We start from the raw sequence: 193,897 nt of genomic DNA on the forward strand, positions 1-193,897 counted from the left end.
TATGGAAACTAACTGCCACGTCCTACTTTTGAATTAATGTGTTTTGCTCATCTCTACAGTATACAACGAAAAAAACAATAAATAAACAACAAGAGAAACACTTCGAGCCGCCCATTGCCGGACGGCTCCTTTTATGCCCGAAAGCGATAACCAACACCACGTATCGTTTCTATGTAGTGCGGTGTTTCCGGATTTTCTTCTATTTTCTTTCTCAAGTTCTTAATCAGACCGTAAATTCGGTTATTCACTTCTGACTCCGCTTCCTCATAGATATGCTGATAGATCTGTTCTTTCGTGAATACCCGATTAGGAGATAACGCAAGATATAGAAGCAGATCATATTCATGTCGGGTAAGCCCCACTGTCTTATCTTCTCTGATTACACAACGCTGAAGCTGGTCTATTTCCAGACTTGGGAATCTCAACTTTTGAATGTTTACATTATCCATAAACTCTACTGTGTTTTCACAGACTAGAACCGATTTAATCTTATTCAGAATTTCTTCCTCGGAATCAGAAAACGTAAAAATCATTACTTTCCCATGGTATCACCTGCTTTTCAACCCTTCCTGATCTTTTTCAAATATCCGGAAATAGTTTATAAACATATCCCGAACGAGTTCACGTGATGTCATTTAATTTCTCTTTTATATAAAGAGGCACAATTACGCAATTTATCAGTAGCCCTCTTTTTTATCCGGATCATAAAATTTCTGCAGTAACAGCCGAAAGTTTCAATAGCTTTATCAGACGTTCGTAATACTATTTCTTCTTTAACCCATATCGACTATAACCTATATATATTAAAGGCAACAGTACAATAAATAATAAGATGTACAGAAACATCAATAACGAAATCTGACGAAATACAAACGAACCAATCTGAAAAAGAATCGGCGTCCTCACTGCATTAAAAATATTAGTCAATACAGTTGGCAGCAAATTGAAAAAAGCATCAAATGCCGGTAATACTCTTGCGATAAACGGCATCATACAAAGCAGGAAAAACGGGATACAAATCGCCAGATTCGGTGTATGCATCTTAACTGTCACCAGCATAGTCAACGCAGCACAAAACATTGTCACGATATACCCGCCCACAAGTATCAGCAAATAATATTCTCCATATGTCATAACATAAATACTGTATGGATCATCAATCTGATACGGCGTGAAAAATCCGCTTGTTCCCATTACTGCAAATGAGATAAGAGACAATACCCCCACTCCGATCCAATAGGTAACCGTTGACACAAGTATTCCCGCAAAAATCTTGTTTTTTATTGCCTTCGTTCTTCCATATTTAGTGGCAAAAAAAACATCCTCTGTTCCCGGGCGGAACTCTCCGGAAAATATACCAGCTACCAAAAAACCTATGATCACTGCCATTAACAGTACATAAGTTTGTGCGTACATTGTCATCGTAGTCCAGGAATCTTTTGCTTCGAACATAAAAGGTATTTCTATCTTTTTATAAACGCTTTCCAGATAACTTCTCTTTTCAGGTGTAGTACCATACTCTTCCACTATTTTCTTCATATTGTCCTGATAGATTGTATAGATATTCTGTAGCTGTTCATCTGAAAGCTGATATACTACACTTTCATTCCATTCTGAATCTGGAGTCATTATGCCAATTACAAAACTATAAATATCATAATATGACTGTACTGTTTTTCCATATTCTGTATTTGGTATTTCATCCGGATATTTGGCAGATATCGTCTTGTAATCATTTATTACTTCGGAAATTTTCTCCGCTGTAAGTTCCCCTTTCCATTGATTGATATTTTCAGCCAGAAGCCGTCCCGATTCAATCCCAGTGTGATTTTGCCCCTCTTCATCCACATAGCGCATACTTCCGATTGCCATACCGGAATAAATAATCGTCACCACAAGCACTGCCGCAAGCAAAACCTGATTAACCCGCTTAGAAAAGATCTTTTTCAACTCATATTTGAACATCATCTTTATCACCTGCCTTTTCTCCAAAATACAGAAGAAATGCATCCTCCAGTGTTGTCTCCACCTGTACTGCATTCCTTGCCGGCGGCGTCTTTGAAAGGACTCTTAGTTCCACTCCGTCGGCAACTGTCCTTACATTTCCAGTCAGATATTTCTTCATATAATTATTCAGTTCCCTTTTAGGAACAGTACAATTCCATACTGACATATCCATAGACAAAATAATCTCATCCGATGTTCCTGTATAGAAAAATTTTCCTTCTTTCATCAATATGATTTCATTTGCCACGTATTCGACATCTGACACAATGTGGGTAGACAGCAGGACAAGGCGGTCTTCCGACAATTCACTGACCAGATTTCGGAACCGGATTCTCTCATTCGGATCAAGACCGGCGGTTGGCTCATCCAATACTAATATCCGCGGATCATTCAACATCGCCTGAGCAATTCCGACTCTCCGGATCATTCCCCCTGATAAAGTGCGCATCTTTTTTTTTCGCTTTTCAGCCATCCCGACCTGCTCTAGCAGTTTTAAAGCCCTTTTCTTTGCCACGATGGGACGGAGTCCTTTGATGGATGCAATATACATCATGTAGTCATACACTGAAAGATCCGGATAAAACCCGTAATTCTGCGGCAGATAACCGAGTATCCCTCTATAAGATGCTCCCAAACTGAAGATATCCTTTCCATTCCACAAGATTTCTCCGCTTGTCGGATTTATCGCTGTACACAGCATCCGCATCAAAGTGGTTTTCCCCGCTCCGTTTACTCCCAATAACCCATATACACCTTTCTCCATAGAATGTGTTACGTGATCTACTGCATGTACATCTCCATAAGCTTTTGTTACATTTTTAAATTGCAGTTCCACTCGACTTCACCTCCCAGTTTATTTCGCAGTTACATTGCGATTTGTGAACACAAAAGATCAGATAACCAAACGATATGATCAGCAAGCCAACCCAGATCGGTACCGAAATTTTCTGATAAATAGAATCTGTGGACACAATCAGCGTCCAAATCAGTATGCAGGATATACTTAGAAAAACAGCAATATGCTCCATATCATTCCATTTGCTATACAATAGTCGGAAACAGATACAACAGGAAACATTAAGCGGCACTAGAAAATCTATGATGATCCGGTATGCCGAAATCTGTAGTGTATAAACTGAAATACTGAAAAAAGCTGTAATCATAACCAGATCCACTGCTGCAAATAGCAATGTCCTTGCAGCACAGATCTGGCGCAGTGAATAGAATGCCGTTTTTTCGATCTCGACTGCAGAAAATCTCCGGTTCTTCCAGATTTCAGGTACGATCATCACAGAAAACATCACCGACATAGCCCCCAGTGTCCGCTCTGTATTTGCTCCTCCATCTGAGTCCGCCAGCAGAATCCAAAGCAGAAACAGGATTCCTCCCTGCAGGGCCCACCATCTTTTCTTGATAAATTTGAACTGCTCAAATAAAAATTCGAAATATGACGCCCGTCTGTTATCCTGACGGCTCACAATGTCTGAACACCGTTCCATTACTGTGCAAACTGCCGTTTCCTGTATATATTCCTTCTGTATCAAGGATTTATACTCCTTGATTTTTCTCTGATACTGCTTCAATCTCTTCCCTCCTCCAACTGTTTTGACAGTAATTCTTTTGCTTTCGAAACACGATATTTTACAAGTGATAATTTTATATGTAATAAATCAGAAATTTCTTTTTGTTTTAACCCCTGAAAGAAAAACAAGATTGCCGTCTCTTTTATTTCTTCCGGAAGCAGATCCAACGCCCGTTCTACATCAAGCCGGATTTCTATTTCTGTCAGATTATCCTTTTCTATATCCGGCAACTGATCCAATAATATTTCCTTCTTTTTTTTATAGTAGTTTTTAATGATATTTCCCGCTATGCTGTATAGATAGCTCTTCGCCTTTCCTATTTCAGCTCCGCTCATCAGCGCTCCGAAAAACCTCACAAAAGTTTCTTGTACCATATCTTCTGCACATTCTTGATTGTGGATGTGCAGAAAGCAATATTGATAGATAAAAGAATAATATTTTTCAACAAACTGATTACCTGCATGGTTGTTGCCGTTTCTGATTTTCTGTAGTAATAAGAAGTCAGAAGTCATCTCATTCCTCCTTCCTCATTTGCCCCCTATATTTTACCCTCCTATATACTAAGACACCTAACAAGCATAAAAAGTTAGTTAAAGATAAATTATTTTTTAATTTTTATTTTAGAGTCTCGATATACTCCTCCAGACACAATCCTTTTTTCTGCATTTCCAGGGCAGCATCCACCCCTACATACCTATAATGCCAGGGTTCATTGTTCACTCCTGTAATTTCTATCTTATTATCAGGATACCTTTTAATAAAACCATATTTATATGCATTATTGGCAAGCCATGTATAAACAGCATCCGAAGAACACTTGGACGTATCCGCATTGATATCAACGGCTATCCCAAGTTCATGCTCACTTGTTCCAGGTTCGGCAACATATTCTTTCGCAAGTTTTTTTGCCTCCCCACGTGAATAGCCTTCATCCTGATACTGCTGAATTCTCTCATTCATAATATCTTTCTGATCCTGAGTTGTCCTGTACCCTTCCCTTACAAATAATTCAAGTCCCTCAGCTCTGGCATCATCAAACATCTGCTGAAGCTGAGGATAGATTCTCGAATCCACTTTTTCTCCGTTTGATAATTCTGTGAGTTCTACCTCATAATTACGGGGAACACAATAATCGTCATTTACAAGAATCAAGTTCCATCCAAAAGAAGTATCAGCTTCCCTTCTAAATAGATTGAAACTGTTAATCATCGGAATTTCACCCTGAATCGCCATATACGAAACAGCCCGCAAAAGCACAAATCCCAATATAAACACTAAAGCAACCACAGCGATTTGCTTCAAAAGTCTCTTTCGCCTGGTATACCGTTTATAACTTCTCATGTTTATCACCTTCAATCTGCTTTCAAATTTAATAATCTATATTTTATGACAATTCAGCATATAGAAAAGTTAGTTATTCGTGAAAATTATTTTTAAATTTAGAACTTGCATAACCACTACGATGTAAAAACAGTTTAGAGGCATTTATGACAGAGATTGATTTTATCTGGTTTTCGACTTTCTCCACGAAAGTGGCAAAAAATACCTGGCTACGAATTCCTTCGCTTAGGGCAAATCTGAAATCCTGAACGCTTTTATTCCTGTAGCCGACAAATTTGTCATCAACATAAGGCAAAAGCTTCATTGAGGAATCTATTTCATTTGACATATACTACATCTAGTGTTATACTGTTCTTATATCAATTATTTGTGTCAATCCGGAAAGGATTTATCACACGCAGTTTAGGTTTGAAACGTAGTCAGGAGTTTTCCTATGCCCAACAAGCAGCAGGGACTTCTGGCTTTTTTTATTTTGCAGGAAACTGCATCTATTTTGAGAATGAACATAAGCGTCATTCTCTTTTTTTATGCCTGAACGCAGGGAAAGGAGGATTACGGAAACAAATGATTCCGGAACTGGCACGCCACAAAAGAAAGGAGACTCTATGTCAGTCAAAAGAATTAAGAATCTTGTAAAACAACTCAATGAATACCGTCATGCCTACTACAATCAGGATGCCCCTCTGGTATCTGATGCCGAGTATGACCGGCTCTTTGACGAACTGAAGGAACTGGAGGAACAGACTGGTTTCATCCTGTCAAATTCTCCGACACAGACGGTTGGATATTATCCGGTCAGTGAACTTGCCAAAGTCACCCATCCGATTCCACTGCTCTCGCTTGAGAAAACAAAACTGATTTCAGAGCTTTTAGATTTCATGAAAGGACAGGAAGTTCTCTTTATGCTGAAACTGGACGGTTTGACTACCAAACTCATTTACGAAGATGGCAGACTGATTCAGGCTTCTACCCGTGGAGATGGTGAAGTGGGGGAAGATATTACACACAATATCCCGGCATTTTTAAATGTACCGCTTACCATTCCACACAAAGAACGTCTGGTCATTACCGGTGAGTCTTTTATACCAACCAATGATTTTGAACGTCTGAAAGATACTCTGCGTGATGGAAATGGAAAACCTTATAAAAACGGACGTAATTTTGCTTCCGGATCAGTACGAAGTCTTGATCCGAAGAACTGTATCGGACGTTGTGTTCGCTTTCTTCCGTTCAATGTATTAGAAGGAATGGAGGATGTTCCCTTCCCGGACAGCAGAGCCTGCAAATTAGAAGGTTTAACACACCTGGGCTTTGGTTACTGCCCGTTTTTCTCAATTTCAGGAACCGGACTTTCAAAAGAATATGCGGAGAAATTCATTCAGGAATTGGTATCCACAGCAGCAAATTTACATCTTCCTATCGATGGCATTGTCATGATTTTTGACAGTCTCAGCTACTCCAAAAGCTGCGGAAAAACCGGACACCACTATAAGGACGGCCTCGCCTATAAGTTTGAGGATGATACCTACGAAACTTTCTTGCGTGAAATTGAATGGACACCGACCAGATTCGGAGAGATTGCTCCGGTCGGCATCTTCGATACCGTGGAGATTGACGGCTGTGATGTTTCCAGAGCTTCCCTTCATAATCTGACCTTTATCAAAAATCTGGAGCTTGTACCCGGATGCCGGATTCTTGTTTCCAAACGAAACATGATCATCCCACATATAGAGGATAATCTGGATCGTGGAAAGTATACCGACATCACGCCTCCGGTCTGCCCTTGCTGTGGTTCCAAAACCAGAACCTACAGCCGTAAGACCAGCGACGGTCGCACCGTAGAAACTCTGCATTGTGATAATCCGCAGTGCGACAGCCAGATCACAAGAAGGTTTGTCCATTTTGCCAGCAAGAAGGCAATGAACATCGAAGGACTGTCAGAAGCCACTTTAGAAAAATTCCTGAATCTGGGCTATCTGCACTCTTTTCAGGACATCTATCATCTGGAGGAACACCGGGGAGATATTGTGGCACTGGACGGATATGGTGAGAAATCTTTCGACCGCTTGTGGGAATCCATCAACGCCAGCCGGAGGACCAGCTTTGTCCGCTATCTGGTTTCCATGGATATTCCTATGATCGGCAGAACCAAAAGCCGGATTCTGGACACCGTATTTTCCGGAAATTTAACTGCATTTGAACAGGCGGCTGTCGGAGATTACGACTTCACTCAGTTAGAGGATTTTGGCGAAATCTTAAATCACAACATCCATTCCTGGTTTGCAGATGAAGCAAATCTTGATTTATGGAAAAACTTACAGAACGAATTCACATTTGAACAAAGAAAGGAAGAGACCATTATGACAAAAGAAAACAAATTTACAGGATGTACCATCGTAGCAACAGGGAAACTGGAGCATTTTACCAGAGACGGTATCAACGATAAGATTCTGGAGCTTGGTGCCAAACCTGGCAGCTCTGTAACAAAGAAAACCGATTACCTGATCTGCGGGGAAAAAGCCGGCAGCAAACTGGCAAAAGCCCAGAGCCTTGGTATTCCAATTCTTACAGAAGCTGAATTTTGGGAGATGATTGCATAACCATCTCTGCAATAGATGAGAATTATTTTGAGGTGTGGCTGAAAGGCCGCACCTCTTTTACAAAGGAGGAATTTATAATGAATCAAACAAATACAAGCAAGCGCATACCTACACAGATCAATGAATTTCGGGGAGATTATGCTTTTCTAAGCAATTTCTATCCGGCACCAATCTCTTACATGGGACAAACCTATGCAAACAATGAAGCTGCTTTTCAGGCGCAGAAAACACTCTCTGCGAGAGAGCAACGCAAATTCTGTATTTTTCGGATGCATAATCCTTCTGATGCAAAGAAACTCGGCAGAGATCTTACATTACGCCCGGACTGGGAAAAAGTGAAAGTCCGGTTCATGTATGAAATCTGCATGTGCAAATTCATGCAGAACCCGGAACTCCGGGACAAACTTCTTGCAACCGGAGAGTCCACACTTGTTGAAGGAAACAACTGGGGTGACTATTTCTGGGGCAAAGTCAATAACTGCGGAGAAAACCAGTTAGGAATCATCCTGATGGATGTACGTGCGAAGCTGCAGTGGAATGCAGAAACAGCGCCCAATAATATACCTCAATGTCTGCAATAAAGGAAAGGATGGTCTAATAGAATGAATGAAAATGCAAAAACAAAATTAGTGCTTGAGTATACTGGCATGGATGATTTTTCCTGTCCGGTATATAAGGACCAATTCGAAAAGTTGTGGAAGGATATTGACCTTGGCAAAGGGGCTGAACCGAATCTTTATTCTTTATCTTTTAACCATATTGATGGAGAACCTTCCCATCCCATACAGCAGGAGTACACATTTCATCCGGCTCCGTATCAAAGAAGTTCCTATGAATTCGAGTACCGGATGTTAAGTAAATTACAGTCTGACTGTGAATACTATCTGGGCTACGGAAATCGCAGTCCGTCTATCCTATGCAATCATAGCGTTCAAAACCATATTGCTCGTATGAAAGAATTATGGAATGGTTTTCCCACAAATCAGAAACCGGAATGGCTGACCTGGGAACAGCTTCTTCAGTACGAAAAAGTAATGACAGAAACCGGAATACCCGTGAAGAACTGCTCAGACTAGACAATTCATCATTTATCAGAAATTACCCTCTATATTATCCATTCATATTTTGATATAATAGGAACAGTTGAAAGAAAGGAGCATTTCCCATGTATCTGAAAAGAAAAGTTTACGATCAGCTTCTGGATTGGAAAAACGATACCGTCCACAGCACCTTGGAAGTGAATGGTGCCAGACAGGTCGGAAAAACATATATTATCAATAAATTTGCGGATGAGAACTTCAGGCACAAGATCTACATTAACCTGTTTGATCTGTCCGGCAAACAATTTATGGAATGTTACAAAAAAGCCACAGACTGGACTCCCGGTACAAAACGACCGGAGCAGCCGCTTCACGATGCTTTTAAACTCTTCGATCCGGATTTTGAAGATACCAACGATACAGTCATCATTATTGATGAAATTCAGGAATCCTCAGAGATATTCAACCGTATCCGAGAATTTACCCGCTATTTTCAAGCGCATTTCATTGTAACTGGAAGTTATCTGGGACGTGTACTGGAACCGGAATTCAAATTCTCCAGTGGAGATATTACCAGTATCCGTATTTATACCCTTTCCTTTAAAGAGTTTTTGGAAGCATTGGATGACCAGCTTTTTCAGAAGTATCTATCACTTCCACTGGATCATGCAGATGACACCGTACCGGAACTATATGACGAATTAAAGAATGTTTACGACATCTATAGACAGATTGGCGGCTATCCAAAGGTTGTGGAAACATACCTTAACACAAAAGACGTGGAAGCAGCTCAAAAAGAGCTTGTTAGAATCATCCGCATTTTCTTAAACGAATCTATGCGGTACTTTGATGACATCACAGATATTAGTGTTTTTACCAACATCTTTTTAAGCATCTGCCGTATTCTGCTTCGTGAAAAGAAAGGATTAGATGAGGACAGTATAAGTGAAGAACTGCAAAAGCTCGTTACAAAGAATTACTCCAGTAATCTTTCTAAAGCAACCTGCTATCGTGCTATCAACTGGCTTTACCATTCTGGAATCATCGGTTTCTGTGGCAAAATCACAGAACTGGACATCTTGAATTTCAAACCGGGAAGCCGCTGCTTCTTCATGGATCTTGGAGTTGCATATTATTATCTCTCCAGAACTGGTGCTACTGTATCAACTATGGATGGCTCATTGAACGAAAACTATGTTTACATTAACTTGTCCAAACGCCAGGAATTCCCGGAAGAAATTATCTTTGAGACACCGGCTTTTGCTACTTATAAAGGTGGTGAAATTGATTTTGTAGCTCAGACATTGAAAACTCACATCCGCTATCTGATTGAAGTTAAAGCCGGTAAGGGAACTGCATCTACTGCCTTGAAGGCATTGGAACAGGGGAAGGCCCACAAACTATTGTATTTAAAAGGTGATACCAAAGGCGGAACCGCTGGGAATGTACAAACACTTCCCCTATACCTGCTGGAGCAATATCATTTTTAATCTATAAAAGACTTCGAGCCGCCCATCCGGACGGCTCTTTTCATCTATATTCTTGTATATTTATTTTACTAACAGCGCATCATTCTTTGAAAGAAGATATATACAGTATTGATTCATACTGATGCCTTCTTTTTTTGAGTGTTCCGCCAGATCCCGGTGTAAGCTGCGTGGCATCCTTATTTTAAACTGTCCCGAATACTCTTCCAGGCTTCCCGGTTCGTGAATCTCAATCCCTTCTTCCAGTGCAGCTTCTAACCATGCTTTTTTTGCATCCGCTGCATTTTCAACTGCCCTTTCTATCGTCTCTCCACAGGTGATGCATCCCGGCAGTTCCGGATAAGAAACCACAAATCCACCTTCATCCTTATCTTCCACAATTTCCATGCGATAGGACATTGCCAAATAATCATTCAGTGTCTTCATCGTTTTTCGCCTCACTTTCTACAATCTGCTTTACCATTTCAACATAAATTTTCTTGATTGGTTCGTGTTTCGGTATTGTTATCGGCTGGCATCCCGCTTTACGGAATGTATAATGGCTGCTCCCACTTCTCGGAGCATTTATCTCATATCCATAACTTTCTAATACTTTTCTTAATTCATCAAAACGAAGGTCTTTCGATAATGAGCAAATTCTTGTCAATAGTTTATCCCATTTCGACATCTTTAATGCCTCCTATCTATAGTATATGTGGTGTCATATATGGTGTCAATCTGTTTTTCATCTTTCTTGGTCAAATAAGGCTGCAGCTCTTTCTTAGCATCCGCTACAAATGCTTCTTTCCTCGCACTTACCATATATATCTTCCAGAGCATCAAATGCAGGATTTCCGCATCCACCACACTGCATTTCTTTTGAACCATGCGGATAAACGGGCAGATTACTGTATCTGACAGCTTTTCTCCTTTAAGCAGCAGCTCCCCATCCGTTCCATATACTTCATACAGACATTCCAGAATACTCCTCAGATCTGTCACAAATCGGAAGGCGGGCTTTACATATTTCTTTTTGGCTTCCATCATCTATCTCCTCTACATCCGAACAGTCAGCCCGCCGAGGCGTGTCTTCGGAAGTCCCACAAGATACCAGTCCTCGTCCATTTCAATCCGAACCGGAATCCATACATCCCTTACCTCCACATCAAAGCATTCTCCACAATGCAGTCCCCCATAATAGGATTCAATACCAAACCGGATATCATATCTTCCCATAGACGGATCATAAATCAAAGTACCTATTCTTTTTTCACTCATATTGCTTTCCTCCTGAAATTCTTTGTTCTATATAAGTAATATGGCTTTCATTCTAGGTATTGGAAAGTTCCGGATATTTTTCATAAAAAGTTTTACGATACCGGTAAAAGGTAGAGTGTGTCATTCCCAGACTCTTCCGAAGCTGTGTCGGTGTCATTTTTCCGGAAATAACGCTCTGGAAGTTCTCGTCAAAGGTTTCCTGCTTCATCACGCATGGTCTTCCATAATCATCCCATTCGCCCCGCAATTTCTTCGCTTCTATCCCTTCCCGCTGTCGCTTCTCCTTTTTCTCCAGCTCTGCCTGCGCCATAGAAGCATAAAGTTCCAACATCATGTTATTGATTGTTTCCAGCATCATCCTTGCCATAGCGTTGTCCATCACAGATAAATCCATGAGCGTAGTCGGAAGTTCCAAAACCATGAGCCGCACTCCCATTTCTTTTAACCGTTGAATCTGTTGCATCGTATCCCGCTTATTTCTTCCCAGCCTGTCTAATTCTGTGATAATCAAAATATCTCCCGGCCGCAGGACATCCTCCACTAAAACGGTATATCTCGGACGATTAAAATTCTTCCCTGTCTCCTGATCCGTAAAAATATTCGTAAGTGCCATCTCATGCTCGTTACAGTACCGCTCAATTTCCTGTATGCCACGATCAAGATGCTGCTCCTTTGTACTGGTGCGGTGATATCCATATATCTGCATCCACATTTCTCCTTTCCCTGTCCCAAAATATCCACACTTTTGTTGGCATATCTCAAAACTGTGTGTGTAACCTTTTTGAGATATAATCCCCCTTTCCGGAACGTACTTCTAAAATGTGTACATTTTGGGATATGTTTCTTTTCTATTTCTGTACGTACCAGAGCCGAAAAGTGCAACAAATATGACAAAAAACTCCCAGAGGATGTTACTCCCCTGAGAGTGATGTATAAAATATATCTTTACAATGTTTCCATGGAAACCAGTTCTTCCACTGAAATCCGACTCTGGCCGTGTCTTTCCGGATCAGCTCCAGTCTCATCCGAATATCCGATTACCAAAATATTGATTGGTTCCAAATTTTCCGGCAGATGAAATTTCTTTTTGATTACATCCGGTTTAAAATAGCAAACCCAAACACTACCTAATCCCAGTTCTGTTGCCTGAAGCATCATGTGATCTGTCAGTATAGCAGCATCAATATCTCCTGTCTGCTTTTTATCGAATGGTCTTGTCCATGCCCTGTTATGATCGGCACAAACGATAATTGCCAATGGTGCTCCGTAAATATTCGCTCCTTCTCCGATTTTTGCAAGACCTTCCTCACTCTGCACTACAAGCAAATGAACCGGCTGCTGATTTGCTGCTGTTGGTGCCACATGTGCCGCCTCAATAATTTTCTCTAATTTCTCTGGTTCTACTTTCTGTTCCATATAGCTCCGGACAGAATATCTCTTTTTTGCAATTTCAATAAAATCCATGGTTGTCAATCCTTCCTTTTTCTTTTATGATTACGATATATCGATCAACAATTTGATTGTATCACGATTGGATTGTCCTGCAAGACTGCACTTTCCGGAAAGATACTTTCCAAAATGATACTACCTGAAGGGAGACATGATCATGAAACAGACCACATCCTTTAACTGCCCTGTGGAAGCAACGCTTTCCCTGATTGGCGGAAAATACAAGCCTTTAATTCTCTGGCATCTCATTAACCACCCACTGCATTATATGGAATTACAGCGGCTGATTCCCAGTGCAACCCCGAAAATGCTTTCTCAGCAGCTTCGGGATCTGGAAAACTCTGGGATGCTTCGCAGAGAGGTCATTCCAGAAAAGCCACCGAGAACTCTTTACTCCTTAACTGCTTTTGGCGAAAGTATTATTCCTGTTTTGGAGTCGATGTGTGATTGGGGAAAGGGTTATCTGGATGGACTGGACGTACAGACTCCTTGTTGTTCAGGCAACTAAAGAATCACCCTTCTTTTCTCACGGTTTCAATATATTATCCGCCCGGCAGTTTCCCGCCGGGCTTATCCATTCTATTCCAATATTTGGAATCTCTGGATACACTGAAGCAATGTACTTACCAGTTCCTGATACAGATCTTCATCAAATCTGCCATTCACAATCGCATTCTTAATTAAAAGCGGCTTATATATCTCTAAAATCTCCAGTACCGCATCTGCATTTCCTTCTTTTGCCTGTAAAAGTAATCGTTCAAAATTCATTAGTTTTCTCCTCCCATCACCTTGCGGATCTTCCGGATTGCATAATAATAAATACCCTTGCATCGCTCCTCTGATAACCCGTTTAGCCTGCTCATTTCCTCAAAAGTACGTTCTTCAAACACATGCTGGTAAATCAGCTTCCGTTCTTCATCCCACAGCGTATGAAGCGCTTTCATCAGTCTTTCATCTGACATCTTATTCCATTCTGGATATTTCCCCTGTGCCTCCTGCAATAAAAGCTGCTCCCTCGTTTGGTTCTCCAGCAATTCTTCGATTACAATTCTTGCCTCCATCTGTCCAATATCCTCCAACAGTTCTTCTGCATCAGCCATCTGGATTTTCTTCTCCAGATAATCATGTCGTTTTCCACGGACAAACTGTATCAGATATGCTGTAAAGTGATTTTGTATCTTTGATCCTGTATATGTTTTTTTGTTCATTTGTTTTATCCTCCGAAATTTTTTATCACGTTCCAAAAAATTCCGAGGATGGCGGTGAGCGGCAACAAAACGTGACACTGCCTTCATTTTTTCGAAAAAAAGAAAGGCTGGACCACTCTATTCGTAGTCCAGCCGATACTTCTCTTTCTATGTAATTATGTAGGATATGCGATGATAGTATCTCATATACTGCATATTCTAACTTCTCTCCGACACATTGTATGGATAAGATTTTTTTAACAGATTCAGTTCCTCTTTGGCTTTTATCTTATGCTGTCCATTCATATCTGTCGTACTTACTTCCATGTTTCTCTATTTGTGCATGTGTTATCCTGCTTATCATAACGCACTTTAACGCATTTCGTATAGTGTTAATCTACGATAAAATATATGCATTAAGTGAGGTGATATAGATGGTGAAAAAATTATTGGGAGATGCAGTCAGGGAAGAACGTCTCCGCCGCAATCTTTCGCAAAACAGCCTTGCGGAACAGGCAAAGATTTCTTTACGGACTGTCTCTGATATTGAAAACTATATTGGCAATCCACAGTTGGAAACACTTTATGCCCTGGCAACTTACTTACATATTTCCATAGATGCTATATTTTCTAACCAGAAAACGAACCCGGATTCTACCATGCAGCAAATCATGGTAGAACTAAATTCCTGCCCGGAGGAGCAGAAACAGCTTGCCCTTTCTACACTGCGTGGACTTCTGGATGGATTCAAGAACCTAAGTTAAGGCTCTCCCGTATCCTTCATCATCTACACATTATACAAAGACAATCTGTGAGTAATCTGCGAATAGTCTGTGAGTTTTCTGTCTATTCCCATTCTGATACAAAGAACAGGAGAGTACACTGCCATAAGCATGTGTATCTCTCCTGCTTTTTTATGCCCTGCGAAATGCACTGATAGCATCCACTACATTCTGTCTCATAGTCTGATCCATCCGCAGCGGTTCTTCTTCCATCAAATCAACTTCTGTGGGCATTTCTCTATTTATCTTAGAAACGTCCTGCCCTTCCAATACCTTTCTTACTTCTTCCCGGATGATTTGCTGCATCATTGGTCGGAGCATATCCGGTTCCATGCTTATACTGCCATTACCTGTCTCATCCGTTCTTCCCGTATATGCCAGAATTGCCGCAACGATCAGTTTTGCTTTTTTCTCTGTCGTATTCAGAAGTTCTGTCACATACACATGATCTGGGTCCGACTTATCAAAACCAATAGTGAATACAAACGGATTTTTCTTTCCCATAAAATCACACTCCAGCCTGTGTCATGCGATACAAAAGATCATATCCATCGGCATTTGCTTTCATATCCCGGATAAAGGTATGTTTTCCCAACCGGTCTGCCTGCTCCAGAAATCGTTCCAGAAGCACTGCTCCGCCGCCGATAAACACCGTATAAGTAGATTTTGTATCAATGCCCCGCTCTCGGATGCTGTTCAGAAGATCGGTAACAAAATTCTGAACCATGGTTTCTACTGCCTGTACAACAGCTTCCTCATAATACTGCGTTTTTCCCTTGATGATACTGTCGATATCTGCCTCCTCCAGAAGCATGTCATATTCACTGTTAATACTGGAAATGATATCGTTATACATGGTAATCACACCTTTTTCCAGAGAATCACAATAATCCATATCCGGTCTGCCACTTCTCATCAGAAGATAATCAGAAGTAAATCCGCCAATATCAATCCCTACGACTTTCGGAATCTCACGGATTTCCGTCATTCTCGTCATCATGGCTGCATAATCCTGCGGAAACGCCATTACATTCTGAATACAGAGGTGATAGACTTTATCGTTGAAGCACAGTTCCTGCACCTTCCCGTCCCATTTGAAATAGCGTTCATATCTCTCACAAAGCTCTGCAAAATGCTTCGGTGGAAGCCCAATCGGAAGTTCCACCTGAATGACATTCTCCGGCTGAATCTGCGCTTTCTGCTCCAGCTCCATTGCAATCGCAAATAACGTCAGAATCCAGAATCGGTTCCTGCTGTCCTGCGTCTTGTCTCTCTGGTACGGAATCCGCTTCTCACTAAGGGTATAATACTTTCCCTGATATTTCAGATACTTCTCTCCCCTGGCAGGCTTTTTGTCCTGTTCTGTCAGTCCAGTGGTAAATACAAAATTACAGGTTTTCATGTTCCGGTTCCCGTGATCCACGGCTACTCTTAATTTTTTTATCATGCTACATTCACTCCTTTGTACTTGATACTTATTCTGTACGTAGAAGATACTTAAAGTGCAACTTTTTAAAAACTATTTCCATAATTTTTCTTCCTGTATACTTCCATATCGTTGATATCATTGGTAAAACACAGTATAATGAACATATTATCAAATATGAATTTGCGGAGGAAAAGATACTGTGAAAATTACAATAGAGGAACTGCAAGAATACTTATTCGACCATTATAAAAATGGTGGGATTGACCAAAGCCTGTTTATGAAACTCGTAGAAGAAATAGGTGAAGTGGCAGAAGTACTAAATAAAAAGGCAGGTAGAAAATCTGTTGGTCAAGAGGATTTACAAACCCAATTAGGTAACGAATTAGCCGATGTGGTACACTACACTATTGCGATTGCTGCATTAAATGGAATTGATATGAATGATATTATACTCTCTAAGGATAAGGATGCATCCATAAAGTATAATCACAGAATAAATTTAGAGCAGTTTGTAATGGAACGCAGAACGAAAGATAACGACTAACAGTTCCAGTTGTTCAGGATGAATGACAGAGCAAAAAAATATGAATTTGAAGAGGTAGTGATTATGAAAAGATTGATAGCAATGGTTCTTTGTCTTTTATTTGTTATATCTTTAGCTGGTTGTGGAAAAGGAAATACAAAAAATTTAGTTATTGATTATGGGACATCATCTATATACACAAAAGATGACATGGATGAAGCTATTGATGTTATAAAGAAACAATTTAGTTCTTTTGAGGGGTGTGAATTGCACAGCCTATCTTATACATCTGATGATGCGTGCAATAATGAGGATAATATTGCCTGGATGAATGAATTGGAGGAAGCAAATGACAATAAAGAGAGTTTCACACAATGTATTTCGTTTGATAGTAGTTTCAGGTCACCTAAAAATGGAGGTGGAGCGTGGAACGCTAATGAAGAATACACATGGTCATGGTGGTTGGCGCGTAGCGAAGGCGGAACGTGGAAATTAATGACTTGGGGATATTAACGGTCGGTTCCTAAGTAACAAATAACAGTTTGTCTAAGAAAAAAAGATACCAACCATTCTCAAAAATGCTTAGTATCTTTTTTCTTTTGTTCTGTCATTGTCCTATGCTGAAAGCTTTTCCACCAATTCCGGCAGGCACTTCTCAAATAATTCCCGCTATCTTTGATACCCTTCATCCCGGAGTGGACCTTGCAGTGACGTCAGAGACCAAAGGAGCAGCTCTTCCTCTTCCACAGCATACGGAGAGGTATAGACAAACTTGTTCCCATCAAAATGCGGTTTTGATAATTTCAGTATTTCCGTAATCTCTCCTTTCGTTTTCGCCTGCATAATCATTTCCACTTTCTTCCGGTGGAACTCGCAGACGATGCTCTCCAGAAATCCCTGCTTCAGATAAAATTCCGCCCTTCCATAGAGTTTTACAAGCGCCTCTACTCTTTCATCGAATAACTTGTCCTTTTCACTGACTATCATCTGCGCCAGTGCGTTTGCGTGTTCCATAACCAATGCTGTTCCCATTACATTTTCTCCCATAATAAAAGCTGGTATAAGAAATTTCTTCTCACACCAGCATGATTCTTTTATTCCTCAGTGATGATCTCACTGCTTAATTTTCCATGTACCAGATAGCGGTAATTCCGTCTGGAATTGACACAGGTAGACAGCGTAACTATCCGATCCGTTGCCGACAGCTCGGTGCCGGTATCATAATCCCCATAAGAAGACACCGTATCCAGAAATATCTGAAAATCTTCCGCTTCCGGGAAATGATACCTATATCCCTCACTTCCGGTTCTTCCCGCATAGCAGGAAAAGATACGATACTTGAGAATCTTTCCCGGCAGGTAAATATAAAACTCCGGATGCTGTTCAAATAACGTTTGGTCTTGGTACTTATCCAGAGTTCCGAACATGCTCCCGTTTTTCATATTATGCCCGTACACGATCGTATTCTGATCCGTAAAGTCCGGCTGATTATGGCAGTCCACAAAGATGCTCCCATTGATATTGGATTCTCCTGAAAAAAGGTGATGAAGATAATATGCATTATCTTTCCCCTGTACCACCGGATAACTAATGTCCAGTGCCGGAATCTGAATCCACGCTATGACATCCGGATTAACCGCTTTTAAACCTGCAAAGTCAATTTCCAGATACCTGCTCTGAGGTTCCTCCTTCTCTTTCTCGGGTTCCGGTGATTCTTCTTCCTCTGGTTCCTGAACATATTCCTGCAGTTTCTCGTAACTTGCCTCCCCTTTCTGATACTTCAGATAAACACTAAAGAGTTTTCCTGCCGCTGCGAGAAAAACAAACAACAGGCAGATAATGAGTCCTGCAAGCACCGTATTTCCTTTTTTTCTCATGATTATTCTCCTTTCGGAAGAGCCGAAGTCTGCGCTCCGGCTCCTTCCTTCTGTTTGATGGCAACTAAATAGTCATCTATCCCCTTAAGTTTCCCGTTCCACTCCCCGTTCTCGTCCATATCCCAGACCATTCGGTTCATCGGCAGGGAAAGCTCCCGGCAGATTTCATAGACCTTATTGCAGCCGTTCTGGATAATCCTCCGTTTCTCCGCCTTATGCTGGCAGATAACAGGAGAACGCTCAAAACAGACCGCACACTTACTGTCATGGTGATTACAGGCTACTTTCATCTTCTTATCCATGTCATACGTCTCCAAAAGCTGTTTCATCCCATATCCTTTCATCCGCTCCAGCACTGGTTTTAAATTCCGGTACTGGTTAACTCCGGCAACGCACACAAAGGTAGCGCCGGACAGATAATGGGCTATGGTCCCTTTTAAGGCTCCTTCGGTCAGATAGACACGTTCTGCAGCAAGATCACCGATCACATGTACCGGACTTCCGGAGGAAACTCCCTGGTCATAATTGACACTGGACAGCCAGATATACTTTTTCATGTCGGTCACATGATCTACCCGGATCTGAAAGCCCTGGATGAACCCGTCCAAAGAAACTATGGGAATCAGGATTCCTGAGTTTTCTGCTTTGAAATTTATCGTCCAGTTTCCGTCTGTATCCCGGTAGAATCCCGGCACGCCTTTCACCATATATCCTTCTTCTGCCAGCCTTTTGACCAGCTTCTTCATTCCAAACAGCGGGACACTCCGGTAACGCTGTGCTTCGATCTGTTCCGGTTTTAATCCCCGTCTTTGCAGATCCTCCTGATGCTTCCTGTTAAGCGTGAGCATGGACAGCATTCTCTGATACGTCCTGTGGCTTTCCTCTATCGGTGCAAGCTCTGCCGTTGCCTTTTCTTCCTGTACCGGCATTGCTTTGATATAATCCGTCCGGTATTCTCCTTTTCCTAATGCTTCCCGGATCTGCTGATTTGCTTCGGAGAGTGTAACATTGTGCAAATCCGCATAAAGCTTCAGCATCCCCCCGGACGCATCACAGCGGTTGCACCGGAATACATTCTTTTCCACATTGATATTGAGTTTTCCATGCGTCTCTCCACAAAACGGGCAGTCATAATAATTTCCCCGACGCTTTCTGAGATGCAGCACCTGCACCACATCCAGTATTCCATAATCAAACCCAGACATATCATAATACATCCCGGTCTCTTCCTCCTTTCCCCCGCAGAAAAAAGCTCTCTGCGGGGTTCTTCCTTAACCAGCCATCGGCATTGCTTTTTGTAAAATTACCTTTGCTGCCGCCGGAACCAGATTGTTCGGTCCGGAATATTGCTCGGCAAACCACTGGATCGTTGACGGGCTTTCAACTGCCACCTGTCCCATGGTCTTTCCGCCGTATTTTCCCTTTCCCGGAATCACAGTCCCGACTGCCATTTCATAGTTCATGCGTTTCATCAGTTCTTCTACCGGAAGGGACGTATCCAGATTCTGTAATGCTCCCTGCAACATCTGTCCGGTCTTTGGCGGCGTAGGGGCAGCCGGAGCAGAATCGTAACCAGGCATTTGTCCACTGCCATGGTAAATGGTGCTTCCAGCCGCCTGTGCCTGCTGATAGAACTGATTCATCATCTGCTGGCCTGCATATTCCGACTGGCCTGGCATCTCTCCATAAGTTGGCATAGGGGCATTTGGCATGACACCCGAATCCGGCATGGCAGCATTTTCCATAACACCTGTATCTGGCATCTGTGGGTTCTGATATGGAATTCCGGCATCTACCTGTGCAGGATCATTTTCCTCTCCCACATCCGCAAACTGCACACCATATCCGGCATCCGATAATGCCCTTCCTACAGCTGCTGTTTCCGCCATTTCCAAAAATTTGTCTCCAAACTTCGGATCATCGCTCCGGAATTTCTGCGAAAAGGAATTGGCTACATAATTGTCTTCCTGATCACATTTATCCAAATAGATACGTGCTTCCACAACTGCCATGTTCTCTGTGAAAGTGATAATCCGGCTGATAATCTTTCCTGCCGGATTGACCAGACGAAACCAGAGCTTCCGGTATTTCACATCCAGATAAAGCTGCTCCTCCTGCCCTTCTTCTCCAATCTTTCTTGCCAGTTCCATCGGATGGAAGCCATCCACACGGTTTAAAGCGGCAACTGCCTCTGATTTCTTATACAATAATTCTTTCATTCTCTGCTCCTTTCATTTAGAAAAGCAGACGTTCCCCTATATAAGAGTAATAGTCCGCTTATTTCAAAAGTTGAAAAATATTTTTAAACAACAAGTTTTAACTGCTCCATTTCCAGTTTCTGTTCACTCTGATACTGATCGTAATACTGTACGATCCGCTCACTCAGAATGGTGTTCCTTGTCCCGCTGTCATCCGTATGGATTGCCTGACAGACTGCAGCCCATTCCCCTACCAGATAAACCTTGCTTTTCGCTCTGGTCACCCCGGTATAGAGAATATTGCGCTTCAGCATCATATAAAAGGCTTTTACCCAAGGGATGATGACAACCGGACATTCAGAACCCTGTGCCTTATGGATGGTTGTTGCGTTGGCATGTTCGATCATTTCCATCTGGTCAGCTTCATATTGCACTTGCCGCCCATCCGGGAATCCGATCACTGCCCTGGCATTTCCATCCTCATCCGTGATACAGTCCAGTATCCTGCCCAGATCGCCGTTACTCGCCATCTCGGTATTTTTATTCTGTAAAATCTTATCGCCAACCCGGAACACCTGACTGCCGATATGCAGTTCCTTCTTCCCTGCGATTGGCGGATTTACAAAATCCTCCAGAGATTTGTTCAATTCATCCACTCCGGCAGCACTGCGTTTCCGGTAAGGAGTCAGGATCTGTACCTGATCCATACCGTTTTTTGCAATCTCGTCCAGATAAATCCTCCGGACAATCTCTGCCGCCTCATCTGCTCCTTTGCAGGCAATGAACTGAAAATCCTCTCCAAAGCTCAGATTAGTCTTATTCTCCTGCATCAGTTTTGCATTATAAGGGATTCTGCTCAAAGCCCCCTGCCGGTAAACCAGATCCAGTACCGTGACCGGAATCAGCCCGCAGGCAATCAGTTGCCGGAATACATCCCCGGCTCCTACGGATGGGAGCTGGTTCTTATCCCCGACTAAAAGGACTCTGGCATGTCTGCTAACCCGCCGGAAAAATTCATAGGCAAGATGCATGTCCACCATGGACACCTCATCTACATTTAGAAATCCGGCAGACAGGTACTCAAAATCCGGTTCAAAATCCGTATCATCTCCCAAAAGCCCCAGGGCCAGATGCATCGTGGATGCATTTTCACATCCGGTACTCTCCACCATACGTCTTGCCGCACGTCCGGTCGGAGCCATAAGCTGTACCTCTGACTTGCATAACGCCTGATGGATATAGAGAATCACCTTGAGAACCGTTGTCTTTCCGGTTCCGGGACCTCCGGTAATAATACTGATGGGATGTGCAAACACCATCCGCACTGCCTGTTTCTGTGTTTCTGACAGCGTGATCCCCAGTGTCTTCTGTGCCTTTTCCAGCTTCGGTTCAATGGACAGCAAAACCGGCTTCTCCAAAAGCCGTCTGGCTATCATGGAAGCGGTCTGTGTTTCTTCTTCATACTGCCGGATAGAATAGATCCGTTCTTCCTCCACAACAATGCTTTTTTGCAGCACCAGCCGGTAAAGCACCTGACTGACATCCTGCTCCGATACTGCCATGACCTGCAGATCCCGGTTCAGCATTTCCAGTGCTTCCCTGATAACCTCCTGACGCTGTTTAAATAGATGTCCTTCTTTCATTGCCTGATTCATGATATGTCCGATGCACCCGGATATCCGCATGGGATCATTGAGTGCACAGCAGCACTGTCTTCCGATCGCATCCACAGTCAGAAACCCGAAGCCTTTGACTGCACTCAGCATGTAAGGGCGGTGCCGGATAATATCCACCGATTCATTTCCGAATTTCTTCAGAATCATATTCACTTTTTTGGGTGTTACCTTAAAAGGCGCCAGAAACGTCATCAGTTCCCGGAACACCTGGTTTTTTCCATAGGACTCCACAATAGCAGCCAGCTTCTTCTCGGAAATTCCACGGATCTTCAAGAGTTCCTGCGGGTTGTTTTCCATGATTTCCAGTGTCTGAAGTCCAAACTTCCGGAAAATAGTATCTGCCATCTTGAGACCGATACCTTTGACTGCACCGGAAGAAAGGTATCCTAAGATACCCTCCTTTGTCCGTGGTACAACCTCCATGAAATTTTCCACCTGATACTGAGTTCCATGCTCTCCGCTCTCCCATCTGCCTTCCATCTCAAGCTCAATCTCGTCTGTAAGCGGAAGACCGAATCCAATCGCTGAGAAGCCGATGATATTCCGGGATGCCAGATATTTGTCTCTGGCTGACAGGGGGACAGACGTATCCTGTGTGGTGAATATGGCAATCGTATACCCATTCTCCTCATTCTGGAAAATCTTATGTTTAAATCTGCACCTCATTGTTTATATCCCTCCAGCTTTTTATCCGCATCGGTTCATTTGGTTTTCTCATTACGCCGCCTCCTTCTTAATTCGGAAAGTACGGCTCTCCGTTGTTTTTGTATATTCCTCATAGATATCCGGATGCTGGTTTTTCAGCTTCTCCATCTGGTCTTTCCCAACCGAAGTACGTCTGGTCGGATTATAGGTAATACGGTAACGGTTCGTACCGTCCTCCAGCACTGCCTTGCAGCCCTGCCCCAGCTGTTCCACAAAAGGAACACTGATTGCCCGCTGTTCTGCTTCGATTTCCTTTTTCCGTTTTTCCAACTGTGACTTTTCCTCCGAAAGGGTAAGATACTTCTCAAGATTTTTTGATTCCAGACCGGAAAGCACAATTTCCGGAATAGATTTGTCTGCAAAACCACCATAATTACGGATATTTGCCAGAACCAGATCGGACTTCCCGTTATGCGGCGGTACTACATTTTTCAATACATGTTCCTGCCAGAAATACGTTTCCTGATCAATGATGTCTTCTTCCTCAATCAGATCACGCTCAATGGTGCGATACACAAACTCATTCTCGTTATTTCCATACAGGCATGCGATAAAGGCTTTCTGCATATTCATCACAGACAGATAATGCCTTACCTGCAGCACATAATGAGCTGGAATACCATCATCAGCCCACTTATCTTTCGCATTATAATTGCAGGTTTTACATTCCAGAATCGCAAATTTCCCATCCGGCATACGAACAAAGTAGTCCACGTCTGCAAGCATGAACGGATATAACGGATGCCGGAACATGATACGTACCGGGAATACTTCCAGCCCGGTCTTTTTGGAAAAGATTTCTGCCACCAGATCTTCCAGCCGGTGTCCAACTTCCTTGGCAACCCAGTTGCTTTCCTCTTCCTCCTGAATGACCGGCTGCACACCTGTTTTGTTGTAAAACAGATCCCGGATAGTGGCAAATGGAGAGATCCCCATGATTGCCGCTACATCACTGCCGCCGATTCCTTTTTTGCGGTATTCCAACCAGTCTTCTCTTGACAGGTTACTGATATCCACAACCTTTTCCGGTGTATACTCTGCTTTGTTATTCATTCCAATTCCTCCTAACATTTGACTGCTCCATAAACGTCATATTTTTTCCAGTCTTTTATAAGCGCCTTCGTAATATCCTCCTCCAGCTTCAGGATGCCCTGTCCGGACATTCCTTCACAGGCTGCAAAAAAGGACGCTTCATTCATGGCATAATAAAGATCATGTGCCGTACAGACACCTTCCCCGTTCTGGGATACAAATAGCTCCACCACCTCATTCCGGATCTTCTGTTTAATGCCAAGTTCCTTCATCAGCAGCTTCAGGCAGTTCACCGGATTACGAATCTCAATGTCCATAAGCTGAGTAAGATTCTTCATCGCATCCACATAGCGGGCGCATACCTGCTCCAGATTTTTCCGGAAGTCCAGAATCGTTGCCCCTTTATCGTGAGCCAGCTTGATTGGACTTCCCAGACTGATAACGCCGTTTGGTCTGTCTGTCAAAAGCATCGGATACAGATTTGCACCGCTCGCTGCCACGTCAGATGTGGTAAAACGAAGTGCCGGTGACAGGATCTTCTCATCCATTCCGTGTGCATCCAGTGCTTTTCGGTAAGTATCCAGAAGTTCCTGACTTCCTCCGAGCTTCCACATGGCAGATACAATGGAATGGTCATAGATACCAGAGCCCTCCATGTAAACACTGCCTTTGAAATTCAGATTCAGATATTCGCAGGTTGTCTCAAACATGGCTTTCATATCAAGGATGCAATAATCATGTTTATCCCCGCCATGTACTGCGGAAACCTTTCCGTCCGCAATCTTAATCAGGGCATCCCCTTTTGCAACCCGCAGGCAGTAATTGACTACCTTCGCATATGTTGCCTTATCCAGCTTGCGAAGCCCGTCTCCATTGACACCTGCGCGGCTTAAAATGGTGCGGATGGCACAGTCACGTACCGGATAGGATTCTCCTCTCATTTTCAGTACAAGCTGCGTATTCTTCTCTGTATCCTCCAAAATTTCTTCCATGGATGCATCTGCCGCATCCAGATTTTGAGCCTCCTTTTCCAGTGGTGCCAGCCGTAACGTATTTGTTGGCTTTCTGATCCATTTGGCATTTCTTCCTCTCTCTGCCAGAAACTCCAGCAGATCTTTTACTTCTGCAAAGGATCTCTCAAATCCATCTGCATACACTCTTGCTTCATTCATGTTCTTATCCACCTTTCTTAAAATAATATTTATCCATCAACAGCTAAAGCTGGTTGTGGCATGCAACTATGCCGAAACCTAAATGTAAGCACAAAAAAAGAATGAAAAGAGAGTCTTTTCTCTGTTCATTCTTAAAAGTCTGGTTTCTTCCTGAAAAAACAAAAGTGCCACGTAGCCAAAAAAGGCATACCGTGACACTCACTACAAACATAAACTACTTATGCCAGGAATCAGCTCCTGCTGTTTCCTGTAAGTTTGGAGATTCTTATGAATCCCGAAACTCCCCAAAAGGGTGTGCATAAAATAAACTATATCAGTATACTAGCACAAGATATTCCTCATGTCAATTCAGGCTTATACTATATATGGTGTTTATATTTGTTCAAAATACTACATCTATTTTTCTACTACGAATTCAATCTTCTCTTTCAGATACTCCCGGCAGCCAAACCGAACCGTTCCACACTGCTTTGACTCCTCTTTCGCCTTTTCATTACAGCAGTCCAAGTAGGGACAATCGTTACATTGATTCCGCAGTGCTTCCTTCGCCCATTCAATTTCCTGCTCATTTCCTATAATCCGCACAGACATCCACTTCCTTTGCTATCATCATACCCCAAAATCCATTTTCTATCATCCATAATTTCTTTTTTGTATCATTTTAGTAAATTACGGTTATATTACGGAATAATCACTATATTTCAAATATATCTCTATTCTATTCCGTAATTTGCTGTAAGTAAATAGTTTAAAATGTGGAAGAGAGGTGTAAATGTATGGATAAAAACTTTATTGGAGAACGCATCAGCGAACTGCGTTTAAAGAAAAATGTATCTGAATATCAGATGAGTCTGGATCTTGGCAAAAATAAAAGCTACATCCAGTCCCTCACTTCCGGACGTTCTCTGCCTACCATGCAGAGCTTTCTGGATATCTGTGACTATCTGGAAGTCACTCCTCAACAGTTCTTCGATTCAGAGCTGCACAATCTTCCTCTGATTGACAAAGCAACTGATCTGATGAAACAACTCGATGACGAGGATATGCTTGCGCTCATTTCCATGCTGAATCGTCTGGCTCTAAAACGCAAATAGATTTCCGTAGCTGCCAAATCAAGGCAGCTTTTATTTTTATCATTTTTTCTCAAAATTTTTCAATCTTAAAGAAAAGTCCCCTATTCCTTAATTGAATGGGTAATATATCCATTCGCCGTACCTTGAAAACAAAAGAAATCTTTCGGGAGATTGATATAGGTGACTGCAGATAGTTTGCATCTTCGCACGCCTGCAGCTTAATAGTTACAAAGTAACACCGTTTTACGTGGCCGGAACGGGCATAGGAACTGGCTTCTGAAAGAATAACATAGACTTTTGGGATTTTAGCTTATAGCGCTTTTATTAGAGAACTTTTACTCAAAATTTGATATAATAATAGACAGGTATCAAGTTGATTCCCTGTCTGTGGAAAGGAGATTCATGATAACTGTAACAAAAAGGGATTTGATTGAATTAGGCTACGGTCCTTCCTTTGCTGCTGATATTATAAAAAAAGCAAAGGAACTTATGGTAGAAAAGGGGCATACCTATTATCAATCCAGAAAATTAGACAGGGTTCCAAAAGAAGCCGTTGAAGAATTATTAGGGATTACTTTGCCCGATAAGCAAGAATGATCGTGCTTTTTGCATTTTAGTAAGGAGTGAAATCATGGCAAAAGATCCAATTAAAAAAGCAGAAAACGGCACTTATTATTTTCGAGCCAATCTCGGATATCATCCTGTAACCGGAAAACAGATTCAAAAATACCGCAGCGGATTCTCAACAAAAAAAGAAGCCCGTGCCGAGTATTCCAAATTGATTCTTGCATCAACGGAAGAATTAGCTGATAAGAAGGAAGACATTACCTTCAAAAAGTTTATTGAAGAAATCTATCTTCCGTGGTACAAAACTCAGGTGAAAGAAAGTACCTACAAGAATCGTTACTCGACCATTCAAAAACACTTTGCCTATTTCTACAAGAAGAAAGTGTCCGAAATAGAAGCGATAAATGTACAGACCTGGCAGCTCAAGTTGGCAAAACAATTCAGTCCAAACTATGTACGCATTGTTCAGGGAATGTTATGTTTAGCTTTTGACCGGGCGATTATCCTCGGACTTGCAAAGAAGAATCCTGCCCGCATGATCGGCAATATCAAATCTAAAAAAGTAAAGATCGACTTCTGGACTTTGGAGGAGTTTCAGAAGGTAATATCCCTGCTGTACAAAGGTGACTACTACGAGCACTATCTCTTCATCTCGTTCTGGCTTTTATTTATGACTGGAATGCGTATTGGAGAGGCTGCCGCCTTACAGTGGGATGATATTGATTTTGAAACAGGTATGCTGATTATTAGTAAAACACTGTACTATAAAACAATGAATGACTACAAATTCGTTGAACCTAAGACGCAGGCAAGCAACCGTACCATTTATATTGATGCTGATACCATCAAGGAATTACAAGAATGGAAGGCGGTTCAGGCAAAGGTTTTACCAAATTGTGGATTCGTCCTGAGTTATAACAGTACACCCACCAGCAAAACAACACTTCCAAGAGCATTGGAGAAATTGGCAAATTTAGCTGGTGTTCACAGAATCAAAATTCATGCCCTGAGACATTCGCATGCTTCCCTGCTTATCAGCATGGGCGAAAATCCACTGCTGATTAAAGAGCGTCTTGGACATGAAAAAATACAGACGACACTAGGAACTTATGGTCATCTGTATCCAAACACCAATATTGAGATTGCAAAGAAGCTGACCGGGGTTCTCAGCTACCAGTCAGCTTCTCAAAGTATTGCTAATTATACCAGTAATCAGCATACTGCAATGTATCACAAAGAAATATAAAAATGCAATGATAATGCAATTTCAAACACCCAAAGCCGCAAAGCCCCGTGGTTACGGGCTTTGTAGCCCAGCGTGAACTATTCAAACTCAATCGTTCCAGGCGGCTTACTCGTCAGATCATACATTACTCTGTTGACACCTGTTACCTCATTAATAATTCGGTTCATTACCTTATTCAATACTTCATAAGGAACTTCGGCTGCTTCTGCTGTCATAAAGTCGATCGTATTAACCGCACGGAGTGCAACTGCATAATCATATGTTCTAAAATCGCCCATAACTCCTACACTTCGCATATTTGTAAGTGCTGCAAAATACTGTCCGACTGTCTTGTTCATTCCGGCTTTGTCCATCTCCTCACGGTAAATAGCATCTGCATCCTGAACAATCTTAACTTTCTTTTCCGTTACTTCGCCGATGATACGGATTCCAAGTCCCGGTCCCGGGAATGGCTGACGGAATACCAATCTCTCCGGAATACCAAGCTCCAGTCCTGCTTTACGTACTTCATCCTTGAACAGATCACGAAGTGGCTCGATGATTTCTTTGAAATCTACATAATCCGGAAGTCCACCAACATTATGGTGAGACTTAATCACTGCAGATTCTCCACCCAGACCACTTTCTACAACGTCCGGATAAATCGTTCCCTGCACAAGGAAATCTACTGCCCCGATTTTCTTTGCTTCTTCTTCAAATACACGGATAAATTCTTCTCCGATGATCTTTCTCTTCTTCTCTGGTTCTGTTACTCCGGCAAGTTTATTATAAAATCTCTGCTGTGCATTCACACGAATAAAGTTCAGATCATAAGAACCTTCCGGTCCGAATACAGCTTCAACTTCATCCCCTTCATTCTTCCTCAAAAGACCGTGATCTACAAATACACATGTCAGCTGATCCCCTACTGCTTTGGAAAGCAATACAGCTGCTACTGAAGAATCAACACCTCCGGATAAAGCGCATAACACTTTGCCGTTTCCGACCTTTTCACGGATCTGTTTGATCGATTCTTCCACAAATGAATCCATCCTCCAGTCACCTGCACATCCGCAAACTCCAAGCACAAAATTGGATAGCATCTTTGTTCCTTCTACAGAATGAAGTACTTCTGGATGATACTGAATCGCATATAAACCATGTTCTACATCTTCTGCTGCTGCCACCGGACAATTCGCCGTATGCGCTGTCACTTCAAATCCAGGCGCAAGTTTTGAAATATAATCTGTATGACTCATCCAGCAGATTGTCTTCTCTGATACATTTTCAAAAATCTTGGAATCTTTCTTATCTACCAATACTTCTGTCTTTCCATATTCTTTTACATCGGAAAGTTCTACTTTTCCGCCAAGAACATGCATCATAAGCTGAGCACCATAGCAAAGTCCAAGAACCGGGATTCCTAATTCGAATAATTCTTTTTTATATGTTGGTGAATCGACTTCATAGCAGCTGTTTGGTCCACCAGTCAGAATAATTCCCATAGGATTCATTGCTTTGATTTTCTCAAGATCTGTCTTGTACGAATAAATCTCGCAGTAAACATTACATTCTCTGACACGTCTTGCAACCAGCTGGTTATATTGACCGCCAAAGTCAATTACAATCACTAATTCTCTCTTCACAAGAATTCCTCCTAGATAGCATTTCTATCTTCTTTTCTCCTTTGCAGGATATTTCTTTTCCTCACAGGATACATTTAAAGACATTTTCTATTATACGTTACAAATGTTGCCTTGGCAAGAGATAAGAAAGGTAATAAAAAAATTCCCTGCGTGGTCAGGGAATTTTTCGCTAATCTAACAAAATTATTTAACTCTAACTTTAATTGTCTTTTTTACAGTTTTGTAGTTAGTATCTTTTACAGTAACTGTAATCTTGTAAGTACCTTTCTTAGCACCTTTCTTTACATAGATCTTTCCGTTTTTAACTTTAATCTTAGAATAGTTGCTCTTATAGGTTGTCTTACCAGCTTTCTTAGTTACTTTCAGTCTTGTAGACTGAGTTGCTTTTTTAACTTTAGAAGCTTTTACTGTGTAAGAGCTCCTAGAAACTTTTACAGTCTGTTTTGCCTGTTTAATTGTATAAGTACCTTTCCATGTCTGTCCAGCATACTTACCAAGACCTTTTACTTTTACAACATGTTTTCCGGCAGCTTTGTGTGAAGTATTGTATACTTTGTAATCAACGCCTTCTTTTAATGTTTTCTTGCCATCTTTTACTACAATAGTAGCTTTCTGAGTTTTACCATTGTACACTGTAGATGTTTTCTTCAGTGTTGGTTTGAATGTTGATTTAGAAGGTGAATTAGCAGCCATAGCTGTCATTCCCATCAACATTGTCAATGTAAAGATGAGAAACAATGTTTTCTTTAATGTCTTCATTGGACTCAACTCCTTTTTTACTTTGTTACTTCAATTGTTCTATAATAAACAGTCCTAACCACGTGGACTTGTTTATCCCCCTTATCATTTGGATGATTTATCTTCTGACTGCTGTACATATCCATAACCGTATCCATAGCCATATTTACCGTACTTGCCATATTTACCATATTTTTTTGCTTTTACATCTACTCGGTTCAGTACTGTTCCAAGGAGTGTACAACCGGACTGTTCAATCTCATATAAAGACTGACGGATCCATGTTTTAGATGTTTCTCCTGCACGGACAACCAATACTGCTCCATCGCACATAGATGCAATCAATGTGCTATCTGCAACACTGCCGAGCGGCGGTGCATCGATAATTACGAAACGATATTCCTCTGCCAGCTTATCTAATAACTGCTTAAATCGTGCATCTTCCAAAAGCGGCGACGGATTCTCCAAAAGCTGTGTACATGGTACCATGTATGCATCTGGAATGTTTGTCTTATATACTACATCCTCATACTCTGCCATTCCAGACAAATAATGATTCAGACCACTTGTCTCTTCATTATAATCTACATCGTATCTTTTTCTTACAACGGAATTACGAAGATCTACATCTACGAAGGCTGTCGGGAATCCGGCTTCTGCAAGCATTTTCCATAAGAAGATTGCTACTGTACTCTTTCCTTCATTCGGAAGACAGCTTGTCATCAGGATCTTCTTTGTATCATTTCCGCAAAACTTAATATTAATACGCAGACGGTTCATTGCTTCCTCTACTGCATATGGAAGTTCCGGAAGATTAATTGCTAATTCTTTCATTATCTTCTTCCCCTCCTTTTTCTTGTTTTTTTCATATCTGATTCGCTCTCAATAAACAGATCACTATCTGGAATAGAAGTCAATGGAACAAGATCAAAATATTTCTCCATATCCTCGGATGAGTGGATCGTATCATCCATCAGATATCCTGCGATTAGTACACCTGCACAGGCTATCAGTCCTAACAATGCACCCATGATTGTATACTTGCCATAGCTTGGATTCGCCTTATGATCTGCAACTTTCGCATGCTGTGCAAAGTTGGGTGTCATCGCACTCATTGTGTCCGGCAGATAATCCATTGCCACTTCCGCCATCGTATCAGCTAACTCTTTTGCTTTCTCCGGATCTGTACTTGTCGCTTTAATCTCCAGGATTCGTGTATCATCCGGATTAGTTAAAGTATATGCCTTTTTCAGATTCTCTGATGTTGTATTCAGATCCAGTTTTTTGATTACCTTATCTAATACCGGATAGCTGAGCATTAACTGTTCATAGTCGGATGTCAGTGAAGTTCCGAGGTTCAGATCATTTAAATTCACCACGGAGTTTTCAGATGTTGTTACAATGTAAAGTTTGGCTGTTGATTCATAAGTTGGCTTAATGCCGAAAAATGCAAATGCATTAAATAACACGGCTCCTGCTAAAAAGCAGACCAGTAAATAATGCCATTTTTCTAAAAGCATCCCTGCCACTTCCAGCAAATCAATTTCCAATTCATCATTTGATTGTTTTTGGTTCATGTTGCTTCTCCTTATTATACCTTTCATACCTTTATCAACGACAGTACTCTGTCGTTATTTTTGTTTCTTATAAAACAGCTCCAGTTCAACCTGTTTTAAGCTGTCCTTATCTGGTGTAAATGTCTGCCATCCGTCATCGTCAAAACCTTCTTTTCCTTTTACCGTCAGTTTTGTATCAGCTTTGGCAGACGCCATCAATACTGCAAGCTTGGAAAACTGCTGCGCTGTAATATTCGTCGTCATATAATCCTGCAATGTATTGTAAACTTCCAGTGGAAACTTTTTATTTTCATTGCATTTCTTATAAAATGCCTGTTTAAATGCAACTTCATATACCTGCTGCCGTTTCATACGGTTGTCGTTCAGTCCGTCTCCAACGTCTTTACGCTCGCGGACAAATGTTTCTGCATCGTTTCCTTTTAAAGTAACCGTCTTTCCTTTTATAAGTGTTTTGCTTCCTGGAAATTCGTCTGTAATTTTCACAATTACGCCACCAACCATATCATTCACCGGAACAATCGCTCCCATATTAACCATGGCATATCCGTCAATCTTCTGTCCATCAAACAGATTTGATACCGCATCTACTGTATTTTCTGCCCGTTTTTTATGATCCAGACTCATCGCATGTGCCAGTGACAGTTGAATCTTCGTAGTAGCGAGATATTCTCCCTTATCACTCAGGCTTTTTACATTTGTCATCGTGTTACGGTCAATTGTTAACGTCTTACAAGTGTCTGTACTCCGATCCTGTACAACCAAAGCAAGTGTATCGCATTGTCCGGTTCCATCATACTCTTTGAGCTTCTTAATCTTGTCTGAAGAATCAATTCCCGCTATCAAATATGTAGAAATATTTTTCTTCGGAACGTACGTCTCTCCTTTGTAAATAATGGACTCATCTTTTTCCGTATCTGTACTCTGTACACCCACCGTCCGCGAATCGGCTATTTTGGAAATCCCAGCGATCACTCCTATCATAAAAATAATAAGCACAATCGCAATAATACTTTTCTTTTTCAGTCGTTTTTTTTCTGCCTGTTCTTCGTATTGCTTCTTCATAAGAGCCTTCTTTCATATGTCTGTATGTAATTATCCTTTTGCTTCTTATTTAATGTTATACGTTTTATCTTAACCCATCAGATTTTTGATCATTGCCTGCCCGCCTGTCGGGTACATGACTTCACATGCCAGAAGTCCGATTAATATAACTCCTAATATCACACTGCATACAATCACTTTCTTCTTTGTCATATCACATATACTCCTCTCTGTAATATACTGACTTTATTTCAAAATCGCAGACAGTAGCTTTTCCCCCTGTCTGTCAATCTGTTCCAGTACTTCTTTTCCGGCTTTTTTCTCTAAAATATCACGACCATCTTGCAAATTCGGCACTCTGTGATGTGCGCCATGGCAATCACTTCCCAGAACATGTGCTTTTCCTTCTTTAAATAACTTTACAAGATTTCTGGTGTGCATCCAGCTGTCAAATGCATCTGCATTGATCTGAATGGAAACTGGAAGTTCCAGTAGTTCTTTTATCCACTTTTTATTACCGGGGATCCACAGGAAGCGATCTAAATGTGCGATTATTATCTGAAACTTTCGCTCCTTTATCAGATACTCTACTTCCTTTATCTGCTGGCTATTCCATACTTCAAAAGGCATTTCAAGCAACATTAAATTTGTTCCCTGAATGGTCAGTTTTTCAATATCCCGTGCACGGCTGATTCCGTCAAAAAAAGCCACCTCGGCACCGAGTATAATCCGGGGTTCTGTCTCTTCCGACGCTTCGACAGTGTCGTGGAACTGAACCCAAGCTTCTTCACGCCTCTTTAAAAAGTTATCAATTCTGTCTTGTGACGCATAAAAATGGGGTGTCGCCAGCATGAGATCTACTTCTTGTTGTCTGGCCATCTGATGCATATTATACGATGTCTCCAAATTCCTGGCTCCATCATCTATTCCCGGCAGAATGTGGGAATGAAAATCTATCTTACTCATAACTTCTAACCAATTTTTATAACTCTAACCATTTATATATAACTCTCTAATAATTCTTATGTATATTATCACAAAGTTTAACAAACTGCAACCTTTTTATACCAAATGATATACCCGCAGTGTATTCTCCAGATACTGCACTGTGCGATGAACAGCCTGCGCAAGTGTAGGTTTGTTTTTATCAATGCGCATGGTCTCCAGCATTCCTCTGAAAATCAGGATACTCATCTCATTTAACTCACTGATTTCTTTATCTGTCAGATTATATTCTTTTTCCTGCAATACTTTTGTCAGAAGCATTTGATTTCTTTTATAAAAATCTCCATTTGCCATAAATTCTTCGTATTCTTCTATTTCTTCTACTTTTTCCTGTGAAAAAATTTCATAATACCGACGAAATATCTCCGTCATATTTGTCTCCCCAAGCGGGCTGAAAAATAAGAAATTGTAAATGCGTGGATGACGAAATGCCTGCTCGCAAAAACATCTCCATTCTCCAAGATACCATTCTCTCATACTCTTGCCTTCTGAATATTTGATCTGCGATGTTTTTACATACTCATTCAGACATTTCACACTTGCAAACATTTCCAGCTCATCCAGGCTGTCAAAATAATTGTATAAAGTTGCGCTGTTATATTTGGCACGTTCTGCAACTTTTCGGATCGTCAGATTCTCAATCCCGATCTCTTCCATCAATTCTATCGTTGCATTGATAAAATATGCCATTACGCGCTTTCTCTTCTGTTCTCTCCGAAAATTTCTTGTAATCATATTTTCCTCTCGATTCTACTGTAACTTTCTCCAATTCATCACCTATCGTACCACATTCCCGTTTACTCTGAAAGTGTCATTTATATTTTTCTATTGACTTAATATATGCCAATCTGTTTTGTCTGTTATTATCTTTTTTCATCACAGAGACAGGCAGAAGAAAATGCCTGAACACATTCTCCCGCCTGTCTCTACTACCACATTTTCAGACCTTTATTATAGTATTTGATTCGCGACATTTAAAAGTCATTATTTTTCTTCAAGATGCCGGTGCAGATATTTCTCTCTTGTAGCCAGTCCGCCTCTGATATGCCGTTCAGATTTATTTCTGTCCAGGACTTTTCTTGCCTCCTTTGCAAGCGCCGGGTTGATCGCCAGGAGACGGTCTGTTACATCTTTATGTATCGTGCTCTTGCTCACCACAAATTGTTTTGCTGTCTGTCGCACCGTTGCTTCATGTTCAATGATATAATATGCAATCTCTACCGCCCGCTCTTCGATGTAATCTTTCATATAAAAACCCCTGCATAGTTTGTTTTTTACAATCTATGCAGGGGTTTTTTAATGTATGTCTGATTCGATTTTCCTACTCCCATATCTTCCGGCTGCAATGTTGCCTGTGCGCTTGGTGTAATGGATACAGATCGGTAACTTTCTGCAATACCGGTAATTGTCAATGCTACAAAGTAAATGATGATAGATGTACCCATAACTTTCATTGCTCCGATCGGTGCATACACATTCATAGCTGTCTGATAAAAATAACAGATAAACCCAATAATCAGAAGCACTGTATACTGAGTATTTTTAAATAATTTCAAAGGAATTAAGGGCTCATTGGCCTTTTCTCCTTTTTTGCTGTCGTTCTATATTTAATTGTTATTTTTTAACCACTGTGTTGCACAATGTGCGAGGCATCCTGAACCGATCGGACACACGTCTTCGTTGAACTGCACTTTCGGATTGTGTGCACCATACTGTCCTCTCTCATCTGTATATCCTGCTGACAGATAGATAAATGTGGATGGAATCTTCTCCGCAATTGTTGCAAAATCTTCCGATGCGCTTGCTGAAATTCCCGGATATGGAGTTAAACCAGGAATATCCATTTCTTTCATATATCCTACAATCTCATCGGTCAATTTCGGATCACAGATCAGAGGTGGTACTTCTGAAAGCATGGTAATCTCTGCCGTTCCGCCGTAACTTTCTGCTGTCTTTACTGCTGCTTCTTTCATTCTTCGTACCATAAGTTCTCTCGCCTGCTTATCATTGCTGCGGATTGTTCCTTCAATTACTGCCGTATCCGGGATGATATTTGCAGCTGTTCCGCCTTCAAATTTACCGACTGTCATAACACATGCTTTTGTCGGATCAACCTCTCTTGCCATGATTGCTTCCAGAGCTGTGTAAATGTGAACTCCGATATTGATCGGATCAATGGCATTCTGTGGATATGCACCGTGCGAACCTTTTCCTTTAATATCAATCCTGAATCCATCCACGGAATACATCATTGTTCCGTTATCGTTATACATAAAAATTCCTACCGGCATCTGTCCTGCTGCCACATGATAGGCAAGTGCGGCATCAACTTTTGGATTCTCTAGTATTCCGTTCTCAATCATATCTTTGCTTCCTTCAAAAGTCTCTTCTGCCGGCTGGAACATAAACTTAATTGTTCCCTGTAATTCAGATTCATTTTCCTTCAGCATCTTTGCCGCTGTTAAAAGCATTGCTGCATGGAAATCGTGTCCGCACGCATGTGCTTCCTGACCGGACGGACATGCAAACGGTTCCCCACTCTCTTCCGGCATCGGAAGTGCATCCATATCTGCCCGAAGCATCAGAACCTTTCCACCCTTTCCCAGTGTTGCCGTCACACCATGACCACATTCTTTTGGCTCTAAGCCATATTCTTTTAATTTTCCCATAACAAATGCCTGCGCTTTTGGCATATTTAAGCCAACTTCTGCATTCGTATGAAGATAGCGGCGGTTAGCAACGGTCTCTTCTCTCAGTTCCTTCGCTCTCTCATAATAGTTCATATCGTCTCCTCCTTCTTAATAGCATCTTTCTTTCGTACTTTACTCTAATTTTTAAATTGTAGAATATATTTAGAATATTTCCGGAATACTTGTAGAACACTTATAGAATATTTATGGAATAATCATAGCCGTATTCAATATATCAGTCAACACTTTTCTATAGCTCCTTGTGATTTTTGCTATAATTTACAATTTTTCGCCTTGAATTATGTGCATTTTTTCAGTAAAATATACGAAGGAAAGGAGAATTTCATGAAAACAAAGATTGTAATTATAACGAGTACATATCTTCATCCTTTTGTTGAAAAAGCTTTTGAAGAATTCAAAGAAGAATGTGATGTCACAATCGCAGATTATACAAATTTTGAACACATCGCAGATATCTATAAAAAATACGAAACCATTGCTGACGGTTTTATGGTCAGTGGTACAACAGCCCTGTCTGCAATCGAACATCATGTAGGAGAATTTAAAAAGCCGGTTGTATCTTTTCACGCAGATATGATTTCCTTTTACCACGCTCTTGTAAAATTTTTTCTTGAACGACGTGATTTGGATCCAAAGCGCTGTATTTTTGACTTTATGCTTCCGATTATTCAATCACCGGGCAATTATGAACATGCTTCTGTTGATTATCTCATCCATGAACTGGATTTAAATAATCTGGCACTTACGATGGATCAATGGGCAAATAAAAGTACAACCGGCGATTTTTCCATGATTGAAATGAATATTGCATTGAAAATTATCGATCTTTGGAAACAGGATAAAATCGATATGGTATTCTGCTCTTACAGCAGTACAATCCCCTTATTAGAAGAACACGGAGTTCCTTATTATTTTCTTTATCCTGTAAAAGACCAGTTAGAATCCCAGATCAGGGAATTATTGTCCCAGATCAGACTGGAAAAATACCGCGAGAATCTGCCTGCAGCAATCGCAATTGCTGCGCATGAACCGTCTGTTTCTGATAAAACTGACCAAATACTGGAAGACGCTATTCAGAATATCAAGAAAGAGTTTCTGATCGACGCCATTTTGCAGAAAGAATCCAACGTTTACTACATTTATACCACTCACCGTGTAGTTGCCATGATTACCAAAAACTTCGAGGTTGGATATATTATCGCAATGTTGAAAAAAAATTACGACATCTCCGCCGCAGTTGGTTATGGAATCGGAAAAAATATTACAGATGCGAAAAAGCATGCGGAAAATGCCCTGCGGGAATCCTGGAATACAGATGGAAGTTTTGTGATGAACGAGACCAATCAGCTCATCGGACCGCTCGGTTCTTCACAGCTTCCGAGTTTTCCGCAAAATCTTCCGGATAACATCTTTAAAATTGCAGAGAATTGCAAACTCTCTACATTAACGATCCAGAAACTGACCTCCATCATCAAAATGACCGGTTCATACGAACTTACAACAAATGAGCTGGCAGACCATATGGGCGTTACTGTCCGGAATGCAAACCGCATTCTCCGCAATCTGGAAAATGGCGGTGCCGCTACTATTGCCCACACAAGGTCAACTACTTCTAAGGGGCGTCCGGTTAAAGTTTACCGGTTAAAATTATAGTATTTAAGAGATCAGTAAATCACTCATCCCGCCGGAGGGTTTTACATAATAAGAAATGCAATTTTCTATCATATAAAAACAGCGTCACAGAAACGATTTAAAAATCATTCCTGTGACGCTGTTTTTATTATTGAAATTAAATCTCATATTTTGCTCTATGCAGCTGTCCGATTAGTTGCTTGAGCTGCTTGAATCACTGGAGCTCTTTGAATCGCTGGACTTCTTAGCAACCTGAACGCAGTTCTTTCCAAGCCATTCTTTTACCATATTCTTCAGTGCCGCATCTTTCAGATCCTGCTCTTCAAATGCTTTCTTGAGCGCATCTACATTAGAGCTGTATCCATAACTCTTGGCAATTGCTTTCAGCTCTTTATTGTAGTCTTTCTTGCTCATCTTGATGTTCTCTTTGTCTGCGATCGCTTCTGTTACCATGTTCTGCTTCATCGTATCTTTAACAGCAGCTTTTACCTGTTTGTTGAATTCTTCTTCTGTCATACCCATCTGCTGCTCAAGGAACTTGCTATAATCCATGTTGTAAGCTTTTGCATACTGTTTGTACTGGCTGATCCATGCGTTTTCCATCTTCTTCTGTTCTTTCTCGTCATACTTCTTCACTTTTGTATTAGACAGAACTTTCTCCCATGCACCACTCTCAACAGATTCTGTATATGTATCCTGTGCTTCCTGCTCCAGTTTTTTCTTTACTTCTTTCTTATACTCTGCAACTGTCTTGGATTTACTTGAAACTTTCTTAACAAATGCATCGTTCAGTTCCGGTGTCTTGGACTCTGTGATTGCTTTTACCTTAATTGTAAAACTAACTTTCTTACCTGCAAGCTCTTCGGAATAGTTCTTTGGGAATTTCCCATTCCATACGAACTTGTCCCCAACTTTGTGTCCGATGATACTGTCTTCAAATCCCTCGATAAATGTATTAGATCCGATCTTTAACTTCTGGTTATTTGCAGATCCGTTGTCGAATTTCTTGCCATTCATCTTACCAACGAAGTCGATTGTAACGGTGTCACCTTTCTTAACTGCACGATTCTTGATCGTCTTTGTCTTCGCATTAGACTCCCGGACAGAATCAATGAAACTTGTCACGTCCTTATCCGTTACATCGTCAGCTTTGTCTACCTCATCAATTTCCACACCCTTGTATTGTGAAATCTTCAAGTTGTCATTCTCGATTCCTTTACTGCTCTGACATCCTGACAACAGAAGAGATGCCGTCATAATTCCTGTTAATAATACTGCTGCTTTCTTTTTCATAGTTCACCTCGAAAATATATTTACGCATTCGCACATGCGAACCCATAGCCTTATTATGTTATACCACATTCTCCCCCTTATGCCTACCCTTTTCACATTTATTTCACAGAACACGCTATGTTGGCAGGCATTATCCTGTCGAATTAAAGCACCGGAGACAACAGCCTGCAGAACTGCTCTTTAAAGCGGATTAAAAGCGTTCTCTGCTCGTAAGATTTCTTTGTCACAAGAGAGCTTTTTGTCATATCATTTTCAAATGCATCTTCCAACTGTTTTGTTGTCCTTGCACTATAGATTACTGCATTTACTTCAAAATTCAGTGCAAAGCTACGGATATCCATATTGGCAGTTCCCATGCAGGTGACAAGGCCGTCGATACACAGGCATTTGCTGTGCAGGAATCCATTGTCATAAGTAAAACATCGCACGCCCGCCTCCACCATCTCACCGATGTAAGAATAAGTCGCCCAGTATACAAATGGGTGATCCGGCTTACACGGGATCATCACGCGCACGTCAATTCCGGATTTTGCTGCGATAATAAGCGCGTCCCGGATATCATCATCTGGTATGAAATACGGCGTCTGTATAAAAATATTTTTTCTTGCCATATGGATCAGGCGCAGATAATTGTTACGGATTTCCTGACTATGCGAGTCCGGTCCGCTGGAAATGATCTGCACCGGATCACGCCCGTTCCGGATATAAGTCGGCAGTTCAAACAAATGATCCTCCAGAAAAATATTATCTCTCGCTGCATAATTCCAGTCCAGTGCAAAACGGACTGCAAGCGAAGTGACCGCCGCTCCTTCGATACAAATGTGGGTATCTCTCCAGTATCCGAATTTCTCATCTTTTCCCAGATACTCTCTTCCAATATTAAATCCGCCGACAAAGCCGATTCTTCCATCGATCACTGCAATCTTCCGGTGGTTTCGGTAATTCACACGAAGCTGCAGTTTTCCTAATACTGCTGGAAAAAATTCTGCCACCTGAATGCCGGCTTTTTCCAGGCGATCCCAATCGCTGTTCTTCATTCCACGACATCCCATACTGTCAAAAAGGACTCGGATCTCCACACCCTGTCTGGCTTTTCTTAAAAGTACTTCCTCAATTTCCTGCCAGAGTTCATCATTCCTGATGATATAATACTGCAAATGAATATAATTTCTCGCATGATCCATCTCGGATAACAGTGCATCAAATTTCTCCCTTCCGTCTGTATACACACGGATATCATTATTATCAGTAAGCACCGCCTCCCCTTCGTTCAGATTATAGAGAATCAGACTCTTAAAACGCTCCAGTTCCGGATCACGGAGCTTCAACTTCCGCCGATAGATCGATTCTTCCTGCCTTCGCACCGCATGTTTGATCTCGCCCTCAATTTCTTTCATCTTGAACATCCGGTCTTTATGGAAATTCTGCCCTAATACAAGGTAGAGAATAAATCCAAGTCCCGGCAGAAAATAAAGCAGCAGAAGCCATGCCCATACGGTCGTCGGATCCCGTCTTTGAAAGAAAATAATCAGAATTGAAAATACGAGATTGATGATAAATAAATGATCCATCAGCCATAAATATGCTTCACTGATCATATGACCTGCCGCAATAAACATTCTAAACACCTCCCCTGTTGTGTAAGTTCCCTGCTAAAATCTCAAATCTCTTGCACTTGCGTCAAAAGAATGATACAATGTACTTCGTGAAAAACAGATTTTAGGAGGTTCGCTGTGAGTAAATTAACGATTGTCTTATTAGTGATCTTAGTCGTTTTAATCATTGCATGCATTGCATTATATTTCCTCGGGAAAAAAGCTGAGAAGAAGCAGGCCGAACAGCAGGAACAGCTAGATGCTGTTAAGCAGACCGTATCCATGCTGGTTATTGATAAAGGTCGTATTCGTCTCAAAGATGCAGGTTTCCCGCCGATCGTACTGGAGAACACGCCGAAGTATCTTCGCCGTTCCAAAGTACCGGTTGTTAAAGCAAAGGTTGGACCGAAGGTAATGACTCTGATGTGCGATGCTCAGGTTTATCCTACAATCCCTGTTAAGAAAGAAGTAAAAGCCACAGTCAGTGGTATTTACATTACAGGTGTCAAAGGACTTCGTGGTCCGCTTGAAACACCGGAAAAGAAAAAGGGATTCTTCGCAAGACTGAGAAACAAGTAAAATGAAAATGATTTTATAAAAAGGACAGGCTTTTACCGACCTGTCCTTTTTATTTTGCTTTTACACACATCTTAATCTCACTGTCGGCAACTTTATCGCCATTAATATCCAGCTCATAATTTATCCGGATATTGATCCGGTTGTCGGATTCTTCTACTTTCAGATCCTTTGTATATATGCCAAGGAGAAGCTCACCATACGGCGTCTCATACGGAGTCATATGGATCTTGTCTTTTTCAAATACCATATGCGTGCCTGAAAGACCGCTCTTTAATATCTCAAGCTGATCTTCCCCGGATATCCGTATCTTGTTCTTAATACTTCCCGGCATACCTTCCACAACTTCTTCATATATAATGTAATGCTTATTATTCTTGAGATAATAAGCAGCCGGGGTGATGACTTCGATTGGCTCGTTGTCATCCTCCCGACCGGAAAATTCATCATAATGAAGACCGGAAATTGTTAATAATACATCCTTCGTCATCATTCTTATCTCATTCTCTTACAGCGCAAGCTGTTTTGCAATGTCATACTGATACTGCGGGATACTCTTATGCATTCCAAGTGCTTCATCAATATCGAAATCAATGTACTCACCATGTTTGTAACCAACGACACGGTTTGACTTTCCTTCCAGCAGAAGGTCTACTGCTTTTGAACCCATAATAGAAGCATACACTCTGTCTTTACATGTCGGGCTTCCACCACGCTGCATGTGTCCCAGAACAGTTGCTCTTGTTTCCATACCGGTTGCTTCTTCGATTCTCTTCGCCATATTGATAGAATCTCCGATACCTTCTGCATTGATGATGATATAGTTCTTCTTGCCACGTTTTCTGCTCTCCTGAATGTCTTTGATGATTGCTGCTTCATCAAAGTCATGCTCTTCCGGCATCAGGATCTTCTCAGCTCCGTTGGCAATACCGCACCAGAGTGCCAGATATCCGGCATCTCTTCCCATAACCTCGATAATAGAACATCTCTCATGGGAAGTAGAAGTATCACGTACTTTATCAATTGCTTCCATTGCAGTATTAACTGCTGTATCAAATCCGATTGTATACTCGGTACATGCGATATCCAGGTCGATTGTTCCTGGGAGTCCGATCGTATTGATTCCTAAGTTTGCAAGCTTCTGTGCTCCTGCAAAGGAACCGTCTCCACCGATTACAACCAGTCCGTCAATTCCATATTTTTTGCAGATAGCTGCTGCTTTCTGCTGTCCTTCTTCTGTACGCATCTCTTTACAGCGTGCTGTCTGGAGAATTGTTCCTCCACGCTCGATAATGTCTGATACGTCTCTGGCTGACAGGTCAATAATTTCCTCGTTCATAAGACCCTGATAACCTTTTCTGATTCCTCTGACTTTCAGGCCTTTACCCAATGCTGTTCTTACTACTGCACGGATTGCCGCATTCATTCCCGGTGCATCTCCACCACTGGTAAGAACACCAATCGTACGTATTGTTTTGTCTGCCATGATCATCCCTCCATCATTTATCCTTACTTATTTTAATATAATTTATCCATCCGTGCACCATTTTACATGAATTATCAAATGTTTTCAATGTTTTTTTCGATTACTTTCACGCAGGAGTCGCCAAGATAGTTCATAAGCCTGCTTAATAAGCCAGTTTCAACCTGTACATTCCGGTTCCTTCCAAGCCGTTTTACAACACGTTCTTTCTTGCAGTAAATGACAACTTCGTCTCTTCCGTCAGAGTTTCCGATCAGGTCATAGAGCATCTGTTCCTGTGCAAGAAATGTATCTTTGTCTGCATATTGGAGCCACAGTTCTTTGCGTGTCTGGGAAAATGGAACTACCGATTCGCAGATCAGTTTGCTCGGTGCGTCATCTTCTTCCGATACGCGTCCGCGGATAAATACTTTATTTTCTTCCTGCAGATATTCTTTGTATTTTTCATAATCTCTCGGAAATACGACTACTTCCACTGTTCCGAGCAGATCTTCCAATGTCAGGATCGCCATCGTTTTATTGGTCTTCGTATACTTAATGGCAAGCGTCGCGATAATTCCTCCGATGATCTCTTTTGCGCCATCATGCACTTTCGCTGCACCGGTTTCTTTATCAAGCTGGAAGTCCAACGTCGTTTTGGAAATACTCTTTCTCCATTTTTCTTCGTATTCTTCCATCGGATGTCCAGTCAGATAGACGCCCAGCACTTCTTTTTCAAATGCAAGCCTTGTCTCTTTTTCATATTCTCCGACCTTCGGCAATGGAATATCAAATTCTGCTTTCTGGTCATCGTCCACCATATCAAACAGCGAAAGCTGTCCTGCCATGGAATATTTGCGCTCCTGGTTCACCTGATCCACAATCTGCACATAAATGATCATGAACTGTTTTCTCGTGCCTCCAAGCCCGTCAAATGCACCGGATTTGATAAAACTTTCGATCGTACGTTTATTCACTTCTTTTCCGGAAAGGCGCTCGATAAAATCTTTCAGTGTCTTAAATTTTCCGCGTTCATTCCGCTCTCTTACGATTGATTCAATGACCGGACGACCGATACTCTTAATCGCCGCAAGGCCATAACGGATTTTTCCGTCCTGTACCGAAAAGTTACCGACACCTTCATTGATATCCGGTGGCAGGATCTCGATTCCCATTTGACGACAGCTATAAATATATTCTGCAACCTTCGGCGGATTATCGATCATAGACGTCATAAGCGCCGCCATGAACTCTACCGGATAATAATATTTTAACCAGGCTGTCTGATAAGATACAACTGCGTAAGCCGCCGCATGTGACTTGTTAAATGCATATTTGGCGAAATCAATCATCTCATCATAGATCTTATTTGCCGTCTTCTCGTCAATTCCATTTGCGATACAGCCCGGCACACCGCCTTCTTCGTCTCCGTAGACAAATGCCTGCCGTTCTTTCTGCATCACGTCACCCTTTTTCTTGGACATGGCACGGCGCAGAAGGTCGCTTCGTCCCAGTGTAAATCCGGCAAGATCACGTACGATCTGCATAACCTGTTCCTGATATACGATACAGCCGTAAGTCGGCGCAAGGATCGGCTCCAGCTGCGGGCAGTCGTAAGTGATCAACTCCGGATGGTTCTTTCCCTTAATATACTGTGGAATGAAGTCCATCGGTCCCGGACGGTACAGCGAGATACCGGCGATAATGTCTTCCAGATTCTGTGGTTTCAGTTCCTTCATGAACCCTTTCATACCGCCACTTTCCAACTGGAATATGCCATCTGTCTCGCCGCTTCCGATGTAATCCAGTACTTTTTTATCGTTATAATCAATCGCATTGATGTCAATCTCTTTACCGGAACTCTTTTCTGCCAGGCGCACTGCATCCTGAATAACAGTCAGCGTCCGGAGACCGAGGAAATCCATTTTCAGAAGTCCCAGCTCTTCCAGCGTTGTCATTGTAAACTGTGTGACAACCGAACCATCCGAACCTACCGAAAGCGGCACGTATTCTTCTACTGCTTTCTGACTGATCACGACACCGGCTGCATGCATGGATGTATGTCTCGGAAGTCCTTCCAGACGCATGGACATATCGATCAGCTCTTTTACCTGCGGATCGTTATCGTAAGCTTTTTTGAAATCCGGACTGGACTGTAATGCTTTCCCCAGTGTAATATTCAGTTCTTTCGGGATCATTTTGGCGATTCCATCTACAAATGCATACGGAAGGTCCATAACACGCCCTACATCACGGATAACGCCGCGCGCCGCCATTGTACCGAACGTTACGATCTGCACCACCCGGTCAGTTCCATATTTCCGCACAACATAATCAATGACTTCCTGTCTTCGTTCAAAGCAAAAATCCACGTCAATATCCGGCATAGATACACGTTCCGGATTCAGAAAACGCTCAAACAGGAGCTGATACCGGAGCGGATCAATACTTGTAATACCTAGACAGTAGGATACAATACTTCCGGCTGCCGAACCTCGTCCCGGTCCGACACTGATGCCGTGGTCTCTTGCATATTTGATAAAATCCCATACAATCAAGAAATAATCTACATACCCCATACGTTTAATAACGCTAAGCTCGTATTCCAGACGTTCACGGATCTTCGGATCGTCTCCCGGATACCGTCTTTCCAGTCCTTCATAACATAATTTATTCAAATACTCCCAGGAAGTAAAACCATCTGGCACATCATATTTCGGCAGCTTCTTCTCACCAAATACAATCTCCACATTGCAACGGTCCGCAATCTTCTGTGTATTATCAATTGCTTCCTGTGCATATGGAAATAATTTTCGCATCTCTTCTTCGGACTTGATGTAATACTGCCCGCCTTCATAACGCATACGGTCTTCATCTGCCAACTTCTTGCCAGTCTGGATACAGAGCAGGATGTCATGTGGCTTCACATCGTCTGCGTAAGTATAGTGGATATCATTCGTTGCCACCAGTTCAATTCCTGTCTCCTGCGACATACGAAGCAGCGACTGGTTTACCAGTTTCTGCTCCTCCATTCCATGATCCTGCAGTTCCAGAAAGAAATTTCCTTCTCCGAAAATATCTTTGTACCGGCACGCTGCAGCCTTTGCCTCACCATACATTCCCCGGAGAATATTCTTCTGCACTTCCCCTGCAAGGCAAGCACTCAAAGCAATGATTCCCTCATGGTATTGCTCCAATAGTTCCATATCGACACGCGGTTTATAATAGTAGCCTTCTGTAAATCCTCTGGATACGATCTTCATTAAGTTGTAATAACCGGTCTCATTTTCTGCCAGAAGTACGAGATGATAATATCTGTCATCATTATTGCCAACTGCCTCTTTATCAAAACGGGAGCCGGGCGCAACATACACTTCACATCCAAGGATTGGCTTGATCCCTGCTGCCTTTGCCGCACGATAAAAATCGATCACGCCGAACATAACTCCATGATCCGTGATCGCCACACTGTTCATTCCCAGTTCCTTCACTCTGGAAACACATTCTTTGATTTTATTGGAACCATCCAGCAGACTGAACTCCGTATGGACATGCAGATGCGCAAAACTCATAATCTATTCCGACTCCTTTTTATTTTATAATTTATGTATTCTTATATTTCTTCATTTTGTTAAGATACCATACGAATTGTTTCATAAAACCACTCATGTGCCTGCACATAGTGGTTTCAGGCTTTTGCCCCTGGTATCTCGAATATTATACCACATTTCCACCCATGATAGCGTTTTTTGTTATCCCGAACTAAATTTTTCATAATCATAATCTGCATAACATTAGTGCACGTTGTAACGTCAGCTTTCTCTGAAGCCTATACACGCAAGAAGGCAGATAGCATATCCTGCCATCTGCCTTCTCATATCTCTTTGCGACCTGATTCTAATTAGTTGTTCATCATGAATTTGATCAGTCTGTCTGTATCTTCCGGCTCATAAGCGATGATCTCAAGCTCCGGGATCTCTCCGCCGGAGAAGATGTTTGCCATAGAAACATACTGAGATAATTTAGATTTCAGGTTCAGTCTGTCTCCTTCTCCTGTTACTAATTCAACTCTTCCTGAACAATCGTCAACTGTCTTAAAAAATGCGTCGATGTCTTTGATATTCTGTACTTTCATTCTATTGCTCTCCTTCCATTATTCACGCTTGATAAGCTCTTTTCTTTTTCTCACGCTACTAATTATACCTTATTTTTTTAGGATTTCAAGAACCTATTTTTTCGAAAGTTCAATTCCATTCTCCTTAATTTGTATCTTATGCTCTTTAAATAATCTGCCAACTGCTCTTTTGAATGCATTTTTACTAATTCCAAAAGTTTCCTTGATTTTTTCAGGATCAGATTTGTCAGTAAATGGAATACTTCCACCATTTTTTTCTACATAGTCCAGAATCATGACTGCATCATCATCCATCTGCTCAAACGCTTTCTTTCTGACACTTAGATCTAGTTTTCCGTCTTCGTGCACTTTTGTTACGCGACACTCGACTTCCATGCCGACTTTCAGATTGCCGTACGCTTCTCTCTTCGGGATCAGCGCAGAATATTTATCATCTACTGCGACAAACGCGCCAAAGTTATCACTGATCTCGTAAATGCGTCCTTTCACTTCTGCGTCTTTCTCGTATGGCGCATCTGTGCGGAGCTTATCATACACTTTCATCGTTGCGCACAGTCTTCCGCTCTTGTCCACATACAGAGCGACTAATACTTTGTCTTTCTTGGAGACTTTTGCTGTCTGCTCGCGGAACGGAAGCAGGAGGTCTTTTTCCAGACCCCAGTCCAGAAATGCACCGATTCTCGCTGTGTCAGCGACTTCCAGTACCTTCACTTCTCCCATCATCAGCTTTGGTATGCGTGTGGTTGCAATGATACGGTCGGATGAATCTTTGTATAAGAATACTTCGATCGGATCTCCGACTTCAATACCGGCAGGCACTTCTTTCTTCGGAAGCAGAACCTTCTCATCTTTTGTTCCGAGATATACACCGAAATCTACGATTTTTACTACCATTAAACTTCTTCTTTTTCCTAATTCATTCTGTAAATTCATCTTTTTCTCCTATTAGCTGAATTCAACGGTCGCAAAGATCCGATCCGACTCATCACAAAGCTCCACTACCGTTCTTGTTTCCTCTGCTGCCACTTTCGGCACAATGATATCTCCATACACTGCCGAATTTTTATATTCTACACGAACCTGCCTGATATCCCCGGTATGTTCGATATATTCCATTGCCATCTGTACATACTGACAGTTATTCACATGTTCGTTTGTATCGATATGATATTTTCGCACTGCAAACGGCTCTTTTTTCACCGCACTCTCCGGAAGTTTTATCTTCCTTGGCTGATAATCCATCTCCAGTGGCTCTCCGCTTCCGTACGGCTCTACTTCTTCTGCGGACGGCCGCACCGGGCGTCCTTTTTTCATATCCATATATGCCCAGACAGAATTGGCATATGCAAGTTTCTTTCCTTCTGCATCTGTCATGCAGAAATTACGCTTTCCCAACATGCTTTTAAATTCTGTCGCCCATGTCGCTATATTAATCTCCTGTGCAAGCCGCGGATATTCTTCGATCACGACCTGCCAGTAAGTTAGTACCCAGGCTCTGTTATGTTCCGCAAAATAGTCCACGCCAAGTCCGATACTTTCCGACTGGAATGTACTGCAGTCCTGGAAATAGTTGATAATCCCCGGTAAGGTAATACGGCCGGTATGATCGACTTCGCTGAACCGCACCTTGCTGTCAAATGTATAATGATTATTCTGCTGCACTTGCCACATAGCTCCTTTCCATTGTGATCACTGCATGATACCGGTCATTTTTTTCCCGGAGTCTGCGAGCAAACTCTTCTCTTAAGTCATTTTGTTTCTCTTTATCATATTCGTAAGGAATCACCATATCAAAGATCAGGTTCTTATGATCCCTACCTCCTACTACCCTGAAATCATGGATGCTGACACGCTTGTCCATCTCTTTTATAATCTCTTCGGCATCTTTTTTGATTGCCAGCACTTTTTTATCTTCTGTCTCAACCGGATCCATATGGATCACAAGGAAAAGTCCCATCTTCTCCATGGCTTCCCGCTCAATCCGGTCAATGACGGCATGAGATTCTTCAATATCCACATTATTCGGCACTTCCGCATGGATTGATGCCATACTCTTTGCCGGTCCGTAATTATGTACGATCAAATCGTGGCTGCCAACTACACCGTCATATTTTTCCACAAAATTCGTGATCTGTAAATAGACTTTCGGATCTACTGCCTGACCGATCAATGGCTCCAGCGTATCTTTTGCGATACCGACACCTGCCCACATAACGACAAGGGATACACCCAGACCTATAAATCCGTCGATATTATACCCGGTCAGCTTTAAAAATACAACTGAAAATATCGTTGCCGATGTCGTAATGACATCGCCGATCGCATCTGCCGACACCGCCATCATCACTTTGGAATCTATCCTTTTTCCCAATTTCTTATTAAAATAGCTCATCCACAACTTGACCGCAACGGACAGGATCAATACGACGACCGAAAATAACTGGAATCGCATTTCCTGTGGATGTCTTATTTTAGAAATGGCATCTTTAAAAAATGTAAATCCGACTTCCAGCACAAGAAATGCGACGACCAGCGCCGCAATATATTCCACTCTTCCATGTCCGAACGGATGCTCTTCATCTGCCGGTCTCTCTGCAATCTTCACTCCAACCAGACTGATGATGGATGAACCTGCATCCGACAGGTTATTAAATGCATCTGCCATAATGGAAATACTGTGCAGGAAAAATCCGATACACCATTTCAGTCCGAATAAAAAAAGATTGCAAAAGATGCCCGTGACACTCGCCAGCACTCCATATGCTGTCCGCACAGACACCTTTTCCACATCTTCATAATTTTCTACAAAATGTCTAATCAGAAACTCTGTCATGACATTTCCTCCTCTATCTGTCTGCCAGCCACCGGTTCAGCTTCTCACCGAAAAAATAGCTTTTTAACCGGAACTTTTCCGGCTTCGTCACCAGTTCATACGCATCTGCATCCAGCATTTCTCTTAAGTTCTCTCTGCCTTTTTCATCCGGTGTCACACAGACCGCCTCTGTAAAACACATGCTCGGATACAACACACACCACCAGTTATGCCCTGTGGCTTTCCCAAGTCTTATCTCTAATGCCCGGTACCATCCCTTCGGGAAGCAGATATTTCCATAATATTTCTCCGGGAAATAGACATCTGCCAGCACTGCCTTCGCGCGGTAATTTACACCCGCTTTTTTAAGCACCCGGTTTACTTCCTGCTCAAATTCCGGCAAATACTCCCTCACAAGTCGCTCTGCCTCTGCTCTTGATACTTCCTGTTCCATGCTGTCAGCATCTGCAGATGTATCTTTATTTCCATCGCTTTTCAGTAACCGGCTTCTGTATACAAGCACGGCATCCCGGACCTGCCTTTTCACTTTCTGGTCTTCATTGCTGTCGCTGTTCGCCAGAACATGAAATCTCAATACTTCTTTTGCAAGTTTTTCCTGCGTCTTATCAATTGCTCTCTGCGCCCTGATTTCTTCACAGTCACACAACACATAAAACAAAAGACATGCGGCGCAGACGCTCAGTATAACACAGACTGCCTTCTGAATTCTATAAGTTTTTATATTTATATATCTCACCTGTTCTATGTACTCCTTTCTTTTATTGGGAGTCTTCACATTTCACAGGAATTTATACAAATATTTTCAAATCCTTTTAAACTTTTTTTGTGTGAATAACATTGATCACGGTTGCAACCTGATTGTCGATATGTTCGCACATGATGCGGGTTGCTTCTTCTTTATTTCTCTTTGAAATATTATCGATCAGTTCTTCATGCTCTGCGATAAGCTGCGGATATGCTTCTTCTTTTTTCAGATATTCCACCCGGTAACGATACATCTGCTCACGCAGATTGTTAAGCAGCAGAATCAGCTTCTGATTATCTGTTGCCGTATAAATAACATCGTGAAATGCCACATCCGCTTCCGCGATCTTTGTTACATCCTGATCATCCAGTGTATCTTTAAATCGCTCTGCTACCCGTTTCAGTTCCTCGATCTCTTCCTCTGTGATCTTCTCACACGCAAGCTGTACGGATAATTCTTCCAGCGCTTTTCTTACTTCCAGTACATCGCGCAGACTCTTCTCTGTAATGTCTGCAACTTCGGCACCTTTTCGCGGCACCATATTTACCAGACCTTCCAGCTCCAGCTTTCTAAGCGCCTCACGGATCGGTGTACGGCTGACGCCAAGCTTATTTGCGAGCTGGATCTCCATCAGACGCTCGCCCGGTTTCAGCTCTCCGCGCAGAATTGCCTGTCTTAATGTATTAAATACAACATCACGCAGAGGCAGATATTCATTCATTGTCACATTAAATTTCGGTTCTTTCATCTTTTTCTCCTTGCATTGTGTATATTCGTCACATAAACCTGTTTTGTCAGTCTCGCATCCCGGATCGCATCGGCAGCTTTTCTTGCCGTTGCTTTCTCTTCAAAGATTCCAAATACAGTCGGTCCGCTTCCGCTCATCATAGCGTTCAGCGCGCCCTCTTTTATCATCATTTTCTTAATCTGGTCGATCACCGGATAAGCATCCACAGTTACACGCTCCAGTACATTGCCCATGCTGCCTGCAACTTTCTTCAGATCTCCGGCTTTTAATCCTGCTAAAATACCGTCGATATCCGGATGATCTTCGATTTCGTGAGAATCCAGTTTCTCATAGACCATCTTCGTCGATACACTTATTGCCGGTTTTGCAATAAGAACATAGCATTTCGGCATCGGGGATAATGGCGTTAGAATCTCTCCGATTCCTTCTGCCAGCACGGTTCCGCGCATAATACAGTACGGAACATCTGCACCGAGCTTAACACCTCGTTCCATCAGTTCTTTCTGACTCAGGCCAAGTGAAAACATCCGGTTCATTCCAAAAAGAACTGCTGCCGCATTTGAGCTTCCGCCTGCCATGCCTGCTGCCACCGGAATGTGTTTATCCAATTGTATGGAAACACCTTCTTCTATATGAAATTCGTCCATCAGCATCTGTGCAGCCTGATAAGCCAGATTATTCTCATTTACCGGAAGATAATAGAGATTCGTCTCAAGTCTGATCCCCGGTGTCTTACTCTTCTTCATAATAATACGGTCATAGAGATAAACGGTCTGCATAACCATACGCACGTCATGGTAGCCATTCTCCCGTCTTCCCAGCACATCCAGACCAAGATTAATTTTTCCAAGTGCTTTCAGTTCTAATCTGTCCATCTTTTGTTCTCCTTGTACTTTTTACCTTGTACCTTGTATCTTGTATACAATTTACCTACAGTATACTTAAACTTTCCTTAAAAATCAATATTTTATCCCCAGATTTCAGTCCATTCTTTTCACTGTCATTCATCTCGAGAATCCTCTCTCCGGTTGTGCCGTAACGCTTTGCGAGATCCCAGAGTGTATCTCCTTCTTTTACGATGTAGCCTACGATTCCCGGCTGTTTTTCCAGTTTTTCTGCATCAAACGGGAGACAGATCATTTCCTGCGGGCAGCGTATTTTCACTTCTTCTTTCAGAAATCCGTGAAATGCAAGTACTGCTTTTACTTCTACTTCTGCATTTCCAAGCAATCCGACATTTAACTGTTCGATGCACCACGTCAGATCCACCTGCATCCGATCATTCGTCTCATTACTTTCCAGAAATGCAGTAAACGGAACCATTCCCTGCCATACATCAAACGGGATTTCATCGTCTGATTTGATATAAAGAAACTGGATATGCAATACACCTTCCACTTCGATTCCTTTCTCTGTAATCTGTGTACTCTCCACTTCCACTCTTCCTGTGCTGTGGCAAATCTGTAAAATATCTTCTTTAATCTCCGGAAGTGTCAGCTTCTCTGTCACTTTACATTTGGTATGATTCTGCATCAGTAATTTTTCGCACGGACAGTCCTTATATTTGATCTCACACTCACCATCCAGCGCATAGGCATCCTCCAGCACATCCATTTCTACTTCTTCATAGACGATCAGCCGCATATCCAGCGTTGCTTCCACACCAAGAATTCTTACTTCTCCTTCCTCGTCCATGCGCGATTCCACTGCCACATCTGTAAATACCGGATACAATTGATGATACATGGAATCTTTTGCTCCATAACACGGAATCTTTCCTTCATATGCCACCGTCTGCTCTATCCAGTCCAGCCTTCCATCCGGCGATTCATAAAAACAGAACACAAGCATTTCACCCTGCAGCAGAAGTACTTCCTCCCCAATCCTTGTGTCCAGTTTTCCCGGAGTGACTTCGGTCCACAGTAATGTGCCGATATTTTCTTTTGTCCCGCCAATCTGTACTTCTTCTTTGATCCGGTATGTATCACGCTTCATCGTATGCATTTTCAGAAGTGTCTCCTGTCTCTTCTTTCTGCACAGTCCGTCTGCGTATTTGCTGCCTTCTTCCCCCCGTCTTCCTTCTCTGTAAATATCGCTTGTCAGATGTTCTTCTTTCTGCTGTTCCGAACAAACCTGTAATTCTACGAGTGCTTTGATTCCGAGCTTTCTTGAATGGATCACCGTTACGGTAAGTTCCGTCTGTGAACTCTTGATAAATAAACTGCCCTCCGGCACTTTTTCTGCATAAACCAGCTCCTCAAATGGGAATCTTCCTTCCAGAGATGACAGCCGTTTCTCAGAGTCATCCGTCACATAAAGCATGCGAAACTGTATCTTTCCGCTGATCCGTATGTAATTGTCCACAATTTTCTGCTCTTCGATGCGCAATGTACCTTCATTCAGGATCACACGCTGCACATCACTTTTGGCATCCGGCACGTTATAGTCCTGATCCACATAAAACTGATCTACAATCGTTTTTCCCTGGCTGTATCCCCTAAATTCCTGCGTCTCGCATGTCAGAGTTTCATAATCTTTTTGCTCCATTTTGACAACCTCACTTTCCTGTTATTTGCTGTTGCACCATAAAAATATCCATCATATATTTATGATACCCACGGATTGTTCCGTGCTGCGCATATGGCTGCAGACCTGAACCCCTGGTATCATTCAAATACCACCATCTTCCCGCCTGCTTTCATTTTCACCACGCAGTACGGATAGGTCTCCTTCTTTTTTCTTACGGTTCCTCTTTTCGGACCGACAAGCTCTGTCTGAAAGAAAATTGTATTGGAAGTTTCTTCTATCTTTACAACCTTCACCCGGTAACCGTCCTGCTTTTTTCTTCCATACCCGCAGAACAGATACAGACTGCCCTGATCTTCGTATGTCAGGGTAAATGGTTCCTGTTTCTTTTCTTCAATCCATTTCTTACATTCTTCCGGTATTTCCTCTCTCCGGACATTTTCATATACGGCTTTTCTTTTCTGCGTGTCATCCACTTTCCGGATCGAACAGCCACACAATATCCACAAACAGAGAACAAGTCCTGCACACAACAACCACTTCCGCATACACTCACCCTGCAATTTCTCTTTAATATCATACACAGTGAACCTATGAAAAATACCAATTTTAGTGTATACTTATAAAAGTGTTGCCATAAAAATGTGCTTTTGTACATTCACACAAACAGCTGAATTATATTGAAACAAACTAAGGAGTACTTAATTATGAAACAATACAGACGACAGGCGGGTATTCTTCTGCATCCGACATCACTTCCTTCTCCATATGGGATCGGAGATCTTGGGCATACGGCATACCGTTTTGTTGATTTTCTGGAAGCCGCCGGACAGAAACTCTGGCAGATCCTTCCACTGACACATACAGGTTTCGGAGATTCTCCGTATCAGAGTTTCTCTGCCTTCGCCGGGCAGCCACTTCTTATAAGCCCGGATCATTTGAAAGAACTGGGGCTTTTATTCGACCATGAACTGAAAGATGCACCTGCCGGAGACAGCGCACAGGTAGACTACGGAACGGTCATTCCGTGGAAACACAGCATTTTCCGCCTTGCATACAACCGTTTTTACGAAAGAGACGGGGGAGATCCGCTAAAGCAGGATTTCGCGCGCTTCTGTCAGAAGGAAGCTTTCTGGCTGGAAGATTATGCGCTTTTCCTTGCCTGCAAAGACGCCAATGACGGAAGAAGCTGGTTGGACTGGCCGGATATGTACCGCAGCCCATCCCCGGAATACAAAGAGGAATTAAAACAGCTTTTGCAGAAAGAAGCCGGATATTACAAATTTCTGCAGTTTATCTTCTTCACAGAATGGGGCAGACTGAAAGCATATGCAAATGAGAAAGGCATCCAGATCATCGGCGATATCCCGATCTTCGTATCCATGGACAGTGCAGATGTCTGGGCAAACAAAGAACTATTCCACCTGGACGAGAAAGGATATCCGCTCTCTGTTGCGGGAGTTCCGCCGGATTATTTTTCTGCAACCGGGCAGCTCTGGGGCAATCCGCTCTATGCATGGGATGCACATAAGAACAGCGATTTCTCCTGGTGGATCTCGCGTATCCGCACACAGCTTAAGAATCTGGACATTCTGCGTATCGACCATTTCCGTGGCTTTGACGCATGCTGGTCTATCCCTTACGGCGAACCGACTGCCGTCAACGGACACTGGGCGAAGGTGCCGGGCTGGGATCTCTTTGATGCGATCTCCCAGGCACTCGGCGACGATCTGCCGATCATTGCAGAAGATCTCGGTATCATTACGGATGAGGTAAATGCGCTTCGTGAACATTTCGGATTCCCGGGCATGAAGGTTCTGCAGTTTGCTTTTGATTCTACCGACGAAAATGCATATCTGCCGCACCGTTTTGAATCTCCGGTCTGCGTCTGCTACACCGGAACACACGACAATGCTACAACACTTTCCTGGTACGAGACATTACCGGAACATTGCCGCAAAAAAGTCTGTGCTTACACCGGAACAACCGATGAGAAGAATATCGGTTATGGGCTGATAAAGGCAGCGCTTTCCAGCATTGCCACTTATGCAATCTATCCGCTGCAGGATCTTTTATTCTGCGGAGATGAAGGACGCATGAATACACCGGGAAAAGCAGCCGGCAACTGGAGCTGGCGTTTCCGCGCACAAGATCTGAAACCGGAATACGCAGATACCCTTCGTGAACTTACCTTATTATATGGACGCTTTGATTAAGCGTCCCAGACAAAGAAAGGATATACAAATGTTTAGATTTATTTTGGTAGTCATTACTTTATTTTTATATCTGATCCTCGGAATCCCGGTATTGGGTATCGAATGGATCATCAGCAAATTTAATCAGGAAGCTGCCGATTATCAATGTCTGCGCATGGTGCAGGCTGCATTCCGATTTATGCTTAAGATTGCAGGAACTGAGATCACTGTAATCGGCGAAGAAAGGATCCCGGATGAGCCGGTACTTTTCATTGGCAATCACAGAAGTTATTTTGACATTCTTCTGACTTACTCCCGCTGCAAACGCCGCACCGGATACATTGCCAAAAAGGAAATGCTGAGCTATCCTCTGCTCCGCACATGGATGAAGCGCCTTTATTGCCTCTTCCTTGACCGTGACAACCCGAAAGAGGGACTAAAGACCATCCTCAAAGCAATTGAATACGTAAAAAGCGGAATCTCCATCTGCATTTTCCCGGAAGGTACGAGAAATACCGGCGAAGAGTTAAGTGTTCTTCCATTCCACAGCGGCTCTTTTAAAATTGCTGAGAAAAGTGGTTGTCCAATCGTACCGATCAGCATGAATAATACAATCTCGATTTTCGAGAAACAGTTCCCGCGCATTAAGAAGACCCACGTCATCATCGAATATGGCAAGCCGATCTATGCAAAAGATCTGGACCGTGAACAGAAAAAACAGCTCTCACAGAACTGTCAGAAGATTATTGAAGATACCATTAAGAAGAACCAGGCATTACTCTAATGCCTGGCTTTTCTTTTTTCTTTTACTTTTTTCTCTGTAAGTGCTATAATGGAACGGAATTTATAAAAAAGGAGACAAATGGGACCATGAACAGACAAGATCTTACGTTATTGACGGACTTTTATGAGCTGACAATGATGCAGGGATACTATGAGGAGAAACAGAACGAAACCGTTATTTTCGACGTTTTCTTCCGCCAGAATCCTTGCGGCAACGGATATTCTGTATGTGCCGGATTAGAGCAGGTGATCGATTATGTGAAGAACCTGAATTTTACTTACGAGGATGTGGACTACTTAAGAAGTCTGCACATTTTCAGTGAGGATTTTCTGCACTACTTAAGCGGTTTTCATTTCAGTGGTGATATCTATGCAATTCCGGAAGGAACCGTTGTATTTCCAAAAGAGCCACTGTTAAAAGTGATCGCTCCGATCATGGAGGCACAGCTTGTAGAAACCGCGATCCTGAACATCATCAATCACCAGTCACTGATCGCTACGAAGACTTCCCGAATTGTCTTTGCGGCAGACGGCGACGGTATTATGGAATTTGGTCTGAGACGTGCACAAGGACCGGATGCCGGACTTTATGGTGCGAGAGCTGCTATGATCGGCGGCTGCGTCGGCACATCCAATGTTCTTGCAGGACAGCTTTTTGATGTTCCGGTCATGGGTACACATGCACATAGCTGGATCATGAGCTTCAAGGATGAATATACTGCATTTAAGAACTATGCGAAAATGTATCCGGATAACTGCACATTACTTGTCGATACGTATGATACTCTCAAATCCGGTGTACCGAATGCGATTCGTGTATTCCGGGAATTTAAAGAGTCTGGTCATCCCCTCAAAAAATACGGAATCCGTCTTGACAGTGGCGACCTTGCATACCTTTCTAAAGAAGCACGCAAGATGTTGGATGCTGCCGGATTCGAAGATGCAACCATCTGCGCATCCAATGATCTGGATGAGTTCCTTCTCCACGATCTGAAGATGCAAAAAGCAGCCATCGATTCCTGGGGTGTCGGTACAAATCTGATCACTTCCAAGGACTGCCCGTCTTTCGGCGGTGTATATAAGCTGGCTGCCATAAAGAATCAGGACGGAGAATTTATTCCGAAGATTAAGATTTCTGAAAATACAGAAAAAATCACAAATCCTGGTAACAAAACCATTTATCGTATCTATGATAAAGAAACAGGAAAACTCAAAGCTGATCTGATCTGTTTTGCCGGCGAAGAATATGACACCAATGAAGATCTGTTATTATTTGATCCAATCGAGACATGGAAGAAGACCAGGCTTCCGGGTGGCACATACACAATGCGTGAGATTCTCGTTCCAGTCTTCATAAATGGTGAATGTGTCTACAACTCTCCTTCTGTCATGGAGATTGCAGCTTACTGCAAGCAAGAGAAGGATACACTCTGGGATGAGACCAAACGTCTCTTCTACCCACATCGTATCCATGTGGATTTATCACAGAAATTATACGATGTAAAAAAATCGCTGCTTGATCAGATGAGCATATCTGACTAAGTAAGGAGAATTTATTTTATGAAAATTATAGTATTAGCCGGAGGACTCAGTCCTGAACGCGATGTATCACTTATTTCCGGAGCAGGAATCTGTAAAACACTACGCGAAAGTGGGCATCAGGCTTATCTGCTGGACGTTTATTTTGGACTACCTTATGATGCGGATAAACTGGACGAAGTCTTCGATCTTCCGGACGCCGGACTTGGTATTGCAGAAGGTATCAAAACAACGATGCCGGATCTCGATGCTTTGAAAAAGTCCCGACCTGATCAGTCCGACTGCTATCTTGGACCGAACGTCATCGAGCTGTGCCGTATTGCAGATATTACTTTTATGGCTCTGCACGGTTCTGTCGGTGAGAACGGAAAGTTGCAGGCTACTTTTGATATCCTCGGCATCCGTTATACCGGTCCGAATTCTCTGGGTTGTTCCCTTTCTATGAATAAACTGGTTGCCAAACAGATCTTTAAAATGAGTCGTGTAGCAACTCCGCGAGGAACTTCCCTGAACCGCCAGACAAAGGATACCCCGCTTGACGAGCTGGGATATTATCTTCCACTGGTTATCAAACCATGCTCCGGCGGTTCCAGCATCGGTGTATTTATCGTTCACACCGAAGAAGAATATCTTGATGCGATCCATCAGTCTTTTGATGTCCATCAGGAAGAAGAAGTTGTAATTGAACCTTATATCAAAGGAAGAGAATTTGCCTGTGGTATTCTCGCCGGCAAAGCACTTCCGATCGTAGAGATCATTCCTAAAGACGGTGTGTTCAACTACGAGAACAAATACCAGGCAGGCGGCGCACAGGAAATCTGCCCTCCGGTCTCTCTCGATGAGAAGACACAGAAGAAAATGAAGCGCATGGCAGAGAAGGCATTTCGCACTTTACGCATGGATGTGTATGCACGCGCTGACTTTATCGTTGACGATACAGACGGTAAGTTCTATTGTCTGGAAATGAACGGACTTCCGGGTATGACTCCGGCGAGTCTGATTCCGAAGGCTGCGAAGGCTGCCGGTTTGGAATATGGTGATCTGTGCGAGCAGATCATTGATGAATCAATCAAAGCACGCTACCAATAAGGAGGAATTTATTCTATGAAAAACCTTACTTTGGAAAATATCACCAAGGCCTGTAAAGGAACTTATCACGGCGATACATCCAAACTTTCCCAGGAAGTAGCAGGTGTCGTAATCGACAGTCGTAAAGTCGAGAAAGATTACCTTTTTGTCGCTATTGACGGGGAAAATGTAAATGCACATAAATTTATCCCGGATACAATCGAGAAGGGCGCAATGTGTGTCGTTTCCCATGAAGATCTGGGCGAAACCGATTACCCGTATATTCTGGTAGAATCAACCGGTCAGGCACTTTTAGACATTGCGAAACTGTACCGTGATTCTTTCGATGTAAAGGTTGTCGGAATTACAGGAAGTGTCGGAAAGACAAGTACAAAAGAGATGATCGCATCTGTACTTTCCCAGAAATACAATGTTCATAAGACATTAGGAAATTTCAATAACGAATGGGGACTTCCGATCACAATTTTTGAAATGAACGAGGAGAACCAGGTTGCTATTCTGGAAATGGGAGTCAACCACTTCGGCGAGATGCGCAGACTTTCTTCTGTTGCAAGTCCGGATGTATGTGTGATCACGAACATCGGTGTTGCCCACTTGGAATTTTTCAAGACAAGAGAAGGTATCTTCCAGGAGAAATCCCAGATGATCCAGGATATGAAAAATGGCGGAACCATCATTTTCAACGGAGATGATGATATTTTACGTGAATCCGGTCCGATCAAAGGTGTAGAGCCTGTATTCTTCGGAACCGGTGACAACAGTGATTTCCGCGCAACAGATATTAAACCGCTCGGACTTAAAGGAACTTCATGCACGCTCCACATGCCAAACGGAACTTCTTTTGACTGCGTTGTTCCGCTTCCGGGTATCCACATGGTATCCAATGCGCTGGCAGGTGCCGCTGTCGGATACAGCCTTGATCTGACAAATGAAGAAATCAAAGCCGGTATCGAGAATCTCCCGTCTATTCCGGGAAGAAACCACATCATCATTACCGATAAGCTGACGATCTTAGATGACTGCTACAATGCAAATCCGATTTCTACAAAGGCATCCATTGATGTCCTCGATATGGCGATCGGACGTAAAGTTGCTGTCCTTGGAAATATGGGTGAACTTGGTGCAAATGAAAAAGAACTGCACCACGAGACAGGCGCATATGCCGCTGAAAAAGGTGTAGATGTTGTATGCGCGATCGGAGATCTTGCGAAAGAGATTGCAAACGGTGCTTCCGTAGACGGTACAGAAGTACACTGGTTTGAAACAAAAGCGGATTTCCTTGCAGAGATGAAAAATATTATGAAAGAGGGAGACAATGTCCTTGTCAAAGCTTCTCATGGAATGCATTTTCCTGAACTGGTAGAAGCTCTGGAAGCATTGTAGGAGTGTAGAATCCATGGAATATCAGATATTAGCACTGGACCTCGACGGTACGCTGACCAACTCGAAGAAAGAGATCTCCAGACCTACTCTGGAAGCTCTGATCGATATTCAGGAGCAGGGCAAGAAAGTCGTGCTTGCCAGCGGACGTCCGACCAAGGGAGTTCTTCCACTTGCGAAACAACTACATCTGGAAGACTACGGAAGCTATATTCTCTCTTTTAACGGTGCCAGAATTACCGATTGCAGAAGTATGCAGGCGATCTATAATAAGACTCTTCCGGGAGATATTGTAGAACCTCTTCTGCAGATTTTAAGAAAATATGACGGGCTGGATATTTTGTCTTATACAGCAGATAATATCCTCTCCGGAATTAAGCCGAACAAATATACCGAGCTGGAATCCCGGATCAATCACATGCCGATCATCGAGACGGATGATTTTGCGGCAAGTATCAAAGAACCGGCGAACAAGTTTCTTGTAACAGGAGAACCAGAGATTATTGCAAAAGCGCAGAAGGAAGTGACGGATTATTTCCGCTCTTACCTCTACATCTACTGCTCCGATCCGTTCTTCCTAGAAATCATGCCTCCGCAGGTGGATAAGGCACATTCTCTCCTGAAGCTGTTATCTAGCATCGGACTTACTTCAGATCAGATGATCTGCTGCGGTGACGGTTACAACGACATTACGATGATCGAGACCGCCGGCCTTGGTGTTGCCATGGCGAACGCACAGCCGCTGGTGCGCGAGCGCGCCGATTACATCACCAAGTCCAACGACGAGGATGGCGTACTGCATGTTATTAATGAATTTTTGCGGTAGGGATACGCCTGAAGTATTTCCTTAAGTAGAATTGCTTTTCGCTTCTCCCGCCGAGGATGAATTTTCAAGCATATATAAAAAATAAGGGAGCTGGGCTCCGCGGATATATTGTGTATCCGTGGAGTCCAGCTCCCTTGTTGCTTTTCTTTGCCCTGGGGATATGCTCCTGCCTTGTTGGGGTATCCCTTTTAGCTTTTCTTTACCCTGAGGGATACGCTCTTGGCTTGTTGTGTATCTCTTTTTCTCTTATACTTCTTCCAAGGGATACTTCTTTGTATCCCTCCGTCCTTTAAGATATAACATACATATTTACTTCATAAGCTTGAAATCTTCTTTTTCCACAATTTCTTTCCTGTAATTGTCAAAGTATTTTCCCCAATCAGCCTTGCTGTCACCTGCATGCTTCTCGCTATACTCCTTCTCCAGCTTCTCTCTATATTTGATCTGTGGAAGAAGTTTCTGATATACCGTCTTCTCATACTTCCAATAATCTTCCGGTGAATCAAACTGTGCAATAATCTCATCAACTTGTTTCTGGCTGGATTCATCCAGTTTCTTACCTTCATACTCAGCACGCATATCACTTACATAATCTGCCACTTCTTTGTCTGTCGCCTTACAGCCTGCCTTCATTGCCTCTGTACATAATGCTGCGCTTTCTTTTTCATATTTATAAGCTTCTTTTTCTGCTTCTTCTTCGCTCATGCCTTTAGCCTTATAATATGCAATTGCTTTTTCCATATCAGTTTTTGTAATTTCTGAATAATTTCCCTTCGCATATAAGTTTTTTGCGGAAGCCTCTTCTGGATTCTTGTATTCTTTTTTCAGTACTTTTCCAAAGCCCTCCAATGAGACCTTGCCATTTGCCTGGGAATTATTCTGCACAACGCTTCCGGCAAGCGCCAGACATCCAGTAACTACGACTACCGCACTTATAACTTTTCCTTTTTTACTCATAATCTTTCTCTCCCGCGTCCATTAAATATCTGTGATTGTTTCATTGCTTTTCAGAATTCCTGCTATTACGACTTTCTTCTTTTTCTTTTCAGCTTTCTTCTTTCACTTTTTTTATTTTCTCATCCAAAAAGAACCCCGAACCTATCACCGCAGTAAGTGAAAACCATTTTAATGCGCATAATAACATATCCTGTGTTCCATATTTTCTTATTTCAAGAGATACCATTACCATCACTGTAACACATACAATAAAATGAACAATATAAAGTATTAATGGACTTTCTTTCATAGATATTCCTCCTTCTCTGGTCGTTATTTTTCTCCTTCCAGCATTCTATATTCTGATATTATCATCCAATTTTTGTTCCGTCAATATATATTTAGATATTCTATGTATTGTTTTTTCTTTTATCAACTATATAATGTATTTATAAATATTATTATGTCAAATTCGGAGGTATACAAATGAACAAAGCGTGTAAAACATATTATAAGAATCTCAAGCTTTTTCTTCCTATACATAAAGCAACGGAAAAGCAGTTATTTCAGGATATCAAATCCGCATTGACCAATCTGTCTGAAGAAAATCCTACAATTAATTATTCTGAAATATGTGATGAGCTTGGTAATCCCGAAGAAATCGTGGCTGACTATTATTCAAACTGTGATTCTTCTTATCTGACCAAAAATCTTCGTTTTGCCTGCTATATCCGCAGAATGTTCGTTGCAGTTCTCATTGCGGTCATTATCGTAACGGGCGTGCGCAGCTTTTATTTGCATGAATTATATGTTCAAAGCCAAAAAGCAATCCCAACTCATGTTATAGAATCTATCGAATAAAAGGAGGTTAACTTATTATGAAAAAAATATTAACATTTATTCTTATCTTTTCTTTAATACTGTTTCCAATGAATGTATTCGCATCCGCATCTTCTAGCGAAATCGAATATCTAGATAATGGCGACTATTTAATTTACACTATAGAAGATGATGCGTCACAAAATTTTCAACCATTTTCAAAAACAGTAACCAAATCAAAATATGCCAGATACTACCACAATAATTCCGTACAATGGTATGTTAAAGTGACCGGTACATTCACATATGGATCAGGCACTTCCAAATGTACTTCCTCTAGTGTATCTGCCAAATCCAGCGCGGATGGATGGAAAATTGTAAACAGCTCCGCATCCAAATCCAAGAACACCGCCAGTGCTACAGCTACTGCGAAGCATTATTACAATAACTCTGTAGTTGACACCGTAACCCGCACAGTGAGACTTACATGCAGTTCAACCGGAAAATTTTCTTAAGGTTTATTTAATTTTTTATTAAGATTTGTAACATCCACATTGCAAAAATAGTTGTTTTCTTAAGGTTTATTCTTTATAATAGTTAGCAACGGAAGGGATTGACACTATTATGCGGGCACAGAATAATTTCAAAAAGGGCGCTGTAGAGATGCTCTTACTTCATATTCTAAAAGAACAGGGAGACTGCTACGGATATCAGTTTTCCAAACTGATCAAAGAATTGTCGGACGATTATCTGACAGTTCCGGAAGGATCGCTTTATCCCGCCCTGTACAAACTTATCGAAAAGGGATATATCTCCGATTATAAGAAGCCTGCCGGAAAGCGGATGATCCGTGTTTACTATCATCTGGAAGCATCTGGTGAAGAACGGCTTGCTTATCTGAAAAATGAATTTTACGAGACGAATCGTTCTATCGAGAAGATTCTTGATTATGATTTTCCGGTAGAATCTTAACTCTAAAAGTCCCAGCAGATATACGCCTGCTGGGATTTTTATTTGTACATTATACTTTTTCCGAATATTAAACCACGAAGCGACTGTTCCACAGATTCATAACATCTGCGAAGCAGGCGCTTCTTTCATTCCAATTTCTTATGTTCTTATTTTTGCCCTATTCCATTAATAATGCTTACTTACTTTATTTTACCTTAATTTTCACACTTGCTTTCTTATTCGTTCCATCCAGCGCCATCGCCGTGATCTTCACGTTCGCGCCTTTTTTTGCATTTTTCAGCACCGTGACTTTACCGGAAGAGCTGACTTTTATGTACTTCGGGTTACTGCTTGTATAGCGAAGTGTCTTATTTACTTTCTTTCCGGTCGTCTTCACTGTCGTTTTCAATTTGCTGCTCTTTCCGCGGGCAAGTGTTTTCGTTCCTTTCATGAAAATAGATTTCACACGGTCTTTTAATATAGAAAGTCTGATGCTTGCTTTCTTCTTGCTTCCATCCTTTGCTGTCGCCGTGATCGTTACCGTTTTGCCTTTTCCTGCTGCCAGTGTTTTCACAAGTCCTTTGCTGTTCACAGTCGCATATTTCTTATTACTTGTCTTCCACGTTACAGCCTTGTTGCTTGCTTTCGCCGGTGCGACAGCTGTCTTTAACTGCACACTCTTTCCTGCCGCAATTTTCTTCGACAATGCGGAAGTGACTTTCACAGAACTCACTTTGATCTCTGACGGCTTCTGTGTGTTATCGTCCTTCTTGTTATCATCCTTCTTATCGTCATCTTTTTTATCATTATCTTTCTTTCCGTCATCTGGCTCATCCACATAATCCATCTTCTGATCTGCAAATACATTCAATGCCGGAGCTTCTGTCACATTCTGCTCCCCATTACTGCAAACGGTTCCACCATAAGACCAGTTGCTCTCATCCGAAAGATCAATGATCAGAGACGGACGCACCCCAATATGATTGCGATCCACCAATTCCCCATAATTACGGATAAATCCATAATTGCATACATATGCCGCATAATTCTGGTACTGTCCCGGCGAGCGTGTCCACCAGAGACAGTTGCCGATAAATCCATCCTCATAATTGCTCCACACGCCCATTGCTTTCGCATAAGTGGAGCTCTTGGAGCGACGCGCCTCATCTCTCGCACCCGGATCACCGTCACGATAATTGGAAATAAATCCATGCGTCAGTGCCTGCGCACCGCCGTACACTTCCATTTCCGCAAGCAGAAAAATCCTGTCATTCGTATCAGATCCGCCGACCGTATCATAATGTAAATTTCCCAAATTCTGAAGCGAAGTATTTACAAGCGCTTGCTGCTCTTTTTCCCGGAAAGCTGTATCCTTAAAGTTCTTCTCTTTTTCCTCTCCATATCCATTCAGCCAGCTCCGGATCGATGACTGTTCCCATGTCGTATCTTTTGCTTCTCTATTATATAGCTGGTCATCCAATGAGACATCCGCAAGCAGAAGTGCATTCTTATCTGCTATATTTAACACACGCCAGCGGATCGGTTCATAACGGAAATAGTGATACGTCACACTTCTTGCCCAGAAATAATAATGTGGGATATCCTGTCCGCTTGTTGCAGGAAAAGTGCTGTCTTCCTTTCGGATTCGGCGATATTTTACACCATCTATGACCGTATCTCCATTTTTCGTATATTTAGCGCCTTGCAGTTGTTGATATACTTTATCATTAACTTCATAATCGGATTCTTTACTCCACTTCTGATTCTTCGCCGCACCACACTGCGTCTTCTCCGACACAATCTCCGTCTGTGGATAATATCCATAATAAATCGTATCCCACGTCACCCGCTGTCCGGCTTCCATCGATGTGTCCGTTTCTATCTGCGGCTTCTTAAGTTCCACCGCATCCGCCGCCTGTACGCACAGATTTCCAATAGATGCGGACTTTGCCGGTATACCCGTCATACCGATCATCAGCGCTGCCGCCAGCAAAATACTGATCACTTTCTTTTTCATTTTCTTTTTCCTCCCATTGTAGTCCCCGGCATTTCATTCACCGGCACATTCACTTTGATACTATTATATTTCCTGTGTCACCTATATTCAAATACATAGATTCTATAAATACCCTCATTTATTATAATTACCAATTATACAATCTACCTATAGAAAGTTATAATAAAAGAGGTCTTTTATAAATTTTTACTAATTTTAAAGAGAGGAAAGGAAAGTTATGAAAAAAAGATTTGCAAAACTTGCCGCAATTCTGCTCTCTTCTGCGATGACGCTGACGATGATTCCAACGAATTTCGTATACGCGAAAGACGTGGATACCACAGCAGTCCAGACAGAGGCAACAGATGACCAGCAGGACGAGTCCGGTAAGATCACAATCCCGGACACAGCAGAATCAGCAACAGACAAAAAAGCTGAAACTGTAACAGAAGACAAAGATCAGAAAGATCAAAAAGACGACGCAAAAGTCGAAAACAAATCTGCTGATAAAAAGGCAGCCAAATCTAAAGCAGTAGAAAAAACAACTGTAAAGAAACAGGCAAAAGCAGCAGATGACGCAAAAGATCCGGTTAAAGTTACCATTCCTTCTGTTCCGGTTAACTACACAGACGGTAAACCTGTAGAAAACGGACATGTTATTGAAGTCTCTTTCGCCGGTGAATCTTCTTACCCGGATACTTATACTGTGAAGAATGGTAAGATTTACAATGTTGAACTTCTTGCAAATGAACAGTATAAATTTGGTATCAGCCCTGATGATGATGAAGATTTCTGGGCTGATTATGAACTGGCTTACGCACAGGACGGTTTCGTTCGTGCCGGTGTAGATGAAAATTCCAAAACATTATTCTACTATGACACAACCAACAACAAAGTTACCAGAACTCCAATCCGTCAGCTTCTTGTTAAGAAATATGGCGCAGATGATTCAAAACCAGAAAAAGTTACCATTCCTTCTTTACAGGTTACATATGCAGATGGAAAGCCAGTAGAAGACGGACACGTATTTGCTTTCTATAATACAGATGATGCAGCAAATGATACTGTTTCCTACACTACAAAAGATGGTAAACTTTCCAACTTAAAACTGGAAGCCGGTGTTCCGTATAAAGTTTCTATCGATGACTACGAAGATGAAGATTTCTGGACTGATTATGAACTGGCTTACGCACAGGACGGTTTCGTTCGTGTAGCTGCAACCCAGAATTCCAAAACATTGTTACATTATGACAATGAAACCGAGACCATCACAAAGACACCTGTCAGAAAACTTACGGTTAAGGAATATGGCGCAAAAGATCCGGTAAAAGTACCTTACAATAAGGATGTAAACGTTGCTGATATCGACGTTGTATACGAAGACGGTACTCCGGTAGAAGATGGAATGACATTCGATCTGATCAATATGCAGACCCTTTTAGACAGTTCAAACTATTCTACACGCTACACTACAAAAGACGGTAAGCTGTCCGGTGTGAAGATGAAAGCCGAAGTACAGTACAAGCTCGGTTTTGATGTGAATAACAAATACTGGCAGACACACAACATCGTTGGTGCTTACAAGAGTGATAAATTAATGCGTATTTACGCAAGATACGACAATCAGGCTCCACTTTATTATGATTACGATGAAGGTATTGACGCTGACGAGCAGGTTTGCTCCAAGATCGTAGTTAAGAAGCTGGATAAACCACAGGATCCAGGCTGCGTAATCCCAGCTTCATGCTGGATGAGCTTACTGCTCTCCGACAACGGTTATTACGCAGAGGGTGGATTGTCCTTCAAGATGACTCGTCTGGATACAAACAAATCCAAAACAGTATTAAGCCGTGAAGGCGAAGTTGTTGTTACGGGTGAAAGCTATACAGACTATCTACTGACTCTGGACGAGAATGACACTTACGAGATTGATTTCGACTCCAATCCACTGTTCAAACAGTACAAAGAGCTAGGTGGTATCCCATTCCAGTTCCAGCAGGACAAAGCCGGCAAAACGCAGGCAGTCTTAAAAGGATACGATGTAGAAGATATCACAGGACGTCTGAACTACAACTACTTAGATTTGAAGAGAATCGATGGCAAGCAGAATACTACCGGCAAGAAATTCTCTGATGACGAATGTGGCGACAGCACAGAAGTAAAGACACTTTATGCTGCCGACAAAGTAACATTAAAAGATATGAAAGTAAATGAATACAATGAATCTACAGAGAAAGCTACACCTCTGGACAAAGACATCACATTTGTATTCTACAACTGCTCAACACAGACCATTGAAACTACTGTTAAATCTCACAACGGCGTACTTCCGGATGTAGAAATGTTCAAAGACCACCACTACATCGTATATGCGGAAGACTCTGAATATGAGATGCCAAATCACTACATCACTCTGGCCAAGACCGGGGACAAACCACTTTGCTACAAATGCAATGAAAATGAAAGCAGCTTTGATCTGACTAAGAGACAGACAGAGCTTGCTGATCCTTCCGATGCTGCACGCGTAAATGTAAGCCTTCCGGTTTACTACGTGGATGAAGACGGAAATATGAAGAACATGTCTGACATCAAAGTAAAACTGGTAAGCCCATACGATACTGTAGAAGGCACCAGCGATGCAGAAGGTAATCTTAACGTAAGCCTTATGGAAGATTACAACTACATGGTACAGGTAGACAATGATAAATACAGCGTTGAATCTTTCCCGTTAACTGTTAAGGATAAATCCGAATACGGCGCCGGAAAATATACATTTAACCACTTCAGCTGCGGAAGCGTTGGAGGTATTTACCTTGTAGATAAGGGAACAGAACACGACCGTGATGTTACTTTGATCGGCACTTCTGAGCTGACATCCGTAACAGGACTGAACTTCGGAAAAGGAAGCTACTACCTCCACGACCGTGTATTAGAAGACTACAAAGTTCCTGAATTAGAAGGTAAAGATTACCAGGTACTTGATATCGATGCACTCAATATGTACAGAACAGAGATTTCTAAACTGGCAGCCGGTGATTTCGTAATCACAAGAATCCTTCCAAAAGGAAAATCTGTAAAGAATGTATACTACATCGACAAAGATAACAAGCTTCAGAAGCTTGATTTCACAGAGAGTAACGGAACTGTAACATTCAAGATGGGCTCACTTTCCATCTACAACAATGTTATCGAGTACAAATCCGGAGACGAATCAGATCCGACACCGGATAACAAGAAAACTGCTGTAAAAGCAAGTCAGGTTTCCTTAAGCAAAGTAAAATACACTTATACAGGGAAATCTGTAAAACCTGCTGTAAAAGCTGTTGTAGGCGGCAAGAAATTAAAAGCCGGAACAGATTACAAAGTTTCTTACTCTGACAACAAGAATGTCGGAAAAGCAAAAGCTGTTGTAACATTCAAAGGCAAATATACAGGAAAGATCACAAAATCATTTGTTATCAATCCAAAGGGCACTTCACTGAAGTCTGTGAAACGTGCAAAGAAAGCTTTCAAAGCAACATGGAAGAAACAGAGCAAACAGACTACAGGATATCAGATCCAGTACTCTACAAAGAAAGGCTTTGGTTCTAAAGTCAAGACAGTAACTGTTTCCAAGAACAAAGTTACTTCTAAGACAATTAAGAGCTTAAAGAAAAACCAGAAATACTATGTAAGAGTCAGAACATACAAGAAAGCCGGAAACAGCAAGTTCTACTCAGGCTGGTCAAAAACAAAATCTGTGAAAACAAAATAAGATGATACTTTTGATAAATGGGGCTCCGATTTATTCGGAGCTTCATTTTTGAATTACAAGGCAAATATGTTGATGAAAGCCCTCATTTTTTACTGCGGAAATATACGGCGTATGGTAATATAAAGAAGCACATTCCAACTCTCGCGTCAGAATGTGCTTCTTATTTTTTACAATCTCAAATTTTCTATCCAGGCATTTTATATTATGCTTCTGCTGTTTCTCCGTCTTCAGCTTCTTCATCATCTGCTGATGCATGAACTTCTGTTACACTTACGATCAGTGCTTCCGGATCCGTAGATAATGTAACCTCCGGATTCTTGGCAATATCCAGATCTTTTACTTTGATTGTATCACCTGCATGCATATCACCTACATTGACTTCAATCTTATCTACAAGGTCTTTCGGTAATGCCTTAAATGCTACTTCTTCCAGATGTTCTTCCAATACACCTGTTGTTACTTTCTCGGCATCAACCAATACGATCTCAGCTACAGAGTGAACTGCTTCGTTGCTTACCAATGCCTGAAAATCTACTTCGTTGATCTGTTTTTTAATCGGATCAAACTGAATATCCTTAATCAGTACGTTATGTTTTGTTCCGTCAACATCAAGCATAACCTGACTTCCTTTATTATTCTTCTTCAGAAGGCTTTCTACTTCTTTTTTGTCCATTTTTACCGGAACAGATTCTTTCATCTCGCGGCCAAATACATTGCCCGTAACAAATCCTTCTCTTCTTAATTTCTTTGCCTTGATGTCCATGCTTCTTTTTTCAGCTTTTAAAGTATTCATTTATCTTTTCCTCCAAAAATCTGATATGCTTAGCATCCTTCGACTTTGTCTTACAATACAAAGAGGTGTGTTAAGTAGGTTTTCTTGTTACGGTCTTATTATAGCTCTTCTATAACAAACAGATTAACCAAATATGCACTTTTTTTGAGGCGTTTTTTTGTGATTTTTTCAATTTTTTTAAAAATATATAGCAATAAAGCCGGCGCCCCCGGAAACGGGAAGCGCCAGCCATGAAGCTCTCTATCTCTGTTAAATTGCTCTTGTGTATTTCTCAAGCCATGCTTTCTCTTCGTCATTCAGATATGGCGAAATCACTTCGTATACTCTCGCATGATAATCATTGAGCAGCTTCTTGTCTTCTGCTGTCATGATATCCGGGTTGATGGCATCTAAGTCCATCGGAATCAGTGTAATCGCTTCAAAATACATGAACTGTCCATATTCGTTCAGAGTTCCTTTCTTTGTCAGAAGTTCGTTTTCCAGACGGATACCGTGGGAACCTTCAATATAGATTCCCGGCTCATCTGTGATGATCATGCCTTCTGCAAGCGGCTCAGTCTCACCCGGGCGGTATTTCCAGCGGAATCCAGTCGGTCCTTCGTGGATATTAAGCAGATAACCAACCCCATGTCCTGTTCCGTGATTGAAGTTCAAATCTCTGTCCCAGAAAGGCTTTCTTGCAAGGATATCCAGAACCATACCTGTAGATCCTTCTAAGAATTTTGCATTGCCAAGCTGCAAGTTACTGATCGCAACCAATGTAAAATGGTCTTTCATGATCTGCGGCACTTCGCCTAATGCATAAGTTCTTGTTACATCTGTAGATCCTTCATAAAATCCGGCGCCTGTATCTGTTAAGAACAGCTGTCCCTCTTTCAGCTCAACGTCTGTCTCCGGAGATGATGTATAATGCACAATTGCTCCATGCTCTCCAAAGGAAGAGATCGGCTCAAAGCTCGGGCGGATGAAATTGCCCATCTCTGCACGGAACTCATCCAGCTTGTCTGACGCACTCATCTCTGTGATCTTCATCTTTCCGACATTCTCTTTCAGCCATTTCATAAATCTGACATGAGCTACACTGTCTTTGATCTGGGCTTTGCGGATGTTCTTGATCTCTACCGGGTTCTTCATTGCTTTCATAAGAATTGCCGGATTTCTCTGCTCAATTGTTTTCACATTTTCCGGAATATTATTGAAAATTGCATAGTTCAGTTTGCCTGGATCAACCATCACAACTGTATCTTCCGCAAACTTTTTCACATCTTCATAAATGTCATTGTACGGATGAAGTTTCACACCATCTGCCGCCAGTTTTACTTTCAGCGCATCATCCAGTTTACGTTCATCAATATAAAGCTCTACGCCGTCCATTGTAACGATCGCATAAGATAATACCATCGGGAAGAAATCAATATCATTTCCACGGATATTGAGTGTCCAGCAGATATCATCCAGTGTTGTCATTACATGTGTATTCGCTCCTGCATCCTTCATCTCTTTACGGATTCTTGCAAGTTTGTCAGCAACCGTCTCTCCTGCATATTTCACATCCAGATCAAATGCCGGTTCTTCTGACATTGCCGGGCGGTCACTCCAGATCTCATCGATCAGGTCTTCCTGATAATTCACATGTGCGTCTTTCTTTGCTGCAATGTCTGCATAGCCCTGACCTTCTCCGACAGATACTACTCTTCCGTCAAATCCAAGTGTTTCTCCAGCCTGTAATACTTCCTCGATGTAAGCATTCATCTCCGGTACACCTGGTTCTCCCATCTTCATCAGTTCCACTGTAGATCCCTCCAGCTGCTTTGCAGCCTGGATGAAATAACGTCCGTCTGTCCACAGTCTTGCCTCTGTCTTTGTGATGACTGCTGTCCCTGCGGAACCAGAAAATCCTGTGATGAACTTTCTCGCCTTGAAATGTTCCCCAACATATTCACTTTGATGGAAATCAGCGGTTGGCACTACATAAACATCAATCTTCTTCTCCTCCATCTGTTTGCGAAGTGCTTCGAGTCTCTCTGGTACTGTCATTTGTTGTTCCTTCTTTCTTATTAGATTTGTTACCCCTCTGCAATTACCATACCAATCCGTAATGCAGTCTTTTGGAAACTGTTTATAGTTTACAATAATCCTCCAATATTTGTCAAAAAATATTTTGTTATGTTATTATAAATATAACAAAAATAATCATAGTATAACTATTGATTTTCGTCATTTTGTCAGATACACTAGATATGATACCAGGGTTCAAAAGTCTAAATCCATATGAGCTTGCTCATATATGAATGACAAACTTTGGAACCCGCCACGATATGCGAACAGAATTTTTTCACTGAGGATAATTTATAATGAACATACCGATAAAGAAATCATGTTTTTACAGTGCAGTCATTATTATTCTCTCACAGCTTAGCATCAGCTTGTTCACCCGGAACTTTCAGCTATCTGTTGCTGTGATTTTTTTGTCTGCCATGACATTTCTGATCCAGGATTTTCCACTGATTCCGGTGACAGTGCTTTCAGCAGTCGGCGTCTGTTCACTCCGTATGCTGCTTGCATGGATCATAACAGATACTACAGCACCGATTTCCCGGTATTTTCCTGAAATGACATTCTATCTTTGCTACGGGTTTCTTCTATATATATATGTTAAAAATATAACATCATGGAAATCTTCCGGCAAAAGCTTTTTCAGAAGACTGACGCAGCGAAAAGATGTGGACACAACTGCATTTTCAGAATCTCCGAACCGAAATCACACACTACTCGTTCTGACCGTAATTGACTATATGGCAAACTTTCTGGAACTGCTTGTACGTCTGGATATTTCCGCATTTCATATCCGCCTGCAGACAGGTATTTTCCTGACAGCTTTTTTCCGCTCCTGTGTGGTCTGGCTGATTCTGACACTTTTTGAAAAATACCGGATGCTCCTTTTGAAAAAGGAACATGAAGAGCGTTATCAGCGCCTCGTTCTTCTCATTTCCAAACTGAATGGGGAAATGGTCTGGATGCAGAAAAATACTTTGCTTATTGAAGAGACAATGAATCATTCTTACAAATTATATCAGGAGCTGACGGAGGCCGATGTTCCGGCAGAATTATCTACTTCCGCTCTGGCAACTGCAAGAGATATCCACGAGATCAAGAAAGAATACCTTCTGATCATGCGTGGAATTTCCGAAGCACTGAACGAGGAAGTCGAACAGGACGGCATGTATCTGGAAGAGATTTTCACACTGCTTAAGACTTCCATGTTTACACTTGCTGATTCCATGGATAAGACACTGAATTTTAAATTTATCTGCAAAACAAATTTTTATACTTCCAAACATTATGAGCTGTTATCCATTTTCCGGAATCTTCTCATCAATGCACTGGAAGCCGCACAGGAACAGACTGTAACTCTTATGATTTCCATATTTCCCCAGGATGAAGCTGTCATTTTCGAAATTACAGATGACGGTCCGGGAATCCCGGTTGAATACAAAGATGAGATTTTTAATACCGGTTTCTCAACCAAAATTAATTTTGAAACCGGGGAAGTAAGCCGTGGAATCGGTCTTGGTCTTGTGAAAGATCTTGTCGAAAAACGTCTCGGCGGTTCAATCGAACTGGCATCCGTGCCGGGAAATACAACTTTTACAGTAAGCATACCAAAGAATCAAATTGAGGTGATCAAATCATGATGTCTTTTTATTTTATAGATGACGATAAAAACATTACAAACATTTTAAAACTGATCGTAAATACGCGTGGACTCGGTGTCTGTTGCGGAAGTGCGGAAAACGCAGCAGAGGCACTGGCAGATCTGCCTGTTATGCGCCCGGACATCGTTCTTGTCGATTTCCTTATGCCGGAGATGGACGGCATTTCTTTCATCAAGCAAGCGAAAAAAATTCTTCCGGACGCAGCCTATATTATGCTGTCACAGGTTTCTTCCAAGGATATGATTGCTTCTGCCTATGAAGCCGGTGTAGAATTTTTCATCCAGAAGCCAATCAACAGCGTAGAAGTGGAATCCATCATCCGCAAAGTCAGCGACGGTCTTTCCATGAAACGGATGGTTCAGCAGATGCATAATATTTTTACTCCTGACACAAACAAATCCTCTGTTTCCAAGTCAGCAAATGAGCAGCAGATTGAAGCAAATCTGCGCACGATCCTTACACGTCTCGGAATTATAGGCGATACCGGTAGCAAAGATATTATTACGATCGTCAAATACATGTGTATGCACCCGGAAAGCGTGGATACAATGACTGTCAGCGAACTGTGCAGTAAATTCTGTGATAACCCGAAGTCCATGGAGCAGCGTATCCGCCGTACTGCGTTTAACGGTCTTGTCAATCTGGCACATCTCGGTCTGGATGATTACTCAAACGAGATCTTCGTTGATTATTCCAGTACACTTTACAATTTTGAACAGGTGCGGAAAGAAATGGATTGTATTCGTCAAAAAACTGTCAGACATGGTAATTTGAAGATTCGTCATTTTCTGACTTCTCTCGCTTTTCGTTGTCAAAATGCACAATAATTTGTAATAATCGCGCTTATTTGTATGCATATTGTCACCTATTGAAACTTTTTGTAACCGTGCATATATATTATACCTATCAATAAACGGACGGACTTATAGAATTTTTAAATCAAAGAAAGTTGAGAGGTGTAACGTATGGTAACAGTTTTATCAGGTGTAGCTTTATTGGTCGCAACATTAGCAGTGTTTTCACTGTTCAGTCTTAAGATGCCGAAGGGATCGCTTGCAATGTCAGGTATGGCAGATGCAGCCGTTGCAACATTCCTTGTCGAGGCAATTCACAGCTATATCAGCGGAGATTTGTTTGGTATTTCATTTTTAAAACAGGTTGGAACCACATCCGGAAGCATGGGTGGTGTTGCAGCGGCAATCATGGTTCCAATCTGTATGGGAGCTAACCCGTTATACGGAGTAGTAGCTGGTGTAGCCGTTGCAGGTTACGGAATCCTTCCTGGATTTATCGCAGGATATATCGTAGGATTTGTTGCACCGATTATTGAAAAGAAACTTCCGGAAGGTGTGAACGTAATCGTTGGTGCTCTTGCAGTCGCTCCAATCGCACGTATTATCGTTGTAAGTGTAGAACCGGGTGTGAACATCTTATTATCACGAATCGGTCTTACAATTTCAGCAGCAACCGATCAGTCCCCGATCGTTATGGGATTCTTGCTCGGTGGTATTATGAAAATGATCTGTACATCACCGTTAAGTTCTATGGCACTGACAGCCATGTTAGGGCTGACAGGACTTCCAATGGGTATTGCCGCAGTTGCATGCTTTGGTGGTTCTTTCACAAACGGTATGATATTCCACAAATTGAAACTTGGTAACAGAGGTAACGTAATCGGCGTTATGTTAGAGCCTTTAACACAGGCCCCGATCGTAACTGCCAATCCAATTCCTATCTATTGTTCGAATTTCTTTGGCGGCGGACTTGCAGGTATCTCAGCGGCGGTATTCCACATTGTGAATAATGCGCCTGGTACAGCTTCTCCAATTCCTGGACTTCTTGCACCGTTTGCATTTAATGCGCCGGGAACTGTTGTAATCTCTCTTGCATTTGCAGCAGCAGGCGGTTTACTTGCAGGATTTATAGGCGGAACAGTTTTCAAACACATCCGCGAGAAGAAAGGAATACTTGCAAAAGAAATTATCGCAGAAACTACAGAAGCTGTTGAATCTGAGGAAGCGCTTGAGCCGAGCGTATAAAAAAGCCCCCTTATTTTAACAACAAAATATAGAAAATATCCCCATTGTGGCACCACACACAATGGGGATATTTTTATTGTTATTTTCTGCGCTTATTATGTCCCGTTCAAGAAGCTACGCAAGCAGACGGAACAGCTTCTTAAGATCGATTGGTTTTGATATTTCAAATTCATCTACCTGCATAATGATTCTCTCTTTCTAAGGAAAAATATATTTTGTTTATGATACCATAGAATATATGGCTTTTCTACCTCATTTTAGTAACATAACTGTTAAAAACAGGGGTTTCTAATTCTGTTGCATTTTAGGTCTGTATGTAATAGAATAGATGTAATGTCCAGCAAGTCTTTCATCCGCTCATGAGCAATCTCATGTGGATTCAGGCTTCCAAATTTGGGTATCATTATATAAATATAAAATACATTATTTATTCAAAAATTTCAGAAAGGATTTCGTAAAATGGAATTATTAAAAGCTATTCTGATTCTCGTGATTGGATTTGTATTACTTATCAAAGGAGCGGATTTTTTTGTCGAAGGAAGTTCTTCTGTCGCTAAGAAATTCCATGTTCCTGCCATGCTCATCGGTATGACGATCGTTGCTATGGGAACCAGTCTTCCGGAATGTGCAGTCAGCGTGACTGCGTCACTTGCAAATAACAACAGCCTTGCCGTCAGCAATGTCATCGGATCGAACATTTTCAATCTGATGGTTGTCTGTGGCGCCTGCGCATTATTTTCTCCTCTGACGATCCGCCAGGATACACTGAAGAAGGAATTTCCGCTCTCTATCATCTGTGCGGCACTGATGCTTGTACTCGGCTATATCGGCATGACACTCGGACACATTGACGGAATTATCTTCCTGGTTCTTTTTGTCGGCTATCTGCTCTGGATGATCCAGTCTGCAAAGAAAGCCCGTGCAGCAGTTCTCTCGGATCCGGCACAGTCAGGCCAGATAGAACAGGCTGAATTTGTAGAAGAAAATATTGCAATCCTGCCAACATGGAAGAGTCTTATCTTTATTATCGGAGGCATGATCGCAATCAAATTTGGCGGAGATTTCGTTGTTGACGGTGCATCGTCCATTGCTTCCAGCATGGGACTCAGCCAGACACTGATCGGACTTACGATCGTAGCTATGGGAACCAGTCTTCCGGAACTTGTCACCTCACTGGTCGCCGCTAAAAAAGGCGAAGTTGATATGGCACTTGGCAATGTCATCGGATCAGATATTTTCAATATTTTATTCGTACTCGGAATTGCAACTGTGATCAGCCCGATCTCATTCCTGATGGAAAATGTCATCGACATTATCCTGCTCATTATTATGAGCGTGATCGTTCTTGCATTTGCATGGACCAGGCAGCAGATCAACCGCAAAGAAGGTATCCTTATGCTTCTGATGTATGCAGCTTATATGGTTTATATCTGTGTGCGCTAAATACTATTGGGTCATTTAATAATACAACTTTATAATATAGTTGCCATAATTTATTAATAACACTTCTATAACGATAATACCCCACAGCCTGTATCCATTCTGTTAATAAATCGGTACAAGCTGTGGGGATTTTTTTCTTTTATTATGATGCCATGATCATTATTCATAATCTGGCTACTACATCCAATTTTACACATATTTAAAAAAGGGCATCCTTATTCGGACTACCCCTTTTTTAAACTGTTTCGTATATTAAATATTCAACAGATCGCTGAATACTTTCAGTGCTCCGTCTGTCTCGTGTGCAAGTACACGTTTTGCGAGGACTTTTCCGAGCTGTACGCCTTCCTGGTCAAAACTGTTAAGGTTCCATACAAATCCCTGGAACATTACTTTATTCTCATAATGAGCAAGCAGCGCACCTAATGTCTTCGGATCAAGCTTCTCTCCGATGATAATGCTTGACGGACGTCCGCCTTCGAAGTTCTTATTGCGGTTTTCGTCAGATTTACCACATGCAAATGCGACAATCTGTGCTGCAACGTTTGCACATAATTTCTGCTGGCTTGTGCTGTCCTGAATCACAACATCTGTGCCAATCTGGCTGTTCTTGAATCCGATAAACTGAAGCGGTACAATATCTGTTCCCTGGTGCAGAAGCTGGTAGAAAGAATGCTGTCCGTTTGTTCCAGGCTCACCGAAGATCACCGGTCCTGTCACGTAATCTACCGGCTCTCCGAAACGGTTTACAGATTTACCATTGGATTCCATATCCAGCTGCTGTAAATGTGCCGGAAAACGGCTTAAAGCCTGTGAATAAGGCAGTACTGCTGTTGCCGGATAACCAAGGATGTTTCTCTCATATACTCCGATCATAGCATCCAGAAGTGCCGCATTCTTACGCACGTCTTTGTTCGTTGCAGATTTGTCTGCTGCCGCTGCTCCTTCCAGGAACTGTGCAAATACTTCCGGTCCGAATGCCAGTGAAAGTACAGCTCCACCAACTGCCGATGTAGAAGAATAACGTCCTCCGATATAGTCATCCATGAAGAATGCTGCAAGGTAATCATCACTCTTTGCAAGCGGTGATGTCTCGCTTGTTACAGCGATCATATGCTTACTTGCATCCAGCCCTGCGTTCTTTAATGCATCTTTTACAAAAGATTCATTGGTCAGGGTCTCTAATGTTGTTCCGGACTTGGATACCAGTACGAAAATAGAATGTGCAACATCAATGGAATTAAGAACTGCTGCCGCATCATCCGGGTCTACGTTACTGATAAATTTAGCTTCCATTTTAAACAGACCGTTTTTCTTTGCCCAGTTTTCAAGTGCCAGATACATTGCGCGTGGTCCTAGATCACTTCCGCCGATACCGATCTGTACGACAGTTGTAAACTTCTCGCCGGCTCCGTTTACAATCTCTCCTGCATGTACTTTGTTTGCAAAATCAGCAATCTTCTCCTGCTGTTCTACATAGAATGCTCGTTTATCTACACCGTCTGCCACTACTTTAGCTCCAAGCTGTCCACGTGTCAGATGATGAAGTACAAGACGGTTCTCTCCTGTATTGATTACTTCTCCGTTGTAAAGTGCTTCGAATTTATCAACAAGCTGTGCTTCATCTGCCAGTTTGGCAAGTGCATCGATCACAGTATCATCTACTTCTTTTGCAGCATAATTATAATCAAGTCCCTCTGTCATAGAAACGCTGTAATTTTTCACACGCTCTGCTCCCTGCTCACCGGACATTGCTTCTGCAAGATTCACACGTTTTACATTTGCAAGCTCCTGATAAGAAGCCAGGGTATCTGTGTTCTTCCAATTTATCATAGTGATAGATTCCTCCTTTATTCTTACTTGTTCTCTATCTTTTACCTTTCTAGCATACCATACCGAATCTAACTTTTCAAACCTCCCATGAAAATGGTAAAAATTCTGTGATTTCCTCTCAAAATCCTCAGAATATGCTATACTTTTAAACGAACTCAGCGACTTATGAAGGAGCCTTATTTACTATGATGACAGAATTAGAAAAATACTATAATAAATTTAATGAAGAGAAGCGTCTGAATAGCCGGCACGGGCAGGTAGAATTTACAACTTCCATGAAATATATCCACGCCTATTTGCCGGATGATCCTCATGCGAAAATATTGGATGTCGGCGCAGGAACCGGACGTTACAGTGTCGCACTCGCCGAAGAAGGCTACGATGTTACGGCTGTCGAGCTTGTAAAATACAATCTTGGGATTTTAAAGCAGAAAAACAGTACCGTCAAAGCTTATCAGGGAAATGCCCTGAAGCTTTCACGGTTCCCGGACAAAGAATTTGACATGGTGCTTGTCTTTGGGCCGATGTATCATCTGCTCACGACAGAAGAGAAAGTACAGGCTTTGAAAGAAGCGAAACGTGTTCTGAAAGATGATGGTGTCATGCTTGTTGCATACTGCATGAATGAATACAGTATCCTGACTTACGGGTTCAGGCAGAATCACATTCTCGAATGTCTGGAAAATGGCAAGATCAGCAAAGATTTCCGTGTACAGCCGGAAGCGGAAGATCTCTATGATTATGTACGGCTTGAAGATATGGATGCCTATAATAAAGCCGCCGGTCTGAAACGGATTAAGGTCATTTCAGCCGACGGTCCTTCGGATTATATGCGTCCGGTATTAAATGCAATGGATGAAACCACCTTTGAAGCATTTATCCGTTATCATCTGACCATATGTGAACGTCCGGAGCTTGTCGGTGCCGGATCGCATACTGTAGATATTCTCAGTAAATAATATCGAAATGCATCCCGGTACAATCGTTTAAGCCGGTTCCGTCCTATACATTTTCTGATATCTTGTCAATAAATTCAAGAATGCCCTCGGCAACACATGGATTTATGATGCTCCCGGAATTTCTGATGTAATTTATTGACGGCTGTAAATGCCACTCTCTCGGATTCATAGTTGTGACTTCTTCCGGAAAGCACAAGTGCAACTTTTAATTTTAAACGATTCATTTCTGGTAAAATTTATACGAACATAGTTTCGTCATCTGTGGTATAATAAAACCACTACCATTAGTAAGGGAAAGGGGAGCTTACATGAAACTTATTATTTGCGTTGATGACAACAATGGCATGATGTTCAACCGGCGTCGTCAGTCGAAGGACCGCGAAGTGCGTCATGACATTCTTGCCTATACGATGCCGGAACGGATCTGGATGAATGAATACAGTCTGGAACAGTTTGAGACGGACGATACATCCCGAATCCAGGTGGCAAATAATTTTCTGATCCAGGCAGATGACAACGACTATTGTTTTATTGAAAACGGACAATATTTGATTGATGAATCGAGACTGGATGAGATTGTTCTGTATCACTGGAATCGTGTTTACCCGGCTGATTATTATTTTGACATTGATCTGCACGGCTGGACTCTGGCAGACCAGAAGGAGTTCAAGGGATTTTCACACGATAAGATAACGAGAGAGATATGGACAAGATGAAAAAATTAAAGTTATTACTTGCAAATATTATACTTGCCGGTGTGCTGGTGCTCGGTGGCTGTGCGGATGCCGGGGACAGTTCACAGTCTTCGTCTTCTAAAGAAACAACTACGCAGGAATCTGCTTCATCTGAAGATCAAAATACGAATGCCGAAGACAGTTCGGATGATACATCTGCACAGGCGGATGCCGGTAATACTGCCGGTTCTGATACCGCAGGCAAGACAAAGGCTGCCGCTTCTAAGGCAAAAGCTTCGGCAGTAAGTACTTCTAAGATACCGAAGTACTCTGGTTCGCCTTATATCAAGGTTCATAACAATGTACCGTTTTTTAAGAAGTCGGACCTGACGAAAAAAGTCTTTGAAAAGTACAGCAAATTAGATGCGCTCGGCCGCTGCCGCACTGCTTATGCCAATGTCTGCAAAGCAACCATGCCAACGGAAAAGCGCGGACGGATCGGTATGGTCAAACCTTCCGGCTGGCACACAGTGAAGTACAACAACGTAGACGGCAAATACCTCTACAACCGCTGTCATCTGATCGGTTATCAGCTCACCGCAGAAAATGCAAACGAAAGTAATCTCATGACCGGAACGCGTTATCTGAATGTAGATGGCATGCTGCCTTTTGAAAATATGGTTGCTGACTATGTAAAAGAGACAAACAACCACGTTCTGTACCGGGTAACGCCGATATATACGGATGATAACTTACTGGCTGACGGTGTACTGATGGAAGCGGAATCTGTTGAGGACAAAGGCAAAGGCATTTCCTACTGCGTATATGTGTATAACGTACAGCCGGGAATCAAGATTGATTATGAGACTGGCGACAGCTCTGCGAAAGATTCACGCCGTTCCGAACAGAGTTCCGCAAAAGGAACTTACATCATTAACGAGAACACGAACAAATTTCACAAACCGGACTGCCGGAGCGTGAAGATGATGAAAGATAAGAATAAGAAAACATATACCGGGAAACGCTCTGAGCTCATCAATTCGGGGTATGAGCCGTGCAAGAACTGTAACCCGTGATACTGTCACTGGTGACTTTTCCGAATATTATAAAAATTATAAAACCGCATTACAGCAGCGATTAAACTTGCTGCAATGCGGTTTTTTACTTTCCTCTTTTTTATCTAATCGTTAGCGGGTGCAAACTATCAGGATTTTGCTGTATTTTATGCTCGTTATATCCACTCTTCATTTCCGCCTGTTACTGCAAGGGAAATCAAAGCATCCATTTTCTCTACTTCATTTTCGCCCTGGATTACCTGTAATAATTTTGCCGTTTCTTCTATTACAGGCATCGGCTCATCCGGGCCGATCTCCATATCCGGCTGCTCACCGCATGCCGGACAGACCATCTGTGGTCTTACCGTAAGTGATAAGAAACGATTCCCACACTCTTCACATTCATAATAGCCACACATCTGTGTGCCATCAGGTACATAATACATCTTTTATCCCCCTTTAAATAATACTTCTGTCTTTTGCTGATTTTTCTATCTTCTGTCAGAATCAAGCGCAAACTCTGTAATCACATTAATTGCAACAGCTGTAAGAATTCCTCATGTGGTCTGTCTGCATTCTTCTCATACCATGCAATTGCTCCGGGATCTCCACTCCGGTCCGAAAATGCCGGAAATAAAAAGCCAAACTGCGGCTCGCCCATCTCGTAATCTCCACTGACCGGCGCAAATACACCTGTCAGGAACGGATATACTTCTTCGGATTCCCACTGTTCTGTCTTGTCGTTGCCTTTTCTCGGCACATCATAGCAGCCATAAAACAGATAAAATCCATATTCCCTGTTTTGGTTAAGCTTCTCTCCCAGGATTTCGTAAAATGTTTCCAGAAGTCCGTCATTTTTGAGTTCACACTCTTTCAATGCCATCAGAAGCTGCCAAATACTTCCCGGCTTTTTTGCCGTCTCCGGAAATACATATTCTTTTAATTGCCTGTTTGTATCTGCAAACGGGATTGCCTTTGCAAGCTTCAAATTTTTTCCCTGATCCGCTTTTGATAATTTCAAGAAATGAATATTAAATGTACCATCCACATATCCTTCTTCATCAAAATACGCTCCTGCAACTCTCGAAAAACAGTTACGGCTTATTGTCATGCGACGCGTCAGCTCCAGCATATCCTCCCGGTTTATTCTTCTCGTTTTTAACTCTTCTGCCATCTTTCTTTTTCCCCTTATATTCTCTATTCTTTATTATAAACGTAGCCTTTCTGCCTCGCAATCCTGTTTTTGCAAAAAAAGTTCTCCTATGATTTTTATTCGATCATAGAAGAACCTTTTAAATTCAATTCTTTTTCCTTTTTATTGCGGGGGTATAAATTTTTATTACATTTCTTTATAGGAATCTTTACATTTTTTCAAGTTTTATTAAAAAATTAGATATGAATTTTGATTATCTTTTTAGAAGTTCTTATATGCCGGTATAGCCCGTATTTACAGGCTTTTCCGGCATTTTTCGTATCGGAAGAAACTCACATATATTTTTATATCCGCTTAGGTTTTTGCTTTCAAAAGTAGTAAAGAAGTAGTAAAACCTTGATTTACTACTAAGCTGCTATCCGCAGCATTTCAGCTTTTGCGCTGTCGAAAGTAGCGTGTGCGTAATAGTTCAGCGTCATAGTAATGTTGGAATGTCCCATAATGTACTGTAATGCTTTCGGGTTCATTCCGGCATTTGCCATGTTGGTACAGAACGTATGACGTAAGGTGTGCGGTGTCATTACTTTCGGTAGAGCTTCCTCATGGTACTTGTTGTACTTCTTTGCAAGCCCCCTAAACATACCGTCATAATTGGTAGCTGTTTTCGGGTAGCCGTCCCGGTTGAGGAAAAGGAAGTTGCTGTAACCGTCAATAGTAACAGCTTTTGCACCCCTGCGCCGTTTCAGCACTCGGTTAAATGCTTCATATACTTTTTCGCTCATTGGAATTTGACGAATACCGCTTTTCGTTTTTGGTGTTTCAATGTAATATCCTGTTTCCGCACTTCTTAAAAGTTGGTGGTCTACATTGATTATCCTATTCTCAAAGTTAATGTCAGTATCGGTCAGCCCGCAAAGTTCAGAGATACGAAGCCCTGTCCCAAGCAAAATAATAAGCTCGTCATAATACTTCTGATAAACTTTGTCATTTTGAGCAAAGGACAAAAAACTTTCTTCCTGCGCTGGTGTTAGCGGAACCTTTGGTTCTGTATCATCTTCAATGACAGTGTTTAACTGGAAGTCAAAAGGATTTTTCCTTATGCAATCGTCCTGTATCGCTGTGTAAAAGGCAGCTTTCAAGGAACGCTTGTCATTACTGATAGTCTTATAGGAAATTCCTTTTTCTTTCATGCGGATTGCCCATTCTTTCGCGTCGGACAGCTTCACGCTGTCAATCGGGCAGCCCCCAAGTTTATCTTCTTCCAGTAGCTTCATCAGCCGCTTGCGTCCGTTTTTCGTATTGTACCTTACATTTCCCCGGTGGCGTATCTGCTTTGCATAAAGTTGGCAGACCGTCATTTTCTTGCCTATGGTGTCTATCCCGTCGTCAAGGTCTTTCTGTATCTCTTTTACCTTTTCTCGTAGGGATATATCCTCACGCTTTCCGGCAGGGGTCTTGTCCGTAGGTACTAACTTCCACGCATACACAAACTGCGGATTACCAAAGGTATCTATATATTTGTAAGCATATCTTCCGTCTTTTCTCTGGCTCTCTCCCGACCGCAAAACTCGATTTTTGCTGTCACGTCTTTTCTTTGACATTTTTCAATGCTCCTTTCCAAGACGGAAAGAGCCTTGATATGCTTATCCCATTATAGCACATTCAAGGCTCAATTTCACTATCAGATTGTGTCTATGGTATCAATCATTTTTTCAAACTGTTTGCGCTTGATTTGAATACGGTTGCCGTTCATAATAACCCACCCGGCGGCAGGATTTTCCTCGGCTAATTTACGCAGCTTGTTTTCTCCGATACGGAAGTATTTAGCTGCTTCATCTATCGTAAGCGTGTATTTTTCCCAAATAGGCACGTCGGCGTTACTCATAGTATCGTCCCCCTTTCAATATTAGGAAAAGTGAATAGTAAAAGGGGCTTTAATCGGACGGCTGTTAGCACAACCTCGCGGGAGTTCCACCCCTGCCCGTTAAGGCAGCTCTACCCAATGCCTGCGACGCTTTTAACGCTCGGACTATGGCTATAAAGGCTTGTCTACCCTTAGTGCGTGTCGTCGCCCACAAGCCGCTACACTTGTTCCCCGGCGTGGTGGTGGTCGCTCGACTTTCTCCAATAGAAGAAAAGCGTCATGGCGCACCTGCCGTATGGCTCAACGCAAAAAGGACGTATCCGATTTGCCCTATACTGCGTCGCCGTTATCTTGCGTCGCTTTCTTTGTCAAAGAGCAAGTAAGGTCAAGTCAACAGGCAGCGGAAAGAGGGACGCTGCTTGTGGTTATCTCAAACCTTGAATGAAAGGACAGCCCGCATAAGACGCGAACGCAAGCGGTCGCGTATATCCTCATCTATGCCCCAATAGATATTTCCGCGCTCATCACGCAGCTTTCGCATAGACAGGGACGCTATGTAGCTTTCGTAATGCTGTACGACAATGTTCATAGCTTCCGGGTCGCCCTTAGTAGCGGCTATGATTACCGGGTAAGGCAACAAGCCGCGTTCGTCCTGTTCTGATTTACTAATCTGTGCAGTCATAGGCTTTTTCCTCCAAATAGCGTTTTAACAGCTTCATTGAGCTTGTCCGGCGGGACTGTACCGTTGTCCTTGACAGATTACAAAACTTTGCAATCTCGCGTTCGCTCATGTCAAAGAAATAATACAGCAGTACGGTTTCCCGCTTTTCTTCCGGCAAACTGTGCAGGGCTTCGGCAAGCAGCTTCGCAGTAATTTCTTTGCCGCCGACAACGAAAGACTGTTCTGCTTCATCATCTGCAAAATACTCGTCGCAGACGTAGAGCTGTTTTTCTTCCAGTGGCGACAGGTCAGAAAAAGTAACCTCGCGTAATTGTCGCTGCTTTGTGTCCCTGTGGGCATTCATAGCTTCTCGCTTCAACGCCAGTTTGCAAAAGCCGTTAAAAGCACAACGGATTTGCCATTGGGTACGAATAGGCTCGTTCATGTTCTCACCTCCTTTCGCTGCCGCGAAAGCGGTGGAGTTTGAAATGTCCCCTTTCGTAAACCCTCAAACCAACGCACTTCAAAATGGACGTTGGTTTTAGAAATTTTTTGAAAAAGTTTTTTGATAAAATACAAAATGCGCCCGTCTGCAAATTGCAGACAGGCGCAAAGGAATTATCAAAAGTATATGTATGATTTGTGAGTTCATCTATGTAGCCAGAATAACCCGTTGGCGGGTAATGGCTTTTTTTGATAACAGTCTATTAGGGCATAGGAAAAAGGACATGACGATACCTCCTTGATACCGCCATGTCTTTATCTAGTAGGAGAGTTATCGTTAGAATTTAGATAGATAAAAAGAAACGGCGGCTCTGAAAATCAAAGCCGCCGAAATAGAATAGGCGCGTGAAAACCTGTCTGCGTTGCGACGGCTTTTTTTCTTTGCCGTCGTCCGGCAGATGTTCTATACTATGTCAATTTCAAAAATTTCTCATTATCCTTTATTACTTTTTTGTTTTGTCTTATGTAAAAGCAGGATAACCAAAACAGAAATAGCTATACTGCATAGAATATATGTCCAATTAAAATATGATAGATTTATTAAATTCTGTGCTGATTGATTTTTAATGAAGTTTGTATATGGTGCGTTACTCTTAATCGCTTCCATAACTCCTACAACATTTATCGGTCTTAAATTGTATAAGTACGCACCAAATAAATATATTGCTGCTTTTTCAACGACCGACGGTATTAAAATAGCCAATGCAGCAAGCCATAATTGACATTGCTTGTGGGATTTCTGTAAATATAACGCCCCAAAAAGATAGGGCAATATCGCAAGGCAACAGCCCAAGAGGACAATATTCTGATGAAGCCCAAAGAGGGCAAAGAATATGCGGATAAAAAGATACGTTCCAAATATAATTAACCAATCAATGAGCAAGCTTTTTATTGGCGTGTGCTTTTTTACTATTTCATTCTGTAACTGCATTTCACTACCTCCCAAATAGACGTTACACTTTTGGAAACGTCAAGGTTACGGTTGTTCCACCGTATGAATTGTTTTTAAGCTCCACCGTGATAAATAAGTCAGTTGCCATTTTCTGAACAAGGTATAAGCCCATACCTGTAGAACGACTAAGGTAACTGCCCGTATCTCCGGTAAACCCCTTGTCGAAAACAAAGGGTAAGTCAGACAATGGTATGCTTGTGCCGTTGTCTTTGATAGATAAAGAAATCTGTTCACTATTCATACTATCAGCTATGGAAAATATGAGCCGTGGGGCAAGGTTGTTTCCCACATATTTCACACTATTACTGATTATCTGTCCTAAAATGAACATCAGACCTTTTTTGTCAGAAATCACTTGATAATCGTTTTCGGTATATTCAATAGAAAATCCGGCTTCTTCAAGAAGCGTTAAATTATCTTCAACTGCTTCACGGCAAGTTCCAAGAATTGAAAGCGACTCAAAAGAGTAATCCTTATGTGTAGCCCCAAGCCTTGAAAAGTATAGAATTTGTTCTATATCCTGTCGGGTATGGTCGCGTACATAAAGCATACGAGTATGAACCAAAGGGGACATTTCATCTTTTCGATTATCCAGTAGCAAGGTCATAAGGGATAGTGGTTTTTTGATTTCATGCACCCAATTTTCAACATAGTGTTCATAGTCTGTAACTGTAATTTTCTGTTCGTTGATATATTCTTGCTGCGTCCTCAAATGTTTTCCCAATTCACAGATAAGAGGGCGTATTACAGCGGGAACAGCTTCACACAGTAAGTATTCGTTGGTATCGTCCGGCTCTAATAGAAAACGCCGAAAAATAGCGTCTGCCTTGTTACGTTTTCTGATTGATATAGCAAGAGGAATAGCAAGTGCGGCAAATGACACAAAAATTATCAATGCAGCATAATTTATAAAATAATCAGGGTTAGCCAACCAAGCAAGAAATATAAAGAACAAGTCCAAACAGGCAAGTGTAATAATCCATACCCGGTTAGAGGAAATATAGATTAAAAGTATTTTCAACTTATTCATAAGCGCACCTGCTCTTTCAAGCGGTAGCCTTGACCGCGCACTGTTTCTATACGTTCTTCAAGACCAAATTCACGAAGCGTTTTTCGCAGCCGAGTAAAATTTACTTGTAATGCATTTTCGTCTATAAATTCTTCTGTTCCCCATAGTCTAATGCATAATTCTTTTTTAGAAACAATCTTAGGGCTATTTTTCAAGAGAGCAAGTAATATTTTTCCTTCGTTCGGTGGCATAAGGTAAGAGCTATTCCCTACATAAATTGTAAAGGTATTCGGGTCAAGTAAAAAACCACCTCCATCAAGTAACCCTTGCTGTACCTGTTCTTCTTTACGTCGAAGAAGATTTTTAATTCGGGCAAGTAAACGTGACATATTACAAGGTTTTGTTAAATAGTCATCAGCCCCCAAGTCTAATGCGTGCAGTTCGTCCTGCAATTTATCTCTTGCAGTCAATACGAGTACCGTACCAATCTGTTTAGCTTTCAACTCTTTACATATTTCAAAACCCGAACGAAAGGGAAGATTGATGTCAAGCAAAATTAAGTCGGGAAAATATGCTGCTATTTCTGATACTGCGTTTTCAAAATCCGATAATCCAATCGTATCATATCCCGATTTTTCTAATAAGTTCAACAGTTCTTCTCGCATATAAACATCATCTTCAACCACAACTATCTTTGCCAATATGTCCGCCTCCTTTCCCATAATATTTATAAGCCTGTTAAGAATTGGGCTTGTAATTGAGCTTTCCTATTTCACGATTAGCTGTTCGAGCAACAGCCACACCGTAAATTACCATAACAAGAACAACAATAACAGCCATAGCAATTAAAAGAGGATAGGACTGTTCAAGGTGTGCCGCTCCTGAATATAAATATAGCTGCATGGCATATATCCCTACTGCTCCGCTGATACACGCTAATATAAGAGGAAGCAGGAAATACCATAATACTTGTTGGTTGATAGAACGCTTAATTTGTTCACGTCGTGCTCCTAAAATAGAGAGTGTTAGATACCTTGATTTTGTAGTTTGCATTTGCGTCAAGAATTGCAGGGCAAGTAATGCACACGCAATAATCAAAAACATAAATCCCATGTATAGTGTTGTATAACTTCCGGAAATAACATAAAATAATTGTCGCCCAAAATTATTAAGATAGCTTTCGTAATATAGACCAGATGGTTTTAACAAATCACGAGCTTCCATAATCGGTAACATTAAACCTTTTGTTTCAACAAGTTCATTAGGAATACAAAAGTTCCAATAAACCATACAAGTGTCTGAATTTACAAATTCTGAATATATCTCATCTGAAACAATCAATGCAGTTATAATCTTGATATTTTCATCTGCGGTCAACCCTTTCATCGGTACAGAGGGAACAAGATAAAATGGTCTTTCGTTGATAGAAAGCAACGCTTCATTATTCGCCTGTGCGTCTGCTGCAATTTGATTTAACAGTGTAACCGTTTCATCTTGAGCATTACCTAAAAAATCTGGGTTGAGATAATAGACAACTTCATTGTTCCCAAGGCTAATCTGTTTTTCTCCCGCGGCATCCAATAACCGATTATAGGAAGATACAGGAAGCAAATAAGGAGAAGAACTACCAGTATCAATAAGACCTAAAAGGTTTAAGGCAGCAGGTTGGTCGGAGCCAAAACTATACATACCATCTTCTTGTGTGGCAGGGTCTACTACATCTTGAGGTAAATGCTGCACGATTTGTTTCCTAAATTTCGACCAATCAACAGGAGAACTTATCCCATCCGAAGCAGTGGATTTTATATTTCCTATTTCCATACGGTTCAGATTTGATACATAAGGACGAATTTGTTCGTTGGAAAGATACTTCTCAACAATTTGGTCGTTGCCCATTACAGTAAAGTCATAAACAGAAGTACCTCGTGTCAATTCACTTCCATATGACATTATGCGCACTGAGCCGTCGGTAATTAACATAATAGTAAGCATCATCAGAATGGACGCTACGCTGATTGAAATATATTTATTAACGACATTTTCATGCAACTGCCGTAAAGTAAATACATAAAGTCCTCTTGTGGCTTTGTGTTTTATAGAAGCTGCCCATATACTCAAAATTCTTGCAAGTCCTCGAATAAATAGAATTGTTCCGATAATTCCAAGTAAAACGGCAATAAGCAGCATTGCCCCACTCGCAGCCATAAAATGCTCTACAACAATCCAGTACGCGACAAGCAAAATTACGGTGCCTATAGCAAACGATACGAAACTTACATATGGATTCCCTGTGCGTTGCTTTTTCGCCATCTCTCCATAAACAAGTTGATGTAGCTCTTTACGGAACAGCTTTCCGCATAGAACAAACAATGCTACAAACTGAATAATCAAGAAGCCTAACGATGTGAAAATAGCGGCACTTACAGAAAAACTTAATTGGTGTGTAATGATACCATGCCCTACTAAACGCGCGGTTGTAAGACTTATAGCTTCGGATAAAAAGCCACCGCATACAAGCCCTCCTAAAAGAGCTAAAAACGACGTGATTAGCCCCTCTGTCATTATTTGAATAAATAATTTAATCTTTGTCATTCCAAACATCAAATAAAGCCCCAGTTCTCGACTACGACATTCAAGTTGATATTTGTTTGCAAATACTACGAGAAAGAACACAAATAATAAAGCACAAAGATAAACCGTCGGTAAAAGATTAGTAAGCAACCGTTCTACTGCGTCGCTCTCAATTTCACTTAAAAAACGTATTACGTCCTGTTGTCCAAGAGAAAGCACTATATAAAACATTGCTACGGCTGTTATCATTGTCAGAAAATAAATTAGGTTTTCGCTACGGCTCCGTTTGGCGTTTCGCCATGTGAGATTAAAGAACATTTGCACTTCCTCCCCCCATTTGAGCCATCACTTGTAAAATACGTGCATAAAAATCTTCCTGTGTTTCATTTGGAATTTTACGACGTAACTCATGGAAAATAACACCGTCTTGAATGAACAAAATACGAGAACAGAAACTCGCGGCGTTAGGGTCATGCGTGACCATTAGGATTGTGCGTCCACGCCTAAGATTGATTTCCTGTAACTTCTCCATGAGTAAACGTGCTGATTTTGTATCTAATGCACCTGTAGGTTCATCAGCCAAAATAATATCGGGGTCAGAAATCAAACTACGTGCAGCAGCTACGCGTTGTTTTTGACCGCCCGACATTTGTGACGGAAATTTAGAAAGAACGTCTGTAATTCCAAGAAAATCTGCTATATCTTTTAGCTTTTTTTCCGCTGTAACAATGTCAATATTATGAATTGATAAAGGCAATATAATATTTTCTTTACCAGTTAGATTATCAAGTAAAGCAAAATCTTGAAATAGATAACCAATCTTGTTGCCACGATATTCAGCCAACTTCGTGCCATCAAAAGAGCTTATATTGGCACCTGAAAGTAAAATTTGTCCAGAGGTTGGTTTAATGACCGTAGCAATACAATTCAACAATGTTGTTTTTCCAGAACCGCTGGCTCCCATAATTCCCAAATATTCGCCATTCAGAACATCAAAGGTAATTCCGTTTAGTGCTTTTGTTGGAACCCCCTCTTTGGAATATGCTTTGTGCAAGTCGCGTACTTCTAATAGTTTTTTTGTATCATTCATATCTCACACCTCACATTTTTTGCTTACGCTTATCTTACGAATATAATTTTACTGCATAAGAAGCAACCACACCACTTACAGTTGTTGTAAGGTTTATTTGTTTGTTTATTGTATCTGCATTTTATGTTGTTTCTTTCTCATATCAAAAGGTTTTTCCGCGTTTTTTGGTATCAGCCACATATACCCCAGTTTTGAAACGCCCGGTATGCGATTTTCGCTACAAAGTATCTGTACTCGTCTTTCAGAAATTCCCCATTTCTTTGCCGCTTCGGGACAAGACATATATTCCATAATCAAAACGCCCTTTCCTCAAATTTTACCAGTATAATTATACTCGGATAGCCGAATAATATCAAGTATATGATATGCTCTATTTCAGTCAATAATGTGCTGTGTGTAATCATATCTCGAAAGGAAGATGAAATATACAATGTAGTTGGGTGAAATGACTATGAAGCAGAACAAAGAAAAATTTGATTTTAAGGCTTTCGGGCAAGCCATTAAAGCAGCAAGAAAAGCAAAGGGAATATCACGCAATCAGTTAGCCGATACGCTGAATATTGCGCCCCGATATATCGCGTCCATTGAGAACAGCGGGCAGCACCCAAGTTTACAGATTTTATATGAGCTTGTAACCCTGCTTGATGTATCAGTAGACCAGTTCTTTTTCCCGGAACGGGAACAGGAGAAATCCACGCGCCGCCGTCAGCTCGATACTATGCTTGACGGTATGAGCGAAAAAGATTTGAAAATCCTGTCTGCTACTGCAAAAGGAATAGAGGAAGCCAACAACGACGAAACGGGGGAATAAAGTTCTCTCGTTTTTGTTTATATAGAGTGATTGAAACGTCGCAGATTGCGGCGTTTTTCTTTTGGGAAAGTTCGTCAAATTTGCCGTTCCCGGTGTTGTAGGTAGTAAGGGATAAAGTTTCGTAGCAAGCATAGGAAAAGAGTACCCTTTTCCGTATTTTCGCCCTCCCGTCCTGCGGTGCGTCGGTTGAAAATTGCTTGTTGGGAAGTGTCCCAAACCCTCGGAATGGAAAGGAGCGATTGCATGAACGGACGCAAAAGAAAAATACAAATCAAATTCTATGTAACAGAGGAAGAAAGGGCATTGATTGAACAGAAAATGAAGCTTGTCCCTACCCGGAACATGGCGGCGTATCTTCGCAAGATTGCCATTGACGGGTATATCATTCAGACAGACCATAGCGATATAAAAGGCATGACAGCAGAGATACAGAAAATCGGGGTCAACATCAATCAGATTGCAAAGCGTGTCAATGCGACAGGCAGCGTTTACCAAGAGGACATAGAGGAAATAAAGGGGGTGCTTGCGGAGATATGGCGGTTACAAAGATTAAGCCTATTAAAAGCACGTTGAGCAAAGCCCTTGACTATATCCAAAACCCGGATAAAACAGACGGGAAAATGCTTGTGTCCTCCTTTGGGTGCAGCTATGAAACGGCAGATATTGAGTTTGGATTTACGCTTGCACAAGCCATAGATAAGGGAAACAATCTCGCCCACCATTTGATACAGTCCTTTGAGCCGGGAGAAGTAGATTATGAGAAAGCCCACGAAATCGGAAAGCAGCTTGCCGACGCGGTAACAAAGGGACAGCATGAATACGTCTTAACTACCCACATAGACAAAGGGCATATCCATAACCATATCATTTTTTGTGCGGTCAATTTTGTTGACTACCATAAGTACAATTCCAATAAGCGCAGTTACTACGGCATACGGAACATGAGCGATAAGCTGTGCCGGGAAAACGGGCTGTCTGTTGTCGTTCCGGGCAAAGGCAGCAAGGGAAAAAGCTATGCAGAATATCAAGCGGAAAAGGTCGGTACAAGTTGGAAAGGCAAGCTGAAAATTGCCGTTGATACGCTTATCCCCCAAGTAGCAAGTTTTGAAGAATTGTTGCAGCGGTTACAGGCAGCGGGTTATGAGATAAAGCCGGGAAAATATATCTCCTGCCGCGCTCCCGGACAGGAACGCTTTACCCGTCTGAAAACTCTCGGTACAGATTATACAGAGGAAGCCATAAGAGAACGGATAGAGGGCAAACGCACAAAGGCAGCGAAAGCTCCCAAAGAGCAGCGCGGCGTATCGCTGCTTATTGACATTGAAAACAGTATCAAGGCACAAGAGAGCCGGGGCTATGAACAGTGGGCGAAAATCCATAATCTGAAACTGGCTGCAAAGACTATGAATTTCTTGACAGAACATAAGATTGAGCAGTACGCAGATTTAGTCAGCCGGATTGAGGAAGTAAATGCGGAAAATGAAAAGACAGCAGACGCATTAAAGAGCGTGGAAAAGCGTCTTGCAGATATGGCGGTGCTGATGAAGCACGTTACTACCTACCAAAAGACAAAACCTGTCTATGAAGCATACCGCAGGGCAAAGGATAAGGACGCATACCGGGCAAAGCAGGAAAGCAGTCTGATACTCCATGAAGCGGCAGTAAAGACACTGAAAGCGGCGGGCGTTACTAAACTCCCCAATCTTGCCGCCATGCAGGAAGAATACGGGAAACTACAAGCGCAAAAAGAAGCCCTTTACGCTGATTATGGCAAGCTGAAAAAACAGGTCAAGGAATACGACGTTATCAAACAGAACATAGACAATATTTTGCGGCAAGGCAAAGAGCCGGAACGGAAGAAAGGAAAGGAACGGGAATAATTATGAAAATGGTTGGTATTACACCATGTTACAGAATAACATTAGAAAATGGCAGTTATGGCGTAGAAACTTATATTAACGCAGACAGTAAAATCCAAATTACTTTTGAGGACGGAAATACACTTATCGGATATATAGAATGTGTGGAATATGGAACTTATTCCGATGAAAATGATACTCTGGTTATAAGGGGAGAGAATGGAGAGCTGTATATCCTATTGGAAAACCGAATAAAGGATATAGAAGAACTGCACGAATAAAGTAAAAGAACAGGGCGCAGACAGCCAACAAAAGACTGTCCGCGCCCTGTTTTATGTAGGTGCGTTTTTGGTATCTGTTACGCAATAGAACGTCATTTTTAGGGGATAAGGTATAAAACCCTTGCCGCGTCATTTTCAAGCACTGAAAGCCCCGTAAATCAAGGCTTTTTTTGCCCCTACTACGTAACAAGGGCGCGCCGTTTTCTCATGCGCTCCGCTGCCTGTCTGCGGGTAATACGCTTCCGGCAGTCCGGGCAGTATTTGACGCTGTTAGAGGTGGACGCAAAAGAAGTTCCGCACTCGGTACAACGCTTTTTATCCTCGGTCTTGAAAAGCTCTGCATACAGCAGCTTATCAAGGGGCAATACGGCGGTCTGAAACCATTTGCAAAGAAGCGAATAGGAAATAAGCTGCGGGCAGACACATTCCTCCCCGTCGTCCAGTAAAATACAGTGTCCGTTATCGCAGTTGCAGCACTCCTTTTTTATAAGGCTGTTGACTTTCCGGCTTTGGGGTGGTGTAAGCCGCTTTATCCCGGTCATACCTCATCAGCGGCGAAAATAGCAAGCTCCGCATACTCATTTTCTGTCAGAGGTGCGATTTTCGCAAGGGTGCGTTTCGCCAGTTCCCGCATATCCTCGTCCATGAACAGCAGCGCAGCGTTGATGTTTTCTGTAAGCCCACGTTTGCCGTCCTCATTGTAAATGCTCAACAGGTTTGTTTCTTCAACTGTCAGTCTAATCATGCTCATACCTCCAATTCGTGATTTTTTGATTTTACAGCCGCCTTTTTCGGGGCGGCTTTTCTTTTGTCAGCGGCAAGCTGCGCCCGGATTGAGGGGCGCACCCTGCGAATATCTGTGCCCCGGTTTTCATTTTTATCAATCAAGGCGTATGTTCCATGTCTGCCCTCGATTTTGGAAAAGGAAAGTGTCTTATAGGGCAACATGGAAAACAGACGGTCGGTGTCCTTAGAGGACGCAAGCTGCATAAATGTCGGGGACAGCTCCACCATGAAATGTGTCCTATTAGGGCTATTGGGCGTGTCCCTGCGCTTCATTTCCTGCACAATGCGCCGCGCTTCGGCTTCAATCAGCCCAGCACGCAGGGCGGCGGTATGTTCCTTGAAGTCGCCCGGTGTCAGTTTATCCCGTTTTTGCTTTTCTTCCCGTAAAAGGAATTGTAGCGCGTCCGGGTCGTTGGGTACTGCTTCAAAGTGTTCAAACTTCCCTAAAGAAGTATCGGGATTTCCGTTAAAATGCTGTCCGGCGGGTATCTCCCTTGTCCCATGCTCATAAATCAACTTGACTGTGTCGGCGGCAAGCGCATTGTCCTTAACGCGCTCATACTGCCTTGCATAGTCAAGCTCATAAAGATTGCCTTTGATTTTCCCGCGCTCCCTGCCCGTCAGCTCGACGGCATAGGCAAGAACGCGGTCGCAGGTCTGCTCTTTGTAAAAACACCATGTATTGTGGGCGGCGGTATCCTTTAGGAACACGTCGCGCTCCTTAAAACAATGCGTCCCGGACGGGCGGCAAAACCATAGCAGCGTCTTATCCTCTCTGTTAGGGCTTGCCGCTGCTTTTGCGATAATCTCCTTGTCAATGTCAAAATCACTTTGGAAAAATCCTGTATTCTGCCGCATGATAGCGTCAAGAGAAGCGAAAATATCCACGTTTTCAAACTTATTCATGCGTCAGCTCCTTTCCAAATCCTGTGTTTTCTGTTTTGCCTGTTTCTTCGGTGTCTGTTCTTTCGCTGCTTTAAGCTGCGCCCGGATAGAGGGCTTCTTTTCCGTTTTTGCTGCCTTGCCACGTTCCTTGTCAGCCTTGACAGTTTCCGCAAGGTCAACAAGGGAAATGGTTTCTCCTGTCTTTACCTTTGCTTCCAATTCTGCGACGGTCGGGGTGTTGTTTATCTGCCCGTCAATCATGTTGTAGTTTTGCTCGGTGGTCTGCTCGGCAGTTTTCAGATAGTTTTCCGGCTGCAAAAATTCCGGCACTTTCTTATAACCGAAGCTGTCTACATAGTGGGCGGTGTCCTGCCCGTTCTGATGAAGCACCACTACGTCGGAAACAGAAAGGCTGTGTCCCTTAAAATCTTTCGGGTGGTCGATATTAAAGCGGGTGTAAATATCTTCAAGGGAAGTCCCCGGCGTAAGAGGTGCGGAATAGACAAGGGCATAGTTTTTCGGGTCTACCCGGTGTCCGGCGGCAATCAGACGGTCGTAAGGCTCAAAACGCAAGTCCCTTGTTTCGTCCCCGCCTTTTATCTGATAAATGGAAAAGGTGTCTTTGTCCTGTGGGGCTTCCTGCTCCGGCTGCTCCTGTGCGGGTTGTTCCTGTGCAGCTACCTTTTGCTGCCGGATATGCGCCCGCTGTAACTCGGTAGGCTTTTCCCCGGTAAGGGGAGCAATCGCTTTCACATAATCAGCCGCATAGTAGGCGTTACTGGTAAGCTGCCGCTGCCATGCCCCGGCTTTTGGCGACCAACGGAAGCCATTACTTTTTAAGGCTTCCCGCGTGGCTTCGTCCGGCTTATCCTCAAAGAAGATTTGCAGTCGGTTCGCTTCGGTGTTTGCTTCCACCTTGCCGCCGTCAAATTCCCAACCTACAAAACCGATTTCTTTTTGCTGTGAAAGGGATTTGATACGATCTTTCACGCGCCGGATTTCTGCGCTGTTGTTGGATAACGCCCAAGTCGCAAAGGGCTTGTCCTCCAAATGCCAACTGCTCGCCATGTCTGCTTTCAATTTTTCCAGTTCCTCCGGCGGTAAATGCGGGCAGCCGTCAAGGGTCTTATGCTTGCGGTAGTAGGCGTTTACGGCTTTCATGGTTTCCTGTGATTTTTCAAGGCTTTCCAGTTTCTTTTCTAACTTCTGTACTGCCTGCGGGTCGTCTGCGCTGATACCGCCCATGCCGGTACTGCGGATTTTATCAAGAAGCCCTTGTATGTCCTGCCATTCCCGGTAATTGCTGTCGCGGGCTGCGTTCTGCTTTTCTTTCTTCCTTGTGGGGAAGTTAGAGCCGCCCGCAATCAGGATAGAGGGAACACGCGCGTCAATCTCATAGCCTTTATTCATGTTCGCCGCCAGTTTCCGGGCATAGGTGTCAAGCAGGCTGTCGATTTTCTCATGGTACATCGGGTCTACCCGCTGTTTCTGCCTTTCTGCAAGTTGTACGGCTTCATCTACATAGTGCCTGTATTCAGCCGTCGCGCTGCCTTGCTTATAATCGGAAAAACTGTTCATATCCTTTGCACGTTTGGCGGCAGCTTCATTGATAGTATAATAAGGGGCGGCGGGTGCAGCCTGTTCCGGCTGTGCTTCTTTTTCCTGTACCGGGGCTGTTTCTTCGGGAAGCTCCGGCGCGGCTGCTTTTGTTTCGGGCTGTTTGGCGGCTTCCTGTGCGGGCTGTGCCTGTTCGGTGGTCTGTTCCTTATCCTGTGCCTTTTGGATTTCTGCAAAATGTCCGTCTATGGTATCAATCAGATTTGCGGCGGTGCTGCGGATTGTTTCAAGAGAGCCTTTCAGTTCTGCAAGTTCTTTTCCGCTGCTCCACCCGGCGATATACCCAAAAGAATAGTCCGACGTATCAAGCCCGTAATGTTGGCAGACCGCATAGGCGACGCTTTCCGCCTGTACCTCGCGGGTGCGGCGGTCGGGGCGTTCCGGCATGGCAAGGGCGGTATCATGCAGCGTGGCGTGGGCGATTTCATGGATTGCGGTCTTGATATTCTGCAATTCGTCCATGCCCTCGTTGATGAAGATACGCTTTTCCTCATAATTGCAGCGTCCTTTTACGCCGCCGCTTAGTGCTTCAAATCCCATAGCAAACGGGGAAGTCTTTTCAAGGGCAGCGAAAAAATCCTTGTATTGTTCCACGTTGCCCGTAAGCTCATAGGTAAGGGCAGGAAGTTCTTTTCCCTCGGTCTGTGAAATATCAAAGACAGATACTACACGAAAAGCGGGTATCTTGATTTCTTTTTCTTCGGTAACAGGTTTTCCGTCCTTATCGAAAACAGGCTTTTGGGTGTCCGGGTCGATTTTTTCCACCTGCTTCTTGACGGTAAACGGGGACGGTGCAAGTATCTTGATAGCTTTTTCTCCGGGCTTTACATGGCGGTCAAATTCCTTTTCCCATTGTTTATAGCCTTTCACAAGATTGCCGCCCTGCATGGCGATAAGGATTGTATTGTTAAGGCTGTAATCATGGAATTTTGACATGGTACGCAGATAATCGGCGTAACGGTCGCTTTCATACAGTCCTAAAATTCCCTGTTCCAGTCGGTCGGTAATCTCTTTCATTTTATCGGCGGGCTTTTCAGAAGATAGGATAATCGGGAGAACCGGGGGCTGCTCTGTGGCGGCGGTTTGTATGGCTGCGGAAGCGTCAAGGTCTGCCTGTTCCTTTTCCTGTACTGGCGGCTGCGGCGTTACCCGGTATTCCTCCGGCACGTCGCGCCCGTCGTACCACTGTGTAAAGGTGTTGCGGTTATTGTAGATATAGCCCTGCTCGGTAAAGCTGCCCCCGTCATTGATAGCAGCGTCCCGCCCGTATTCCTCATACATGAAATATTTTTTTGCTTCTTCGGGCAGCTCCAACTCGTCCAGTTCTTCAATCAGATAATGCCCGTAATCTTCCTCACTCTGTACGGACGGGTAAAGCCAGTAACAATCAAGGTTTTGTGCAAGGTTGATAATATCCTGCAAGTCCCTTGTATGGTCGCCGTATTCCATAGCTGCAACAAATTTTTCCCGGTCGTCGTCAAACTGCATTTTCAAAAGTTCGCTCAAATAGTTCAGTTCGTCAAGGCTTTCAAGCTCGGTCAATTTTCCTGCCAGTCCTGCAATAGAGGACTGGTATTCTGTGATATGCAGCTCCCCGTAGTTTTTGCCGTCTATCCCGATACGGTCAAAGACTTCTTTCAAATGCTCGGCAGTCGTGGGGAATGATACCCATTCGCCCGCAGGTCTGCCCTCGGTGTACTTTCCAAGATTAGAAAGATACCCGCTTAAAATCGTTTCTACCATGCGTTCGCTCCTTTCGTTTTCAATCATACGGTGCATAAGTTCGTAGTCCTCCATGCTCATGCTCCCGTCAAAAATATAGGGGTCGGGTTCTTCGCCGTCCCGGTAGGCTTTTTCAGAGAAAGGAAGCCCCGCAGCGTGGGCGGCGGCTCTTGCTTCCTCGATAAGCTCCGGCGGCAGCCTGTCGTCGTGGGCTTCGATAAATTCCCCGATATTGCTATATCCGTTTTCGTAGTGGCGGCGCACCCCGGCGGTCAGCTCGTCAAGGTTCATATCCTCGCCAAGATAGCCGGAATAATAGCCGTTTACCACAACGGCGGCAGGGTCAGCCTGTTTGATTTCTTCCATGCGGCTTCTGTCCTCCGGGTAAATGTAGTCGCTCATTTCAAGGTGGAAATATTCGGCGTTCCAAGAACGTCCCGTTTTCCAAAACGCCACCCAAGCGATACCGTCCCTTAATTCTTCTTGATAGTCCTTTACGGTGTCCCGTAAACTTGCCATGTGTAACCTCCTTTCTTCGGTTTCAGAGGGTAAAACCCTCCATAAAACAGAGGGTTTGGGAAACTTCCCAACAAGCAAAAATCCCCGCCGTTCTCGGTAGAGAAAGCAGGGATTTTACGGAAAAGGGTACTCTTTTCCTATGCTTGCTATTCAGTTATTTCTTCTTCGACAGTTCAATGCGGTAGTTGACATATTTCCCGCCTGTATCAGCCAATACGATAGTTCCGTCGTAGGTTTTGCCCGTCTTTGGGGAATAGAGCTTTTTCACATTTACTTTGCCGGATTGTAAGAGTGCAGCGGCAATTTTGGGGGTAAAGGTTACTTTTCGTTCTTCAAAGAAACGGTCATTTTTCCACATGGTAAAGCTACATTCCTTATTGCTGCAATAGTAGTTTTTCTTTCCCTCATAGACAGGAGAACCGCAGCGGGGGCAGCTTCCCAACGCTTCCCGTTCCGGCTTGAACATCTGCGCTTTATCATCAGAAAGAAACGGATAGGTCTTTACCAGTTCCCGCGCCATATCCTCGATACCCTCCATAAATGCGGCGGGGTCTGCCTTGCCTTTGGCAATCTGCGTCAGATTGTTTTCCCATTCTGCGGTAAGCTGCGGGCTTGTCAAGGTGTCCGGCAGGACACACACAAGATTGATACCGTCCTTTGTGGGAAGTAGCTGCTTGCCTTTTCGCTCCACAAAGCCGCCCTTTACCAGTTTTTCAATGACGGCGGCGCGGGTGGCGGGAGTTCCAAGCCCTTTGCGTTCTGCGTCCGGGTCGGTGTCCTCACTTCCGGCGCGCTCCATAGCAGAGAGCAGCGACGCTTCGTTGTGAGGTTTTGGCGGTGTTGTGTCATGCTCCGTTACCTTTGCCGTCGGATTTTCAAAGGTCTGTCCCTCGGTAAATGGTGGCAGGGTCTTTTCTGTGTCACTGTCTGCGTCGTCCGTTTCGGGCTTGTTCTTTAAGGCTGCCCTGTATCTTCGGTCAATCTCTTTCCACCCGTCGGACAGCACCGTTTTTCCCCTTGCGATAAAAGACTGTCCGGCACATTCAAAAACTGCTGTAACCGCTTCAAAGGTATGCGGTGCAGCGGTCGCCATGAGCAGACGCGCCCCGGCAAGGGTAAGGATATTCCTTTCGCTTTCCGGCAGCGTGGCAAGGTCGGTCTTTGCAAGCTCCATAGTCGGGATAATGGCATGGTGGTCTGATACCTTTTTACTGTTCAGCACCTTTCCAAGCTCCGGCGTGAAGTCTTTTCCCGCCATAAAAGAAAATTTCCCACAAAGCAGCTTGATAATGCCCGCCGCTGTGTCGCTCATGTCGTCGGTCAGAAATGCGCTGTCTGTTCTCGGATAAGTAAGAAGTCTTTTTTCATACAGAGATTGTGCAAGGTCAAGGGTCTGCTTTGCGGTATAACCGAACAGGCGGTTTGCTTCCCTCTGTAAAGAAGTAAGGTCAAAGAGCTTCGGCGGGGCTGCGGTCTTTTTCTCTTTCACAAGGGAAGCACAGACTGCTTTTGACACTTCGCAAGCAGCTTTCAGCTTGTCAGCTTCGGAACGGTCAGATAGTTTTTCGCTTGCAGCTTCCGCGCCGGATAAGACAAGGCGCACATGGTAGTATTTTTCTTTCTTAAATGTGGTAATCGCTGCGTCCCGGTCAACAAGCATTTTTAAGGTCGGGGTCTGTACGCGTCCCACGTTCAAGGTATGATTGTAAAGGACAGAGAAAAGGCGGGTGGCATTGATACCGATTAACCAGTCAGCCTTTGCCCTGCACAATGCGGAAGCAAAGAGCGCGTCGTATTCCTCGCCGTTCTTCAGACGGGAAAAGCCCTCTTTGATTGCGCTGTCCTCCATAGAAGAAATCCAAAGGCGGCGCATAGGTTTCTTGCAGCCCGCCATTTCATAGACAAAGCGGAAAATGAGTTCGCCCTCGCGCCCCGCGTCGCAGGCATTGACGACTTCGGAAACGTCTGCCCGGTGCATAAGCTCTTTTAGGGTTTTGAATTGCTTTTCCTTGTCAGAAGCAACGGTGTACTTCCATTCCTGCGGCAAAATCGGTAAGCTGTCATAGCTCCACTTTTTATATTGTTCCCCGTAGGTGGCAGCTTCCGCAAGCCCTACCAAATGTCCCACGCACCAAGAAACGATATAGCCGCTTCCTGTGAGAAATCCGTCTTTCTTTTCCTTTGCCCCCAGTACGGCAGCGATTGTCTGTGCCACACTGGGCTTTTCTGCGATAACTAAAATCAAATATAAGTTCCTCCTTTCAGCGTTCCGGCTCGGTTTTCTTTTTCTCCTGTACCTGTTTCAGACAGTACCCCACACAAGGGGACTGTCCCTTGTAAGGGCAGGAAGCACAAGCAGGGGGATAAGGAACAGGCGGCGCATTATCACGCCGCCCGTTCGGTTTCTGTATCATCATCTTTTCAAAGGGATTGTTGGTAAACAGGGTCATAGGGTTTCTTCCTCCGTTTCTTCATCTTCGGGAGTTTCCCCGGTATCTGCTTCCGGCTCGTCCTCGTCGTAGTCCTCAAATTCAAAATCTTCAAGGTCGGTATCGCCCTTTACATTCTGCTTCGGCTTTAGAAACTTAAAGTAGTAGAACGCTGCGCCGCCACCAAGCAGGGCAAAGAGGACTAAGGCAAGCACCACACCGGGATTGCCGCCTTTTTCTTTCAGTTCTTCCGGCTGCTCCGTTGGTGTTGGGGTAGGTTCTTTGCCTGTGCAGCCTGTCATACTGGTAACACATACCGGGCAGGACGTGTTTACCTTTCCGACTTCGCATTTTTCCGTACAGTTACAGATTTCCGGCTTTTTGGCAGCTTCGCCGTTTTCGGTCAGTGCCATAAGGTCGGCTTCGTCCACTTGATTTAGGAAATGTACGGTCTGTTCGCCCTCGGCGGCGCGGTCAATGAGGATATAGAAATAGTTGCCGCCTTTGGTGGTAACAGTGATAAGTTGCTTATTGCCGCCGTAATCGTCAACCAGTGTAGCGTTTCCCTTTGGGGTAAGGGGCGGCGTTTCCTCTTTTTCCTCCACAACTACATTACTGTCGTTGGTCGCGTCCCCGGCGGGCGGCTCTGTGGCTGCGCCCTGTGCATAGGCAGGGACAGAAAAACCGCCCATAAGGATAAGGGCGGCACAAAGGGCAGTCATGGTCTTTTTCAGTTTATTCTTCATCTGCATTTTCCTCCTGTTCGTTTTCTTCTGCGGGTGCGGCAGTCATGCCGGGAATACCGCCGCCGGACAGCATAGCGTTCAGTTCCTGCGGGGTCAGACGCATAGCTCGTACAAGCTGCACGATTTCAAGGTTTTCCGCTTCGGTTTTCTGCACTTCCAGTCCTTTTAACTTGTTCTGATACTCTGTGATTTTCTCGCGGGTCTTTGCGATTTCCTTATTGATACGGTCAATTTTATTGTTTGCCATAGGTCATTTCTCCTTTCTTTTTGGGGTTGCTTTACCAGTTCATCAGCCCGTAGCCTTTGATACATTGATAGTTAAGGTCATAGCTCTTTATCTTGCAGGCGTCGCCGGAATTGCCCTCAACGGTATAGACGCGGCTGCCGTCCCTGCCAAGCACAAGCCCCACATGGTCGGCAACGCCGTCTAAATCCCAATCGAAAAAGATAGCGTCGCCCGGTGCGATATTCTCATAGCCGCGTGCGCCCCATTGTCCCCTTGACTGAAACCAAGGGACACCCTGCCATTCGCAGCCCGCAAAGCGCGGTTCGCTTTTTCCGGCTTGATTGTAGCACCATGATACAAAACAGGCGCACCATTCCACGCGGCTGTTAAAGCCGTACCAAGACCAGTAAGGGTAGCCGCCCACATTTCCGACTTGCTGCTTTGCAAGCTCCATAAGCTCTTGATTTCCGGGGCGCGTACCGTTTACAAACTCCACACCGCTTAAATCCTCGGACGGGCTTCCGTCGGGAGAACCGCCGCCAAAAATCAGCGGTTTGTTGCCGCTTGTTTCCAAATACACCCGGTACATTTCAAGCTGCTGTGGCGTAAGAAGTTCCTCCGCAAGCTCTGAAATCGGCTTGTTTGTCAGTTTCACATTTAAGATGTGATACTCATAAGGGACTTCCTCGGTGGTGGTTTCCCCGGTTTCCGGGTCGGTGCTTGTTTCGGTGCGGTAGCGTATTTCCACTTCCTCGGTCAGCGTCAAGGTGTACTGCATGGAAAAGATACGTTCAAGCTCTGCCTGTGCGCTCTGCGGGGTGTAGCTCTGCAAGAGGGCGGTCAAGTAAGACGCAAGTTCGTGGGGGTTATGCCCGATACTGTCAAGGTCGTAGCGGTATTCATCATAGCCGGGGTGGGTGCTTTCGATATTGTCAATCTCACTTTGCAGCCCGTTTTCCAATGCGGCATAGTTGTTTTCAACTGCCACAAGGTCGCTGTCCTCGGATGTGTAGGAAGTGCCAAGCACCCCGTTTGTCAAGCCCGAAAACATAGCCCCGCAAGAGGACAGCCCTGCGGAAATCATAATAAAGAGAAGCAGCGCGGCAACTGCAATCAAAATGCCCGCCGGGTGTCTTGCCGCAAATGCGGCGGCTTTCCTCGTTTCCTCGGCGGTTTTCTTCGCCGTCTTTCTTGTGGCTTCCGCTGCGGCTTTTGCCCCTCCTTTCTTTGCCGCCTTTGCATACTGGCGTTTTATCTGCTGTTTCTGCATGAAACGGGAAAGCGGGTTAGAAGTAAGCTGCGGGTTGTCGTGCAGGGTTTTGTGATACTGGAAGTTGACGTTTGCCTTAAATGCTGCCTTTTCTGCCTTTGCCGCTTCCCGGTAAGGTTTCAGCTTATGGCTGCGGTAGCCCTGTTTTAACTTCCGCGCCCCGTATTTCGCGCCGCGCTCGGCAAGTTCCTCCGATTTATGCGCCCCCTCAACGCCGGAATTGTCCTTTTCAACGGAATGTATCTTGTTGTGGACGAAAATCCCTGCTTCCTGTGCGGGGCGGGACAGCGGGTTTCCTTTTTTGCCGCCGGGTATCGGTTTTTCCTGTTCTTCAAAGTGAAGTCGGGTCTTTGCCTTTCCTGCGGCTTCGTCAAAGGTGCGCTCCTTAACCAGTTTCTTTTGCTTCGGGATAGCTGCCTTTGCTGCGTCCAGTCGGTCAGCGGCTTTGTTTGATTTCTCAATATAGCATTCCAGTTCCGGGACGGCAAGTTCTTCCTCGGTAAACTGCAAGCGGGAAGATGTTGTTTGTACGGTAACTTCCTCCTGTGCTTTATGTACCGCTTTTTTACTGGCTCTGCGGGTCTGTGCTGCTTCGATATGCTCCATAACGCGCTCTGCTGTGGCGGTGTCCCTTGCGGGGGAAGCTCCCGGTGCGTGGGGTAACGGGGAAGTTTGGGACGCTACACCTTGAAGCTGCGTCCCGTCCTGCGCCGCTTGCTGCTCCGGGGACTTTTGAAAATCCGCGTCCTGTTCCCGTTTACTGATACGCTCGGCGGTCTGCTGTGTTTCGTTTACCTCAATAAGCCCGTCGCGGGTCATTTTCTGTGTGATTTTATCGCGGGATTTATATTGCTTCATGGTCTGCACCTCACTTTCCGCTTTCGGAAACTTCCTCCGGCTTCGTTGTCATTACCCTGTAAAGCTCGGTATCTTTCGGGAAGCGGTCTACAAAAGGCAGCACCACATTTCCATAGAAGATAAGCCCCTCGCCCGCTTCGGTGTGGGTAACATACTTCATCTGCTGCGGGGAAATATTAAGCTGCTTTGCAAGGATAGTACGGTCGCCCTGCGCTTGATTGAGCATGAGGACAAAATCGCTGTTCTCAAAGATATTTTCCACCTCGCGGCTTGCCAAAAGGTCTTTGACGTTCTGCGTAATGGCTGTTGGGATACCGCCCCATTTACGGAAACGCTTCCAAATCTCCACGCTGTAAGCGGCGGTCTGTTCCTCTTTTAAGAGCAAGTGAAATTCGTCCATATAGTAGCGGGTCGCCTTTTTCTCTGCCCGGTTTATCGTTACCCTGTTCCATGTCTGGTCTTGCACAATGAGCATACCTAACTTTTTAAGCTGCTTTCCAAGCTGCTTTATATCAAAGCAGACAAGGCGGTTAGAAAGTTCCACGTTGGTTCTGTGGTTGAATACGTTAAGGCTGCCGGAAACATACAGCTCCAATGCCGCCGCGATACGGGCAGCTTCCGGCTCCGGCTGTCTTAACAGCTCGTCGTAAAGGTCGCCCAAGATAGGCATTTTTGCCGGGTCGGGGTCTGCAAGGAACGGGCGGTACACATTTCTTACAGCCCTGTCAATGACGGTCTTATCGACAGGCTGCAAACCCTCCTTGCCTCCGATAACAAGCTCGCAAAGGGAAAGGATAAAATCACTTTTCAGCGCAAGGGGGTTGTCGTCCTCGCTGTAATTAAGGTTTATGTCCATAGGGTTTACATACTGGGGCTTGCCGTCAATGCCCCTGCCCGTAGGGGAAAGACGTATCACTTGCCCATTAAGACGCTGCACAAGGGAAAAATACTCGGCTTCCGGGTCGCAGATGATAATGTCGTCGTCGGTAATGAGGAAAGCATTTGTCATTTCCCTTTTTGCCGCAAAAGATTTTCCGCTTCCCGGCGTTCCCAATATAAGCCCGTTGGGATTTTTGAGCTGCTTTCTGTCGCAGAGTATCATGTTGTTAGAAAGGGCGTTCAAGCCATAGTACAGGGCTTGCCCCGTCTGAAAAAGCTCCTGCGTGATAAAGGGAATGAAAATAGCGGTGCTTGATGTGGTAAGCCCCCGTTGTATCGGGATAAGGTTTTCCCCAATCGGCACACTGGATAAAAGCCCTGCTTCCTGCTGATAGTCAAGGCGTGTCAGGCGGCAGTTGTATTTCTGTGCGATACCCGCCGCAGCGAAAATATCATTTTCCAGTTTCCGCTTCGTGTCTGCCATGTTTACCACAAGGAACGTAAGGAGAAACATTCGCTCGTTGCGGCTCTGTAAGTCCTGCAACAAGTTCTTTGCTTCGCTGCCAAAGGTGGCAAGGTCGGACGGGATTATATCCATGTCATAGCCGCTTCTAACCGCTTTTTTCTGTTCCTCAATCTTCATCTTGTCAAGGTCTGTGATTTTGCGCTTAATGGTCTTGATTGCTTCCGACTGGTCGATACTGCGGATATGTAAATTGACGATTACCCCTGTTTCCAAGTCCAGTATGTCGGCAAGCATACGGTCGTTAAGCTCCGGCGCAAGGATTTCAAGGAAGCTCGCCGCGCCGATTTTCTTCCCCATGCGGAAATATCTGCCCTCGCCAAAACGGAAAGAGGACGGGGCGATAAAATCCTTTGTAGACAGCCCCGACGGGGTAAGCCAGTCAAAGGAAAAGGAGAACGGCTCGCCCTCCGGGTGGAATACCCCATGCAGCACCTTTAAGCGTTCATAGCCGGATAAGGGGCGGGCGGTTACGCCAAGCACCTTGAAATTGTTAAACACGTCGGTTTCGATACGGGAAAGTCTTGATTTTGCAGCCGCCTTGTTATCGGCTTCAACGGTAAAGGTAATGTATTTGTGCTTCACAAGCCCGTTGTTGCCTTTACTAAGCTGATTTTTCAGCATATCCGAATACTCGGTGCGGATAGAGTTAAAAGCGTCCTCCTGTGCCGGGATAGTGATAGCTTTTTCTGCCTGTTCCCGCTGCGTCCCTTGATTGATGAAAGAAAGCTGCACGCTCACGCTCGCGTCAAAGTAGTTGAGGAAATCGCACCAGTTTTCAAAAATGGCGGTCTTATCGTCTGCCTGTGCAAGCTGATAATTGATGTCCTCGAACACGACGCACTTTGAATATCTCTTTTCCGTAACCTTGCAGATACCGTCCGGGTACATGGCAAGGTAAGGAATGGTCTGCTGTGCGGTGCGGGCTTTGCCGTCCCCCTTTGCCTTTCGGATAGCTTCGGCAATCTGTTTCTTTTCGGCGCGGGTCAGCTTACGCCTGTTTCCTGCGGCTTCCCGCGTCTTTTTTGTTTGTCCTTTTGACAATCGCTGATACCTCCTTTTCAAGTTTTCGCTGCTTTTCCAAGACAGCGTATAGGTTTTCGGTTCTGTAAGGTCGCTCCTTTGGGCGGGTAAACTTTGTCTGAACGACATTTCTTACCACCACTTCAAGGGGCTGCCCATGTTTTTCATACATGGCAAGCAGGAAACAGGGGAGCATGACGACAATCATCGCCATAGCCGCAAGGTTTGTCCCTGCGCTGCCTTTGAGCAAAAAAAACAGCGGCAGTCCGATTAAGAGAGTCGCCGCAAAACAAACGATTTGCCGCTTTGTCAGATTGAAAGCGACTTTTGTTTTGACTTTGGAAAGGTCTTTGGGTACAGGTACATACGCCAAGAAAATACCTCCTTTCTGCCCTTAGTGGGCGTTGAATATGGATTTTGCCAGTGTGCCGGATTTGAACAGGGAAAAACAGAGGATAACCGTATAGGCGGCAAGGGAAAATACCGCGCTGTGCAGATTGTCTGCGATTATCATATCGTTTACCAGTACGGCGTAAATACCGACACATATCATAATGAGGAAGCCTTGAAAACCAAGAGCGAACAGCCCTTTTAGGTAGTTGTTTCCAATCTGTCCCCATTCTCTGTTGGTCATGGTCGCAAATGGAATAGGCGATACCGAACAGTAAAGGTAAATCTCTATCATTCTGCCGTAGAGGATAACGGTTATCAGTACGGACATGATTTTCATGCAAAGGCTTACAAGGCTTGTTTCAAGCACAAGTAAGAGCAGTTCGGGGATTTCCATATCTTCAAGCCCCTCCTGCATGGCGGCAAGGGCTTCGGCAACGTCGATATTCGTATCGCCGCCGATAACCCCCGCTGCGCCGGAAACGATATGCTGCGCCATATCAAAGACCGCCATTGTGATGTTGAACGTGTTGGTTACGATAAACACCGCGACAAAGGCTTTGAATATCCACTTAAAGAACATGAATGTTTCTATGTCGTGCATATTGTTCTTTTCCGTTACCATGCTGATTAGCTCGTAGCATAGGACATAGGTAATGACAAGCCCCGCAATCGGAACGATTACATTTTCAGAAAGGGTCTGTATCATGCTGAAAATATTTGCGTTCCAACCCTGCGGGGTCTGTCCTACCTCGTTTGCGATAGTCCCGACTTTTTCGTTTACGTCCCCGAACATAGTTGACAGATTACCGTTTATCGCTCCGATAAGGATTTCCTTTATCCATTCGTTAATCGCGTCAAGTATGCTCTGCATAGGCAGCTACCCGCGCTTAACCGAACAAGCCGGAAAGCAGAGGTACAAGGATAGTGCCGATAAGGGCAACGCCGCCGCCCGCCATGAGCTGCTTAATGCCCTGTGATTTTGCGCCCGGATTATCATTTCCGTAGCCCTCCAAGAGATTGATAACGCCCCAAATGCCAAGTCCTGCTCCAAGAGCGATAACCAAAGTCTGTAATACGCCGATTGCGCTGTTGAAAAATTCCATAAAACTCCTTTCTGCCGCAAATGCGGCTTGCCCGTAAAAGGGCATAAAAAACGGCGGTCAGTTTTCAAACTGCCGCGGTCATAAGTCCCCGCGCTGCCTAAATGTCTGCTGCGCGGCGGTATTCAGTTGTCAGTGTGGGCGATAGGAATTTTTGTAGGGGCGCGTATCATGCAAGTTGTCTTTTTCTTTGTTACTGCGTCAATTCCTCCTTTCTTTTCGCTGCTGCTCATACAGGGCTTCACACCGTTTCACAAACTGCCGGATAGCAGCCTGCCGCTGCTGTTCCCGTCGTTCAGCAATCGAAACAAGCCCGTTTATGGCTTCTGTGATTTTCTTGTCCTTTTTCTTTCTGATACGTCTATTCATGGTCGGTGTCCTCCTGCAAATCGCTTTCGCTGATTTCGTAGTAGTCAAATACTTCGTCCGGCTTCACAAGGGCGGGTCTGCGCCTTAAATGCTTTTCCATATCAAAAGTATTTTTCTTGTCATAGTCGGAAAGATATTTATAGTTGGGGTGCTTTGTAATGTCGTACTTATCAGAGAAGAACGGGCGCACCCCTCGTAGCTGTAAAATACATTTCCCGCCGTCCATAACCGCTATTTCATCTTCCGTCATAAGCTGCTTGCCTAACTTCTGATAGTTCAGCCCATGCGATACCTCCCGCCCCCGGTTCTCGGAAGTGTTGAAGCTGTCAATGGTTTCTTTCCCCAAGATTTCCGACATTTCTTTGAGGGTGGTTTTCTCCTTGCCGCCCAAGAAAAGGGTGGTGTCGCAGTTGCCGACTATGGTATCGGCGTTGTCCTTATAGATTGCCTTTAACTGGCTTTGCGACTGTAAGATAATCGACGCGGAGATTTCCCGGCTTCGTATGGTGGCTATGAGCTTTTCAAACTTCGGTATCTGCCCGATATTTGCAAACTCGTCTAACAGACAGCGCACATGGACGGGCAGCCTGCCGCCGTATTCATCATCTGCCTTGTCGCAAAGCAGATTGAAAAGCTGCGTGTAAAGAATACTCACGACAAAGTTAAAAGTATCGTCGGTGTCGCTGATGATAACAAACAGGGCGGTCTTGCGGTCGCCTATGGTGTCAAGCTCCATTTCGTCGGTTTCCATAAGGTCGCGCAGCTCCTTAATGTCAAAAGGGGCAAGCCGCGCACCGCAGGAAATGAGAATAGAGCTTCGTGTCTTTCCCGCAGATAACAGGAATTTCTTGTACTGCCGGACGGCAAAGTGTTCCGGGTCTTTTTCCTCCAACCGTTCAAACATGAGGTCAACGGGGGACTGAAATTCCGGGTCGTCCTCGCGGGCTTCACTGGCATTTATCATTTCAAGCAGCGTCGTGAAGTTCTTTTCTTCCTCCGGGGCTTCGTACCAAATGTAGCCGATAAGGGCGCAGTAAAAGAGCCGTTCCGATTTTACCCAAAAATCCTCCCCGGCTTTTTCCCCGTCCCCTTTGGTGTTGGCAATCAAGGTATTTACCAGTTTCAAAATGTCTTTTTCGCTGCGGATATAGGCAAAGGGATTATAACGCATGGATTTCTTAAAATTTATCGTGTTCAGCACCTTTATCCGATACCCGCCGCGCTGTAAGAGCTTCCCACACTCGACTAAAACCGTACCTTTCGGGTCAGTTACAACGTAGCTTGAGTGCATTTGCATTAAGTTGGGCTTCACAAAAAATCTCGTCTTGCCGCTGCCGCTTCCCCCGATAACAAGGATATTTTTATTCCTTGCATACTTCGGCTGCTTCGGGCGGCTGTTCATGGTAAGCCGTTCCGTCTGTGTCAGAAGCACGTTATTTTGAAATACCGGGTCGGTATAGGGCTTTATATCTTCGGCGTTGCCCCAACGGGCTGAACCGTATTCGATACCTTTTCGGTATTTCTTCGCGTTCTTGCCTTTGAAGTACACCATAAGCCGGATAAGGACAGCCCCCACAATACCGATAAGCAAATCCATAGGGGCAAGGCTCGGAAGCGGGGTTGCAAAGGCAGCGGAAAAGCCGTCTGCAAGGGAAAGCACCTTGCCGGAAAGGTCAGCCCCCGGCGCAAGGCGTACCGCTTGTCCGATTTTGTCAAAGAGATAGACAAAGAGCAGATAGGGGGCATTTAGGATAAGCAGCTTTTTAAGTTCCGGCTTCATAGCGATACCTCCCTGTCCTTTTTCTTCACTTTGTCCTTCTGTGCGTTCAGAGCTGCCGCCTTGTCTTTCAGAGTGGAAAGCAGCTTGCGGATAGAGGGCTTTTTATCCCTGCCTAATTTCTTTGCGGTAAATTCCCGGAACGCTTCGGTCATAACGTCAATATCCTTGCCCTTAAAAGACACAAGATAGGTCGGCGGCTTGCCGTTCTCAATCTTCTTGACGTTGTAATCAAGCCCGCTTTTCCTTGCGATAGGGTCAAAGGCTTTGATATTTTGGTCGGTAATCTCAATGTTGGAAACCTTTTCTCCCTGCTTCATAAGCTGCCGCATAGTGATTTTCCCATGCGGGGCTTTGGTTAGCTGCCCTTTGCCTTTGGCAAGCAGGGCTTTCATAGCCTTTTGCAGCACTTCGGCGGTCAGCTTAGATGTTTTGATTGCTAAAGACACGACTTTTTCATTGACTTCATCTTGCATGAAATCCCTCCTTTCATAGTTTGGTTAGGGTGGTGTGCCGCTTCGGGGCATAAAAATAAGGCGTACATTTTTCATGCCGCCTTTAGATACGCACCCGCAGCCCGTTCAAATCCGAAGCCCTCACACCGACAAGATACCAGTTGTCCCCGTACTCCATGCGGGTCGGCTTCCATTTGCCGCGTACAAACACTTCAAGGCAATCCCCACAATGCAATCCTCCGTAGTAGTCGTTAAGGTCAAAGCGAATGTCGTAACGGTCTGCCGTTTCATCAAAAATCAAAGCTCCTGTTTTCTGTGTCATATTAAAATCCTCCTGTTTTTTAATAGCCGCCGTACATATCGTGGTTGACAAGGGCGGTGTAATAGCTGTCAATGGTGTTGGGCGCGTTGAAAAGTACCGCTTTCAGATATTGCTTGATGTTACGGATTTTCGTGGTGTTCTCTTTCATGCAGTCAAAGACAAATTCAATGTGGCTGCTGTTCAGCTTCATAAACTTTGCTTTGACAAGCTCTGCCGGATAATCGTCCCCGGCGATACGAATTGTCTTTCGTTTGGTGCAGACAGTTTCAAGGATAAGGGACACAATCTCGTCCAAGCGTTCCCTGTCAATGTTGGTATGCTTGATAAAATGCTCATACTCGATATTGTCCTTGATGATTTCCTCATACACGCTGTATGCGTCTGCCGCTTCCGTTCCTTTCCGTTCCGGCTCTGCCGTTTCTTCCCTCAAAGGAGAGGGGTTAGGGGAAAGGATAGGAATGGAATGGTTACTTGATAAATCCGTATTTGATTTTTCTTTTTTTGGTAAGTCAGTCTTTTGTATATCTTTATTTAATTGCATTGGATTTTCCAACGTAGGTTTTTCCTGCGTAGGATTTTCCAATGTTGGATTTCCCAATGTTGGATTTTCCAATGTAGGTAAATCCAAGTTAGGCGGCTGCTCATAGATGATGTAATCAGTTCCCCGCAAGCGTCCTTTCTCGTCGCGCTCCCTTGAACGCTGAATATATCCGGCTCTTTCAAGCTCCCGGACAGCTTCGCGGATAGCGTCGATTTTTTCCCGGTTGATATAGGACAGTCCCGCAAGGGTATAGTCCCAATCCTCCGGCAAGGACAGCATTTGCGATAACAGCCCTTTTGCCTTTAGGGAAAGTTCTTTGTTGCGTAAATGGTGGTTGCTCATAACCGTATATCCTGTGTTTCTCTCCACGCGGAAAACTGCCATAGCTTCATCAACTCCTTTGCTGCATATTTGTTACGCGGTAGAACAGCGATTTTAAGGGTTTAGGTATCAATCCCTTACCCTGTGAAAACCGTACCCGCAAAGCCTTGTGTAGCAAGACTCTTTTTGCCCCTACTGCGTAACATGAGGGTAAAAAAATAGCGGCGTTCCTTGTTTCCCGGTTGGGATAAGGTAACGCCGCCAGTGCGGTGCTATATGAAATTGTGTGATTGCCGACGTGCCGCGCCGCCAGTGCGTCGCGTTTGTATTGGGTTGTTTCATGCTCGCAAGATGTTCCGGCATATCAAGGCGCAATCCGTTAAAAGTAGTAAATTGGTAGTAAAATCAATCTGAAATCCTGCGAATGTGCTTGTATTTCAAGGGTTTTTCGGGATAATCAAAATTTTTGTTTTAAAAAACTGAATCAAAGGTCCGTTGAAACATGCATTGATCACTGTACCAATTCCTGCAACAGCCCAGATTCCTGCTCCTGATGCGCTTGCAAATGCAATTCCAACAATTACTACAACCACATCTGAAAGTACTCTTGCTTTATGAAATGGGATTTTCTGATGTGTCAGCTTTTCAATAATGATTGCCACACTGTCATATGGTGCAATTCCCATATCCGCAACCATATATAATGCAACTCCCATTGATGCCATTAACTGGGCGAGTACAAGCGCAATTATACGAAGCGGAAGAGACATCTCTATCTGTACTACATCCTGTACCAGCCAACAAACAAAATCTGCGATATATCCAACAAAAATCATATTAATGATAGTTCCTGCACCAATGCAATGCCTTGCCTGGAAAAATACTATTACAAGAATCACTGCATTCATCAATAACTGCCATGTTCCAAAACTCCAGCCGATAAATCCACTGATTCCAAGATTCATTGCACTGAAAGGATCTACGCCAAACCCGGACAAACGAAGGAAAGACACACACAGACCAATAAACAAGATTCCTAAAATCATCATCCCAGTCCGTTTTGTTATTTTCATTGTTCTTCTTTCCTCCTACTCCTTTTTCCCTTTTAACATATATATTCTTGATTCAAAATCCGTACACGGGACAGCATCTCCCGGCACTTCTCCTGCTGTTACATCAGAGGTGATAAGTCCAAAGTTCATCAGCTCATCTCCATAATTTTCTGTATGATTCCAGACATTTTCATAAAGCATATCCGGATTCAGTCCCTGTAAACGGACACGACTATACGGTTGATTAACTCCATTTAACACACGGTAATAACCTACAATCGCAAGTGTACGATCTTCATTGGTCACCATCCAGACAGTTTCATTTCCATCAAACGGACTCTTCAATCTGTAAAATGTTCCGAACTGCAACACTTCTCTGTATTCTTTCATAAATACAATCTGTTCTTTTACTTCTTTGATTTCTTCCTCTGTTAATTTATTCAGATCCAGCTCATATCCAAAGGTTCCAAAATATGCAACATTCGCACGGGTATGTAACGGAGTGTTACGAAATACCTGATGATTCGGAACAACCGATACATGACTTCCTATACTGCTGAGTGGATAACACATAGAAGTCCCATATTGAATCTTCAGACGTTCAATTGCATCTGAATCGTCGCTTGTCCATCCCTGCGGAGCATAATATAACATGCCAGGATCAAACCTTCCGCCACCACTCGCGCAGGATTCAAATAATACTTCCGGAAATGCCATTGTCAGACGTTCATATAAATCATATACGCCTAAAATATAACGGTGAAATATCTCTCCCTGCCTGTCTGCCGGAAGTTTTACACTGTAACACTCTGTAATGCTGCGATTCATATCCCATTTGATATAAGATATCTTAGCTTCTGACAATAATTTTTCCATCATATTATAAATGCAATCCACAACTTCTTTTCTTGAAAAATCCAGTACATACTGATATCTTCCATGAGAAATATTTCTTCCCGGGGTCTGAATGATCCAGTCCGGATGTGTACGATATAAATCTGAATCTTTATTTACCATTTCCGGTTCAAACCAGAGACCGAATTTCATCCCCAGATTCTCAATTCTTTCAGATAAGCCTTTTATCCCATTTGGTAAAAGATCCGAATTTGCTACCCAGTCACCAAGACCGGCTCTGTCATTTCTTCTTGCGCCAAACCATCCGTCATCCAGTACAAATAATTCAACTCCGCATTCTTTAGCTTTTCCGGCAATCTCAACAAGCCGATCTTCCGTAAAGTCAAAATAAGTTGCTTCCCAATTATTATTCAAAATTGGTCTGGTCCGGTCTCTCAAATATCCTCTTGCCAGCCTTTTGGCATATAATTTCTGAAAAGTCTGACTCATTCCATTCAGTCCCTGATCACTATATACAAGCATTGCTTCAGGCGTCTGAAAACTCTCCATAGGTTCTAATTTCCAATCAAATCCTGTCGGATTAATACCTGCTGTAATTCTTGTAACATCATGGGTATCCACTTCTGCCTGTATCCGAAAATTTCCACTGTATATAAGGCTAACACCAATGGCTTCTCCTACATTTTCATCTGTATTCTCTCGTTTCAATACCATAAATGGATTATGCTCATGAGATGAATTTCCACGCATACTATCGATTGCTGTAATTCCCTGTTCTAAAACTCTGTTTTTCACATAACGCTCTCTTGACCATGCACCGGATAACTGCATCCATATATAATCCTTGTCCGGAAGATCCAGACTTAAGCTCATCATATTTAATATATGTAAATTCTGATTTCCACTATTTTTTAAACGTGCACTTCTTGCTATTGCACTGTATTGTTCAAAAATAGTATATAACAACTCCAGCTGAGCACCTGTCAAAGAATCTTTCAGGAAAACACGCAGTGTCTGTGCTTCTTCTTCTGTTTCTGTGTAAGTTGCCGGGAGTCCGGAAAGTTTCGGTTTCCCGGATGAGATCTCATATCCATCATACTGAAATTCACTGATTCTGCTTCCATTTTCCTGCAATAACTCTATTGCCGGATGTCTGTAATCTGTTGTCCCATAAACCGGATATTCCTGTCTGATATGTTCCAACGAGAAACTACGATCCCACTCATAAATATAAGATGTCATTGGTCGTCCACATTTTTCCACCAAATAGGAGAAATCTTCCTTATCATGAATTCGTTTACCAAAATACAGTTGTCCTAAATGCCCATTATCTAATACACATAAAATATAGCTGATTTTGTCATTATATAAATGAAATGTTTTTTTTTCCTTATGGAAAATAATTTTTCTCATAAACTACCTCTTTTACATTTAAATTATGCATCCTGCTTTCTGGCATGCATTTCGTTTACTTTTCTTGTAACTTCTTCCATCTTCTCACCTTTTAAAATATAATATTTTTTGTAAATACCAAAACTAACAATTGCGAGAATAATCGGAATGATAATCATCAATACGCGGATTCCTAATACGGTTTCTGCACTTTGAGCTGTTGCTTTTGCATTGTATCCTACAATCTGAAGTCCGATTCCGGTTAATCCACCTGCAGCAGCTGTTGCTGCCTTCATAAGAAATGTCTGTGCAGAACAAGTTACACTTTCATTACGTACTCCGAATTTTACTTCTCCATAATCAATTACATCTGCCATACAGCAAGTTGTTACACCAAGTGAAAGTCCTGAACCAAAGAACAGCAGTGCACAGCAGATTACAACCAATACCTTGCTCTGCGGAGCAACATATCCTGCTATTCCAAGAAGGATGAAACCCGCAATCGGAAGTCCACATGCAAATGCATACACTTTTTCACGGCTGATCTTGCTGGCGATTTTCGGGAAAAATACAAGTCCGGCCATTTTAGCGATGATCGCAAATCCAAAAATAGAATACAAATATTCATCATGGCAAACGCATTTGAAATAATAAACAGCAAAACTTTTTGCAATCTGTGTACAAAGATTAAATGTCAGAAGCAAACCTATAAAAGCAAGCAGCTGATCATTTTTCACAATTACGTGAAATGCCTGTTTCAAACTTGTTTTTTCTGCTGATGCACCAACTGTAGATTCTTCTTTTACATTGAATACCGTAATACCGATCGTAATGATAAATACGACTGCGATAATAATAGCAAATAAAGTGTATCCTTTTTCTGCATAAAGATTACTTTCTCCTGCAAGCTTATTCAGATGATTAATAATATATAGACCAAATGTTGCTACTGAGAATCCTGCAAGACTTGCAAAAAATCTCGGAATGACAGATACTTTTTCACGTTCATGCGGATCATTGGTCAAGTTTGGAAGCCATGACCAATATGGAACATCCATAATGGTATAAGTCATTCCGTATAAAATATACATTACAGATACATATACATACAAGGCAGTTCCTGATAAATGAAAGCTATGGAACAGTAAAACAAATACAACAGAATTCACTAAAGTTCCGATCACCAGCCAGATTCTAAATTTACCAAACCGAGTATGTGTATTATCTACAATCATTCCCATCATCGGATCATTGATTGCATCCCAGATTCTTGCTACAAAAAACAGTACTCCGACGAATGCCGGTGCCAGATACAAAGTATCTGTAAAATAAAGCATTAAAAATGCTCCTACCAGATTACAGATGGCATCTTTTCCAATAGCTCCAATACCAAAACATAATTTTTCTCTCGTAGATGCGTATTTATACTGCGAATTTCTCTGATTTTCTTTTTGAGTCGCCATAATTCTCCTCCTCTAATATTCCTTTATTTATTTGTTATCTGAGTGAGGAATCTTGTGCACTTGTTCCTTTTTTCCATAATGCAAGTATAACGCGAAAAAAAAGACATCCGTTATACCATTTTGTTAAGAATAATATCCCAAATGTTAGGTATATGATGTCTTTCAGAACATTTTATCTATTACTTTCTTTATTTTTCTCAATATCTTTTACATAAATCGTTTTATGTTTTTGATATTCTTCCAATTCATTTTGTGCAGAAATCAGTCTTGTTCTCGCCTTCTTACGGTTACTGTTCCGATATACACTTGGTGTCATTCCTATTTTCTGTTTGAATACTTTTCCAAATGCCAGCGAATTGCGATACCCACAGGAAACTGCAATGTCTTCAATCGACTGTTCCGTAAGTACGAGCTGTTCTTTTCCTCTTGAGATTCGAAATTCTGTCAGAAAATCTTTTGGCGAAATTCCAAGGCTGTTCATAAAAATTGTATATAAATAACTTCGGTTTAATGCCAGATATTCTGCTATGTCTGCAACTGTGATACCTTGCGAATAAGAATTTTTAATATAATCAATCGCTTCCTGTACATGCATGCTTTCTTTTGTATTATCTGCATATTCTTTAATCTCAATGCCTCGTGCCAGCACCGAAAAAAACTGGTACAACTTTCCCTGGAGATAATACAGATTTTCTGCTGTTGACTGGGTATGACGAAGCATTTCAAAAACGATTTCTTTTAATTCATCTCCATATTCACATTCACAGGTCAGCTGTCGCCCGTTTAGTCCCAAATCCCGCACGAATCTGGAAGCTTCTGTCCCTCCAAATCCGACCCATAGATATGCCCACGGTTCTTCCTTGTCTGCCTGATAAAACGTCAGACTTTCCGGTTCAATTAAAAATGCCTGTCCTTCTGACAGATGATACTTGTTTTCCCCCACCTGATAGATGCCTTTCCCTTTCATTACATAATGTAATATATAATTAGGCCTGGAGGCCGGTCCATAGCTATGCAGAGGTTCACATTCTGCATAGCCACAAAAACTTAAATGAAAATCTTTAAATTTGGGTTTTAATAATTGCAATACATAAGAATCTTCCATAATAACGTCCTCTTTTTACAAACACAAAATAACTGGATGTTCTTTTCATTTTTACAAACTGATAACACCGGAATGTTCTCTCCATTTTTTCCGATATTCGCTCGGTGACATCCGGTAACGCTCTTTGAATGCACGGTTAAACGTCCGCTGGCTTTCAAATCCGCTGTCCAGGCAGATTTCTATGATTGAATCCCGGGTATTTTCCAGTCGCGAACATGCATAGCGGATTCTCGCATCATTTACATACTGATTAAAATTGCTGTGAAATGTTCCCGAAAACACACGGGAAATCGCATATTTACTTACGCACAGATCCTGTGCCATCTTATCCAACGTTATATTTTCCCTGAAATGTCCGGAAATATATGCTACTGTCTGATAGATCAGATCATCACTTCCAACCTTGGATTTTTCATCCAGATCAAGAAGCGGTACACATCTTGCAAGCACGATCTGTAAATACGCTTGCAGAATCGTGAACTCCCTTTCCTGCGTCAGCATCATACGGTACAGCGCATGAATAACCTCTTCTCCCAGTTCGCTCCTTTTGATCACTGGCATGACAGGTGCATATTTCTGTAACTCTTCACCGAAGGATCCGATACTTCCTGCCGCTATATTTACAAGATAAATTTTATGTGCATCTGCGCCAAATACCTGATAATGGTGGATGATATCCGGAAATATAATTCCCATGTCTCCTGTTTCCAGATGATAAAGCTCCTGTCCGACACCCAGCTCCAGCGTTCCTTCCGTCACATAAACAAGCTCCAGCGTATTGTGAAGATGCGGCGCAACGTGACGTGCCCTCTTCTGCACTGCCTGGATATTCTGTTTTGTATTTTTATATTGTAAATGCATAATCTCTTGTCCGCCTCTTTTATTTTCTGCTTTGCTTTACTCTGTATCCAAGGTTATCACTTTGATATTTGAAATGCAATATTTGTCTACTTTTTTGTCCGATTTGGCAAGCATTATCTGTATTTTCATCTTATAATGACCATGTAATCAAGAGAAAGGAGTGAATCGATATGATGAAAAGAATTAAAAATTACTTGCACGAGGTTATGGATTTCTATGGTGCTAATTATTTATATCTCGCAGCAATGTACCGTCACTAAAAAAGGACCTGCGGACTGCATGGTCCTTTTTTCATGCTTATTTTTATACTTACTTTCAGCTTATAATCTTAAGCCTTTTATTCTCTGCAGCTCGTCCTCGTGATTGCATGAGGTGTGCTGTACCAGACTTTCTTATATTTTTTAGTATCCTCTTTTAAAATCGCCTTCATCAGCTGATAAATATGTCCAACCTGGTCTTCCATCTTGTTGTCAACCGTACCGTAGATCTCTCCTGTCATGATCTTCCGATTCATTTCCGGGCTATTGTTAATTCCAAGGATTACCGGCATCTGCAAATGATGTTTTTTATAATAATCGTAGACGCCCAGTGCCATATCATCATTGTTGCATATAACGGCTTCCGCGTTGTTAATTATTTCTTTATCCAGTTTTGCAAATTTTGTTGTCGCCAGCTCTCTCTTCCAGTCCGCTGACAGATTTGCTCTCTGATTCATAGGCATATCTTCGCTCGACTCAAGAAATCCATTTGTCCGGCGAATGGCATCAAAATGTGTTTCCTCTCCTTCTACAAGCACATAGTCCAATTTCCCGTTTTTGTTCCGGTCAATCTTTCCTTTCTGTTCCTCCCAGATTTTCTTTAACATTTCTCCCTGCATGGCTCCGGCTGCTTTTGCATCTGTTCCTACATACCAGACTTTTTTTACAATTTTCAGATCCTTGTCATCTGCTTCACGGTTAAATAATATGACCGGAATGTCCGCATCTTCCGCATCATTGATCATGCTTGCCGCAGAAGATGGCTCTACCAGATTGACAAGAATTACATCATACTTCTGTGCATACATGCGCTGTAGCTGCTTTTCCTGCTTCCGGCTGTTTCCTTTTGCATCGTAAATCTCGTAGGAAACTTTCTTTCCTTCTATTTTCATCTGTTCCATCTTATCCTGCAGATCCTTTATATAACTCTCCATAAAAGTATCATCCAGATCATACGCTGCAATTCCTACATGCACGTACCGGTCTTCCTTTTGCGGCATTTTCCATAGGATAGTAAGAATGACCAGGAACATGAAAAGTCCCACTAGTATCAGATTGTATTTATCCATTTTTGATTTCATTTTTGCTCCTTATCCGGCAAATAATGCATCATATTTACCGCTTTCCATCGTCTCTCTGTCAAGCTTTACCGGCTTCAGAGTGATCGTTTTCATCTTCATGCTTTCGTATCCGAGTTTATATGTATTTTCCAGCAGGATCTCCTTTTTCTTCCCGTTTTTTACCTGCTCCAGAACCGATGTCTTTACCGGAAGCCGGTACGCTTTTTCTTTACTCTCTGCAAAGGAAGCGTAATACTTAAATTCTTTTTGCATTCTATCTGTCACAGCAAGAACATCCTTATAAACATAGCCATCTGCTTGTTTCTCCAGATAGTTTTCCGGATAGACAAGCACGACACCTTTTGAATTATTTTTCTTTTCTTCTTTTATCAGCTTTTTCAGTTCTTCTGCTGACATCTGTTCTTTGTACCAGACATCTAATTTCACCTGATGATCGTATGCATAATCGCGGATTCCATCCTGTAATGCCGACAGATCTTCCGGTTCATTTTTCGGAAAAACAACTGTCATTCTGCTTCTTTTTTCTATTTTGCTGTGCTTCGTCATAAGCCCGGTTGATACCAGTGCGATAAGCAGAAGCAGCAATATCAGAACTGCATGTTTTTTTCTACTCTGTCTCATCCGTTTCCTCCATCTTCGGAATTGTAATTGTCGCAGTTGTTCCTTCGTCCAGCTCACTCGTGATTGTGATTCCATATTCCTCACCATAGATCAGCTGGATCCGCTCATTTACATTCCGCACACCGATTCCGGATCCACGCTTGCTGGATACCACTTTATTGTGCATAATATAATCTATTTTTTCCTGCGTCATTCCAAGACCATTGTCTGCTACATCTATTCCTATATTTCCGTCCTTGTCATAAATGTGGATCTCAATCTCGCCGTCTTCATACATGCCTTCCATTCCGTGATAGATTGCATTTTCCAGAAGTGGCTGTATCGATAACTTCGGACAAAGGTATTTCAATAACGCCGGATCTGCTTTTACTTTAAATTCAAATTTATCCTTGAAGCGGATATTCTGGATTGCGAGATAGCTGGTCGCATGCTCCAATTCCTTTTCCAGAGGGATCATATCTTTTCCCTGGCTTAAGGAAGTCCGGAAAAATTTTGCAAGCAATGAAACCATCTCGCCGGCACCTTCATATTCTTCACTGCGGATCATCCAGATGATCGAATCTAATGTATTATATAAGAAATGCGGGTTGATCTGGGACTGCAGAAGCTTCTTCTCCATCTTCTGCTTCTCTCTTTCATTCTCACGGATTTCTTCCATCTGCTTCTGTAATTTATCTGCCATAATATTGAAATGTGCACTTAAATTTTTCAGCTCACCGATTCCTTCTTCTTCTGCTTTTACTTCATAATTTCCTTTTCCAAATTCCTGCATCGTCCGAAGCAGTCGGTAAACCGGATTTGTAAAACTGCGAAAAAGCAGAATATCAAAGAAGATCAGAATCACACCAACGAGCAAAAGTGTAAACCATGCCACGGAATAGAGATTCTGGGTTTCCAGATCCAGACTGGACATGGAACTTACAAGCACAACATTCCAGCCGGTATAACCGATCTGCTGCCGCATGAGCATCCATCTTTCTCCGTCTGCCCTGTATATTTTGTAATTTTTACTCGCAAGTGCCTCCTTTATCGTCTTCTCCTTATAAAGGCCGGAAACAATCTGTTTTTCAAATGGGTGATATAATAATTGGTTATCTGCATCTAAAAGATAACAATATGCGGACTTCTGATTTTTATAATGCTGCAAAACAGAATCCATCGAATCCGTATAATAATCCAGCAGAAGAACTCCTGATTTCATACTTCCATGATCGATATATTCTACATAGCGGCTGATTTCGTAAATATAGCAGGACTCTCCATTCAGCAGTAATTTCTTCTGTCCATAATTTATCGTCTCTATGTTTTCTTTCGCCTGACGGAACCATGTCGTTTCGCGAATCTCTTCTTTCTGCATATTTTCCATATTCTCAGAATGCCATAAATCTCTGCCGTTCGCATCATACAATGCTGCCGCATAAATCGTGTCTGTTTCCCGGTTGATACGCTGCTGCATTTCTTCGCTGAACAATCTGCCACTCACATCATATTCCTTGATCTCCTGATAATATATAGAATTTGTCAGATCATTCATGTTGTCAATTTCTTTTTCCAGGCTCTGTGCCAGTGCATTTTTTTGTTTTCCTGTTTTCTCAATCGCATCTTTCTGAAAATATGTAGAAAAATAATAAGAAAATAACAGCATGCAACTAATAATACAAACTGCAATAGATGCCGACATCACAACCGGAAATACAAGTCGGATGCTTATTTTTCTATTTTTCATGTTCCGCTCCTTCCAGTTTCCTGTACTTCACCGGTGACATACCGCAGTTTTTCTTAAATACATAGCTGAAATAATTCGGCTCCGGATAACCTACCATTGCACCGATCGCATGGCTCTTATAATCCGTCTGCAAAAGCAGTTTCTTCGCTTCTTCCATTCTGCGGCTGATCAAATAATTCAAAAATGTGCCGCCCGTCTCCTGCTTGAATATTTTTGAAAAATAGGATGTGCTGACATGCAGTTCGTCGCATACGGATTCTACGCTAAGATCCGGATTCTGGAAATTCTCTTCTACAATCTTTCTCGCATTTTCCGCCAGAATTACATTATTATCTATCTGCTTTTTCTGGATCAGCGAACGGATGAGCTGGCAGTAATTCATCAGCCAGTGATCCAGTTCTTCTCCTGTACTTAAGGAAAGGATCTTCACTGCCATCTTCTTGGAACCGGCAAATTCTGTATCGGATGTGATTTGATATTTCTTATAAAATCTTGCAAATGAAAAGGATATCTCCAGAATGACAATCTGATATTCATTCAGGTTATAATGCCCCTTATGCAGCCATGCAAGTAATTCTTCCACCTGATTTTTCAGTTCTTCTTCCGAACAGTGTGTAATGCTTTTTCCAATCATTTCTACCTGTGTGTTCCAGTCATCTTCCACTTCCTGCAGAGGCATAATATCATTGTAATAAGTATAACTTTCTTCCGGAAGGACGAGGTTATAATCCAGCGCCCCCACCGCCTGTTCGTATAACACCGGCATATCTTTCAAGCGTTCCGCATTTCCACTGATCCCACAGGAAATCCTGCTGCCAAAAATACGCTCGATCAGCACAGCCGTCTCGTCGATCGTCCGGGTGATTTTCCCGATATCGTGTTTTTTGTTACTGCCAAGGATAAATATTTCTTTATCACTCATACCAAATTCATACACATTTGCAATCTTTTCCAGCGCTTCCTTTAATGTCTCTTTGATCGACAGTTCACTTAAGATATCCTTTTCCTCGCCTTTTTGCACTTTGACTGCTACTACTGAATAAACAAAATCTGAAAAATCAAGCTTTAAACTTTTGATCTGTTGTTCCCGCTCTTCTACATCCATTGGCTCGGTAACAAGACGGGTGAAAAACTGCTGCCTTAAAAGTGGGAGACTCTCTGCATAGGCATGTTCCAGCCGGGCACGGTTTATTTTCTCATCGTATTCCCTGTCCAGTTCTTCATGCATATCTGTCAGAAGCTTTCGCATCTCATCATAGTTGATCGGCTTCATAATATATTCCGACACACCATAGCTAATTGCAAGGCGGGCATATTCAAAATCATCCCATCCGGAAAATAGAATGATCTTCGTATTCATGTAATTTTCATGTATGTTCTTCGCCAGTTCCAGACCATCCATAAACGGCATCTTGATATCACTGATCACCAGATCCGGGTGATATTCTTCCATGAGTTCCAGCGCTTCTTTTCCGTTCTGTGCCGTTCCCGCAACTGAAAATCCAAGTCCCTCCCAGTCAATACCTCGTTCCATTCCATGAAGGATCTGCTGTTCATCATCTGCTAAAATAATTTGAAATGTCCTCATTGTCACACTCCTCATATTCATCTTATATAACCAATAGCTTTTCCCCATATTATAACACAAGACAAGCCGATTTTATCCCTCTAAAATCGACTTGTCTTATTTGTTCACTATGATTATTTTATCTATTCTTCAACCACAGAACCAGTGATCTTTGCTACGACTTTTTTCATAAATTCATCACTTAATTTGTATTTACTCTTAAATACAACATATGCAAGAATAACTCCGACAGTCGGTACAACACACATTAAAATACGGATGGAATTCTGTGTCGCAAATGACTGAACAGCATTCGGAACATATCCTGTAAGCTCCAGAACAAATCCAATTGCCAATGATGTAAATGCAGCCGTCAGCTTAACGATCAATGTCTGCAGAGAGAATACAACTCCTTCATTTCTGTTTCCGAGCACATACTCGCCATAATCTACGACGTCAGCAAGGAATACAGTTGCACATCCAAGTTCCAGACCGGTTCCTGTCTTAACGATCACACCTGCAATTGCAGTCAGTGGAATATTTGTCGGGCATACAAAGCCAACAACTAACAGAAGAATTAATCCAATCGGCGGAAGTACACATGCCATTAAGAATGCTTTCTTTCTGGATAAAATTTTTGTAACTTTCGGGAAGATCAGAAGACCTACTACCTCGGCAACAGATGCACTGATCATAAATGCAGATAACATTCCTGCATCGTTACATACATAACTGAAATAGTATGTTGCAACTCCCATGATAGCCTGAATTGCTACGTTATATAAGAGGATCAGGAGAACTGCCCATCTTAACTGGTCATTTTTCTTAATGACTGTGAAAATATCTTTGAATTTCATCTTATCTTTCTTATCGACATCATGCTGGATCTTTGGAAGATTCAGTACACATACTGCCATTGTAAAGATAAATGTTGCTGCAATGATTAATGCAAATCTGTGGTATCCTGTGTAATCTCCACCAAGGCCTTTGATGATCTGTACACCAAATCCTGCGATGATCAGTGACTGACCGATACTTGCGAAAATACGTGGTAATACGGATACTTTCTCACGTTCCTGCGGATCAGAAGTCAGGTTCGGAATAACTGACCAGTATGGAATATCCATGATTGTATAAGTCATTCCCCACAGAACGTAAATAACGGATGCGAATACGCAAAGGCTTACACCTGATAAATGGAAGTCTGTAAATACGATCACAAATACGAATGCATTGATCAGAGTTCCGATTACAAGCCACGGTACGAATTTACCGAAACGGCTTCTTGTGTTATCAACGATCATTCCCATGAACAGGTCGTTAAACGCATCCCAGATCTTTGCTACAAAAAACATAGTTCCGATGAATGCCGGTGCTACTTTAATAATATCTGTAAAATAGATCATGGAAAATGTTGCGATCATTCCATAAATCAAATCCTTACCCAATGCCCCAAACGCAAAGGAGTATTTTACTCTTCCAGGAATCTTACCCTGGTAAACTACACTACTTTTACTGTTGTTGTTCTCCATTCCCTTTATCTCCTTCTTGTGCTTTTCTTTACATGCACTTATCTTTAATGTGACTAAAGTTTAACATTCGAAAGGAAATATGAACATTTGATATTCTACTCAAAAAATATGAATTTCTATTTTTCCTCGTTCTTGCCACATGAAACCCGGTGTGCTACAATGCCTTCAAGCGAAGCTGGGAAAACGGTCTGTTTTCCGCAAACTTATATCTACGGCACAAAGTCTTTATTGAATTATGTCAATCGAAAGGGGATGCGAAAAAACTCGATTGAGTTTTTTCGCATCTCCCTTTTTTTTAATCGATAAGTCTTTTTACATACATGAGAGTTTTTCCCAGGATTGCAAAATCCACTCTTTCTTCGCACATTCGATTGTATATGTCAGCTCTTTCTGACAGCCGGTTTCTCTGCGCCTTTTTTCTTCCTGCATAAATATCTCCTGAATTTTCTCCCACTTCAGATTACCGTCTCCGAGTGCAAGATGCGCATCTCTATCACCATGATTATCATGTACATGAATGTGCGTAAGATAAGGATTTAATCCCTGCGCCCATTCTTCTACCGGCTGGGCTGAATAGCAGTTGGCATGTCCGATATCCAGACACAAGCCAAAATTATCTGCCTCTACCTGATCTGCAACCGCTTTTAACGACTCCCATTTTGGATCTAATACATTTTCCAATGCAACTTCTATGTCTGAACGTCCTTCCAGAAACTGGTTCATAAATTCTGCAACACGCTCTGCCCATCCTTCCAGAAAATAAACCTGTGGATAATAACAACTATGATATATGATCTTTTCTACGCCCAGTTCTCTTGCTGCTTCATAGGACTGATCGAAGCGAAGTCTTGTCACCTGACGGATCTGGCTGTCATACGCCGCCGGATTCAGATCCAGAAACGGACCATGCAGCGTAAGATGTGCGGCTTCCATTACGTGAAGCCTCTCTTTATATTCCGGCAAATGTTCTTCCCAGTGTTCCAGAACATCTGCAATGGAAAAATCGATACTCTCCACGCCCATTCCTGTCTGTTCTATTATTTCTTGCATCTCATTATCTGCGATCAGGTGACTTGCGTATATCATAGTTAATCCTTTCTTCTGTTATATTTTTTTGAAAAGTCCCTGCTATTATGATCCCGGCTGATTATTTCGCAGTGTTATTTTACTCTCACAGTTTTCACTTCACTCCATCTGGAATGATATTTTTTCCCTTTGACTGTTTTATAAGTACAGGCTTTCACATAATATTTTCTGCCTTTTTTTAATCCGGTAATTTTCTTTTTTGTTGTCTTATTACTCGGTATCACCAGTTTCTTCTCCGTGCCTTTTGCGAAATTCTTATTTGTGCTATATGCAATCTCATACCCTGTTGTCTGTATACTTTGTTTCTGCACTTTCACTGTAAATGCTTTCTTTCCGGCAGATATTTTCACAATCTTTGTACCTTGCGGCTTAATGATAAAGGACAGTTTCTTCGTGAATCTGTACTTATTATATCCATTCACTTTTACCGTATAAGTACCAACATACTGTCTTCCTGCAGAATATTTTAATTTATAGTCGCTGTCTTTCTCAAGTACTTTTCTCTTTCTGTCTTTTACGATAACTTCCGGTGTAATCTTTTTACCGGTATACACATAATTTTTCTTTTGTAAATATATGGATTTTATAAACGGAATTTTCTGATCTCCTGCACTGTCTACGTAATCTCCACAACCACTGCAATAAATTTCATAACTACATTTTCCATCCTTTTTCAGTGTAGCCATTACAATATCATCCGCAACATAAACTCTTCCCATATACATATGATCGCAAATGACATCCTGTATTACGTCCGGATCAAAAGCTTCTTCATCCACACCCGTAGAAGACATGATGGTTACAAAATCCAGTTTCGGGCAGTTTTTAAATGCATATTTTTCAATTATTCTTACAGATGATGGAATCCATACCCGACTTAAATTTGGCAAATTTTCAAAAGCTCTTGCTCCAATCTTTGTTATATTATCCTTTCCTTTCACTGATTTGATTTCCACTTTCTCAATCTGATCCGCAATTCCATTCCACGGTCTGTCTTCCGGATTTTTATAATCTGGAATCTCTCCTTTCCCGGAAATCACAAGCGCAGTCTCCACCTGTTCCTTTTCATCGACTACATCCTTTTGTTCTTCCAAATACCATTTTAATGTTCCAACTTCTCCACTTATTTTGTCTGATGCATATGCAACCATCCCCAATTTTCCTGACATGAATATCAATACAAGGAACAATGTTGCAGAAAGTATAACTGTAGTTACATGTTGTTTCCAATGTTTCTTTTTCATACGCGTCTCCTTTCTGTTGATTGCTTCTACTCCCCTAGTATATTATCTACAATAAGTATAAAGGATATCTCTCATTCATACAACTATCCAAAGGTCATAAAAACCTCCAGAGTAATATTTCTTACCTTTGCATAGCTTAATGTGTAATCTTCATTTTTGAAAAGATCCTTACCATTTATACAAGCATTAGATATGTAGCGGATGGAATTTTTTATATAACTTAACGCGATCACAAAAATTTGACAATATTCTTCCTGTTCATTTATTAACGATTGTGCTACAATCTTTGTTTGGAAGGTATTTCTATATAAGAAAAATGAAGGAGGTTTTTATTATGACAATACCAGAAAGAATCTCCGCTCTTCGTAAATTAATGGAAGAACGTGGTTACGACGTTTACATGATTCCAACCGATGATTTTCATCAGAGCGAATATGTGGGCGATCATTTTAAAGTAAGGGAATACATGACAGGTTTCACTGGCTCTGCCGGAACTGCCATTTTCACAAAAGACCAGGCTGGTCTGTGGACTGACGGAAGATATTTCCTGCAGGCTGAGCAGCAGTTAAACGGCACAGGTGTGAAGCTTTATAAAATGGGCGAGCCTGGTGTACCGACAGAAGAAGAATTTATCGCTTCGGTACTTCCGGAGAATGGAACACTTGGCTTCGACGGACGTGTTATCGCTATCGAAGAAGGTACTGCACTAGAAGCAGCCGTTGCAGCTAAAAATGGTAAGATCAACTATTCTGAAGATCTGGTAGATAAGGTGTGGACAGACCGTCCGGCACTTTCTGAAAAACCGGCATTTGCTCTTGGCGAAGAATACACCGGTGAGAGCACAGAAAGCAAACTTGCTCGTGTTCGCAAGGCTATGAAAAAAGCCGGCGCTGATGTGCATATCATCGCAGCTCTTGATGATGTATGCTGGATCACAAACCTGCGTGGAGATGACGTAGATTTCTTCCCGCTGCTTCTTTCTTATGCCATTGTAACAATGGATGAGATGAAGCTTTACATTGACGAGCGCAAGCTGAATGATGATATGAAAGCGGCTCTTGCAAAGAATAACATTACACTGCATCCGTACAATGCAATTTATGAGGATATCAAGAACTTAAGCGCTGATTCTACTGTTCTTGTTGATCCAAACAGATTAAACTATGCATTGTTCAACAACATTCCGGACGGAGCAAAAGTTGTACAGCAGGTAAATCCGACAATTGCTATGAAAGCAAAGAAAAATGATGTCGAGATCAAAAATATCATTAATGCACATAAAAAAGATGCCGTAGCCATGACGAAGTTCATGTACTGGCTGAAAACTAACATTGGTAAGATTGAAATCACAGAGTTAAGCGCTGCTGCCAAACTGGAAACTTTCCGTAAAGAGCAGGAAGGTTATCTGTGGCAGAGTTTTGAGCCGATCTGCGCATCCGGCGAACATGGTGCGATCGTGCATTATGAGCCGACTCAGGAAACAGATATCCCGCTTACTGAGAACGGATTATTCCTGACAGATACAGGTGGCGGATATTTAGAAGGATCTACAGATATCAGCCGTACTTTCGCATTTGGTAAACTGACACAACGTATGAAAGAAGATTTTACAACTGTTCTTCAGTGTAACTTCAATCTGGCACATGCCGTATTCCTGGAAGGAACAACCGGTTACAATCTGGATGTTCTGGCAAGAATGCCTGCTTGGAGACGTGGTATCAACTTCAACCACGGAACCGGACATGATGTCGGATACCTAATGAACATCCACGAAGCATCCTGCGGATTCCGCTGTGCAATCCGTGAAAAAGAGCATGCACCTCTGATGGCAGGTCTTGTAATCACAGACGAGCCGGGTATTTACATTGAAGGAAGCCACGGTGTCCGTACTGAAAATGAACTGCTTGTAAGAGAAGGCGAGAAGAACGAATATGGTCAATTCTTATATTTTGAACCAATCACTTACGTTCCAATCGATCTGGATGCCATCATCCCTGAGATGCTGACAGATCAGGAAAGAGAACAGCTCAATGACTACCATAAGAAAGTTTATGAGATTGTTGCTCCGCACCTGAACGACGATGAGCGTGAATGGTTGAAAGAGTATACAAGAGCCATCTAACGTAATAAGACCTTGAGCCACTATGGCTTAATCTAACTAATAGCAACACGCATAAATGCTGCCTCACAATGATATGTTCCCAGTTTTCTGAATATATCATAACGAGACAGCATTTTTTATGATAATGCTCTAAGCAGAAAGTTATCCACAACCACCGGCATCACTCTTTCAATATTCCACCTATTTCACAACCGCTTTCTTAATTTTTGACCATGCAGAATAGTATTTTGCATTTCCGGCTTTTTTATATGTACGGATACGCACATAATATTTCTTCTTTGATTTCAGATTACCAAGTGATGCGCTTGTTGTCTTGTTCTTTGAAATCGTTTTCGTCTTGATGCTCTTCTTAAACTTCGCATCCGTTGTATACTGGATCTGATAACCGGTCGTCTCCTTCGTCTGCTTTGCCCATTTTACAGTCAGCTTTTTCTTTGCTGCATTTAAAGATTTCACAGATGTTCCTTTTGGAATGATCGTAAATGTTTTTGTAAAACTTCCGCTGTATGGTTTCCTGAACGTAATCTTCACCTTGTAGTTTCCGACTTTCTTACATCCGGATGGATAAGATACGCTATAATAAGAATTTGCAATCTTCTTACCGTTCTTATCTTTTGCAATTACAGATGGTTTCTTTACTTTTCCATCATAAGTATAGGATGCTTTTGCAAGACTGACTTTTCCAACTTTTTTCTCTGTCTCCGGAAGTTTCTCCCATTTTGCATACAATGTGAGATTCCGGTACATGTTCTTATCTTCGATCAGACCGTCCCGCTCAAACTCGGACTCCTCATCGTTCCGGGCAGACCATGCTCTCCAATATATGTATTTATAATTATTTCCGCTTCCATCTTTCTTAGAATTCCATCCGATAAATTTATATCCTGCTCTTTCAGGAATATATGGAAAGATTGCCATACTTGTTCCGCTGTCGGCGCCGCCAAGGTAATTACATTTCTTTACTTTCTCCCCATCGAGAGTTCCGCCATTGGCGTCGAAATTAAGTATATAGGATTCCTCATCCAGCGGTTCTGTACTCTTATATAAAGCAGTAATATTAACGGCATCCGAATCCTTAAATACCGATTTGTCTACAGAAGAAATCACTTCTCCATTATAGTCCCAGCCGACAAAATTACATCCTTTTCTCTCCGGTTGAAATTCTGACAGATCAAGCGTACTGAACTGATCAGCGTCATAAGTAAGTCGCAGTTTCTTTTTTCCTTGTAACGTACCTGCAAAACCATCCAGTGTAATATAATAGGTTCCGGTGTCTTTAAGCTCCTGATCTGAGAACTTCGCCACAAGCGTATATCCGTTCTCATATTCTTCACCACTAATGTCCCTTGACTCCGTAAACTTATCTATACTTAAATTTTTTACAAGCTCCGATCCGTCACTTTCTCTCCAGCCTTCAAAGACGTTCTTTCCGTTAAATGCTGTAATTCCTTTTGTAAGCTCCGTGATGTCTACGGTCGTTTCTCCCGGATCAATATTAAACCGGATGATTTTTCCGTGTTCTCCGTCAATATCTGCATCCCAGTCGTCATCCCACGGAACTGACAAAACCAGTGAATATTTCCCATTTTCACTAATCTCCATGGCGTTTGCTTTTATACTGAAAAAGCAAATTGCCAGCAGACTGACCGCAAACATTGTAAACACATATCCTACTTTCTTTCTCACATTCATAGTATGCCTCCTTTCGTGTCGTTTCCCTGTTGCTGTAAATAAAATGTATAAAAAGAAGATGTCGGGATGTTCCGTGCCTTACACTTTCACACCACCGACATCTTATCTATATGCATAGTATCATATAAATAGACTATCTACAACGTAGTTTCCATCTTAGTCACATTTTATTTCACAACAGTCACATTTTTCGCTCCTGCTTTTTTCAGGCGCTTCTGATAGGTTTTCTGATCTGCTTTTTTCGCTTTCAGCTTCATTTTGGAATCCGTTTTGGCAAATGCCTGTTTCCCGAATTTCGCTTTTCCGGCTTTAAACTGTACAGTTTTCAGATTCTTACAACCATAAAAAGCTTTATCTCCAACCCGCTTCACATTTGCACCAAATACAACGGATTTCAGTTTTTTGTTGGATTTAAATGCTTTTGATGCTACTGCTGTAACTGTGTATTTTTTCTTTGCGATCTTGATTGCTGACGGAATCTTAAGGCTTGTTTTCTTCGCATTTGAAATTCCGATTGCTTTCACAGTTCCGCCTTTTACAGTAACGCTGCTGACTTTGTATGCGATTCCTCCGGATACCACTTTCATTCCCGGCTTCACCTGTTTCTGAGTAGCAGTTCCAACCTTCACTTTACAAACCCGGATAACCGTTCCGCTCTCCTGTATAGTAGAAACAACTGTAATCTGTGCCTCACCGTCCCTAACACCTTTTACGATACATTTATTTCCAAATGTTTCCAGCTCTACTGCCGGATCGTCACAATAATATTCTACGTCAAAGCTCTCTGTAATATCATCCGGATATGGAATTGCATTTAATACCGTATATCCACCTTTTTTCATTTTCACATCCGTTTTGTTCAAATCAAATCCGTTACAATATATCTCATCATCAACCGGCTCTATAATATGTACTTTACAGCTTGCTTTTACTTTACCGTTTTTTGTAGATGCTGTAACTACCGTATCTCCAACACCAAGAATCTGTATCTCGCCATCCCCGGAAATCTTACCGACTTTTGAATTAGAGCACTTCCATACAAGCTCCTCGTTCTCACCGCTTCCTCCGATTACATAATATGGAATAGATAATGTATCTGTCTCATCATCTAAATAATCTGAATCTGTCTGGAAATACGTTTGTGTGATCTTATCATAGCCAAGTATAATCTTAGAGACTGGTTTTATTCTATCAGCACGTGTCCATTTAGCTGTGATTGTCATATCATCGTAAATTTCCATTTTCTTATCTACGCGGTACGTCTCTCCGTCGTCGTTTGCGTACCAGCCACTGAAAACATAGCCTTTCTTTGTTCCCGTTTTAGGAAACTCAGCACTGTCTCCATCTGCTACATTCTGTATGGAAAGAACTTTTTTACCATCCATGAATTTTACCTGGTGGTATTTTGTCTGTAAGGTATTTATATTTTCATTCACCCATTTGATACGCGCCTGAATCCAGCCTTTAAGCTGATCCACACTCTGCTGGAAAGTTTTATCTTTTTCGTCTACATCATAGTTGCCGCCATACTGATAAGCATTATATTTCATAGAATTGCGGATTTTTTCTGCATACTGATCGATCTGACCGCCGTCTTTGCTGGCTTCTTCCATCACTTTTCGGATCTCTGTCCAACGCGCGATCATTTTATCAGCAAAATCTTTATCCCTAAATAACCGTCCAAACCAGACATTCTCCTTCATTGCCCAGCCTTCGCAGTTATATTCATTGTATTCATTATTGCCCCACGCTACATAATCGAAATCCCAGAGCGGTCCCCAGAATAATTTGCCATTCCGTGGTTTGTATAAATAAGTACTTGTGCTGCCAAACGCATCACCGTTCATACTGAATTCCTGCATCCAGTAATAATCAATCGCTGCATCGACATCCATATATTCTGCGTAAGATTTTCCGTCCTTTTTGAAATCTTTTCCATATATCGCATCTTCTGTATCCTGCACATATTTAGAAATATAATTATACTGCGCTTCATTTTCATAATCTTCGAAAGAAGGTCTTTCGATCAGATAATCTGTGCCTTGTTTTGTATGAATGATCTTTCCATCTTCATCTTTGTATGGAGACATTGAAAGCAGATATCCGCCTGTGATCGTCGGCTCATCTGTTGCAGCTTTGGATTCGTCATCTGCCTCCAGATCATCGATATCTACACGGGAGTTTCCAACGCGTACCTGTTCAGAGAGCAGATAACTTCCATAATATTGTCCATTCATGACAACATCAACATATACACACTCCGGTGTGTAAGCCATGCCAAGTTTTTTACCCATCCAGTATGTAATCTTATTACGGATATGGCTCGGATCATAATAATCAGCTAACAGAACCCAGTGCTTGTTTTTACCCATATTAAACAGATTTGCTTTTTTATCCAGCTTGATCTTGTATGGATTCTTCCCGGTGCCCCATGTGGAATTTCCACGTCCGCGGATATATTCCATTGAATAGGTTTCAGTCTTCAGATTGTTCGTCTTTCCTTTATCGTTGGCATATTCGCAGGTGTATCCATTCGGGATCTCCACCTTCATATCACCGTAGCACTCTGTATCATGCTGCTGGTCACCATTCATCGAATCAATGCTTCCTTTTGTCTCATCGATATTAAAATATATGGTCGGGACCGTACTTTTCGTAAATGTAATCGCACGCAGTGCCATTCCGGTTGTTGTTTCATTTTCACCCGGAACAATCTTAAACGATACTTTATGCTTTCCGGTAATTTTCTGCTCGGATACACTTGTTGTCTCGATTTTGGTGTACCATTTTTTTGCACGTTTCTGCTCTGCAGGTTTTACTTCTGCAAATGGAGTTGTGTTGTCATCCAGATAAAATTCCAGTTTTGCTTTTGTTCCTTTTACTGACAATGCATCAACATCCACTCTTCCGATCGTTCCGCCGGAGAAATCAAATTCATCCGCAAATGTAAATGTGTTGTCTGCCACATCCGTCGAATTGCCGGACACAAGGAGTCCTTCTGCTGCCCTGCTGTACGCGGCTTTTACCTGTTCCGGATTAGACAAAGTAATCTTCTGTTCATTGTAAAGACCTGAAATATTCTGTATGTCAAATGCGTCTTTCGATTCTGTATCCGCATCAGACACTGTACCATCTGCCGCATCATTACCCGCGTTACTTTCTATGCCTTTTTCATTCTGTCCTGCCTGTGCTGCCACCGGAAGCTCCGTCATAGTCGCGCACAATGCTGCTGCCATTGTTGCTGCCATAAGCCTCTTCACGAATGCGTTGCTCTTTTTCATCGCTTCTCCTCCTCGCTCTTTGTTCGGGATTGTATTTTCATTTACGAACTTAGAATACTGCATCAAAAAAGCGAAAACAATACACCTCAAAGTATCTTAAGAAAGCATTCAAGAAATCTTAAGAAAAGCGGACATTCTGCTGAAATGTCCGCCTTATTATTTCTGTTATTTTTTAACAATCATTATTTGATTGTAACGCTCTTTCCTACTACTGATTTCTTGAAAATCTTCTTATAAGATTTCACCATCTTCTTATTCTGTTCTTTTGTTCCGACTTTTACATAAACTGTTTTTACTTTAGAGCTTTTCATACAGTCTTTGATCTGAGATTTCTTTAAGCTCTTTGTCTTCAGAACAACTTTTGTTGCTTTTGATCCTGCGAATGCATTTTTCTTCAGTGTTTTAACATTTTTTCCGACGGTTACTTTAGCGATTTTTGCGCCTTTCAGAGATTTTGCTTCAACTTGTGTAACTTTAAATGTTTTACCTGCAATTTTAATTGTAGAAGAAATGGTATAACTCTTTATATTCTTTGCTTTTACAACAGAAACTGTCTTTGCCTTTGGTGAAAGCACTTTGTATACAGAACCGGCAATTGTATATTTTGCGCCTGCTACAATCTTCTTCTCCGGCTTTGGTTCTGGCTTTGGTTCCGGTTTTGCCGGTAATTTTTCGATTGGAACATTCTTCACCTGTGTCTGGAACTTATCATTTGTAAATGTTGCTGTATAAGCAGTATTTCCTTCTTCCTGCTCTGTTGCTTCCTTTGTCACTTCTGAAGTAACTGTTCCTTTTTCATTAATTCTGTTGCCGCAGTTTTCACAAATTGTATATGCTTCACAGGAACTGTTGTCTTCTGACCAGATGTACTCCGGTTCACCATATTTATGTCCGGTATCTTCAACATTAATGCTCCATGTTGTTACGTCTTCATTGTCAGATTTTGATATGCAGATATCTTTTGTCAGATCCATATAAAATGCAGGGCGAGCCCATTTTGTATTGTCCATGATATTCGCATTGCCAAGTGTTCCACTTTCACTGACAGATCCGACACGGTTTACCATCTTTGCTGTTGAGCGTGTCCACCATGCATTGGCATATTTTTCTCCTGGAAAATATGCCATTCTTGCAGCATTATCTTTGAAATATTCTGCATTATCTGCTTCTTCTGCTGATAAAAAGAATACTTTGTTAGCTTTAGATTCTCCTTCTTTATAAGCTCCATCTTTATATGCCACATCAGAAATATCTGTTTCCTTTACCAAATCGGATTCTTTTAAAACATTTTTGTAAAAATTTTCACACCATGTTTTCACATTACTGGAATCCCACTTATTTCCTTTCCCCATCTGATTAAAGATCAAAGTATCTGATCCCTCTTTATCTTTCCACAGATATTCTGAAAGAAGGTATGCCTTGTCGGCAGCTCCATCCCCGTCTGTATCTGCTGTATCCAGTACAATCCAGCTTGGAGTTCCTACATAACTATCATCAGCAACTCCCATAGATACGTGATCGCCTTTCTTTATCTCCGCACTAGGTGCCGCTGCCTGAACTTCTTGTGCACCTGCCATACCCAGAACAGATCCCCCAAGAACAGTTGTTGTGAGCATTGCAAGTGAAAGTGTGTGCGCAATGCCCTTCTTTGTAACAATTTTTCTTTTCATGTTTTCTTTCTCCTCTCTTGGAAAATTGTTTATATCTAACACAGACTATCCTACTGTGCTTGATATTCCCCATTACTGTAAAATGTTATGTATTTCTATACAATCTTTACTTTACGACCAATTACAGATTTCCGAAAAAATTTTTTATATGATTTTAGAACTTTTTTATTCTGTGCTTTTGTTCCAACTTTTACATAAACCTTTTTTACTTTAGAGCCACTCATGCAACCTTTGATCTGAGATTTCTTTAAGTTCTTTGTCTTCAGAACAACCTTTATTACCTTGGATCCCGCAAATGCATTTTTCTTCAATGTCTTAACATTCTTGCCAACTGTTACGTTATCAATTTTTGCTGCTTTCAGAGAGTTTGCTTCAACCTGTACGACTTTAAATATTTTACTTTCAATTTTGACAGTTGAAGAAATTATATAGCTCTTTACATTCTTTGCTTTTACGACAGAAACTGTCTTTGCTTTTGGCGAAAGCACTTTGTATACAGAACCTGCTACCGTATATTTCGCTCCGGACACAATCTTCTTTTCCGGTTTTGATGTCGGTTTTTCTGGTTGTTTTGCAAGCGGAATATGCTTCACCTGTGTCTGGAATATTTTGTTTGTAAATGTTGCGGTTAAGGAACATACACCTTCTGTTTTCTCCGTTGCTTTCTTTATAATCTCTGACACGCCAACTACATTTTCTGTTATTTCTTTTCCACAGATAACGCAACTCGTCACTGCGGTACATGTTTTTTGATCATCTGACCAATAATACTCCGGCTCTGCATAGCTGTGCGGATCTTCTGCACCATCTATAAACCAGATCTGCCTCCCTTTGTTTTCTGTTCCGGTTATAGATTTGATCGAAGATAAGTCCGCCCAGAATGCCGGTCTTGCTGCACTTATCTCATACACAAAATTCTTTCCCAGATCTCCATAGCTGAAAACCCGTCCCGCACACACATTACTGTTTTCACGCGGTGAACGGAGCCACCAGCTCTCTGCCTTTCCTGCATTTTTCCCGTCATGCAGGTATGCAATTCGCTGATTTTTCTCCGGCATATATTTTGCCACTTCTTCTGCCGATAAGAAAAATACTTTATCTTTATTTAACAAATTCTCCTGCTTTGAATATTGTATTGTCACAATATCCGGAGACTGAAAAAATGCGTCTGATTTTGTCGTTTCTTTTATTTTTAAGCCAGCGACGTCTGCCAACACGGCATTCTCAAAATCTGCACACCACTGTTTTGCTTCACTTTTCGTCCACAGATTTCCTTTTGTTTCATCTGTATTAAAATGAATCAGCTCTCCGGCTTCGGTTCCGTCCCCTTTCCAAAGATATTCAGATAACAAGAGCACACTACCGTCACTGTCTTTTTCAAGCACCCTCCAGCAAGGTAATCCCGTATAACCTTCCGCATTTTTCCCCATAAAAAGAAGATCCCCTGTTTTTATATCCGCTATCCTCTTCGCATTTACTGTTTCCGCATATACTGTTTGTGGTTTCCGGAAAATTAGACCACATATACAAATCAGCACGATCGATAGAAAAGTATATATCCACCTTCTTTGTATTTTCTTCATTTTCTTTCATTCCTTTCCCAAACTTTTGCTTTATACAACTTCTTCTCTCTAATCAATTTATTAAAAAAGTCTTACGCTTCGTCCAAGAACTGATTTCTTGAAGAATTTCTTATATGCTTTTAATATCTTTTTATTCTCTTTCTTTGTTCCGACTTTTACTTGTATTGTTTTTACTTTTGATGATTTCATGCAGTTTTTAATTGTTGATTTCTTCAGATTTTTTGTCTTTAAAATCACTTTTGTTACTTTTGATCTCGCGAATGCCTTTGGCTTTAAAACTTTTACATTTTTTCCAATTGTTACTTTAACAATTTTAGAATCTTTGAACGCTTTCGCTTTAATCTGCGTAACTTTAAATGTTTTTCCTTGAATCTTAACTGTAGAAGAAATGGTATAACTCTTTACATTCTTTGCTTTCACAATTGAAACCGTCTTTGCCTTTGGTGAAAGCACTTTGTATACAGACCCGGCAATTGTATATTTTGCTCCTGCTGTAATCTTCTTAGATTTTGTCTCTGTCTTTGATGGTAGTTTCTCAATGGAAATATTTTTCACCTGTGTCTGAAAACGTTCATCCGGAAATGTTGCTGTATATGCATCCATTCCATTTTCTTTCGCTGTTGGTTTCTTTTCACTTGTTACAAATACTGTTGCTTTCTCAACAATACTCTCTCCACAAATCTCACAACGAATCGTTCCTGTGCATCCCCGATTATCCTTCGACCATTCATATACCGGTGCACCATAAGTATGTCCCAGTTTATCTGCATCCGCTTTCCATACAGTTACACCGTCTTTTTCTGTTTTCACCGCACAAATATCTGATGGAAGCTGTAAATTGAATCCAGGTCTTGCTGCGATCAGATGCTCGATGGAATAATTATGAATTGATCCATCATTATCCACCACTCCAATATAATCATGATATTCACTACAGTCTGTTCCCGGGCAACGAAGCAGCCATTTGTAACCACTACTAAGATTCGCTCCGGTTCTGTATGCATCATACTCTTTAAACGATAAGAAAAATACTTTATCTTTATCTGTTTTCGTTCCGTCAATATTACTTACATCCAGCCATGCCGATCCGCTCTCTGTATCCGTTGTCCTTACGCCAATCACTCGATCCTTAACTGTAACCGGAAGCTTCCTGTAATACTCTGTACAATATTTCTGCGCACTGCTTCCTTCCCACGCGTTCGATTCTCCCTTCTCATCGAACATAATCCGATCGTAATATCCATTCAGCATTACAAATGTTCCACTTGTCCCGACATTCGTCTCCGTTGGATTTAAAACCACATAATCTTCTTTCCAATCGCCGGATTGCAATTCTAAGATATTTCCCTGTTTCATATCTTCTCCAAGAACTGCCGCATGTACGTCCCATGGCTTAGCCAATCCAGCCAGTGTTAAACATGCCGCCATACAAAATACCGATTTCTTAACAGATGCATGCCATTTTTTTTCTTTATTCTTTTTTTTCATACTTTTTCCCTTTCCCCAAACAAATATGTGTTATTAGTGTTTTCTATAAGTCCTCCTCATATATTAATTTTTTGTATATATTGTATATTATCTTGTTATATTCATTCTCATTTTTGTTTATTTTTATAATTGGATTATATCTGTCATATATATCATTGTCAATACGATAACAACTCTATATTGCCAAATCCGGTATCCGGAAATTTTCCGATGCGGAAATGGAAGCGTTGCATGTTATTGAATGTTTGAAAAAATCAGGATTACAGATCAAAGAGATCAAACAATTTATGCAATGGTGCACGGAAGGTCCTTCCACTTACGGAAAACGTAATCTTGCACACGGAATCGAAAAGTAAAATCATGAGGAATCATTATGAAGAAAAAGATATTTAACATTATTCAGATTGGCGACAAGAGCAATCGTATCAGCCGGGCTTTTGATTTTTTTATTACGATTGTGATCATTTCCAATATTCTTGTAACTTTTTTAGAAACCTTTGAACAGTTGTCCTTTTTATCCGGCTTCTTTTGCGGCATGGAATATGTAACCATTTTTATTTTCTGCATTGAATACATTCTTCGTATCTGGACAGCTGATTATCTCTATCCGGGTATGACACCGGGGTGGGCGAGACTTAAATTCTTACGCTCCTTTGACGGGATCGTTGATCTGCTTACGATCGTTCCGGTATTCTTCCTCTCCGGATTTGTTATTTTCCGTATGCTACGGGTTGCAAGAATCTTTCATCTGTTCCGTCTTAATGCAAAATATGATTCTTTTAACGTGATCACGACCGTATTATATGTCAAAAGAAACCAGATCATTTCTTCCGTATTTATTGTGCTGATTCTCATGCTGGCAAGCAGCTTATGCATGTACAGCGTAGAGCATCCGGCACAGCCGGAAGTTTTCCGCAATGGCTTCAGCGGAATCTGGTGGAGCATGTCTACGCTGCTTACGGTCGGCTACGGAGACATCTATCCGGTTACAACGCTGGGGCGTATTATGGCAATCTGTATCGCTTACCTCGGCGTCGGTGTTGTCGCTATTCCGACCGGTATTATCAGCGCCGGTTTCGTCGAGCAATACCAGCGCAAAAGCAATAATTGAAGAAGCACATCAAATCACCGTTTTTTTAGTATTGCGCGATCATTTGTCTGTGCTTCCCCAGAAAATATGATATTAAAGTTAAATGATATTATTGTGATCCGTACGCAAGAGGAGGAGAGTTAACGCTCCTCCTTTACCATTCCCGATAATTTTTCGGATCAATGTTATATTTTGAACATTTTCGATAGAGTGTACTCAACGGCATATGGAGTACCGTTGCTACTGTTTTCATATGCCCGTGTTCCCGTTTCAGGCATTTGATGATCTCGCTACACTCCACTTTTTCAGGCGATATTATTTTCTGTACCTCTTCTTCCGGTCCTATATATTTCTGTGACAAATATCCGGTTACAATTTCATCCGGTAAATCTTTAAATTTCATTACATGGCCGGACGCCATATTTACCAAATGTTCTACCGTACTTTCCAATTCACGCACATTTCCCGGCCAATTATAATTCGTCATCACTTCTATACAGCGTTTTTCAATGTTTGTTACGTCTTTTCTTAGCATTTTACGATAACGATCTGTATAATATTGAATTAACGGCCGAATATCTGCCCGGCGTCGGCGCAGTGGCGGTACAATAATACTGATTACATTCAACTTATAATACAGATCACTGCGAAACTGATTAACGCTGACAAGATGAAGCAGATCTTTCTGACTGCATGCAATGATACGTACACTTAATTTTTTCCCATTCTCCATCATTCCTGTTCTTAAATAAGAGAGTATTTTTACCTGACATTCTATAGATAAATTTTCTATCTCATCTAAAAACAGTGTCCCTTTGTCTGCAAGTTCTATTTTCCCGATCTGACTGTTTTCATCATCTCCAAACAATTCTATCTCCATCATTTCTTTCGGGACGGAACCACAACGGACAGTAATAAACGGACTTTCTCGCCTCTCACCTCCGGTATGGATTGCCTGCGCCAGTAATTCCCTTCCAGTTCCCGCTTCCCCGGTAATCAGCACGCTGGATGACGATTTAGATGCCAGTTTTCCTAATTCTTTAACCTTTTTAATTTCTTCAGATTCCCCTACAATATCCCGGAAATAATACCGTGCCGTATATCCAACTTTCATACTGGCTTCTTTATTTGCCTCACCTACTGACGTAAATATCAGTAAAAACATGTCCTCCTGATTATTCTCTTTAATCGGAACGGCAAGCACCGAAAGAGCAATCTGCAAGCCATTTTTTAATATCAAAGTATATTGAAACTTCTGTTTTTCATGATGTTTTTCCAATTCTATGATTTCGTTAAAATCATTTAAAAAATACTCTTCAAATTCACGTCCGACCATATCCTGCCGAATTCTAAGTAACGCTTTCGCTTTATCATTTAAACGCAAAATATTGTGTTGTGAATTAAAAAGCATAAATCCCTGCGAAAAATTCTGTGCAATAATATCTGTAATAAAATTCGATTGTGTCAATCGCAATTCGTTCTCAATTGCATGAACCATCATCAGTCCTGCACTGGATACAAGCGGCTGATATTTATCCAATGGACCGGTAATGCAAATACATCCTACCTGCTTATTTCCCAGCGAATGAATCGGCAGACTAAAACAGGCAAGATTATGATAAATAGCCCGATAATGTTCATACCCCCGCAATAAAATCGGACTGTCCTCGTAAAGCGACAACGAGACAGAGCTTGTGCCGCAGACATCCTCTGCATAATTACTGCCATTGGCTACAGACGCATGTGTCATGATCTCCAGAAGATCTTTGTTATTAGCGGAAATATTTTTCAATTGTTTTCCTTCTGCATCCGTAAGCAATACATTCTGCGTTGTATTCTTGGCAATTTCATAAAATTGTATCATATAAGGAACAGCAATTTTAATCAAATCCTGTTTTTCTTTCGTCAGATTTTCTAATTCAACCTGATTCAATAATGGCGGATTTGTCTCAAATGGATTTGCTTTTGACTTTGACCGTTTCCAGGAATTTAAAACACGATCATCCAGTCCTTCCAGATGCTCCGGCATTTCTTCATACCCGGCAACATAACGATTCCAGTATTCTTTTATTAACTCATAATTATGCTCTTTATACTCCATTTCATCGCCTCCATTTTCCTCATCATAACACATTTTGAGAAAAAAATGAGAATTTTCTTTCCAAATTAGAATATATTGAGAAATCTTTGACATTTTTTTATCAGATGTTTATGATAAATGTAACTTAAATAAATCGATTTAACGCCGGCGATATTATTTAATGGAGGATTGAATATGGCAGATTATAGTAAATTATTAGAACCTGTAAAAGTTGGAAAACATATATGGAGAAACCGCATTGTAATGCCAGCCTGTGAAACTCGCCTAAGTAACCCTGATGGTTCCAGTTCCAGAGAAATGGCTGATTACTATGGTGAACGTGCCAAAGGCGGGGCTGCCGCCGTTATTGTAGAAAATACATTTGTCGATGACAAAGAAAGCCGCAGCTCTCTTGTATCCAGTGGTATTTATAATGACCACATGATTGCTTCACATTTCTATGTTGCGGAAGCAATCAAAGCCGGTGGGGCTGCCGCCATTTTACAGCTTTCTCATGGTGGACGCCAGGCCGCTGCCGGAGCTACCGGATTACAACCGGTCGCACCAAGTGCAGTCACTTGTAAGTTTGTTCAGCGCGAACCTCGTGCATTAAGTAAAGAAGAAATCGTTGAACTGGAAGATAAATTTGCTGCCGCTGCCGTAAGAGCAAAAATGGCAGGTTTTGATGGTGTAGAAATCCACGGTGCACATGGATACCTCATCTGTTCTTTCTTAAGTCCATATACCAATAAGAGAACAGACGAATATGGTGGAAGTGAAGAAAACAGAGCACGTTTTCCAAGAAATATTATTAAGAAAGTTCGTGCTGCTGTCGGCGATGACTTTATCGTTGGCTATCGTATTTCAGCAACCGAAGGTGTAGAAGGTGGCTTAACACCAGAGATAACTGCCCGTTTTGCTGCAAGTATCCAGGATGATGTAGATTATATTAACGTTGCAGCAGGTATTTACGAGACCATGCAGCAATATATCATCCCACCGAACTATGAGCCACATGCTATGGTTGTTCCATTTGCAAAGATCATCAAAGAACAGGTTACAAAGATTCCGGTTATCGTAGTAAATTCACTGAATCCGGATACTGCCGAAAAAGCTCTGGAAGACGGATGCGCAGATATCATCGCAATGGGAAGACCATTGATCGCAGATCCATATCTTCCACAGAAATTAAAAGAAGGACGACGGGAAGATGTCCGTCCATGCTGTCGTGGACACGAAGGCTGTGTATCCTTATTCTTCTCCGGATGTCCAATTCGCTGTGAAGTTAATCCGGCCTGTGGACGAGAGCGTGAATATGTTCTTAAGGAAACGGAAGATCCGAAAAATGTTGTAATCATCGGTGGCGGTGTTGCCGGAATGGAAGCTGCAAGATATGGTGCAGAAGTCGGACATAAAATCACACTGATTGAAAAAACAGATCAGTTGGGCGGACATTTTATCGAAGCTACCAGACCTTCCTTTAAAGAGGATCACAAAAACGTTCTGGAATGGCTCATCCGCCAGGTACAAAAGGCAGATATTAAAATAATGATGAATACCGAGGCTACACCGGAACTGGTTCGATCTTTACAGCCGGATGTTGTCATTCTTGCAACAGGCTCTAAATACGTTTCCATTCCTGTAAAAGGTATTGAAGCTGCTCTGACACCGGATAAAGTCTTAAAGAAAACAGCTTCCGTCGGAAACAAAATTGTAGTCATCGGAGGCGGACTTGTCGGTGCGGAAACTGCTCTGGAACTTGGAAATGAAGGAAAAGATGTAACGATTCTGGAAATGCTCCCGGGTATTGTTATGCAGGATGAACCATTAAGCCAGATTTCTCTTATGAATCACCTCGCTGCCGCAAATGTTACATGTATGACTTCCTGCAAAGTTGTGGAGATCAAAGACGGTAATGTCATTTACGAAGACGCCGGAGGAAAACAAAACAGTATTGCAGCAGACACCATTATTTCTGCAACCGGTCTGAAAGCCGATACAGATGCCTCTGCTCCGTTTGCTGATTGTGCAAAGAAAGTAGTAACAATTGGAGATGCCCGTCAGGCAAAGAAAATCTTTGAATGTTTCCATCAGGCATGGCAGGTTATTCGTGAACTTTAATTGCTTGACTATTTCTGAGCAAATGCTAACAACAGATAACTGAAAATATCCCAAAAGAAGCCACCGATAACTTTTCATCTGTTATCAGTGGCTCCTTTTCAACGCTGTCATCGTTGAAAGCTTTCGCCCTAGCGTCCTTATTTTATTTCTGCAAGACAGATGTCTGCTCCTTCTGCCTGTACATTAATGCTGTACTTCTCCGGGTAATATCTCGTTGAAAATACATATTCTCCGTCATTTACAAATACTTCTACGGAAGAGACATCCGCAATAACACGGATATTCGTCACTTCATCAGTTTCTACATACCGGCAGTCTCTTCCGGCAGAAACGCAAGTCTTTCTATTGTCTGTAAAACGCATCCTGAATCTGCCATCTGTATATTCCAGAAGCAATTCTTCAGCCAATGCAATACAGAACTGGTTGTTCTGGATTTTATCTATTTTCAGATCATATGCCTTGCAGGAATCTGCCTGCAGTTTATTTTCTGCAGTCTTTGTAATCACTTCTTTGTAATCCAGCTCTCTGATCGGTCTTTGACAGATTTTTCCATCTTTCACATAAATCTCTCTCGGCAGAGTAAAACAATGCTGCCATCCATCTGCGATTGTCAGGTTTGTATACGCTTCGCAGTCCGGCATTCCCATCCAGCTGATGTGAATCCGTCTTCCATCTTCTGTCTCAAAACTCTGCGGTGCGTAATAATCAAATCCATAATCCCAGAGTTTATATTCTCCAAGTTTATAAGATGATAAAATATCTCCCTCTACTTCAAAATATCCGGACTGATATACGTTACGTTCTTCCCAAATACCGCCTTCTAAGCCTTGTACAGAAGCAGACAGGATTTTCTTATCTCCAATCGTAAAATAATCCGGGCATTCCCACATATATCCAAATGGTTCCTTCGATTCAATTCTGCTCTTAAACTTCCAGTTTACTTTATCTTTAGATGTAAAAATGAGTATCTGCCCTACATCTTCTTTCGTACGCGCTCCCTGCACCATATAGTAAGTGTCCTGCTCTTTCCAGACTTTTGGATCACGCACATGACAGGTCAGATCATCCGGATAATCTGTATTTCTCATCAATTGCTTTTTATGTCCGAAATAGATTCCGTCCTCGCTTGATACAAGTACTGTATTTCCTTCTCTTCCGGTTCGGATATAGTCATACTCACCATCTTCCAGTTTCACATTACCTGTGTAATAGAGATACATTTTTCCGTCTTCCACAAGCGCACTTCCAGAATACACTCCATGACAGTCGAACGGCTGATCCGGATACAATGCAACTCCCTGATATTTCCAGTCCAACATATTGTCACTTATGTAATGTCCCCACATCTTCACGCCGCCTTCTGCGTCAAATGGCGAATACTGGAAAAATGCATGGTACACACCTTCAAACTGGCAGAGTCCGTTCGGATCATTGAGCCAGCCCACTGGCGGCATCAGGTGGAAATGTTCCCGGAATAAAAGCTTTTCTTCCTTTTCAGCTCCCTGTGTTTCTGCGATATCTGTTAATTTTATAAGATCTCTTGTTAATGCGTTCATCTACGTTTATCTCCATCTTATCTATGTCTGAATCTGATCGCTTTTATCTCTGATTGCGAATCATTCAATTATTATTTAACCAGTCTGCATACTTCATCTGTAGAAGTAACTTCTCCCGGTTCTGCTTTTTCAACTTCGCTGAAATCATCTGCATTCGCCAGGATCATCATTGTCGTTGCCGGATGGCCAGCTTCTTTCACAGCATCCAGATCAACTTCAACCAGCACGTCTCCTGCCTTTACCTGATCTCCGTCTGCAACCTTTTTCACAAAACCGGTTCCGTCCATCTTCACTGTGTCGATTCCAATATGAATCAGAAGTTCACCACCGGTTTTTGTTGTTAAGCACACAGCATGTCCGGTTTCAAAAATATTGGTGATCTCGCCGTCACACGGTGCTGTCACTTTCCCATCCTCCGGTTCTACTGCAATCGTTGTTCCGAGTAACTCTCCTGCAAAGGTTTCGTCTGCTACTTCAGAAAGTGGAACTACTCTTCCTTTTACCGGACTGTATAATACTTCTTCTGCAACTGAATCCACAGCATTTTCTGATGCTTCTGGGTTTGTTGTATTTTCTGTTGCCATCGTGTTTTCTGCTTTTGCTGTGTCCGCTGCTATGTCTGTATTTTCAATCGCTGTTGCTTCTATATTACCAGTTGTCTGTGTCTCCGCTTTCTTATCTGTATAGATCACAAATGAGATCACAAATGCCACACCGACAGAAATGATCATTTCTATCAGATACTGTAATGGCTGGTTGAGGCAAAGCAGGATTCCGAAAATACCGGTCACTCCTGTTCCTTTCGCGCCAAGATGTGCAAGTGATGCATATAAAGCGCCACATCCTCCACCGATACATCCTGCGATAAATGGTTTGAAAAATCTTAAGTTGACACCGAAAATCGCTGGTTCTGTAATTCCCATAAACGCACTAAGTGAAGATGGAAGTGCAAGAGATTTAATTTTCTTATCTTTGGATTTTACACCAACTGCAAGTGCTGCGGCACCCTGTGCAACGTTTGCTGCACTTGCAAGTGGAAGCCAGTAAGTTACGCCATATTTTGCAAGCTGTCCGATATCGATTGCGGTATACATCTGATGAATACCGGTAACAACTGTCGGTGCATACAGACTTCCCATGAGCAGACTTCCAAGTCCGAGAGGAAGTGTCAGCATCCACTGGATGAGTCCAAGGACTGCATTTTCTGCCCATACGAAAACCGGGCCTACAATAGAAAGTGTTAAATAACCGGTCACAAATACACTGACAAGCGGCGTCACAAAGAGGTCCAGTACCTCCGGAACTACTTTGTGCAGCTTCTTCTCCAGTACCGACAGGATCCAGACTGCGATAATAACCGGAATGACATGTCCCTGATAACCGACCATATCAATATGGAACAATCCACCAAATACACTCTGTGTCTGCTGCACTCCCTCTGTCGCCACTGTATATGCATTCTGCAGAGAAGGATGGATCATGATCATACCGATGACCGCTCCAAGATACTGATTGGCGCCAAATGCCTTCGCAGCCGAAAATGCAATCAGGATCTGCAGAAATGTATAAGCGATATTACTGAATAAATTAGCAAATACATAAATAGAACTGTGTGTATCAATATGCAGAAAGCCATTGCTGTTCATAAAATCAAGTGAGTTCATGATTCCCATAAGGAAACCACTCGCTACGATCGCAGGAATGATCGGTACGAAAATATCACCTAATAATTTAATCGCACGCATAAACCAGCTCTGCTTGTCTGTCGCTGCCTGTTTTGTTTCTTCTTTTGTGCTTGCAGTAATCCCGGCGATTTTGATAAATTCATCAAAAACTTTGTTCACGGTTCCCGTGCCGAGAATAATCTGAAGCTGTCCGGATGCCTCAAACACCCCCTTTACTCCTTCTACATTCTCCAGTGCTTCCTTGTTCGTCTTACTGTTATCGGCAATTACAAGCCGAAGTCTTGTTGCACAATGTGCGGCAGATGCAATATTCTTACTTCCGCCAACATGTTCTAAGATTTCTTTTGCCGTCTTATTGTAATCCATCTCTTGCTCTCCTTCCTCATTCATTCCTATAATGTGAAATCGTTTTCACATTTCATGGTTTTATGATAAGAAAAAAAATGCCATTTGTAAAGATGGCATTTTTACTGATATTTTTGATTCAATTTTGTACACTTCTACCTATAAAGCCTGTTTCTGGCAACCAGTCCTTCCTTAAAACCTGCCCCTGACAACTACTCCTTATCGTCCGGCAGCTCATCCAGACCGATCAGTCGGAATCCCAGTTTCATTTCCACGGATACATTTTCATCCTGTTCAATCCGGTCAAGCAACAGTTCCGCACCTCTTATGCCACTTGTCATATAGCCGAAATGCACCGTTGGAATTCCTCCTGTAACCGCTTTCAGCAACTGGTTATCACCAAACCCTGTCACAAGGATCTCTTTATCCGGGCAGACACTTTTCACTGCCTGGATCGCTCCTGCAGCAATCGTATCTGTCGCGCATGATATGATATCGATATCATGTTTTTCTTTTAATAATTTCACACTCTCCTCATATCCGGATTCCGTTGTAAATTTTGCCGTCCTCCGGTACACACTTTCAGGTTCCCTGCCTGCCGCTTTCATGCCTGCCATGAATCCGTCTTCTCTCGCAGCTCCGGCCGACTTATCTTCTCTCGTTACTCCGATGTATCCGATCCGTTCCCGGCTTCTTAACGCAACTGCATGCCCCATTGCCTTTCCGGCACCATAGTCGTCATGATAAATGCAGTTAGCATACTTCGTATACTGTCCGACTACAACAACCGGAACTCTTGCTTCTTTAAAAAAACGCCGGTGTTCTGCTGTGATCACTGTTCCTATAAGAATAATGCCATCCACCGGATAATTCTCGAATAAACGCATATAGGATACTTCTTTTGACGGCGTATTGTCTGTTCCTGCGAGGAGCATCTGGTAATTCCGTTCTGATAAAATCTTCTCAATTCCTGCCGTAGCACGGCTGATCGACTCCGAATTAATCTTCGGAACGACAACCCCCACAAGACTTGCTTTTTTCGTCCGCAGGATTCTCGCCTGCGCAGAAGGCTGATATCCCGTCTTTTCTATCACACTGCGTATCTGTTCTTTTTTCTCTTCACTGACATAGCCTCCGTTCAGATATCTGGATACGGCCGCACTTGATACGCCTGCCAGTTTTGCTATTTCTTTAATTGTCAACGGGATATCCTCCTTTTATCTCAGTAATTTTCTCTTGATTATTCTTTCTGCTTCATCGAATCTTAGTAATTTTCTGCATGTACTTCAAAATATGCCTGTGGATGTGCACATACCGGACAGACTTCCGGTGCCTTTTCGCCAACTACAATGTGTCCACAGTTGCGGCACTCCCATACTTTTACTTCGCTCTTCGCAAATACTTCCTGTGCTTCCACATTATGAAGCAGTGCACGGTAGCGCTCTTCATGTGCTTTCTCGATCGCTGCAACCATGCGGAATTTCTCAGCCAGCTCCGGAAATCCTTCTGCTTCTGCAGTCTTGGCAAATCCATCATACATATCTGTCCACTCGTAGTTTTCTCCTTCTGCAGCCGCTGCCAGGTTCTCTGCTGTATTTCCGATTCCTTCTAATTCTTTGAACCACATTTTTGCATGTTCTTTTTCGTTATCTGCTGTTTTTAAAAACAGGGAAGAAATCTGCTCAAAGCCTTCTTTCTTTGCTTTCGATGCGAAATATGTGTATTTATTTCTCGCCTGTGACTCACCTGAAAATGCTTCCATCAAGTTCTTTTCTGTCTGTGTTCCTGCATATTTGTTTCCCATTTTAAAAACCTCCGTCTCTTAAAATATTTGTCCGGAAATGCTGTTCCCTCATTTCCGATACTATCTATATTATACATCTTTTTCCAAAATATAAACAAAATTTCTTTACAACAAATATGTTTCGATCCTTCCTTTCTGAAGATTCTCACCGATCACAATAAGCACTTCCTGCCCTTCCGCGACATCCGCTGTCAGCATATGGTCTCTCGTTGCATTAATCTGTTTCCAACCGTCTTCTTTTGCAAATCCTTTGATGCGGAAGACATGTCCGCATGCCGGATCTGCCAAAATCTGTCTGGCAGCTTCACCCAGTTCCTGCACATTTTTATGAAGTTCCAGAAAATACAAAGACGTGAAATCTTCTTCTGTTGCATCCATCTTACGGTAACTTGCCTGTTTATATCCCACTGCCATGATTCGCTCAAAGTCCGCATCTGTCATACTGTCCGCTGTCTTTTCCAGTATCTCTTCTCCCTCCAGCACTCTCTTACACCCAATACCGGCAAGCGCATGGTTCAGATGTGCGATCGTATTTCTCTTATCTTCTTCATTCGCCAGATCTGTCTTGCTTAAAATGATACAGCCGGCACTGGAAACCTCCGACGCAAGCAGATAATCTGCTTCTGCTGATAAATGTTCCTCCAGAGTCGCATCTGCCACTGCAATAACACTTCCGATCTCATACCAACGGTCCAGGGGATCGTCCCGCAAAACATCAAAGAATTCATCTACATCATAGATGCCCGATGGTTCCACGATCACCCGGTCATATCCACACATTCCCATGGAAATTAACTTTGTGCGGAACCGTCTGCGGTGCGTCTCTTTATCGCAGCCACCGGAAACCATCTCCAGTTCACATTTTTCTCCCATCAGATCCTGAAGCAGCATCATATCAACGTTGACAGCTCCATAATCATTTTCCAGAATCCCGATATTCATCCCCTGTCCGATCAGATACTCTGCATATTTTTTTATAAATGTTGTCTTCCCGGAGCCTAAAAATCCGGTAATCAGATCTATTTTTACCATTCTATGTCTCTCCTGCTATTATTTTCCTATAATTATCTCAGGTTTCATTCTTTACAAATTCTCTGTTTGCTTAATATAACATATATAAAATTCTCAATGATTTACACGAACGCATATGCTCGGTAGTCATTTGCATTTTCTTGATTCTAACATAAAATCTCTCTCACCGCTATATCCGCATATGATCAGCAAAGAAAAATGGTGCCGGAAATCCCGACACCATTTTCCCGTAAGGTATATAAAGAGAGTCTGCCAAGAAGGCATTCTATGTTATTGCTTTACGAACTTGCATTTCTTAAGTCCGTAAGCGCATAACAGCTTTTTGTACGTTGTATATCTGCTCCTTGGCACATATACTTTTGCATTCTTCACATTAATAAATACATGTGGCTTCTCCAACCTCATCCGTTTTGTTCCTTTAAATACAATCTTTTTCAACTTCTTATTCTGACAAAACGCATGTGCAAACATTTTTGTTACATTCTTTCCAACTGTAAGTTTCTTAAGATTCGAACACCTGTAAAATGCTTTGTATCCAACTTTTTCGATAGAATCCGGAAGTACAACCGTTTTGATTTTCTTATTTGCTTCAAACGCACGCTTTCCAATCGCTGTTACATTATATTTGACCGAATTCCATGAAATGCTCTTTGGAATCGACACATTTTTACTGCTGCATTTTTTGGCAAATCCGATAACTTCCACTTTTCCTGTTCCGTCTGTTTTCGAATTTGTCACCCTATAACGATATATCCCTTTCGTAATAACATCACCTTTGCGTATGTTCCGCTTTCCTGTTACATTTACTTTGATCATGGCTGTGGCGTCAAGTTCTGAATTTTTCACAGTTACAGTACTGTTCAGACTTTTATATTTGTCTTCATCAATAATATATTTTAAGTAAACTGTTTCTTTTTTATCACTGTTAAGACTACCCGCCTTCAATACTTTTTTCTCTGTCGCCTTATTTTTTTCTATAGATGCCACTTTACTTTTTTTCAGCTCTTTGCCTTTACTGTCTGTAAGAGCCCAGTGCCCATGGGCTTGATTAAATCCATAGTAATCTACGCCATTTTTATTTGTTCCTTTTACTGTAATCTTTTCCAGTGCAAATTGATCTCCACTTCGCATGTTCAACGTCTTCACACCATTTGTAACAACCACTTTTTTAAGAGGATACAGTGGGATGAGCCCTTTGACATCCGAATGCGTACTATTTGCATCATAACGGAGCACTCCACCGGTTACTGCCATCGGACAATGGGACGACAGCCATGCTATCTTATCTTTCAATGTTACTTTTTCACTGCCTGCTGACTGAGTCATTGTACCGGAAGAGACATTCTCTTTCGCCTTCTTCACGATATTTTTACTATCATCCGTACTCTGTGTTCCATAGAGAGAGGTATCTTCTGTATAATAAAAATTCACACTGTTAATCGATTGGAGCATATAATTCTCTATTCCTGCAGCCTCTAGTGCTTCTTTGTCTGCCTTTCCGATCGGCTGTATCCATTTCCTGTATACTCCGGAATTTTCATCATAGCTCCATTCATTTTCAACTTCTTCTCCGTTGCTGTTCTTCACAACTTTATCATATAAGTAATACGTCTTATTTCTAAGTTTATATATACCGCTTGCTGTCATCTCAGTCTCATAAGAAACCGGACGTTCTTCTTCCAGATCCTCTACGTCAAATGTACTCTGGATTTCTCCGTCGTCATTTACAAGGATCCTGTTCACACGTACTGCTGCCGTCTCTGTTCCGACCTCATCCTCGTTGATCGTTCCGTTTAAGATTCCTGTCCAGTCCAGGCTATTTACTTTATCTGCCGGTCTTTCATCATTTCTTTTCTCAGACCAGCCAACAGTCTGACCATAAGTCTCTTCATAATTTTGTGTGTTTACATATTTTACTGCACGATTATACAGATTATCCATTGCTGTCGTGCCGCCTTTTTCTGAATCTGTTCCAAAAATCGTACTGAAATGCCCCTGCCGATATCCAGATGTATGGAACATCTGCACTTTATCGTTATCATCATACACCACGCCCGATAACGAGAAAATTGCTGTTTTAAATGTCACTGCCACGGGACAGTCATAACCTAATTTTACATTCGTTGCAACGCCTGAAGATTCTACTCCGGCTGCTGTCTGTGCCGGAAGCGTTATATTGGTGGAAACTTTATTTTCCTTTAACAGACTATACTCCTTCTCCCCGGAATAAGCGGTAGGCAATGCCTTTCCGCATGTAACTTCCAGTCCCGACTTTTTTTCTATCTCGCCCAAAAGCGGAATCCCCGTTGAAAGTCCGATATCCGGGTTAATCATCTCACTGTAAGAATACTTCTTTCCTGCCTCTAAAGTGTTGGACGTTGTAAGCGAATGAGATTGTTTTAACTCCATTCCCACATTTTTTGCCTTTGTTGATTCATTTTTATAATAACTGAGTTCCGGATCTTTCTTACTACTTGTTTGAATAGATACCCCGCCGGCATTATTTTCTGCCGCTTGCTGCAGCGACTCATACTCCTGTGCTTTTGTAATATATTCCAGTCCGTCTCCGGCAAGCACCGCTAACTTAAAATCATAAAATGCAATTCCAAATGTATTATAGTTATACTTAAATGTTCTGCCTGCGCGGTCCACACACGTAACAAGCGAAAATACTACATCCCGTCCGGTATCATCATTTAACTGTTTTAGTGTATTTTCTGCACTCTCGGTCTCTTGTAGCACATCACTTCCTTTGATCTTATGATGAATCGCATCTGCGATTTCATCTGCAGCAAGTTGTCGTACCTCTTTCAGACTGGTCGTACAGGAAAGCCCACTCCACTTTGTATAATCCTTTCCTTTTGTTCCATTCACATGCTCTTCCGGCTGTGCAAGCGCATCGGAAATATCTGCATATCCTGCTTTGTTCCGTGTATTTTCTGTAGTAAAATTATTCTCAAATCCGCCGTTTGCATTTACTCTTGCCGCAACTTTACTATGCGTTCCATAAATCTGCTCTGCAAGAGACGACCACTGACTGATCACACTATCTGTGCCACCATCCATATCTTTTCCACTTTGCAGAACCGCTTTAAATAAAGCCTTCTGATCTGCCAGATTCAAGCGCTTTTCCGGATCTCCATCATGGATATCATAATATATCTTGTTATCTATATTCACCGAACGAATCCCTGTCCGGTCTTTTACCGGGCCGCTTTCCGCATTGTTTTTATACCGATATGTCACACTGGCGTCAGACGCCGCTTTCACCGACAAAGGAACGGATAATCCGAGTACAGACGACATAGCCAGTACTACTGCGAGGGTCCCTGCCAACATTTTTCTTTTTCTGTAATTCATCCTCTGCACCTCTTGTATTTATATTGATTATTTATTCACTGTAAATATTGTTTGCCTTCTTTTTCCGAAACCGCATACAGATAACGGTGACAACCACACCTGCCACAAAAGCAGCAAGACCGATCAGTACATAAATATCTGCTCCGTTGCGCAGGAGAACAGATCCGTAGCCGGATGCTACCGTCGCAACTCCAGATATGTGTGTCATACGAAACATCCTCCCCATACATACAGCCAGTACAATAGCTATCGCTATTAATCCTGAAATAATCCGCCTGTCATACCGGCAGCGCAAAAACAGACTCCGGCGACGGATCTTACATTTTCTGATCTCCTTCTGATCCATTTTCCGACCTCCTTTCTCGATTTTATATACTTTTTTCACTCTCTATCTATACGAAAGACACAATAAAAAAAATCCTTTCACTTATTTTTCCTAAGTGAAAGAATTTTTTTCTTCTTTTAATTTTATTATACTCTTCCTTCCAGCAAACAGCCCAAGTATCATGACTGTCGGGAACAGATATCCAAATGCTCTCCAGTTCCCTTCTGCAGAAACAAGAAGATTATAAATTGCATGAAATACACTGCACGCTCCAAGAAGTCCGACCATTCCGGTTATTGCAAGAGTACGTCTCCGGAAAATATAAGTAATCCCGAATCCCATAAGAATCCCACACAGGATATGCAACGCACCGGAAGCAAATCCACGGACTACAAGGATCTCAAAATCTGCTGCTCCGTTCTCTGTCAGATAGCATATATTTTCAAATGTTGCAAATCCAACCGCAAGCGCAATCGCGGTTCTTGGTATTTCTTCTTTCTTCGGTTCAAAAATCAGAATGTAAAACAGAAGCGGAAATAATTTCATCACTTCTTCGCAGACCGGCGTAATCTCAATTGCCGCCTGTACTGCATCTGCTCCATAATAATTCATAAAAAAGCTGTTCACATATGCCGACAGCATACACATTCCCATTCCGGTTGTAACAAAAAACGTATATTTTCTCGCCTCACCCGGTATAAACAGAAGTGACAACAACATCGGTACTGCAATACAGATGAAAATATTTTCAATGTACATCATGTTTCTTCACCTCCGAAACTGTACACGGCAGCAGACCGGCGACTGAAAAAGTCAGTACAAAATCAATCAGGAAATACAGATTAAATTTTGTATAATCATTGAAAAAATGCGAGCTTATGTATAGAACAAGCTGAAGGATCACACAGATCAGCGGCCACACATCTGTCAACCGGATGTCGTCTCCATACTGCATATGAAATACCGCTATATACGTGATTGCTCCGACTGTCACTGCAAATGCTCCTGTAGACAGAATTGCCGGACCGAATATCTCACTTCTCATTGCGACTATAAAAATCACAGCCGCGCAGACTGCAGGGACAGGCGCAAAACGGGATTTTTCCCCGTCTCTGCGCACAATCTGATAAGTATGCAGAAAGAGATAGCTGGAAATCCATGAAATCTCTGCTACATAAAAAATCTGCGGAACGTCACCGCGAATGAAGAGGTATAACACATAATACAAAGTCCCCATCATAAAACAACCATGTTCCAGCGCCAGAATAATATAGATCCGGTCTTTTTGCCGGAACCAGAAAATAATATCTGCCACTGCCGCCACAAGCATTACACCGACCTGTATGAAATTGTCAATCAACTCAAAATTCATCTGTATGCTCCCTGCTTCTACTCTTCATCCTTTTTCGCCTGTTCCGCACTCTTTTCATATTGTTTCTTCTCCTGACGATGCTCCTCTGCACGTTTCATCCGATATAACAATACTGTCACACACACACCAAGTGCAAATGCCAGTATTCCCATACATATATATCCAAGCGCATCATACTGTCCGAGCATGCTTGCCATTCCGGGACTGTAATTCATCTTACCTGCAGCGTTCTGCTTCATAACACTCGGAAGATACATTCCCAGACCGACTACAGCGATCAGACATGCGGCAATACTTATTCCACTGATCATATACTGTCTTTTCTTACGCTCTTCTATCTTAATCTCCTGTGTTCTTTTATGAATCAACTGCTGACGCTCTTTATTCGTCCGCATATACAAATCCCTCCTGTTCCAGAATGATTTTCAGACTTTTTTTTCCTCTATGTACCAGATTCGTAATCTGCTGTTCGCTCTTTCCGAGAATCTTTCCTGCTTCCCGGTAACTCATTCCTTCCAGACTCACAAGATACAATGCTTCCCGATACTCTGTTTTTAACTTTGCCATCGCTTCATAAAGCTGACGTTCTCTCTCCGTCTGTCGAAGTTTTGTATCTACCAGTTCCTCACTCGGCAGATCAAAAGTCAGATCATCCAGATGCAAAAACCACAGTTTATGCTTCTGGTTATGCCGGATTGTCAGATTCCTTGCTGTCTTATATAAATAAGCCCTAAAACTTCCATTACCCTTAATCGGTCGCTCCTTTGCGAAAATCTTAGAAAATGCTTCAATCATCAAATCTTCTGATTCATGTATATCATGGATATATCCATGGATGTAATAAGTAAGCGCATCCCCGTATCTGTCTACCAGAATGTCGGCACCTTGTTCTATGCCATCCAGATATTGCCAATATGCCTCCTCGTCTGAGATCATACGGGTCCCCCCTTCCTTTTTCTTTTATTGTATCCGAATCGACTTTATTTTTCAATCTTTTCAAAATAGTGCTGACCGCTAATTCCTATTTTTATCTTTGATTTTACATATATTATTTAATTATTATCCTATAATATCCTTTCTTTTTCAGTTTTTGCTTGTTATAATTATGCCACCATTTAAACCTAATCCCTTTTCGGATACTGCGATAAGCTATGGTAATTAAAATGAGACAGAGAACTGTGGTCAAAGCTCTCTGTCTCTTTATAAGATGATACAATTATTAGTGAATTGTCTTTGCTATAAAATATATTTCCTGTAGCGATTATTTGATCTCGTCTGTCTCGATGACGAATTTTACTGCTCCATCCATAGATTTGTCTCTTCCGCTGTATGTCTTGTAAGCACACTTGTCAGAAGTCAGTGCATCGAAACGATCCAGAACATCACCGAGTTCATCCTCGAATGTGCTCTTTAACTTGCCTGTTCCTTCTTTCTGGAACTTATCTGCACCACTTGCAAGCTCTTCTGCGCCTGAACTTAACTTATCAGCTCCTGAACGAAGTTCATCGCTGTTAGAAGAAAGCTTTGCAGATCCCTCGCTTAACTGTGAGCCAAGTGTATTAAGACCGTTTGCAAGCTTGTTTGTTCCGCTCTGCAGTGTGCTTACTCCGGCTACCAGTGTCGGGCTGTTCTTCTTTAATTTCAATGCACCGCCTGTGAGGGCATCATTATAAGAACTGAGCTGTGAAAATCCTTTGTTCAAAGCAGCAATTCCCTGCTGTGCTTTCGGGAAAGCGACAGAAGTCTTACCATCTAACTCGTTGATTCCTCCTGCCAGAGTATTAATTCCGGCATCCAGTCCCTGCATACCTGCATTTAATGCATCGATCTTTGTTGTAAGGTCTTTCACATCATCCTGCGGAAGCGCACCTTTACTAGCTGAAATCTTGTTCAGTTTTTTCTGCATCTCCGGAAGCTGTGCCTGAAGTGCTGTAGCAGTTTTTTCGAATGTTGCACCCTGTTTCTGAATATCAGCTGCAATCTTCTGAATGTTTGTCGGATCAACTGTCGGCATTGTAATATTTACTTTATCCTGTTTCTTTAATGCATCGATATCTTTTGTTGCGTCTTTCGCATCTTTTAATGCATCGATGGACTCATTCAGCTCTTTCTTCTCTGCGGCTGTTGCATTTTCTTTCTGTTTCTCTAATGCTGCAACAGAGCTGTCGATCTGCTTCTTGCTCTTCTCGGAAGCTGTCTGTGCTTTATCTACCGCATCATTGTAATCTGTAATGGATTTATTTAATTCTGTAACTTTTGCTTCGCAGGCTTTCTGTAAATTACCAAGCTGCGTATTGATTGTACCTAATTCTTTCTGTAAGCTTTCAAGATCTGTACCGATCTGCTGTACCGGTGCAGCAATTCCTGTATTCATTGCTGTCTGCAGGCTTTCTGTCTCTGCGATCATCTCCTTACCGGTTTTTACCATTCCGTCAACCTGACCAAGTAATGCCTGTACTTCTGCACTGCCAAGAGCTTTCTTTAACTGCGCTGTTCCGGCTGCAAGCTGTGCGGAAGCAACCGTTAAGTCTTCTTTTGCCTCTCCCTTACCGTCTGTAGAAGCTTTCATTTTGTCGATCGCTCCCTGGATCTTTGTAAGGCCATCGCTCAATGTTGTAAGTTGTTTTGCTCCTTTGGCAAGCTTCTTCTCGCCACCTACATAAGATGTAACTCCATTTGCAAGAGTTGTTGTTCCTTTCGCGTAGTCATTGACACCTTTTACAACTTTGTTGACGCCATTTACATACTCTGTAACACTGCCGCTTAATTCTCCGTCATTGCTTAAATATTTCTGGATTGCATCATTTAACGTATCTGCACCTTCTGTGTAGCTGTCCACTCCGTCTGCAAGTGTCTTTGTTCCATCGGAAAGTGTGTTCGACCCGCTTACGAGCTCCAGTGCTGCATCATCGAGCTCGTCGAGTGCATTCTGAAGGGAATCCATATCTGCAATGTTATCAAGATCTAAGTCCTTTGTAAGGTCACTCAAGCCTACTGTAAATGTAGAAGACATCTCGAAATCGGTTACGTCTGCTTCCACTTCCAGGCTTTCCGGAATTGTAAGATCATCTGCATCCTTGATATCATCCAGGTTCAGGCTTTCTTTTAATCCCGGCATACCAAATCCAACAACAATACTTCTGTTTCCATCAGAAATAACTTTTCCGTTATCGATTGTAACATTTGTGAAGTTGTCATTTGGAAGAATCATACCCGTCATCATTACGAAAGCTGTATACATGTTTTCTGTCTTGCCATTTACTTCCACATTCTTCTTGGATTTATTTTCATAGTTTACTTTAATTTTCAGATGTCCGCTTTTACCTTTTAACTTGTTCGGCTGAATCTCTTTGCCATCCAGGTAATAAGTGAGTTTTACGGATACCGGAAGTTCTTTGTCGGTTGTTCCCTGATAATAAATGTCTTTTCCGTCTGTATTCCATGTAATTTTGTCACCGTCTGCTGTATATTTCTCATCACCTTTGACATTCTTAATGTCATTCAGTGTACTCTTGTCTGTAAGTTTTCCGGAAACATCACCGGAATTTTTCAGCCAGTTGGATACAGTAATTTCATCTGTATTACCGGCTGCATCTGCATTTACATACACAGTTTCTTCTTTATATAATTTGTCATCGTTATCTTTTTTATCAGAGCTTGCAGCATATACCGGCATCGCACCTACCATAACCGACATTCCTACAGCAAGAGAAGTTGTGAGTCCACGTTTGATCAATTTACTATTTCTATTCATGCTTCTTACTTCCTTTCTACCTTACTTCGCCTCTGCGGCATACACATCATTTCCTACCATTTTCTTATCATCAAGGAAACCAATGGATGTCTTGCAGATTACTTTGTCAAAAATCATAAACATTGCCGGCAGTACAAAAAGTACGACTACCATACTGATGATAGCGCCTCGCGCTAACAGTGTACAGATAGATCCGATCATCTCAACCTTTGAGTAACATGCAACACCAAATGTTGCTGCGAAGAAACTCAGTCCACTACTGATGATAGATTCCATACTTGTCTTGTGCGCAATACTGATTGCTTCCATCTTTTGCTTGCCGTGCTGTCGTTCACGCTGATAACGGGTTGTCATCAGGATCGCGTAATCAACGGTTGCTCCTAACTGGATCGCTCCGATAACGATGCTGGCAACGAACGGAAGGCTGATTCCCTGATAATACGGAATCGCCATATTTACCATAATTGCAAATTCAATAACAGATACCAGGATGATCGGCAACGAAATGGATTTGAAAATCACCATAATAATGATGAAAATGGCTGCAATGGAAATTGCATTTACTCTTACAAGGTCTGTATCTGTAACATCCTGTAAGTCTTTCATCAGCGGTGCTTCGCCAATCACCATTCCTGATTTATCATATTTCTTAACGATCTTATCAACCTTTTTGATCTGTGCATTTACCTGATCGGTTGCTGATTCATATTCAGAACCTACGAATGCAAGTTCGTAATTATCACTCTTAAGCATCTTCTTAATGTCCTTCGGAATCATAGAATCCGGAACGCTTGGTCCGATCAAGGAGTTCATGCTGATTGTCCATTTAACACCCTTGACCTTATCGATCTCATCAAACATCTTCTGCTTATCCAGTGAATCCATGTTCTTATCCATCATGACGATATGCATATTGCTCATATCAAAGTCTTTCTTAAGCTCTGCATTCGCTACGTTACTGTCCAGTGTAGACGGCAGTGAATCAGCAATGTTGTAATAAATCTTTGTATGATTGTTACCATAAATAGCCGGAAGCAATAATACAAGGAAGATTACAATCCATGCTTTGTAATGCTTGGTAATAAATGCGGACGGCTTATCCATATGCGCCAACAGCAGCTTGTGCTGTGTCTTATCGATCGCCTTATCAAAGAACAATACGAGTGACGGAAGCACAGTTACACAACAGATAACTCCGATCACAACACCCTTTGCCATAACGATTCCAAGGTCACGTCCAAGTGCAAATGTCATAACACAAAGTGCAACAAATCCGGCTACGGTTGTAACAGAACTTCCCGCTACAGACTTGAATGTGTTGGAAATGGCATGCCCCATGGCACGTTCTTTCTCACCAGGGAACCTCTTCTTATTTTCTTCGTAACTGTTCAGCAGGAAGATAGAATAGTCCATCGTAACTCCAAGTTGCAGTACCGCTGTCAATGCCTGCGTAATATAGGAAGTTTCTCCGAGGATAATATTGCTTCCCAGGTTATACAAAATCGCAAGTCCGATACTGAACAAGAATAAAACAGGAACGACAAAAGATCCACATGTCAGCTCCAGAACAATCAGACTCAGAACTGCTGCAATGACCACATATACTGGCAGTTCCTGCATTGCTATGTTCTTAATATCTGTAACAATTCCTGTCATACCGCTGATGAAGCACTGCTTATTCGCCACATGGCGAAGCTGTGTCAATGCATTCATCGCATCATCTGAGGATGTTGTATTATCGAATAATACTAACATCATTGTTGCATCGCCTTTGAAAAATGACTCTCTTAAATCCTTCGGGATCATCTCTACCGGAAGGCTAATATCTGCAACATCATCATACCATAACACGTCCTTTACGTGTTTGACCTTACTGAATTTTTCTTTCATTTGCTGGACGTCTTTCAATTCCATGTCCTTCACAACTACCATGGAGAACGCTCCCATGCCATATTCATCTACGAGAATATCCTGGCCTTTTACCGTCTCCAGATGTTCCGGAAGATAACTCAGCAGATCATAATTAACTCTCGTCTTCACTACTCCGATTGCTGACGGGATTGTCAGCAGCAATGCGAGAATCAGCACAATTACTCGGTGCTTTGCAATCCACTTTCCTACCTTAACCATTGTCGTATCATCTCCTTAATACTCTTCATAAATCTCTTTCGTAGTATAGTATACACTAAAATGACTCTTAGTCAATCTTTTTTATAGAAAAAATGAAAAAAAGTCATTTTTCTTGACAAGCAAGTAAAAATAACCTACCATATAAATGTAAAGCTTACATAAAAGGACAAACAATTCCTATTAATATATGTAATTAGGATAAGAAGGAATGATTATGGGAAAAGTAGACGATAATAAAAAGCAAAAAAAACATACTCTGTTGCGGGCAGCTTTTCAGTTATTTACAGAAAAAGGATTTTCCAAGACAACTGTCGCTGACATTGTAGATCGCGCCGGGCTTGCCAAAGGTACTTTTTATCTGTACTTCAAAGACAAGTTTGACCTGCGCGATAAACTGATCGCATACAAAGCTACGCAGCTTTTCAACGATGCGCACTTAGAGTTGGATAAAGCAAATGTGCCAACATTTGAAGACGAAGTATTATTTATGACAGATTACATTATAGGAAGATTTATGACCGATGAACCGTTGATCCAGTTCGTTGCGAAGAATCTATCCTGGGGAATTTTCCAGGCAGAAGTATCGAACGGTGCCAGCGTACTGCCACAGGCATTTTTTGACCATTACTTAGAATCACTGGAACGTTATCATGTCAACTGTACGTCACCAAGCCTTATGCTCTATACGATCATTGAGCTGATCGGCTCCACAAGTTACAGCTGCATCTTAAAACAGACACCGGTATCGATGGAAGAATATATGCCATATCTTCACGAGACATTAAAGAAGATCATCGAAGTATTTACTGTAAAAGAAGATGCCGAATAACACACCAAATGTAAAAATCGCTTAGGCCTTTTTTCTCAGGCCTAAGCGATTTTTCTTTGGTAGCTTCTTTGCAAGTGCCGAAGTTGGCCAGTGATATGTCTGATGGTTTGGCTTCCGCAATCCTGTCTCCGACTATCTCAACTTATCTTCGAAAATCTCTACGATCGTCTTCTCTGTCGCTACCATTCCCGGCGATGCAATAAGTCCCATGTTGCGCATCGTCTCTTCCGGTGTCGTCCCGTTGATACCATGAGCCTTGTCAATATGAACGCCTTCAAGTGCAAATTCTACTGATCGAAATGCTGTGTCACAGGCAGCCACACCTTTCATCGTACAGCCCTGGTTTCCGCCATCACAGATCATGCCGGTAATGGAAGACGCCATATTGTTGAGGGTATATTCCAGTTCCTTTAATCTGCCACCCTTCATGTAGCAGACTCCGCAAGCCATACCAGATCCTGCCGCGATCGCGCATCCGCAAAATGCAGACAATCTTCCGGAGTACTCTTTAATATAAGTGCAGACAAGATAGCTCAACATTGTCGCACGATACAAAATTTCTTCACTCAAGTGGTTAATCTTGTACACACCATAGAGTGGCATTGTAGCGATAATTCCATGTGCGCCGGAACCGGTAATACTCATTGCCGGTTTGTCGAGTCCGATCACGCGTGCCTCGATGGCTGCATTGCAAAGAAGAGACGCTGTATTCTTCTCATCGTCGGAAATCTCTTTGCCACCGTTCATTGCAAGAAGCGTTCTTGCAAATGTCGTGCGTGGATTTTCAAGTCCTTCGTGGAATAATTCCAGGTTTACTTTGTAAGCTTCTTTTACAAATTCAATCTCTTCTACCGGAACTGTTTCTACATATTCTAAGATTTTCTTCAATGTATAGCCGTGAATAGAATGTACCTCTTCCTTTACGTCCGCCTCTGTCGTATCTGCGGCATGCTCTGCCTCACTCTCCTCCAGCACCTCACCATTTACTTCAATCTTCGTAATATTCGTGTGAGAATCACGGATCGTAACTATTGCCTTATCGCTTTCCGTCTCCACTGTTGCCTGGATAAAGATACGACTTGTAATACCGCTTAACTCGACGGTGATCTTACCTTCGTCAATGAGCTTTTGTGCGGTAACATTGTCTTCTGGTTTTACATCCGCCAGCGATTCCAATCCTTTTTCTGCATTTCCAGCCACATAGCCAAGTGCTGCAGCAAACACATTGCCCACTTCATTGGAATTCGGAATTCCACACGTAAATGCATTCTTATACATTCCACTGTTCATTGCAACATTTACATGTTTTAATTCTCCTTTTGTGTAGGAACGTGCCTTCGCTACACTGAATGCAATCGCTCCCGGCTCCGTCACACCAAGTGCCGGAAGCATGTCCGCTTTGATTAATTTTGTCAGTTCATTCATTTTAAAATTTACCCCCTTTGCATTTGAAAACTGCTCTCTTATTTATTCGGATTCTTTTTTGCTTCGATATACTCTCCATTTCTTCCTTCGAATGCTCTTCCCTTTCCGGTAATGCAGCTTATAAGCATCACTGCCCAGATTGCCCAGCTATAAAACGTCGTAGTAATCATGTCTCCCGCGCCAAGCTTCGGAAGAAATGCATATGCATCTGTCTGCGAAGAGATTCCACCAAGCAAAAGTAATACACATCCGCCGAATGGAAGGAAAAATGGAAATGAGCAAATGGTTGTCGCAAGTATATTTGCTCTTCTATATGGATGAATGTCATTTTTCTTACCGATCGCATTGATAAATGGAGCTACACATATATTTGCAATTGTGTTGATTGCAGCAATCAGAATACCAAACACGGTAGACAGGCAGAACATTGAAATTTCCGCGCCTCTTTCTGTTTTAATGACTGAATTGTTCAGCCAATCTACAACTGCCTCCATGCATCCGGATGCTATAAGTAGCTCTCCCATAGATACAACGATCATTAGCAGGATCGATACATTAAACATACCTGACACTCCACTTGTGATCGTTCCGCTGATTGCGCCGTCTTTGATGCAGATCAGATCGGTCGGTTTGAAAAGCTTTGCTCCCAATCCGATCACAATAGCCAGAATGCTGCCCGTTCCGAGACTGGCAAATATATTTACTCCTTTTACAGCCAGAATAATAACTACCAGTGTAGGTATCAGAAGTAACAATCCTTGTGGCATCTGATACTGTTTCAACAGATTTTCCGCTTCTGTCGGATCCAGTGTATTTCCGGAACCGCCAAATACAAAAAACAATACTGCTGCAATGATCGCAGCGATAAAAACATATTTATATCTGCATTTTACGGTGCCTCCGATGCTTGCCGCTCCATTTGTATATTTATACTCCTGAGAGGTTGCTGCAATGATCGTTGTATCCGATACCGGTGCGAAGTTATCACCAAATGCTGCTCCAGATAAGATCGCACCTGCCAGAACCGCCGGGTTGCATCCTAATAAAATACCCGCCGGATATAAAATAAAGCACATCGTTGAAATCGTTCCAAACCCAGATCCTGTTGCCACTGCAAACAATGCCGAGAAAACAAATGCGCATACTGTAAATACGGCTCCGGACACTCCAAGTTTTACGGAAACCCATACAAGTCCTTCTACAATATGTCCACTTTTCAATATGGCTCCATACATTCCCACAACTAACCATAACATCACTGCGGTCATCGCTACTTTCGAACCAAGTCCTTTTAATATAACATCCCAATAACGATCCAGATCTTTGCTGAAAAGCATTCCAATCAAAAGTGCGATCACACCTGCTGCAACCATGGCATTAATATCCTGAAAATTTGCGAAAGATAATCCTATCGTAATAATAATAAATATCGCAAATGGAACCAACGCCATTGCACGTCCCCCACGGAACGTTAATCTTCTTTCTCCCATTTTGCTGTCCTCCTTATATTTTGTGTACAGCTATATCAGCTGTTAGAAAACATACTACTCCACTAAGTTTATCCTGTCTAATACACAAAATTGATAAACTGTAAAAGGTATTTTCTATATAAGAAGGTCCGCTCGTTCAGATTTTATATGTTGAACCATCTCTTAATCGCTTTATGTTCTCCGATTACTAAAATTGTCGCATCCTGCTTCAAAAGCGTATCTGTGGAAAGGGCGATGTTCACCCCGCCTTTATCTTTCACTGCAATGATGTTGATATTATATTTTCTTCGGACATCCAGCTCTCCGATTGTCTTTCCAAGCCACTCCTCCGGCACTTCCGCCTCGAAAATTGCGTGGGATGCGTCAATTTCCATATAATCCAAAATGTGGTCTGCGGTGTATCGGATAGATGCCCACTTGGCTACCTGGCGTTCCGGGTATACGACCTGATCTGCTCCGTTTCTTAAGAGAAATTTCTTCTGAATATCTCGTTCTGCCCGGGAGATAACAATCTTTGCTCCAAGCTCCTTTAATAGCGAAGTCGTCTCCAACGAATTTTCAAAATTTGCCGAAATTGTTACAAAACAAATATCAAAATTTCCAATCCCAAGTGATTTTAAGAAGTTTGCATTTGTGCTGTCTCCAATCTGCGCATTCGTAACATATGGCAGAATTTCATTTACTCTGTCTTCATCATCATCAACTGCCATAACCTCATGGCCGAGCTCATTTAACTCTACAGCGAGATGTCTGCCAAATCTTCCAAGTCCAATAAGTAAAATATTTTTCATATCTATTTCCTCCAAACTATCCAACTGTAATCTGTTCTACTGGGAACTTTGCTTTGCTCTTATTTCTGGATGAAAATACAGCATAGATCAATGTAAGTCCTCCGACTCTTCCAAGATACATTAACACGATAAGGATCAATTGGGACGTCATATGAAGGTGTGGCGTGATTCCAAGTGTAAGTCCCACTGTTCCAACCGCCGAAGCCGTCTCATAAAGGCATTCCGCCAATGGCAGACCTTCATACATGCTGATCGCGATTCCGCCGCCAAAGAAAAGCATCACATACAGCATCAAAAGTGTAGCTGCATCGCGTATTACATGATTATCAATTCGCCTGTGAAATGCACTTACCGTATCTTTACTTCGAAATGTTGCAAATGCATTTAAGAGCAGCACTGCAATTGTCGTTGTCTTCATACCTCCGGCTGTAGAACTCGGCGATCCACCGATCAGCATAAGAATGATAATAAGTGTCTGTGCCGGTTCCGCCATCTTTCCGATATCTACGGTGTTAAACCCGGCAGTTCTCGGTGTCACCGCCTGGAAAAACGATGCAAGCAACCGTTCCTCCATTGCAAGATTTTTAAAATTCCAAAAGAAAAAGAAAAGGCTCGGCAATAAAATAAGCACTGCCGTCGTCACGAGAACGATCTTGCTTTGCAGTCGATAGCGCCGGAAATGATATGTGTTCGTGCACACATCTTCCCATGTAAGAAAACCAATGCCGCCAATAATGATAAGCAGCATAATCACTACATTTACAAGAGCATTTCCCGCATACTGCAGGAGGGACGGAAACGTATTTTTCGTCGTTCCGAGAATGTCAAATCCCGCATTGCAAAATGCAGAAATAGAATGAAAGATTGACATCCAGATTCCCTTCACGCCAAAATCTTTTCCGAAAACCGGCAGCAGTAATACCGCTCCGATAAGCTCTACCAGAAATGTTCCTTTTAATATAAACTTCGTCAGTCGGACAATTCCTCCGATCCTTGGCGCTGCAATGGCATCCTGCATTGTCGTGCGCTGCATAAGAGAAATCTTTTTCCCGGACAACAATGTGACCGAAACCGTAACTGTCACCACGCCAAGCCCACCGATCTGGATCAGTATTAAAATAACAAGCTGTCCAAAGAAAGACCAGTAGCTCCCCGTGTCCAGCACTGCCAGCCCAGTCACGCACACCGCCGAAGTAGAAGTAAATAAAGCCTTGTGAAATGGCGTAAATACTCCCTCCACCGAGGAGATTGGCAACGTCAGCCAAAACGCGCCAAATAAGATAACTGCGGCAAAACCCATCGTGATCAATTGAAACGGTGTAAAATGTCTTCCTATGTTTTTCATCATGTCAAATCCCTAATTTCTTCTATTAATGAGTCAAACAATATCTACGTATAGCTGTAGTATAATACTACACCTGTTTGAAATCAAGATAGCAAAAAAACTGCCACTTTGCGATTGAACCATCGTAAAAGCGACAGCTTTTCAATTTTTCCTATTATCTAAAATAACAACTGAAGTCCCATTGCGATCATCCACATGTAAGCACATGTCTTTGGGATCATCAGCAGACCCACCATTGGTTTTTTCTTGCTGAACAATGTAACCGGAATGTAGCATCCGAAAGAAAGGATGATGGCAGCTACCATTCTTGTCAAATAACATAAATATTTTTTTCATCATCTCACTCCGCATTTCTCTTCAAACATTCATCCGCATTGTTACAAATCTTTTGAAATACCTGGATACACATCTGCATCTCTTCTTCTGTTAATCCACTCAAAACATTTTTCGCAAATTGCTTCTGTGCGTTTTTCCCTGCTTCTATGATCGGAATTGCATCATCTAATAAAACGATTTCAATACGCTTCTTATTATTCGGACTTTGAATCCTGTCGACCAGTCTCTTCGTCTCTAAATCCTTCAGTGAGATCGAAACGTGTGACTTCGTCGACTTGCGGATCTTAACAATATCAGCCGCTGTATTAAACTATCGAAGAAGCACATCAGATCACCATTTTCCTCGTATTTCGGGATGACCTTTCTGTGCTTCCTCAACCAAATATGATATTAAATTTAAATGATGTTATTGTTATCCGTGAACAAAAAAAGTGATTAACTTGTAAAGACCATTAGTTCCTTTTTCTCAGCATTAAGCTTCTTGTTATTCCGGCAATTGCTACGACCATAAGAACTGCCCATAAAATCGGCTTGGAACTGTCGCCTGTTTTAACCGAAGCATTCTTTTTGCTTTTCACTTGTGTTTTTACAGTTGTTTTCGTCTTGTTTTGTTTATCCTTACCTGTATTCGTATCTGTTCCACCACTTGATGGCTTCTCCGGCTCTGTCGTCTCGCCCGGTTTTTCCGGCTCTGTCGCCTCGCCCGGCTTTTCCGGCTCTGTCGTCTCTCCCGGTGCATTTGCATCTACCGGATATAAAGAAAGGTTCGGCACCGTCAGAATATCTCTCCAATATGTATCATTATCATAATCGATATCATTTACATTTTCTCCATCGATCAGATTTCGATTCGTTGTTCCTGCAAGCTTCACATTATCTCCCAAAGCTTTTCCCGGTGTATTTGATTTGGAAACAGAAGCGCCGCCTTCTAAGTATGCATTTGCTACGGAAATCATTCCCGTACCGCTCACTGCATTTCCACCTTCTCCAAAATGTCCATCGCCACCGACGCAGATGAGTTTTCCTTCTCCGGTAATGGTTCCGCCATTTAACTCAATTGCCGTTCCGCCATTTGATGTAGTTGCATCTTTTCCACCGCCAAAGACAGCAAGTACAGCATCTTTTTCTAGAGTAAGTGTGCCATTAACTTTCAGTCCCCTCTGGCCGGTATAGCTCTTTCCTGTGGCAGCATCTGTTCCGGTAGGTGCCTCATCGCCGCGCACGAATACCTTTCCTTTCAATGAAACATTTCCATTTACAACAACGACCGGTTCTGTATTGTGACGCGCACTTGATCCATTGGCAATGTTGTTCGTATTCGAGTAAATTTTTGCATTTTCCAATGTGGCACCATCCTGCAAGATCAGTTGACCATTAATGGACGCTCCGTTCAAAAACTCGCCTTTTCCATAGTCGTTATAATTCATGGAAAATGTTCCGCCATTTTGTACTTCTATAACTCCCTGAATGACAGAATCTCGAAGTATAAGCTTTGCTCCGTCCTCAACAATAATTTTCACACTGGATAAAATATCCATATTCACCAATGTCAGATTACATCCTTTTGGCAAGATCAATGTCTGCTTCTGTGCAGTGCCCTCTGGTACAGCGTATCCAAGTTCTCCATATGTACCACTTGTATGGGACCCATACCACGCTTTTACATCTGCCGGAACAGTGACACTCTGATCACCGGAAGCATCTGTAAAGTTTTTAATTGCCCACGGCTCCATATCATACATATATTTTCCATCTGCCGTTTTCGTGCAGTTCGATAATACAAGTTGCTCTTTTAATGTTTCTTCTCCACCGAAAATGCGAAACGGCAGGCTGTTACTTGTTGCAGTATGTCCGTCTTCATCTGTGATCGATACGCTGATATCATACGTTCCTGCATTCGCAGGAGTTCCGGCTAACGTAAGAGAACCATCGTGAACGGAATACACACCCGCCATCCCAGAATCATTTCCTTTGGACGCATCGTCGTGATTTACAATTATCACCGAAGACTCTTTGGATTTTATACGAATATCGCTTTCGCTCAAAAGTTTCCAATCATCTTTTGTCGGTTCCTGATCTGCATTTACAAGTGCTACTTCTACACTTGCATCACTGTTTTTGTTCTGCGTAACATTCGTAGATGCACCACTGATTGCATCGTATCCTTTTTGATTTACAAGTGCAGACTCAAAGCTTCCGACCAGTCGCACGTAAAGCTTCATATTATCGCCTGGCTTTGTATCCTGCGAAATTGTAAGCTTTCCATCCGCGATAGCAACTTTGAAAGCTAATATTTTGTATCCGGTTGCCGTAATTGAAATCACATCACCATTTTTCAACGCTGCGGTCTGACTGTAGCTTTTCTGTGCAAATTCAACGGCGCCGTCCCGGATGCGATATTTTCCACCCATAGAAGGCGTGAAACTATATGCTTCCCAGTCTGTGTCATTGACAGAAATTTTCGTGATCGCATCCGTATAATTTGCATCCGCAAATTTCAATTGCCATAATCCGTTGAACGAATCCTGCTTTACGGAAATGCTGTCAATGGTAATCTCTTTCTCTGCTGCCGATACGTTTACTTCACCTATTATCACACCTGTGATCAGCAATAATACTGCCAGCAGAAGTGTTTTGCATTTTCTCCTCATTCTCTTCAATAGTCTTTCCTCCATATATTTAGTTAGTCAATGCTAATCACAGATTAACATCATGTAGAGTTAGTGTCAACTAATTATTTTCTCAATAACGGTACGCGTACTCAAAAAGGAGCCCGTACCGCTCACGATACAGGCTCCCTTAATCTCCTGCCGCCATTGTCTCCGTCCCTGGCACCAATAACATTGATAGCACCATCGCCATACTTAATAAGATACTTATAAATTTCTTACTCATATTCATTTCTTCTTTCGGAAACAATTTGTAAACCTTAACATGCGTCCTTTAAGGTTTGTTTACTATACAAAAATGATAGCATATGCCCTTTGAATAATCACTTCAAATCAAACGTCTGTAAGACTTGGCGCGTGATGTTTCTTACGTTCTTTTTTATATTGATACATATCCTGATCCGCTCTGTCTTTGACAACTGCAATATCTTCATCTGAAAATGGAGCTGACCCGTAAGAAACGGTTGGGAAAAATGTGAACTTTCTTCGTTTCTCTGTCCACCGCCGCAGAAATTCCTGTTTGCATTCCTCTTCTTTCGCTCCGTTTTTCAGTAATACACAAAACTCATCCCCACCTATCCGATAACAATATCCAAAGTCTGCATATGCTTTTTTGATACATTCCGCAATATCTGCAAGGCAAAGATCACCTTTCACGTGACCATGACAGTCATTGACCTGTTTGAAATCATCCGCGTCAAACACCACCAGCACTCCTTTGTTGTATTTTACCTCCCTGGTCTGTTTCAAATAGCTGTTCTGATTCAAAAGTCCTGTGAGTGCATCCAACTGATTCCACATTTCATTGCAATAGATAAAATATAATACAGAAAGCAACGTAATACATAACCATGTTACATGAAGTTCAGGCAGTGCAACCTGAATGACTGTTTCCGCCATCACAAAAAGAATCAATGGATAGATCAGCATCCTGCTGCGATTCTGAAATTCTCTGGCTGTGACGATCGTAGATATCGAAAGATACAAAATTGCCCCAAAATACATGATGACATATATGTAAAAATGCGGACCACGTGAATAAATATTATCCACACTCACGGAGAATACCATTCCATATGGAATAGAAATCAACAGAAACATAAGATATGCGATCTCACAACACACTGCAATTCTGATCTTTCGTCGGAGAGCTGTTTTTCTGTCCAATACATACACAAGACAGATAGACACCGCCGGCGACAGGCCAAACCCCAGATAATTAGACACAATATTCAGCCATCGGTATCCGGACGGCAAGCCATCCACAACCACTGTTATGACCTCCAGCACTGAAATTCCTGCGATCATAAGATAGGCCAGAAAAAAGCCACGCTTTTGTTTTTCGCTAAGCGATTCACTCAGATATGTGAGTATGCACATAAAGCATAAAACAAAAAGATCAATTGTAGTTAATACATAAAAATATCCATCCATTACAAAACTTCCCATTTTTTCATCTATCACTGCTTTTTCACAAATATTTGCTTTGTTTATCTGCCGCAAAAGATTCTGTTTTCGAATTCATAAACCCTAAACTATATTCTAACAAACTATGCATGAAAAAGATATACACTTTCACATCTACATGCAAAATCCATTGTCAAAAAAATAGATGCATAAGATTGCTCTTTTCTCATGCATCTACTTCATAACAGGAGCATTCATCGTATTCTGCCGTCACAACAGACATTGAATGTTACCTTTTTTATATCTCTTCAGCTTTCACTAACGTAATGGTCCCGTTATCCAGGCATTCCACAAATTTGTAGACCAGATCCGGGTCAAATTGTTTTCCTGCGTCCTGAAGAAGTTTCTCTCTTGCTACATTCAACGAGAAGGCCTTCTTATAACAACGTTTGGACGTCATGGCATCAAAGGAATCTGCCACACACAGGATACGTGCTGTCAGAGGTATATCCTCTCCTGCGATCCGTCGTGGATATCCTTTGCCATCATAACGTTCATGATGACCGATAACAGCCGGAATAACATAATCCAGAGAAGGCAGATGACGGATAATATCGATAGACGATTCCACATGTCCCTTGATTATTTCATACTCGTCGTCTGTCAGTTTGCCGGCCTTATTTAATACATACTCCGGGATACCAATCTTACCAACATCATGTAACAGGGCTGCCTGGCGAATGATCTCCACCATATCTTCATTCATGCCAAGTGCTGTTGCAAGCGCTGTTGCATAATAGGCCACATTTGTGGAATGGCTGAATGTATAATGATCTTTTGCATCGATTGCTGCTGTCAGTGCATAGATGGTTGATTCATATTCCTGATAAATATGTGCCCGGTTTGTTGACACTATATTCTTGTTGGCATTGCGGAACATGGTATCAAAGACCTGGATCCCGTTCTTTCCACTGTGTTTCACATGGTAAACTGCAAGATCCACATTCTCCAGCAGTTCCTTCACATTTTTTGCCGCATAAGGTGCCGCACTGATTCCCGCACTGACCGTAATTGCTTTCAGCTTCATGTCTGTCCTGCGATTATTCATAACAGAAATCTGCTTTTCAATGGATTCCACCAGATTTCTGGCTGAGAAAAGATCATATCCCGGCAACAAAACAGCATATTCTTTTCCACCGTAACGGGCAGCATATCCGTTTTCTCCCACACTGCTCTGGATGATTTTTGCAATGCGCTGGAGACACAGATCACCTTCTTTTAAACCATACAGCTGATTATATAACTTAAAATCATCTACATTGATAATTGCAAGTGCCAACGAGGCATCTTTATTCTTTTCAAATTCTTCATAAAGTACTTCATGGAAATATTTTCGATTCAACAAACCGGTCATCTCATCCGTTCTTGCCTCAATACAAGCTTTTTCGTACATTCTTGCATTTTTAATAGCAATAGAAGCCACCGATGTGATGTTTGAGATCAGTTCCACTTCATCATAGACCAATCTCTTTTTCCCGGAATCTGCTGTGATCAATATCACCCCTGCCAAAGTATCACCGTCTTTTAATCCGGCACAGTAGCGCGTGTGCTTCTTATCCAGATGATGTTTTTCTTCCTCCCACATGGACTTATATTCTACAGAATAGCGAAAATCCCTGTAAACCAGCGGTTCTTCATGATCTTTCAGCCATTGTATCATCGGATTTTCTTCTTCCAGAGAAAATGCCAGATCGTTAAGAGGCTGATCACTTGCAACTCCACAGTAAGTCTCTCCGGGTGCTTTCTGCATACATATATAGATATTGCCCACATCCATCAATTCTTTCATCACCCGGATGGTTCGATCCAGAATTTCCTGAAGATCCAGGGTTTTTGAAATTGCCGAATTAAATTCCCTTAACTTCTCCGCCTGATGATTCTCTTCCTTTACAAATACACTGCGGATCAAAAGCTTCCACAGATAAGTAAAGATTGCATAGGTAATCAGAAAAACAATGGCAAATACAAGGGTATACATGGTGATATTCTTATCCGGCTGCATATGGAGAATCTTTTGCAGAAACGGCATGATATTTAAAAATACAAAAATAGAAAACAGCAATCCTACACCATAACATAAACTGGAAGATGCCAGCATCTGGAGGCGGAATAATCGTCTTCGAATCAGTGCATAAAACAGTAAAAATACATTTACCACACCACTTAAAATATCGATCGGAAAGCCGCTGAAAAAAGGAATTCCAAGAAATGCATTGCCAAGAAACAGTACAAGCACTCCCATCATCACCGGTTCATACTGAACTTTCATGGTAGGATTTTCTTTACAGATCCGTATAAGAATTACGAAAAGGTGGATCAGAAAAAATCCTGCCGGGATAAAAAATGCAATAATAGATGGCTTAATCTCATATACAAAGCTTTGTACCCCTCTTTTTTCTACCATCTCAGGGGCTTCCAGAAAAGCTCCAAATTGGGCATTCACCCAAAAGCAGATCAGCATGATTACCAGGTATATTCTACCGGCGGATCCGTTCCTGACTCCGCCAAAGGCAAGAATAAAACGGTAATACGCATATGGCAGTAATAAGATTCCCAACAGGGAAACCTGATACCAGAATTCGCATCCCGGCCAGAACTGTGCACGCATAAAGGCAGAACCTCCGGTCCAGAAAAGTAATCCCGTCAATACCACCAGAAAACTGTTTATTATTTTATTTTTCTTTGCTGTCAAAAACATCAACAGCAGAAAGCCATAGCACAGCATGGCTATAATTGATATATATCCGTAGGTTCCCATAAATTTCCCTTATCCCATTCTTTGCTTCACTCATAACTGTTCCATGCCTGCACAGTTATCTTACTTTATTTAGATATTCCTGCACATCCAGTAATTCCTTCATATCGTAATGAGAAGGATTCATCTGATGTATCTTTTTGCCTGTCTTTTTCTCATAGGCTTCAAAGGTTCCGCAGGTGAAAATTGTCACCTGTAATGGATCCATACCCAGAATCTTTTTCAGATCCCGATAATCCTGATCAATATATTTGAAATATGTACTCAGTAAATCCTTTAAAATATTGGCACTCATGGCATTGCTAAGAAGTGCCTCCTGTTCCAGTTCCACATACATGTGAAGATACGGTCGATTCTGTTCATTGTATTCTTTCGTTGCCACCCAGTTGGTGATCGGAAGTTTGGAAAGGCTGATTACACTTCGAATTCCATTTTCCGAAATTCTGGTAAATCCTGCGATATCAATGATCCAGGGTACCCGGTCCACATATTCAAAACGGGGGATCCTGGTCTCATCTTCCCGGTTTTCCAATCCCACACAGCGATACATATCTCCACAACGATAGCGGGCAAACGCACCGCCCTTCAGAATCGTAAATACCAGCTCATACTTTTCACCAGGTCTCACCTCATCCATCAGATAGGTAGGCGGAATATAAGAAGGATCGTCATAATTCCTCATCATATCCTTCTCTGTGATAAACTCATAGAACGCAGTATCCGGGAAGAAATACATTCCCTTTCTTGTCCATGTCTCTGTACCCATAATGGAAGGCTCCGTACCGGCGAACAATTCCATGGGCCGAATGCCCCAAAGTTCTTCCAGATCATCTTTATAACACAGGTTATCCGTACCTGCCACCATAAATCCTTTTAGATGAAACAGATCCTTTGGGAGAAATGTTCTGTTTTCTCTCTTACACCGGCGCTTTGCCTGGATCATACGTAAGATCATATGAGGCTTGCATTTCATAAGGCTTGACAGTTTAATGCCGCCACCTCCGCCACTGGTCAAAGAAGAAAGACTCAAACTCACTGCATAAGCCACACTTCCAAGGCCAAAGAAAAAACCAAGATCCTTCTGCATGGCCATCTTAAATCCCAGTTTATTTCTTTCGCTGAAGCTCATATTTACTGCTTCATCAACTGCCGGTAAAAATTCAATACCGATCTCCTCACCCAATGCCAGCGGAAAAAGTCCGGTTGCAAAAGGCAACGGTGCCAGGGCATACAAAAATTTGTCTGTAGCTGCCACATCAAAAGAGCCCTTTTCTTTACTGGTAGAAAGAATCAGACATGCTGTCACGTTGTTGCGATAGGTATCCAGCATGCTTCTGGTATAGGGCGCCACCTTAATGGGATGCTTTCCACCCTCCCAGGTCGTCTGGATCCAGATAACCGGATTGCCCGGAAGCATATCCGGCTGTTTGGTAAGCAGCACATCTGCATAGTCTTCATAGGTTGTCAATGGTACCATTTTTCGAAATTCATCCAGATTGCTCGGATGCTTTCCCTTCAAAATAGACTGTCCCAGACCACAGTTACTCCATAACCGGATCTGCTCCTCCATCAATCGCCGTTGAATTTTCATATATCCATCCATGGACAAATCAAGAAATCCACAGTACTGCTGCCAGATTTCTTTATACTGTTGTTTCTTCAATTTTTCTTCTAAATTCATAGTCTGTCCGCTCCAGATCGATCATTGTTTTCTGACACTATAGAAACATGCCTGTATGCTTTCTTTATTTGGTATTAAAAAAGGTGTATGTTTCTGATATTCCCTATAATTAAAAAATGTCTGCGGAAAAGTCCACAGATCCTGAAAAATGATATACAGATAATTCCAAAAAATCATAAGTAAAAAATAGATTCCCTGTTTCCATCCGCCAACCATTCCCCACATACAAAGATATGCACCTGCAAACCACAAAACACCGGGATGCCGACACAATCCATACACCCCTTCTGTGTATGCAGCCCGTAACCTATTTTCTTCACAATAGGTTTCCTCAAAAGGAAGGGCGAAAAACAAGGTGTATATGAGAAGTGCCAAAAAGCACATCGCTCCGATTCCGAATCCAATCATTCTTCCAATCCTGTGACTGCACTGTCCCCATGCAAGCCAAAGTTCCATGAACAGTGACAAAACAACCAGAATAGTGCCCACTGCGAAAAATTTTTGTAAATGTCTGTTCTGTTTTCTAACACTATTTATATCGTAAATAAAGTACAGAAGAAATCCTGCACTGCCTAAAATAATCTGCTGCATGTCCATTCTCCGAATTTTGTGCACAATAATATACAGACGCATAACTACGCACTTTTAATTATAATTAAAGTCACTATAAATAGCAAGAATAATTTGGTTTTGGTGTACAAAGGAGATCTTATTTCCCATACATATACTATGCATAATGCATAATCCCATTACTGTTTTGTTGGTCAGCTTGTAGCTGTCACCGCTTAATTAATGTTATTACTTTTCTCTCTTTGACATCAAACATACCATCTCGACATGAACTGTCTTGTATAACGCTCTCTGTTTCCGGTTGCCTGCATCAACTTCGGTTTGGCACGCTTTAATCGAATCTCCTCTGCTTTGTCCCATTGTAGTCAAAGAAAAAGCACTATAAATCGTGATCAGCAAACGATTTCAGTGCTTTTTTACGTGTTATTCTATTAAATTTTACCTATTAGCTTATATTTCAACTTTAACTATGGTGTTGTGAAGTTCAATCAACTTTCAGCATCCGATACCCCACGCCGATGTGTGTTTGGATATATTGTGGAGAGTTCGGTTCTTTCTCGATTTTTTTACGAAGTGTTGCCATAAACACACGAAGGGAAGCAACATCATTATCCCAACTACTTCCCCAAATGCTTTGCGTAAGGAAAGTATGGGTCAGAACTTTTCCTATATTTCTTGTCAACAGGCAAAGCAACTTATATTCAATAGGTGTTAAATGCAACTCTTCTTCATTCAAATAAGCGCAACCTGCAGCATAATCTACACGAAGTTTTCCGTTTACAAAAACAACCGCTTCGGCAGGGGATACTTTTTGCATCATCGATAACCTTCTTTGCGTAACTCGTAGTCTGGCAAGCAGTTCCTCAACAGAAAATGGCTTTGTTAAATAATCATCTGCGCCAGCATCCAACGCATCAATTTTATCGGTATCTTCACTGCGAGCACTGATTACGATAATTGGCATGTTTGACCAAGTACGGATTTTTTTAATAATCTCAACACCATCTATATCAGGAAGTCCTAAATCAAGTAAAACAATGTCAGGATTGTGTGAAGATGTTTCTAAAATTGCCGATTGACCATCGGGTGCCGTCAGATATCGGTATTCGTGCGCTTTTAAGGTTGTTGTAATTAAATTTCTGACAGATGTGTCATCTTCTACAACTAATATTAGTGACTTATTCATATACTTTGACCTCCCCTGCCGGTAATGTAAATGTAAATACTGTTCCGTGCGGCAGATTATCTGAAACAGTAAGTTCTCCGCCGTGGGCGTTAATAATGGACTTGCACAAAGATAATCCGAGTCCTAAACTTCGGCGGCTGTCTGCAATTTGATTTGCACCGCTATAGAACATGTCGAATATCCGTGGCTTTATTTCGTCAGCAATTCCGTTTCCATCATCCGATATAGATACGATTGCTTGTTTTCCCCTCTTTTCTGTCCGAATAACAATATGAGAGTTTTTAGGTGTGTATTTGATAGCATTATCAACAATATTGATGATTACCTGAACAATAAGCTTTGCATCCATTTTTGCAAGAAGAAATTCTTCTTTGCTTTCAACGGAAATATGATGTTCTTCACTCTTTCGGTTAATATGATGTAACGCTTCTGTAATCACGTCATCCATCAAATCTTCCGTCATACGGAGATTCAAACGTCCTTCTTCAATCCGGGTTACAGCCAGCAAGTTTTCTACAAGGTTAATCAGCCACATGGAATCATCATATATATCCATGTACAGCTGCTTTTTTGTATCATTATCAATGGAATCGCCGTTGGACAAAAGATTGCTAGCATTACCGGAAATGGATGTCAGCGGTGTCCTCAAATCATGTGAAATAGCACGCAGCAGGTTCGCTCGCAACTGTTCATTTTTTGCAAGAATGGCCGCCTCCTGTTTCTCACGGGCATTTTTCTCATTTTCCAAAGCCAGGGCACATTCTCCGAGAATGGATAGTAGAATACTGTTTTCAAATGGATCAAGAGGTATTTCCCCCATCACGATTCCAATAACTCCATATACCATACTGCTGCTGCGAACAGCATGGTACAGGCATTTTGCATTGGAAAGCGTTCCTGTTGTAGCTCCGGCACGTTTATTGTTTTTCAATACCCAGCCGGCAACGGCCTTTTCATTTTCGGAAATACACGATTCCAAATTTTCTTCAGTTACAGAAAAAATATGCGGCGTATCCAACACTTCTCCATCAGCTAAATAAAAAACGATATCTTTTCCCAAGAGTTTAATGAGCTGATTTGAAGTTGCAGATACAATTTCATTTTTATCTTTTGCCTGTTGCAATAGCTGGTTTGTATCAAATAACACTTTGGTACGGTAAGCAGATTGTGCCGCCTGTTTTGCTTGGTTTTTAATCCGTATAGCAAGAGAACCGGTTAAAAATGCCGCCAAAAACATGATAATAAAGGTAACAGGATAACCCTGATCATACGCCTTCAAGGTAAATTGAGGTTCCGTAAACAGGAAATTAAAGACCAAAACACTTACAATCGAAAAAATTAGGCTGTATATCTGATGTTTCGTGATGACAGCGGTGACAAGAACACCTAAAACAAAAACAGTAATGATATTTGCTTTGTCAAATCCAAATTTCTGGAAAATCATTCCGACTAAACTGGATAAAATCAGAATCGCAGTAGATTTTACTGTATCAGTGACAGAGAATACAATATGGTTCTTTTTCCTGCCCCCTCTTAACTGATACACTGCCGCATTAGAAACCGTATCCGGAATAATATGCACATCCAGGTTAGGGGCATAATCAATCAATTTTTCTGTCAGGGTCGGTTTGCTGAACAAATGCCGTTTTGTAGCAGAACTACGTCCGATCACAATCTTTGACACACCGGACAAACGAGCAAATTCCGCAATCTGAAACGGAACATCTTCTCCGTAAACTATTTCTATTTTTGCCCCAAGCTGCTCAGCAAGACGAATATTTGAACGCAGGCGTTTTACATTTTCCTCGCTCATCACCGAAAAATCTGGGGTTTCTACAAACAGAGCCGTAAACTCCCCTTTAAAAACAGAAGCCATTTTTGCGGCGGTACGGATAATTTTCGCATTGGATGGAGAAGAAGATAGACATACAAGAATATGTTCGCCTGTGTGATAATCTCCATGATTTTTTTTGCGGGTATTTTCTGTGAGGATATTCACCCGGTCCGCACATCGTCGCAGTGCAATTTCCCGGAGAGCTGTCAAATTTTCTATTGTAAAAAAATTTCCTGCTGTCTGTTTTTCCTGCGTCTGTCTGTATACATTTCCTGTATTCAAACGGTTGATCAAATCCTGTGGTTCAATATCTATTAATTCAACCTGATCTGCATTATCAAAAATAGAATCCGGGATGCGTTCCCGCACAACAATTTTCGTAATGGATGCAACTGTATCACAAAGGCTTTCAATATGCTGAACATTAACAGTCGTATAGACATCAATCCCTGCATTCAACAGTTCCTTAATGTCCTGATACCGTTTTGCATGACGGCATCCTTCAGCATTCGTATGCGCAAGTTCATCTACAAGGATAAGCTGTGGTTTTCTTTTCAACGCCATGCCAATGTCGAATTCGTCCAGTATCATACCATTATAAAAAACTTCTCTTGTAGGAAGAACTTCTAAGCCATTCAAAAGAGCTGCTGTTTTGGGACGTGCGTGGGGTTCTACATAACCGGCCACCACGTCAATTCCCTGCTGTTTTTCCATATGAGCTGCTTCTAACATGGCGTAGGTTTTACCCACACCAGCTGCATATCCGAAAAAGATTTTCAAATGTCCTTTATTACGTTTTTCTTCATCAGCTTGGATTTCCTTTAATAACTGATCCGGATTGTGTCTGCTTTCACTCATACGGTCATCTCCTTGTACAAAAACATTATATAGAATAATACGTAAATTTCAGAAAAGCATTTTAGCACTGACATTAAAATCGCATAAAGATTATACCACCTTTTCTTCTTTTTTTCCATTCGGGCGTATAGCCGAAAGCAGAAAACGCTCCAAAAAATCATGCAATTTTTCGACAAATAGACCCTTCATACAATTAATGTCATTTTGCCATATCACTCTCGCTGGTTTCTCAATCGTGTTGATGGGATGTACCGCAATGTCTATAGAGCCTGGAGTAATGCCACTTTGCTTTATTTGAAAGGATAAGAAACAATACTCATCTTTCAAAATATCGTTGGAATTTTCTATGATAAAGCCAAAATCAAGTTTATTATTTTCCAGCCCATTTATTATTTCACTTACAGAACCGTAGAACAGGTTCAGCTCATAGTTTGGGTATTCGCTTGAAAATTGTTCTAATAGATCTGCAATAGAATCTATGATTGCAGGTGTTTCAAATCCAATCCTGAGCTTAGAATCTGAAATAAGTTTTTGGGATTGATTTCCCTTGAGAAATTTATCCAGCTTTTCCATAAGAAAATAACCATAAATAAATGCTGCCAATACCACTATAAGTAAAACAAAGTCTTTCATATCACCAACTTCTTTCAAAAATTAAATATGAAAACATTTTTGAATATGTTTCGTCTCCCCAAGAACAAGCATGGTACTGTCCTTTAACAACTGCGTATCGGAACTTATTTTCAAATTCATAATATCATTTGTTTTCAGCGCCATAATATTGATGTTATATTTTTTTCGTATATCCAACTGACCGATTGTTTTTCCTATCCATTCTCCCGGTATAGATATTTCAAAGATTGCATGTTCTTCATCTAGTTCTATGTAATCGAAAATATGATCAGCACTATAACGGATCGCAACCATATCGGCAACCTGCCTTTCGGGATAAACAATTTCATCTGCGCCGTTTCGTAAAAGAAATTTTGCATGAACATCACGAGCGGCACGAGACACCACCATTCTTGCACCGAGTTCCTTCAAAAGGGACGTTACTTCCAATGAATTCTGAAAGTCATCTCCGATAGCCACAATACAAACATCAAAGTTCCCAACACCAAGCGAACTTAAAAAATCCTCATTAGTCGCATCCCCAATCTGAGCGTTAGTTACAAAGGGAAGTACAGCATCAACTCGAGTATCTTTTTTATCTACCGCCATCACCTGATGATGCAATTCATCTAATTTTATAGCAATATGCCGTCCGAATCTTCCCAGACCGATAAGTAATATTGATTTCATTTTTTTATTCTCCTTAACCTACTGTAATTTTTTCCTGAGGATATTTTGAACCGTTAGGCTTTTTTTCAGAAACGGTGGCAAAAATCAAGGTCAATCCTCCCACTCTGCCAAAAAACATCAGGCAAATCAAGATTATATGGGAAAAACCCCCCAGGTCAGGAGTTATTCCCAGCGATAACCCTACCGTCCCAATTGCCGACGCCGTCTCAAACAAAGCGGTCATAAGTGGAATATCTTCTGTTCTGCAAATTACCATTCCTCCGACAAGGAATAAAACGATATACATTAAAAAAATCGTAGCTGCATTTCTGATAGTGCCATCCGGAATTTGTCTGCCGAAAAAATGGGTGTGTTCCTTTTTTCTAAATACAGATAATGCCGATGAAACGAGAACTGCAAGAGTTGTCGTTTTCATACCACCTGCTGTGGAACCGGGCGAGCCACCGATGAGCATCAGCATAATGATAAGCATTTGCCCAACTTCACTGAGTAAAGTCAAATCTGCCGTATTGAATCCTGCTGTTCTCGGCGTAACGGATTGAAACAAAGAAACCCATACTCTTTCTGTAAGAGGCACATTTGAAAACTCAAAATAAAAAAAGTAAAGAGCCGGTAAGAATATCAATATTCCTGTTACCATAAAAATCACCTTGCTTTGCATCCGGTATTTTTTAAAATGCCATTTATGATTCTTTATATCCTCCCAGGTAAGGAATCCAATACCTCCTGCAATAATCAGCATCATAATTACAAGATTTACAATCGGCTGTACAGAATAAGAGGTCAACGAGGAAAAAGGGGCTCTTATACCGATTAAATCAAATCCTGCATTGCAAAAAGCAGAAATAGAATGGAACAGTGAATACCATATTCCTTTCCAAAACCCAAAGTCCCTGCAAAAAACAGGGGCTAAAAGAACCGCACCAATGATTTCGATAAGAATAGTAGTCCGAATAATAAATTGCGTTCTCCGCACAATACCACCCACCGTTGGAGCCGAAATTGCCTCTTGCATGGTACTTCGCTGCATCAACCCGATTTTGCGTCCTGAAACAACAGCAATCGCAATAGCAATCGTAATAATTCCCATACCTCCGATTTGAATCAGCAGTAAAATAACTCCTTGGCCAAATAAAGACCAGTAGGTTGCCGTATCATGAACAACCAGTCCCGTCACACAAACCGCAGAAGTTGCGGTAAACAAAGCATCCAAAAAGGAGGTACACTGACCGCTTTTTGTAGCAATCGGCAGCATCAAAAGCAGACTGCCTAAGAGAATCACGGATAAAAATCCTAAACTAATCACTTGAAATGATGTTATATGTCGATGTCTTGATCTGTTTGTCTGTTGCATAACTATATCCTCATAATCTTAATTTCTTTTTTATATTGCTTTATTCTATCTTTATTTGTATTAAATGGGCGTAAGTAAGTTTGTTTTGAAATTAAGATTGTATAAAGATGAGCAGAAGTTACTCTTTGATTCCAATTAAAAAGACGATAATCAATTCAATGTGTGTAAAATGATTATCGTCTTTCTTTTTTCATAAACACCACAAACTTCGTTAAAGCTGATTTTTACAAAACCCCTAAAAAGTTTATAGAGCCAAAATTATTCTCGCTACCGCAAGTGACAGCGAGCTAAGCGGCATCCCGTATAATTGTCTAAAGCGTTCCATCTTATTCCGATTCCGTTTTAAATGAAATTATTTAAATTCAATAAATGCATTGATATTATTCTTCTTTCTATACCATTATGTCTTTTATCATAACACTATAATAAAAAAGACTTGAAACAATCGTTTCTCTATGAAAACATAATTCGCACTTATGCTTTTATATATATGCATGACACACTGTATTAGTCTAGCTCTATTGAATCTGAAATATAGTACTTAAATTTATTGTTATTACAATACTTTTTAATCTTAGATATTAATTTTTTATCCTTCGTATATTCTAACAGATACACTCTCATTCCATCTTTTTTGCATAACTTTACATAATTTGAGAAATATTTATGTACATCCTTCGGTTGCTTACCGAATGTGTTTTTGTTAAATAGAATCCTACTCCAGACAGACTCCTGATTAACAGCTGTCATAATGCTCTTCATAGTTCCGTATTGACTTTTATATTTTTTTACGAAAACATCGCCACCATTAATAATAACTTCTTTTTTAAGTGACTTGATATTTCTTAATATTTTAACAAGACCAACAAAATTTTTCTTTGTTTTAGCATAGCAATAAACATCGCAATTATCTATAAAGAACCCATCCACGCCTTTTTTTAATAACTTTCCAGATAATCCTTTTATAAACTTCTGCCATTCTAGGCTAGAAACATTGATCCATTTCTCTTCATCCCAGTTTTCATAATCACCTATCGCAAGATGCTCATAATCCTTGTAATACTTTCTAAAGTTCTCAATAGAACCGACATTCAAATACGTATTAACCTTAACGCCTTTTTTATGCAAGGTTTGAATGTCTCTCTTTGAAAAATATTGAGCATCTATGACCACTTCTTTGTAATCATAGAGTTTTTTCATTTCTGATGCATCTATGCTCAAGAAAACACCATATTCTTTTTCTTTTTATTAATATTTGAATGTTGCTTATTCCTTGCAGTTACCGGTACTTTAGTTATCACTGTGCTTGTTGAGGCTTCGGTTGTAGCGAACAATTGTGTGCCCTGTGGTACTGCGTTAAGAACCAGGATCATTGTCAATAGAAATATCAATATTTTCCTACGCATTGTACTATCCTTTCCTTTCTGTTTATTTAACCTCGCCCTGTAACTCTGCGGCGGGACGAATTTCCATATTTCCCGAAATCTTCTCGAAATTACGGGAGGATCCGGCGATTCGCGGGATTTCTTCTCGGAGCAATCTTGATTTTGCACGCGAAATAAGAGGCTTTTGACCGAAATCTGCCGGTACTCAAGCGGAGAAAAATCTGATGCTAAGTGAACACCGGATTTTATCAATGTGACCTCGTCACAGAAAAATGATTTGCTCTGCGGTGTGTGTGAAAATACCTGTTCACTAGGGGCTGTCAAGGTGCTCCGTCTCTGCGGGAAGCCATTAATCTGTTCTGGACATTCCGTGTGCCGTGGGACTGGACTTATACAGCCGGTACGGTCACCGACTGGGTGGCGCAGTTCAGCTTTGGATTTTATAGCCTCATGCTGACATCTCTGTTGCTGGGTCTGATCGTTATGGTTCTCTACAAACCCCGTACATGGTGTGCATTTTGCCCGATGGGAACCATGACGCAGGGTATTTGTAAGCTAAAAAACAAAGAATCATAAAAGGCAAAAGAAATGAGCCGTTCTAAAGTGATATGCTCCCTCTATAAGAGACAGTGAAATAATCATTGTTGATCATAGATGGAGCATATCACTACGCTACCTCTCTCTATTTATTTTTCTACCTTCGACAGCAGACATATGCACTCCACATGCGGTAAGCGTACGATAGCATACTGATTAGCGAAACTTTTCCCTCAGAAAATTATCTGATACAATTTGGCATTAATATGCTATCTACAACTGGTCTTTCAGTTATCCCTCAACCACTGTGGTATGTTTATCTTTTCTCCAGTTATCAGTGCAACCGCCAATTGTTCTGCGTCTTCTCTACTCCAAAAACGATTTTTTATATAACACTCATGACTGCAAAACTTCTGTTTTAAGTTTACCATTTCAAAAACCTTTCCGCAATATGCACATTGTGCTGATGACCGTGGTGTTGTGGGATAAAGCATATAATATTTGCGTCTGCACTGATCTCTGCAGAATTTGCGTTTTCTACCCGTTGTTGCAGTCTCATATTTTTTTCCGCACCATAGGCAAGAATTTTCTTTCCATTCCGCATCAGTATCCTCTTCTCTGGGAGTCCATCCCGTTTCTACAAGTTCGCTGCGATAATCAATAATATCCTGCTTCGATGCCTGTATACATTTCATAGTTTCTCAATATTCCACACCGTCTGCTGCCATCTGGCGAATCTGTTTCTTTTGTTCTTCATTTAACATTTCATGTCCACCTTTCCATTTTGTTGTTCAGTAATCACTCTGAATTTCAAAAATGTCAAGATGTTTCTTTCTATGCAAAAGAAGGCAGCCACCATGACCACCTTCTCCATTTCATTTTTTACAATACTTCCAAGAACTTCAGTATCTGAATACTATCTTTCAGTCCGGCAAGATACAAATAGTTATAATTCGCACCTTCCTGTTCGTTGCGGGTATCACTGTAATCTGTAAGTACTTTTCTTTGATTGTCACTGAGCGTATTCAGATGTTCTTGAACCTTATCTGAAAGCTTCAAAAGTCTTCGATTAATATCTTGACATTCCTCGCTTTCAGCTTGTAACCTTCGCAGATGTTCTTCCAGAATTTCATCAACGAACATGTCTACTGTTTCCTGCATTGACATTGCAATCACCTCCTTGTGGTGTTGCATGTTACAATACTGTTTCTGGTATAGCAAGTTAATTAAGCAATTAATTCTGAAATATATTTATCTTTTTCTGTCCACAATGCAGGATTAATACCATATTCTTTCAATGCGCCTAACGCATCATCAGAAACTTTTTTATCCGTATTTTGAATAAATGTATATAACTTTGCCTCATGCTGGCGCATATCTTTTGTATCGTTCCACGCAAAAATAATATTTCGTGCGGCATTTAAATCCATATTATTTACAACTTTAATAAACCTTTCTGCTGAGTTTTTCGAACGAGCAATAGCAAAATCATAATGTGTTGTTAACTTACTTTTTCCTGTAAGGCAAATGTTATCAATATATCTCACATCATGAGCATCAAAAAATTTTTGGACATCCTCAAGAAATACTGATTGTACATTACTTCTTGATAAATAAAACATATCACTCACTTTAACCATGCATTGAGCTAGCATGTGCTTTTTTAATGGCAAATCATTGGTTGTGCAATTTACTATTAGCTCATCATTATCTGTTTTTGTCACTCCATGTGCAGATACAATTGCTTCTAATATAGATTTTCGTCTAGCACTTGTAGAAAAATCAAATCCACCTAATTGCAAATCACTTATAGTAGCTCCATCATCCGTAATAGAATAAGTTCCATCACCATTATTTATAATGTACATTTCTATGAGGTCATTATTTCTATCTAAAAAGGGCAACGTTAATCTAAAGGTAGTTTCATTTACCTTATACTGATCGATATTCTGTTTTAGCCAATCTACATATAGCTTTCCAAAATCCATATCTACCTTTGTTTTCATCATATCACGCCCTGCACATTATCCATACTTATATTACAGTATTCACAAAAATCAGAAAAAATTTCCATAAAATTAATTCTATTTTCATTAAAATTTATTTGCTCAAATCCTTCTAAATCATATGCCCATGGAAGATTTCCAGTATCATTATCCATTTCTTTATAAATATGTATATGGTTTCTTGAGGTTTTTGTCCCATCTGGATTTAAATGCGGTGGAGAGTCGATATCTATTCTAACAAGTGGTAACTTTGTAACTGCATATCTATTCTGCAATTTAAATCTTGACAATTCAATCCGTCCACGTCTATCTACATCCAAATAAAACTTATCCCTGGTTGCTATACTCTCCAAGTCATAAGTTTCATTTTCCCCGTTGTTAGGCAATTCAATTGCCTCCTTAACAAATACCTTCTTCAATTTCATTAAATTCTGAAATTCAACATCTGTCATATACACATCTTCCTTTTAGGCATACTTAATTATATCATAACACATTTAGAATGTTATGACCATTATTTTAATTTTTCAATACAAAATTCTTTTCCCCTTTCTTCTTAACCTATTCATCTAATGGAAAAAGTTCTGGATAAATATTTTCATGCTTATTTATGATTACTTCTTTACGCATATCCTTATTCTGCAAAGAATGCTGCAAACATACAATTTGAAAAAGCAAGTTTTGTCCACCTGCCTCTAAACAAATTTCATTTATACTTTTATCTTTATATTCTGGATGTTCTTCTAAAAACTTAGCAATCTTTTTTGACTTATTAAAATTATCTTCTGTAATCTTTGCATCCAAACAATAACTCTTATGCATCTCTTTAAACGATTCATCATCGTATTTTTGTATGTAAACATTCTTTTCTAATTCGCTATCTGATAAAGTCCAAATACAAGTTTGAAATCGCCATTACAAAACCTCCCAAAGATTTGTGTTATTTTTCTCAAATTATAACACAAGACAAAAGAAAAACCGACCAGATTTCACTCCAGTCGGTATCATCACTTTTCCTTTTATAATTCGACGATTGTCCCATCCAAATACCTCACAGAAAGCTTTCCCGTTTCGTATGTCACAATGCACTCCAAAATCACATGCATCTGCTCCGCATCAAACGTCTGTACATCCTTATCCGCATATTCCAGAAGCTTCTCCGCTCGGTATGCTAGCAACGGATTCTTTCCTTTTTGCAACTGTTTCCATTTCTCAACACAGGCTTCTTTATTCTCCATCAATACGTTCCATGATTTTATAAAAACTTGCTCCAAGGTGCTTTCATCAATATGCCTGTTAGCGCATCCCATGACACCTTTTTCTCTGTATCTGGCATTACACTGCCAAACACTTCTGTATTCCCCTGGACGAAGTCTCCATTTCTTTCTTCCGAATGCTTCCCCACATTCTCCACAGATAACTTTACTAGCAAATGGATTTTCTCCGATGTTAGAAGAAAATGCTTTGATGCGGTGTGCTTTCATGAATTCTTTTCTGCGTTTTTCTTCAAGTTGAACTGCTTCCCATACTTCTGGTTCAATGATTGCGGGATGGCTGTCTGCCACATAATACTGAGCAACCTGCCCATTATTCTTATCCCGCTTTTTCGTCAGGAAATCAACAGTGTAAGTTTTCTGAAGCAGTGCATCTCCCTTATACTTTTCATTATGGAGCATCTTCTCAATCGTACTGGCAATCCATTTAACTTCTCCATTCCCCCCCCCGGAATTTCCGCTTCGTTCAATTCCTTTGCAATGCTAAAATAATTTCTTCCACGCAGATATTTAACATAAATCAGCCTCACTGTTTCAGCCTGTTCTTCATTTATGACAAGGTTTCCATTTTCATCCTTATCATATCCCATGAACTTTGTAGTATTTACAAGAAGATGCCCTTGTTCAAATCGCTTACGGATTCCCCATGTGCTGTTTTCTGAAATGGATCTGGATTCATCTTGTGCCAATGACGATAATATCGTCAGAAGAATTTCTCCCTTTGCATCTAGTGTATCGATGTTCTCTTTTTCAAACGTTACTCCAATCCCAAGCTCTTTCAGTCTTCGCACATAGTTCAGACAATCCAACGTATTCCTTGCAAATCGACTGATAGATTTTACGATAATCCTGTCGATTTTTCCAGCCTCACAATCCGCAATCATCTTTTTAAAGTTTTCACGCTTCTTAGTACTGGTTCCTGTAATCCCTTCATCCGCATATACTCCGATGAGTTCGTAGTTCGGATGGTTCATAATATAATTTGTATAATAATTTACCTGATTCTCATTAACTTGATAACTGTTCTTCTTGGTCTGTTGACACCCTGCAGTATGCTGCCATTCTGATTTTTGGCATCTCTTTCTTTGCCGTGTTTCCATCCGTCAGCTTTGCTGTCGGAGGAATAACTGTAATATTTCTTGCCATCTGCACTCACCTCCCTTCCACGATATGATTCGTGGTAAGAAACGAATTGATCCACTCACACTCAAGGAAGGATATGACGAAGGTTCTGACAGCTATATGATTCCTGTTGGATTCAACAAAGATTATACTGCTGCTCTTGAAAAAGAAAACCTTTTCCGAAGATACGGTACAGTCGTAAAAGCACCAACTAGAGATGGATATATCCAGACAGTGGTATCTACTGCTGACGCAAAAATCACAGCAGAAAACATGGCATTCCCAAAAGACAGTGATACCTTCAATAAAATTTCATTCAGTTCCTATAAACTTGCTGTCCTTTCCAAACTGACTAGCACTTTCATCGCAGCCATGAACTTCCCTGTAGAAGCATATCTCAACAATGAATTTGCCAGACGTTTCGGACGAGCGGAAGAAAACATTTTCATCAATGGAACAGGTATCGGTGAACCAACAGGATTATTACAGACTGCTGAAATCGGTATAACTACCACTACTATGAATATTCCAATGCAATAGTGCATGCTTTCCAAAGATTCAGAGCACCCTTTTCCGGAA

Annotated in this window: 178 protein-coding genes and 3 pseudogenes; 41 read left to right on the forward strand and 140 right to left on the reverse strand. The window is 41.9% G+C overall.

Annotation, left to right across the window (positions count from 1 at the left end; translation table 11 throughout):
- Nucleotides 1-131 precede the first annotated feature (131 nt).
- From DWY31_RS07510 to DWY31_RS07540, 7 genes are all read right to left on the reverse strand, one after another.
- Complete coding sequence (locus DWY31_RS07510; protein ID WP_226851781.1) at nucleotides 132-449, reverse strand: winged helix-turn-helix domain-containing protein; 318 nt, start codon at nucleotides 447-449, stop codon at nucleotides 132-134.
- A 313-nt stretch (nucleotides 450-762) separates the two neighbouring features.
- Nucleotides 763-1,968 carry an ABC transporter permease gene (locus tag DWY31_RS07515; RefSeq protein WP_117537007.1) on the reverse strand — a complete coding sequence of 402 codons (1,206 nt, stop codon included), beginning with the start codon at nucleotides 1,966-1,968 and terminating at the stop codon, nucleotides 763-765.
- Nucleotides 1,952-2,842, reverse strand: a complete 891-nt coding sequence (locus tag DWY31_RS07520) for an ABC transporter ATP-binding protein (RefSeq protein WP_008373946.1) — start codon at nucleotides 2,840-2,842, stop codon at nucleotides 1,952-1,954. The genes DWY31_RS07515 and DWY31_RS07520 overlap by 17 nt, the downstream gene beginning before the upstream one ends.
- Nucleotides 2,826-3,590 carry a hypothetical protein gene (locus DWY31_RS07525; RefSeq protein WP_117470419.1) on the reverse strand — a complete coding sequence of 255 codons (765 nt, stop codon included), beginning with the start codon at nucleotides 3,588-3,590 and terminating at the stop codon, nucleotides 2,826-2,828. The genes DWY31_RS07520 and DWY31_RS07525 overlap by 17 nt, the downstream gene beginning before the upstream one ends.
- Entirely contained in the window at nucleotides 3,587-4,102 is a 516-nt protein-coding gene (locus DWY31_RS07530; protein WP_117470420.1) for an RNA polymerase sigma factor, read from the reverse strand. The genes DWY31_RS07525 and DWY31_RS07530 overlap by 4 nt, the downstream gene beginning before the upstream one ends.
- A 103-nt stretch (nucleotides 4,103-4,205) precedes the next feature.
- Nucleotides 4,206-4,931 (reverse strand): M15 family metallopeptidase, encoded by a 726-nt coding sequence (locus tag DWY31_RS07535; RefSeq protein WP_008373954.1) that lies wholly within the window; start codon nucleotides 4,929-4,931, stop codon nucleotides 4,206-4,208.
- Between the two features lie 73 nt (nucleotides 4,932-5,004).
- Nucleotides 5,005-5,259, reverse strand: a complete 255-nt coding sequence (locus DWY31_RS07540) for a hypothetical protein (protein ID WP_005333435.1) — start codon at nucleotides 5,257-5,259, stop codon at nucleotides 5,005-5,007.
- Between the two features lie 277 nt (nucleotides 5,260-5,536).
- On the opposite strand from DWY31_RS07540, the gene ligA reads away from it, so the two are divergent.
- The 4 genes from ligA (at nucleotide 5,537) to DWY31_RS07560 (ending at nucleotide 10,061) form a co-directional block, all read left to right on the forward strand.
- The gene (gene ligA, locus DWY31_RS07545) at nucleotides 5,537-7,531 is read left to right on the forward strand and encodes an NAD-dependent DNA ligase LigA (RefSeq protein WP_118519943.1); all 1,995 of its coding nucleotides are present in this window, start codon (nucleotides 5,537-5,539) and stop codon (nucleotides 7,529-7,531) included.
- 77 nt (nucleotides 7,532-7,608) lie between these two features.
- Nucleotides 7,609-8,112 carry an NADAR family protein gene (locus DWY31_RS07550; protein WP_199671947.1) on the forward strand — a complete coding sequence of 168 codons (504 nt, stop codon included), beginning with the start codon at nucleotides 7,609-7,611 and terminating at the stop codon, nucleotides 8,110-8,112.
- 21 nt (nucleotides 8,113-8,133) lie between these two features.
- Nucleotides 8,134-8,607, forward strand: coding sequence for an LPD11 domain-containing protein (locus DWY31_RS07555; RefSeq protein WP_117718933.1), 474 nt, complete (start codon nucleotides 8,134-8,136; stop codon nucleotides 8,605-8,607).
- 89 nt (nucleotides 8,608-8,696) lie between these two features.
- A complete protein-coding gene (locus DWY31_RS07560; protein ID WP_117470422.1) occupies nucleotides 8,697-10,061 on the forward strand; it encodes an ATP-binding protein in 1,365 nt (454 codons plus the stop codon).
- 60 nt (nucleotides 10,062-10,121) lie between these two features.
- On the opposite strand, the gene DWY31_RS07565 is transcribed toward DWY31_RS07560, so the two are convergent.
- The 6 genes from DWY31_RS07565 to DWY31_RS07590 all read right to left on the reverse strand — a co-directional run bounded on the left by DWY31_RS07565 (nucleotide 10,122) and on the right by DWY31_RS07590 (nucleotide 12,779).
- Nucleotides 10,122-10,484 carry a type II toxin-antitoxin system HicB family antitoxin gene (locus DWY31_RS07565; RefSeq protein WP_005333424.1) on the reverse strand — a complete coding sequence of 121 codons (363 nt, stop codon included), beginning with the start codon at nucleotides 10,482-10,484 and terminating at the stop codon, nucleotides 10,122-10,124.
- Complete coding sequence (locus DWY31_RS07570) at nucleotides 10,468-10,725, reverse strand: type II toxin-antitoxin system HicA family toxin (RefSeq protein ID WP_005333422.1); 258 nt, start codon at nucleotides 10,723-10,725, stop codon at nucleotides 10,468-10,470. Before DWY31_RS07570 ends, DWY31_RS07565 begins: the two co-directional genes overlap by 17 nt.
- Nucleotides 10,726-10,727: 2 nt before the next feature.
- On the reverse strand, nucleotides 10,728-11,084 hold the full coding sequence (locus tag DWY31_RS07575; protein WP_117470423.1) for a hypothetical protein: 357 nt from the start codon (nucleotides 11,082-11,084) through the stop codon (nucleotides 10,728-10,730).
- Between the two features lie 9 nt (nucleotides 11,085-11,093).
- A complete protein-coding gene (locus DWY31_RS07580; RefSeq protein WP_117470424.1) occupies nucleotides 11,094-11,315 on the reverse strand; it encodes a DUF5348 domain-containing protein in 222 nt (73 codons plus the stop codon).
- 52 nt (nucleotides 11,316-11,367) lie between these two features.
- Complete coding sequence (locus tag DWY31_RS07585; protein WP_117537011.1) at nucleotides 11,368-12,021, reverse strand: recombinase family protein; 654 nt, start codon at nucleotides 12,019-12,021, stop codon at nucleotides 11,368-11,370.
- 239 nt (nucleotides 12,022-12,260) lie between these two features.
- Nucleotides 12,261-12,779, reverse strand: a complete 519-nt coding sequence (locus DWY31_RS07590) for a nitroreductase family protein (RefSeq protein ID WP_117470426.1) — start codon at nucleotides 12,777-12,779, stop codon at nucleotides 12,261-12,263.
- A gap of 142 nt (nucleotides 12,780-12,921) precedes the next feature.
- Between DWY31_RS07590 and DWY31_RS07595 the strand changes: the two genes are divergently transcribed.
- Complete coding sequence (locus DWY31_RS07595) at nucleotides 12,922-13,272, forward strand: winged helix-turn-helix transcriptional regulator (protein ID WP_330414900.1); 351 nt, start codon at nucleotides 12,922-12,924, stop codon at nucleotides 13,270-13,272.
- A 71-nt stretch (nucleotides 13,273-13,343) separates the two neighbouring features.
- On the opposite strand, the gene DWY31_RS07600 is transcribed toward DWY31_RS07595, so the two are convergent.
- Together DWY31_RS07600 and DWY31_RS07605 are read right to left on the reverse strand one after the other, a co-directional pair.
- On the reverse strand, nucleotides 13,344-13,532 hold the full coding sequence (locus tag DWY31_RS07600; protein ID WP_117470428.1) for a helix-turn-helix domain-containing protein: 189 nt from the start codon (nucleotides 13,530-13,532) through the stop codon (nucleotides 13,344-13,346).
- A complete protein-coding gene (locus DWY31_RS07605; RefSeq protein WP_330422491.1) occupies nucleotides 13,532-13,972 on the reverse strand; it encodes a sigma factor-like helix-turn-helix DNA-binding protein in 441 nt (146 codons plus the stop codon). The genes DWY31_RS07600 and DWY31_RS07605 overlap by 1 nt, the downstream gene beginning before the upstream one ends.
- Nucleotides 13,973-14,385: 413 nt before the next feature.
- On the opposite strand from DWY31_RS07605, the gene DWY31_RS07610 reads away from it, so the two are divergent.
- Nucleotides 14,386-14,715, forward strand: a complete 330-nt coding sequence (locus DWY31_RS07610) for a helix-turn-helix transcriptional regulator (protein ID WP_117470429.1) — start codon at nucleotides 14,386-14,388, stop codon at nucleotides 14,713-14,715.
- A 150-nt stretch (nucleotides 14,716-14,865) separates the two neighbouring features.
- On the opposite strand, the gene DWY31_RS07615 is transcribed toward DWY31_RS07610, so the two are convergent.
- Both DWY31_RS07615 and DWY31_RS07620 read right to left on the reverse strand, forming a co-directional pair.
- Nucleotides 14,866-15,237, reverse strand: a complete 372-nt coding sequence (locus DWY31_RS07615) for a hypothetical protein (RefSeq protein WP_005333400.1) — start codon at nucleotides 15,235-15,237, stop codon at nucleotides 14,866-14,868.
- Nucleotides 15,238-15,241: 4 nt separating this feature from the next.
- Nucleotides 15,242-16,180, reverse strand: coding sequence for a ParM/StbA family protein (locus tag DWY31_RS07620; RefSeq protein ID WP_173905322.1), 939 nt, complete (start codon nucleotides 16,178-16,180; stop codon nucleotides 15,242-15,244).
- Nucleotides 16,181-16,361: 181 nt separating this feature from the next.
- Here DWY31_RS07620 and DWY31_RS07625 point away from each other — a divergent pair, with 181 nt between their 5' ends.
- Nucleotides 16,362-16,706, forward strand: a complete 345-nt coding sequence (locus tag DWY31_RS07625; RefSeq protein WP_008373991.1) for a MazG nucleotide pyrophosphohydrolase domain-containing protein — start codon at nucleotides 16,362-16,364, stop codon at nucleotides 16,704-16,706.
- Nucleotides 16,707-16,769: 63 nt separating this feature from the next.
- Nucleotides 16,770-17,198, forward strand: coding sequence for a hypothetical protein (locus DWY31_RS07630; protein WP_021865125.1), 429 nt, complete (start codon nucleotides 16,770-16,772; stop codon nucleotides 17,196-17,198).
- Between the two features lie 156 nt (nucleotides 17,199-17,354).
- Here DWY31_RS07630 and DWY31_RS07635 read toward each other — a convergent pair whose 3' ends face one another.
- The 8 genes from DWY31_RS07635 to DWY31_RS07670 all read right to left on the reverse strand — a co-directional run bounded on the left by DWY31_RS07635 (nucleotide 17,355) and on the right by DWY31_RS07670 (nucleotide 25,930).
- A complete protein-coding gene (locus DWY31_RS07635; protein ID WP_243023830.1) occupies nucleotides 17,355-17,717 on the reverse strand; it encodes a hypothetical protein in 363 nt (120 codons plus the stop codon).
- A gap of 62 nt (nucleotides 17,718-17,779) precedes the next feature.
- Nucleotides 17,780-18,562 (reverse strand): class B sortase, encoded by a 783-nt coding sequence (gene srtB, locus DWY31_RS07640; protein WP_117470432.1) that lies wholly within the window; start codon nucleotides 18,560-18,562, stop codon nucleotides 17,780-17,782.
- Nucleotides 18,563-18,564: 2 nt separating this feature from the next.
- Nucleotides 18,565-19,779 carry a CHC2 zinc finger domain-containing protein gene (locus DWY31_RS07645; protein ID WP_117470433.1) on the reverse strand — a complete coding sequence of 405 codons (1,215 nt, stop codon included), beginning with the start codon at nucleotides 19,777-19,779 and terminating at the stop codon, nucleotides 18,565-18,567.
- Between the two features lie 54 nt (nucleotides 19,780-19,833).
- Nucleotides 19,834-20,781, reverse strand: a complete 948-nt coding sequence (locus DWY31_RS07650) for a hypothetical protein (protein ID WP_117470434.1) — start codon at nucleotides 20,779-20,781, stop codon at nucleotides 19,834-19,836.
- Nucleotides 20,782-20,864: 83 nt separating this feature from the next.
- The gene (recD2, locus tag DWY31_RS07655; RefSeq protein WP_117470435.1) at nucleotides 20,865-23,102 is read right to left on the reverse strand and encodes an SF1B family DNA helicase RecD2; all 2,238 of its coding nucleotides are present in this window, start codon (nucleotides 23,100-23,102) and stop codon (nucleotides 20,865-20,867) included.
- Nucleotides 23,103-23,153: 51 nt separating this feature from the next.
- A complete protein-coding gene (locus DWY31_RS07660) occupies nucleotides 23,154-24,212 on the reverse strand; it encodes a YqaJ viral recombinase family nuclease (RefSeq protein WP_117470436.1) in 1,059 nt (352 codons plus the stop codon).
- A complete protein-coding gene (locus DWY31_RS07665) occupies nucleotides 24,206-25,345 on the reverse strand; it encodes a transposase (RefSeq protein ID WP_118359038.1) in 1,140 nt (379 codons plus the stop codon). Before DWY31_RS07665 ends, DWY31_RS07660 begins: the two co-directional genes overlap by 7 nt.
- A 396-nt stretch (nucleotides 25,346-25,741) precedes the next feature.
- Nucleotides 25,742-25,930, reverse strand: coding sequence for a 2-ketoisovalerate ferredoxin oxidoreductase (locus tag DWY31_RS07670; protein WP_425458801.1), 189 nt, complete (start codon nucleotides 25,928-25,930; stop codon nucleotides 25,742-25,744).
- Between the two features lie 191 nt (nucleotides 25,931-26,121).
- On the opposite strand from DWY31_RS07670, the gene DWY31_RS07675 reads away from it, so the two are divergent.
- From DWY31_RS07675 to DWY31_RS07685, 3 genes are all read left to right on the forward strand, one after another.
- Nucleotides 26,122-26,439, forward strand: a complete 318-nt coding sequence (locus DWY31_RS07675) for a helix-turn-helix domain-containing protein (protein ID WP_005333350.1) — start codon at nucleotides 26,122-26,124, stop codon at nucleotides 26,437-26,439.
- Nucleotides 26,440-26,820: 381 nt separating this feature from the next.
- The gene (locus DWY31_RS07680) at nucleotides 26,821-27,015 is read left to right on the forward strand and encodes a DUF3173 domain-containing protein (RefSeq protein WP_005333349.1); all 195 of its coding nucleotides are present in this window, start codon (nucleotides 26,821-26,823) and stop codon (nucleotides 27,013-27,015) included.
- 34 nt (nucleotides 27,016-27,049) lie between these two features.
- Nucleotides 27,050-28,231, forward strand: coding sequence for a site-specific integrase (locus tag DWY31_RS07685; RefSeq protein ID WP_005333347.1), 1,182 nt, complete (start codon nucleotides 27,050-27,052; stop codon nucleotides 28,229-28,231).
- A gap of 77 nt (nucleotides 28,232-28,308) precedes the next feature.
- On the opposite strand, the gene guaA is transcribed toward DWY31_RS07685, so the two are convergent.
- The 11 genes from guaA to DWY31_RS07735 all read right to left on the reverse strand — a co-directional run bounded on the left by guaA (nucleotide 28,309) and on the right by DWY31_RS07735 (nucleotide 37,000).
- Nucleotides 28,309-29,856 carry a glutamine-hydrolyzing GMP synthase gene (guaA, locus tag DWY31_RS07690; RefSeq protein WP_021859699.1) on the reverse strand — a complete coding sequence of 516 codons (1,548 nt, stop codon included), beginning with the start codon at nucleotides 29,854-29,856 and terminating at the stop codon, nucleotides 28,309-28,311.
- A 183-nt stretch (nucleotides 29,857-30,039) separates the two neighbouring features.
- Nucleotides 30,040-30,615: a hypothetical protein gene (locus tag DWY31_RS07695; protein WP_021859698.1), complete on the reverse strand. Its 576-nt coding sequence runs from the start codon at nucleotides 30,613-30,615 to the stop codon at nucleotides 30,040-30,042.
- 84 nt (nucleotides 30,616-30,699) lie between these two features.
- Nucleotides 30,700-31,428 (reverse strand): CpsD/CapB family tyrosine-protein kinase, encoded by a 729-nt coding sequence (locus tag DWY31_RS07700; RefSeq protein ID WP_021859697.1) that lies wholly within the window; start codon nucleotides 31,426-31,428, stop codon nucleotides 30,700-30,702.
- Nucleotides 31,428-32,171 (reverse strand): YveK family protein, encoded by a 744-nt coding sequence (locus DWY31_RS07705; RefSeq protein WP_021859696.1) that lies wholly within the window; start codon nucleotides 32,169-32,171, stop codon nucleotides 31,428-31,430. The genes DWY31_RS07700 and DWY31_RS07705 overlap by 1 nt, the downstream gene beginning before the upstream one ends.
- Before the next feature lie 54 nt (nucleotides 32,172-32,225).
- Complete coding sequence (locus DWY31_RS07710; protein ID WP_118519944.1) at nucleotides 32,226-33,233, reverse strand: LCP family protein; 1,008 nt, start codon at nucleotides 33,231-33,233, stop codon at nucleotides 32,226-32,228.
- A 69-nt stretch (nucleotides 33,234-33,302) separates the two neighbouring features.
- Nucleotides 33,303-33,425 carry a hypothetical protein gene (locus tag DWY31_RS14275; RefSeq protein WP_021859694.1) on the reverse strand — a complete coding sequence of 41 codons (123 nt, stop codon included), beginning with the start codon at nucleotides 33,423-33,425 and terminating at the stop codon, nucleotides 33,303-33,305.
- Between the two features lie 33 nt (nucleotides 33,426-33,458).
- Nucleotides 33,459-34,178 (reverse strand): CpsB/CapC family capsule biosynthesis tyrosine phosphatase, encoded by a 720-nt coding sequence (locus DWY31_RS07715; RefSeq protein ID WP_118519945.1) that lies wholly within the window; start codon nucleotides 34,176-34,178, stop codon nucleotides 33,459-33,461.
- A 96-nt stretch (nucleotides 34,179-34,274) separates the two neighbouring features.
- Nucleotides 34,275-34,952, reverse strand: coding sequence for a TetR/AcrR family transcriptional regulator (locus tag DWY31_RS07720; protein WP_243060487.1), 678 nt, complete (start codon nucleotides 34,950-34,952; stop codon nucleotides 34,275-34,277).
- Between the two features lie 249 nt (nucleotides 34,953-35,201).
- The gene (gene spoIIID / locus DWY31_RS07725; RefSeq protein ID WP_118519946.1) at nucleotides 35,202-35,465 is read right to left on the reverse strand and encodes a sporulation transcriptional regulator SpoIIID; all 264 of its coding nucleotides are present in this window, start codon (nucleotides 35,463-35,465) and stop codon (nucleotides 35,202-35,204) included.
- 26 nt (nucleotides 35,466-35,491) lie between these two features.
- Entirely contained in the window at nucleotides 35,492-35,773 is a 282-nt protein-coding gene (locus DWY31_RS07730; RefSeq protein WP_330422626.1) for a hypothetical protein, read from the reverse strand.
- Nucleotides 35,774-35,824: 51 nt separating this feature from the next.
- The gene (locus tag DWY31_RS07735; RefSeq protein ID WP_118519947.1) at nucleotides 35,825-37,000 is read right to left on the reverse strand and encodes a M20 family metallopeptidase; all 1,176 of its coding nucleotides are present in this window, start codon (nucleotides 36,998-37,000) and stop codon (nucleotides 35,825-35,827) included.
- 252 nt (nucleotides 37,001-37,252) lie between these two features.
- On the opposite strand from DWY31_RS07735, the gene DWY31_RS07740 reads away from it, so the two are divergent.
- Nucleotides 37,253-38,581, forward strand: coding sequence for a hypothetical protein (locus DWY31_RS07740; RefSeq protein ID WP_118519948.1), 1,329 nt, complete (start codon nucleotides 37,253-37,255; stop codon nucleotides 38,579-38,581).
- A 171-nt stretch (nucleotides 38,582-38,752) separates the two neighbouring features.
- Here the strand turns inward: DWY31_RS07740 and tig are convergent, their stop codons facing one another.
- Complete coding sequence (gene tig, locus DWY31_RS07745; protein ID WP_118519949.1) at nucleotides 38,753-39,853, reverse strand: trigger factor; 1,101 nt, start codon at nucleotides 39,851-39,853, stop codon at nucleotides 38,753-38,755.
- 143 nt (nucleotides 39,854-39,996) lie between these two features.
- Nucleotides 39,997-41,424: a cardiolipin synthase gene (gene cls, locus DWY31_RS07750; RefSeq protein ID WP_442873164.1), complete on the reverse strand. Its 1,428-nt coding sequence runs from the start codon at nucleotides 41,422-41,424 to the stop codon at nucleotides 39,997-39,999.
- A gap of 162 nt (nucleotides 41,425-41,586) precedes the next feature.
- Here cls and DWY31_RS07755 point away from each other — a divergent pair, with 162 nt between their 5' ends.
- Nucleotides 41,587-42,027 (forward strand): hypothetical protein, encoded by a 441-nt coding sequence (locus DWY31_RS07755; RefSeq protein WP_118519950.1) that lies wholly within the window; start codon nucleotides 41,587-41,589, stop codon nucleotides 42,025-42,027.
- Between the two features lie 49 nt (nucleotides 42,028-42,076).
- Here DWY31_RS07755 and DWY31_RS07760 read toward each other — a convergent pair whose 3' ends face one another.
- The 12 genes from DWY31_RS07760 to DWY31_RS07815 all read right to left on the reverse strand — a co-directional run bounded on the left by DWY31_RS07760 (nucleotide 42,077) and on the right by DWY31_RS07815 (nucleotide 55,021).
- Nucleotides 42,077-42,514, reverse strand: a complete 438-nt coding sequence (locus DWY31_RS07760; RefSeq protein WP_118520041.1) for a DUF1934 domain-containing protein — start codon at nucleotides 42,512-42,514, stop codon at nucleotides 42,077-42,079.
- 18 nt (nucleotides 42,515-42,532) lie between these two features.
- Nucleotides 42,533-43,510 (reverse strand): 6-phosphofructokinase, encoded by a 978-nt coding sequence (gene pfkA / locus DWY31_RS07765; protein ID WP_021859684.1) that lies wholly within the window; start codon nucleotides 43,508-43,510, stop codon nucleotides 42,533-42,535.
- A gap of 74 nt (nucleotides 43,511-43,584) precedes the next feature.
- Nucleotides 43,585-47,058, reverse strand: a complete 3,474-nt coding sequence (locus DWY31_RS07770; RefSeq protein WP_118519951.1) for a DNA polymerase III subunit alpha — start codon at nucleotides 47,056-47,058, stop codon at nucleotides 43,585-43,587.
- Between the two features lie 329 nt (nucleotides 47,059-47,387).
- Nucleotides 47,388-47,621, reverse strand: coding sequence for a hypothetical protein (locus DWY31_RS07775; RefSeq protein ID WP_021859682.1), 234 nt, complete (start codon nucleotides 47,619-47,621; stop codon nucleotides 47,388-47,390).
- Nucleotides 47,622-47,714: 93 nt separating this feature from the next.
- Nucleotides 47,715-48,554: a CvfB family protein gene (locus DWY31_RS07780; RefSeq protein ID WP_021859681.1), complete on the reverse strand. Its 840-nt coding sequence runs from the start codon at nucleotides 48,552-48,554 to the stop codon at nucleotides 47,715-47,717.
- Nucleotides 48,555-48,566: 12 nt separating this feature from the next.
- A complete protein-coding gene (locus DWY31_RS07785; RefSeq protein WP_118519952.1) occupies nucleotides 48,567-49,283 on the reverse strand; it encodes an acyl-[acyl-carrier-protein] thioesterase in 717 nt (238 codons plus the stop codon).
- Complete coding sequence (locus DWY31_RS07790) at nucleotides 49,270-50,454, reverse strand: cation diffusion facilitator family transporter (protein ID WP_117537037.1); 1,185 nt, start codon at nucleotides 50,452-50,454, stop codon at nucleotides 49,270-49,272. The genes DWY31_RS07785 and DWY31_RS07790 overlap by 14 nt, the downstream gene beginning before the upstream one ends.
- 13 nt (nucleotides 50,455-50,467) lie before the next feature.
- Nucleotides 50,468-51,190: a stage II sporulation protein R gene (locus tag DWY31_RS07795; protein ID WP_243060489.1), complete on the reverse strand. Its 723-nt coding sequence runs from the start codon at nucleotides 51,188-51,190 to the stop codon at nucleotides 50,468-50,470.
- Between the two features lie 76 nt (nucleotides 51,191-51,266).
- Complete coding sequence (locus tag DWY31_RS07800; RefSeq protein WP_021859677.1) at nucleotides 51,267-51,947, reverse strand: GntR family transcriptional regulator; 681 nt, start codon at nucleotides 51,945-51,947, stop codon at nucleotides 51,267-51,269.
- Entirely contained in the window at nucleotides 51,944-52,822 is an 879-nt protein-coding gene (gene ispE / locus DWY31_RS07805; protein ID WP_117537039.1) for a 4-(cytidine 5'-diphospho)-2-C-methyl-D-erythritol kinase, read from the reverse strand. Before ispE ends, DWY31_RS07800 begins: the two co-directional genes overlap by 4 nt.
- 55 nt (nucleotides 52,823-52,877) lie before the next feature.
- Complete coding sequence (locus DWY31_RS07810; protein WP_199671951.1) at nucleotides 52,878-54,494, reverse strand: DUF3794 and LysM peptidoglycan-binding domain-containing protein; 1,617 nt, start codon at nucleotides 54,492-54,494, stop codon at nucleotides 52,878-52,880.
- Nucleotides 54,495-54,613: 119 nt separating this feature from the next.
- The gene (locus tag DWY31_RS07815; protein ID WP_117537040.1) at nucleotides 54,614-55,021 is read right to left on the reverse strand and encodes a protease complex subunit PrcB family protein; all 408 of its coding nucleotides are present in this window, start codon (nucleotides 55,019-55,021) and stop codon (nucleotides 54,614-54,616) included.
- 126 nt (nucleotides 55,022-55,147) lie between these two features.
- On the opposite strand from DWY31_RS07815, the gene malQ reads away from it, so the two are divergent.
- From malQ to DWY31_RS07845, 6 genes are all read left to right on the forward strand, one after another.
- The gene (malQ, locus tag DWY31_RS07820) at nucleotides 55,148-56,689 is read left to right on the forward strand and encodes a 4-alpha-glucanotransferase (RefSeq protein WP_442873165.1); all 1,542 of its coding nucleotides are present in this window, start codon (nucleotides 55,148-55,150) and stop codon (nucleotides 56,687-56,689) included.
- A 28-nt stretch (nucleotides 56,690-56,717) separates the two neighbouring features.
- A complete protein-coding gene (locus DWY31_RS07825) occupies nucleotides 56,718-57,452 on the forward strand; it encodes a lysophospholipid acyltransferase family protein (RefSeq protein ID WP_118519954.1) in 735 nt (244 codons plus the stop codon).
- Nucleotides 57,453-57,538: 86 nt separating this feature from the next.
- Nucleotides 57,539-58,993 (forward strand): nicotinate phosphoribosyltransferase, encoded by a 1,455-nt coding sequence (locus DWY31_RS07830; RefSeq protein WP_021859671.1) that lies wholly within the window; start codon nucleotides 57,539-57,541, stop codon nucleotides 58,991-58,993.
- Between the two features lie 18 nt (nucleotides 58,994-59,011).
- Complete coding sequence (locus DWY31_RS07835) at nucleotides 59,012-60,079, forward strand: D-alanine--D-alanine ligase family protein (protein WP_117537043.1); 1,068 nt, start codon at nucleotides 59,012-59,014, stop codon at nucleotides 60,077-60,079.
- Between the two features lie 15 nt (nucleotides 60,080-60,094).
- Nucleotides 60,095-61,462, forward strand: coding sequence for a UDP-N-acetylmuramoyl-tripeptide--D-alanyl-D-alanine ligase (locus DWY31_RS07840; RefSeq protein WP_021859669.1), 1,368 nt, complete (start codon nucleotides 60,095-60,097; stop codon nucleotides 61,460-61,462).
- Nucleotides 61,463-61,475: 13 nt separating this feature from the next.
- Nucleotides 61,476-62,285 (forward strand): Cof-type HAD-IIB family hydrolase, encoded by an 810-nt coding sequence (locus DWY31_RS07845; protein WP_118519955.1) that lies wholly within the window; start codon nucleotides 61,476-61,478, stop codon nucleotides 62,283-62,285.
- A 309-nt stretch (nucleotides 62,286-62,594) separates the two neighbouring features.
- Here DWY31_RS07845 and DWY31_RS07850 read toward each other — a convergent pair whose 3' ends face one another.
- Both DWY31_RS07850 and DWY31_RS07855 read right to left on the reverse strand, forming a co-directional pair.
- Nucleotides 62,595-63,242: a hypothetical protein gene (locus tag DWY31_RS07850; protein ID WP_118519956.1), complete on the reverse strand. Its 648-nt coding sequence runs from the start codon at nucleotides 63,240-63,242 to the stop codon at nucleotides 62,595-62,597.
- A gap of 88 nt (nucleotides 63,243-63,330) precedes the next feature.
- A complete protein-coding gene (locus DWY31_RS07855) occupies nucleotides 63,331-63,531 on the reverse strand; it encodes a hypothetical protein (protein WP_021859666.1) in 201 nt (66 codons plus the stop codon).
- A gap of 176 nt (nucleotides 63,532-63,707) precedes the next feature.
- Between DWY31_RS07855 and DWY31_RS07860 the strand changes: the two genes are divergently transcribed.
- From DWY31_RS07860 to DWY31_RS07870, 3 genes are all read left to right on the forward strand, one after another.
- The gene (locus tag DWY31_RS07860; protein WP_021859665.1) at nucleotides 63,708-64,082 is read left to right on the forward strand and encodes a DUF6120 family protein; all 375 of its coding nucleotides are present in this window, start codon (nucleotides 63,708-63,710) and stop codon (nucleotides 64,080-64,082) included.
- Nucleotides 64,083-64,099: 17 nt separating this feature from the next.
- Nucleotides 64,100-64,555, forward strand: a complete 456-nt coding sequence (locus DWY31_RS07865) for a hypothetical protein (protein WP_118519957.1) — start codon at nucleotides 64,100-64,102, stop codon at nucleotides 64,553-64,555.
- Between the two features lie 109 nt (nucleotides 64,556-64,664).
- On the forward strand, nucleotides 64,665-65,012 hold the full coding sequence (locus DWY31_RS07870) for a PadR family transcriptional regulator (RefSeq protein WP_021859663.1): 348 nt from the start codon (nucleotides 64,665-64,667) through the stop codon (nucleotides 65,010-65,012).
- 184 nt (nucleotides 65,013-65,196) lie between these two features.
- Here the strand turns inward: DWY31_RS07870 and DWY31_RS07875 are convergent, their stop codons facing one another.
- On the reverse strand, nucleotides 65,197-67,008 hold the full coding sequence (locus tag DWY31_RS07875; protein ID WP_118519958.1) for a DUF6273 domain-containing protein: 1,812 nt from the start codon (nucleotides 67,006-67,008) through the stop codon (nucleotides 65,197-65,199).
- Nucleotides 67,009-67,225: 217 nt separating this feature from the next.
- Here DWY31_RS07875 and DWY31_RS07880 point away from each other — a divergent pair, with 217 nt between their 5' ends.
- Nucleotides 67,226-70,741: a fibronectin type III domain-containing protein gene (locus tag DWY31_RS07880; protein WP_118519959.1), complete on the forward strand. Its 3,516-nt coding sequence runs from the start codon at nucleotides 67,226-67,228 to the stop codon at nucleotides 70,739-70,741.
- A gap of 202 nt (nucleotides 70,742-70,943) precedes the next feature.
- Here DWY31_RS07880 and DWY31_RS07885 read toward each other — a convergent pair whose 3' ends face one another.
- Nucleotides 70,944-71,534: a 50S ribosomal protein L25 gene (locus tag DWY31_RS07885; protein WP_118519960.1), complete on the reverse strand. Its 591-nt coding sequence runs from the start codon at nucleotides 71,532-71,534 to the stop codon at nucleotides 70,944-70,946.
- A 249-nt stretch (nucleotides 71,535-71,783) separates the two neighbouring features.
- Nucleotides 71,784-73,571 (reverse strand): aminopeptidase P family N-terminal domain-containing protein, encoded by a 1,788-nt coding sequence (locus DWY31_RS07890; protein WP_118519961.1) that lies wholly within the window; start codon nucleotides 73,569-73,571, stop codon nucleotides 71,784-71,786.
- Nucleotides 73,572-73,888: 317 nt separating this feature from the next.
- Here DWY31_RS07890 and DWY31_RS07895 point away from each other — a divergent pair, with 317 nt between their 5' ends.
- The 4 genes from DWY31_RS07895 to DWY31_RS07910 all read left to right on the forward strand — a co-directional run bounded on the left by DWY31_RS07895 (nucleotide 73,889) and on the right by DWY31_RS07910 (nucleotide 78,732).
- The gene (locus tag DWY31_RS07895) at nucleotides 73,889-75,229 is read left to right on the forward strand and encodes an ATP-binding protein (RefSeq protein ID WP_118519962.1); all 1,341 of its coding nucleotides are present in this window, start codon (nucleotides 73,889-73,891) and stop codon (nucleotides 75,227-75,229) included.
- Nucleotides 75,226-76,077: a response regulator gene (locus DWY31_RS07900; protein ID WP_021859657.1), complete on the forward strand. Its 852-nt coding sequence runs from the start codon at nucleotides 75,226-75,228 to the stop codon at nucleotides 76,075-76,077. Before DWY31_RS07895 ends, DWY31_RS07900 begins: the two co-directional genes overlap by 4 nt.
- Nucleotides 76,078-76,215: 138 nt before the next feature.
- Entirely contained in the window at nucleotides 76,216-77,289 is a 1,074-nt protein-coding gene (locus tag DWY31_RS07905; protein WP_118519963.1) for a PTS sugar transporter subunit IIC, read from the forward strand.
- Between the two features lie 459 nt (nucleotides 77,290-77,748).
- Nucleotides 77,749-78,732 (forward strand): calcium/sodium antiporter, encoded by a 984-nt coding sequence (locus tag DWY31_RS07910; RefSeq protein ID WP_118519964.1) that lies wholly within the window; start codon nucleotides 77,749-77,751, stop codon nucleotides 78,730-78,732.
- A 252-nt stretch (nucleotides 78,733-78,984) separates the two neighbouring features.
- On the opposite strand, the gene DWY31_RS07915 is transcribed toward DWY31_RS07910, so the two are convergent.
- Nucleotides 78,985-80,565, reverse strand: a complete 1,581-nt coding sequence (locus tag DWY31_RS07915; protein WP_118519965.1) for a glucose-6-phosphate isomerase — start codon at nucleotides 80,563-80,565, stop codon at nucleotides 78,985-78,987.
- A gap of 185 nt (nucleotides 80,566-80,750) precedes the next feature.
- Between DWY31_RS07915 and DWY31_RS07920 the strand changes: the two genes are divergently transcribed.
- From DWY31_RS07920 to DWY31_RS07930, 3 genes are all read left to right on the forward strand, one after another.
- Complete coding sequence (locus DWY31_RS07920) at nucleotides 80,751-81,524, forward strand: class I SAM-dependent methyltransferase (protein WP_118519966.1); 774 nt, start codon at nucleotides 80,751-80,753, stop codon at nucleotides 81,522-81,524.
- A 308-nt stretch (nucleotides 81,525-81,832) separates the two neighbouring features.
- Nucleotides 81,833-82,240, forward strand: coding sequence for a ribonuclease Z (locus DWY31_RS07925; protein ID WP_117537052.1), 408 nt, complete (start codon nucleotides 81,833-81,835; stop codon nucleotides 82,238-82,240).
- Nucleotides 82,237-83,274, forward strand: coding sequence for a DNA/RNA non-specific endonuclease (locus DWY31_RS07930; RefSeq protein WP_118520047.1), 1,038 nt, complete (start codon nucleotides 82,237-82,239; stop codon nucleotides 83,272-83,274). The genes DWY31_RS07925 and DWY31_RS07930 overlap by 4 nt, the downstream gene beginning before the upstream one ends.
- A 155-nt stretch (nucleotides 83,275-83,429) precedes the next feature.
- Here the strand turns inward: DWY31_RS07930 and DWY31_RS07935 are convergent, their stop codons facing one another.
- The 12 genes from DWY31_RS07935 to DWY31_RS14165 all read right to left on the reverse strand — a co-directional run bounded on the left by DWY31_RS07935 (nucleotide 83,430) and on the right by DWY31_RS14165 (nucleotide 93,348).
- On the reverse strand, nucleotides 83,430-83,699 hold the full coding sequence (locus DWY31_RS07935) for a hypothetical protein (protein WP_118519967.1): 270 nt from the start codon (nucleotides 83,697-83,699) through the stop codon (nucleotides 83,430-83,432).
- 80 nt (nucleotides 83,700-83,779) lie between these two features.
- A complete protein-coding gene (locus DWY31_RS07940; protein WP_118519968.1) occupies nucleotides 83,780-84,427 on the reverse strand; it encodes a DUF4317 family protein in 648 nt (215 codons plus the stop codon).
- 386 nt (nucleotides 84,428-84,813) lie between these two features.
- Nucleotides 84,814-86,007: a site-specific integrase gene (locus DWY31_RS07945; RefSeq protein ID WP_002610375.1), complete on the reverse strand. Its 1,194-nt coding sequence runs from the start codon at nucleotides 86,005-86,007 to the stop codon at nucleotides 84,814-84,816.
- An 80-nt stretch (nucleotides 86,008-86,087) separates the two neighbouring features.
- Nucleotides 86,088-86,291, reverse strand: coding sequence for an excisionase (locus DWY31_RS07950; RefSeq protein ID WP_002610370.1), 204 nt, complete (start codon nucleotides 86,289-86,291; stop codon nucleotides 86,088-86,090).
- A gap of 409 nt (nucleotides 86,292-86,700) precedes the next feature.
- Complete coding sequence (locus DWY31_RS07955) at nucleotides 86,701-86,952, reverse strand: helix-turn-helix domain-containing protein (RefSeq protein ID WP_002610366.1); 252 nt, start codon at nucleotides 86,950-86,952, stop codon at nucleotides 86,701-86,703.
- Nucleotides 86,936-87,376, reverse strand: coding sequence for an RNA polymerase sigma factor (locus tag DWY31_RS07960; protein WP_002610364.1), 441 nt, complete (start codon nucleotides 87,374-87,376; stop codon nucleotides 86,936-86,938). The genes DWY31_RS07955 and DWY31_RS07960 overlap by 17 nt, the downstream gene beginning before the upstream one ends.
- Before the next feature lie 492 nt (nucleotides 87,377-87,868).
- Nucleotides 87,869-88,366: a hypothetical protein gene (locus tag DWY31_RS07965; protein WP_002610362.1), complete on the reverse strand. Its 498-nt coding sequence runs from the start codon at nucleotides 88,364-88,366 to the stop codon at nucleotides 87,869-87,871.
- A gap of 22 nt (nucleotides 88,367-88,388) precedes the next feature.
- Nucleotides 88,389-89,417 (reverse strand): sensor histidine kinase, encoded by a 1,029-nt coding sequence (locus DWY31_RS07970; protein WP_002610358.1) that lies wholly within the window; start codon nucleotides 89,415-89,417, stop codon nucleotides 88,389-88,391.
- The gene (locus DWY31_RS07975; RefSeq protein WP_008727270.1) at nucleotides 89,414-90,097 is read right to left on the reverse strand and encodes a response regulator transcription factor; all 684 of its coding nucleotides are present in this window, start codon (nucleotides 90,095-90,097) and stop codon (nucleotides 89,414-89,416) included. The genes DWY31_RS07970 and DWY31_RS07975 overlap by 4 nt, the downstream gene beginning before the upstream one ends.
- Nucleotides 90,098-90,134: 37 nt before the next feature.
- Complete coding sequence (locus tag DWY31_RS07980; RefSeq protein ID WP_002610354.1) at nucleotides 90,135-92,285, reverse strand: ABC transporter permease; 2,151 nt, start codon at nucleotides 92,283-92,285, stop codon at nucleotides 90,135-90,137.
- Nucleotides 92,275-93,057: an ABC transporter ATP-binding protein gene (locus DWY31_RS07985; protein ID WP_002610352.1), complete on the reverse strand. Its 783-nt coding sequence runs from the start codon at nucleotides 93,055-93,057 to the stop codon at nucleotides 92,275-92,277. Before DWY31_RS07985 ends, DWY31_RS07980 begins: the two co-directional genes overlap by 11 nt.
- A gap of 105 nt (nucleotides 93,058-93,162) precedes the next feature.
- Nucleotides 93,163-93,348 carry a helix-turn-helix domain-containing protein gene (locus DWY31_RS14165; RefSeq protein WP_003533355.1) on the reverse strand — a complete coding sequence of 62 codons (186 nt, stop codon included), beginning with the start codon at nucleotides 93,346-93,348 and terminating at the stop codon, nucleotides 93,163-93,165.
- Nucleotides 93,349-93,508: 160 nt separating this feature from the next.
- On the opposite strand from DWY31_RS14165, the gene DWY31_RS07995 reads away from it, so the two are divergent.
- The 4 genes from DWY31_RS07995 (at nucleotide 93,509) to DWY31_RS08010 (ending at nucleotide 96,008) form a co-directional block, all read left to right on the forward strand.
- Nucleotides 93,509-93,868, forward strand: coding sequence for a helix-turn-helix transcriptional regulator (locus DWY31_RS07995; RefSeq protein WP_286439335.1), 360 nt, complete (start codon nucleotides 93,509-93,511; stop codon nucleotides 93,866-93,868).
- Between the two features lie 243 nt (nucleotides 93,869-94,111).
- Entirely contained in the window at nucleotides 94,112-94,441 is a 330-nt protein-coding gene (locus DWY31_RS08000) for a plasmid mobilization protein (protein WP_002610348.1), read from the forward strand.
- Entirely contained in the window at nucleotides 94,402-95,748 is a 1,347-nt protein-coding gene (locus DWY31_RS08005; RefSeq protein WP_002610346.1) for a relaxase/mobilization nuclease domain-containing protein, read from the forward strand. The genes DWY31_RS08000 and DWY31_RS08005 overlap by 40 nt, the downstream gene beginning before the upstream one ends.
- 2 nt (nucleotides 95,749-95,750) lie before the next feature.
- Complete coding sequence (locus tag DWY31_RS08010; protein WP_002610344.1) at nucleotides 95,751-96,008, forward strand: hypothetical protein; 258 nt, start codon at nucleotides 95,751-95,753, stop codon at nucleotides 96,006-96,008.
- Between the two features lie 179 nt (nucleotides 96,009-96,187).
- On the opposite strand, the gene DWY31_RS08015 is transcribed toward DWY31_RS08010, so the two are convergent.
- From DWY31_RS08015 to DWY31_RS08155, 30 genes are all read right to left on the reverse strand, one after another.
- Nucleotides 96,188-96,550, reverse strand: a complete 363-nt coding sequence (locus DWY31_RS08015; protein ID WP_002610343.1) for a cysteine-rich VLP domain-containing protein — start codon at nucleotides 96,548-96,550, stop codon at nucleotides 96,188-96,190.
- The gene (locus DWY31_RS08020; RefSeq protein ID WP_442873163.1) at nucleotides 96,547-96,759 is read right to left on the reverse strand and encodes a transposon-transfer assisting family protein; all 213 of its coding nucleotides are present in this window, start codon (nucleotides 96,757-96,759) and stop codon (nucleotides 96,547-96,549) included. Before DWY31_RS08020 ends, DWY31_RS08015 begins: the two co-directional genes overlap by 4 nt.
- A complete protein-coding gene (locus DWY31_RS08025; RefSeq protein WP_055153478.1) occupies nucleotides 96,756-97,700 on the reverse strand; it encodes a hypothetical protein in 945 nt (314 codons plus the stop codon). The genes DWY31_RS08020 and DWY31_RS08025 overlap by 4 nt, the downstream gene beginning before the upstream one ends.
- A 3-nt stretch (nucleotides 97,701-97,703) precedes the next feature.
- Nucleotides 97,704-101,537: an antirestriction protein ArdA gene (locus tag DWY31_RS08030; RefSeq protein WP_002610337.1), complete on the reverse strand. Its 3,834-nt coding sequence runs from the start codon at nucleotides 101,535-101,537 to the stop codon at nucleotides 97,704-97,706.
- Between the two features lie 154 nt (nucleotides 101,538-101,691).
- Nucleotides 101,692-103,782 (reverse strand): DNA topoisomerase 3, encoded by a 2,091-nt coding sequence (locus DWY31_RS08035; protein WP_002610336.1) that lies wholly within the window; start codon nucleotides 103,780-103,782, stop codon nucleotides 101,692-101,694.
- Between the two features lie 16 nt (nucleotides 103,783-103,798).
- Nucleotides 103,799-103,987 (reverse strand): hypothetical protein, encoded by a 189-nt coding sequence (locus DWY31_RS08040; protein WP_002610333.1) that lies wholly within the window; start codon nucleotides 103,985-103,987, stop codon nucleotides 103,799-103,801.
- Nucleotides 103,984-104,712: a DUF4366 domain-containing protein gene (locus DWY31_RS08045; protein WP_002610332.1), complete on the reverse strand. Its 729-nt coding sequence runs from the start codon at nucleotides 104,710-104,712 to the stop codon at nucleotides 103,984-103,986. The genes DWY31_RS08040 and DWY31_RS08045 overlap by 4 nt, the downstream gene beginning before the upstream one ends.
- Nucleotides 104,702-104,959, reverse strand: coding sequence for a DUF4315 family protein (locus DWY31_RS08050; RefSeq protein WP_055153476.1), 258 nt, complete (start codon nucleotides 104,957-104,959; stop codon nucleotides 104,702-104,704). Before DWY31_RS08050 ends, DWY31_RS08045 begins: the two co-directional genes overlap by 11 nt.
- 31 nt (nucleotides 104,960-104,990) lie before the next feature.
- The gene (locus DWY31_RS08055) at nucleotides 104,991-107,027 is read right to left on the reverse strand and encodes a C40 family peptidase (RefSeq protein WP_117605126.1); all 2,037 of its coding nucleotides are present in this window, start codon (nucleotides 107,025-107,027) and stop codon (nucleotides 104,991-104,993) included.
- Between the two features lie 49 nt (nucleotides 107,028-107,076).
- A complete protein-coding gene (locus DWY31_RS08060) occupies nucleotides 107,077-109,533 on the reverse strand; it encodes a VirB4-like conjugal transfer ATPase, CD1110 family (protein WP_370841439.1) in 2,457 nt (818 codons plus the stop codon).
- The gene (locus tag DWY31_RS08065) at nucleotides 109,460-109,864 is read right to left on the reverse strand and encodes a PrgI family protein (protein ID WP_118519970.1); all 405 of its coding nucleotides are present in this window, start codon (nucleotides 109,862-109,864) and stop codon (nucleotides 109,460-109,462) included. Before DWY31_RS08065 ends, DWY31_RS08060 begins: the two co-directional genes overlap by 74 nt.
- Nucleotides 109,865-109,885: 21 nt before the next feature.
- Nucleotides 109,886-110,755: a VirB6/TrbL-like conjugal transfer protein, CD1112 family gene (locus DWY31_RS08070; RefSeq protein ID WP_002610323.1), complete on the reverse strand. Its 870-nt coding sequence runs from the start codon at nucleotides 110,753-110,755 to the stop codon at nucleotides 109,886-109,888.
- A gap of 16 nt (nucleotides 110,756-110,771) precedes the next feature.
- Nucleotides 110,772-110,987 carry a Maff2 family mobile element protein gene (locus tag DWY31_RS08075; RefSeq protein WP_002610321.1) on the reverse strand — a complete coding sequence of 72 codons (216 nt, stop codon included), beginning with the start codon at nucleotides 110,985-110,987 and terminating at the stop codon, nucleotides 110,772-110,774.
- Between the two features lie 198 nt (nucleotides 110,988-111,185).
- Nucleotides 111,186-111,353, reverse strand: a complete 168-nt coding sequence (locus DWY31_RS14035) for a hypothetical protein (RefSeq protein ID WP_002610319.1) — start codon at nucleotides 111,351-111,353, stop codon at nucleotides 111,186-111,188.
- Complete coding sequence (locus DWY31_RS08080; protein ID WP_003529196.1) at nucleotides 111,346-113,133, reverse strand: VirD4-like conjugal transfer protein, CD1115 family; 1,788 nt, start codon at nucleotides 113,131-113,133, stop codon at nucleotides 111,346-111,348. The genes DWY31_RS14035 and DWY31_RS08080 overlap by 8 nt, the downstream gene beginning before the upstream one ends.
- Entirely contained in the window at nucleotides 113,130-113,606 is a 477-nt protein-coding gene (locus DWY31_RS08085) for a PcfB family protein (protein WP_002610294.1), read from the reverse strand. The genes DWY31_RS08080 and DWY31_RS08085 overlap by 4 nt, the downstream gene beginning before the upstream one ends.
- A gap of 82 nt (nucleotides 113,607-113,688) precedes the next feature.
- Nucleotides 113,689-113,907, reverse strand: coding sequence for a DUF5348 domain-containing protein (locus tag DWY31_RS08090; RefSeq protein WP_002610290.1), 219 nt, complete (start codon nucleotides 113,905-113,907; stop codon nucleotides 113,689-113,691).
- A gap of 19 nt (nucleotides 113,908-113,926) precedes the next feature.
- A complete protein-coding gene (locus DWY31_RS08095; RefSeq protein WP_003529199.1) occupies nucleotides 113,927-114,832 on the reverse strand; it encodes a DUF6017 domain-containing protein in 906 nt (301 codons plus the stop codon).
- Between the two features lie 374 nt (nucleotides 114,833-115,206).
- Nucleotides 115,207-115,842, reverse strand: a complete 636-nt coding sequence (locus DWY31_RS08100; RefSeq protein ID WP_118519971.1) for a YczE/YyaS/YitT family protein — start codon at nucleotides 115,840-115,842, stop codon at nucleotides 115,207-115,209.
- Nucleotides 115,843-115,857: 15 nt separating this feature from the next.
- Nucleotides 115,858-118,089 (reverse strand): alpha-galactosidase, encoded by a 2,232-nt coding sequence (locus tag DWY31_RS08105; protein WP_118519972.1) that lies wholly within the window; start codon nucleotides 118,087-118,089, stop codon nucleotides 115,858-115,860.
- Between the two features lie 23 nt (nucleotides 118,090-118,112).
- Nucleotides 118,113-119,531 (reverse strand): melibiose:sodium transporter MelB, encoded by a 1,419-nt coding sequence (gene melB, locus DWY31_RS08110; protein WP_118519973.1) that lies wholly within the window; start codon nucleotides 119,529-119,531, stop codon nucleotides 118,113-118,115.
- Between the two features lie 172 nt (nucleotides 119,532-119,703).
- Nucleotides 119,704-120,636, reverse strand: a complete 933-nt coding sequence (locus DWY31_RS08115) for an AraC family transcriptional regulator (protein ID WP_021860075.1) — start codon at nucleotides 120,634-120,636, stop codon at nucleotides 119,704-119,706.
- A 51-nt stretch (nucleotides 120,637-120,687) separates the two neighbouring features.
- Complete coding sequence (locus DWY31_RS08120) at nucleotides 120,688-121,497, reverse strand: helix-turn-helix transcriptional regulator (RefSeq protein WP_117537057.1); 810 nt, start codon at nucleotides 121,495-121,497, stop codon at nucleotides 120,688-120,690.
- Nucleotides 121,498-121,834: 337 nt separating this feature from the next.
- Nucleotides 121,835-122,836: a galactose ABC transporter substrate-binding protein gene (locus DWY31_RS08125; RefSeq protein ID WP_118519974.1), complete on the reverse strand. Its 1,002-nt coding sequence runs from the start codon at nucleotides 122,834-122,836 to the stop codon at nucleotides 121,835-121,837.
- Between the two features lie 9 nt (nucleotides 122,837-122,845).
- Nucleotides 122,846-123,457 (reverse strand): hypothetical protein, encoded by a 612-nt coding sequence (locus DWY31_RS08130; protein WP_117537059.1) that lies wholly within the window; start codon nucleotides 123,455-123,457, stop codon nucleotides 122,846-122,848.
- Nucleotides 123,444-125,183, reverse strand: a complete 1,740-nt coding sequence (locus DWY31_RS08135; protein ID WP_118519975.1) for a cache domain-containing sensor histidine kinase — start codon at nucleotides 125,181-125,183, stop codon at nucleotides 123,444-123,446. The genes DWY31_RS08130 and DWY31_RS08135 overlap by 14 nt, the downstream gene beginning before the upstream one ends.
- On the reverse strand, nucleotides 125,173-126,771 hold the full coding sequence (locus DWY31_RS08140) for a response regulator (RefSeq protein WP_118519976.1): 1,599 nt from the start codon (nucleotides 126,769-126,771) through the stop codon (nucleotides 125,173-125,175). Before DWY31_RS08140 ends, DWY31_RS08135 begins: the two co-directional genes overlap by 11 nt.
- A gap of 122 nt (nucleotides 126,772-126,893) precedes the next feature.
- Nucleotides 126,894-128,282, reverse strand: coding sequence for a melibiose:sodium transporter MelB (gene melB / locus DWY31_RS08145; protein ID WP_021860068.1), 1,389 nt, complete (start codon nucleotides 128,280-128,282; stop codon nucleotides 126,894-126,896).
- 312 nt (nucleotides 128,283-128,594) lie between these two features.
- The gene (locus tag DWY31_RS08150) at nucleotides 128,595-129,368 is read right to left on the reverse strand and encodes a sugar phosphate isomerase/epimerase family protein (RefSeq protein ID WP_118519977.1); all 774 of its coding nucleotides are present in this window, start codon (nucleotides 129,366-129,368) and stop codon (nucleotides 128,595-128,597) included.
- A gap of 74 nt (nucleotides 129,369-129,442) precedes the next feature.
- Nucleotides 129,443-130,612, reverse strand: coding sequence for a leucine-rich repeat protein (locus DWY31_RS08155; protein WP_021860066.1), 1,170 nt, complete (start codon nucleotides 130,610-130,612; stop codon nucleotides 129,443-129,445).
- A gap of 334 nt (nucleotides 130,613-130,946) precedes the next feature.
- Between DWY31_RS08155 and DWY31_RS08160 the strand changes: the two genes are divergently transcribed.
- A complete protein-coding gene (locus tag DWY31_RS08160; RefSeq protein WP_118519978.1) occupies nucleotides 130,947-132,734 on the forward strand; it encodes an aminopeptidase P family N-terminal domain-containing protein in 1,788 nt (595 codons plus the stop codon).
- Between the two features lie 180 nt (nucleotides 132,735-132,914).
- Here the strand turns inward: DWY31_RS08160 and DWY31_RS08165 are convergent, their stop codons facing one another.
- The 5 genes from DWY31_RS08165 to DWY31_RS08190 form a co-directional block, all read right to left on the reverse strand.
- The gene (locus DWY31_RS08165; RefSeq protein WP_118519979.1) at nucleotides 132,915-134,426 is read right to left on the reverse strand and encodes a fibronectin type III domain-containing protein; all 1,512 of its coding nucleotides are present in this window, start codon (nucleotides 134,424-134,426) and stop codon (nucleotides 132,915-132,917) included.
- A 167-nt stretch (nucleotides 134,427-134,593) separates the two neighbouring features.
- On the reverse strand, nucleotides 134,594-137,707 hold the full coding sequence (locus tag DWY31_RS08170) for a CotH kinase family protein (RefSeq protein WP_158575497.1): 3,114 nt from the start codon (nucleotides 137,705-137,707) through the stop codon (nucleotides 134,594-134,596).
- A 182-nt stretch (nucleotides 137,708-137,889) separates the two neighbouring features.
- Nucleotides 137,890-139,377 carry a DUF6273 domain-containing protein gene (locus tag DWY31_RS08175; RefSeq protein ID WP_118519981.1) on the reverse strand — a complete coding sequence of 496 codons (1,488 nt, stop codon included), beginning with the start codon at nucleotides 139,375-139,377 and terminating at the stop codon, nucleotides 137,890-137,892.
- Between the two features lie 95 nt (nucleotides 139,378-139,472).
- The gene (locus DWY31_RS08180) at nucleotides 139,473-140,807 is read right to left on the reverse strand and encodes a DUF6273 domain-containing protein (RefSeq protein WP_158575498.1); all 1,335 of its coding nucleotides are present in this window, start codon (nucleotides 140,805-140,807) and stop codon (nucleotides 139,473-139,475) included.
- Between the two features lie 213 nt (nucleotides 140,808-141,020).
- Complete coding sequence (locus DWY31_RS08190) at nucleotides 141,021-142,448, reverse strand: DUF6273 domain-containing protein (RefSeq protein WP_118519984.1); 1,428 nt, start codon at nucleotides 142,446-142,448, stop codon at nucleotides 141,021-141,023.
- Nucleotides 142,449-142,636: 188 nt separating this feature from the next.
- Here DWY31_RS08190 and DWY31_RS14510 point away from each other — a divergent pair.
- Both DWY31_RS14510 and DWY31_RS08200 read left to right on the forward strand, forming a co-directional pair.
- A pseudogene (locus DWY31_RS14510) lies at nucleotides 142,637-142,777 on the forward strand (MerR family transcriptional regulator); the annotation flags it as partial.
- Between the two features lie 44 nt (nucleotides 142,778-142,821).
- Nucleotides 142,822-143,559: an ion transporter gene (locus DWY31_RS08200; RefSeq protein ID WP_243060491.1), complete on the forward strand. Its 738-nt coding sequence runs from the start codon at nucleotides 142,822-142,824 to the stop codon at nucleotides 143,557-143,559.
- Between the two features lie 133 nt (nucleotides 143,560-143,692).
- On the opposite strand, the gene DWY31_RS08205 is transcribed toward DWY31_RS08200, so the two are convergent.
- Nucleotides 143,693-145,639 carry a sigma-54-dependent Fis family transcriptional regulator gene (locus tag DWY31_RS08205; RefSeq protein WP_158575499.1) on the reverse strand — a complete coding sequence of 649 codons (1,947 nt, stop codon included), beginning with the start codon at nucleotides 145,637-145,639 and terminating at the stop codon, nucleotides 143,693-143,695.
- 174 nt (nucleotides 145,640-145,813) lie between these two features.
- Here DWY31_RS08205 and DWY31_RS08210 point away from each other — a divergent pair, with 174 nt between their 5' ends.
- A complete protein-coding gene (locus DWY31_RS08210) occupies nucleotides 145,814-147,739 on the forward strand; it encodes an oxidoreductase (protein WP_118519988.1) in 1,926 nt (641 codons plus the stop codon).
- 137 nt (nucleotides 147,740-147,876) lie between these two features.
- On the opposite strand, the gene DWY31_RS08215 is transcribed toward DWY31_RS08210, so the two are convergent.
- The 13 genes from DWY31_RS08215 to DWY31_RS08275 all read right to left on the reverse strand — a co-directional run bounded on the left by DWY31_RS08215 (nucleotide 147,877) and on the right by DWY31_RS08275 (nucleotide 165,102).
- The gene (locus tag DWY31_RS08215) at nucleotides 147,877-149,295 is read right to left on the reverse strand and encodes a glycoside hydrolase family 32 protein (protein ID WP_118519990.1); all 1,419 of its coding nucleotides are present in this window, start codon (nucleotides 149,293-149,295) and stop codon (nucleotides 147,877-147,879) included.
- Between the two features lie 71 nt (nucleotides 149,296-149,366).
- Nucleotides 149,367-151,346 (reverse strand): PTS beta-glucoside transporter subunit IIBCA, encoded by a 1,980-nt coding sequence (locus tag DWY31_RS08220; RefSeq protein ID WP_118519992.1) that lies wholly within the window; start codon nucleotides 151,344-151,346, stop codon nucleotides 149,367-149,369.
- A gap of 191 nt (nucleotides 151,347-151,537) precedes the next feature.
- Complete coding sequence (locus DWY31_RS08225; RefSeq protein ID WP_117537069.1) at nucleotides 151,538-152,527, reverse strand: LacI family DNA-binding transcriptional regulator; 990 nt, start codon at nucleotides 152,525-152,527, stop codon at nucleotides 151,538-151,540.
- Nucleotides 152,528-152,589: 62 nt separating this feature from the next.
- Nucleotides 152,590-153,129: a rubrerythrin gene (rbr, locus tag DWY31_RS08230; protein WP_021860063.1), complete on the reverse strand. Its 540-nt coding sequence runs from the start codon at nucleotides 153,127-153,129 to the stop codon at nucleotides 152,590-152,592.
- Between the two features lie 105 nt (nucleotides 153,130-153,234).
- Nucleotides 153,235-154,161 (reverse strand): GTP-binding protein, encoded by a 927-nt coding sequence (locus tag DWY31_RS08235; protein ID WP_118519994.1) that lies wholly within the window; start codon nucleotides 154,159-154,161, stop codon nucleotides 153,235-153,237.
- 270 nt (nucleotides 154,162-154,431) lie between these two features.
- On the reverse strand, nucleotides 154,432-157,521 hold the full coding sequence (locus DWY31_RS08240) for a leucine-rich repeat domain-containing protein (protein ID WP_118519996.1): 3,090 nt from the start codon (nucleotides 157,519-157,521) through the stop codon (nucleotides 154,432-154,434).
- Between the two features lie 31 nt (nucleotides 157,522-157,552).
- Complete coding sequence (locus DWY31_RS08245; protein WP_118288030.1) at nucleotides 157,553-157,867, reverse strand: hypothetical protein; 315 nt, start codon at nucleotides 157,865-157,867, stop codon at nucleotides 157,553-157,555.
- Nucleotides 157,868-157,957: 90 nt separating this feature from the next.
- Nucleotides 157,958-158,608: a PrsW family glutamic-type intramembrane protease gene (locus DWY31_RS08250; protein WP_118519998.1), complete on the reverse strand. Its 651-nt coding sequence runs from the start codon at nucleotides 158,606-158,608 to the stop codon at nucleotides 157,958-157,960.
- Complete coding sequence (locus tag DWY31_RS08255) at nucleotides 158,595-159,218, reverse strand: hypothetical protein (RefSeq protein ID WP_021860057.1); 624 nt, start codon at nucleotides 159,216-159,218, stop codon at nucleotides 158,595-158,597. Before DWY31_RS08255 ends, DWY31_RS08250 begins: the two co-directional genes overlap by 14 nt.
- A gap of 17 nt (nucleotides 159,219-159,235) precedes the next feature.
- The gene (locus tag DWY31_RS08260; protein WP_021860056.1) at nucleotides 159,236-159,613 is read right to left on the reverse strand and encodes a hypothetical protein; all 378 of its coding nucleotides are present in this window, start codon (nucleotides 159,611-159,613) and stop codon (nucleotides 159,236-159,238) included.
- Nucleotides 159,600-160,154: an RNA polymerase sigma factor gene (locus DWY31_RS08265; protein WP_117537075.1), complete on the reverse strand. Its 555-nt coding sequence runs from the start codon at nucleotides 160,152-160,154 to the stop codon at nucleotides 159,600-159,602. Before DWY31_RS08265 ends, DWY31_RS08260 begins: the two co-directional genes overlap by 14 nt.
- Nucleotides 160,155-160,479: 325 nt before the next feature.
- A complete protein-coding gene (locus DWY31_RS08270; RefSeq protein ID WP_118520000.1) occupies nucleotides 160,480-162,972 on the reverse strand; it encodes a hypothetical protein in 2,493 nt (830 codons plus the stop codon).
- Nucleotides 162,973-162,993: 21 nt separating this feature from the next.
- Nucleotides 162,994-165,102, reverse strand: a complete 2,109-nt coding sequence (locus tag DWY31_RS08275) for an efflux RND transporter permease subunit (RefSeq protein WP_118520002.1) — start codon at nucleotides 165,100-165,102, stop codon at nucleotides 162,994-162,996.
- 214 nt (nucleotides 165,103-165,316) lie between these two features.
- Here DWY31_RS08275 and DWY31_RS08280 point away from each other — a divergent pair, with 214 nt between their 5' ends.
- Nucleotides 165,317-165,931 (forward strand): TetR/AcrR family transcriptional regulator, encoded by a 615-nt coding sequence (locus DWY31_RS08280; protein WP_021860052.1) that lies wholly within the window; start codon nucleotides 165,317-165,319, stop codon nucleotides 165,929-165,931.
- 132 nt (nucleotides 165,932-166,063) lie between these two features.
- Here DWY31_RS08280 and DWY31_RS08285 read toward each other — a convergent pair whose 3' ends face one another.
- The 15 genes from DWY31_RS08285 to DWY31_RS08360 all read right to left on the reverse strand — a co-directional run bounded on the left by DWY31_RS08285 (nucleotide 166,064) and on the right by DWY31_RS08360 (nucleotide 188,194).
- A complete protein-coding gene (locus tag DWY31_RS08285) occupies nucleotides 166,064-167,356 on the reverse strand; it encodes an L-cysteine desulfidase family protein (protein ID WP_118520004.1) in 1,293 nt (430 codons plus the stop codon).
- 38 nt (nucleotides 167,357-167,394) lie between these two features.
- Nucleotides 167,395-168,846: a Na+/H+ antiporter NhaC family protein gene (locus DWY31_RS08290; RefSeq protein WP_118520006.1), complete on the reverse strand. Its 1,452-nt coding sequence runs from the start codon at nucleotides 168,844-168,846 to the stop codon at nucleotides 167,395-167,397.
- A 143-nt stretch (nucleotides 168,847-168,989) separates the two neighbouring features.
- The gene (locus DWY31_RS08295; protein WP_118288037.1) at nucleotides 168,990-169,637 is read right to left on the reverse strand and encodes a potassium channel family protein; all 648 of its coding nucleotides are present in this window, start codon (nucleotides 169,635-169,637) and stop codon (nucleotides 168,990-168,992) included.
- Nucleotides 169,638-169,653: 16 nt separating this feature from the next.
- The gene (locus tag DWY31_RS08300; RefSeq protein WP_118520008.1) at nucleotides 169,654-170,985 is read right to left on the reverse strand and encodes a TrkH family potassium uptake protein; all 1,332 of its coding nucleotides are present in this window, start codon (nucleotides 170,983-170,985) and stop codon (nucleotides 169,654-169,656) included.
- Nucleotides 170,986-171,140: 155 nt separating this feature from the next.
- Nucleotides 171,141-171,296, reverse strand: a complete 156-nt coding sequence (locus DWY31_RS13920) for a hypothetical protein (RefSeq protein WP_158549881.1) — start codon at nucleotides 171,294-171,296, stop codon at nucleotides 171,141-171,143.
- A gap of 474 nt (nucleotides 171,297-171,770) precedes the next feature.
- Nucleotides 171,771-173,969, reverse strand: coding sequence for a hemoblobin-interacting domain-containing protein (locus DWY31_RS08310; RefSeq protein ID WP_442873166.1), 2,199 nt, complete (start codon nucleotides 173,967-173,969; stop codon nucleotides 171,771-171,773).
- A gap of 351 nt (nucleotides 173,970-174,320) precedes the next feature.
- On the reverse strand, nucleotides 174,321-175,421 hold the full coding sequence (locus tag DWY31_RS08315) for a GGDEF domain-containing protein (RefSeq protein ID WP_118520049.1): 1,101 nt from the start codon (nucleotides 175,419-175,421) through the stop codon (nucleotides 174,321-174,323).
- A gap of 271 nt (nucleotides 175,422-175,692) precedes the next feature.
- Nucleotides 175,693-178,212: an HD domain-containing phosphohydrolase gene (locus DWY31_RS08320; RefSeq protein WP_118520014.1), complete on the reverse strand. Its 2,520-nt coding sequence runs from the start codon at nucleotides 178,210-178,212 to the stop codon at nucleotides 175,693-175,695.
- Between the two features lie 55 nt (nucleotides 178,213-178,267).
- On the reverse strand, nucleotides 178,268-179,890 hold the full coding sequence (locus DWY31_RS08325) for a GH3 family domain-containing protein (RefSeq protein WP_117537085.1): 1,623 nt from the start codon (nucleotides 179,888-179,890) through the stop codon (nucleotides 178,268-178,270).
- 1,054 nt (nucleotides 179,891-180,944) lie between these two features.
- Complete coding sequence (locus DWY31_RS08335) at nucleotides 180,945-181,646, reverse strand: response regulator (RefSeq protein ID WP_118520018.1); 702 nt, start codon at nucleotides 181,644-181,646, stop codon at nucleotides 180,945-180,947.
- Nucleotides 181,639-184,338, reverse strand: coding sequence for a sensor histidine kinase (locus DWY31_RS08340; protein ID WP_118520020.1), 2,700 nt, complete (start codon nucleotides 184,336-184,338; stop codon nucleotides 181,639-181,641). The genes DWY31_RS08335 and DWY31_RS08340 overlap by 8 nt, the downstream gene beginning before the upstream one ends.
- A gap of 90 nt (nucleotides 184,339-184,428) precedes the next feature.
- Nucleotides 184,429-184,971, reverse strand: a complete 543-nt coding sequence (locus tag DWY31_RS08345; RefSeq protein ID WP_118520022.1) for a LysR family transcriptional regulator substrate-binding protein — start codon at nucleotides 184,969-184,971, stop codon at nucleotides 184,429-184,431.
- A gap of 21 nt (nucleotides 184,972-184,992) precedes the next feature.
- Nucleotides 184,993-185,640: a potassium channel family protein gene (locus DWY31_RS08350; RefSeq protein ID WP_117537089.1), complete on the reverse strand. Its 648-nt coding sequence runs from the start codon at nucleotides 185,638-185,640 to the stop codon at nucleotides 184,993-184,995.
- 13 nt (nucleotides 185,641-185,653) lie between these two features.
- Nucleotides 185,654-186,994 carry a TrkH family potassium uptake protein gene (locus DWY31_RS08355; protein WP_118520024.1) on the reverse strand — a complete coding sequence of 447 codons (1,341 nt, stop codon included), beginning with the start codon at nucleotides 186,992-186,994 and terminating at the stop codon, nucleotides 185,654-185,656.
- A 507-nt stretch (nucleotides 186,995-187,501) separates the two neighbouring features.
- Complete coding sequence (locus tag DWY31_RS08360; RefSeq protein WP_118520026.1) at nucleotides 187,502-188,194, reverse strand: endo alpha-1,4 polygalactosaminidase; 693 nt, start codon at nucleotides 188,192-188,194, stop codon at nucleotides 187,502-187,504.
- A gap of 509 nt (nucleotides 188,195-188,703) precedes the next feature.
- Here DWY31_RS08360 and DWY31_RS08370 point away from each other — a divergent pair.
- Nucleotides 188,704-188,955 (forward strand): annotated as a pseudogene (locus DWY31_RS08370) (4Fe-4S binding protein); the annotation flags it as partial.
- Between the two features lie 248 nt (nucleotides 188,956-189,203).
- Here DWY31_RS08370 and DWY31_RS13825 read toward each other — a convergent pair.
- From DWY31_RS13825 to DWY31_RS14360, 8 genes and pseudogenes are all read right to left on the reverse strand, one after another.
- The gene (locus DWY31_RS13825) at nucleotides 189,204-189,611 is read right to left on the reverse strand and encodes a hypothetical protein (RefSeq protein ID WP_147364895.1); all 408 of its coding nucleotides are present in this window, start codon (nucleotides 189,609-189,611) and stop codon (nucleotides 189,204-189,206) included.
- A gap of 187 nt (nucleotides 189,612-189,798) precedes the next feature.
- The gene (locus DWY31_RS08380) at nucleotides 189,799-190,083 is read right to left on the reverse strand and encodes a hypothetical protein (RefSeq protein WP_021859607.1); all 285 of its coding nucleotides are present in this window, start codon (nucleotides 190,081-190,083) and stop codon (nucleotides 189,799-189,801) included.
- Nucleotides 190,084-190,142: 59 nt separating this feature from the next.
- Entirely contained in the window at nucleotides 190,143-190,925 is a 783-nt protein-coding gene (locus DWY31_RS08385) for a DUF1828 domain-containing protein (RefSeq protein WP_021859606.1), read from the reverse strand.
- Nucleotides 190,922-191,374 carry a DUF6978 family protein gene (locus DWY31_RS08390; RefSeq protein WP_021859605.1) on the reverse strand — a complete coding sequence of 151 codons (453 nt, stop codon included), beginning with the start codon at nucleotides 191,372-191,374 and terminating at the stop codon, nucleotides 190,922-190,924. Before DWY31_RS08390 ends, DWY31_RS08385 begins: the two co-directional genes overlap by 4 nt.
- A 109-nt stretch (nucleotides 191,375-191,483) precedes the next feature.
- Entirely contained in the window at nucleotides 191,484-191,726 is a 243-nt protein-coding gene (locus DWY31_RS08395; protein ID WP_118520033.1) for a hypothetical protein, read from the reverse strand.
- A 215-nt stretch (nucleotides 191,727-191,941) separates the two neighbouring features.
- Nucleotides 191,942-192,406 (reverse strand): zinc ribbon domain-containing protein, encoded by a 465-nt coding sequence (locus DWY31_RS14350; protein WP_330422630.1) that lies wholly within the window; start codon nucleotides 192,404-192,406, stop codon nucleotides 191,942-191,944.
- A gap of 78 nt (nucleotides 192,407-192,484) precedes the next feature.
- Nucleotides 192,485-193,170 (reverse strand): annotated as a pseudogene (locus tag DWY31_RS14355) (recombinase family protein); the annotation flags it as partial.
- Nucleotides 193,171-193,204: 34 nt separating this feature from the next.
- The gene (locus DWY31_RS14360) at nucleotides 193,205-193,342 is read right to left on the reverse strand and encodes a hypothetical protein (RefSeq protein WP_158575500.1); all 138 of its coding nucleotides are present in this window, start codon (nucleotides 193,340-193,342) and stop codon (nucleotides 193,205-193,207) included.
- Between the two features lie 24 nt (nucleotides 193,343-193,366).
- On the opposite strand from DWY31_RS14360, the gene DWY31_RS08405 reads away from it, so the two are divergent.
- Nucleotides 193,367-193,858 carry a phage major capsid protein gene (locus DWY31_RS08405; protein WP_118520035.1) on the forward strand — a complete coding sequence of 164 codons (492 nt, stop codon included), beginning with the start codon at nucleotides 193,367-193,369 and terminating at the stop codon, nucleotides 193,856-193,858.
- Nucleotides 193,859-193,897 lie beyond the last annotated feature (39 nt).

The organism is Dorea sp. AF24-7LB (genome assembly GCF_003478575.1).
GTDB lineage: Bacteria > Bacillota > Clostridia > Lachnospirales > Lachnospiraceae > Dorea_D > Dorea_D hominis.

What these genes read in the sequence shown, in the direction of transcription:
- rbr (WP_021860063.1), bottom strand. Translation starts at nt 153,129, where the DNA reads ATGGGAAACAAATATGCAGGAACACAGACAGAAAAGAACTTGATGGAA.
- DWY31_RS07945 (WP_002610375.1), bottom strand. Translation starts at nt 86,007, where the DNA reads ATGTCAAAGAAAAGACGTGACAGCAAAAATCGAGTTTTGCGGTCGGGA.
- DWY31_RS08070 (WP_002610323.1), bottom strand. Translation starts at nt 110,755, where the DNA reads ATGCAGAGCATACTTGACGCGATTAACGAATGGATAAAGGAAATCCTT.
- DWY31_RS08260 (WP_021860056.1), bottom strand. Translation starts at nt 159,613, where the DNA reads ATGCGGACGAATAAAGAGCGTCAGCAGTTGATTCATAAAAGAACACAG.
- ligA (WP_118519943.1), top strand. Translation starts at nt 5,537, where the DNA reads ATGTCAGTCAAAAGAATTAAGAATCTTGTAAAACAACTCAATGAATAC.
- DWY31_RS07565 (WP_005333424.1), bottom strand. Translation starts at nt 10,484, where the DNA reads ATGAAGACACTGAATGATTATTTGGCAATGTCCTATCGCATGGAAATT.
- DWY31_RS08285 (WP_118520004.1), bottom strand. Translation starts at nt 167,356, where the DNA reads ATGAATGAACTGACAAAATTAATCAAAGCGGACATGCTTCCGGCACTT.
- DWY31_RS08380 (WP_021859607.1), bottom strand. Translation starts at nt 190,083, where the DNA reads ATGTCAATGCAGGAAACAGTAGACATGTTCGTTGATGAAATTCTGGAA.
- DWY31_RS07605 (WP_330422491.1), bottom strand. Translation starts at nt 13,972, where the DNA reads ATGAACAAAAAAACATATACAGGATCAAAGATACAAAATCACTTTACA.
- DWY31_RS07915 (WP_118519965.1), bottom strand. Translation starts at nt 80,565, where the DNA reads ATGATAAATTGGAAGAACACAGATACCCTGGCTTCTTATCAGGAGCTT.
- DWY31_RS08120 (WP_117537057.1), bottom strand. Translation starts at nt 121,497, where the DNA reads ATGCATTTACAATATAAAAATACAAAACAGAATATCCAGGCAGTGCAG.
- DWY31_RS07550 (WP_199671947.1), top strand. Translation starts at nt 7,609, where the DNA reads ATGAATCAAACAAATACAAGCAAGCGCATACCTACACAGATCAATGAA.
- DWY31_RS08220 (WP_118519992.1), bottom strand. Translation starts at nt 151,346, where the DNA reads ATGGATTACAATAAGACGGCAAAAGAAATCTTAGAACATGTTGGCGGA.
- DWY31_RS08095 (WP_003529199.1), bottom strand. Translation starts at nt 114,832, where the DNA reads ATGGCAGTTTTCCGCGTGGAGAGAAACACAGGATATACGGTTATGAGC.
- DWY31_RS07630 (WP_021865125.1), top strand. Translation starts at nt 16,770, where the DNA reads ATGAAAAGATTGATAGCAATGGTTCTTTGTCTTTTATTTGTTATATCT.
- DWY31_RS08245 (WP_118288030.1), bottom strand. Translation starts at nt 157,867, where the DNA reads ATGGATCAGAAGGAGATCAGAAAATGTAAGATCCGTCGCCGGAGTCTG.
- DWY31_RS07980 (WP_002610354.1), bottom strand. Translation starts at nt 92,285, where the DNA reads ATGTTCTTTAATCTCACATGGCGAAACGCCAAACGGAGCCGTAGCGAA.
- DWY31_RS07770 (WP_118519951.1), bottom strand. Translation starts at nt 47,058, where the DNA reads ATGAGTTTTGCGCATCTGCATGTCCATACGGAGTTCAGTCTGCTGGAT.
- tig (WP_118519949.1), bottom strand. Translation starts at nt 39,853, where the DNA reads ATGAAAAAGAAAGCAGCAGTATTATTAACAGGAATTATGACGGCATCT.
- DWY31_RS07955 (WP_002610366.1), bottom strand. Translation starts at nt 86,952, where the DNA reads ATGACTGCACAGATTAGTAAATCAGAACAGGACGAACGCGGCTTGTTG.
- DWY31_RS07870 (WP_021859663.1), top strand. Translation starts at nt 64,665, where the DNA reads ATGCGGGCACAGAATAATTTCAAAAAGGGCGCTGTAGAGATGCTCTTA.
- DWY31_RS07710 (WP_118519944.1), bottom strand. Translation starts at nt 33,233, where the DNA reads ATGAAGAAGCAATACGAAGAACAGGCAGAAAAAAAACGACTGAAAAAG.
- DWY31_RS08350 (WP_117537089.1), bottom strand. Translation starts at nt 185,640, where the DNA reads ATGAAATCAATATTACTTATCGGTCTGGGAAGATTCGGACGGCATATT.
- DWY31_RS07905 (WP_118519963.1), top strand. Translation starts at nt 76,216, where the DNA reads ATGGTAACAGTTTTATCAGGTGTAGCTTTATTGGTCGCAACATTAGCA.
- DWY31_RS08250 (WP_118519998.1), bottom strand. Translation starts at nt 158,608, where the DNA reads ATGATGTACATTGAAAATATTTTCATCTGTATTGCAGTACCGATGTTG.
- DWY31_RS08130 (WP_117537059.1), bottom strand. Translation starts at nt 123,457, where the DNA reads ATGAGACAGAGTAGAAAAAAACATGCAGTTCTGATATTGCTGCTTCTG.
- DWY31_RS08100 (WP_118519971.1), bottom strand. Translation starts at nt 115,842, where the DNA reads ATGAAAATAACAAAACGGACTGGGATGATGATTTTAGGAATCTTGTTT.
- DWY31_RS07510 (WP_226851781.1), bottom strand. Translation starts at nt 449, where the DNA reads ATGGATAATGTAAACATTCAAAAGTTGAGATTCCCAAGTCTGGAAATA.
- DWY31_RS07875 (WP_118519958.1), bottom strand. Translation starts at nt 67,008, where the DNA reads ATGAAAAAGAAAGTGATCAGTATTTTGCTGGCGGCAGCGCTGATGATC.
- DWY31_RS08190 (WP_118519984.1), bottom strand. Translation starts at nt 142,448, where the DNA reads ATGAAAAAAAAGAATAAAGAAAAAAAATGGCATGCATCTGTTAAGAAA.
- DWY31_RS07855 (WP_021859666.1), bottom strand. Translation starts at nt 63,531, where the DNA reads ATGAAAGAAAGTCCATTAATACTTTATATTGTTCATTTTATTGTATGT.
- DWY31_RS14165 (WP_003533355.1), bottom strand. Translation starts at nt 93,348, where the DNA reads ATGGAATATATGTCTTGTCCCGAAGCGGCAAAGAAATGGGGAATTTCT.
- DWY31_RS08135 (WP_118519975.1), bottom strand. Translation starts at nt 125,183, where the DNA reads ATGAAAAATAGAAAAATAAGCATCCGACTTGTATTTCCGGTTGTGATG.
- DWY31_RS08270 (WP_118520000.1), bottom strand. Translation starts at nt 162,972, where the DNA reads ATGAATAGAAATAGTAAATTGATCAAACGTGGACTCACAACTTCTCTT.
- DWY31_RS08280 (WP_021860052.1), top strand. Translation starts at nt 165,317, where the DNA reads ATGGGAAAAGTAGACGATAATAAAAAGCAAAAAAAACATACTCTGTTG.
- DWY31_RS07590 (WP_117470426.1), bottom strand. Translation starts at nt 12,779, where the DNA reads ATGGATTTTATTGAAATTGCAAAAAAGAGATATTCTGTCCGGAGCTAT.
- DWY31_RS08170 (WP_158575497.1), bottom strand. Translation starts at nt 137,707, where the DNA reads ATGAAAAAGAGCAACGCATTCGTGAAGAGGCTTATGGCAGCAACAATG.
- DWY31_RS08150 (WP_118519977.1), bottom strand. Translation starts at nt 129,368, where the DNA reads ATGATATACGCAAGTCACCTGATCGCAGATAATGAGATGCAAGAAATA.
- DWY31_RS07950 (WP_002610370.1), bottom strand. Translation starts at nt 86,291, where the DNA reads ATGAGTAACGCCGACGTGCCTATTTGGGAAAAATACACGCTTACGATA.
- DWY31_RS07720 (WP_243060487.1), bottom strand. Translation starts at nt 34,952, where the DNA reads ATGATTACAAGAAATTTTCGGAGAGAACAGAAGAGAAAGCGCGTAATG.
- melB (WP_021860068.1), bottom strand. Translation starts at nt 128,282, where the DNA reads ATGGAGAACAACAACAGTAAAAGTAGTGTAGTTTACCAGGGTAAGATT.
- DWY31_RS07760 (WP_118520041.1), bottom strand. Translation starts at nt 42,514, where the DNA reads ATGACGAAGGATGTATTATTAACAATTTCCGGTCTTCATTATGATGAA.
- DWY31_RS08340 (WP_118520020.1), bottom strand. Translation starts at nt 184,338, where the DNA reads ATGAGTGAAAGCAGACACAATCCGGATCAGTTATTAAAGGAAATCCAA.
- DWY31_RS08255 (WP_021860057.1), bottom strand. Translation starts at nt 159,218, where the DNA reads ATGAATTTTGAGTTGATTGACAATTTCATACAGGTCGGTGTAATGCTT.
- melB (WP_118519973.1), bottom strand. Translation starts at nt 119,531, where the DNA reads ATGGCGACTCAAAAAGAAAATCAGAGAAATTCGCAGTATAAATACGCA.
- DWY31_RS08240 (WP_118519996.1), bottom strand. Translation starts at nt 157,521, where the DNA reads ATGAATTACAGAAAAAGAAAAATGTTGGCAGGGACCCTCGCAGTAGTA.
- DWY31_RS07890 (WP_118519961.1), bottom strand. Translation starts at nt 73,571, where the DNA reads ATGACAGTACCAGAGAGACTCGAAGCACTTCGCAAACAGATGGAGGAG.
- DWY31_RS08015 (WP_002610343.1), bottom strand. Translation starts at nt 96,550, where the DNA reads ATGACCGGGATAAAGCGGCTTACACCACCCCAAAGCCGGAAAGTCAAC.
- DWY31_RS08165 (WP_118519979.1), bottom strand. Translation starts at nt 134,426, where the DNA reads ATGAATGTGAGAAAGAAAGTAGGATATGTGTTTACAATGTTTGCGGTC.
- DWY31_RS08045 (WP_002610332.1), bottom strand. Translation starts at nt 104,712, where the DNA reads ATGAAGAATAAACTGAAAAAGACCATGACTGCCCTTTGTGCCGCCCTT.
- DWY31_RS07885 (WP_118519960.1), bottom strand. Translation starts at nt 71,534, where the DNA reads ATGAATACTTTAAAAGCTGAAAAAAGAAGCATGGACATCAAGGCAAAG.
- DWY31_RS07585 (WP_117537011.1), bottom strand. Translation starts at nt 12,021, where the DNA reads ATGCAGATATATGGATATCACCGCACCAGTACAAAGGAGCAGCATCTT.
- DWY31_RS07930 (WP_118520047.1), top strand. Translation starts at nt 82,237, where the DNA reads ATGAAAAAATTAAAGTTATTACTTGCAAATATTATACTTGCCGGTGTG.
- DWY31_RS07645 (WP_117470433.1), bottom strand. Translation starts at nt 19,779, where the DNA reads ATGTATTATGATATGTCTGGGTTTGATTATGGAATACTGGATGTGGTG.
- DWY31_RS07700 (WP_021859697.1), bottom strand. Translation starts at nt 31,428, where the DNA reads ATGAAAGAATTAGCAATTAATCTTCCGGAACTTCCATATGCAGTAGAG.
- DWY31_RS07530 (WP_117470420.1), bottom strand. Translation starts at nt 4,102, where the DNA reads ATGACTTCTGACTTCTTATTACTACAGAAAATCAGAAACGGCAACAAC.
- DWY31_RS07615 (WP_005333400.1), bottom strand. Translation starts at nt 15,237, where the DNA reads ATGGGAAAGAAAAATCCGTTTGTATTCACTATTGGTTTTGATAAGTCG.
- DWY31_RS07880 (WP_118519959.1), top strand. Translation starts at nt 67,226, where the DNA reads ATGAAAAAAAGATTTGCAAAACTTGCCGCAATTCTGCTCTCTTCTGCG.
- DWY31_RS07535 (WP_008373954.1), bottom strand. Translation starts at nt 4,931, where the DNA reads ATGAGAAGTTATAAACGGTATACCAGGCGAAAGAGACTTTTGAAGCAA.
- DWY31_RS08335 (WP_118520018.1), bottom strand. Translation starts at nt 181,646, where the DNA reads ATGAATAAGTCACTAATATTAGTTGTAGAAGATGACACATCTGTCAGA.
- DWY31_RS08315 (WP_118520049.1), bottom strand. Translation starts at nt 175,421, where the DNA reads ATGGATGGATATTTTTATGTATTAACTACAATTGATCTTTTTGTTTTA.
- DWY31_RS08175 (WP_118519981.1), bottom strand. Translation starts at nt 139,377, where the DNA reads ATGAAAAGAAAAATTGTTACAAAGAAGGGCATTGCGCACACACTTTCA.
- DWY31_RS08090 (WP_002610290.1), bottom strand. Translation starts at nt 113,907, where the DNA reads ATGACACAGAAAACAGGAGCTTTGATTTTTGATGAAACGGCAGACCGT.
- DWY31_RS08385 (WP_021859606.1), bottom strand. Translation starts at nt 190,925, where the DNA reads ATGATGAAAACAAAGGTAGATATGGATTTTGGAAAGCTATATGTAGAT.
- srtB (WP_117470432.1), bottom strand. Translation starts at nt 18,562, where the DNA reads ATGAGAAAAAAAGGAAATACGGTGCTTGCAGGACTCATTATCTGCCTG.
- DWY31_RS07600 (WP_117470428.1), bottom strand. Translation starts at nt 13,532, where the DNA reads ATGAATTTTGAACGATTACTTTTACAGGCAAAAGAAGGAAATGCAGAT.
- DWY31_RS07635 (WP_243023830.1), bottom strand. Translation starts at nt 17,717, where the DNA reads ATGGGAACAGCATTGGTTATGGAACACGCAAACGCACTGGCGCAGATG.
- DWY31_RS07925 (WP_117537052.1), top strand. Translation starts at nt 81,833, where the DNA reads ATGAAACTTATTATTTGCGTTGATGACAACAATGGCATGATGTTCAAC.
- DWY31_RS08275 (WP_118520002.1), bottom strand. Translation starts at nt 165,102, where the DNA reads ATGGTTAAGGTAGGAAAGTGGATTGCAAAGCACCGAGTAATTGTGCTG.
- DWY31_RS08320 (WP_118520014.1), bottom strand. Translation starts at nt 178,212, where the DNA reads ATGGGAACCTACGGATATATATCAATTATAGCCATGCTGTGCTATGGC.
- DWY31_RS07610 (WP_117470429.1), top strand. Translation starts at nt 14,386, where the DNA reads ATGGTGAAAAAATTATTGGGAGATGCAGTCAGGGAAGAACGTCTCCGC.
- DWY31_RS08030 (WP_002610337.1), bottom strand. Translation starts at nt 101,537, where the DNA reads ATGGCAAGTTTACGGGACACCGTAAAGGACTATCAAGAAGAATTAAGG.
- DWY31_RS14350 (WP_330422630.1), bottom strand. Translation starts at nt 192,406, where the DNA reads ATGAAAGCACACCGCATCAAAGCATTTTCTTCTAACATCGGAGAAAAT.
- DWY31_RS07660 (WP_117470436.1), bottom strand. Translation starts at nt 24,212, where the DNA reads ATGTTAGGAGGAATTGGAATGAATAACAAAGCAGAGTATACACCGGAA.
- DWY31_RS07560 (WP_117470422.1), top strand. Translation starts at nt 8,697, where the DNA reads ATGTATCTGAAAAGAAAAGTTTACGATCAGCTTCTGGATTGGAAAAAC.
- DWY31_RS08005 (WP_002610346.1), top strand. Translation starts at nt 94,402, where the DNA reads ATGGCGGTTACAAAGATTAAGCCTATTAAAAGCACGTTGAGCAAAGCC.
- DWY31_RS07825 (WP_118519954.1), top strand. Translation starts at nt 56,718, where the DNA reads ATGTTTAGATTTATTTTGGTAGTCATTACTTTATTTTTATATCTGATC.
- DWY31_RS08360 (WP_118520026.1), bottom strand. Translation starts at nt 188,194, where the DNA reads ATGAAAAAACTCTATGATTACAAAGAAGTGGTCATAGATGCTCAATAT.
- DWY31_RS07715 (WP_118519945.1), bottom strand. Translation starts at nt 34,178, where the DNA reads ATGAGTAAGATAGATTTTCATTCCCACATTCTGCCGGGAATAGATGAT.
- DWY31_RS07965 (WP_002610362.1), bottom strand. Translation starts at nt 88,366, where the DNA reads ATGCAGTTACAGAATGAAATAGTAAAAAAGCACACGCCAATAAAAAGC.
- DWY31_RS08300 (WP_118520008.1), bottom strand. Translation starts at nt 170,985, where the DNA reads ATGATGAAAAACATAGGAAGACATTTTACACCGTTTCAATTGATCACG.
- DWY31_RS07705 (WP_021859696.1), bottom strand. Translation starts at nt 32,171, where the DNA reads ATGAACCAAAAACAATCAAATGATGAATTGGAAATTGATTTGCTGGAA.
- DWY31_RS07685 (WP_005333347.1), top strand. Translation starts at nt 27,050, where the DNA reads ATGGCAAAAGATCCAATTAAAAAAGCAGAAAACGGCACTTATTATTTT.
- DWY31_RS08215 (WP_118519990.1), bottom strand. Translation starts at nt 149,295, where the DNA reads ATGAACGCATTAACAAGAGATCTTATAAAATTAACAGATATCGCAGAA.
- DWY31_RS07570 (WP_005333422.1), bottom strand. Translation starts at nt 10,725, where the DNA reads ATGTCGAAATGGGATAAACTATTGACAAGAATTTGCTCATTATCGAAA.
- DWY31_RS08020 (WP_442873163.1), bottom strand. Translation starts at nt 96,759, where the DNA reads ATGAGCATGATTAGACTGACAGTTGAAGAAACAAACCTGTTGAGCATT.
- DWY31_RS08210 (WP_118519988.1), top strand. Translation starts at nt 145,814, where the DNA reads ATGGCAGATTATAGTAAATTATTAGAACCTGTAAAAGTTGGAAAACAT.
- DWY31_RS07920 (WP_118519966.1), top strand. Translation starts at nt 80,751, where the DNA reads ATGATGACAGAATTAGAAAAATACTATAATAAATTTAATGAAGAGAAG.
- DWY31_RS07595 (WP_330414900.1), top strand. Translation starts at nt 12,922, where the DNA reads ATGAAACAGACCACATCCTTTAACTGCCCTGTGGAAGCAACGCTTTCC.
- DWY31_RS08160 (WP_118519978.1), top strand. Translation starts at nt 130,947, where the DNA reads ATGACAATACCAGAAAGAATCTCCGCTCTTCGTAAATTAATGGAAGAA.
- DWY31_RS07810 (WP_199671951.1), bottom strand. Translation starts at nt 54,494, where the DNA reads ATGGAGCAAAAAGATTATGAAACTCTGACATGCGAGACGCAGGAATTT.
- DWY31_RS08125 (WP_118519974.1), bottom strand. Translation starts at nt 122,836, where the DNA reads ATGAAATCAAAAATGGATAAATACAATCTGATACTAGTGGGACTTTTC.
- DWY31_RS07790 (WP_117537037.1), bottom strand. Translation starts at nt 50,454, where the DNA reads ATGACAGAGTTTCTGATTAGACATTTTGTAGAAAATTATGAAGATGTG.
- DWY31_RS08295 (WP_118288037.1), bottom strand. Translation starts at nt 169,637, where the DNA reads ATGAAAAATATTTTACTTATTGGACTTGGAAGATTTGGCAGACATCTC.
- DWY31_RS07815 (WP_117537040.1), bottom strand. Translation starts at nt 55,021, where the DNA reads ATGCGGAAGTGGTTGTTGTGTGCAGGACTTGTTCTCTGTTTGTGGATA.
- DWY31_RS07675 (WP_005333350.1), top strand. Translation starts at nt 26,122, where the DNA reads ATGGATAAAAACTTTATTGGAGAACGCATCAGCGAACTGCGTTTAAAG.
- DWY31_RS07830 (WP_021859671.1), top strand. Translation starts at nt 57,539, where the DNA reads ATGAACAGACAAGATCTTACGTTATTGACGGACTTTTATGAGCTGACA.
- DWY31_RS08000 (WP_002610348.1), top strand. Translation starts at nt 94,112, where the DNA reads ATGAACGGACGCAAAAGAAAAATACAAATCAAATTCTATGTAACAGAG.
- DWY31_RS08405 (WP_118520035.1), top strand. Translation starts at nt 193,367, where the DNA reads ATGATTCGTGGTAAGAAACGAATTGATCCACTCACACTCAAGGAAGGA.
- DWY31_RS08290 (WP_118520006.1), bottom strand. Translation starts at nt 168,846, where the DNA reads ATGGGAGAAAGAAGATTAACGTTCCGTGGGGGACGTGCAATGGCGTTG.
- DWY31_RS07555 (WP_117718933.1), top strand. Translation starts at nt 8,134, where the DNA reads ATGAATGAAAATGCAAAAACAAAATTAGTGCTTGAGTATACTGGCATG.
- DWY31_RS08055 (WP_117605126.1), bottom strand. Translation starts at nt 107,027, where the DNA reads ATGACCCGCGACGGGCTTATTGAGGTAAACGAAACACAGCAGACCGCC.
- DWY31_RS08325 (WP_117537085.1), bottom strand. Translation starts at nt 179,890, where the DNA reads ATGAATTTAGAAGAAAAATTGAAGAAACAACAGTATAAAGAAATCTGG.
- DWY31_RS08345 (WP_118520022.1), bottom strand. Translation starts at nt 184,971, where the DNA reads ATGAAAGACTTTGTTTTACTTATAGTGGTATTGGCAGCATTTATTTAT.
- DWY31_RS08105 (WP_118519972.1), bottom strand. Translation starts at nt 118,089, where the DNA reads ATGAGAAAAATTATTTTCCATAAGGAAAAAAAAACATTTCATTTATAT.
- DWY31_RS08235 (WP_118519994.1), bottom strand. Translation starts at nt 154,161, where the DNA reads ATGGTAAAAATAGATCTGATTACCGGATTTTTAGGCTCCGGGAAGACA.
- DWY31_RS08390 (WP_021859605.1), bottom strand. Translation starts at nt 191,374, where the DNA reads ATGACAGATGTTGAATTTCAGAATTTAATGAAATTGAAGAAGGTATTT.
- DWY31_RS08265 (WP_117537075.1), bottom strand. Translation starts at nt 160,154, where the DNA reads ATGATCTCAGACGAGGAGGCATATTGGCAATATCTGGATGGCATAGAA.
- DWY31_RS07680 (WP_005333349.1), top strand. Translation starts at nt 26,821, where the DNA reads ATGATAACTGTAACAAAAAGGGATTTGATTGAATTAGGCTACGGTCCT.
- DWY31_RS07735 (WP_118519947.1), bottom strand. Translation starts at nt 37,000, where the DNA reads ATGAACTATTATGAGAGAGCGAAGGAACTGAGAGAAGAGACCGTTGCT.
- DWY31_RS07850 (WP_118519956.1), bottom strand. Translation starts at nt 63,242, where the DNA reads ATGAGTAAAAAAGGAAAAGTTATAAGTGCGGTAGTCGTAGTTACTGGA.
- DWY31_RS07910 (WP_118519964.1), top strand. Translation starts at nt 77,749, where the DNA reads ATGGAATTATTAAAAGCTATTCTGATTCTCGTGATTGGATTTGTATTA.
- DWY31_RS07580 (WP_117470424.1), bottom strand. Translation starts at nt 11,315, where the DNA reads ATGAGTGAAAAAAGAATAGGTACTTTGATTTATGATCCGTCTATGGGA.
- DWY31_RS07860 (WP_021859665.1), top strand. Translation starts at nt 63,708, where the DNA reads ATGAACAAAGCGTGTAAAACATATTATAAGAATCTCAAGCTTTTTCTT.
- DWY31_RS08355 (WP_118520024.1), bottom strand. Translation starts at nt 186,994, where the DNA reads ATGCAACAGACAAACAGATCAAGACATCGACATATAACATCATTTCAA.
- ispE (WP_117537039.1), bottom strand. Translation starts at nt 52,822, where the DNA reads ATGGACAGATTAGAACTGAAAGCACTTGGAAAAATTAATCTTGGTCTG.
- DWY31_RS08310 (WP_442873166.1), bottom strand. Translation starts at nt 173,969, where the DNA reads ATGAGGAGAAAATGCAAAACACTTCTGCTGGCAGTATTATTGCTGATC.
- cls (WP_442873164.1), bottom strand. Translation starts at nt 41,424, where the DNA reads ATGGATCATTTATTTATCATCAATCTCGTATTTTCAATTCTGATTATT.
- DWY31_RS08040 (WP_002610333.1), bottom strand. Translation starts at nt 103,987, where the DNA reads ATGACCCTGTTTACCAACAATCCCTTTGAAAAGATGATGATACAGAAA.
- DWY31_RS08050 (WP_055153476.1), bottom strand. Translation starts at nt 104,959, where the DNA reads ATGGCAAACAATAAAATTGACCGTATCAATAAGGAAATCGCAAAGACC.
- DWY31_RS07960 (WP_002610364.1), bottom strand. Translation starts at nt 87,376, where the DNA reads ATGAACGAGCCTATTCGTACCCAATGGCAAATCCGTTGTGCTTTTAAC.
- DWY31_RS08155 (WP_021860066.1), bottom strand. Translation starts at nt 130,612, where the DNA reads ATGAAAAAGAAACATTGGAAACAACATGTAACTACAGTTATACTTTCT.
- DWY31_RS07540 (WP_005333435.1), bottom strand. Translation starts at nt 5,259, where the DNA reads ATGTCAAATGAAATAGATTCCTCAATGAAGCTTTTGCCTTATGTTGAT.
- DWY31_RS07900 (WP_021859657.1), top strand. Translation starts at nt 75,226, where the DNA reads ATGATGTCTTTTTATTTTATAGATGACGATAAAAACATTACAAACATT.
- DWY31_RS07840 (WP_021859669.1), top strand. Translation starts at nt 60,095, where the DNA reads ATGAAAAACCTTACTTTGGAAAATATCACCAAGGCCTGTAAAGGAACT.
- DWY31_RS07845 (WP_118519955.1), top strand. Translation starts at nt 61,476, where the DNA reads ATGGAATATCAGATATTAGCACTGGACCTCGACGGTACGCTGACCAAC.
- DWY31_RS08180 (WP_158575498.1), bottom strand. Translation starts at nt 140,807, where the DNA reads ATGGGGAAAAATGCGGAAGGTTATACGGGATTACCTTGCTGGAGGGTG.
- DWY31_RS07515 (WP_117537007.1), bottom strand. Translation starts at nt 1,968, where the DNA reads ATGATGTTCAAATATGAGTTGAAAAAGATCTTTTCTAAGCGGGTTAAT.
- spoIIID (WP_118519946.1), bottom strand. Translation starts at nt 35,465, where the DNA reads ATGAAAGATTACATCGAAGAGCGGGCGGTAGAGATTGCATATTATATC.
- DWY31_RS07985 (WP_002610352.1), bottom strand. Translation starts at nt 93,057, where the DNA reads ATGAATGATACAAAAAAACTATTAGAAGTACGCGACTTGCACAAAGCA.
- DWY31_RS08205 (WP_158575499.1), bottom strand. Translation starts at nt 145,639, where the DNA reads ATGGAGTATAAAGAGCATAATTATGAGTTAATAAAAGAATACTGGAAT.
- DWY31_RS08140 (WP_118519976.1), bottom strand. Translation starts at nt 126,771, where the DNA reads ATGAGGACATTTCAAATTATTTTAGCAGATGATGAACAGCAGATCCTT.
- DWY31_RS07895 (WP_118519962.1), top strand. Translation starts at nt 73,889, where the DNA reads ATGAACATACCGATAAAGAAATCATGTTTTTACAGTGCAGTCATTATT.
- DWY31_RS14035 (WP_002610319.1), bottom strand. Translation starts at nt 111,353, where the DNA reads ATGAATAGACGTATCAGAAAGAAAAAGGACAAGAAAATCACAGAAGCC.
- DWY31_RS08115 (WP_021860075.1), bottom strand. Translation starts at nt 120,636, where the DNA reads ATGGAAGATTCTTATGTATTGCAATTATTAAAACCCAAATTTAAAGAT.
- DWY31_RS07740 (WP_118519948.1), top strand. Translation starts at nt 37,253, where the DNA reads ATGAAAACAAAGATTGTAATTATAACGAGTACATATCTTCATCCTTTT.
- DWY31_RS07575 (WP_117470423.1), bottom strand. Translation starts at nt 11,084, where the DNA reads ATGATGGAAGCCAAAAAGAAATATGTAAAGCCCGCCTTCCGATTTGTG.
- DWY31_RS07800 (WP_021859677.1), bottom strand. Translation starts at nt 51,947, where the DNA reads ATGAAAGAACCGAAATTTAATGTGACAATGAATGAATATCTGCCTCTG.
- DWY31_RS07940 (WP_118519968.1), bottom strand. Translation starts at nt 84,427, where the DNA reads ATGGCAGAAGAGTTAAAAACGAGAAGAATAAACCGGGAGGATATGCTG.
- DWY31_RS07970 (WP_002610358.1), bottom strand. Translation starts at nt 89,417, where the DNA reads ATGAATAAGTTGAAAATACTTTTAATCTATATTTCCTCTAACCGGGTA.
- DWY31_RS08075 (WP_002610321.1), bottom strand. Translation starts at nt 110,987, where the DNA reads ATGGAATTTTTCAACAGCGCAATCGGCGTATTACAGACTTTGGTTATC.
- DWY31_RS08200 (WP_243060491.1), top strand. Translation starts at nt 142,822, where the DNA reads ATGAAGAAAAAGATATTTAACATTATTCAGATTGGCGACAAGAGCAAT.
- DWY31_RS07935 (WP_118519967.1), bottom strand. Translation starts at nt 83,699, where the DNA reads ATGTATTATGTACCTGATGGCACACAGATGTGTGGCTATTATGAATGT.
- DWY31_RS07835 (WP_117537043.1), top strand. Translation starts at nt 59,012, where the DNA reads ATGAAAATTATAGTATTAGCCGGAGGACTCAGTCCTGAACGCGATGTA.
- DWY31_RS07695 (WP_021859698.1), bottom strand. Translation starts at nt 30,615, where the DNA reads ATGAAGACATTAAAGAAAACATTGTTTCTCATCTTTACATTGACAATG.
- DWY31_RS13825 (WP_147364895.1), bottom strand. Translation starts at nt 189,611, where the DNA reads ATGAAATGTATACAGGCATCGAAGCAGGATATTATTGATTATCGCAGC.
- DWY31_RS14275 (WP_021859694.1), bottom strand. Translation starts at nt 33,425, where the DNA reads ATGACAAAGAAGAAAGTGATTGTATGCAGTGTGATATTAGGAGTTATA.
- DWY31_RS07780 (WP_021859681.1), bottom strand. Translation starts at nt 48,554, where the DNA reads ATGAATTTACAGAATGAATTAGGAAAAAGAAGAAGTTTAATGGTAGTA.
- recD2 (WP_117470435.1), bottom strand. Translation starts at nt 23,102, where the DNA reads ATGAGGTGCAGATTTAAACATAAGATTTTCCAGAATGAGGAGAATGGG.
- DWY31_RS07665 (WP_118359038.1), bottom strand. Translation starts at nt 25,345, where the DNA reads ATGAATGAAGCAAGAGTGTATGCAGATGGATTTGAGAGATCCTTTGCA.
- DWY31_RS14360 (WP_158575500.1), bottom strand. Translation starts at nt 193,342, where the DNA reads ATGGCAAGAAATATTACAGTTATTCCTCCGACAGCAAAGCTGACGGAT.
- DWY31_RS08010 (WP_002610344.1), top strand. Translation starts at nt 95,751, where the DNA reads ATGAAAATGGTTGGTATTACACCATGTTACAGAATAACATTAGAAAAT.
- DWY31_RS07620 (WP_173905322.1), bottom strand. Translation starts at nt 16,180, where the DNA reads ATGATAAAAAAATTAAGAGTAGCCGTGGATCACGGGAACCGGAACATG.
- DWY31_RS07865 (WP_118519957.1), top strand. Translation starts at nt 64,100, where the DNA reads ATGAAAAAAATATTAACATTTATTCTTATCTTTTCTTTAATACTGTTT.
- DWY31_RS08025 (WP_055153478.1), bottom strand. Translation starts at nt 97,700, where the DNA reads ATGAATAAGTTTGAAAACGTGGATATTTTCGCTTCTCTTGACGCTATC.
- DWY31_RS08080 (WP_003529196.1), bottom strand. Translation starts at nt 113,133, where the DNA reads ATGAAGCCGGAACTTAAAAAGCTGCTTATCCTAAATGCCCCCTATCTG.
- pfkA (WP_021859684.1), bottom strand. Translation starts at nt 43,510, where the DNA reads ATGGCAGACAAAACAATACGTACGATTGGTGTTCTTACCAGTGGTGGA.
- DWY31_RS07650 (WP_117470434.1), bottom strand. Translation starts at nt 20,781, where the DNA reads ATGAAAGAATTATTGTATAAGAAATCAGAGGCAGTTGCCGCTTTAAAC.
- DWY31_RS07775 (WP_021859682.1), bottom strand. Translation starts at nt 47,621, where the DNA reads ATGAAAGTACAGAATATCAAAGACATCGACGCATTTTTTAAGACAGTT.
- DWY31_RS07995 (WP_286439335.1), top strand. Translation starts at nt 93,509, where the DNA reads ATGAAGCAGAACAAAGAAAAATTTGATTTTAAGGCTTTCGGGCAAGCC.
- DWY31_RS08085 (WP_002610294.1), bottom strand. Translation starts at nt 113,606, where the DNA reads ATGCAAGATGAAGTCAATGAAAAAGTCGTGTCTTTAGCAATCAAAACA.